This is a genomic window from Achromobacter sp. SLBN-14 (assembly GCF_006715415.1).
GTDB lineage: Bacteria > Pseudomonadota > Gammaproteobacteria > Burkholderiales > Burkholderiaceae_B > Achromobacter > Achromobacter mucicolens.
Genome location: NZ_VFNE01000001.1, coordinates 512,960 through 740,177 on the forward strand (window position 1 = coordinate 512,960; position 227,218 = coordinate 740,177).

206 protein-coding genes, 7 tRNA genes and 3 rRNA genes (1 of these 216 only partly in view) are annotated in these 227,218 nt (G+C 65.4%); 79 read left to right on the forward strand and 137 right to left on the reverse strand.

Annotation, left to right across the window (positions count from 1 at the left end; genetic code table 11):
• On the forward strand, positions 1–599 hold the 3' portion of the coding sequence (locus FBY20_RS02315) for a nucleoside triphosphate pyrophosphatase (RefSeq protein ID WP_142049759.1). Its footprint begins 28 nt before the window's first position; 599 of the gene's 627 nt are visible here — the last part of the coding sequence; its start codon lies off the left edge, out of view; its stop codon occupies positions 597–599.
• Positions 600–732: 133 nt separating this feature from the next.
• Here the strand turns inward: FBY20_RS02315 and FBY20_RS02320 are convergent, their stop codons facing one another.
• Positions 733–2,073: a dicarboxylate/amino acid:cation symporter gene (locus tag FBY20_RS02320; protein WP_056315571.1), complete on the reverse strand. Its 1,341-nt coding sequence runs from the start codon at positions 2,071–2,073 to the stop codon at positions 733–735.
• Positions 2,074–2,367: 294 nt separating this feature from the next.
• On the opposite strand from FBY20_RS02320, the gene FBY20_RS02325 reads away from it, so the two are divergent.
• A complete protein-coding gene (locus FBY20_RS02325) occupies positions 2,368–4,302 on the forward strand; it encodes an ATP-binding protein (protein WP_255452211.1) in 1,935 nt (644 codons plus the stop codon).
• Between the two features lie 50 nt (positions 4,303–4,352).
• Complete coding sequence (locus FBY20_RS02330; protein WP_142055779.1) at positions 4,353–5,723, forward strand: sigma-54 dependent transcriptional regulator; 1,371 nt, start codon at positions 4,353–4,355, stop codon at positions 5,721–5,723.
• 255 nt (positions 5,724–5,978) lie between these two features.
• Here the strand turns inward: FBY20_RS02330 and rrf are convergent.
• The 5 genes from rrf to FBY20_RS02355 form a co-directional block, all read right to left on the reverse strand.
• A 5S ribosomal RNA gene (rrf, locus tag FBY20_RS02335) occupies positions 5,979–6,091 on the reverse strand.
• 202 nt (positions 6,092–6,293) lie between these two features.
• Positions 6,294–9,178, reverse strand: a 23S ribosomal RNA gene (locus tag FBY20_RS02340).
• Between the two features lie 297 nt (positions 9,179–9,475).
• Positions 9,476–9,551 (reverse strand) — tRNA-Ala (locus FBY20_RS02345).
• 24 nt (positions 9,552–9,575) lie between these two features.
• Positions 9,576–9,652 (reverse strand) — tRNA-Ile (locus tag FBY20_RS02350).
• Positions 9,653–9,784: 132 nt separating this feature from the next.
• Positions 9,785–11,315 (reverse strand): 16S ribosomal RNA (locus tag FBY20_RS02355).
• The 16S, 23S and 5S rRNA genes sit together here with 2 tRNA genes alongside, the layout of an rRNA operon.
• An 893-nt stretch (positions 11,316–12,208) precedes the next feature.
• Between FBY20_RS02355 and rng the strand changes: the two genes are divergently transcribed.
• Together rng and FBY20_RS02365 are read left to right on the forward strand one after the other, a co-directional pair.
• On the forward strand, positions 12,209–13,672 hold the full coding sequence (gene rng / locus FBY20_RS02360) for a ribonuclease G (protein WP_056320252.1): 1,464 nt from the start codon (positions 12,209–12,211) through the stop codon (positions 13,670–13,672).
• 394 nt (positions 13,673–14,066) lie between these two features.
• Entirely contained in the window at positions 14,067–14,768 is a 702-nt protein-coding gene (locus tag FBY20_RS02365) for a DUF3053 domain-containing protein (protein ID WP_142049765.1), read from the forward strand.
• An 81-nt stretch (positions 14,769–14,849) separates the two neighbouring features.
• On the opposite strand, the gene FBY20_RS02370 is transcribed toward FBY20_RS02365, so the two are convergent.
• The 4 genes from FBY20_RS02370 to msbA all read right to left on the reverse strand — a co-directional run bounded on the left by FBY20_RS02370 (position 14,850) and on the right by msbA (position 19,851).
• The gene (locus FBY20_RS02370; RefSeq protein WP_255452212.1) at positions 14,850–15,605 is read right to left on the reverse strand and encodes a diguanylate cyclase; all 756 of its coding nucleotides are present in this window, start codon (positions 15,603–15,605) and stop codon (positions 14,850–14,852) included.
• Between the two features lie 130 nt (positions 15,606–15,735).
• Positions 15,736–15,966, reverse strand: coding sequence for a hypothetical protein (locus FBY20_RS02375; protein ID WP_056320215.1), 231 nt, complete (start codon positions 15,964–15,966; stop codon positions 15,736–15,738).
• 134 nt (positions 15,967–16,100) lie between these two features.
• Positions 16,101–17,906: a monovalent cation:proton antiporter-2 (CPA2) family protein gene (locus tag FBY20_RS02380; protein WP_142049768.1), complete on the reverse strand. Its 1,806-nt coding sequence runs from the start codon at positions 17,904–17,906 to the stop codon at positions 16,101–16,103.
• A gap of 169 nt (positions 17,907–18,075) precedes the next feature.
• Entirely contained in the window at positions 18,076–19,851 is a 1,776-nt protein-coding gene (gene msbA, locus FBY20_RS02385) for a lipid A export permease/ATP-binding protein MsbA (protein ID WP_056320209.1), read from the reverse strand.
• A 103-nt stretch (positions 19,852–19,954) separates the two neighbouring features.
• On the opposite strand from msbA, the gene FBY20_RS02390 reads away from it, so the two are divergent.
• Genes FBY20_RS02390 through FBY20_RS02400 form a run of 3 tightly spaced genes read left to right on the forward strand, consistent with a single transcriptional unit; the run spans position 19,955 to position 21,985 of the window.
• On the forward strand, positions 19,955–20,926 hold the full coding sequence (locus FBY20_RS02390) for a glycosyltransferase family 9 protein (RefSeq protein WP_056320207.1): 972 nt from the start codon (positions 19,955–19,957) through the stop codon (positions 20,924–20,926).
• A 16-nt stretch (positions 20,927–20,942) separates the two neighbouring features.
• The gene (locus FBY20_RS02395; protein WP_056320205.1) at positions 20,943–21,707 is read left to right on the forward strand and encodes a YdcF family protein; all 765 of its coding nucleotides are present in this window, start codon (positions 20,943–20,945) and stop codon (positions 21,705–21,707) included.
• The gene (locus FBY20_RS02400) at positions 21,704–21,985 is read left to right on the forward strand and encodes a YkgJ family cysteine cluster protein (protein ID WP_142049771.1); all 282 of its coding nucleotides are present in this window, start codon (positions 21,704–21,706) and stop codon (positions 21,983–21,985) included. The genes FBY20_RS02395 and FBY20_RS02400 overlap by 4 nt, the downstream gene beginning before the upstream one ends.
• A gap of 23 nt (positions 21,986–22,008) precedes the next feature.
• Here FBY20_RS02400 and FBY20_RS02405 read toward each other — a convergent pair whose 3' ends face one another.
• Genes FBY20_RS02405 through dnaE form a run of 7 tightly spaced genes read right to left on the reverse strand, consistent with a single transcriptional unit; the run spans position 22,009 to position 31,191 of the window.
• Complete coding sequence (locus FBY20_RS02405; RefSeq protein WP_142049773.1) at positions 22,009–23,157, reverse strand: glycosyltransferase family 4 protein; 1,149 nt, start codon at positions 23,155–23,157, stop codon at positions 22,009–22,011.
• Positions 23,132–23,857 (reverse strand): polysaccharide deacetylase family protein, encoded by a 726-nt coding sequence (locus FBY20_RS02410; RefSeq protein ID WP_142049776.1) that lies wholly within the window; start codon positions 23,855–23,857, stop codon positions 23,132–23,134. The genes FBY20_RS02405 and FBY20_RS02410 overlap by 26 nt, the downstream gene beginning before the upstream one ends.
• 18 nt (positions 23,858–23,875) lie before the next feature.
• Positions 23,876–24,991 carry a glycosyltransferase gene (locus FBY20_RS02415; RefSeq protein ID WP_142049779.1) on the reverse strand — a complete coding sequence of 372 codons (1,116 nt, stop codon included), beginning with the start codon at positions 24,989–24,991 and terminating at the stop codon, positions 23,876–23,878.
• Positions 24,988–25,740, reverse strand: a complete 753-nt coding sequence (locus tag FBY20_RS02420) for a glycosyltransferase family 2 protein (RefSeq protein ID WP_056320194.1) — start codon at positions 25,738–25,740, stop codon at positions 24,988–24,990. The genes FBY20_RS02415 and FBY20_RS02420 overlap by 4 nt, the downstream gene beginning before the upstream one ends.
• Positions 25,737–26,585: a polysaccharide deacetylase family protein gene (locus FBY20_RS02425; RefSeq protein ID WP_142049782.1), complete on the reverse strand. Its 849-nt coding sequence runs from the start codon at positions 26,583–26,585 to the stop codon at positions 25,737–25,739. Before FBY20_RS02425 ends, FBY20_RS02420 begins: the two co-directional genes overlap by 4 nt.
• Positions 26,582–27,697: a glycosyltransferase family 4 protein gene (locus FBY20_RS02430; protein WP_142055781.1), complete on the reverse strand. Its 1,116-nt coding sequence runs from the start codon at positions 27,695–27,697 to the stop codon at positions 26,582–26,584. Before FBY20_RS02430 ends, FBY20_RS02425 begins: the two co-directional genes overlap by 4 nt.
• Positions 27,698–27,699: 2 nt before the next feature.
• A complete protein-coding gene (gene dnaE, locus FBY20_RS02435) occupies positions 27,700–31,191 on the reverse strand; it encodes a DNA polymerase III subunit alpha (protein ID WP_142049785.1) in 3,492 nt (1,163 codons plus the stop codon).
• 151 nt (positions 31,192–31,342) lie between these two features.
• On the opposite strand from dnaE, the gene lpxO reads away from it, so the two are divergent.
• Together lpxO and FBY20_RS02445 are read left to right on the forward strand one after the other, a co-directional pair.
• Positions 31,343–32,242 (forward strand): lipid A hydroxylase LpxO, encoded by a 900-nt coding sequence (gene lpxO / locus FBY20_RS02440; RefSeq protein WP_056320184.1) that lies wholly within the window; start codon positions 31,343–31,345, stop codon positions 32,240–32,242.
• 114 nt (positions 32,243–32,356) lie between these two features.
• Positions 32,357–33,382, forward strand: coding sequence for an IS110 family transposase (locus FBY20_RS02445; protein ID WP_142049788.1), 1,026 nt, complete (start codon positions 32,357–32,359; stop codon positions 33,380–33,382).
• Positions 33,383–33,654: 272 nt separating this feature from the next.
• Here the strand turns inward: FBY20_RS02445 and hrpA are convergent, their stop codons facing one another.
• From hrpA to FBY20_RS02460, 3 genes are all read right to left on the reverse strand, one after another.
• The gene (hrpA, locus tag FBY20_RS02450) at positions 33,655–37,635 is read right to left on the reverse strand and encodes an ATP-dependent RNA helicase HrpA (protein ID WP_255452214.1); all 3,981 of its coding nucleotides are present in this window, start codon (positions 37,633–37,635) and stop codon (positions 33,655–33,657) included.
• Positions 37,636–37,719: 84 nt separating this feature from the next.
• The gene (locus FBY20_RS02455) at positions 37,720–39,129 is read right to left on the reverse strand and encodes an FAD-binding oxidoreductase (RefSeq protein ID WP_142049791.1); all 1,410 of its coding nucleotides are present in this window, start codon (positions 39,127–39,129) and stop codon (positions 37,720–37,722) included.
• A gap of 7 nt (positions 39,130–39,136) precedes the next feature.
• Positions 39,137–39,817 carry an aspartate/glutamate racemase family protein gene (locus FBY20_RS02460; RefSeq protein ID WP_056320180.1) on the reverse strand — a complete coding sequence of 227 codons (681 nt, stop codon included), beginning with the start codon at positions 39,815–39,817 and terminating at the stop codon, positions 39,137–39,139.
• Positions 39,818–39,969: 152 nt separating this feature from the next.
• Here FBY20_RS02460 and FBY20_RS02465 point away from each other — a divergent pair, with 152 nt between their 5' ends.
• From FBY20_RS02465 to FBY20_RS02520, 12 genes are all read left to right on the forward strand, one after another.
• Entirely contained in the window at positions 39,970–40,911 is a 942-nt protein-coding gene (locus tag FBY20_RS02465) for a LysR substrate-binding domain-containing protein (RefSeq protein WP_056320178.1), read from the forward strand.
• Between the two features lie 120 nt (positions 40,912–41,031).
• The gene (locus FBY20_RS02470) at positions 41,032–41,958 is read left to right on the forward strand and encodes a dihydrodipicolinate synthase family protein (protein ID WP_142049794.1); all 927 of its coding nucleotides are present in this window, start codon (positions 41,032–41,034) and stop codon (positions 41,956–41,958) included.
• 15 nt (positions 41,959–41,973) lie between these two features.
• A complete protein-coding gene (locus FBY20_RS02475; RefSeq protein WP_142049797.1) occupies positions 41,974–42,753 on the forward strand; it encodes an SDR family oxidoreductase in 780 nt (259 codons plus the stop codon).
• 28 nt (positions 42,754–42,781) lie between these two features.
• On the forward strand, positions 42,782–44,260 hold the full coding sequence (gene hydA / locus FBY20_RS02480) for a dihydropyrimidinase (RefSeq protein WP_142049800.1): 1,479 nt from the start codon (positions 42,782–42,784) through the stop codon (positions 44,258–44,260).
• A gap of 23 nt (positions 44,261–44,283) precedes the next feature.
• Positions 44,284–45,231, forward strand: coding sequence for an N-carbamoyl-D-amino-acid hydrolase (locus tag FBY20_RS02485; RefSeq protein ID WP_142049803.1), 948 nt, complete (start codon positions 44,284–44,286; stop codon positions 45,229–45,231).
• Positions 45,232–45,241: 10 nt separating this feature from the next.
• Entirely contained in the window at positions 45,242–46,099 is an 858-nt protein-coding gene (locus FBY20_RS02490) for a transporter substrate-binding domain-containing protein (protein WP_062838416.1), read from the forward strand.
• A 74-nt stretch (positions 46,100–46,173) separates the two neighbouring features.
• Entirely contained in the window at positions 46,174–46,920 is a 747-nt protein-coding gene (locus FBY20_RS02495; RefSeq protein ID WP_056320163.1) for an amino acid ABC transporter ATP-binding protein, read from the forward strand.
• 20 nt (positions 46,921–46,940) lie between these two features.
• Positions 46,941–47,618 carry an amino acid ABC transporter permease gene (locus FBY20_RS02500; RefSeq protein WP_062838417.1) on the forward strand — a complete coding sequence of 226 codons (678 nt, stop codon included), beginning with the start codon at positions 46,941–46,943 and terminating at the stop codon, positions 47,616–47,618.
• 123 nt (positions 47,619–47,741) lie between these two features.
• Positions 47,742–48,416 carry an amino acid ABC transporter permease gene (locus FBY20_RS02505; protein ID WP_142049806.1) on the forward strand — a complete coding sequence of 225 codons (675 nt, stop codon included), beginning with the start codon at positions 47,742–47,744 and terminating at the stop codon, positions 48,414–48,416.
• A gap of 207 nt (positions 48,417–48,623) precedes the next feature.
• Complete coding sequence (gene argA / locus FBY20_RS02510; protein ID WP_142049809.1) at positions 48,624–49,982, forward strand: amino-acid N-acetyltransferase; 1,359 nt, start codon at positions 48,624–48,626, stop codon at positions 49,980–49,982.
• Positions 49,983–50,086: 104 nt separating this feature from the next.
• Positions 50,087–50,359, forward strand: a complete 273-nt coding sequence (locus FBY20_RS02515) for an oxidative damage protection protein (protein WP_056320154.1) — start codon at positions 50,087–50,089, stop codon at positions 50,357–50,359.
• 175 nt (positions 50,360–50,534) lie between these two features.
• Positions 50,535–52,487 (forward strand): phosphocholine-specific phospholipase C, encoded by a 1,953-nt coding sequence (locus FBY20_RS02520; RefSeq protein WP_142049812.1) that lies wholly within the window; start codon positions 50,535–50,537, stop codon positions 52,485–52,487.
• 21 nt (positions 52,488–52,508) lie between these two features.
• Here FBY20_RS02520 and phoU read toward each other — a convergent pair whose 3' ends face one another.
• The 5 genes from phoU to rmuC form a co-directional block, all read right to left on the reverse strand.
• Positions 52,509–53,237: a phosphate signaling complex protein PhoU gene (phoU, locus tag FBY20_RS02525; protein ID WP_056320149.1), complete on the reverse strand. Its 729-nt coding sequence runs from the start codon at positions 53,235–53,237 to the stop codon at positions 52,509–52,511.
• Between the two features lie 166 nt (positions 53,238–53,403).
• Positions 53,404–54,084: a ribose-5-phosphate isomerase RpiA gene (gene rpiA, locus FBY20_RS02530; protein WP_056320147.1), complete on the reverse strand. Its 681-nt coding sequence runs from the start codon at positions 54,082–54,084 to the stop codon at positions 53,404–53,406.
• A 39-nt stretch (positions 54,085–54,123) separates the two neighbouring features.
• Positions 54,124–55,818 (reverse strand): isovaleryl-CoA dehydrogenase, encoded by a 1,695-nt coding sequence (locus FBY20_RS02535; RefSeq protein ID WP_142049815.1) that lies wholly within the window; start codon positions 55,816–55,818, stop codon positions 54,124–54,126.
• A 52-nt stretch (positions 55,819–55,870) separates the two neighbouring features.
• On the reverse strand, positions 55,871–57,439 hold the full coding sequence (locus tag FBY20_RS02540; RefSeq protein WP_255452215.1) for an amidase: 1,569 nt from the start codon (positions 57,437–57,439) through the stop codon (positions 55,871–55,873).
• Positions 57,440–57,518: 79 nt separating this feature from the next.
• A complete protein-coding gene (rmuC, locus tag FBY20_RS02545) occupies positions 57,519–58,937 on the reverse strand; it encodes a DNA recombination protein RmuC (protein ID WP_370458329.1) in 1,419 nt (472 codons plus the stop codon).
• A gap of 77 nt (positions 58,938–59,014) precedes the next feature.
• Here rmuC and FBY20_RS02550 point away from each other — a divergent pair, with 77 nt between their 5' ends.
• Entirely contained in the window at positions 59,015–59,731 is a 717-nt protein-coding gene (locus tag FBY20_RS02550) for a PhoP regulatory network YrbL family protein (protein WP_174245383.1), read from the forward strand.
• On the opposite strand, the gene FBY20_RS02555 is transcribed toward FBY20_RS02550, so the two are convergent.
• The 9 genes from FBY20_RS02555 to FBY20_RS02595 form a co-directional block, all read right to left on the reverse strand.
• Positions 59,728–60,474, reverse strand: a complete 747-nt coding sequence (locus FBY20_RS02555; RefSeq protein ID WP_142049820.1) for a DNA-3-methyladenine glycosylase — start codon at positions 60,472–60,474, stop codon at positions 59,728–59,730. The two genes, FBY20_RS02550 and FBY20_RS02555, sit on opposite strands and share 4 nt — an antisense overlap.
• The gene (locus FBY20_RS02560) at positions 60,443–60,799 is read right to left on the reverse strand and encodes a Spx/MgsR family RNA polymerase-binding regulatory protein (protein ID WP_142049824.1); all 357 of its coding nucleotides are present in this window, start codon (positions 60,797–60,799) and stop codon (positions 60,443–60,445) included. Before FBY20_RS02560 ends, FBY20_RS02555 begins: the two co-directional genes overlap by 32 nt.
• On the reverse strand, positions 60,796–61,605 hold the full coding sequence (locus tag FBY20_RS02565) for an ABC transporter permease subunit (protein WP_056320129.1): 810 nt from the start codon (positions 61,603–61,605) through the stop codon (positions 60,796–60,798). The genes FBY20_RS02560 and FBY20_RS02565 overlap by 4 nt, the downstream gene beginning before the upstream one ends.
• Entirely contained in the window at positions 61,602–62,513 is a 912-nt protein-coding gene (locus FBY20_RS02570; protein WP_062838427.1) for an ABC transporter permease subunit, read from the reverse strand. Before FBY20_RS02570 ends, FBY20_RS02565 begins: the two co-directional genes overlap by 4 nt.
• Positions 62,510–63,637 carry an ABC transporter ATP-binding protein gene (locus tag FBY20_RS02575; protein ID WP_056320123.1) on the reverse strand — a complete coding sequence of 376 codons (1,128 nt, stop codon included), beginning with the start codon at positions 63,635–63,637 and terminating at the stop codon, positions 62,510–62,512. The genes FBY20_RS02570 and FBY20_RS02575 overlap by 4 nt, the downstream gene beginning before the upstream one ends.
• A 5-nt stretch (positions 63,638–63,642) precedes the next feature.
• The gene (locus FBY20_RS02580) at positions 63,643–64,746 is read right to left on the reverse strand and encodes a polyamine ABC transporter substrate-binding protein (RefSeq protein WP_056320119.1); all 1,104 of its coding nucleotides are present in this window, start codon (positions 64,744–64,746) and stop codon (positions 63,643–63,645) included.
• Positions 64,747–64,891: 145 nt separating this feature from the next.
• Positions 64,892–65,623 carry a 3-deoxy-D-manno-octulosonic acid kinase gene (locus FBY20_RS02585; protein ID WP_142049826.1) on the reverse strand — a complete coding sequence of 244 codons (732 nt, stop codon included), beginning with the start codon at positions 65,621–65,623 and terminating at the stop codon, positions 64,892–64,894.
• Positions 65,613–66,035 carry a group II truncated hemoglobin gene (locus FBY20_RS02590; RefSeq protein ID WP_081100832.1) on the reverse strand — a complete coding sequence of 141 codons (423 nt, stop codon included), beginning with the start codon at positions 66,033–66,035 and terminating at the stop codon, positions 65,613–65,615. The genes FBY20_RS02585 and FBY20_RS02590 overlap by 11 nt, the downstream gene beginning before the upstream one ends.
• Complete coding sequence (locus FBY20_RS02595) at positions 66,035–68,566, reverse strand: ABC transporter permease (RefSeq protein WP_142049829.1); 2,532 nt, start codon at positions 68,564–68,566, stop codon at positions 66,035–66,037. Before FBY20_RS02595 ends, FBY20_RS02590 begins: the two co-directional genes overlap by 1 nt.
• A 102-nt stretch (positions 68,567–68,668) precedes the next feature.
• Here FBY20_RS02595 and FBY20_RS02600 point away from each other — a divergent pair, with 102 nt between their 5' ends.
• The 3 genes from FBY20_RS02600 to FBY20_RS02610 all read left to right on the forward strand — a co-directional run bounded on the left by FBY20_RS02600 (position 68,669) and on the right by FBY20_RS02610 (position 71,560).
• Positions 68,669–69,643: a TRAP transporter substrate-binding protein gene (locus FBY20_RS02600; RefSeq protein WP_142049832.1), complete on the forward strand. Its 975-nt coding sequence runs from the start codon at positions 68,669–68,671 to the stop codon at positions 69,641–69,643.
• Positions 69,644–69,745: 102 nt separating this feature from the next.
• Positions 69,746–70,246: a TRAP transporter small permease gene (locus tag FBY20_RS02605; RefSeq protein ID WP_056320109.1), complete on the forward strand. Its 501-nt coding sequence runs from the start codon at positions 69,746–69,748 to the stop codon at positions 70,244–70,246.
• 36 nt (positions 70,247–70,282) lie between these two features.
• Positions 70,283–71,560, forward strand: a complete 1,278-nt coding sequence (locus FBY20_RS02610) for a TRAP transporter large permease (protein WP_142049835.1) — start codon at positions 70,283–70,285, stop codon at positions 71,558–71,560.
• Between the two features lie 121 nt (positions 71,561–71,681).
• Here the strand turns inward: FBY20_RS02610 and FBY20_RS02615 are convergent, their stop codons facing one another.
• A complete protein-coding gene (locus FBY20_RS02615; protein ID WP_013392635.1) occupies positions 71,682–71,972 on the reverse strand; it encodes a DUF3579 domain-containing protein in 291 nt (96 codons plus the stop codon).
• Positions 71,973–72,152: 180 nt separating this feature from the next.
• Here FBY20_RS02615 and FBY20_RS02620 point away from each other — a divergent pair, with 180 nt between their 5' ends.
• Positions 72,153–73,334, forward strand: a complete 1,182-nt coding sequence (locus FBY20_RS02620; protein WP_142049838.1) for an aspartate aminotransferase family protein — start codon at positions 72,153–72,155, stop codon at positions 73,332–73,334.
• A gap of 56 nt (positions 73,335–73,390) precedes the next feature.
• Positions 73,391–74,332 (forward strand): ornithine carbamoyltransferase, encoded by a 942-nt coding sequence (gene argF / locus FBY20_RS02625; RefSeq protein ID WP_063952972.1) that lies wholly within the window; start codon positions 73,391–73,393, stop codon positions 74,330–74,332.
• Positions 74,333–74,408: 76 nt separating this feature from the next.
• On the opposite strand, the gene FBY20_RS02630 is transcribed toward argF, so the two are convergent.
• From FBY20_RS02630 to FBY20_RS02645, 4 genes are all read right to left on the reverse strand, one after another.
• Positions 74,409–74,969 (reverse strand): DUF4286 family protein, encoded by a 561-nt coding sequence (locus FBY20_RS02630; protein ID WP_142049841.1) that lies wholly within the window; start codon positions 74,967–74,969, stop codon positions 74,409–74,411.
• A 12-nt stretch (positions 74,970–74,981) separates the two neighbouring features.
• Positions 74,982–75,512, reverse strand: coding sequence for a carboxymuconolactone decarboxylase family protein (locus FBY20_RS02635; RefSeq protein ID WP_142049844.1), 531 nt, complete (start codon positions 75,510–75,512; stop codon positions 74,982–74,984).
• A gap of 2 nt (positions 75,513–75,514) precedes the next feature.
• The gene (locus tag FBY20_RS02640; protein ID WP_142049847.1) at positions 75,515–76,468 is read right to left on the reverse strand and encodes a tripartite tricarboxylate transporter substrate binding protein; all 954 of its coding nucleotides are present in this window, start codon (positions 76,466–76,468) and stop codon (positions 75,515–75,517) included.
• A gap of 69 nt (positions 76,469–76,537) precedes the next feature.
• Positions 76,538–77,404: an amidohydrolase gene (locus FBY20_RS02645; RefSeq protein ID WP_174245463.1), complete on the reverse strand. Its 867-nt coding sequence runs from the start codon at positions 77,402–77,404 to the stop codon at positions 76,538–76,540.
• 97 nt (positions 77,405–77,501) lie between these two features.
• Here FBY20_RS02645 and FBY20_RS02650 point away from each other — a divergent pair, with 97 nt between their 5' ends.
• Complete coding sequence (locus FBY20_RS02650) at positions 77,502–78,428, forward strand: LysR substrate-binding domain-containing protein (protein WP_142049851.1); 927 nt, start codon at positions 77,502–77,504, stop codon at positions 78,426–78,428.
• A 70-nt stretch (positions 78,429–78,498) separates the two neighbouring features.
• Positions 78,499–79,839, forward strand: a complete 1,341-nt coding sequence (gene argG / locus FBY20_RS02655) for an argininosuccinate synthase (RefSeq protein ID WP_063952908.1) — start codon at positions 78,499–78,501, stop codon at positions 79,837–79,839.
• A 75-nt stretch (positions 79,840–79,914) separates the two neighbouring features.
• Here the strand turns inward: argG and FBY20_RS02660 are convergent, their stop codons facing one another.
• From FBY20_RS02660 to rnr, 12 genes are all read right to left on the reverse strand, one after another.
• Positions 79,915–81,843, reverse strand: a complete 1,929-nt coding sequence (locus FBY20_RS02660) for a potassium transporter Kup (protein WP_142049854.1) — start codon at positions 81,841–81,843, stop codon at positions 79,915–79,917.
• On the reverse strand, positions 81,840–82,910 hold the full coding sequence (locus tag FBY20_RS02665) for a HAMP domain-containing sensor histidine kinase (protein ID WP_063952906.1): 1,071 nt from the start codon (positions 82,908–82,910) through the stop codon (positions 81,840–81,842). Before FBY20_RS02665 ends, FBY20_RS02660 begins: the two co-directional genes overlap by 4 nt.
• 114 nt (positions 82,911–83,024) lie before the next feature.
• The gene (locus tag FBY20_RS02670; RefSeq protein WP_008164454.1) at positions 83,025–83,696 is read right to left on the reverse strand and encodes a response regulator transcription factor; all 672 of its coding nucleotides are present in this window, start codon (positions 83,694–83,696) and stop codon (positions 83,025–83,027) included.
• Between the two features lie 63 nt (positions 83,697–83,759).
• A complete protein-coding gene (locus FBY20_RS02675) occupies positions 83,760–84,245 on the reverse strand; it encodes a biopolymer transporter ExbD (protein ID WP_056320087.1) in 486 nt (161 codons plus the stop codon).
• Positions 84,245–85,216 carry a MotA/TolQ/ExbB proton channel family protein gene (locus FBY20_RS02680; protein WP_056320084.1) on the reverse strand — a complete coding sequence of 324 codons (972 nt, stop codon included), beginning with the start codon at positions 85,214–85,216 and terminating at the stop codon, positions 84,245–84,247. Before FBY20_RS02680 ends, FBY20_RS02675 begins: the two co-directional genes overlap by 1 nt.
• Position 85,217: 1 nt before the next feature.
• On the reverse strand, positions 85,218–86,036 hold the full coding sequence (locus FBY20_RS02685; protein ID WP_056320081.1) for an energy transducer TonB: 819 nt from the start codon (positions 86,034–86,036) through the stop codon (positions 85,218–85,220).
• Positions 86,037–86,406: 370 nt separating this feature from the next.
• Positions 86,407–86,482: transfer RNA gene (locus tag FBY20_RS02690), tRNA-Val, on the reverse strand.
• A 145-nt stretch (positions 86,483–86,627) separates the two neighbouring features.
• Complete coding sequence (locus FBY20_RS02695; protein ID WP_003812968.1) at positions 86,628–86,900, reverse strand: HU family DNA-binding protein; 273 nt, start codon at positions 86,898–86,900, stop codon at positions 86,628–86,630.
• 355 nt (positions 86,901–87,255) lie between these two features.
• Positions 87,256–87,936 carry a Fe2+-dependent dioxygenase gene (locus FBY20_RS02700; protein ID WP_062838441.1) on the reverse strand — a complete coding sequence of 227 codons (681 nt, stop codon included), beginning with the start codon at positions 87,934–87,936 and terminating at the stop codon, positions 87,256–87,258.
• A gap of 57 nt (positions 87,937–87,993) precedes the next feature.
• Entirely contained in the window at positions 87,994–89,238 is a 1,245-nt protein-coding gene (locus FBY20_RS02705) for a cystathionine gamma-synthase family protein (protein ID WP_142055789.1), read from the reverse strand.
• A 46-nt stretch (positions 89,239–89,284) separates the two neighbouring features.
• Positions 89,285–90,022, reverse strand: a complete 738-nt coding sequence (gene rlmB, locus FBY20_RS02710; protein WP_056320073.1) for a 23S rRNA (guanosine(2251)-2'-O)-methyltransferase RlmB — start codon at positions 90,020–90,022, stop codon at positions 89,285–89,287.
• A gap of 137 nt (positions 90,023–90,159) precedes the next feature.
• Positions 90,160–92,625, reverse strand: coding sequence for a ribonuclease R (rnr, locus tag FBY20_RS02715; protein WP_142049857.1), 2,466 nt, complete (start codon positions 92,623–92,625; stop codon positions 90,160–90,162).
• 238 nt (positions 92,626–92,863) lie between these two features.
• Between rnr and FBY20_RS02720 the strand changes: the two genes are divergently transcribed.
• A tRNA-Leu gene (locus tag FBY20_RS02720) sits at positions 92,864–92,948 on the forward strand.
• 147 nt (positions 92,949–93,095) lie between these two features.
• On the opposite strand, the gene FBY20_RS02725 is transcribed toward FBY20_RS02720, so the two are convergent.
• Positions 93,096–93,707 (reverse strand): tRNA-uridine aminocarboxypropyltransferase, encoded by a 612-nt coding sequence (locus FBY20_RS02725; RefSeq protein WP_142049860.1) that lies wholly within the window; start codon positions 93,705–93,707, stop codon positions 93,096–93,098.
• A gap of 150 nt (positions 93,708–93,857) precedes the next feature.
• Here FBY20_RS02725 and FBY20_RS02730 point away from each other — a divergent pair.
• Positions 93,858–93,942: transfer RNA gene (locus tag FBY20_RS02730), tRNA-Leu, on the forward strand.
• Positions 93,943–94,092: 150 nt separating this feature from the next.
• On the opposite strand, the gene FBY20_RS02735 is transcribed toward FBY20_RS02730, so the two are convergent.
• Entirely contained in the window at positions 94,093–94,536 is a 444-nt protein-coding gene (locus FBY20_RS02735) for a GNAT family N-acetyltransferase (RefSeq protein WP_056320068.1), read from the reverse strand.
• Positions 94,537–94,654: 118 nt separating this feature from the next.
• Here FBY20_RS02735 and FBY20_RS02740 point away from each other — a divergent pair, with 118 nt between their 5' ends.
• The 4 genes from FBY20_RS02740 to FBY20_RS02755 all read left to right on the forward strand — a co-directional run bounded on the left by FBY20_RS02740 (position 94,655) and on the right by FBY20_RS02755 (position 99,768).
• Positions 94,655–95,548, forward strand: coding sequence for a DMT family transporter (locus FBY20_RS02740; protein WP_056320063.1), 894 nt, complete (start codon positions 94,655–94,657; stop codon positions 95,546–95,548).
• A 33-nt stretch (positions 95,549–95,581) separates the two neighbouring features.
• Positions 95,582–96,526, forward strand: a complete 945-nt coding sequence (locus tag FBY20_RS02745) for an AEC family transporter (RefSeq protein WP_142049863.1) — start codon at positions 95,582–95,584, stop codon at positions 96,524–96,526.
• Between the two features lie 150 nt (positions 96,527–96,676).
• Positions 96,677–97,900 (forward strand): YeeE/YedE family protein, encoded by a 1,224-nt coding sequence (locus FBY20_RS02750; RefSeq protein WP_142049866.1) that lies wholly within the window; start codon positions 96,677–96,679, stop codon positions 97,898–97,900.
• A 200-nt stretch (positions 97,901–98,100) separates the two neighbouring features.
• On the forward strand, positions 98,101–99,768 hold the full coding sequence (locus tag FBY20_RS02755) for an FMN-binding glutamate synthase family protein (RefSeq protein ID WP_062838448.1): 1,668 nt from the start codon (positions 98,101–98,103) through the stop codon (positions 99,766–99,768).
• A gap of 49 nt (positions 99,769–99,817) precedes the next feature.
• Here the strand turns inward: FBY20_RS02755 and FBY20_RS02760 are convergent, their stop codons facing one another.
• Together FBY20_RS02760 and FBY20_RS02765 are read right to left on the reverse strand one after the other, a co-directional pair.
• Positions 99,818–101,305, reverse strand: a complete 1,488-nt coding sequence (locus FBY20_RS02760) for a phosphatidylserine/phosphatidylglycerophosphate/cardiolipin synthase family protein (RefSeq protein WP_142049869.1) — start codon at positions 101,303–101,305, stop codon at positions 99,818–99,820.
• 9 nt (positions 101,306–101,314) lie between these two features.
• A complete protein-coding gene (locus tag FBY20_RS02765) occupies positions 101,315–101,650 on the reverse strand; it encodes a YqjD family protein (RefSeq protein WP_056320053.1) in 336 nt (111 codons plus the stop codon).
• 296 nt (positions 101,651–101,946) lie between these two features.
• On the opposite strand from FBY20_RS02765, the gene egtD reads away from it, so the two are divergent.
• From egtD to FBY20_RS02780, 3 genes are all read left to right on the forward strand, one after another.
• Positions 101,947–102,924, forward strand: coding sequence for an L-histidine N(alpha)-methyltransferase (gene egtD, locus FBY20_RS02770; RefSeq protein ID WP_142049872.1), 978 nt, complete (start codon positions 101,947–101,949; stop codon positions 102,922–102,924).
• A gap of 32 nt (positions 102,925–102,956) precedes the next feature.
• Positions 102,957–104,273: an ergothioneine biosynthesis protein EgtB gene (gene egtB / locus FBY20_RS02775; protein ID WP_142049875.1), complete on the forward strand. Its 1,317-nt coding sequence runs from the start codon at positions 102,957–102,959 to the stop codon at positions 104,271–104,273.
• A gap of 160 nt (positions 104,274–104,433) precedes the next feature.
• Positions 104,434–104,510 (forward strand) — tRNA-Met (locus FBY20_RS02780).
• A gap of 75 nt (positions 104,511–104,585) precedes the next feature.
• Here FBY20_RS02780 and FBY20_RS02785 read toward each other — a convergent pair.
• From FBY20_RS02785 to FBY20_RS02795, 3 genes are all read right to left on the reverse strand, one after another.
• A complete protein-coding gene (locus FBY20_RS02785; RefSeq protein WP_142049878.1) occupies positions 104,586–105,509 on the reverse strand; it encodes a hypothetical protein in 924 nt (307 codons plus the stop codon).
• Positions 105,510–105,710: 201 nt separating this feature from the next.
• Complete coding sequence (locus FBY20_RS02790; RefSeq protein ID WP_056320045.1) at positions 105,711–105,902, reverse strand: hypothetical protein; 192 nt, start codon at positions 105,900–105,902, stop codon at positions 105,711–105,713.
• Between the two features lie 107 nt (positions 105,903–106,009).
• Positions 106,010–106,261, reverse strand: coding sequence for a hypothetical protein (locus FBY20_RS02795; protein WP_142049881.1), 252 nt, complete (start codon positions 106,259–106,261; stop codon positions 106,010–106,012).
• 259 nt (positions 106,262–106,520) lie between these two features.
• On the opposite strand from FBY20_RS02795, the gene FBY20_RS02800 reads away from it, so the two are divergent.
• Positions 106,521–106,712: a hypothetical protein gene (locus FBY20_RS02800; RefSeq protein ID WP_142049884.1), complete on the forward strand. Its 192-nt coding sequence runs from the start codon at positions 106,521–106,523 to the stop codon at positions 106,710–106,712.
• Between the two features lie 28 nt (positions 106,713–106,740).
• Here FBY20_RS02800 and yddG read toward each other — a convergent pair whose 3' ends face one another.
• Complete coding sequence (gene yddG / locus FBY20_RS02805; RefSeq protein WP_142049887.1) at positions 106,741–107,649, reverse strand: aromatic amino acid DMT transporter YddG; 909 nt, start codon at positions 107,647–107,649, stop codon at positions 106,741–106,743.
• Between the two features lie 96 nt (positions 107,650–107,745).
• On the opposite strand from yddG, the gene FBY20_RS02810 reads away from it, so the two are divergent.
• The gene (locus FBY20_RS02810; protein ID WP_056320036.1) at positions 107,746–107,985 is read left to right on the forward strand and encodes a hypothetical protein; all 240 of its coding nucleotides are present in this window, start codon (positions 107,746–107,748) and stop codon (positions 107,983–107,985) included.
• Between the two features lie 24 nt (positions 107,986–108,009).
• Here the strand turns inward: FBY20_RS02810 and FBY20_RS02815 are convergent, their stop codons facing one another.
• From FBY20_RS02815 to FBY20_RS02830, 4 genes are all read right to left on the reverse strand, one after another.
• Complete coding sequence (locus FBY20_RS02815; protein ID WP_056320032.1) at positions 108,010–109,584, reverse strand: sensor domain-containing diguanylate cyclase; 1,575 nt, start codon at positions 109,582–109,584, stop codon at positions 108,010–108,012.
• Between the two features lie 35 nt (positions 109,585–109,619).
• The gene (locus FBY20_RS02820) at positions 109,620–109,841 is read right to left on the reverse strand and encodes a hypothetical protein (RefSeq protein WP_056320030.1); all 222 of its coding nucleotides are present in this window, start codon (positions 109,839–109,841) and stop codon (positions 109,620–109,622) included.
• A gap of 107 nt (positions 109,842–109,948) precedes the next feature.
• The gene (locus FBY20_RS02825; RefSeq protein ID WP_227741191.1) at positions 109,949–111,130 is read right to left on the reverse strand and encodes an AI-2E family transporter; all 1,182 of its coding nucleotides are present in this window, start codon (positions 111,128–111,130) and stop codon (positions 109,949–109,951) included.
• Between the two features lie 91 nt (positions 111,131–111,221).
• Positions 111,222–111,932 (reverse strand): DUF3053 family protein, encoded by a 711-nt coding sequence (locus FBY20_RS02830; protein WP_142049890.1) that lies wholly within the window; start codon positions 111,930–111,932, stop codon positions 111,222–111,224.
• A 235-nt stretch (positions 111,933–112,167) separates the two neighbouring features.
• Between FBY20_RS02830 and FBY20_RS02835 the strand changes: the two genes are divergently transcribed.
• From FBY20_RS02835 to FBY20_RS02845, 3 genes are all read left to right on the forward strand, one after another.
• Positions 112,168–112,527: a hypothetical protein gene (locus tag FBY20_RS02835; RefSeq protein ID WP_056320025.1), complete on the forward strand. Its 360-nt coding sequence runs from the start codon at positions 112,168–112,170 to the stop codon at positions 112,525–112,527.
• A 582-nt stretch (positions 112,528–113,109) separates the two neighbouring features.
• Positions 113,110–113,391: a hypothetical protein gene (locus FBY20_RS02840; protein ID WP_056320023.1), complete on the forward strand. Its 282-nt coding sequence runs from the start codon at positions 113,110–113,112 to the stop codon at positions 113,389–113,391.
• 86 nt (positions 113,392–113,477) lie between these two features.
• On the forward strand, positions 113,478–114,170 hold the full coding sequence (locus FBY20_RS02845) for a cytochrome b/b6 domain-containing protein (RefSeq protein ID WP_056320020.1): 693 nt from the start codon (positions 113,478–113,480) through the stop codon (positions 114,168–114,170).
• Positions 114,171–114,255: 85 nt separating this feature from the next.
• Here FBY20_RS02845 and FBY20_RS02850 read toward each other — a convergent pair whose 3' ends face one another.
• Complete coding sequence (locus tag FBY20_RS02850; RefSeq protein ID WP_056322645.1) at positions 114,256–114,714, reverse strand: cytochrome c; 459 nt, start codon at positions 114,712–114,714, stop codon at positions 114,256–114,258.
• Between the two features lie 58 nt (positions 114,715–114,772).
• Positions 114,773–116,149, reverse strand: a complete 1,377-nt coding sequence (gene purB / locus FBY20_RS02855) for an adenylosuccinate lyase (protein ID WP_142049893.1) — start codon at positions 116,147–116,149, stop codon at positions 114,773–114,775.
• 162 nt (positions 116,150–116,311) lie between these two features.
• On the opposite strand from purB, the gene FBY20_RS02860 reads away from it, so the two are divergent.
• Entirely contained in the window at positions 116,312–116,923 is a 612-nt protein-coding gene (locus FBY20_RS02860) for a glutathione S-transferase (protein WP_056322638.1), read from the forward strand.
• Positions 116,924–117,002: 79 nt separating this feature from the next.
• On the opposite strand, the gene FBY20_RS02865 is transcribed toward FBY20_RS02860, so the two are convergent.
• The 3 genes from FBY20_RS02865 to FBY20_RS02875 all read right to left on the reverse strand — a co-directional run bounded on the left by FBY20_RS02865 (position 117,003) and on the right by FBY20_RS02875 (position 119,958).
• Positions 117,003–117,821: a sulfite exporter TauE/SafE family protein gene (locus FBY20_RS02865; RefSeq protein WP_056322636.1), complete on the reverse strand. Its 819-nt coding sequence runs from the start codon at positions 117,819–117,821 to the stop codon at positions 117,003–117,005.
• 84 nt (positions 117,822–117,905) lie between these two features.
• Positions 117,906–119,024 carry a tRNA 2-thiouridine(34) synthase MnmA gene (gene mnmA / locus FBY20_RS02870; RefSeq protein ID WP_142049896.1) on the reverse strand — a complete coding sequence of 373 codons (1,119 nt, stop codon included), beginning with the start codon at positions 119,022–119,024 and terminating at the stop codon, positions 117,906–117,908.
• Positions 119,025–119,031: 7 nt separating this feature from the next.
• Positions 119,032–119,958, reverse strand: coding sequence for a LysR substrate-binding domain-containing protein (locus tag FBY20_RS02875; protein ID WP_056322630.1), 927 nt, complete (start codon positions 119,956–119,958; stop codon positions 119,032–119,034).
• A gap of 238 nt (positions 119,959–120,196) precedes the next feature.
• Between FBY20_RS02875 and FBY20_RS02880 the strand changes: the two genes are divergently transcribed.
• From FBY20_RS02880 to FBY20_RS02900, 5 genes are all read left to right on the forward strand, one after another.
• Positions 120,197–121,186 (forward strand): tripartite tricarboxylate transporter substrate binding protein, encoded by a 990-nt coding sequence (locus tag FBY20_RS02880; RefSeq protein ID WP_142049899.1) that lies wholly within the window; start codon positions 120,197–120,199, stop codon positions 121,184–121,186.
• 67 nt (positions 121,187–121,253) lie between these two features.
• The gene (locus FBY20_RS02885; RefSeq protein ID WP_062838463.1) at positions 121,254–122,129 is read left to right on the forward strand and encodes an N-formylglutamate amidohydrolase; all 876 of its coding nucleotides are present in this window, start codon (positions 121,254–121,256) and stop codon (positions 122,127–122,129) included.
• A 191-nt stretch (positions 122,130–122,320) separates the two neighbouring features.
• Entirely contained in the window at positions 122,321–123,439 is a 1,119-nt protein-coding gene (locus tag FBY20_RS02890) for a Re/Si-specific NAD(P)(+) transhydrogenase subunit alpha (RefSeq protein WP_056322621.1), read from the forward strand.
• A 2-nt stretch (positions 123,440–123,441) separates the two neighbouring features.
• Positions 123,442–123,759: an NAD(P) transhydrogenase subunit alpha gene (locus FBY20_RS02895; RefSeq protein WP_006224972.1), complete on the forward strand. Its 318-nt coding sequence runs from the start codon at positions 123,442–123,444 to the stop codon at positions 123,757–123,759.
• The gene (locus tag FBY20_RS02900) at positions 123,756–125,195 is read left to right on the forward strand and encodes an NAD(P)(+) transhydrogenase (Re/Si-specific) subunit beta (protein WP_056322618.1); all 1,440 of its coding nucleotides are present in this window, start codon (positions 123,756–123,758) and stop codon (positions 125,193–125,195) included. The genes FBY20_RS02895 and FBY20_RS02900 overlap by 4 nt, the downstream gene beginning before the upstream one ends.
• A gap of 25 nt (positions 125,196–125,220) precedes the next feature.
• On the opposite strand, the gene glcF is transcribed toward FBY20_RS02900, so the two are convergent.
• The 6 genes from glcF to tldD all read right to left on the reverse strand — a co-directional run bounded on the left by glcF (position 125,221) and on the right by tldD (position 133,554).
• Positions 125,221–126,456: a glycolate oxidase subunit GlcF gene (glcF, locus tag FBY20_RS02905; protein ID WP_142049902.1), complete on the reverse strand. Its 1,236-nt coding sequence runs from the start codon at positions 126,454–126,456 to the stop codon at positions 125,221–125,223.
• A 6-nt stretch (positions 126,457–126,462) separates the two neighbouring features.
• On the reverse strand, positions 126,463–127,569 hold the full coding sequence (gene glcE, locus FBY20_RS02910; protein WP_142049905.1) for a glycolate oxidase subunit GlcE: 1,107 nt from the start codon (positions 127,567–127,569) through the stop codon (positions 126,463–126,465).
• Between the two features lie 12 nt (positions 127,570–127,581).
• Entirely contained in the window at positions 127,582–129,081 is a 1,500-nt protein-coding gene (locus FBY20_RS02915) for an FAD-linked oxidase C-terminal domain-containing protein (RefSeq protein ID WP_142049908.1), read from the reverse strand.
• Positions 129,082–129,261: 180 nt separating this feature from the next.
• A complete protein-coding gene (locus tag FBY20_RS02920; protein ID WP_062838468.1) occupies positions 129,262–130,671 on the reverse strand; it encodes an FAD-binding oxidoreductase in 1,410 nt (469 codons plus the stop codon).
• A 102-nt stretch (positions 130,672–130,773) separates the two neighbouring features.
• Positions 130,774–131,847: a 3-deoxy-7-phosphoheptulonate synthase AroG gene (gene aroG, locus FBY20_RS02925; RefSeq protein ID WP_056322603.1), complete on the reverse strand. Its 1,074-nt coding sequence runs from the start codon at positions 131,845–131,847 to the stop codon at positions 130,774–130,776.
• Between the two features lie 246 nt (positions 131,848–132,093).
• Positions 132,094–133,554, reverse strand: a complete 1,461-nt coding sequence (gene tldD, locus FBY20_RS02930; RefSeq protein ID WP_142049911.1) for a metalloprotease TldD — start codon at positions 133,552–133,554, stop codon at positions 132,094–132,096.
• A 752-nt stretch (positions 133,555–134,306) separates the two neighbouring features.
• On the opposite strand from tldD, the gene FBY20_RS02935 reads away from it, so the two are divergent.
• Positions 134,307–134,690, forward strand: coding sequence for an H-NS family nucleoid-associated regulatory protein (locus FBY20_RS02935; protein WP_056322597.1), 384 nt, complete (start codon positions 134,307–134,309; stop codon positions 134,688–134,690).
• 91 nt (positions 134,691–134,781) lie between these two features.
• Here the strand turns inward: FBY20_RS02935 and FBY20_RS02940 are convergent, their stop codons facing one another.
• A complete protein-coding gene (locus tag FBY20_RS02940) occupies positions 134,782–135,417 on the reverse strand; it encodes a DUF4136 domain-containing protein (RefSeq protein ID WP_142055791.1) in 636 nt (211 codons plus the stop codon).
• Positions 135,418–135,568: 151 nt separating this feature from the next.
• Between FBY20_RS02940 and pepN the strand changes: the two genes are divergently transcribed.
• Positions 135,569–138,274, forward strand: coding sequence for an aminopeptidase N (gene pepN / locus FBY20_RS02945; protein ID WP_142049915.1), 2,706 nt, complete (start codon positions 135,569–135,571; stop codon positions 138,272–138,274).
• Between the two features lie 10 nt (positions 138,275–138,284).
• The gene (locus tag FBY20_RS02950) at positions 138,285–139,304 is read left to right on the forward strand and encodes a class 1 fructose-bisphosphatase (RefSeq protein ID WP_062838471.1); all 1,020 of its coding nucleotides are present in this window, start codon (positions 138,285–138,287) and stop codon (positions 139,302–139,304) included.
• Between the two features lie 94 nt (positions 139,305–139,398).
• On the opposite strand, the gene FBY20_RS02955 is transcribed toward FBY20_RS02950, so the two are convergent.
• The 4 genes from FBY20_RS02955 to alaC all read right to left on the reverse strand — a co-directional run bounded on the left by FBY20_RS02955 (position 139,399) and on the right by alaC (position 143,904).
• Entirely contained in the window at positions 139,399–139,620 is a 222-nt protein-coding gene (locus FBY20_RS02955) for a YgdI/YgdR family lipoprotein (RefSeq protein ID WP_062838472.1), read from the reverse strand.
• Positions 139,621–139,798: 178 nt separating this feature from the next.
• On the reverse strand, positions 139,799–141,208 hold the full coding sequence (gene thrC / locus FBY20_RS02960) for a threonine synthase (RefSeq protein ID WP_142049920.1): 1,410 nt from the start codon (positions 141,206–141,208) through the stop codon (positions 139,799–139,801).
• Between the two features lie 34 nt (positions 141,209–141,242).
• Positions 141,243–142,547: a homoserine dehydrogenase gene (locus tag FBY20_RS02965; RefSeq protein ID WP_056322581.1), complete on the reverse strand. Its 1,305-nt coding sequence runs from the start codon at positions 142,545–142,547 to the stop codon at positions 141,243–141,245.
• Between the two features lie 169 nt (positions 142,548–142,716).
• A complete protein-coding gene (gene alaC / locus FBY20_RS02970) occupies positions 142,717–143,904 on the reverse strand; it encodes an alanine transaminase (protein WP_056322579.1) in 1,188 nt (395 codons plus the stop codon).
• Positions 143,905–144,137: 233 nt separating this feature from the next.
• On the opposite strand from alaC, the gene FBY20_RS02975 reads away from it, so the two are divergent.
• From FBY20_RS02975 to FBY20_RS02985, 3 genes are read left to right on the forward strand one after another with little or no spacing between them, the layout of a single operon-like run.
• On the forward strand, positions 144,138–144,596 hold the full coding sequence (locus FBY20_RS02975) for an Mth938-like domain-containing protein (protein WP_142055794.1): 459 nt from the start codon (positions 144,138–144,140) through the stop codon (positions 144,594–144,596).
• Positions 144,596–145,060: a peroxiredoxin gene (locus tag FBY20_RS02980; protein ID WP_062838474.1), complete on the forward strand. Its 465-nt coding sequence runs from the start codon at positions 144,596–144,598 to the stop codon at positions 145,058–145,060. Before FBY20_RS02975 ends, FBY20_RS02980 begins: the two co-directional genes overlap by 1 nt.
• A gap of 55 nt (positions 145,061–145,115) precedes the next feature.
• Complete coding sequence (locus FBY20_RS02985; protein WP_056322570.1) at positions 145,116–146,816, forward strand: PhoH family protein; 1,701 nt, start codon at positions 145,116–145,118, stop codon at positions 146,814–146,816.
• Between the two features lie 72 nt (positions 146,817–146,888).
• Here the strand turns inward: FBY20_RS02985 and FBY20_RS02990 are convergent, their stop codons facing one another.
• From FBY20_RS02990 to metE, 14 genes are all read right to left on the reverse strand, one after another.
• Entirely contained in the window at positions 146,889–147,020 is a 132-nt protein-coding gene (locus FBY20_RS02990; RefSeq protein ID WP_008164311.1) for an entericidin A/B family lipoprotein, read from the reverse strand.
• 38 nt (positions 147,021–147,058) lie between these two features.
• The gene (locus FBY20_RS02995; protein WP_128827800.1) at positions 147,059–147,754 is read right to left on the reverse strand and encodes a fumarylacetoacetate hydrolase family protein; all 696 of its coding nucleotides are present in this window, start codon (positions 147,752–147,754) and stop codon (positions 147,059–147,061) included.
• 289 nt (positions 147,755–148,043) lie between these two features.
• On the reverse strand, positions 148,044–148,574 hold the full coding sequence (gene ppa, locus FBY20_RS03000) for an inorganic diphosphatase (RefSeq protein WP_056322566.1): 531 nt from the start codon (positions 148,572–148,574) through the stop codon (positions 148,044–148,046).
• A 29-nt stretch (positions 148,575–148,603) separates the two neighbouring features.
• Positions 148,604–150,217, reverse strand: coding sequence for a heme biosynthesis HemY N-terminal domain-containing protein (locus FBY20_RS03005; RefSeq protein ID WP_142049923.1), 1,614 nt, complete (start codon positions 150,215–150,217; stop codon positions 148,604–148,606).
• A 4-nt stretch (positions 150,218–150,221) separates the two neighbouring features.
• The gene (locus FBY20_RS03010) at positions 150,222–151,412 is read right to left on the reverse strand and encodes a uroporphyrinogen-III C-methyltransferase (RefSeq protein ID WP_142049926.1); all 1,191 of its coding nucleotides are present in this window, start codon (positions 151,410–151,412) and stop codon (positions 150,222–150,224) included.
• 37 nt (positions 151,413–151,449) lie between these two features.
• Positions 151,450–152,268 carry a uroporphyrinogen-III synthase gene (locus FBY20_RS03015; RefSeq protein ID WP_142049929.1) on the reverse strand — a complete coding sequence of 273 codons (819 nt, stop codon included), beginning with the start codon at positions 152,266–152,268 and terminating at the stop codon, positions 151,450–151,452.
• Complete coding sequence (gene hemC, locus FBY20_RS03020) at positions 152,268–153,212, reverse strand: hydroxymethylbilane synthase (protein ID WP_056322558.1); 945 nt, start codon at positions 153,210–153,212, stop codon at positions 152,268–152,270. Before hemC ends, FBY20_RS03015 begins: the two co-directional genes overlap by 1 nt.
• A 9-nt stretch (positions 153,213–153,221) precedes the next feature.
• Positions 153,222–153,344 carry a hypothetical protein gene (locus FBY20_RS27890; RefSeq protein WP_255357201.1) on the reverse strand — a complete coding sequence of 41 codons (123 nt, stop codon included), beginning with the start codon at positions 153,342–153,344 and terminating at the stop codon, positions 153,222–153,224.
• Positions 153,331–154,050: a TerC family protein gene (locus FBY20_RS03025; RefSeq protein WP_056322555.1), complete on the reverse strand. Its 720-nt coding sequence runs from the start codon at positions 154,048–154,050 to the stop codon at positions 153,331–153,333. The genes FBY20_RS27890 and FBY20_RS03025 overlap by 14 nt, the downstream gene beginning before the upstream one ends.
• Positions 154,051–154,164: 114 nt before the next feature.
• Entirely contained in the window at positions 154,165–154,863 is a 699-nt protein-coding gene (locus FBY20_RS03030; RefSeq protein WP_142049932.1) for a TerC family protein, read from the reverse strand.
• A 263-nt stretch (positions 154,864–155,126) separates the two neighbouring features.
• Complete coding sequence (sucD, locus tag FBY20_RS03035) at positions 155,127–156,008, reverse strand: succinate--CoA ligase subunit alpha (RefSeq protein ID WP_056322550.1); 882 nt, start codon at positions 156,006–156,008, stop codon at positions 155,127–155,129.
• A 21-nt stretch (positions 156,009–156,029) separates the two neighbouring features.
• The gene (sucC, locus tag FBY20_RS03040) at positions 156,030–157,190 is read right to left on the reverse strand and encodes an ADP-forming succinate--CoA ligase subunit beta (protein ID WP_142049935.1); all 1,161 of its coding nucleotides are present in this window, start codon (positions 157,188–157,190) and stop codon (positions 156,030–156,032) included.
• Between the two features lie 10 nt (positions 157,191–157,200).
• Positions 157,201–157,803, reverse strand: coding sequence for a DUF2889 domain-containing protein (locus FBY20_RS03045; protein ID WP_056322544.1), 603 nt, complete (start codon positions 157,801–157,803; stop codon positions 157,201–157,203).
• Between the two features lie 308 nt (positions 157,804–158,111).
• Positions 158,112–160,409 (reverse strand): 5-methyltetrahydropteroyltriglutamate--homocysteine S-methyltransferase, encoded by a 2,298-nt coding sequence (gene metE, locus FBY20_RS03050; RefSeq protein ID WP_142049938.1) that lies wholly within the window; start codon positions 160,407–160,409, stop codon positions 158,112–158,114.
• A gap of 185 nt (positions 160,410–160,594) precedes the next feature.
• On the opposite strand from metE, the gene FBY20_RS03055 reads away from it, so the two are divergent.
• Positions 160,595–161,512 (forward strand): LysR family transcriptional regulator, encoded by a 918-nt coding sequence (locus FBY20_RS03055; protein WP_056322542.1) that lies wholly within the window; start codon positions 160,595–160,597, stop codon positions 161,510–161,512.
• Between the two features lie 97 nt (positions 161,513–161,609).
• On the opposite strand, the gene recX is transcribed toward FBY20_RS03055, so the two are convergent.
• Both recX and recA read right to left on the reverse strand, forming a co-directional pair.
• Complete coding sequence (gene recX / locus FBY20_RS03060) at positions 161,610–162,338, reverse strand: recombination regulator RecX (protein WP_142049941.1); 729 nt, start codon at positions 162,336–162,338, stop codon at positions 161,610–161,612.
• A 123-nt stretch (positions 162,339–162,461) separates the two neighbouring features.
• On the reverse strand, positions 162,462–163,523 hold the full coding sequence (recA, locus tag FBY20_RS03065; RefSeq protein ID WP_056322539.1) for a recombinase RecA: 1,062 nt from the start codon (positions 163,521–163,523) through the stop codon (positions 162,462–162,464).
• A gap of 273 nt (positions 163,524–163,796) precedes the next feature.
• On the opposite strand from recA, the gene FBY20_RS03070 reads away from it, so the two are divergent.
• The 3 genes from FBY20_RS03070 to FBY20_RS03080 all read left to right on the forward strand — a co-directional run bounded on the left by FBY20_RS03070 (position 163,797) and on the right by FBY20_RS03080 (position 167,833).
• The gene (locus tag FBY20_RS03070; RefSeq protein WP_056322537.1) at positions 163,797–164,486 is read left to right on the forward strand and encodes a response regulator transcription factor; all 690 of its coding nucleotides are present in this window, start codon (positions 163,797–163,799) and stop codon (positions 164,484–164,486) included.
• A gap of 112 nt (positions 164,487–164,598) precedes the next feature.
• Positions 164,599–165,975 carry a sensor histidine kinase gene (locus FBY20_RS03075; protein WP_108006845.1) on the forward strand — a complete coding sequence of 459 codons (1,377 nt, stop codon included), beginning with the start codon at positions 164,599–164,601 and terminating at the stop codon, positions 165,973–165,975.
• 196 nt (positions 165,976–166,171) lie between these two features.
• On the forward strand, positions 166,172–167,833 hold the full coding sequence (locus tag FBY20_RS03080; protein ID WP_062838486.1) for an MFS transporter: 1,662 nt from the start codon (positions 166,172–166,174) through the stop codon (positions 167,831–167,833).
• A 405-nt stretch (positions 167,834–168,238) separates the two neighbouring features.
• Here the strand turns inward: FBY20_RS03080 and FBY20_RS03085 are convergent, their stop codons facing one another.
• A complete protein-coding gene (locus FBY20_RS03085; RefSeq protein WP_142049947.1) occupies positions 168,239–168,448 on the reverse strand; it encodes a hypothetical protein in 210 nt (69 codons plus the stop codon).
• A 151-nt stretch (positions 168,449–168,599) separates the two neighbouring features.
• Here FBY20_RS03085 and FBY20_RS03090 point away from each other — a divergent pair, with 151 nt between their 5' ends.
• On the forward strand, positions 168,600–169,499 hold the full coding sequence (locus FBY20_RS03090; RefSeq protein WP_142049950.1) for a recombination-associated protein RdgC: 900 nt from the start codon (positions 168,600–168,602) through the stop codon (positions 169,497–169,499).
• Between the two features lie 54 nt (positions 169,500–169,553).
• Here FBY20_RS03090 and FBY20_RS03095 read toward each other — a convergent pair whose 3' ends face one another.
• The 5 genes from FBY20_RS03095 to FBY20_RS03115 all read right to left on the reverse strand — a co-directional run bounded on the left by FBY20_RS03095 (position 169,554) and on the right by FBY20_RS03115 (position 173,617).
• On the reverse strand, positions 169,554–170,987 hold the full coding sequence (locus FBY20_RS03095) for a diguanylate cyclase (protein WP_142049953.1): 1,434 nt from the start codon (positions 170,985–170,987) through the stop codon (positions 169,554–169,556).
• 125 nt (positions 170,988–171,112) lie between these two features.
• Positions 171,113–172,405 (reverse strand): aspartate carbamoyltransferase, encoded by a 1,293-nt coding sequence (locus FBY20_RS03100; protein WP_056322519.1) that lies wholly within the window; start codon positions 172,403–172,405, stop codon positions 171,113–171,115.
• Between the two features lie 98 nt (positions 172,406–172,503).
• A complete protein-coding gene (locus FBY20_RS03105; RefSeq protein ID WP_142049956.1) occupies positions 172,504–172,914 on the reverse strand; it encodes a hypothetical protein in 411 nt (136 codons plus the stop codon).
• 3 nt (positions 172,915–172,917) lie between these two features.
• On the reverse strand, positions 172,918–173,349 hold the full coding sequence (locus FBY20_RS03110) for a BPTD_2524 family lipoprotein (RefSeq protein WP_142049959.1): 432 nt from the start codon (positions 173,347–173,349) through the stop codon (positions 172,918–172,920).
• A gap of 133 nt (positions 173,350–173,482) precedes the next feature.
• Positions 173,483–173,617, reverse strand: a complete 135-nt coding sequence (locus FBY20_RS03115) for an entericidin A/B family lipoprotein (protein ID WP_056322511.1) — start codon at positions 173,615–173,617, stop codon at positions 173,483–173,485.
• 190 nt (positions 173,618–173,807) lie between these two features.
• On the opposite strand from FBY20_RS03115, the gene FBY20_RS03120 reads away from it, so the two are divergent.
• Together FBY20_RS03120 and FBY20_RS03125 are read left to right on the forward strand one after the other, a co-directional pair.
• Positions 173,808–174,158 (forward strand): hypothetical protein, encoded by a 351-nt coding sequence (locus FBY20_RS03120; protein WP_056322508.1) that lies wholly within the window; start codon positions 173,808–173,810, stop codon positions 174,156–174,158.
• A gap of 73 nt (positions 174,159–174,231) precedes the next feature.
• The gene (locus FBY20_RS03125) at positions 174,232–174,636 is read left to right on the forward strand and encodes a hypothetical protein (protein WP_142049962.1); all 405 of its coding nucleotides are present in this window, start codon (positions 174,232–174,234) and stop codon (positions 174,634–174,636) included.
• A gap of 37 nt (positions 174,637–174,673) precedes the next feature.
• Here FBY20_RS03125 and FBY20_RS03130 read toward each other — a convergent pair whose 3' ends face one another.
• The 4 genes from FBY20_RS03130 to FBY20_RS03145 all read right to left on the reverse strand — a co-directional run bounded on the left by FBY20_RS03130 (position 174,674) and on the right by FBY20_RS03145 (position 177,186).
• Positions 174,674–175,909: a TIGR03862 family flavoprotein gene (locus FBY20_RS03130; protein ID WP_142049965.1), complete on the reverse strand. Its 1,236-nt coding sequence runs from the start codon at positions 175,907–175,909 to the stop codon at positions 174,674–174,676.
• 296 nt (positions 175,910–176,205) lie between these two features.
• A complete protein-coding gene (locus FBY20_RS03135; RefSeq protein WP_056322501.1) occupies positions 176,206–176,550 on the reverse strand; it encodes a hypothetical protein in 345 nt (114 codons plus the stop codon).
• A 224-nt stretch (positions 176,551–176,774) separates the two neighbouring features.
• Positions 176,775–176,851, reverse strand: a tRNA-Met gene (locus FBY20_RS03140).
• Between the two features lie 20 nt (positions 176,852–176,871).
• Entirely contained in the window at positions 176,872–177,186 is a 315-nt protein-coding gene (locus FBY20_RS03145; RefSeq protein ID WP_255452219.1) for a hypothetical protein, read from the reverse strand.
• Positions 177,187–177,421: 235 nt separating this feature from the next.
• Here FBY20_RS03145 and FBY20_RS03150 point away from each other — a divergent pair, with 235 nt between their 5' ends.
• Together FBY20_RS03150 and FBY20_RS03155 are read left to right on the forward strand one after the other, a co-directional pair.
• Positions 177,422–178,861 (forward strand): PLP-dependent aminotransferase family protein, encoded by a 1,440-nt coding sequence (locus FBY20_RS03150; RefSeq protein WP_142049971.1) that lies wholly within the window; start codon positions 177,422–177,424, stop codon positions 178,859–178,861.
• A complete protein-coding gene (locus FBY20_RS03155) occupies positions 178,858–179,421 on the forward strand; it encodes a DedA family protein (protein WP_142049974.1) in 564 nt (187 codons plus the stop codon). Before FBY20_RS03150 ends, FBY20_RS03155 begins: the two co-directional genes overlap by 4 nt.
• A gap of 10 nt (positions 179,422–179,431) precedes the next feature.
• Here FBY20_RS03155 and FBY20_RS03160 read toward each other — a convergent pair whose 3' ends face one another.
• The gene (locus FBY20_RS03160) at positions 179,432–179,704 is read right to left on the reverse strand and encodes a hypothetical protein (protein ID WP_142049977.1); all 273 of its coding nucleotides are present in this window, start codon (positions 179,702–179,704) and stop codon (positions 179,432–179,434) included.
• 184 nt (positions 179,705–179,888) lie between these two features.
• Positions 179,889–180,134 (reverse strand): hypothetical protein, encoded by a 246-nt coding sequence (locus FBY20_RS03165; protein ID WP_056322490.1) that lies wholly within the window; start codon positions 180,132–180,134, stop codon positions 179,889–179,891.
• A 204-nt stretch (positions 180,135–180,338) separates the two neighbouring features.
• On the opposite strand from FBY20_RS03165, the gene FBY20_RS03170 reads away from it, so the two are divergent.
• The 5 genes from FBY20_RS03170 to FBY20_RS03190 all read left to right on the forward strand — a co-directional run bounded on the left by FBY20_RS03170 (position 180,339) and on the right by FBY20_RS03190 (position 184,035).
• Positions 180,339–180,944 carry a hypothetical protein gene (locus FBY20_RS03170; RefSeq protein WP_056322487.1) on the forward strand — a complete coding sequence of 202 codons (606 nt, stop codon included), beginning with the start codon at positions 180,339–180,341 and terminating at the stop codon, positions 180,942–180,944.
• Positions 180,945–181,022: 78 nt separating this feature from the next.
• Positions 181,023–181,481, forward strand: coding sequence for an Lrp/AsnC family transcriptional regulator (locus FBY20_RS03175; RefSeq protein ID WP_056322485.1), 459 nt, complete (start codon positions 181,023–181,025; stop codon positions 181,479–181,481).
• Between the two features lie 83 nt (positions 181,482–181,564).
• Positions 181,565–181,873: a hypothetical protein gene (locus FBY20_RS03180; protein ID WP_056322482.1), complete on the forward strand. Its 309-nt coding sequence runs from the start codon at positions 181,565–181,567 to the stop codon at positions 181,871–181,873.
• A 65-nt stretch (positions 181,874–181,938) separates the two neighbouring features.
• Positions 181,939–182,919: a 4-hydroxythreonine-4-phosphate dehydrogenase PdxA gene (gene pdxA, locus FBY20_RS03185; protein WP_142049980.1), complete on the forward strand. Its 981-nt coding sequence runs from the start codon at positions 181,939–181,941 to the stop codon at positions 182,917–182,919.
• A 138-nt stretch (positions 182,920–183,057) separates the two neighbouring features.
• Positions 183,058–184,035, forward strand: a complete 978-nt coding sequence (locus FBY20_RS03190) for a bile acid:sodium symporter family protein (RefSeq protein ID WP_142049982.1) — start codon at positions 183,058–183,060, stop codon at positions 184,033–184,035.
• A gap of 65 nt (positions 184,036–184,100) precedes the next feature.
• On the opposite strand, the gene FBY20_RS03195 is transcribed toward FBY20_RS03190, so the two are convergent.
• From FBY20_RS03195 to FBY20_RS03250, 12 genes are all read right to left on the reverse strand, one after another.
• Positions 184,101–185,483: a replicative DNA helicase gene (locus FBY20_RS03195; RefSeq protein ID WP_056322477.1), complete on the reverse strand. Its 1,383-nt coding sequence runs from the start codon at positions 185,481–185,483 to the stop codon at positions 184,101–184,103.
• Positions 185,480–186,319 (reverse strand): RIO1 family regulatory kinase/ATPase, encoded by an 840-nt coding sequence (locus FBY20_RS03200; RefSeq protein WP_056322474.1) that lies wholly within the window; start codon positions 186,317–186,319, stop codon positions 185,480–185,482. Before FBY20_RS03200 ends, FBY20_RS03195 begins: the two co-directional genes overlap by 4 nt.
• A 131-nt stretch (positions 186,320–186,450) precedes the next feature.
• Positions 186,451–186,906 carry a 50S ribosomal protein L9 gene (gene rplI, locus FBY20_RS03205; RefSeq protein ID WP_056322471.1) on the reverse strand — a complete coding sequence of 152 codons (456 nt, stop codon included), beginning with the start codon at positions 186,904–186,906 and terminating at the stop codon, positions 186,451–186,453.
• A 14-nt stretch (positions 186,907–186,920) separates the two neighbouring features.
• On the reverse strand, positions 186,921–187,193 hold the full coding sequence (gene rpsR / locus FBY20_RS03210) for a 30S ribosomal protein S18 (RefSeq protein WP_006218308.1): 273 nt from the start codon (positions 187,191–187,193) through the stop codon (positions 186,921–186,923).
• 99 nt (positions 187,194–187,292) lie between these two features.
• Complete coding sequence (gene priB, locus FBY20_RS03215) at positions 187,293–187,616, reverse strand: primosomal replication protein N (protein ID WP_056322469.1); 324 nt, start codon at positions 187,614–187,616, stop codon at positions 187,293–187,295.
• Positions 187,617–187,666: 50 nt separating this feature from the next.
• Positions 187,667–188,041, reverse strand: coding sequence for a 30S ribosomal protein S6 (gene rpsF / locus FBY20_RS03220; RefSeq protein WP_056322467.1), 375 nt, complete (start codon positions 188,039–188,041; stop codon positions 187,667–187,669).
• A gap of 186 nt (positions 188,042–188,227) precedes the next feature.
• On the reverse strand, positions 188,228–189,151 hold the full coding sequence (locus FBY20_RS03225) for a DUF817 domain-containing protein (RefSeq protein WP_142049985.1): 924 nt from the start codon (positions 189,149–189,151) through the stop codon (positions 188,228–188,230).
• A gap of 6 nt (positions 189,152–189,157) precedes the next feature.
• Entirely contained in the window at positions 189,158–189,955 is a 798-nt protein-coding gene (gene folE2, locus FBY20_RS03230) for a GTP cyclohydrolase FolE2 (protein WP_142049988.1), read from the reverse strand.
• Positions 189,956–190,148: 193 nt separating this feature from the next.
• Complete coding sequence (gene dxs / locus FBY20_RS03235; protein WP_056322456.1) at positions 190,149–192,011, reverse strand: 1-deoxy-D-xylulose-5-phosphate synthase; 1,863 nt, start codon at positions 192,009–192,011, stop codon at positions 190,149–190,151.
• Positions 192,012–192,065: 54 nt separating this feature from the next.
• On the reverse strand, positions 192,066–192,977 hold the full coding sequence (locus FBY20_RS03240; protein WP_142049991.1) for a polyprenyl synthetase family protein: 912 nt from the start codon (positions 192,975–192,977) through the stop codon (positions 192,066–192,068).
• Positions 192,978–192,984: 7 nt separating this feature from the next.
• Positions 192,985–193,251 carry an exodeoxyribonuclease VII small subunit gene (locus FBY20_RS03245; protein ID WP_056322452.1) on the reverse strand — a complete coding sequence of 89 codons (267 nt, stop codon included), beginning with the start codon at positions 193,249–193,251 and terminating at the stop codon, positions 192,985–192,987.
• 82 nt (positions 193,252–193,333) lie between these two features.
• On the reverse strand, positions 193,334–194,188 hold the full coding sequence (locus FBY20_RS03250; RefSeq protein WP_142049993.1) for an IclR family transcriptional regulator: 855 nt from the start codon (positions 194,186–194,188) through the stop codon (positions 193,334–193,336).
• Positions 194,189–194,367: 179 nt separating this feature from the next.
• On the opposite strand from FBY20_RS03250, the gene FBY20_RS03255 reads away from it, so the two are divergent.
• From FBY20_RS03255 to FBY20_RS03265, 3 genes are all read left to right on the forward strand, one after another.
• Positions 194,368–195,336, forward strand: a complete 969-nt coding sequence (locus tag FBY20_RS03255; protein ID WP_056322447.1) for a tripartite tricarboxylate transporter substrate binding protein — start codon at positions 194,368–194,370, stop codon at positions 195,334–195,336.
• A 213-nt stretch (positions 195,337–195,549) separates the two neighbouring features.
• A complete protein-coding gene (locus FBY20_RS03260; RefSeq protein ID WP_142049996.1) occupies positions 195,550–196,560 on the forward strand; it encodes an acyltransferase in 1,011 nt (336 codons plus the stop codon).
• A 290-nt stretch (positions 196,561–196,850) separates the two neighbouring features.
• Positions 196,851–197,996, forward strand: a complete 1,146-nt coding sequence (locus tag FBY20_RS03265; protein ID WP_142049999.1) for an aromatic ring-hydroxylating dioxygenase subunit alpha — start codon at positions 196,851–196,853, stop codon at positions 197,994–197,996.
• Positions 197,997–198,086: 90 nt separating this feature from the next.
• On the opposite strand, the gene FBY20_RS03270 is transcribed toward FBY20_RS03265, so the two are convergent.
• The 5 genes from FBY20_RS03270 to FBY20_RS03290 form a co-directional block, all read right to left on the reverse strand.
• The gene (locus FBY20_RS03270) at positions 198,087–199,217 is read right to left on the reverse strand and encodes a TIGR03364 family FAD-dependent oxidoreductase (protein ID WP_142050002.1); all 1,131 of its coding nucleotides are present in this window, start codon (positions 199,215–199,217) and stop codon (positions 198,087–198,089) included.
• 15 nt (positions 199,218–199,232) lie between these two features.
• Positions 199,233–200,255, reverse strand: coding sequence for a putative 2-aminoethylphosphonate ABC transporter substrate-binding protein (locus FBY20_RS03275; protein ID WP_142050005.1), 1,023 nt, complete (start codon positions 200,253–200,255; stop codon positions 199,233–199,235).
• Between the two features lie 126 nt (positions 200,256–200,381).
• Positions 200,382–201,212: a phosphonoacetaldehyde hydrolase gene (phnX, locus tag FBY20_RS03280; protein ID WP_174245384.1), complete on the reverse strand. Its 831-nt coding sequence runs from the start codon at positions 201,210–201,212 to the stop codon at positions 200,382–200,384.
• Positions 201,213–201,229: 17 nt separating this feature from the next.
• The gene (locus FBY20_RS03285; RefSeq protein WP_255452221.1) at positions 201,230–203,032 is read right to left on the reverse strand and encodes a putative 2-aminoethylphosphonate ABC transporter permease subunit; all 1,803 of its coding nucleotides are present in this window, start codon (positions 203,030–203,032) and stop codon (positions 201,230–201,232) included.
• On the reverse strand, positions 203,010–204,083 hold the full coding sequence (locus FBY20_RS03290) for a putative 2-aminoethylphosphonate ABC transporter ATP-binding protein (RefSeq protein WP_062838651.1): 1,074 nt from the start codon (positions 204,081–204,083) through the stop codon (positions 203,010–203,012). Before FBY20_RS03290 ends, FBY20_RS03285 begins: the two co-directional genes overlap by 23 nt.
• Positions 204,084–204,229: 146 nt before the next feature.
• Between FBY20_RS03290 and FBY20_RS03295 the strand changes: the two genes are divergently transcribed.
• Together FBY20_RS03295 and FBY20_RS03300 are read left to right on the forward strand one after the other, a co-directional pair.
• Positions 204,230–205,093, forward strand: coding sequence for a LysR family transcriptional regulator (locus FBY20_RS03295; protein WP_056322757.1), 864 nt, complete (start codon positions 204,230–204,232; stop codon positions 205,091–205,093).
• A 53-nt stretch (positions 205,094–205,146) separates the two neighbouring features.
• A complete protein-coding gene (locus FBY20_RS03300; RefSeq protein ID WP_142050011.1) occupies positions 205,147–205,716 on the forward strand; it encodes a phosphonate degradation HD-domain oxygenase in 570 nt (189 codons plus the stop codon).
• A gap of 57 nt (positions 205,717–205,773) precedes the next feature.
• On the opposite strand, the gene FBY20_RS03305 is transcribed toward FBY20_RS03300, so the two are convergent.
• Entirely contained in the window at positions 205,774–206,625 is an 852-nt protein-coding gene (locus tag FBY20_RS03305) for a sulfurtransferase (RefSeq protein ID WP_128827772.1), read from the reverse strand.
• Between the two features lie 39 nt (positions 206,626–206,664).
• A complete protein-coding gene (locus FBY20_RS03310; protein WP_056322422.1) occupies positions 206,665–207,519 on the reverse strand; it encodes a DMT family transporter in 855 nt (284 codons plus the stop codon).
• Between the two features lie 154 nt (positions 207,520–207,673).
• Between FBY20_RS03310 and htpX the strand changes: the two genes are divergently transcribed.
• Positions 207,674–208,555, forward strand: a complete 882-nt coding sequence (gene htpX, locus FBY20_RS03315; RefSeq protein WP_056322419.1) for a protease HtpX — start codon at positions 207,674–207,676, stop codon at positions 208,553–208,555.
• A 52-nt stretch (positions 208,556–208,607) separates the two neighbouring features.
• Here htpX and FBY20_RS03320 read toward each other — a convergent pair whose 3' ends face one another.
• Positions 208,608–209,999, reverse strand: a complete 1,392-nt coding sequence (locus tag FBY20_RS03320; RefSeq protein ID WP_056322416.1) for an L-serine ammonia-lyase — start codon at positions 209,997–209,999, stop codon at positions 208,608–208,610.
• A 175-nt stretch (positions 210,000–210,174) separates the two neighbouring features.
• Here FBY20_RS03320 and FBY20_RS03325 point away from each other — a divergent pair, with 175 nt between their 5' ends.
• Positions 210,175–211,836, forward strand: coding sequence for a Na/Pi cotransporter family protein (locus FBY20_RS03325; protein ID WP_056322414.1), 1,662 nt, complete (start codon positions 210,175–210,177; stop codon positions 211,834–211,836).
• 215 nt (positions 211,837–212,051) lie between these two features.
• On the opposite strand, the gene FBY20_RS03330 is transcribed toward FBY20_RS03325, so the two are convergent.
• The 3 genes from FBY20_RS03330 to polA form a co-directional block, all read right to left on the reverse strand.
• Positions 212,052–212,840, reverse strand: a complete 789-nt coding sequence (locus tag FBY20_RS03330) for a dienelactone hydrolase family protein (protein WP_142050014.1) — start codon at positions 212,838–212,840, stop codon at positions 212,052–212,054.
• Between the two features lie 56 nt (positions 212,841–212,896).
• Positions 212,897–213,736 (reverse strand): ZIP family metal transporter, encoded by an 840-nt coding sequence (locus FBY20_RS03335; RefSeq protein WP_142050017.1) that lies wholly within the window; start codon positions 213,734–213,736, stop codon positions 212,897–212,899.
• A gap of 100 nt (positions 213,737–213,836) precedes the next feature.
• Entirely contained in the window at positions 213,837–216,554 is a 2,718-nt protein-coding gene (polA, locus tag FBY20_RS03340) for a DNA polymerase I (RefSeq protein ID WP_142050020.1), read from the reverse strand.
• Between the two features lie 52 nt (positions 216,555–216,606).
• Between polA and FBY20_RS03345 the strand changes: the two genes are divergently transcribed.
• Entirely contained in the window at positions 216,607–217,233 is a 627-nt protein-coding gene (locus tag FBY20_RS03345) for a TIGR00730 family Rossman fold protein (protein WP_056322403.1), read from the forward strand.
• A 65-nt stretch (positions 217,234–217,298) separates the two neighbouring features.
• On the opposite strand, the gene FBY20_RS03350 is transcribed toward FBY20_RS03345, so the two are convergent.
• Positions 217,299–218,162: a LysR family transcriptional regulator gene (locus FBY20_RS03350; RefSeq protein WP_056322402.1), complete on the reverse strand. Its 864-nt coding sequence runs from the start codon at positions 218,160–218,162 to the stop codon at positions 217,299–217,301.
• 107 nt (positions 218,163–218,269) lie between these two features.
• Here FBY20_RS03350 and FBY20_RS03355 point away from each other — a divergent pair, with 107 nt between their 5' ends.
• Positions 218,270–218,668, forward strand: coding sequence for a 4-oxalocrotonate tautomerase (locus FBY20_RS03355; RefSeq protein WP_142050023.1), 399 nt, complete (start codon positions 218,270–218,272; stop codon positions 218,666–218,668).
• Positions 218,669–218,788: 120 nt separating this feature from the next.
• On the opposite strand, the gene typA is transcribed toward FBY20_RS03355, so the two are convergent.
• The 6 genes from typA to rimP form a co-directional block, all read right to left on the reverse strand.
• The gene (gene typA / locus FBY20_RS03360) at positions 218,789–220,612 is read right to left on the reverse strand and encodes a translational GTPase TypA (RefSeq protein ID WP_056322397.1); all 1,824 of its coding nucleotides are present in this window, start codon (positions 220,610–220,612) and stop codon (positions 218,789–218,791) included.
• Positions 220,609–221,361: a tRNA pseudouridine(55) synthase TruB gene (gene truB, locus FBY20_RS03365; RefSeq protein ID WP_142050026.1), complete on the reverse strand. Its 753-nt coding sequence runs from the start codon at positions 221,359–221,361 to the stop codon at positions 220,609–220,611. Before truB ends, typA begins: the two co-directional genes overlap by 4 nt.
• 43 nt (positions 221,362–221,404) lie before the next feature.
• Positions 221,405–221,806 carry a 30S ribosome-binding factor RbfA gene (gene rbfA / locus FBY20_RS03370; RefSeq protein ID WP_056322392.1) on the reverse strand — a complete coding sequence of 134 codons (402 nt, stop codon included), beginning with the start codon at positions 221,804–221,806 and terminating at the stop codon, positions 221,405–221,407.
• Between the two features lie 21 nt (positions 221,807–221,827).
• Positions 221,828–224,896 (reverse strand): translation initiation factor IF-2, encoded by a 3,069-nt coding sequence (gene infB / locus FBY20_RS03375; RefSeq protein WP_142050029.1) that lies wholly within the window; start codon positions 224,894–224,896, stop codon positions 221,828–221,830.
• A gap of 97 nt (positions 224,897–224,993) precedes the next feature.
• Entirely contained in the window at positions 224,994–226,472 is a 1,479-nt protein-coding gene (gene nusA, locus FBY20_RS03380; RefSeq protein ID WP_056322387.1) for a transcription termination factor NusA, read from the reverse strand.
• Positions 226,469–226,972: a ribosome maturation factor RimP gene (rimP, locus tag FBY20_RS03385; RefSeq protein ID WP_056322384.1), complete on the reverse strand. Its 504-nt coding sequence runs from the start codon at positions 226,970–226,972 to the stop codon at positions 226,469–226,471. Before rimP ends, nusA begins: the two co-directional genes overlap by 4 nt.
• Positions 226,973–227,218 lie beyond the last annotated feature (246 nt).

The window sequence follows — 227,218 nt, forward strand, 5'->3', positions numbered from 1 at the left end:
CGTCCCCGCGCCTGTATCTCGCCTCCGCCAGCCCGCGCCGCCGCGAGTTGCTGACGCAAATCGGCCTGGCGCACGAAGTCCTGCGCGTGCCCGCCCCGCCCGGCGAGGACGAGCCGCAACACCCCGGCGAACGCGCCGCCGATTATGTACAGCGCACCGCCCGTGACAAGGCCTTGCGGGGCCGCGATTGGATGCGCACGCAAGCGCTGCCCGAACTGCCGCTGCTCGCGGCCGATACGACCGTCATCCTGGCGGGCGACGTGCTGGGCAAGCCCGCCGACCGCGACGACGCCATCCGCATCCTGCGCGCGCTGTCCGGCGCCGCGCACGAGGTCCATACCGCCGTGGCGGTCTGGAGCGGCGACCGCCTGCTCGAAGCGGTCTCCATCACCCATGTCCAAATGCGCGCCTTGCAAGAGGACGAAATTGGCCGTTACTGCGACAGCGGCGAGCCCTTCGGCAAGGCGGGCGCCTATGGCATTCAGGGCCTGGCCGGCACTTTCGTCTCGCACATCGCCGGCAGCTACACCGGCGTCATGGGTCTGCCCCTCTTCGAAACGGCCAACCTGCTGCGGGAGGCGGGCATCCAGGTGCCCTGATCTCCGCCCGCATCCCCAAGAAAAATCCCCCGTGCCGCGAGGCATCGGGGGATTTCTTTTTGACCCTGTGCACTGCCGCGCACGGATCAGGCACGGGCGCGCTGGCGGAAATCCGCACAGCGCGCCCAGGCGATCAGCTTTGCCGCGCAGGCTCGCCAATGGCAACCTGGGGCTGCGGCGCGGCGGGCGTGCTGGCGCTGTCCAGCGCGGCATGCAACTGCTCCTGGTCCAGCTCGCCTTCCCAGCGCGCGACGACTACGGTGGCGGTGGCATTACCCACCAGGTTCGTCAGGGCGCGGCATTCCGACATGAAGCGGTCCACGCCCAGGATCAGCGCCATGCCGGCAACCGGCACCGACGGCACCACCGACAGCGTCGCCGCCAGCGTGATGAAGCCCGCACCGGTCACGCCGGCCGCGCCCTTGGAGCTGAGCATCGCCACCAGCAGCAGCAGGATCTGGTCGCCCAGCGACAGCGGAATGTCGCAGGCCTGCGCAATGAACAGCGCCGCCATCGTCATGTAGATGTTAGTGCCGTCCAGGTTGAACGAATAGCCGGTGGGCACCACCAGGCCGACGACCGACTTCGAACAGCCGGCGCGCTCCATCTTCTGCATCAGCGTGGGCAGCGCCGCTTCCGACGAACTCGTGCCCAGCACCAGCAGCAGTTCTTCGCGGATGTAGCGGACCAGCTTGAGGATCGAGAAGCCGTTGTAGCGGGCAACCAGGCCCAGCACGACCACGACGAACAGCACCGACGTGGCGTAGAACGTGCCCACCAGCATCGCCAGGTTCACGACCGACTTGATGCCGTACTTGCCGATGGTGAACGCCATCGCGCCAAAGGCGCCGATGGGTGCGGCCTTCATCAGGATCGCCACCATCTTGAAGATGGGCTGCGCCAACGCCGTCATGAAGTTCAGGATCGGCTTGCCGCGCTCGCCCACGATGGCCAGCGAAATGCCGAAAAGCACCGCCACGAACAGCACCTGCAGGATGTCGCCACCCACGAACGGGCTGAAGATGGTCGTGGGAATCACGTTCATCAGGAAGCCGGTGATGGTCGAGTCATGCGCCTTCGCGACATAGCCGGACACGGCTTTCTGGTCGAGCGTCGACGGATCGATGTGCATGCCGGCGCCGGGCTGCACGATATGGCTGACCACCATGCCGACGATCAGCGCCAGCGTCGAGAACACCAGGAAATACAGCATGGCCTTGCCGGCCACGCGCCCGACCTTCTTCAGGTCGCTCATTGCCGCGATGCCCGTGGCCACGGTCAGGAAGATGACCGGCGCGATGATCATCTTCACCAGCTTGATGAACGCATCGCCCAGCGGCTGCATCTGCTGGCCCAGCTCCGGCTTGAACGCGCCAAGCAGGATACCCACCACGATGGCGAAAATCACCTGCACATACAGGATTTGATAGAACTTGAGCTTGCGCGCGGGCGCGCTTTGATCCACTTCGATCATTGGGATTGTCCCCACCAGGGCCCCTTGCTCCGCGCAGCGTGGCGCGTGCGACGTCGGGGCGTTTTCTCTTTTATGGCCATGCGATCCTGCCGCCAGCCGATTTCACCGCGGGTGATGCGTCGCGCGGCTTGCCGGTGTATATGCAATACCCATGCCAGGTGGGAGCCGGCGTCAAAGCCGCACATAAGCCATTGAAAATAAATATCTTTTGAAATCGCAGCCGGAATATTCGGTCACTTAAAGCGGCGAAACTTCGCACAGAAACCCGCTAAAATGTGCGGAAAACCGCACACCATGACCGGCTCCACCTCCTCCCCCCTTTCCCCGCCCGCTCGACCGCGCAGGTTGCCCTGGCCGTGGCGCGTGGTCCTGACGCTGCTGACTGTTGCCGTGGTCACGTTCACGCTGCACGCGGCAACGCAGTGGGCGCGTGACGGCGCACTTCGCGAAGCCGCCATCCAGGCGCGCAGCACGGGTCAGATCAATGCCGCCTTATTGCGCAACAACCTCGACAAATTCCGCGCACTGCCCTTCGTGCTGACCCAGGACGTCGACTTGCGCGCCGCACTGCAGGGTGCCAGCACCAGGCAGATCGAGGCCCTGGACGAGAAACTCGAATCCCTGAGCCGCGGGGTTGGCGCCTCCGCCATTTACGTCCTGGACAAGAAAGGTCTGGCCATCGCCGCCAGCAACTGGCGCGAGCCCGCCACTTTCGTCGGAATCGGCTACGAATTCCGCCCTTATTTTCAAGGGTCGGTCGCGCACGGCGCCGCCGAACATTTCGCGCTCGGCACGGTCAGTCACGAAGCCGGCCTGTATCTGTCGCGTCGGGTCGACGACGCGCAGGGCGCGATGCTGGGCGTGGTGGTCTTGAAGGTCGACTTCCGGGATCTCGAAGCCGACTGGCGTCAGGCCAACGCCGTCATCTTCGTCACCGACGAGCACGGCGTGGTGCTGCTCGGCAATATTCCAGATTGGCGTTTCAGAGTCCTGTCGCCGCTGCCGCCTGCGCTGGCGCAAACGCTGCGCACCAGCCTGCAGTTTGGCGACGCCAAGTTTCAGCCGCTGCCTGTGTCGCCGCGCCTGCAAGCCGCCAGCAGCGGGCAGCTCGTCCGCACCGACGACGCCTTGCCCCGCGCCGCCGCTGGCACGCCGTTGCTGCACACCACCCTGCCGGTCACCGAATCGCCCGGCTGGACACTGCACCAGTTGTCCCCCATCCAGGCGGCCATGAACCAGGCCATCGCCAATGCCCAACTCGGGGCATTACTCACCCAAGGCGTGCTCGCGGCGCTGATCGGCGTGGTGCTTTACCGCCGCCACCGCAACCAGGAGCGGGCCGAGCAGCAAGCAGCCGTCCAGCAACAGCTCGCGGCATTGGTCGACGAGCGCACCGCGCAATTGCGCGACGTGAACGCCAAGCTAGTCGGCGAAATGGACGAGCGCCAACGCGCCGAAACGCAGCTTCACACCATGAAGGACGAACTGGTGCAGGCCAGCAAACTGGCATTGCTGGGCCAGGTGGCCGCCGGCGTCGCGCACGAAGTCAACCAACCCGTCGCCGCCATACGCGCTTACGCAGACAACGCCACCGAATTTCTGCGGCGCCACGACGAAGGCGCCGTCCGGGAAAACCTCGGCACCATCGCGGCGTTGACCGATCGCATCGGCCACATCACCGGCGAGCTACGCGCCTTTTCGCGCAAGGCCGGTGCGACTGTCGGCCCGACGGATCTGATGGAGGCGCTCGAAGGCGCAATCCTGCTCGTTGGCCCGCGTGCCCGGCGCCAGGGCGTCACGCTGCAAAGCCCGCCCCGCAACCACAACTGCCGCGTCCAGGCGAACCGGGTCAGGCTTGAACAGGTGCTGGTCAATCTTTTGCAGAACGGCCTCGAGGCCCTCGAAGGCACGGAAAACGGACGGGTAGTCATCGCCCTGCAAGACCTGGGCGAATCCGTTCAGCTACAGGTTCACGACAACGGTCCCGGACTCTCCGACGGGGCCCGCGCCCGCCTGTTCACCCCGTTTCACACGACCAAACCCGATGGCCTGGGCCTGGGCCTTGTCATCAGCCGCGACATCGTCGCCGAGTTCGGCGGCGAACTGCGCGCCGCGCGCGCAGGCGACGCCAGCCTGTCGTCTCCCCATGCGCCCGGCAGCGGCGCCTTGTTCATCCTGACCCTGCGCAAGGCGCCGGACCAGACCCACCGCACCGAGCACTCCACATGACGCGCGCCCCTGATCTCCAGCTCCCCGCCACGATCATCACCGACGATCCCATGCAGCGGCCAGTGGCCCCTCACGCCGTCTTCATCGACGACGACGACGAACTGCGCCGCGCCGCGCTCCAAACGCTGAAGCTGCACGGCATCTCGGTGGCGGCCCACGGCAGTGCCCGCGCCGCGTTGCCGGCGTTGGACCGCAACTTCGATGGGGTGGTGGTCTCCGACATCCGCATGCCGGACATGGACGGACTCGAACTCTTCCAGCGGCTGCGCAACATTGATCCCGATATCCCGGTCATCCTGATCACCGGCCATGGCGACATCGCCACAGCCGTTCAGTGCATGCGCGAAGGCGCGTATGACTTCCTGTCCAAGCCCTACCCCGCCGACCGCCTGGTCGCCGCCATCAGCCACGCCGCCGAAAAGCGGCGGCTGGTCCTCGAAAACCGCCGTCTCCGCGAAGCCGCTTTCAACGTCGAGGCCGACGAGGTGCCGTTCATCGGCACCACGCCCGCCATGCAACGCATCAAGCAGACCTTGCGCCATATCGCGGACGCCGACGTCGACGTGCTCGTCGAAGGCGAAACCGGCACCGGCAAGGAAGTCGTCGCCACAGCCCTGCATCGCCTGAGCCGCCGCCGGCAGCGGCCGCTCGTCGCCATCAACTGCGGCGCCTTGCCAGAAAGCGTCATCGAAAGCGAACTCTTCGGCCACGAGCCCGGCGCTTTCACCGGCGCACAAAAGAAACGCATCGGCCGCATCGAACACGCCAGCGGCGGCACCTTGTTCCTCGACGAGATCGAAAGCATGCCGCTCGCCGTCCAGGTCAAGCTGCTGCGCGTGCTCGAATCCCGCCAGATCACCCCGCTTGGCAGCAACGAAGTGCGCAATCTCGACCTGCGCGTCGTCGCCGCCACCAAGGAAGACCTGGGCAGTCCCGCCATCCGCGCTAAGTTCCGCGAGGACCTCTTCTACCGCCTGAACGTCGTCACGATCCGCCTGCCCCCGCTGCGCGAGCGCCGCGAAGACATCCCGCTGCTCTTCGCACACTATCTCGGCCACGCCGCGCGCCGCTTTCATCGCGACATCCCTGACATGCCTGCCTCGATCCGTCAGCACCTCATGACGCACGACTGGCCCGGCAACGTTCGTGAACTCGCCCACTTCGCAGAACGCTTCGTGCTGGGCGTCCTCAATGGCCCGGCACCTGATACGGCTCCGGCGTCCGCCGGCTCGCTCAGCCTTCCCGAACGCATGGAAAACTACGAGGCACAGATGATCCGCGATGCCCTCGCCGCACACCGCGGCGACATCAAAGCCACGCTCGACACCCTAGGCATTCCCCGCAAAACGTTCTACGACAAACTCCAGCGCCACGGCATCGACCGCCAGGAATACGTGGCCGCGCCTCGCGGCGCCATCTAGCGCAAGCCCCAGACCGCAATCACTTTCAAGACCCGCGCGGCGCACAGATCCCTTTACGACACCAAAACAAAACCCCCTCGCGGCGCCAGCCGCGAGGGGGTTTTTAATAAATTCCGAGCCTGCATTCCCGTTGCAGCAATTCCTTTGCTGCATCCCTAATACCGCATTTCCGATACTGGAATCCCAATGCAATATTCCCGACGCCACAAAGACAAAACCCCGCAGGGGATACCTGCGGGGTTTTGAGCAATAAAAGCCTGACGATGACCTACTTTCACAGACGTCCGTCCACTATCATCGGCGCAAAGGCGTTTCACTGTCCTGTTCGGGATGGGAAGGAGTGGGACCACCTTGCTATGGTCGTCAGGCGTAACTGGTTGAGCAGTTGCGGGTTAGGCAACCGCTCCAATCTTGGAAGAAGCGCAACGCGTGGCGATCAGAGCTTGGGGCTCGATGATCTGCGCACGGTGGGGTGTAATTGTGTTGGCTGGCTGCTGACGGTGCAGCCAGTATTTTGTATTGAACGACACTTGGAACGCTATATCACCAGGTCATAACCATCAGTGTTATAGGATCAAGCCTCACGGGCAATTAGTATCGGTTAGCTTAACGCATTACTGCGCTTCCACACCCGACCTATCAACGTCCTGGTCTCGAACGACCCTTCAGGGGGATCAAGTCCCCGGGATACCTAATCTTCAGACGAGTTTCCCGCTTAGATGCCTTCAGCGGTTATCTCTTCCGTACTTAGCTACCCGGCAATGCCATTGGCATGACAACCGGTACACCAGAGGTACGTCCACTCCGGTCCTCTCGTACTAGGAGCAGGCTCCGTCAAGTATCCAACGCCCACGGCAGATAGGGACCAAACTGTCTCACGACGTTTTAAACCCAGCTCACGTACCTCTTTAAATGGCGAACAGCCATACCCTTGGGACCGGCTACAGCCCCAGGATGAGATGAGCCGACATCGAGGTGCCAAACACCGCCGTCGATATGAACTCTTGGGCGGTATCAGCCTGTTATCCCCAGAGTACCTTTTATCCGTTGAGCGATGGCCCTTCCATTCAGAACCACCGGATCACTATGTCCTGCTTTCGCACCTGTTCGACTTGTCAGTCTCACAGTCAAGCACGCTTATGCCATTGCACTATCAGCACGATTTCCGACCGTACCTAGCGTACCTTCGAACTCCTCCGTTACACTTTGGGAGGAGACCGCCCCAGTCAAACTGCCCACCATGCACTGTCCCCGATCCGGATAACGGACCAAGGTTAGAACCGCAAACAAACCAGGGTGGTATTTCAAGGATGGCTCCACGTGATCTGGCGACCACGCTTCAAAGCCTCCCACCTATCCTACACAGGCCGGTTCACAGTCCAATGCAAAGCTACAGTAAAGGTTCATGGGGTCTTTCCGTCTAGCCGCGGGTAGATTGCATCATCACAAACACTTCAACTTCGCTGAGTCTCAGGAGGAGACAGTGTGGCCATCGTTACGCCATTCGTGCAGGTCGGAACTTACCCGACAAGGAATTTCGCTACCTTAGGACCGTTATAGTTACGGCCGCCGTTTACCGGGGCTTCGATCAAGAGCTTGCACCCCATCACTTAACCTTCCGGCACCGGGCAGGCGTCACACCCTATACGTCGACTTTCGTCTTTGCAGAGTGCTGTGTTTTTAATAAACAGTCGCAGCCACCGATTCTCTGCGACCCCATCATGCTAAGCGCGCAGGCGCTTCACACTACCGGGGTATACCTTCTCCCGAAGTTACGGTATCAATTTGCCGAGTTCCTTCTCCTGAGTTCTCTCAAGCGCCTTGGAATATTCATCCCGTCCACCTGTGTCGGTTTGCGGTACGGTCTCGTACAGCTGAAGCTTAGAGGCTTTTCTTGGAACCACTTCCGATCACTTCGCAAGCAATGCTCGCTCGTGCCACACCCTTGATTTACGCGCCCGGATTTGCCTAAGCGCCATCTTCGATGCAGCAACAGGGACATCCAACACCCTGATGATTTTCCGCGATCCGTCCCCCCATCGCACTGTACGACGGTGCTGGAATATTAACCAGCTTCCCATCAGCTACGCATCTCTGCCTCGCCTTAGGGGCCGACTCACCCTGCGCCGATGAACGTTGCGCAGGAAACCTTGGACTTACGGCGAGGGGGCTTTTCACCCCCTTTATCGCTACTCATGTCAGCATTCGCACTTCTGATACCTCCAGCAGCCTTTACAAGCCACCTTCGCAGGCTTACAGAACGCTCTCCTACCGCGTGCACTAAAAGTGCACACCCGCAGCTTCGGTTTATCGCTTAGCCCCGTTACATCTTCCGCGCAGGACGACTCGATCAGTGAGCTATTACGCTTTCTTTAAAGGATGGCTGCTTCTAAGCCAACCTCCTGACTGTCTATGCCTTCCCACTTCGTTTCCCACTTAGCGATAATTCGGGACCTTAGCTGGCGGTCTGGGTTGTTTCCCTCTTGAGTCCGGACGTTAGCACCCGGTGCTCTGTCTCCCAAGCTGTACTTGCGGGTATTCGGAGTTTGCCATAGTTTGGTAAGTCGCCATGACCCCCTAGCTATAACAGTGCTCTACCCCCCGCAGTAATACTTGAGGCACTACCTAAATAGTTTTCGGAGAGAACCAGCTATTTCCAGATTTGTTTAGCCTTTCACCCCTATCCACAGCTCATCCCCTAATTTTTCAACATTAGTGGGTTCGGTCCTCCAGCACGTGTTACCGTGCCTTCAACCTGGCCATGGATAGATCATCTGGTTTCGGGTCTACACCCAGCGACTAAATCGCCCTATTCGGACTCGCTTTCGCTACGGCTTCCCTATTCGGTTAACCTTGCCACTGAATGTAAGTCGCTGACCCATTATACAAAAGGTACGCAGTCACCCCACAAGGAGGCTCCTACTGTTTGTATGCATACGGTTTCAGGATCTATTTCACTCCCCTTCCGGGGTTCTTTTCGCCTTTCCCTCACGGTACTGGTTCACTATCGGTCGATCACGAGTATTTAGCCTTGGAGGATGGTCCCCCCATCTTCAAACAGGATTTCACGTGTCCCGCCCTACTTGTCTTACGCTTAGTTCCACACACAGAATTTCGTCTACAGGGCTATCACCTGCTACGGCCGGACTTTCCATTCCGTTCGACTATCCTGCGCGCTAAAACGTAAAGGCTCATCCGATTTCGCTCGCCACTACTTTCGGAATCTCGGTTGATTTCTTTTCCTCGAGCTACTGAGATGTTTCAGTTCACCCGGTTCGCTTCCACTAGCCTATGTATTCAGCTAGGGATACTGCATTGCTGCAGTGGGTTTCCCCATTCGGATATCTGCGGATCAAAGCTTGTTTGCCAGCTCCCCGCAGCTTTTCGCAGGCTACTACGTCCTTCATCGCCTGTGATCGCCAAGGCATCCACCATATGCACTTAGTCGCTTGATCCTATAACGCTGTAGGCTATAGGACCTGAGTATTAGCGTTTGTGCCGTTCATAAGTTTCAAAGCAGTCTGAGGCTTATCACCCCAGTCTTGAGAACTTGGAACAAAAAATAATGCAATCACAACCCGTGCCCATCTTCATCAGCAATGCTGATTACTTGATGAACACATTTTCGTTGTGCTTCTTCCAGATTGTTAAAGAACAAATATAGCTGTTGGGTAAAACCCAACTCATAACGTCGTGACTGACGACACTATGAGTTGGCCTCTACATCGCCACCGGCGATCAATGAGAATCAATGGTGGAGGTGAACGGGATCGAACCGATGACATCCTGCTTGCAAAGCAGGCGCTCTCCCAGCTGAGCTACACCCCCATATTTCGCTTGCCGCGAAATACCTGGTGGGTCTGGTTGGATTCGAACCAACGACCCCCGCCTTATCAAGACGGTGCTCTAACCGACTGAGCTACAGACCCAAAACCTTCTCGGATCAGTAGTCAGGAAGCTGAAGACCTAGGGAAGATTCCCTCGACCCAAGCCTACAACTGATCCCAGCTATATCAAACAACCGATAAGAGTGGACGCTTAACACGAGCACATAAGCTCTGAAAGGAGGTGATCCAGCCGCACCTTCCGATACGGCTACCTTGTTACGACTTCACCCCAGTCATGAATCCTACCGTGGTAATCGCCCTCCTTGCGGTTAGGCTAACTACTTCTGGTAAAACCCACTCCCATGGTGTGACGGGCGGTGTGTACAAGACCCGGGAACGTATTCACCGCGACATGCTGATCCGCGATTACTAGCGATTCCGACTTCACGCAGTCGAGTTGCAGACTGCGATCCGGACTACGATCGGGTTTCTGGGATTGGCTCCCCCTCGCGGGTTGGCGACCCTCTGTCCCGACCATTGTATGACGTGTGAAGCCCTACCCATAAGGGCCATGAGGACTTGACGTCATCCCCACCTTCCTCCGGTTTGTCACCGGCAGTCTCATTAGAGTGCCCTTTCGTAGCAACTAATGACAAGGGTTGCGCTCGTTGCGGGACTTAACCCAACATCTCACGACACGAGCTGACGACAGCCATGCAGCACCTGTGTTCCGGTTCTCTTGCGAGCACTACCAAATCTCTTCGGCATTCCAGACATGTCAAGGGTAGGTAAGGTTTTTCGCGTTGCATCGAATTAATCCACATCATCCACCGCTTGTGCGGGTCCCCGTCAATTCCTTTGAGTTTTAATCTTGCGACCGTACTCCCCAGGCGGTCAACTTCACGCGTTAGCTGCGCTACCAAGGCCCGAAGGCCCCAACAGCTAGTTGACATCGTTTAGGGCGTGGACTACCAGGGTATCTAATCCTGTTTGCTCCCCACGCTTTCGTGCATGAGCGTCAGTGTTATCCCAGGAGGCTGCCTTCGCCATCGGTGTTCCTCCGCATATCTACGCATTTCACTGCTACACGCGGAATTCCACCTCCCTCTGACACACTCTAGCTCGGTAGTTAAAAATGCAGTTCCAAAGTTAAGCTCTGGGATTTCACATCTTTCTTTCCGAACCGCCTGCGCACGCTTTACGCCCAGTAATTCCGATTAACGCTTGCACCCTACGTATTACCGCGGCTGCTGGCACGTAGTTAGCCGGTGCTTATTCTGCAGGTACCGTCAGTTTCCCGGGGTATTAACCCGGAACGTTTCTTTCCTGCCAAAAGTGCTTTACAACCCGAAGGCCTTCATCGCACACGCGGGATGGCTGGATCAGGGTTTCCCCCATTGTCCAAAATTCCCCACTGCTGCCTCCCGTAGGAGTCTGGGCCGTGTCTCAGTCCCAGTGTGGCTGGTCGTCCTCTCAAACCAGCTACGGATCGTCGCCTTGGTGAGCCGTTACCCCACCAACTAGCTAATCCGATATCGGCCGCTCTAATAGTGCAAGGTCTTGCGATCCCCTGCTTTCCCCCGTAGGGCGTATGCGGTATTAGCTACGCTTTCGCGTAGTTATCCCCCGCTACTAGGCACGTTCCGATACATTACTCACCCGTTCGCCACTCGCCACCAGACCGAAGTCCGTGCTGCCGTTCGACTTGCATGTGTAAGGCATCCCGCTAGCGTTCAATCTGAGCCAGGATCAAACTCTTCAGTTTAATCTCTGTATTTGTTTCGTATTCTTGGTCTGAATAAATCCAAACCAGGTCATACGTCGCTACTCAAAGGAAGTGAGGTATGTTCTTAAACTTGACGTCTAAGGTACTTCACTTCTAGTGAGCACTTGATTTCTTGTGCTTGCGATAAGGCCGAAACCCAATCGCTGCACTCGCATCAAGCGCCCACACTTATCGGTTGTTTAATTGTTAAAGAGCGGTACTGCTAAATTCTGTACTACTGGTTTCCGCCTTCAACTTCGGCCAACTTCGCTTTTGCGTCGTCGCTGTCGTTGCAGCAGAGAAACGAGATTATGAAGAAGTTTTTATCGCTTGTCAAGTCAGCTTCGCTTTTGCTTTACGCAGTTGCGTCACTTGCTTGCGGCGACCTCTTCAGGTCTCGCCAGGACTTTCGCCCTGCCCTAGCAGTTATTGAAACCCCAGGGCAAACCCTAATTTTTCAGTAACTGCCAAGCCCAAAAGTATAGCACAATTTTTGCAGATCTTGCAACTGGCTTCTGCCTGATTTGCCTCGATCCTTGCAATAACCGCTTGGCGCTCATTACTGATTGCCGCTGCGGCAGGTGAGATTGGGTTGCCCCGCCACCTGTTGCACTTGCTTGGCTTCGCGTCTCAAAACTGTCTGAGCTGCGAAGGAGCGAGACTATAGCACAGAATTTTGGGCTGTCATGCCAGTGTCGCAAATTTGTTGATGGAAAGGCAGTCAGGCTGGCGCCGGCGCCCTGCTCCGTCGAAGGAGGCGCGGGCCGTGACTGGCCGCGCCTATATATATAGATAGCGGCAGCCCCTGCTTGTGGGACTAGTATGTACGTTTACTATTCGCCTGTACGCCGCATCTGATTGGAGACAGATACCTCATGCCCCCTGCGATCGCCCTGAGCGAAGACATCCTGATCAACGTCACCCCGTTTGAAACCCGCGTTGCGCTGGTGGAACAGGGGTCGGTTCAGGAATTGCACGTCGAACGTAGCATCCAACGGGGCCACGTCGGCAATATCTATCTGGGTCGGGTCGTGCGGGTGCTGCCCGGCATGCAGAGCGCGTTCATCGACATTGGGCTGGAGCGGGCGGCGTTCATTCATATTGCGGACCTGCGCGAGAATCGCACCGAGCGCAGCCAGGGTTTGACGCCGACGCCCATCGAAAAGCTGATATTTGAGGGACAGACCCTCATGGTGCAGGTCGTGAAGGATCCGCTCGGCACGAAGGGCGCGCGGCTGTCGACGCAGATCAGCATGGCCGGGCGGATGCTGGTGTACCTACCGCACGATCCGCACATCGGCATTTCGCAGAAGATCGATTCCGAGTCCGAACGCATCCAGTTGCGCGAACGTCTGCAAGCGCTGATGCCCTCGGACGAGAAAGGCGGGTTCATCGTGCGCACGCAGGCCGAGGGCGCCAACGACGCGGAGTTGACCGCCGACGTGGAATATCTGCGCAAACTGTGGACGAGTGTGCAGGCGGCGGCCCGGACCCAGCCCGCCCCCGCGCTGTTGCACCAGGACCTGACGCTTGCCCAGCGCGTATTGCGCGACATGGTCGGCCCCGAGACCGGGTCGATCCTGGTGGATTCACGCACGACGACGGCCGCGATGCTGGAATGGGCGCGTGTGTACACGCCTTCGGTGGTTGACCGTATCAAGCATTACAGCGGCGAGCGCCCTCTGTTCGACACCGCCAACGTGGATGACGAGATTGCGCGCGCGCTGTCGCGCCGGGTCGACCTGAAGTCGGGCGGCTATCTGATCATTGACCAGACGGAGGCGTTGACCACGGTGGACGTCAACACCGGCGGGTTTGTGGGGGGCCGCAATTTCGACGACACGATCTTCAAGACGAACCTTGAGGCGGCACAGGCAATTGCGCGGCAGCTGCGACTGCGCAACCTGGGGGGAATCGTGATCCTGGACTTCATCGACATGGAGGAACAGGAACATCGCGACACCGTGCTGGCGGAGCTGAAGAAGGCGTTGTCGCGCGATCGGACCCGCATGACCGTCAATGGATTCACGCAGCTGGGGCTGGTGGAAATGACGCGCAAGCGCACGCGCGATTCGCTGGCGCACCAGCTTTGCGAGCCCTGCCCCATGTGCGAGTCGCGCGGCAATGTGCGTACGCCGCGCACGGTCTGTTATGAAATCCTGCGCGAGATTCTGCGCGAGGCCCGGCAATTCAATCCCAAGGAATTTCGCATTCTTGCCTCGCAGGAAGTGGTGGACCTTTTTCTGGAAGAGGAAAGCCAGCATTTGGCGATGCTGGGCGACTTTGTGGGCAAGCGCGTGTCGCTGGAAGTGGAAGCGGCGTATTCGCAGGAGAAGTACGACATCATCCTCGTGTGACGGCATAAGAAGAATGCCTAGTCATCGGACCGACGGAAGAGCCGCGCCTGCAAGCGCGGCTTTTTTCATTTGGGCGCGACAGGATGGGGGCCATCGGGCGGCCGAAATGGCGATATGTCCGCGTGCCCATTGATGCGCTCGATGGAGCCGTGAACCGCGCTGGCGGCCGCTCTTCGCCAGGCCCGCGTTCAGCGCGCGTGCGAGTACATGGAGCCATACCCGAATCGCGAACAGGCTTCAACTCGATATGTGTGGATTTTGTGACTTAACAATTCGTTTGAAATGATTTCTGAAACGGATGGCGACAAGTAAGGGTTATCGATAAGCTGCGGGCGCTTTGCCGGGTCGGTTACCGCCTCGGCGCTTTTCCCTTAGTCATTCGGAGGTCATTGCAATGAAGTCCCTATTCCGTCCGTTCCTGGTACTGGTCGCGGCCCTGCCGCTGATGCTGGCAGCCTGCGGCGACAAGGAGCCCGAGCAGCGCGCGGCGTTCACGCAGTTCCTGCAGACGCGCATCGTGGACAAGCCGGGCGTGCGTGTCCCGAAGCTGACGGAGGAAGAAAAGAAGTCCTTCGGCGACTACGCGGCCCATTACGCCATCATCACCGACTTCAATGCCGGCATGGATGCGTCGGTCAAGCCGCTGTCGGGGATCCTGCAGAAGGGTCAGGTGCGCTCGGTGAACGATATCGTCACGCGCCGCGAAGACCTGAAGTCCGTGCGTGCCGGTCTGAACGACATGAACGCGGCGCTGAAGGAGCATCGCGCCAAGGCCGACGCGGCTCACGCCCAGCTCAAGCAGCCTGAGGACCTGAAGGCCGTGTACGACAAGGCTTACGAGAAGACCATCACCCTGCCGGCCGACACGTTTGGCGATGTGCTGCCGCAGATCAACGCCACCTACGACGTCACCCTGAAGATCGCCGACTACGTGGAAGCGAACAAGTCGAAGATCGATATCTCGAGCAACAGCGTGACGGTGACCGATCCTGCCGTGCAAGCCGAGCTGAACAAGCTGCTGCAAGAGATGAACGCGCAGGCCAAGAATGTGCAGCAGGCACAGACGCGCCTGCAGGCCGTGATCATGGGCCGTTAAGCACCGCTCAAGCACGCTGCGCCACGCATCGCCCCGCCGCCACCGAAAGGTGCGGCGGGGTTTTTCTTGCCATGTCGATAATCAGTCAGGCGCCGACGCGACGCGATTGCGGCCCGCGGCCTTGGCCTGGTAAACGGCCGCATCGGCGGCTTCCACAAGGGCGGCCGAGACGCCGTCGCCTAGCGGCACGACCGTGGCCACGCCGACGCTGACGGTGACGATACCGCCTCCGTTGTCTTCGTGCGGAATGGCCAGGTCCTCGACCGCGCGCCGGATACTTTCGGCGATGACCAGCGCCTGTTCGCGGCGCGTGTCGGGCAGCAGCACCACGAACTCTTCGCCGCCGTAGCGGGCCGCCAGATCGCGAGGCCGGCGAGCCTTGTTCTGAAGCGCAAGCGCCAGCATCTTGAGCAACGCGTCGCCTTCCTGGTGGCCATAGCGGTCGTTGTAAAGCTTGAAGCGATCGGCATCCAGAAACAGCAGCGACAGCGGCGCGCGATCGCGACGCGCGGCCGCCCATTCCCTGTCCAGCACCTCGTCGAAGGTGCGCCGGTTGGCGATGCCGGTGAGTCCGTCCGTCTGGGCCTGACGCGCCAATTGCGCCTCGAACGCCTGCCGCCAGCGCATCTCGCGCCGAAAGAGGACGATCTGCGCCATCACCGATGCGAAGAGCGCCAAGGTCACGGGCACGATCAGGGCGGCGCGGCGCACCCAGGGTTCGAGCAGATCGTCGACGGCCAACGCCACGTCGATCACCAGCGGCGTGCGCTCGATGGCGTCGAACGCATAGAGACGATTGACGCCATCGGGCGACAGCACGCCGACAAATGCGCGCAAGGCATCGCCGCCCTGGACGGCAAAGTCAGGGGCGGCGATCAGCGCAAGTGACGGGAATTTTTGCCCGGGAAGACGCCCGGGCACGCGCGGAAAGACAGCAGCCGGGCGCGGCGCGCCCGAGGCGGGGCTTTCAGGACAGCGCGGCGGCTGCGATGCGGAACGGGAAGGCCTTGGCCCCGCGTGCCTTGTCGCTTTCGCGGTGGGCGTTGATGGCCCAGGCGGGCCCTGCCCCGCCGGCTTGCGCCATCAATTGGCGGGTGAGCACGCCAGAGAATCCGCAACGAAGCGTCATGGCCTGACGCCGGGCAAGCTCGATTCCGATGGCGTGCGACGTAGTCGAATTACGGTCCGTTTGCAGCATGGCAGCCCCCTGGCAAAAGCGCTTCCTGAGTGAAGCGTCATTGCGGATTAATCTACCCTAGCTGCTTGATTTTGCGCGTGAAATGATGCGTAAAGTAATGCAAAGATCCCGAAATGCACGCCGAAAAATAGCCGTCAGGCGGATGGACTGGGCGCCGCGTCGCCGGTTTCGCGGTCCGGACGGTCATTGATGCCATCCGGTTGGCCCGTCATATTTCCGTAAAGCAGCGAGCGGCCGGCGAACAGGCCACCTGCCACCTCGAGCTCGAAGCGTTCGGTGTCGCGTTGCCGCACGTCCTGAATGACCTCCTCGGCCTCGTCGGGCGGCACGCCGATGGCGCGCAACGCCGCTTCGCCGAAGACCAGCGCCGATTCAAGGGTTTCGCGGACCTGGAAATCCACCCCTTCGCGGGCCAGCGCCAGCGAATGGATGCGGTCATAGGCCCGCACCACGACGCGCACCAGCGGGAATTCGGATTTGATGAGATGCACCATGTGGGTGGCGGCGCGCGGGTCGTCGATGCACACCAGGATGGCGCAGGCGTTTTCGGCGCCCGCCGAGCGCAGCATGTCGGCGCGCGTACCGTCCCCGTAATACACCTTCACGCCCCACTTTGCCGCGGCGCGGATCGCGTCGGTGTCGGTGTCCAGGATCGAGACCTTGACCCCGCGTGCCAGCATCGCCTGCGTCACGATCTGGCCGAAACGGCCAAAACCCACGATCAGCGCGCAGCCGTCCAGGTCGCGGGCCACGTCCACGCCATCCATGGACGGCTTGGGTTTTGGCAGGAACCAGCGCAAGGCCAGGACGCATAGCGGCGTGAGCGCCATCGAAATGATGACGACCGCGGTCAGCACCGCGCCCGTATGCGCGTCGAAGATGCCTTTGTCGGCGGCTGCGCTGTACAGCACGAAGGCAAACTCGCCGCCTTGCGCCAGCAACGCGCAACGGGTGATGGCTTCGGCATGGGTGGCGCGCAGCAGGCGCGCCACGATGTAGACGCCCACGGATTTGACCGCCATGAAAGCGACGACGCCCGCCAGGATGAGCGGCCATTCCCGCGCCACGGCCAGGAGGTCCAGCGACATGCCCACGCCCAGGAAGAACAGGCCGAGCAGGATGCCGCGAAACGGCTCGATATCGGCTTCGAGCTGATGGCGGAATGTGGACTCGGACAGCAGCACACCGGCCAGGAACGCGCCCATGGCCATGGACAGGCCGCCCAGTTCCATCAGCAACGCGGCGCCCAGCACGACGAGCAATGCGGCCGCCGTCATCACTTCGCGGGCATGCGCCGCGGCCAGAAGACGGAACAGTGGGTTGAGCAGCCACCGGCCCGCGGCCAGCAGCGCCAGAATGCAGCCGACCGCAATGGCGGCCTGCCACCACGGATTGGCCTCGCTGCCGCTGCTTGCCGGAGCCAGCAAGGCGGCCAGCGCCAGCAGCGGGACGATCGCCAGGTCTTCGAGAAGGAGAATGGAGACGATGCGTTGGCCCTGCGCGCTGGTGGTTTCGTCGCGCTCGGCCAGGATCTGCATCACGATGGCCGTGGACGAAAGCACGAAACCCATCGCCGCCATGAAGGCCGCGGCGCCTGACAGACCTGCAAGCAACCCGACGCCGGTAAGCAGCGCACCGCAAACCAGCACCTGCGCAACGCCCAGCCCGAAGATTTCGCCGCGCAGCTTCCAGAGGCGCGACGGCTGCATCTCCAGCCCGATGATGAAAAGAAACATCACCACGCCCAGTTCGGCGACGTGCAAGATGGATTTGGGATCGGTGAAAAACCCGATGCCGAACGGGCCTATCGCCAGGCCGGCTGCCAGATAGCCCAGGACCGAACCCAGTCCGAGACGCTTGAACAAGGGGACGGCAATCACCGCTGCGCCAAGCAGAACGACGACGTTGAGGACTTGATTGCCTTCGGAAGGCAGGGCCATGGAGCGCTCCTGGTTGCATGGCGGGCCGAAGCGCCTGGGACGCCGCCCAGCCCGCTATGCGCAGGCTGGGGCCATTTTCCGGCAAACCGCGGGATTGGCAAACAGGAACTTCGGCAATGAAAAGCCGCCCCGAGGGGCGGCTGCTGGGGAAAGACGTGTACGGTTTGGCTCAGTCTTCCCGGAACTGCATCTTGTAGAGGGATGCGTACAGGCCGTCGGCCGCCAGCAGTTCCGCGTGCGGACCCTGTTCGACGATCTTGCCGGCGTCCAGGACGATGATGCGGTCGGCGTTCTGGACGGTGGACAGGCGGTGCGCGATGACCAGCGTGGTGCGCCCCTTCATCAGGCGTTCCAGCGAGGCCTGCACCTGGCGTTCGGATTCGTTATCGAGCGCCGAAGTCGCTTCGTCCAGGATCAGGATGGGCGCGTTCTTGATGAGCGCGCGCGCGATGGCCAGACGCTGGCGCTGGCCGCCGGACAGGCGGGCGGCGTTCTCGCCCACGGGCGTGTTGATGCCTTGCGGCAGGCCTTCGACGAAGTCGAGCAGATTGGCGGCGGCCAGCGCATCGCGCACCTTTTGCTCGCTGGACTTGCCCAATGCGCCGTAGCCGACGTTGGCGGCGATCGTGTCGTCGAACAGCACGACATCCTGGCTGACCAGCGACAGGTGCGAGCGCAGGCTGCGCAGCGTGAGTTCATCGATGGGCACGTCGTCCACGAGGATCTGGCCGCTGTCGGCCAGCACGAAGCGGGGCAGCATGTTGACCAGCGTGGTCTTGCCGCTGCCCGAGCGGCCCACGAGGGCGACGGTCTGACCGGGTTCGACCACGAAGGAAATGTCATTGACCGTGTCGCGGTCGGCGTCGGGGAAGCGATGCGACACGCTGCGGAACTCGACCTTGCCGCGCACGGGCTCGGGCAATTCCTTGGTGCCGGTGTCGTTTTCCGGGATCTGGTCGATCAGGGTGAACACGCTTTCGGCCGAGACCAGCATCTTTTGCAGGCGGGCGGCCACGTTGGTCAGGCGCTTGATGGGGTCGAAGATCTGGGCCAGCGCGGCCATGAACGACGCGAAGCTGCCCACGGTGAGCGAGCCGCTGTTGGCCTGGCTGAGCGCCACGGCGATGACCGCGCCCACGGAAATCGAGATGCAGACCTGGGTCAAGGGCGTCAGCGCCGCATCGGCCGTGGCCGTGCGCATGGCAAAGCGGCGCAGGCGGCGGCTGACGAAATCGAAGCGGCCGCGTTCGACCTCGTAGCCGTCGAACAGCTTGATGACGCGCTGGCCGTCGATGCCTTCGCCGACCACGCGGGTCAGCTCGGCGTTCATGTTGACGGTTTCGCGGTTGATGCGGCGCAGGCGCTTGATGAAAAAGCGCGAGATCAGGACCGAGACCGGCAGCATGACCAGGATGATCAGCGTCAGCACCCACGACATGTAGAGCAGCACGCAGATCAGCGCGATGACCACCAGGGTTTCGCGCACCAGCACGGTGATGACGTCGGTGGCATAGCCGGTGACGTTGCCGGCGTCGATGGTGAAGCGGTTCAGGAGGCGCCCGGTGTCGCCGCGCTTGAAGTCGGCGTCCGGCAGGCCCAGGAGGCGCTCGAACATGTCGCGCCGCATGCCCAGCAGCACGTTGTTGGCCACCCAGGCCAGCAGGTAGTCGCTGAAGAAGTTGCAGATGCCGCGCACCAGGATCAGGCCCACGACCGCCAGCGGCAGCGCCCAAACGTAATACGGCTTGGCGCCTGAGAAGCCGCCGTCCAGGAGGGGCTTCATGATGACCGCCAGCACGGGCTGCGTGGCCGCGGCGCCTGCCATCAGGAGGACGGCCGCCAGCAAGCCCTTCCAGTAGGAACCGACCCGGCTGTAGATCCGGGTCCAGAGTTCGGATTTGACGGGCTGGGAGCCCGCTGGCGCATTCCGTGCGGCAGAATTCAAAGGGATCACTCGCTTTTCATACAATTGTGCCCAGGATTGTACCGGCTGCGCGTCTGCGCGCCGTCCCCGCCCCTTAGCCCTATCCGCGCCCGTGCGCCCTTCCATGTCCGATATCAGTTGCCTGTATGTCCGCCTGCCCAACTGGGTGGGCGATGTCTGCATGAGCCTGCCCAGCCTGCGCGCCCTGGCGGCAAGCGGCCTGCCCCTCGTCCTCTGCGCCCGCCCCTGGGCCCGCGACCTGCTCGATGGCGTGGACAAACTGGATTTCGTCCCCATGCGCGGCAAGGTGGGACCGGACCGGGCGGCGGTCAGCGCGCACCGGCGCGGGCTGGGCGCGCAAGGCCGCCGCGCCCGGGGCCTGCTCTTGCCGGATTCCCTGTCCAGCGCGCTGGTGTTCCGGCTGGCCGGCGTGCCGTCGGCGGGGTACCGCGACGACGGCCGCAGCTTTCTGCTGCGCTGGCCGTTCGCCAAACCCGACCAGCCGATGCACGCCGTCGAATCCTGGCATCACCTGACCCGCGAGGCCCTGATCCGCTGGAATCTGCCTAGCGGTCCCGCCCAGCCCGGTCCGACGCTGGACCTGCCGCTGACGGCGGCGCATGAACGCGCGGCCGGCGAGGCCCTGGCCCAGGCCGGCCTGCAAGACCGGCCCTTCGTGCTGATTGCGCCCACCGCCACGGGCCTGCACAAGGGCAGGATCAAGGTGTGGCCGGGATTCGATACACTGACGCGCGCCCTGCAGGCCCGCGGCCATACCGTGGTAATGTGCCCCCCTCCGGCCGAAACCGACGAAGCCCGCCGCAATGCGCCGACCGCTCAGTTGCTGCCCCCGCTGGGATTGGGCGCCTTTGCGGCGCTGACCGCCCGGGCCGCGCTGGTGATTTGTAACGACTCCGGCGTGTCGCACGTCGCGGCGGCGGCGTCGGCGCGGCAGTTGACGCTGTTCGGCGTGACACAGCCGCAACGCACCGGCCCGTGGTCGCCGCGCGCGGTGTGCCTGGGTAGCGACCAGGCCTGGCCGTCGCAGGAAGAAGCAACACAGCAGGCCGAGCGCCTGCTGGATGGTACGCAGTAATCAGGACAGTCTCGAAATGACCTTTTCCAGCTATCTCACGAATCTGATCATTCCCTTGAATTTGTGCATCACCCTGGTGGTCCTTGGCCTGGTGCTGGGACTGTTCCGGCTTCGCAAGACGGGCCTCACGCTCGTCGCGGCAGGCTTGCTCTGGGCGCTGGCCTGGTCGTTGCCGGCAACGTCGCTGTGGGCGGGCGGCGCGCTGGAGAACCGCTATCCGCACAAGCCCGCCGCCGAGATGCCGACGGCCGACGCGATCGTGGTGCTGGGCGGCAATACCGCCAACGGCCGCGCCAATTGGTTCCTGCCCTATGACAAGGACACGGCCATCGTGCGCGTGGACGCGGCGGCCGAGCTGTATCTGGCCGGCCGCGCGCCCAAGGTGCTGCTGTCGGGCGGCGCGCTGGAAGGCGATGTCAGCGAAGCGCGCGGCATGGCGCATGCGATCCGCCAGCAGGGCGTTCCGGAGTCGGCCCTGATCCTGGAAAACGCCAGCCGCACCACCTATGAAAACGCCACGCTCACCGAAGACCAGCTCAAGGCGCGCGGCATCGGCAAGGTGCTGCTGGTCACGTCCGCCTTGCACATGCCCCGCGCCATGGCGGCCTTTTCCAAGCAGGGGGTGGAAGTGATTGCCGCCCCCGCGCCGCCGCAGATCGTGGAGCCGGCCGACGGGTCGCTGTCGTTGTGGCTGCCCGATGAACGCACGTTCGACGCCAGCCGTTCGATCGTGAAGGAATACGCGGGTCTCTTTGTGTACTGGTTGCGCGGATGGGTATGAGCCTGACCGGCGCGGCGCCAGCGTGCCGCTCGGGATGCGGCGCCTGCTGCATCGCGCCGTCGATCACGCGGCCCATTCCGGGGATGCCGCAGGGCAAGCCCGCGGGCGTGCCCTGTGTTCAGTTGCTGCCGGACATGCGGTGCGCGATCTTTGGTGATCCTTCCCGCCCGGACTTCTGCGGGGGACTGCAGCCCCAGCACGAGATGTGCGGTCCCGACCGCGAACACGCCATCCGCTGGCTGGCCGACCTGGAAAGGGCAACCGCGCCCTGCCATTGAAAACGGGGCTTGACGCCCCGTTTTCAATGGCGCTCCAGCAGCACCTGTTCGTACAAGGCCTCGTAGCGCGAGGCCACGGTTTCCCAGCTTTGGTCGCGGGCGATTTCCAGGCCTCGTGACGTCAGCGCCGCGCGCAGCTGCGGATCCGAACCCAGGCTTTCCAGCGCCTGCGCCAATTGGGCGCCATCGCGCGGGTCCTGCAGGATGAGCGCATCCGTTCCCGCCGTGAGGTATTGCGCAAAGCCGCAATAGACCGGCGAACTGACGATGACCGGCAGACCGTGCGACATGGCTTCCAGCGGCGCCATGCCGTAGCTGTCGTTCAGGGTCGGGTGCGTGTAGATGTCGGCCGCATTGAAATACTGGGCGACGTCTGGCGTGGGGTCGACCAGCGTGACGCGGCGGGCGACGTCTCCGGCGGCGCGTACGCGCTCGCGCGTGGGCTCGTCGGCGCCGACCACCAGCAGCCGGTAACGCGGAGGCAAGAGCGCCAGCGCGTCCAGCAACGCGGGCAGGCCCTTGCGCAGCGGATTGCGCGCCACCAGCAGACAGCCGATCGTGTCCGCGTCCCAGCCGAGCCGCGCGCGCGTGGCCTGGCGGCCCCCGTTACGGTCGGGCGCGGGCAGCTTGACGCCCGGGGCGATGATGTCGACCGCAAGTTCTTCGCCGTAGCTGCGGTGCAGCTGGTCCATGATGAGGCCCGATACCGCCACCACGCGGCGCTGGGGCGTCTTGCGCACGCGCAGCTTTTCCAGCAGCAGGTAGGTGGCCAGCCGCGGGCTGAGCCAGGCCGTCAGGCGCTGCAGCGGCGTGACCCGGGTGATGCGGTTATAGCGGACCGGCGTCACGTGCATGACCTGGATTTCGCCCGCCCAGCCGTTCATGTGCGAATGGACGATGTCGAAGCGGCCGCGGGTGAGGCGGTCGGCGCGCCAGGCGAAATACAGCACCCGCGTCCAGCTGGGCAGCCAGCCGGGAAACCGCACGGGCAGGTAATCGAATGGCAGGTCGCTGTCGAAATCGCGGGCGACCACGGAAACGTCGTGGCGCTTGCCGAGTACACGCATCAACTCGACGCCATAGGCCTCGGCCCCGCCGAAACGGTTGCCGAAGCGATCAACCAACAGCGCGATGCGAAGCCGGCGTTCAGGAGCGCCGGCGGCTGTCTTCATACCGGGTGAGGCACTTCTGGAGAAATCGGAAGATATTGGTCGAACGTGCCACGGTCACGCGCGGCAGTCCGAAGGGATCGTCGGACGCCGCCGCCAGGCCGCGCCTGGTGAGCGTGGCGTTCTCGTAACCGGCCTCGCGCGCCATGGCCTGATGCTCGGGGCCATGGTCGCCATAGGGATAACAGAACGCGGTGACGGGCGCGCCCAGCGCCTGTTCAAGCTCGTCCTTGGACTGGACGATCTGGCGCCGCGCTTCTTCGGCAGGCAGCTCGGGCAGGTGGACGTGATCCAGCGTGTGCGAGCCGACCTCGTTGCCGGCCTGCGCCCATTCCCGCATTTCCTGGACGGTCATCAGCGGCGCAAACGGGATCCCCTTTTCGAGGTCCCACACGTTGCCGCCGTCGAACTGCCGGGCCACGAAATAGTTGGTGGCGGTGAATCCCAGTTCGCTCAGTACCGGCATCGCGTTGTGATGCACATTGCGGAAACCGTCGTCGAACGTGATGCCGAAGACCTTTCCCTGGCGCTCGCCGCGGACATAGGGCATGACGTCGCGCATGGACAATCCGCGATAGCCAAGCCGGCGCATCCAGCGCATCTGGCGGGCAAAGCTATCGGGATGTACCGTCAGTCCGCGAAACGGCGTGCCCTTGGGGTTGGGCTCGCCGATCTGGTGATACATAAGGATTGGAATAGACATAGCTCGACATTATATGACTCAGCGTCCCGCGAGCGTGCGTTGGTATACATCCACTGTGGCAGCCGCGAAACGCTCCAGGTTGAAGTCGCGCAAACTGGTCTCGCGCGCTTTGTGGCCCATCAGACGCACCGCCTCCGGGTTGTCCAGCATGAATCGCAACTTGGCGGTCATGGCCGGGATGTCGCGCGCGGGCACGATCCAGCCATCCACGCCGTCTGTTACGTTTTCCGGCAGACCGCCCGCGTCACTGACAAGCGCCGGCAGTCCCAGCGCCATGATCTCGCGGCAGGCAAACGACAACGCCTCGCGGTACGACAGCACGAACCCCGCGTGGCAGGACGCCAGCGCCGCGCGCACGTCATCGAGCAGCCCGGGAAACTTCACCTGATCGATCATGCCAAGCTCGCGCACACGCGCCAGCTTGGCCTCGGAGGGCGGATCGCCCGCCACCATCAGCAAGATGCGTGCCTTGTCGGCCGGCGGCAGCGCGGCCGCGGCCGCCACCAGGTCCAGCCAGCCCTTGTCGTAATCGGTGCCGCCCGCGCTGCCCAGCAGCAGCTTGCCTTGCCAGTCCGGGCCAAAGAAGAGTTCGCGCAGCTTGTCCAGGCTTTCGGGCGGCGGCGGGGCAAAGAAATTCGTATCGATGCCGTGCCGGATGGTCGTGATGGGGCGTTTGCGGTACGGGGACTGCTCCATCATGCCGCGGATGTAGTCGCTGACGGCGATGCCGTGATCGGTGGCCAGCGCCACCCGCAGCTTGTGCCCGAAGCTGGTCAGCGGGTGATCGTTGTGCTTGGTGAACACGATGCGCGGCCGGCGCCGCATGCCCAGCGTGGCCAGCATGACCTGTTTGTGATCGGCCGAGCCGTTGGCGTGGATGATGTCGAACTGGCCGTCCACAATCAGGCGATGCAGCCTGGCGCGGTCCGTGAACCAGGACGAGGGGCGCGTCGTGTAGCGCATGTCCACCACTTTGACGCCGGGGATGGCCTTGGCGTAGCGGTACAGCCGGCTGGTCTCCGGCACCGCCACCGTGATCTCGAGGTCGCGGGCGAGCGCCTTGGCCAGGTTGATGATGTAGGTGACGTGCCCCCCGCCGTTGCCCGCGTGGAAGTTCGTGTAGAGGATCTTCACTTTTTGTTTTCTGCCAGGAACATCAGCTTCGAGTAACGGAAGAAGCTGCCCGCCGCCGCCGTCACGGCCAGCACCAGCCCGTGGCGGCCGTCCAGGAAGCCGCGGCGGATCAGGTAGATGCGCACGAAGGTCCAGAAGCCGTGGCCCAGCGCACCGAAGACCGACGTGCGCTTGCCCTTGGCGTACATCATGGCGGCCGCGTCGGACGAATACCGGTTGACCTTGTTGATCAGCGCGTCCAGGTTGTCGTACGGATAGTGGTTGAAATAGCCGCGCAACTGAAGGGGCCGGCCATTGGCGGGCACCACGCGCTCGTGCACGGCGGCATCGGTGAAGCGCGCCGTGCCGCGCTTGAAGAGCCGCAGCACGTAGTCGGGCCACCAGCCGCTATGGCGGATGTCGCGGCCGCAGAAGTTGGACAGGCGCGCGATTTCGTAGGCGTCGGCCTTGGGCGCGCGCAGCACGTCCTGGATTTCCTGCGCCAGCTCGGGCGTGACGCGCTCGTCAGCATCGATCGACAGGACCCAGTCGCCCGTCGCCAGATCCAGCGCGCGGTTCTTTTGCGGACCGAAGCCGGGCCAGTCAGGGGTGACTTCGACCCGAGCGCCCAACGCCCGCGCCAATTCCACGGTGCCGTCGGTGCTGCCCGAATCCACAACGATGAACTCGTCGGCAAACGACACGGACTTCAGGCAGGCGGCAATGTTGGCCGCTTCGTTCTTGGTGATGATGATGACTGATAACTTCATCCGCGATTCCTAAGACGCTTTTTCCAGGCCTTCCAGGCGTGATAGCGCGGGCCCCAGAAGGGGTCGCGCGACAGCCAGATCCGGCGGTTCAGCCAGGACCCGCCCTGATTGCGCACCGCGAAGCGGTAGATGTGACCGGGATCCGTGCCGGGAACGTTCTGGCCGAAAGGGTCGGTAGTGTACAAGTGCCGGAAACCGGCCTGCCCGGCGGCGGCCACGTAATCGGCATCGAAATAGCCCTGCGGCCAGCAGAGGTGGTCGCTCACGCCGCCCAGCCTGCGGATCAGGGTTTCACGCGAATCCTCCAGATCCTGCGCGATGTGTTCGCGCTTGGCGTTCGTATCCGCGCCGCAGACCTTGTCCCAGCGGGTGTGCGTGTGGGTGTGGGAATGGAATTCGAAGGTGCTGGCCGCCTGCATGGCCTCGATCTCGCTCCAGCGCAGCATCGCCTCGTCGGCCCGGCCCGACGCCACGAGTTCCTTGCAGGCGTGGTGGTCGGGCGTGGGCGGCAGCGGGCCGCCCTGCCCCGCGTGGGGCCGGACGGGGCCGTCGCCGATCCAGCCGGTGATGGTGAACAACACCGCGCGCATGCCATGACGGGCGAGGACGGGATGCGCGTGCACCCAGTTGTTCAGGTAGCCGTCGTCGAACGTGATCAGCACGGCGCGTTCGGGTACGGAGGCGCCGGCCAGATAGGCGGCAAACTGTGCCGTGGTGAGCGACTGGTAGCCGGCGCGGGCCAGGCGCGAGATCTGCGCCTCGAAGACGTCAGGCGTCGCGGCAATCATGCCGCCGGCCGGCGTGACGTGGTGGTACATCAGCACCGGCACATTGGGCGCATTCATGGGCGGCGCTCCGCCGGGCGGCGCTCCGCCAGCCAGCGCAGGTAGATGGCTTCCGTGGTTTCCGCCAGGCGCGCGGGCGAAAACACGCCCTCTTCCCAGACCATCTTGCGGCCGGCCTCGCCCATCGCGCGGCGCAGGGCCGGGTCGTCGATCAGGCGCGCCAGCGCGGCGGTCAATGCGGCCGGGTCCTTGGGCGGGACCAGAAAGCCCGTCACGCCGTCGCGGAACATTTCGGACACGCCGCCCACGTTCGTGCCGATGACGGGCAGGCCGCTGGCCTGCGCTTCGACAAAAACCGTGCCGGACGCTTCCTGCTGCGTGGCCAAGGCAAAGAGATCGAATCCCGCCAGCAGATTGGGTACGTCGCGCCGCGTGCCCATCAGATGGATGCGGTGCTGCAGTCCGCGCTCGGCCACATACGCCTGGGTCTGCTCGAAGACCGGCGATCCGGCACCGACGAACACCAGATGCAGCTTCGGGCGCGTGGCCATCAGCGGCGCGATGGCGTCGATCAGGTCCTTGTGGCCCTTGGTGGCGCGCATGACGGCCACGCAGCCCACCACGACGTCGTCGTCGGCCAGCCCGAGTTCTCCGCGCAGGGTGGAGCGCTCGACCGGCGCGGGCAGCACGATGGGCGAATACACCGTCGCGATCTTTTCGGGCGGGACGCCGCGGGTGATGAGGTACTTGCGCACGTGGTCGCTGACGGCCGTGACGCGGTGCGGCAGGACGGTGTACGACCACATCGACCCGACCGGATTGGACAGGTGGCGGGTGCGCACGATGAGCGGCGTGCCGGCCATCCGCCCGGCCAGGGCCGCGATGACCGTGTCGCGCCGGCTGTGGGTATTGAGCACGTCAAATCGCCCGGCCTTCAGGATCTTGCGGACCGCGGCCACACCCTTCAGGTAGTTCACCGGCCCGGCCATGTCCACGGCATGCACCGTGAAACCGGCATCACGCAGCCGTTCCGTCAGCTGCGCGCGCGGCTGGCAGATCGCCTCGAGGTGATGCCCACGCGCACGCATGGCGTGCATTTCCTTGAAGATACGTCCTTCCTGTCCGCCGAAACTGGTGGCGGCTTCCGAATGCACAATACGCAGGCTGGGCATCATTAGTAGGTGACCTCCACGCCATCAGGCTTGGTCCAGTCGTTCAGGTTGGCCAGCAGCGTGTCGGCCATGCGCACGCGCCATTCCTCCCCGAGCCTGACCGTGCACAGGAAATTGTTCTTTGTGTAGACGATATCGACCGGCACCCCCGGAATGCCATTCTCGGGTTCGGCGCGGAAGGGATTGAGCATCTGACGCAGGCGGGCCGCGTCGGCAGTGCCGTTGAGCTTGACGCGCAGGGACTTGGCGCGCGCCTCGCGAGCCAGTTGCAGGTCGTAGAGCTGCTCGGCGACGATGCGCATGCCGCCGGAGTAGTCGTCGTTGCTGACCTTGCCCTGCACGATGACGAGCTGGTCTTCGCGCAGCCGGTTGCGGTGCTTCTCGTAAAGTTCGTTGAAGACCGAGATCTCGACCTGCGCCGTGCCGTCGTCCAGCACGGCAAAGACCATCTTGCCGCGGCGGGTCATCATGACGCGCACGCTGGCCAGCACGCCGCACATCCATTGCAGGTCGCGCTGGGGTTCCACACGCGCAAGCTGCATCGGCACGATGCGGCGCACTTCGTCGCGCCACGCATCGAACAGGTGGCCGCTGTAGTAATAGCCCAGCGCGGACTTTTCTTCGGTCAGCTTCTTGTGCAGATCCCAGGGCGCGACCTTGGCCAGTTCGCCGGCGACCACGTCGCCGCTGTCGTCGCCAAAAAGCGAAGCCTGGTTGGCGCTGCGCGCGGCCTGCTCGGCCGCTTCCATGGCGGTAGGCACCGAGGCCAGCATGGCGGCGCGGTTGGGCTCGATGGTGTCGAACGCGCCGGCCTTGATCAGCGCTTCGATGGTGCGGCGGTTGACGGCCTGCTTGCTGACGCGGCGGCAGAAGTCGAACAGGTTCAGGAACGGGCCGCCTTCCTTGCGCGCGCGCAGGATGTCTTCGACCGCGCCCTGCCCCGTACCCTTGACGGCGCCCAGGCCGTAACGCATGGTGCGCGGCGGCTTGCCTTTTTCGGTGTGCTTGTCGGCGACGGGCTCGAACCGGTAGCCCGAGTGGTTGACGTCGGGCGGCAGCACCTCGACGCCGTTGTCCTGGGCGTCGCGGCAGAAGATCTGGACCTTGTCGGTGTCGTCCATGTCGGAGGACATGGTGGCGGCCAGGAACTCGGTCGGGTGGTAGGCCTTCAGCCAGGCGGTCTGGTAGGAGATCAGCGCGTACGCGGCCGAGTGCGACTTGTTGAAGCCGTAGCCGGCGAACTTCTCCATCAGGTCGAAAAGCTTGACCGCCAGGTCGGGATCGTGGCCCTTTTCCTTGGCGCCCTGTTCGAAGAGCTCGCGGTGCTTGGCCATTTCCTCGGGCTTTTTCTTGCCCATGGCCCGGCGCAGCAGGTCGGCGCCGCCCAGCGAGTAGCCCCCGATGATCTGCGAGATCAGCATCACCTGTTCCTGGTAGACGATGACCCCGTAGGTGCTCTTCAGGGTGGCTTCCAGGTCCGGGTGGAAATAATCGACGGCCGCGCGCCCGTGCTTGCGGTTCACGAAGTCGTCCACCATGCCCGATTCCAGCGGCCCCGGACGATACAGGGCCAGCATGGCGATGATGTCTTCGAACGTGTTGGGCCGCAGCTTCTTGAGCAGCTCTTTCATGCCGCGAGATTCAAGCTGGAACACCGCGGTGGTGTTGGCATCGCACAGGATCTTGTAGGCCGCCGGATCGTCCAGGGCCAGCGCCATGACGTCGAAGTCGCGCTTTTCGGCGTTGAACTGGCGCACGTAGCGCACGGCCCAGTCCAGAATCGTCAGGTTGCGCAGCCCCAGGAAGTCGAACTTCACCAGGCCGGCGGCCTCCACGTCGTCCTTGTCGAACTGCGAGACCGCGCTGTTCTCCTGCCCCGGCTGGCAGTACAGCGGGCAGAAGTCGGTGAGCTTGCCGGGCGCAATCAGCACCCCGCCCGCGTGCATGCCGATGTTGCGGGTCAGGCCTTCAAGCGGCTTGGCCAGGTCGACCAGCGAGCGGACTTCTTCTTCCTGCTCGTAGCGGTCCTTGAAGGCGGGCTCGTCCTTGAGTGTGCGCTCCAGCGTCCAGGGATCCATCGGATTGAACGGGATCAGCTTGGACAGGCCATCGCAGAACATGTAGGGCATGTCCAGCACGCGGCCCGCGTCGCGCACCACGGCCTTGGCGCCCAGCGTGCCGAAGGTCGCGATCTGGCTGACGGCGGCGCGGCCGTATTTTTCCTTGACGTAGTCGATGACCCGTTCGCGGTTGTCCTGGCAGAAGTCGATATCGAAGTCGGGCATGGAGACCCGCTCGGGATTCAGGAAGCGCTCGAACAGCAGGTCATAGCGGATGGGATCGAGGTCGGTGATGCCCAGCGCGTAGGCGACCAGCGAACCGGCGCCGGAACCCCGGCCCGGTCCGACCGGCACGCCGTTGTTCTTACCCCAGTTGATGAAGTCCTGCACGATCAGGAAGTAGCCGGGAAAGCCCATCTGGATAATGGTCTTGCACTCCCAGCGCAGCCGCTCGTAATACTGCTCGCGCTTGGCGTCGCGCTCGGCTTCGTCCGGAAACAGGAACTCCATGCGCTTTTCCAGGCCCTGCTCGGAGAGCTGGACCAGGTAATCGTCGAGCGTCACGCCGTCCGGCGTGGGGAAATTGGGCAGGCGCGGCTTGCCCAGCACCAGGCTCAGGTTGCAGCGCTTGGCGATTTCGACCGTATTGGCCAGCGCCGACGGCACGTCGGCGAACCGGCGCGCCATTTCCTCGGAGCTGAGCAGGTACTGCTCTTTGGAGAACCGGCGCACGCGGCGCGGGTTGGCCAGGATCTCGCCTTCGGCGATGCAGACACGGGCCTCATGGGCCTGGAATTCGAATTCATCCAGGAACTGCACGGGATGGGTGGCGACCACCGGCAGGCCAGCTTCGGCGGCCAGCCGCATGGCGGCCTGGCAGTAGCCTTCGTCGCCGTCCATGCCGGCGCGCTGCAATTCGATGTAGTAGCTGCCGGGGAACATCAGCGCCCACTGGCGGGCCAAGGCCAGCGCCGAGACGGCATTGCCGGCCTCCAGCGCCTGCCCGACGTCGCCGGCGCGTCCGCCGGACAAGGCGATGAGACCGGCCTGCCCTTGCAGCCATTCGCGGCGGATTTCCGCGCGGCCCTTGCCCTGGTTCGTCAGGAAGGCCTTGGACAGCAGTTCGCAGAGATTCAGGTAGCCCTGGTGGTTGCGCACCAGCAACAGCAGGCGAAATGGCTTGGCGGGGTCTTCGTCGTTGGAGATCCAGACGTCGCAGCCGGCAATGGGCTTGACCCCCGCGCCGCGCGCGCCCTTGTAGAACTTGATCAGTCCGAACAGGTTCGACAGATCGGTCAGGGCGACGGCGGGCTGGCCCAGCTTGGCCACACGCTTGATGAGGTCGGGAATACGCACCGTGCCGTCCACGACCGAAAACTCGGAGTGGACGCGCAGGTGAACAAATGGGGTCGGGGTCGTTACGGCTTCGGACATGGCGGAATTGTACCCAGCGGCCGACCTCCAGAGGGCAATCCTTTGCATCAGAATCCGGCAGGCCGCGCGCCCTGCTGGCTGATTGGCATCGCCCGCTTGTGGGACAATACCGCCCATATCGCACCACCCCGTTGCACGACGAGATCTACCTATGAAATGGTTAATACCCGGGATCTGGCTTGCCGCCATCCTGTTCGCGCACTTCCGCGGCCGCGTCAAGCTGCCGCTGGGCCGGCAGCTGCTGGACCACTCGGTGCTGCTGGCGCCGATCAACGCGTTCATGGTCCTGACGTCGCGGGTGCCCACCACCCCCTACCTGACCACCAGCGAAATCGCCGAACTGAAGGTGCTGGACGACAACTGGGAAACGATCCGCGAGGAAGCCATGCAGATGGCCGAGCTTCGCCGGATCAAGGCGGCCGACACCCATAACGACATCGGCTTCAACTCATTCTTCAAGTACGGCTGGAAGCGCTTCTACCTGAAGTGGTACGACGCCCGCCACCCGTCGGCCGAAGAACTTTGCCCCAAAACTGTCGCCATCCTGAAGGGCCTGCCCAAGGTCAAGGCTGCCATGTTTGCCGAACTGCCCCCGGGCGGCCAACTGAATCCGCACCGCGACCCGTTCGCCGGGTCGCTGCGCTATCACCTGGGCCTGGCCACGCCCAACGACGACGGCTGCCACATCATCGTGGACGGCGAACACTACAGCTGGCGCGATGGCGAAAGCGTGGTGTTCGACGAAACCTACGTGCACGAGGCCTACAACAAGACGGACCAGAACCGGATCATCCTGTTCTGCGACGTCGAGCGCCCGCTGAAGTGGCGCTGGGCCGAGGCCTTCAACCGCTGGTTCGGCCGCAAGGTCATGTCCGCGGCCAGCTCGCCCAACGACGGCGGCGACCAGACCGGCGCCATCAACAAGCTGACCCACGCGCACTGGGTGATCGACCAGAAGCGCAAGGCGTTCAAGAAGTGGAACCGCACGGCGTACAAGGCCACGAAGTACGGGCTGATCGCTTTGGTGGTCGTCGGGTTTCTGGCGCTGTAAACCCGCTGAAAATCAAAAGGGCCGCAAAGCGATTTGCGGCCCTAATGAGATGGTCAGCCCGATCCCCACGAAGCGGTACGCTGAGTGGGGATTGTTCTTTCTGGGAGACCTCTCATGAGCACCGTCACGCTGATTGGCATCGATCTGGGTAAGCATAGCTTCCATCTGCACGGTCAGGATTCTGCCGGCAGGATGGTGTTTCGCAAGAAGTGCTCTCGCCAGCAAGTGTTCACGTTGCTGGGTAATAGCCCGTGCAGCACGGTGGTGATGGAGGCCTGCGCAGGAGCCCATTGGATGGCGCGCCGCATCCAGGCGCTAGGCCACCAACCCAAGCTGATCTCCCCACAGTTCGTGCGCCCTTTCGTGCAGGGCAACAAGAACGACTTTGCCGATGCGCAGGCGATCTGCGAAGCCGCCTCGCGCCCGAGCATGCGGTTCGTGTGCGTGCGCAACGAGGCTCAGCAGACCGTCTCGGCGCTGCACCGCGTCCGAGAGTCGCTGGTGCGCGAGCGCACCGGCGTGATCAACCAAGTCCACGCCTTTTTGCTGGAGTTCGGCATCAGCCTGCCGCGCGGCCAGGCGATCCTGCGGCGCCTGCCAGCGGTGTTGGCCGAGCATGAGCTGCCGCCCCGACTGGCGGCATTGCTTGAACGGCTGCAGGCGCACTTCAAGTATTTGGACGAGCAGATCGGCGAAATCGAACGCGATTTGTGCCAGCAACTGCGCGAGGATGAACGCAGCCAGCGGCTTCTGGAGATCCCCGGCATCGGGCCGATCACCGCGAGCGTGCTGATGACAGAATTGGGCGATGCGCAGCAATTCGGTTCGGCCCGCCAGTTCGCCGCCTCTGTGGGTCTGGTGCCACGCCAATACAGCACTGGCGGTACGCCTAAGCTGCTGGGAATCAGCAAGCGTGGCGACAAGAATCTCAGGCGGCTGTTGGTGCAGGGCGCACGAGCGATCATGCAACGCGTAGAGCGGCGCACGGATCGGCTGGGCGTCTGGGTGCGCGAGCTGCTGGCACGACGCCACTCGAACGTGGTGGCCTGCGCGCTGGCCAATAAATTGGCGAGGATAGCCTGGGCCATCCTCGCCAATGGAACGAACTACCGAAGTGAGCAGGCTGTTAGCGCAACCTGACATTCATCACCGTTTTACGCAGTCACTTCCTGGTTTTGCGACGCGAGTACGTGAAGACATAAACGGCTCAACGGCCTGGCAAGAAACCTGGTAAAAAATTCAGCACCTGGATGCTGAGGCCCTTTTGAGGTTTGCCGGGCGCGACTCTCATCATGGAGCGGGGGACCTGTCCCCAAACGACTCCGAATAGATTTGAGCAAAGCCCAATTTACGCCAACACAAACCCGCTTGCAAAAATCGGGCTGACCATAGATTTTTTCATGCCGCGCCGGTCAGCGCTGCAGGGACTCCCAGCTTTTCATCAGGCGTTTCACCGACACGGGCATCGGCGTGCGCAGCTCCTGCGCAAAAAGCGCCACGCGCAATTCCTCGAGCAGCCAGCGGAACTCGTCCAGCCGGGGATCGGGCGCGCCCTTGAGCGCCGACCGCGCCCGCTGGTACTGCGTGACCAGCGGCGCCATTTCCGCCACCAGCTTTGCATCCCGCGCGGGATCGGCGCGCAGCTTGTCGATGCGCGCCACCGCCGCCTTCAGGTATCGCGGAAAGTGCGACAACTGCGCGTACGGGGTGTCGCGGATGAACCATTTGGGCATCAGCGCGCCCAGCTGCTGCTGCAGGTCTGCGTAGGCCGCCGCATGCGGCTTGGCCTGCGCCAGCTTGCGCTGCAGCGCCGCGTATTCCGTCAGCACCGTACCCGCCAGCCGGGCGACTTCCTGGGCCAAGAGGCCCAGCCGGCCCTTGCCCTCGGCGCGGCGCGCTTCGAACTGCTGTTCGTTCACCGGCCACGGTTCGGCCAGGCAGGCCTGCCCCAGCGCGCAATCGATGATCTGGTCGCGCAGTTCTTCCTGCGTGCCCAGCGTCATGTACAGCATGCTGATCTTGGTGAGATCGGTCAGGTTCTTTTCCAGGAACTTGACCTGTTCGCGCAGGCCCAGCCGGAAGAGCTTGAGCAGACCCGCGCGATGGTGCTTGCGCGCCTCGTCCGGATCGTCGAAGACGTCCAGGTCGCAATGCGCGCCGCGGTCCACCAGCGCCGGATAGCCGATGACGGACTGGCCCCGGCGCTTGATCTCCATGATCTCGGGCAAGGGGCCGAACGACCAGGAAGTCAGGTTTTCGTGCGCCAGCGCCTGCGCGACCTGGGTGTCGCTGGCCGCCAGCTGCTGGAAGGTGGCCTGGGCCTGCTTGCCGAACTCGGCCCGCAGTTGCGCCAGGTTGCGTCCGGCGGCCAGCATGCGGCCGTGCTCGTCCACGACGCGGAAGTTCATGAACAGATGCGCAGGCAAGGTCTCGAGCTTGAAGTCGCCCACGGCCGGACGCACCTGCACCTGATCCCACATGTCGGCGATGATCGCGTCCACCAGCCCCTGCTGCGGATCGGCCTGGCGGTCGAACCAGCGGTCGTAGAAGCCGGCGGCGTAGTCGGGCAGCGGCACGCAATGGCGGCGCAGCTTCTGCGGCAACGACTTGAGCAGCAGGTGCACCTTTTCCTTCAGCATCCCGGGCACCAGCCACTCGCAGCGCGCGGGATCGATCTGGTTCAGCGCGAAAAGCGGCACCGACAGCGTGACGCCGTCTCGCGGCGAGCCGGGTTCGAAGTGGTAGTCCAGCGCCATCGACACGCCCTGCCACTCCACCTTCTTGGGGAAGACATCGGTCGTGACGCCGGCGGCCTCGTGGCGCATCAGCTCGTCGCGCGTCAGCATCAGCTTGGCGGCGGCCGCCTTGTCCAGGCCGTTTACCCACTTTTCCAGCGACGCGGTCTGCGAAATGTCGGCGGGCAGTTGCCGGTCGTAGAACGCGTAAATGAGTTCGTCGTCGACCAGGATGTCCGGCCGGCGAGTCTGGTGTTCCAGCTTTTCGATGCCCGCGATGAGCTTGCGGTTGTGCGCGACGAATGGCAGGCGCGTGTCGATCTCGCCCGGCACCAGCGCCTGGCGGATGAAGAGTTCGCGCGCATGCGCGGGGTTCACGCGGCCGTAGTGAATGCGCCGGCCGGTGTAGATGGCCAGGCCATACAGCGTGGCGCGCTCGTTCGCCACCACCTGCCCGGCCTTCTTTTCCCAGCGCGGGTCGGACCAGTTCTTGCGGATCAGGTGCGCGCCGACCTTCTCCAGCCACACCGGATCGATGCGCGCCACGCAGCGCGCATACAGGCGGGTGGTCTCGACCAGTTCGGCTGCCATGATCCAGCGGCCGGCCTTCTTGGCCAGGCGCGAACCTGGATGGATGTGGAAACGGATATCGCGCGCGCCCAGGTAGCTGCCGCCCTCGTCGCTCTTGAAGCCGATGTTGCCCAGCAAGCCGGACAGGAGCGCCATGTGCAGCTGTTCATACGTGGCTTCGGACTGATTGACACGCCAGCCCTGCTCGCCCACCAGCGCCGCAAGCTGCGTGTGCACGTCGTGCCATTCGCGCAGGCGGATCGGCGACAGGAAGTTCTGCCGCAAGAGGCCCACCAGCTTGCGCTGCGAGGCCTTGTGCTGCACCTGCTCGCCATACCAGCGCCACAGCTTCAGGAACGAGACGAACTCGGATTTGTCGTCGCCGAACTTGGCGTGCGCGGCCTCGGCGGCCTCGCGCTCCTGCATGGGGCGGTCACGCGGATCCTGCACGGACAACGCCGAGGCGATGATCAGCATCTCGGCCAAGCACTGGTGTTCGCGCGCGGCCAGGATCATCCGGCCGATGCGCGGGTCGACCGGCAGCTTGGCCAGTTCGACGCCGGTGCGGGTCAGGACGAACGAGGCGCCCGTGCGGCCCGCATCCGCGTCGGGGTCGGCCGCCGTCGCCAGCTCAATGGCGCCCAGTTCCTGCAAGAGGTGGTAGCCGTCGGCCACCGCCCGTCCCGGCGGCGCCTCGACGAACGGAAACTGCTCGATGTCGTCAAGCTTGAGCGACTTCATCCGCAGAATCACCGAGGCCAGCGACGAACGCAGCACTTCGGGATCGGTGAAGGCGGCCCGGTTGTTGAAGTCCAGCTCGTCATAGAGCCGGATGCAGACGCCCGGCCCCACCCGGCCGCATCGGCCGGCGCGCTGGTTGGCAGAGGCGCGGCTGATGGGCTCGATGCGCAACTGCTCGACCTTGTTGCGCCACGAATAGCGCTTGATGCGGGCAAGCCCGCTGTCGACCACGAAACGGATGCCGGGCACGGTCAGCGAGGTTTCGGCCACGTTGGTGGCCAGCACGATGCGCCGCGCGTTGCCGCGCGGGCGGAAGATCTGTTCCTGCTCGGCCTGCGACAGCCGCGCAAAGAGCGGCAGAACTTCGGTGCCCGCAGGATGGCGCTTGCGCAGCGCTTCGGCCGATTCGCGGATTTCGCGTTCGCCGGGCAGGAACACCAGCACGTCGCCAGGGCCATGCCGCGCGCATTCGTCGACGGCATCGACGATGGCGTCGATCAGGTCGCGCTCTTCGTCGCCCGACATGCGCTCGCGATCGCGGCCGGCCTTGTTGGGCGCGGGCGCGTTGTCGTCGGCGGCGGGCTCTTCGCGCACGGGCCGGTAGCGCACTTCGACGGGATACAGGCGGCCGGAGACTTCGATGACCGGCGCGGGCTTGTCTTCCGAGGCGGCAAAGTGCTTGGCAAAGCGCTCGGCATCGATGGTGGCCGAGGTGATGATGAGCTTGAGGTCCGGGCGCCGCGGCAGAAGCTGCTTCAGGTAGCCCAGCAGAAAATCGATGTTCAGGCTGCGCTCGTGCGCCTCGTCGATGATGATCGTGTCGTAGCGGCGCAGAAGCGGATCGCGCTGCGATTCGGCCAGCAGGATGCCGTCCGTCATCAGCTTGATGGACGCGTTGGGCCCGGTGCGGTCGTTGAACCGAACCTGGTAGCCGACAACTTCGCCCATGGGCGTGTTCAGTTCTTCGGCGATGCGCTTGGCCACCGACGTCGCCGCCAGGCGGCGCGGCTGCGTGTGGCCGATCATCTTCTGGCGGCCGCGGCCCAGTTCCAGGCAGATCTTGGGCAGCTGGGTGGTCTTGCCCGAGCCGGTCTCGCCGCTGACGATCACGACCTGATGGCCGGCGATGGCGCGCGCGATCTCCTGCCGCCGCGCGCTGACGGGCAGGTCTTCGGGATAGGTGACGGCCGGAATGGGCCGTTCGGGACGAGGTGCGGCCACGCGGCCTTCGGGCCGGGCCCGGGCGGGTTCCCGGTTGTCTTTCCGGGATTGTTCCCCGGGCTTTTCCGCGTCGCTGGCGCGCGGCGCCGGTTGCTTCGGCGCCCGCGGGCTGGAGGATTCAGGCATGTAGGATTTATCCGATTAGCCCGCCATTATAAATTTCTGGCGGACTTCGCGCGCGCCCCCCCTGCCCAGCCCGCTTCGGGCGTCCTACAGCAGCTTGCCCGGATTCATGAGCTGGTTGGGATCGAGCGCCCGCTTGATCATCAGCATCAGGTCCATTTCGACCGGGGATTTGTAGCGGCGCAGCTCGTCGCGCCGCAACTGGCCCACGCCATGCTCGGCGCTGATGCTGCCCCCGCGCTGCGCCACCAGGTCATGCACGCGCCGGTTCAGTGCGGCGGTCAGCCGGGCATATTCGGCCGGCGCCACGTCCAGCGGCAGCAGCACGTTGTAATGCAGGTTGCCATCGCCGATGTGGCCGAAGTTGATGATGGGCAGCCCCGGAAAATCCGAGACCAGCGCCAGATCCGCTTCCTCCACAAACGCCGCCAGGCGCGAGATCGGCAGCGCGATGTCGTGCTTGACCGCCTTGCCCGCACGCACCTGCGCCTGCGAGATGCCCTCGCGCAGGCGCCACAGGGTCTGCACTTGCGTGTCGTTCATGGCGACGACGCAATCCTGGATGACGCCGGCCTCCAGCGCCGCCCCCAACGCGGCTTCCAGCAAAGCCGGCAGGCCGGCCGGTTCCGTGTCGGACAGTTCCACCAAGGCGTAATACGCGTGACGGCCGGCGAGCGGGCTGGCCGCGCCGCTGACGTGCGCCACCACCAGATCCAGGCAGCGCGCCGACATCATCTCGAACGCGGTCAGCCGTTCGCCGCAGACGCTCTGCAGGCGGCTCAGCAACCCCACGACCTGGGCGGGCGTCTCGGCCCCCACCCAGGCCGCCACGCGGCCCGCCGGCGCGGGATACAGCTTGAGCACCGCGCCGGTGATGATGCCCAGCGTGCCCTCCGAGCCGATGAACAGGCTTTTCAGGTCGTAGCCGGTGTTGTCCTTGCGCAGCCCGCGCAGGCCGTTCCAGACCCGGCCGTCCGGCAGCACCACCTCCAGTCCCAGCGCCAGGTCGCGCGTGTTGCCATAGCGCAGCACCGCGGTGCCGCCGGCATTGGTGGCCAGATTGCCGCCGATGGTGCAGCTGCCCTCCGCGCCCAGGCTAAGCGGAAAGAAGCGGCCCGCCTCGCGCGCGGCCGCCTGCACGTCGGCCAGCAGCACGCCGGCGTCGGCGCACAAGGTGTTGTTGACCGGGTCCACCTCGCGGATGCGCTTCATCCGATTCAGGCTCAGGATCACTTGCGCGCCGCTGCCGTCCGGCGTGGCGCCGCCGCTCATCCCGGTATTGCCGCCCTGCGGCACCACCGGCGTGCGCGTCTGGTGACACAGCCGCATGACCGCGGACACCTCCGTGGCGTTGCGCGGCCGCACCACCACGGGCGTGCTGCCCTGCCACTTGCCCAGCCAGTCGCGCACATAGGGCGCCTGGCCGTCGGCATCCAGCACCAGTCCGCCATCGCCCACCAGATGCGACAGCCGCTCGATCAGTTCATGGTTGCGCATGATGGCCTCAGGCGCCGTGCCAGTTCAGGCGGATGCGGCCGATCGCCATCGCCGCGGCGGCCTGGGTCGGCTCGACCACGGGCAGGCCCAGCTCGGCCTGCAACCAGCCCCGGTAGGCGGCCATGCCCGCGCAGCCCAGCACCAGCACGTCGGCCTGATGCTCGTCGCGCAGCCGCGCGCCGACATGCAGCAGGCGCTCGCGCGTGCGGGCTTCGTCGGACAGTTCCACCACGCCCAGATCCAGCGGCAGCTCGGCCGCCACGCGGCCGGCCAGGCCGATTGCGCCGAACATCCGCCCGTGACGCGGCAGCGACTGGCGCAGGATGGCGATCACGCCAACGCGCTGGCCCAGCGTCAGGGCGGTCAGCATGCCGCATTCGCTGATGCCCAGCACCGGCTTGCGGGTGGCTTCTCGCACGGCATGCAGGCCCGGATCGCTGAAGCAGGCTATGACGTAGCCGGCGGCGGCGGCGCCGTGGTCGGCGTCCAGCTTGCGCACCAGGGCGGCCAGCGGCAGGGTCACGCTTTCGACGTCCAGCTGGGTCTGCACGCCCGCGGGTCCCTCGGCCAGCGTCAGGCACCGGATGCGCGGACCACCGGCCATGCGCAGCGGTTCCAGCGCCGCGTCGAACGCGTCCGTCACGGCCTGCGTGGAGTTGGGATTGATCACAAACAGGGTCTGTTCCATTCGTCCGTCCTGGTGTTGGCGACGCGCGGGCGCGGTCCGGGGCAAGGTACGGCGCCAGTCTAGCCGCGCACGGCCTGAGCATGTATTGTCAATTTGTGCGCTGCCCTTAACCCTTTGTTATGCTCGTCGCGTCAATTCGGAGCGGGCGCGCCATGCAACTGAATCTGCGGCAAATCGAAGTCTTCCGGGCGGTGATGACCACGGGCTCGATCAGCGGGGCGGCCAAGCTGCTGTTCGTCTCGCAGCCTGCGGTCAGCCGGCTGCTGTCGCACACGGAACAGCGCCTGGGCTTCGCGCTGTTCGAACGCATCAAGGGCAGGCTCTATCCCACGCCCGAATCCCGGCAACTCTTTCGCGAAGTGGAAACCGTCTATGCGGGCGTGCGCCGCGTGGGCGAGCTGGCCTCGGAACTGTCGGAGCGGCGCAGCGGCATCCTGCACCTGGTGTCCAGCCCCAGCATCGGCCACATGCTGGTGCCGCTGACGATCTCGCGCTTTCGCGAAACGCATCCGGACGTCAAGATCACCTTCCAGCCGCTTACGCAGCAGCCCCTCACGCAGATGCTGCTGGACAACCGCGCCGAACTGGGCGTCGTGATCCTGCCGGTCCAGCACCCCAACCTGCTGACCCAGCCGATCGGGCAGGCCAGGCTGGTCTGCATCTGCCCCTACAACCATCCGCTTGCCCATCGCTCGCTGCTGTCGATCGGCGACCTGCTGCCCTATCCGCTGATTTCCTACGGCGGCGACACGCCGTTCGGGATGCTGGTCGAGCAGATGTACCACGAGGCCGGCCAGACCCGCCGGCTGGCTGTCGAAGTGAGCTCGCCGCAGAACGCGTGCTCGCTGGTGCAGGCTGGCGCGGGCATCGCGATCGTCGACGAATTTTCGGTCAAGAGCCGCACGCAAGGCGACTTCGTGGTGCGTCCGATCGACCAGGCCAAGATCCTCACGGCGAGCCTGGTGCAGTCGCGATTCGAGCCCCTGTCGCAGCTTGCGCAAGCCTTTGTGGACGTGCTGCGTCACACGCTGCAGGAGCAGGGTTTCGAGTTGTCGGCGCAGGTCCAGGCAAACCCTGCCAAGGGTAAACCTTGACTTAACCGGCTGTTATACCAAGGCAATAAAAAAGCAAGTGGAGTTCTAAAAGTTCCGCTTTAGGATGACATCGAAACGTCGTTCCCGATTTCGGTTTTCACGCATCCTGACGGAGAAAAGATGGCAGCCTCCATCGACGCCAAAGGCGTCTTCACCATTTGCCCCACGCCCTTTGACGATGCCCTGCGCGTCGATGCCGACAGCATCCGGACGCTGGTCGACTTCCTGCTGGAAACCGGCGTCACCGGCCTGGCCATCCTCGGTTTTCTCGGCGAGCTTCACAAGCTGTCGAACGCCGAGCGCAGGCTGGTCCTGGAAACCTTCGTCAAGCACACGGATGGCCGCGTGCCGGTGTGGGTCGGGGTGCGCGCCCACGGCATTGCCGGCGCCATCGAGCAGGCCCTCGAAGCCCAGGAACTGGGCGCCTCGGCCGTGTTCGCCGCACCCCTGGACAACGCCAGCGATGCGCTGCTGTTCGACTACTACAAGGCGGTGGCGGACGCCGTGAAGATTCCGGTCGTGATCCACGACTTCCCGGATTCCTTCGGCACCGAGATCCGGCCCGAGGTGGTGGCGCGCCTGGGCCGCGAAGGCGGTGTGCACATGATCAAGATGGAAGAGCCGCCGGTGGGCCAGAAGATCAGCCGCATCCGCGAACTGGTGCCCGACGCGGAGATGGCGATCTTCGGCGGATTGGGCGGCGTGTACTTCCTGGAGGAATTGCAGCGCGGCGCGGTCGGCACGATGACCGGCTTTGCGTTTCCGGAGATCCTGGTCGCCATCTACGAACGCTATGCCAGCGGCGACCACGCCGGCGCCGCCGCGATCTTCGACCGCTACTGCCCGCTGATCCGCTACGAGTTCCAGCCCAAGATCGGACTGGCGCTGCGCAAATACGTGTACCAGCGCCGCGGCGCCATCAAGAGTCATGCGTTGCGCGCACCGGGGATGCGCATCGATCCGGTCACCGCGGCCGAACTGGAAGCCACGGTCGCGCGCGTCGGATTGTCCCTGGCCGCCACCGGCCGCCAACCCGTGCAAGGCTGAAAAAGGAGCGCACGCATGGATCTGGGCATCAAGGGAAAGCACGCGCTGGTGTGCGCATCGAGCAAGGGTCTGGGCTACGCCTGCGCGCTATCGCTGGCGCGCGAAGGCGTGAATCTGGTGATGGCCGCGCGCACTGCGGCCACGCTGGACGCCGCGGCTGACGCCATCCGCCGCGAAACGGGCGCCTCGGTCGTCACGGTGGCCGCCGACGTCACCACCGAGGCCGGAAGACAGACGCTGCTTGCGGCGTGCCCCGAGCCCGACATCCTGGTCACCAACGCGGGCGGGCCCAAGCCGGGCGACTTCCGCGAATGGTCGCGCGAGGACTGGATTGCGGCGCTGGACGCCAACATGCTGACGCCGATCGCGCTGATCCGCGCCACGGTGGACGGCATGATCGCGCGCCGCTTCGGCCGCATCGTGAACATCACGTCGGCCGCCGTGAAGATGCCCATCGACATCCTGGGCCTGTCGAACGGCGCACGCGCCGGGCTGACCGGATTTGTCGCGGGACTGGCGCGCCAGACCGTGCGCCACGGCGTCACGATCAACAACCTGCTGCCCGGCCCGTTCCTGACGGACCGCCTGCGCCAGACGGCCGAGCGCGGCGCGCGCGACAGCGGCAAGACGGTGGACGACGTGCTGGCTGCGCGGCTGGCGGGCATCCCCGCGGGCCGCTATGGCGACCCCGCCGAGTTCGGCGACGCCTGCGCCTTCCTGTGCGGCGCGCGCGCCGGTTTCATGACGGGGCAGAACCTCGTGCTGGACGGCGGCATCTATCCCGGCACGCTCTGACCACACATTCGCCCGGAAACCCCTATCCATGACCGACACCGCAGCATTCGACCTGACGATCCGCAACGGCCGCATCAGCACGGCCGCCGACACCTTCCATGCCGACATCGGCGTGCGCGACGGCGTGATCGTCGCGCTGGGCCAGGGCCTGCCGCCGGGCGCGCGCGACATCGACGCCGCGGGCCGCTGGGTGCTGCCCGGCGGCATCGACAGCCACTGCCACGTCGAACAGCTGTCGGGCATGGGCATCATGTGCGCCGACGACTTCTATAGCGCAACCGTGTCCGCGGCCTTCGGCGGCACGACCACCATCATCCCCTTCGCGGCACAGCATCGCGGCAACGCGCTGCCTGAAGTCGTGGCCGACTACGCCCGCCGCGCGGCGGAAAAGGCCGTCATCGATTATGGCTTTCACCTGATCCTGTCCGACCCCACGGAACAGGCGCTCAAGCACGACCTGCCCGCGCTCATCAAGAATGGCATCACGTCTTTCAAGGTCTTCATGACCTACGACCGCCTGAAGCTGGACGACTACCAGTTGCTGGACGTGCTGGAGGTCGCCGACCGCGAGGGCGCGCTGGTCATGGTGCACGCCGAGAACAACGACATGATCCGCTGGGTGGCGCGCCGCCTGGCCGAACGTGGCATGACGGCGCCCAAGTATCACGCGGTGGCCCACACGCCGCTGGCCGAAAGCGAGGCGACGAACCGCGCCGTGACGCTGGCCCGGATGATGGATGTGCCGATCCTGATCGTGCACGTGGCCGGGCTGGAAGCCGTGCGCGTGGTGCATTCGTCGCAGGCGCTGGGGCTGCCGATCCACGCCGAAAGCTGCCCGCAATATCTGTTTCTGACGGCCGACGACATCGACGCGCCGGGACTGGAAGGCGCCAAGTTCTGCTGCAGCCCGCCCCCGCGCGATGCGGCCTCGCAAGAGGCCGTCTGGCAGGGCCTGGCCGACGGCACGCTGCAGATCTATTCGTCCGACCACGCGCCCTACCGCTTCGATGCCAGCGGCAAGCTGCCCAAGGGCGAGGCCACCACCTTCAAGGACGTGGCCAATGGCGTGCCGGGACTGGAAGTGCGCATGCCGCTGCTGTTCTCCGAAGGCGTGCTGGGCGGGCGCATTTCCATCGAACGCTTCGTCGCGCTGACCGCAGCCAATCACGCCCGCACCTACGGCCTGTATCCGCAGAAAGGCACGATCGCCGTGGGCGCGGATGCCGACATCGCCATCTGGAACCCGGAGCGCGAAGTGACGATCTCCGCATCCATGCTGCACGACAACGTCGGCTACACGCCCTACGAGGGCCGGACGGTGCGCGGCTGGCCCGAAGTGGTCATCAGCCGCGGCCGCATCGCCGTCCAGGACGGACAGTTGCACGTGGCGCGCGGCAGCGGCCGCTTCATCAAGCGCGGCACGCCGGAACCGGTCCTGCGCCAGCGCCTGACCGGCAATCCCAACGCGCTGGTGCGCAAATACTTTTCGGCCGATAGCGCCGCCTGAGTCACTGAGCAAAGGATCACGGCATGAGCAAACGTCCCTTCGGCCTGGCGGTCGCGCAGATGGGTCCGGTGCAACCCGAAGAGACCCGGCGGCAGGCGGTGGCCCGCCTGCTTGAGATGATGCGCGAGGCGCACGGACGCGGCGCGCGCATGGTGGTGTTTCCGGAACTGGCGCTGACCACCTTCTTTCCGCGCTACTGGATGACCGAAGAAGAGGCGGTGGCGCGCTACTTCGAAAAGGAGATGCCCGGCCCCGAGACCCGCGTGCTGTTCGACACCGCCCGGGAACTGGGCATCGGGTTTTATCTGGGTTATGCGGAAATCTCCTCGGACGGCCGGCGCTACAACACCAGCATCCTGGTCGACGCCAACGCGCGCATCGTCGGACGCTACCGCAAGATCCATCTGCCGGGCCACAGCGACCACAAGCCCGACGCGCCGTTCCAGCACCTGGAAAAGAAGTTCTTCGAAGTCGGCAACGACGGCTTCAATGTCTGGGAAACGCTGGGCACGCGCATCGGCATGTGCCTGTGCAACGACCGCCGCTGGACGGAGACCTGGCGCGTGCTCGCGCTGCAGGGCGCCGAGATCGTGGCGCTGGGATACAACACGCCGTCATTGAACATCCATTGGAACGAACCGGTCCACTTGCGCATGTTCCACCACCTGCTCAGTCTGCAGGCGGCCGCGTACCAGAACGCGGTCTGGGTGGCTGCCGCAGGCAAGGCCGGCAACGAGGACGGCAGCCACCTGATCGCCGGATCGGCCATCGTCGCGCCCACGGGCGAGATCGTGGCGCAGGCGCAGGGGGAGGAGGACGAGGTGATTTTCTGCCAGGCCGATCTGGCGCTGGGAGACACCTTCAAGCAGCACATCTTCAACTTCGCCGCCCACCGGCGTCCGGAACACTACGGCTTGATCCTCGAGCGCGTGGGAACCGGACCCGCCCTGGGCAAGACGCCTCTTCCCTAAAGGACCTGCCATGACCCGCCTTCTCCGCACCCTGACTTTTGCCGGCCGCTGCGGCCTCACGTTGTGCCTGGCTGGCGCCAGCCTGGCCGCGGTTGCCGCCCAGCCGCTGACCACCGGCGTGGATGCCACGTTCGCCCCGCACGCCATGCCCAAGCTGGGCGGCGGCCTGGACGGCTTCAACATCGAACTCGGCCAAGCCATCGCCAAGCAGTTGGGCACGACGATCAAGATCGAGGGCACCGAATACGCGGCGCTGATTCCGGGGCTGAACGCCAAGAAGTACGACTTCGTGCTGGCGCCCACCACGGCCACCGAGGAACGCGCCCGCGCCCTGCTGTTTTCCGAAGGCTACCTGAACACGGACTACACCTTCGTGATCGGCAAGAACGGCAAGGAAATCAAAGGGCTGGATGACCTGAAGGGCCGCAAGCTGGCGGTCAACAAGGGGTCGGCCTACGAGAACTGGGCGCGCGACAACGCCGCCAAGTACGGCTTCACGTATGACGTATACGCCTCCAACGCCGACGCTGTGCAGGCCGTGCAGGCCGGCCGCGCGGACGCCAACCTGGCGGGCAACACCGTGGCGGCGTGGGCGGCCAAGCAGAACCCCGCGGTGCGCACCAGCTACACGATCAAGACGGGCCTGGTGTGGGCGCTGGCGTTCCGGCTGGACGACCAGGCGGGCCGCGACCGCGTGTCGATGGCGCTCAAGTGCCTCAAGCAGGACGGCACGGTGTCCAAGCTGGCGCAGAAGTGGTTCGGCTTCACGCCTGCCCCGGGCTCCGCGGCGGTCACGGTGACGCCGGGCCAGGGCGTGCCGGACCTGCCGGGCTACGACGCCAAGCCGGTCGAGCTGCGCTGCAGCTGATTTTCCGGCGCACCGCCAACGACAGGGGGGAAAGCCGCCACGCGGCCTCCTGCCCGCGCTTTGAGGAGCTTTCAATGGAAACGCCGATCCTGAAAATCGCCGGGCTGCACAAGTCCTATGGCGACAACGCGGTCCTGAAAGGGATCGACCTGGACGTGGGCAAGGGCGAGCTGGTCTTCATGATCGGCCCGTCCGGCTCGGGCAAGAGCAGCCTGTTGCGCTGCTGCAACCGGCTGGAGGAGCCGACTGCCGGCAGCATCCACGTCGACGGAGAGGAAATCACCGCCCCCGCGGCCGAGCTGAACCGCATCCGCCAGAACATCGGCATGGTGTTCCAGCACTTCAACCTGTACCGCCACATGTCCGTGCTGTCGAACATCACGCTGGCGCTGCGCAAGGTGCAGAAGCTGGCGCGTGCCGAGGCCGACCGCCGCGGCATGGAGGCGCTGGACCGCGTGGGGCTGGCCGACAAGGCAAAAGCCTATCCCGACCAGTTATCCGGCGGCCAGCAGCAGCGCGTGGGCATCGCGCGTTCGCTGGCGCTGCGGCCCAAGGTGGTGCTGTTCGACGAGCCGACCAGCGCGCTGGACCCGGAGCTGGTGGGGAGCGTGCTGAACGTGATGCGTGAACTCAAGCGCGACGGGATGACGATGATGGTGGTCAGCCACGAAATGGGCTTTGCCCGCGCGGCGGCCGACCGGGTCGTGTTCATGGACGGCGGGGTGATCGTCGAACAAGGCCCGCCACAGGACGTCTTCGGCGCCCCCCGACAACCCCGCACGCAGGCCTTCCTGGCCAGCATGGCGGAACATGCCGCGTAACGCGGTTTGAAGAGTGCGCCATGGATCTGAATGCCCTGCTGTTCTCGTTCTTCAATGCGGAAGTCGCCTGGCGCTACCTGCCCGACATCCTGGCCGGCATGTGGGTCACGCTGCAACTGGGCGTGGCCGTGGCCGCGACAGGCGTGGCGCTCGGCCTGGTCCTGGCCGTGGTGCGCGCGCTGCGCATCCGGCCGGTCAATTTCCTGATCATCTGCTTTGCCGACATCCTGCGCGCGCTGCCGCCGCTGGTGGTGATCATGGTGCTGTTCTTCGCGTTCCCGTACATCAACCTGTCGATGTCGGCGTTCATGGCGTGCTGGCTGTCGCTGTCGCTGGTGCTGGCCGCTTTTGCCGAGGAAATCTTCTGGGCGGGCATCCTGTCCGTGCCGCGCGGCCAGGCCGAGGCGGCGCGCTCGACGGGGCTGAACTGGCTGCAGAGCATGGTGTATGTGGTGATGCCGCAGGCCATGCGGCTGACGGTCGCGCCGCTGACCAATCGCGTCATCGCCATCACCAAAAGCACCGCGCTGGGCTCTGTCGTGGGCTTGAGCGAAGTGCTCAACAACGCGCAATCGGCCAGCAGCAATGCGGGCAACGCCACGCCGCTGACCTTGGCCGCGGTGGCGTGCCTGCTGATCTTTTTGCCCGTGGTCGTGCTGGGGCGCTGGACCGAAACGCGCTTCAAGTGGAAGCACTGACGGGAAGCACTGCGCGAACGCATCTTTACGAATACATACCGGGCGGGAAGCGAAGCTGATCACACCTGCCCGGCACAACAAGGGAGCCCCGAACGGGCCCCAAACGGGCCCCAGGGGAACCGCATGGACGAAATCCTGCAGAATTTCTTCAACCTGAACATCTATGTCAACGTCGCGCCGTACCTCTTGCAGGGCCTGGGCCGCACGCTGATGCTGTCAGCCATGGTGATTCCCGTGGGGCTGGCCTCGGGGCTGCTTATCGGGGTGCTGTCGGTCACGCTCAAGGCGCGCTGGTCGCGCGTGCTGCTGGCCATCTACATCGACTTCTTTCGCGCCCTGCCGCCGCTGGTGCTGCTGATCTTCATCTACTTCGGCGCGCCGTTCCTGGGGCTGGACCTGCCCAAATTGCTGGCGGTGGCCGTGGGCTTCATGCTGAACAACTCGTCCTACTACGGCGAGGTCTTTCGCGCCGGCCTGGAAAGCGTGCAGCGCGGCCAGATCGAGGCGGCGCGGTCCACCGGCCTGTCGGCCTGGCAAACGATGTGGCACGTCCAGATCCCGCAGGCCACGCGAAATGTCATGCCCGACCTCATCAGCAACACGCTCGAAGTGGTCAAACTGACCACGCTGGCCAGCGCCGTGGCGCTGCCCGAGCTGCTTCGGGTGGCCCGCGACGCCCAGTCGCTCGTCTACAACCCGTCGCCCATCGTGCTGGCGGCGCTTTTCTACCTGGCGCTGCTGTGGCCAGTGGTGCGGCTGCTCAGCCGGCTGGAACACCGCCAGCTGTCGCGGCATTGACGCGCGCCTTGCGGTCGGCTCGCCTGCCGGAACCGCAAAGCGCGACCGCCTGTGGGGTGCCCGCAACAACGCGCGCCGCGCCCGCCGTGGGCGCGGCAGGCGCGAGCCCTATAATTCCGCCTAGCGCCGCCTCCGGGGCGGTGCTCTGCGCATGGCCCCTCGGCCCGCGCCGTCCCGCGACCCATAGGATCTTAAGCAACACACATCATGCCCGACCTGGAACTAGACACCGTCTCCGCCCTTGAAGCCCCTGAATTCGCCGCCGCGCAATTTGTGCGATGGTTCCGAGACGTGGCCCCCTACGTGCATGCGTTCCGAGGCAAGACCTTCGTGGTGGCGTTTGGCGGCGAACTGGTGCAGGCCGGCGCGCTGAACGCCCTGGTCCAGGATCTGTCCCTGCTCTCGTCGCTGGGCATCCGGCTGGTGCTGGTGCATGGCTCGCGGCCCCAAGTCAACGAGCAACTGCGCCTGAAAGGCTACACGCAGCAGTTCGACCGGGGCCTGTCCCCCACCGACGCCGCCGCGCTTGAGTGCGCCAAGGAAGCCGCCGGCGAGATCCGCCTGGACATCGAGGCCGCGTTCAGCCAGGGGCTGCCCAACACGCCCATGTCGCACGCGCACATCCGCGTCATCTCCGGCAATTTCGTCACCGCGCGCCCGGCGGGCGTGCTGGACGGCGTGGACTACAAGCACACCGGCCAGGTGCGCAAGATCGACGTGGAAGCGCTGAAATTCGCCATCGAGAAAGGCTCGTCGGTCGTGCTGCTGTCGCCGCTGGGTTTCTCGCCCACGGGCGATGCCTTCAATCTGGCGATGGAAGACCTGGCCACCAGCGTGGCCGTGGGACTGCGCGCCGAAAAGCTGATCTTCCTGTCCAGTTCGCAAGGCGTGCTGAACGACGACGGCACGCTGGACACCGAACTGGCGCGTGTGGATGCCGACGCCCTGCTGGCGGCCGGCGAGCTGGACGAAGAGACCCATTCCTTCCTGCAATACGCCTCGCTCGCGGTCAAGCGCGGCGTGGCGCGCGCCCACCTGCTGCCGTTCCAACTGGACGGCAGCGTGCTGCTCGAGATCTTCACCCACGACGGCGTGGGCACCATGGTCGTCGAGGACACGCTGGACGACCTGCGCCCGGCCACCATCGACGACGTGGGCGCCATCCTCAGCCTCATCGAGCCGCTGGAAGCCGACGGCACGCTGGTGCCGCGCCCGCGCAGCGTGGTCGAGCGCGACGTCGAAAACTTCACCGTGCTGGAGCACGACGGCGTCATCTACGGCTGCGCGGCGCTGCATGACTTTCACGAGGAGCAGATGGCCGAAATGGCCTGCCTGATCGTGCACCCGGAATGGCAAGGCTCGGGCGAGGGCGAAATCCTGCTGCGCCACATGGAGTCGCGCGCCCGCGCGCTGGGCGCCAAGCGGCTGTTCGTGCTGACCACCCGCACCTCGCACTGGTTCATCAAGCGCGGTTTCGTGCAGGGCGGCATCACCGACCTGCCCCGCGAAAAGCAGACCAACTACAACCGTTCCCGCAACAGCCTGGTCTTCATCAAGAAGCTCTGAGACCGGCCTGCGGGGCCATTCCGCCGCCAGCGGAAGGGGCTTGGCGCCCGACGCACGCCAAGCCCGCTAAAATGACGCGTTATTCATTTTTCCGGCAGCGAACCATGGCCCGTATCGTCAACTGTGTGAAACTGAAGCGTGAAGCCGAAGGACTGGACTACCCGCCCTATCCCGGTGAACTCGGCACCCGCATCTGGCAAAGCATTTCCAAGGAAGCCTGGGAAGACTGGAAAGGCGTGCAGACCCGCCTGGTGAACGAAAACCGCCTGAACCTGGCCGACGCCCGCGCACGCAAGTACCTGCAGCAGCAAATGGAACGCTACCTGTTCGAAGACGGCAGCGTCGAAGCCGACGGCTACGTTCCGCCCTCGGCCTGATCCGGCCCGCCCCCGCCGCGCCCACAGGCGCGCGGCTTGGCAAAGCCCCTCGCATGCGAGGGGCTTTGTTTTTGCGGCACGCCGGCATCCGTCCTGCCCGAGTGTCTTCCGAGCGTCAATCGCGCACCGGCCAAGGCCTTAAGATTCAAAGAATGCCGACCGTATTAAAGCTGTCATGAAAGAAGAATCGCGCCCGTCCATCAGTCCCGACCCGTCCCCTGTCATCGCGCGTGCCTTGCAGATCGAACCCGACCGCAAGACCGGCACGCTGCAAGATGTGCGCCACGTCGTGATCCTGATGCAGGAAAACCGGTCCTTCGACCATTACTTCGGCACGCTGCCCGGCGTGCGCGGGTTCGCGGATCCGCATCCCGCGCCCACCCGCGCGGGCACGGTGATGACGCAGACCGATGGCCAGGCGCGCTGCCGCCCCTACGATCTGCAGGCGGAGGTTCCCAGCGACAAGCCCGTCGGCTACATCACGCCGCATACCTGGGACGATTCGCAGCGCGCCTGGAACGACGGCCGCATGGACCAATGGCTGTCCGCCAAGAGCCGGCTGGGGCTGGGCGTCTACCGCAGCGCCGACGTGCCGTTTCAGACCGCCCTGGCCAACGCCTTCACGCTGTGCGATGCCTATCACTGCTCGATCCAGGCAGGCACCAATCCGAACCGGCTGTTCCTGTGGACCGGGACGAACGATCCGCTGGGCGCGGCCGGCGGACCCGCGCTGGTCAACACCTTTGACCGGCTGGGCCCTGCGGGCGAAGGCTACGCCTGGACCACGTACCCCGAGCGTCTGCAGGACGCAGGCGTGGACTGGCGCATCTACCAGGACATGGCGGACAACTACAACGACAATCCGCTCGCGGGATTCCGGCAGTACCGGCGGCAACATGAGGGCAGCGCCGGGGACGCGCCGCTGCGCGACCGCGCGCTGGCCACCCGCACGCTGGACGACCTGGCGCGCGATGTAGCGCAGGGCACGCTGCCCGCCGTCTCGTGGATCATCGCGCCCACGGCCGACTCGGAGCATCCCGAAGTCTCCTCGCCCCGGCGAGGCGGCGCCTATACCGAGCGCGTGCTGGACATCCTGACGTCCAGTTCCGACACCTGGAGCCGGTGCGTGCTGTTCGTCACCTACGACGAAAACGATTGCTTCTTTGACCACATGCCCCCGCCCGCGCCGCCGGCGCGACATCCGGACGGCGAGTCGGGCGGCCTGTCGACCGTGGAGCTGGACGGCGAATACCACGACGCGCGGCAGGGTCCCAGCGCGTCCACGGCCGACGATCCGGCCGGCATGCACGGACGCGCCTTCGGCCTGGGCCCGCGCGTGCCGATGCTGGTGGTATCGCCCTGGAGCCGCGGCGGGTGGGTCAATTCGCAGGTGTTCGACCACACCTCGGTCATCCGATTTCTGGAAATGCGGTTCGGCGTGGCCGAACCCAACATCAGCGCTTGGCGGCGCTCGGTGGCCGGCGACCTGACGACGGCATTCGATTTCGCTGGCGACCGGAATTCGCATCACCCGGACAGCAACCGCCACACCTGTCCCCTGCCCTACACGCTGGAGGCCGTGGGCCAGATGGCGGCCGACGGCGAACACTACCGCCTGACGCTGCGCAATCCGGGCAGCGCGGGCGCCGTGTTGCACGTGTACGATCGGCTCGCGCTGGCGCGCGCGCCCCGGCGCTACACGGTCGGTGCGGGCGCGCGCCTGGACGACGGCTGGAAGCTGGGCGCGGACCGCAGGTACGACCTCTGGCTGTTGGGCCCGGACGGCTTTCACCGGCAGTTCCGCGGCGATGCGCGCGATGCGGGCACGCTGGAAGCGCAACTGGTGCCTGTCACCTCGGGCCTGCGCCTGCGGCTCGTGAACCACGGCGACGAGCCGCAACCGGTGCGGGTGGAATCGCAGATGAACGATGGCTGGCGCGCGATGGCGCACGTACCTGCGGGCGGCGCGGTCGAACTCAAGTACGCGGGTTGCGAGGGCTGGTACGACCTGGAAGTCAGTGCGCCGGCCATGCCGGTCTTTGGACGCCGGCTGGCGGGCCGCATCGACGGCGGCAAGCCGGGTGTGCCGGATCCCCGGCTGTGCCAGGGAGCGGCGCTGCCGCTGTGAAGCGGCAGCCGGTCTTGCCGTTTACTGGTCCGAGGTGTCCTCGGATTCTTCTTCGCCGCGCGCCAGGCGCTCGGTGTTCTTCACGCCGGTGTGGCGCACGTCGGCGCCCTTGACCATGTAGATCACGCGTTCGGACATGTTCTTGGCGTGGTCGCCAATGCGTTCGAGCGCGCGCGCGATGAAGATCATGTCGATGGCGCGCGAGATCGTGCGCGGGTCTTCGATCATGTACGTGATCAGGTGGCGCAGCGCGCCCTTCCATTCCTTGTCGACTTCCTTGTCGCTGCGCACGACGGCGGCAGCCTGGATGGGGTCGAGGCGGGCGAACGCGTCAAGCGCCTGGTGCAGCATGTTGCGCACGTTGGCGGCCATGTGGCGCAGTTCGATCACGGGAATGTGGCGCAGTTCGCCTTCGTGGACGCGGCGGGCGACGGTGGCGACCTTCTCGGCCTCGTCGCCGGAGCGTTCCATGTCGGTCAGCATCTTGGACACGGCCATCAGCATGCGCAGGTCGATGGCGGTGGGCTGATGCCGGGCCAGGATGCGGCTGATGCTCTCGTCGATCTCAACTTCGTGGCGGTTGACTTCCTTTTCCCGCTCGCGCACCTTTTCAACCAGCGTCATGTCGCCGCTGGCCAGCGCATCGATCGCCTCCTGGATCATGGCTTCCACCACGCCGCCCATTTGCAAGAATTGCGAACGGACGCTTTCCAGATCGGCGTCGAACTGCTTGTTTGTATGCTCCGTCATCCGGGCTCCCTGCGTGGTTGATCTCATTGCATTGCCCCGAAGTTGAGAGAAGTTACGAGATGGGCCTGCACAACCGGCAAGGTTATGACCCAAGTGTGACAGGATTATGAATGGCGGCCCCGCCCCCCGCAAGGCGGTTCGGCGGGACCAGCCTTGGCCGCCGGAATCAGGCGCGGCGGTCCAGGCGGCGGATGCCGTTCTGGGTGGCCAGCAGGGCCACGTCGGCGCCGGACAACGCAAACAGGCCGCAGGTCACCACGCCCGGCAGGTTGTTGACGATGGCTTCGAACGCGGGTGCGTCCGAGAGGGTGAGGCCCGACACGTCCAGGATGATGTTGCCGTTGTCGGTGACAAAGCCGTCGCGCAGGCGGGGCTGGCCGCCCAGCGCGGTCAGCGCGCGGGCCACGGACTCGCGCGCCATCGGGATGACCTCGAGCGGCAGCGGGAACTTGCCCAGCGTCTGCACCAGCTTGGATTCATCGGCGATGCAGATGAAGCGCTCGGCCACCGAGGCCACGATCTTCTCGCGCGTAAGCGCCCCGCCGCCGCCCTTGATCATGTGCAGGTCGGCGTTGATCTCGTCGGCGCCGTCCACGTAGATGGGCATGGTCGAGACGTCGTTCAGGTCCAGCACTTTGAGGCCGTGGCCGGCAAGGCGCGCCGCGCTGCGCTCGGAGCTGGCGACCGTTCCGCCGATGCGGCCCTTGAATCGCGCCAGGCCGTCGATGAACAGGTCGGCGGTGGAACCGGTGCCCACACCGATGATGACGTCCGGGCCGGCGACCTGTTCGACGAATTCCAGGGCCGCGTCGGCGGCTTGCTGCTTGAGTTCTTGCTGGGAGAGCATGGCGGTAGAAGTGCGGAAAAGTTGCTTGAGCCGGGAAATTTAGCATGCGGCGATGGCGGGCCAGGCGCGCGCCAGGATCGCCGGCGTGGCGACGCCCGGCGTGTCGACGCCAGATGTATCGTCTCCCGCGCCCAGTTCGCCGAACATGCCGCCCGTCTCCCGCAGGCGGCTGGCGACGAAGGCCTGCGACACGGCGGCGGGCGCGTGCTCGATGAGCAGCGCGGCCTGCCACAGGCGCGCCAGCCCGGCGGCGATGCGGCGCGCGTGGAATTGCGCGTGCTCGCCATCCGCCAACATGGCGCGCCAACGCGCCAGCGCCGCGTCGAAATCCTGGTACTGCCCTGCGGCGCGGGCCAATTCGGCCTCCAGCGCCGGCAGCGCATCGGGTTCGCGTTGCAGCGCCCGCAGCACGTCCAGCGCCATGACATTGCCCGAGCCTTCCCAGATCGAATTGACGGGCGTTTCGCGGTAAAGGCGCGGCATCGGGCCTTCCTCGACGTAACCGTTGCCGCCCCAGACCTCCATGCACTCGGCCACGGCGGCAACCGCGCGCTTGCAGACCCACAGCTTGGCGGCCGGCGTGCCCACGCGCACCAGCGCGCGCGCGCCCGCGTCGGCGCGCTCGTCCACGGCACGCGCCAGACGCAGCGCCAGGACCATGGCCGCTTCGCTTTCCAGCGCCAGGTCGGTCAGCACATTGCGCATCAGCGGCTGTTCGACCAGCGGCTTGCCGAAGGCCTGGCGGTGCAGCGCGTGGTGCGCCGACTGCGCCAGCGCGTGGCGCAGCAGCGCCGCGCTGCCGAGCACGCAGTCCAGCCGCGTGGTGCCCGCCATCTCCAGCAGCACCGACAGGCCACGGCCGGGCTCGCCGACCATCACGCCCCAGGCATCCTCGAATTCGACTTCCGAGCTGGCGTTGCTCCAGTTGCCCAGCTTGTCCTTCAACCGCCGCACGCGCACCGCGTTGCGCGGGCCATCCGGTATCCAGCGCGGAACGAAAAAGCAGCTCAGCCCCTCGTCGGTCTGCGCCAGCACCAGATGGGCGTCGGCCTGCGGCACCGAAAAGAACCATTTGTGCCCAACGAGCTGATACGCGCATCCGCGGCCGGGCGCACCCAGCGGCATGGCGCGCGTGGTGACCGCGCGCAGGTCCGAACCGCCCTGCTTTTCGGTCATGCCCATGCCGATCAGCGCGCTGCGCTTGGCGGCAAGCGGCGCGTCGCTGCCATCGAACTCCCGCGCGTACAGGGCCGGCAGCCACTGGCCGGCAAAGTCCACCACGCCGGCGGGCTCGCGTTGCAGCAGCGGCACGGCGGCAAAAGTCATGGTGGTGGGGCATAGCGTGCCGGCCTCGACCTGCCCCTGCATCAGATAGGCAGCCGCGCGCGCCACCTGCGCGCCCGGCGCGGGCTGCATCCACGCGCGGCTATGCAGGCCGCGCGCCATGATGCCGCTCATCAGCACGTTCCAGGCGGGGTGGAATTCGACGCGGTCCACGCGATGACCGGCCCGGTCGTAGCTGACCAGGCGGGGCGGACAGCGGTTGGCCTCGGCGCCGGCGGCCAGCGTCTGCGCCCGGCCCAACCAGGCGCCGTGCGCGGCAAGATCGCCCGCCCAGGCCTCGGCGCCCTCGCGCCGCACGGCCTCGCGCAGCGCCGGATCGGTGTCGTACAGGGAATAGTCTTCCAGGGGCGGCACCTGGTTGAACACGGTATGCGTCGCGAACGATGACATGCGATCTCCCTGGTTTGGCCGGCCGGCGCGGGGCGGCGGCGCCCGGTGGGGGCTATCGGGCCATGGGCGCCGTCAAAGGCCAGGGCCGCAGCGTTTCGACCTGGGCAGCCAGCTCCAGCAATTGCGCCTCGGCGCCGAGCGGACCCATCACCTGGATACCAATGGGCAGCCCGTCCGCGGACATGCCGAAGGGGATCGAAATGGCGGGCATGCCGGTCAGGTTGGCCAACGGGGCGAATGGCGAATAGCCGATGACGCCCTTCTTGCCCAGACGGTAGGCCAGATAGTCGGCGTTGTCCATGGCGTAGCGCCCGATGGGCGCGGGCGGCAGCGCCAGGACCGGACTGAGGAACAGGTCGTAGCCCTGGGCGCCGTCGCGATGCAGGAAGCGCCCGATGCGGCGGGTGATTTCGTGGCAGGTGTCGACGCAGGCCACGTACTGCGCGCCCGAGATGGCGCGGGCGTACTCGCGCGCGCCCAGCGTGGTGGGCTGCAGCTCATCTGCGGCCAGGCGGCGGCCGCGCGCGGCGACAAAGCTGTCGATGGCGTTGGCGGCCGCGCTGGCGATCAGGGGCAGCATCGGCGACAGGACTTCCTCGGAGCCGACGGGCGGCGCGGCGGGCACCAGTTCATGCCCCAGCGCGGCGAAGAACGCGGCGGCCTCGTCCAGCGTGGCGGCGACATCGGGATGGATCGCGCCGCCTTCGTAGGTGGTGTTGATGAACGCGATGCGCCGGCGGGGCGCCCCGCGCGGATCGGCGGCAACGCGGGCCACCACGCCACGATAGGATTGCGCGGGCTGGACGGGCGCCGCATAAGGCGCACCCACGTCCGCGCCCGCGCTGATGTCCAGCGCCGCCGCGCAATCGCGCACCGACAGCGTCATCATGTGTTCGGTGGCCAGGCCGCCCCACCCTTCTCCTTTCAGCGGGCCCAGCGGCATGAGGCCGCGCGAGGGCTTGAGCCCCAGCACGCCGCAGCACGAGGCGGGAATGCGGATCGAGCCGCCGCCATCGCTGCCATGGGCGATGCGCACCATCCCGCTGGCCAGCGCCGCCCCGGCGCCGCCGCTGGAGCCGCCCGCGCTATGACCCTTTTTCCAGGGATTCTGCGTGGCCGGGCCATAGACCGGCGATTCCGTCGTGGGGCTCAGGCCAAGCTCGGCACTGGTCGTGCGGCCAAACGGAATCAGCCCGGCGCGGCGATAGCGCTTGACGATGTCGGCGTCGAGGTTCCATTGGACCTTGCCATACAGCACTGACCCCATCATGCTGGGCAGGCCGATGGCGGCCGTGGCCAGGTCCTTGAGCAGGGTCGGCACGCCCAGAAATGGCCTGTCGCGCAGCAGCGCCTGGCGTTGTTCGGACGTCAGCGACGCAAGTTCGGCGTCCATCGCCTCTGCCAGCCGCAAGCCGGCCTCGGCCTGCACGCCGCAGGCGGCGTTGATGGACGGATTGCGGGCCGCGACGCTGTCCACCGCCTGCTGCATGGCAGCCAGCGCCGTGGTGGCGCCCAGGGCGATATCGGCGCCCAGCGCCGTCGCGTCGAGAGAAGAGGAATCATGGCGTTCGGCGATGCTCATGCTGACGATGCTCCAGGTATCGACGGCGAAGTGCCGCATGCATGAGGATATCGGCTGCGCGGGCGGGCAACAAGCGCGCGCCGGGGCGGACGGGGCCCCGGACTTGGGTGTTCCGGCCTCAGACGCCGCCGGCGGACGGTGCGCGGGTGTCGTCGGTGTCGTCGTCGGGGTCGGCGGCGTCCGCCGCGCTGGCGCCCAGCAAACGCAGGGCATCGGCTTCGGGCAGGGCCTCCACGCCCTTCAGGTTGCGCAGCATGGCGCGCGTGCGGACCTCGGTCTGGCCGATCTTGTTGCTGGCGGTGTCCAGGCTCTTCTTGACGCTGGCCAGCGATTCGCCGAACTTGCCGAACTCTGTCTTGACGGCCCGCAGCACCTGCCAGACCTCGGAGGAACGCTGTTCGATCGCCAGCGTGCGAAATCCCATCTGCAGGCTGTTCAGCAGCGCGGCCAGATTGCTCGGCCCCGCCACGTTGACCCGCAGGTCGTGCAGCTTGTCCAGGAGGCCGGGGCGGCGCAGCACCTCGGCATACAGGCTTTCCGTGGGCAGGAACATGATGGCGAAATCGGTCGTGTGCGGCGGCGCGATGTACTTGCCGGCAATCAGCCGCGCCTGCACTTCGACCGCGCGGCCCAGCGCGGCTCCGGCCGCCTTCACGCCTTCGGCGTCGGCCGCTTCCTGCGCATCCATCAGGCGCTCGTACTCTTCCTTGGGAAATTTGGCGTCGATCGGCAGCCAGACCGGATCACCGCCATCGCCGCGCCCCGGCAGCCGGATGGCGAATTCGACGGCGGCATCGCTGCCCGGCACAGGCTTGACGTTGCTGGCGTACTGATCCGGCGTCATGTTGTCTTCGATCAAACGCGCCAGTTGCACTTCGCCCCACGTGCCGCGCGACTTCACGTTGGTCAGCACACGCTTGAGGTCGCCGACCCCGGCCGCCAGCGCCTGCATTTCGCCCAACCCCTTGTGCACGGCTTCAAGGCGGTCCGACACCAGCTTGAAGGACTCGCCCAGGCGCTGCTCCAGGGTGGCGTGCAGCTTTTCGTCGACAGTGCGGCGCATTTCATCGAGCTTGGCGCTGTTGTCCGATTGCAGCGACTGCAGCCGTTGATCGACCGTGGCGCGCACTTCCATCAGGCGCCGCTCGTTGATCTGGATGAGGCCCTGCAGTTGCTCCGAGAACCCCGCGGCAAAGCGCGCCAGCGATTCGGCGGACTCGGCGCGGGCGGCCTGCGCATCGCGCGACAGCCCCGCGCGCAGGTCGCCGTGCGACTGCGCCAGCTCCTGACGCAGCCCGCGCGTGGATTCGGAAAACTCGCTGCGCAGGCCGCGCTGGCCTTCGGCGATGTCGGCGCGCAGCGCGCGCTCGGTTCTTTCCAGGCCTTCCAGCAAGGCCTCAAGGCGGGCGTCCGAAGCGGACGGACGCAGCCAGGCCAGCACCGCGGCCACGAAGGCAAGCACCGCGCCACCCGCGGCGACCCAAAGCAGAATGTCGTTCAAGAAAGGGCTCTCCAAAGCGCGAATTGTAGGTCGCATTCCGCCCCCGTTTCCAGCCGGCGCGGCGGGCGCGAAGACGCGGCGGGAGCAACCGGATTAAACTGGCGGCCATCCGAATGAATCGCCCCGCTTCTTTGAACTCTGCCGACCGCCCCGCCAGCACGCCTCCCGTGTCATATCAATCCGTGTTCGGACCGCTGAACCTGGATTCGGCCACGCCGCTCGCGACCGGCGGGGACCGGCACATTTTCCAGCACCCGCATTCCCCGTCCCTGCTCGTCAAGGTCATGGACATGCGCGCGCGGGCGATCTACCTGGAAGCCCGGCCGTTCAAACGCTGGTACAAGCAATATCAGCGCGAAAGCGCCTACCGCGTCTACCTGAACGAGATCTCGGAATACGTCACCACCACGACTCGCCCCTCCGGCGTGTGGCAGGTGCCGATGGCGCGCATTTTCGGTGTGGCGCAGACCTCGCTTGGGCTGGGACTGGTTGTCGAAAAGATCACGGACGAGGCGGGCAACATGGCGCCTACCTTGACCGAACTTGCCATGAAGGGTCAGTTTGACGAGGCCCTGCGGGCGCAGTTGGACGAATTCTTCGACGACCTGGCCGACGCGCACGTGGTGGTGCATGACATGTCCAGCAGCAACATCGCGGTTGGCCAGAACGCCGACGGCAAGAAGGGGCTGTACCTGATCGACGGCTTCGGCGTGCTGCCGCTGATCCCGCTGTATGCATGGAGCAAGCGCCTGAACCGCCGGCGCCTGCAGCGCAAGTACGCCGAACTGCGCGAATCGCTTGCCCGGCGCGTCCGCGAAGCCGGCCTCTAACCGCCGGCCGGCGCCTCGGGCAGCACGATGCCCTGCCGGTCCACCCACACATAGTCCTGTCCCGCGCGCTGGCCGCGCCGCAGCGGGTTGCGCGTGCAGAAGGCCGCGTAGGCCGGATCCACGAACCGGTAGCTCAAGTGCTCGTCGCGCCCCGTGGGGATGCCCAGGCGCGTGGTGCAGATCAGATACGGCGGGGACTCGCCCACGTCTTCGACGTACAGCGCCTCGGGATCGAAGCGGCGCGCATCCCACTCGGGCACTTTCAGGCCCAGCGACCGGCACAGCAGGGTCTGCCCCGCGCAGAGCGCGCCCAGCGCCCGGGGCCGTCCTTGCGCATCGGGATTGAGCTCGCGCATCCGGTCCAGGGCTTCGGGGCCGGACAGCGCGTCGGTCCACGGATAGGCGGACTTGATCAGCACCGCGTTGCCGGGGCCGCCCGCGCTGAAGTTCAGCGAATCGCCCCCGCGGGCGTAATACATGTAGATGGTGCCGCCGTCCATGAACAGGGCACGGCGCTTGTGGGTGTAGCCCAGCGAGGCATGGCTGCCCCGGTCTTCCAGATAGTAGGCCTCGGTCTCGATGATGCGGGCCGACAGCCACAGGCCGCCAACCCGGTGGCGGATCACCTTGCCGGGTAACTCGCGCGCCAGCTGGGCCGCATCGCGGTCGAAGAAGGCGTCCGGCAGGGCCCGGCCGGGCCCGCCTCCGGCCTCAGGCGAAACGTTCGTCGTAGCGCTTTTCACTGAAGCCAACACTCACCTCGCCATCCGGCGTAACCGTCACCGGACGGCGCACCAGCGCCGGGTATTCGGCGATCAGCTTGGTCCACTGGGCGTCGGTGTGCGCGGTCTTGCGGTCTTCAGGCAGATTGCGCCACGTCATCGAGGCGCGGTTGACCAGCTTTTCCCAGCCGCCGACCTGCTCGGCCCAGGCTTTAAGCGTTGCGGCCGCCACCGGATTGTCGCGATAGTCCACGAAGGCGTGGTCGACGCCGTGCTCGGTGAGCCAGTCGCGCGCCTTCACGCACGTGCTGCACTTGGTCAGGCCATACAGGGTGGTTTGCGTCATTTGGATTCGGACTCCTTGCGCCATTGCATGCGGTTGGCGAGGATCACGCACGTGCCCACCGCCAGGATGAACAGGGTGGCCAGCGCGTTGATCTCGGGCTTCAGGCCCAGCCGCACCCGGGAGAAGACCTCCATGGGCAGCGTGCTGGAACCGGGGCCGGACAGGAACGACGCGATGACGACGTCGTCCAGCGACAGCGTGAAGGCGAGCAGCCAGGCCGACGCCAGCGCGGGCGCGATGAGCGGCAGCGTGATCTTGAAGAACACCGTGATCGGCGTGGCGCCCAGATCCAGCGCGGCCTCTTCCAGCGAGCGGTCCAGGTCGCGGATGCGGGTCTGGATGACGACGGCCACGAACGCCATGCACAGCGTCACGTGCCCCACCCAGATCGTGAACATGCCGTTCTGCTCGGGCCAGCCCAGCGCGCCGCGCACCTCGACGAACATCAGAAGCAGCGAGATGCCCAGCACGACCTCGGGGATCACCAGCGGCGCGCTCAGCATGCCGACGTAGAGCGCAAAGCCGCGAAAGCGCCCCATGCGGCCCAGCACGTAGCCGGCCCAGGTGCCGATGACGACCGCCGCGGTGGCCGTCAGCACGGCAATGCGGAACGACAGCCAGGCGGCGCGCAACAGCGCGTCGTCGTTGGCCAGCGAGTGATACCAGCGCAGCGAGAACCCCGTCCACGACGTGACGGACGGCGACTCGTTGAACGAAAACACCATCAGGCTGATGATGGGCACGTACAGAAAGAAGTAGCCCAGCCCCAGCACCACGGCGCGCAGCGTCTTGTTCGGACCGTTCATTTGCGGCCTCCCCCCTGCTGCTTGACCTGGCTGTACTGGAAGTACACCAGCGGCACGAGCAGCAGCAACACCATCACGCACGTCACGGCCGACGCCATCGGCCAGTCGGCGTTGTTGAAGAATTCATTCCACATCACACGGCCGATCATCAGCGTGTTGGCCCCGCCCAGCATTTCCGGGATCACGTATTCGCCGACGGCCGGGATGAAGACGAGCATGGCGCCCGCGATCACGCCCTGGCGCGACATCGGGACCGTGATCTGCCAGAACGCCTGCCAGGGTTTGGCGCCCAGGTCATAGGCGGCTTCCAGCAGGCGCAGGTCCATCTTCACCAGCGTCGCGTACAGCGGAAGGATGAAAAACGGCAGATAGGCGTAGACCATGCCGATGTACACGGCCAGGTCGGTGCGGTAGATCTCGAGCGGACTGGAGATCAGGCCCAGGCTCTGCAGCAGGTTGTTGAGCAGACCGTCGTTGCGCAGGATGCCCACCCAGGCATACACGCGCAGCAGCAGCGAGGTCCAGAACGGCAGGATCACCGCCAGCAGCAGCAGGTTGCGCACGCGCGCCGACGAACGGGCAATGTAGTACGCGATGGGATAGCCGATCAGCACGCAGACCAGCGTGGTGATGCCGGCGATCTTGACCGAGCTGAGGTATGTGCGGAAATACTGGTTTTCCGTGAACAGCAGGATGTAGCCGCGCAGGTGCAGGCTGAACTGGATCGCCTCGTCCTGGAACTGCGCCAGCGACGTATACGGCGGGATGCCGAACTTCATTTCGGCAAAGCTGATCTTGAGCACCAGCAGGAACGGCACCAGCAGAAACAGCACCAGCCAGGCGAACGGCGGCACCACCGCCAGTGCCCGGCCCGACGGCAGCCAGTCGCGGGGCGAAAAACGGATCATGACGCAAGCACCGTCGCGCTGTCGGCGTCCCAGCTGACGAAGATTTCTTCGTCGATGCCCGGCGCATCCATCTGGGCAAGGAGCCGGCTGGGCACGCTGGCCTCGACCGTCTTGCCGGAATCCAGGCGGATCTGATAGAGGGCGTAGCTGCCCATCCAGGCCATGTGGCTGACCATGCCGTGCGCCCAGTTGTAATCGCCATCGGGCTGCTCGCGCGACACCAAGAGGCGCTCGGGGCGGATGGACACGTGCACTTCCATGCCCAGCGGCTCGCTCACGCCGTGGTTCACGTAAAGCGGCCGGGTCAGCTCGGCGCATTCGATGGCGACGTGGTCGGGCTCGTCGACCACGATGGTGCCGGTGAACATGTTGGTCGACCCGATGAAGCTGGCGACAAAGCGCGAGTTCGGGAACGCGTAGACGTCCTGGGGCGTGCCGCACTGGACGATCTGGCCTTCGGTCATGACGGCCAGGCGGTGCGCCATGGTCATGGCTTCTTCCTGGTCGTGGGTGACCATGATGCAGGTCACGCCGACCTGCTCCAGGATCTTCACGAGTTCGATCTGCGTCTTTTGGCGGATCTGCTTGTCCAGCGCCGACATGGGCTCGTCCAGCAGCAGCAGCTTGGGACGCTTGACCAGGCTGCGCGCCAGCGCCACGCGCTGCTGCTGCCCGCCCGAGAGCTGGTTGGGCTTGCGGCGCGAATAGCCCGCCATCTGCACCAGGTCCAGGGCCTCGAACACGCGGTCATGGATTTCCGCGCGGTCCACGCCTTCCTGCTTCAGGCCAAAGGCCACGTTGGCCTCGACCGTCATGTGCGGGAACAGCGCGTACGACTGGAACATCATGTTCACGGGCCGGCGGTACGGCGGCACGCTGGTGATGTCCTCGCCGTCCAGCAGGATCTGGCCCGAGGTGGCTTCCTCGAAGCCCGCCAGCATGCGCAGCAAGGTGGACTTGCCGCTGCCCGAGCTGCCCAGCAGCGCGAAGATTTCATTGCGTTTGACGGACAGGTTGACCGAGCGCACGGCCACCACGTCGCCAAAGATCTTTACCACGTCGGAAACCCGGACGAACTCGTCCGGGTCCGCCGCGTGCTGCGCCGAGTAACGGCTATCGTTCATGATGACTAATTTCCCAACTTCAGCTCGGACCACAACTTGTTCTGCAGACGTGAAATGTTCAAGGGCAGCGCCTTGATCACGTACAGGGTCTTGGAGACCTCGGCGGGCGGGTAGATCATGGGATTCTCAGCCACATCCTTGTTCACGTACTGCCGCGCCTCTTTGTTGGCGTTGGGATAGAACATGGTGTTGGTGATGGCCGCATGGACCTTCGGCGTTTCGATGTAGTTGATGAAGGCCAGCGCCTCTTCGGGATGCGGCGCATCCTTGGGGATGACCATCAGGTCGAACCACGCCGGCGCGCCGCCCTTGGGAATGAAGTAGTTCACTTCATAGGGCTTCTTGGCGTCCTGCGCGCGCTTGCGGGCGATCATGACGTCGCCGGAAAAGCCGTAGACCATGCACAGGTCGCCCACGGCCAGCTCGTCGATGTAGCCCGACGAACTGAACTGGCGGATGTACGGGCGGATCTTCTTCAGCACTTCCATCGCGGCCTGGTAGTCGGCGGCGTTGGTGCTGTTGGGGTCCTTGCCCAGGTACTTGAGCACGGCCGGGAAGACCTGCGCGGCTTCGTCCAGCATCGAGATGCCGCACTCCTTGAGCTTGGCGGCGTTCTCGGGCTTGAAGATCATGTCCCAGCTGGCCAGGTCCACGTCGTCGCCCATGATCTGCTTGACCTTGGTGACGTTGTAGCCCAGGCCGTTGGTGCCGTAGCCCCACGGAATGGCGTGTTCGTTGCCGGGATCGACCGTGGCAACCAGCGCCATGATTTCGGGATCCAGGTACTTCCAGTTGGGGATCTTGGACTTGTCCAGTTTCTGGAAGAGGCCGGCTTCGATCTGGCGCGAGGCGTAATGAGTGGACGGGACAACGACGTCGTAACCCGACTTGCCGGCCAGCAGCTTGGCCTGCAAGGCGTCGTTGCTGTCATAGACGTCATAGCGGACCTTGATGCCGGTTTCCTTCTCGAAACCCGGGATCGTGTCCGGGGCCGTGTATTCGGCCCAGTTGTAGACGTTGACGACCTTGTTCTGCGCCACCGCCGCCGATGTCGCTGCCGCAGCCAGCACCGCGCCGAGCGCCCAGCGCATTCCCGCCTTCAGTTCCATTATGTCCAGCCCCCTTGCTCTATGCCGTTTATGACAGGAGTACCAAAAGGCGAAATGATAAAGCCTTTTAGCGCTGACCTGCCCAACTTTGCGGGGTAATTGGCGCAATTGCCCCCGTGGCGGCCGCGCGCCGGCGGGCCGGCGGTCAGGGCTGGATGCCGATGCCCCAGGCCGTCCAGTAACTGTCGCGCAGGCGCATCCAGAAACGGTCGCCGGCCTCGCCAGCCACCTTGCGCATCGACCGGCGCAGCCGGTCCAGATTGGCCTGGCGCTGACGCTCGGACAGCGCGCCCTGCGTGCCGCGGTCGAAGTCGATGAGCCAGACCCGGCCGTCGTTGCCGATGAGGATGTTGAAGGCGTTCAGGTCGGCGTGCCAGACGCCCGCCCGGTGCATGCGGACGATGGCGTCGGCCACCGGCTGCCATAACGGTTCGGTCAGCGCCTGCGCCAAGGGCCGCACGCCGGGGATGCGCTCGACCACGATGGCGGCGCGGTAGATCGGGCCCTGACGCCAGTAGGCCGCCGCCAGCGGGGCGGGCACCGGCAGCCCTTGCGCGCGCAGCGCGGCCAGCAACCGGTATTCGCGGAAGCTTCGGGTGCGCGACTCGCCGTTCCACAGATACGCGTCGCGGCTGATGCGGGCGATCATGCCGCCGCGGCGATAGCGCCGCAGCACGCCCTGCCAGCCCTGCCCCTCCACGAACCACGCGGCCTGACGTCCGCCGGCATCCACGGGCCGCGCCCGGTCGCCGTAATGCGCGGGATTGAAGACTTCCGGCCCCGCGTCGGCCACGCGCCGCGCGTCGCTGAGCATGGCCCCGGCTAGCGGACCATCCCAGGCGGTGCGCCGCGCGCCGGATCGATCGTCACCCTGCACGATTGCGCATCCAGTCGGCAACGCCGTAGAACGATTCGAGCAGCCGCTCGATCAGGACGGGCTCGATGCCCTCGTCTTCCATCGCGCGTCCGATGCAGGCCACCCATTGGTCGCGCTCGACCTCGCCGATGGAAAACGGCAGGTGGCGCGCCCGCAGGCGGGGATGGCCAAAGCGTTCGATGTAGTGGTCGGGCCCGCCGAAGTATCCGCACAGGAACCAGAAGAGCTTGTCGCGCGCCTCGTCCAGGCTGGGGCCGTGGGCGGCGCGCAGTTCCTTGAGGTCGGGCTCCATGTCCATCAGGTCATAGAAACGGTCGACGAGGGCGCGCACGCCGGCTTCGCCGCCAAGAAGGTCAAACATGGTGCGGGAATTTTCCACGGGTTCTGTAATGGTGTGGACGCGGGACGTCATCAGGTTTCTCGAAGGGTGACGAGCGGCGGTGTGCGCAGCACGCCGCGCAGGGCAAGCGCGCCGCCCGCCCAGGCGCCCAGCATGCCGGCGCCGATGCCGGCGAGCCACGGCCAGAGGCTGAGGGTAATGGTGAAGTCGAACACCTGCGTTGACAAAACCCAAGCGATCGCCGTGGCGCCAGCCGCCGCCAAAAGGCCGGCCAGCCCGCCCACCGCCCACAGCTCGATGCGCTGGGAACGGGCAAGCTGACGGCGCGTGGCGCCGAGCGCGCGCAGCACCGCCGCCTCGCGCATGCGGTCGTCGCGCGTCGCGGTCAGCGCCGCGGACAGCACCAGCACGCCGGCGGCCAGGGTGAACAGGAACAGGAGCTGCACCGCGCGGCCCACTTCATTCAGCACGGATTGCAACTGCTGCAGGATGGCGCCAACGTCGAACACCGTCAGGTTCGGAAACTCCCGCACCAGCGCGGGCAGCACCGCCGCCTTGTCAGGCGGCAGGTAAAAGGACGTGATCCAGCTTTGAGGCATGTCGGCCAGTGCGGCGGGGGTCAGGATGGCGAAAAAATTGACGCGCATCGTATCCCAATCCACCCGGCGGATGCTCGAGACGGCCACTTCGACCTGCTGGCCGGCCACGTCGAACGTCATCTTGTCGCCCAGGCCAATGCGCAGGGACTGCGCCAGCCCCGCCTCCAGCGAGACCTCGGCCGAGCCCGGCGCCAGCCAGCGGCCCTGCTCGATACGGCTGGAAGACGGCAGCTCGTCGCCATAGGACAGGTTGAATTCGCGGTCCACCAGGCGCTTGGCGCGCGGTTCTTCGTAGTCGTCCGGCCCCACCGGCTTGCCGTTGACCGCGATCAGCCGGCCCCGCACCATCGGCGATAACGTGATGCGGCCCAGCCCTTCGCGCGTCAGCGCATCGGTCACGGCCTGGCGCTGGTCTGGCTGCACGTTGATCAGGAACCGGTTGGGCGCGTCCGGCGGCATGGTGCGCTGCCATCCCTGGATCAGATCGGTGCGGGTCATGGTCAGCAGCAGCAGCGCCATCAACCCGACAGCCAGCGCGCAGACCTGCGTGATCGTGGCCGCACGGCGGCGCACCACGCCCGCCAGCGCAAAACGCAGCGCGGGAAACCCGGCCGCCAGACGGCGCACCCGCGCCAGCCCCAGGATGCACAGCCAGGCCACCAGGGCAAATACGCCGAAGGCGCCCAGGAAGCCGCCGGCCACCACGCCGCCCAGCTTCGCGTCGCCCGCGAACCACCAGATGAGCAGCGCGAACCCCGCCGCGCCCAGCACGTAACCGAAGGCGCTGCGGGCGCTGATCGTGTCCGCGTCGCGCCGCAGGACGCGGGCGGGCGGCACGTGCCGAAGCTGCGCCAGCGCGGGCAGCGCAAAGCCCAAGAGCAGCAGCAGCCCGGTCAACAGGCCCTGCAGCGCCGGAATGGCCGACGGCGCCGGCAGCGTGGTGTCGATCAGCGACCCCAGCAGCATCACCAGCACCTGGTGCACGCCAAAGCCCAGCAGGCAGCCGGCCGCGGACGAGAACAGACCAACCAGCGTGAATTCCAGCGTCAGCATCCGCGCGACCTGCGACTGCACGGCGCCCAGGCAGCGCATGACCGCGATGCCGTCGCGGTGCCGCGTCATGTAGCGCCCCGCCGCCAGCGCCACGGCCACGGCCGAGATCAGCACCGCCAGCAGCGCCACCAGCGACAGGAAACGCTGCGCGCGGTCCAGCGTGCGGCGCACTTCGGGGCGGCCCGACTCCAGCGTGGCGATCTTCTGGCCGCGCTTGAGGTTCTGGTTCAGCCAGGCGGAATACCCGGCCACGGCGTCGGGCTGGCCGGCGATCAGCATGGCATACCCGATGCGGCTGCCCGGCGCGATCAGGCCAGTGGCCGGCAGGTCGCTGGCGCGCAGCAGCACGCGCGGCGCGACGTTGACGAACTGCATGCCCTTGTCCGGCTCATAGGTGATGACGCGGTCGATGCGCAGGTGGGCGTCGCCCACATTGAGCGTGTCGCCCACCTTCAGGTTCAGCAGGGCCAGCAGCTGCGCGTCGACCCACACCGCGCCTTCGGGCGGCACGTCGCGCGTGGGCGTGTCGGGCGCGAACGGCGCATCCGCCACCCGCAGCGCGCCGCGAAGCGGATAGCCGGGTTCCACGGCCTTCAGGGCGGCAAGCTGAGCGCCGTCGCCAGCGCCCACCATGGACGGAAACTGCCATGTGCTGGACACGGTGAGGCCGCGCTCGCGCGCCTGATCCTTGAAGGCGGCCGGCACGGGCTCGTCGGCATCCAGCACCAGATCGGCGCCCAGCATCTGGCCGGCGTCGCGTTCCAGCGCGCGTCCGACACGGTCCGCCAGAAAGCCCACGCTGGTGACCGCCGCCACCGCCACGACCAGGGCCAGCACCAGGAGGCGCAGTTCGCCGGCACGCGCATCGCGCATCATCATCCGGGCGCCCAGGCGCAGGGTGGACCAGAAACCGGGGCGCTTGGCCTGTGACATATCAGGGAAATCCATCATTCAACTATGTTAGCCAACGGTAAGAAAGCGATCTGATTCCCGATATCATCCCGGGGCGGGAGGCAAAGCCGCCCTTAAAGATAACCAATTCCGGAGAAGACAATGCGTAAATCCTGGCTTGCGGCCACGATTCTGGCCGCCTGCGCGGCCGCCACATCCCTGCCCTCGGCGGCACAGACCACCCTGAAGATGGCCTACGCCCTGTCGACCTCGTCGCACTACGGCGCCGGCGCCGACGCGATGGCCAAGTCCATCGAGGCCTCTTCCAACGGCAAGTTCAAGGTCCAGCAATTCGCCAACAGCGCGCTGGGCGGCGAACGCGAGGTCATCGAGGGCCTGCAGATCGGCACCATCGATCTCGCGATCGTTTCGACCGGTGCAACCCTCAATTTTGTTCCCGAAACCGGCGTTTTCGATATTCCCTTCCTCTTGCGCGACCTGCCGCACGCCCGTGCCGTGCTCGACAGCAAGATCGGCCAGGACATGCTGGCCAAGTTCCCCAGCCGCGGCATCGTGGCGCTGGCCTGGGGCGAACAGGGCTTTCGCCACCTGACCAACAACGTGCGTCCGGTCAAGACCCCGGCGGATGCCAAGGGCCTGAAGATCCGCACCACGGAAAACCCCATCCACATCACCGCCTTCCGCCAGATCGGCATCCTGCCCACGCCGATGGCCTGGCCCGAAGTGGCCACCGCCCTTCAGCAGGGCACCATCGACGGCCAGGAAAACCCGCTGTCCGTGATCACGTCGGCCAAGCTGTCGCAGATGCAGAAGTACCTGTCGCTGACCGGCCACGTGTACGGCCCGGCCCTGGTGCTGATGTCGGCCAACGTCTATGAAGGCCTGTCGGCCGCCGACAAGGCCAACTTCGACAAGGCCGGCAAGGAATCGGCCCAGGCCATGCGCGCCTACGTCGACAACGTCGAGAAGACGGGCGTCGAGCAACTGAAGAAGGAAGGCATGCAAGTCACCGAAGTGGACCGCGCCGCCTTCGCCGCCGCCGTGGAACCCGCCTACCCCGAGTACTACAAGAAGTTCGACAAGAAGCTGATCGACTCGATCCGCGACACCAAGTAAGCCGGCGCGGCCCCCGTGGCGGGGCCGCTCGCCTGGCGGCGGGGCCGGCTTTCGCCGCGCGCCCGCCCTATTTTTTCGCGACTTTCGCCAACGGAATTCACCATGCGTTTGCTCTGCGCCTTCGACCGCGGCCTGTTCAAGCTGGTCTCGGCATTCGCCCAACTCCTCTTGGTCGCCGCCGCAGCGGCCGCGTTCTATCAGGTCATCGCCCGGTTCGTGCTGCATTCGCCCGCCGACTGGAGCGAGGTCCTCACCCGCGCGCTTCTCATCTGGACCGTGCTGCTGGGCGTGGCCCTGGCCTTTCGTCACGGCGCCATGATCAGCGTGGAACTGCTGCGCAACATGCTGGGCGGCAAGCGGCGCCGGGTACTGGAAGCCATCATCGGCCTCATCTGCGCCGGTTTTCTCGGCTTTCTGGCCTGGATCGGCGGCAACATGACCTACCGCGTGCGTTTCCAGAACGTGCCGAGCCTGGACATCTCGATTTCCTGGATCTACCTGGCGATCCCCGTGGGCGCCACGCTGGCGGCCATCGCCGTGCTGGCCCGCTGGTGCGCCGGCGACGAAGAAGACGTGCCCGTGCGCAACGACGCGCAAGGCTGAGCCGCCCCTTATCGAACCTGAGCAGCAGAAATCGCCATGTCCCAATTAATGATTGTCTCGATGCTGATTTTCTTCGGGCTGTCCGTGCCGGTCGCCGTGTCGATCGGGCTGGCCAGCCTGGCGGGCGTCGGCGCCGCGGGGCTGCCCTGGCTGGTCGTCGCGCAGCAGTTGTTCGCCGCGCTGGACAAGTACCCGCTCGTGGCCATCCCCTTCTTCATCCTGGCCGGCAACCTGATGGAAGCCGGCGGCATCTCCGAACGCATGGTGGAATTCGCCAAGAGCGTGGTGGGCGGCATCCAGGGCGGCCTGGCCTGCACCTGCGTGCTGACCTGCATGATCTTCGCGGCGGTCGCCGGCTCCAGCGTGGCCACCACCTTCGCGGTCGGCGCGATCCTGATCCCCGCGATGATCCGGCACGGCTATCCCGCCCCCTTTGCGGCGTCGTTACAGGCCAGCGCGGCGGAACTCGGCGTCATCATTCCGCCGTCGATCCCGATGATCCTGTTTGCCGTGTCCACCGACACGTCCACCGGCGAGCTGTTCATCGCCGGCGTCATGCCCGGCATCCTGATCGGGGTGGCGCTGATGTTCTACGTCTGGCTCTACGCCAAGCGCAACAACCTGGGCAAGCGCGACGGTGAAGGCCGCCTGCCGCTGTGGCCGTCGTTCAAGCGCGCGTGGCTGGCGCTGCTGATGCCCGTCATCATCCTGGGCGGGATCTACGGCGGCATCTTCACGCCGACCGAGGCCTCGGTCGTGGCGGTGATGTACGCCGTCTTCGTGGGCAAGGTCATCTACCGCCGCCTCACGTTCCGCCAGTTGTCCGCCACGCTGCACAAGTCGGTCGTGTCGACCGCGGTCATCATGTTCGTGATCGCCAACGCCGGCCTGTTCAGCTTCCTGCTCAACCGCGCCGGCATTCCGGACGCGCTGGGCACGTGGCTAGCCCAGGTTTTCGACACAAAATTCGGATTCCTGATGGGCGTGAACGCGGCGCTGTTCGTCATCGGCATGTTCATCGAGACCTCGGCGTCGATCGTCGTGCTGGCCCCGCTGCTGCTGCCGGTGGCGCTGCAGTTCGGCGTGGACCCGGTGCACTTCGGCATCATCATGGTGGTCAACCTGGCGCTGGGCATGATCACGCCGCCGTTCGGCGTGAACCTGTTCGCGGCCTGCGCGGTGGCCAAGCTGCCGCTCGAGCGTATCGTCAAGCCGCTGGTGCCCTTCGTCGGCGTCGTGATCCTGTGCCTGATGGTCATCACGTATTGGCCAGGGCTGTCGCTGGGACTGCGCGACCTGGTCTACGCCAAGTGATATGCCTGCCGCCGTGCGGGCCAGCGCCCGCGCGGCGGGTAGCGCCCGGCCCGCCCGATGGGCGTGCAGGGCCGCAGAATGAGAAAAGCGCCCGGTTGGGGCGCTTTTTCGTTCTGGGGGCCTAGATTTCGCGTTCTTCCGTCTTGAGGTTGTTGTCGCGGGCGAAGTCCACCACGAACTTGTAGGCCAGCGGCTCCAGGTCGCGCAGGCGCAGGTCGACCACGATCCCGCGCACGCCATCGATCACGACGGGCAGCACATAAGGCGAATAAGTGAGGTGGTTACCAGCACAGCCGGCCGGCCGGAACTGTGCCATTACGCCGGCGAGCCGTTCCGCCCAATCGCTGGGGCGGAAGCGGCTACCGCTTTCGGTAACGCCATGAATTACGAATTGTCTGACGCGAGTTGCCATGTGTTCTTCACTGCGGGACGCCTTTCACGAAAGCCGGATCTTCGGCGTGATCAAACATGCGTGCCGCGCCGCGAATTGTATATGATTGATCCTTTGCCCTCTTTCAAACCGCGATTCGCCCCCGATTCGCCCCTTGGAAGCGGGCACGCTGTCGATGCCATTCCCCCAGGAGGATCCGCGATGAGCTCGCCTCTGGCCAATATCTATGCCCGGCTGCCCGTATCGTTCACGCACGGCCAGGGTGTCTGGCTGTGGGACGCCGACGGCCGAAAGTACCTGGATGCCCTGGCCGGCATCGGCGTCTCGTGCCTGGGCCATGCCCATCCCAAGCTGGTCGCCGCCATCACCGAGCAGGCCGCCCGGGTCATCCATACCTCCAACATCTACGAAATCCCCCAGCAGACCGCGCTGGCCGCCCGGCTGACGGCGCTGTCCGGCATGCAGGAAGTCGCGTTCAACAACAGCGGCTCCGAAGCCAACGAAGCGGCCATCAAGCTCGCCCGGTACTACGCGTACCAGCGCGGCAACAAGCACGCCCACATCATCACGATGGATTCGTCCTGGCATGGCCGCACGCTGGCCACGCTGGCGGCCACCGGCAGCGACAAGGCGCGCAAGGGCTTCGAACCCCTGCCCAGCGGCTTCATCCAGGTGCCGTACAACAACCTGGACGCGGTGCGCGCCGCGGGCGACGCCGAGCCCCGCACCACCGCGGTGCTGCTGGAAGTCCTGCAGGGCGAAGGCGGCATCCGCCCGTCCGACATTGCCTACCTGCAAGCACTGCGCCAGTTGTGCACCGAGCGCGGCTGGCTGCTGATGATCGACGAAGTGCAGTCCGGCATCGGACGCACCGGCAAGTGGTTCGCGCATCAATGGGCCGATATCCGTCCCGACGTCATGACGCTGGCCAAGGGCCTGGCGGGCGGCGTGCCCATTGGCGCGATGCTGGCGGCAGGCCCCGCCGCGGGCGTCTTCACGCCGGGCAGCCACGGCACCACGTTCGGCGGCGGGCCGCTGGTGTGCGCCGCGGGCCTCGCGGTGCTCGATGCGCTGGAATCCGAAAACCTGCTTGAAAACGCCCATGCCGTGGGCGAATACCTGAAAGACCGCCTGGCCGGCGCGCTGGCCGGCACGCCCGGCGTGGCCGACATCCGCGGCCGCGGCCTCATGCTGGGCATCGAACTGGCCCGCCCCTGCGGCGTCCTGGCGCTACGCGCCCTGGAAGCGGGCCTGCTCATCAACGTCACGCGCGACCGCGTCATCCGCATGCTGCCGCCGCTGATCCTGACCCGGGAAGAGGCCGACCAGATCGTCGCCCTCCTGGTTCCGCTCATCCAACAGTTCCTGGCCGAAAAACCATAATCAACGTCCCTGCCGGGCCACGAGCCTGGCCGGGCCCAATGACCTGCGACATCAACATGACTCCTCCCACGACTCAAAACGGCCCGCTGCGGCACTTTCTGCAGTTCAAGGACTTCTCGTCCGCCGAGATCGCCTACGTGCTGGACCGCGCGCGCCTGATCAAGGAAAAGTTCAAACGCTATGAGCCCCACATGCCGCTGCACGACCGTACGCTGGCAATGGTGTTCGAAAAGGCCAGCACGCGTACCCGCGTGTCGTTCGAGGCCGGCATGTACCAGATGGGCGGCTCGGTCATCAACCTGACGTCCAACGACTCGCAGCTCGGCCGCTCCGAGCCCATCGAGGACACCGCGCGCGTGATCTCGCGCATGGTCGACATCGTCATGATCCGCACGTTCGAGCAGACCCGCATCGAGCGCTTCGCGTCGCATTCGCGCGTGCCCGTGATCAACGGCCTGACCAACGAATTCCACCCCTGCCAGATCCTGGCCGACATCTTCACCTACATCGAGCACCGCGGCCCCATCGCCGGCAAGACGGTCGCCTGGGTGGGCGACGCCAACAACATGGCCTACACGTGGCTGCAGGCGGCCGAAATGCTGGGCTTCACGCTGCACGTGTCCACGCCGGCCGGCTACGAACTCGAAGCCGCCCGCATCGGCACGCCGTCCGACAAGGTGCTGCGCCAGTTCAAGGACCCCATGGAGGCGTGCAAGGGCGCACACCTGGTCACCACCGACGTGTGGACCAGCATGGGCTATGAGGCCGAAAACGAAGAGCGCCGCGCCGCGTTTGCCGACTGGTGCGTGGATGCCGAAATGATGGCCGCCGCCGACCCGCAGGCCGTCTTCATGCACTGCCTGCCCGCCCATCGCGGCGAGGAAGTCACCGGCGAAGTCATCGACGGCCCGCAGAGCGTGGTCTGGGACGAGGCCGAGAACCGCCTGCACGTGCAGAAGGCGCTGATGGAATTCCTGCTGCTGGGTCAGGTCGACTGACGCCTTCCCGCAGGTAAAAAGGGGCCCGGACATCGCGCAATGTCCGGGCCCCTTCTCTTTTGTGGCGCAACGCGCGCTACAGGATCTTCCTGAACATCGTGCGCCGCGTGTTGCGAAAGGACGGCCGCACGCGGCTGCTCCAGTCGGTCGCGCGCACGGCCAGCCACGGCGGGCTGCCGAAGGCTTCCTGCGTGTGCAGGTCGTAGCAGGCCAGATACCGCGGCGACTCATCGCGGCATTCCCAGCGCTGCGCGCGCACCGTGCCGGGCACCGACGCCAGGCCCGGCAGGTGCTCTTGGTCGTACCAGGCGTTCAGGTCGGCCTCGGCCTCGGGCAGCACGTCGGTTTCGACGATGTAATGCCACGGCGCCTCCTGTCCCGCCGAGGCGCCCGGCAAATCCAGCGTCAGATGCAGCACCCGCGCGTGCGCGCCGGGCGCCAGTTCATTCAGGCGGGCCTGGATCTGCGGCAATGCACCGGCCCCGCGCACGTATACATAGGTGTCATCGGCTTCCAGCGCGGCAAAGGCGCTGATCTTCACCTCCTCCAGGCCGTCCGCGAGACGCCCGGCCAGATCCTGAATGCGCGCCTCGTCAAACCGCTCGCCCAGCGACACCAGCAACATCGTTTCCTGCACAGCCCTCTCCTTTCAATGTCCGACGCGCAAGGCGACCAGGAAGCGCGACACCATGTTGTAGGCGCCCACCGTCGCGGTCAGTTCCACCAGTTGCGCGTCGTCGTAGCGCGCGCGCAGCGGCGCAAACACCGCGTCCGGCACCTCGATATCGCGCGTCATGGCGTCGGTCAGCGCGAGCACGTCGGCCTCGCCCGATTCCAGTCCTTGCACGGCGCCGGGCGCGGGATTGCTGCGCAACGCGTCGATGACAGCCTGCGGCATGCCGCCCGCCAGCGCGTGCGGCACGTGCGCCTCGAACTCGTACGGCGCGTTGTTCAACGTTGCCACGCGCAGGATGATCAGCTCGCGCAGCCGCGGCGCCAGCGACGTCTTCTGCCGGATCGCGGTCAGCATGGCCTCCCAGCCTTCGACCACGGCCGGACTGTTCAGCAGCACCTGATACAGCGGCGAAATGCGGCCGCGCGCGGCGGCGATACGCGCCTCCAGCACGGCCAGTTCCGGGCGTGTGCCCGGCACGACGGGTTCGATTCGGCGGGCGCTCATGCTTACTCCGGACGGATGTTCTTGCGCTGGATCAGCGCGGTCCACTTCTCGCGGTCGGCGGCGATCAGCGCGCCCAATTCCTGCGGCGTGCTGGGCGCGGCCTCGGCGCCGAACTTCTCAAGGCGGGCGCGCACGGTTTCGTTGCCCAGCGCGGCGCGCACGGCCTGGTTCAGCTTGTCCACGGTGGCGGCAGGCGTGCCCGCCGGCGCGACAAGGCCATACCAGTTGTTGGACTCGACGCCGGGGATGCCCTGCTCGGCCAGCGTCTTCACATCGGGCAGCAGCGGATGGCGGGTCGGCGCCGCCACGCCCAGGGGCTTGAGCTTGCCGCCCTGGATGTGGCCGATGAGGCCCGGCACGTCGCCGAAGAACCCGGACACCTGATTGCCCATCACGTCGTTGATGACGGGGGCCGCGCCCTTGTAAGGCACGTGCAGCACCTTGGCCTTGCTGGAATCGGCAAACATTTCCAGCGTCAGGTGCGGAATGCTGCCGATGCCCGACGAGCCGATGGCGACCGACTGCGACGCGGCTTGCGACTTCTTCACGAAGTCGGCTGCATCGGTGGCCGGATTGGATGGGTTCACCACGAACACCGTGGCATTGTTCACCACGCGCGACACCGGCGCGAAATCGCGCGCCGGATCATAAGGCAGGTCCTTGTACAGCGCCGGGCTGATCGCCACCGCGCCCACGCTGGTCAGGAACAGCACCGAGCCGTCGGCAGGCGACTTGGCCACGTAGGCGGCCGCGATGTTGCCATTGGCCCCCGCCTTGTTCTCGACGATGACGTTCTGCTTGAGCTCCTTGCCCAGCTGCTCGGCCAGCACGCGGCCCACCAGGTCCACCGGACCGCCCGGCGGGAACGCGATGATGAGGCGCACGGGACCGTCGGCATGAGCCGCACCCGCGGCGGCCAGGCTCAGCACGGCGGCCGAGATGATTTTCTTGAACATGGTGTCTCCTCGTTGATGGGGGTGTGCTTGCGGCTCGGGCATCCTGGCCCTCGTTCCGCGGTCTCGGTACTACTGAAATCCGTAAAGCCGCGCGGGGTTGTCCACCAGCACGCGCTGACGCAGCCCGGCGTCCGGGCAGGCCTCGAAAAACGTGTCGACCAGCTCGCCGTCGTCCGGCATGTCGCCCGCCACATTCGGATGCGGCCAGTCCGTGCCCCACAGCGTGCGGTCCGGCATGGCCTGAACGAGCGCGCGCACGAACGGAATACCTTCGGCGAACGGCCGCCGGCCGGCGGCAATGCGGTCGATGCCGGACACCTTGACCCAGGCAGCGTCGACGTCGGCCAGGCTGAGCAGCGCCCGCATCGCCGGCGAATCGAGCCCGTCCGATGACTTCAGCCGACCCATGTGATCCACGACGAACGGCACCGGCAACGCGAGCAGGCGCGGCAGCAATTCCGGCAGCATCGCGCCGTCCACGTGCAGGCAAAGGTGCCAGCCCAGCGGCGCAATCAGCGCGACCACATGGTCGAACACGGCCGGATCGGGCGCGCCGCCCAGATGCGGCACGAAATTGAAGCGCGCGGCCCGCACGCCGCCTTCATGCAGCGCCTTGACGGTGGCGGCCGTGGCGTCGGCGCCCAGCAACGCCACGCCCCGATACCGTCCTGCGCTGCGCGCCAGCGCGTCCAGCAAGGCCCGGTGATCCGACCCATGGCAATTGGCCTGCACGACGACGGCCCGCTCGATGCCCAGATGGGCGTGCAGCGCCGCCATGCTGGCGTACGGCGCGTCCGGCGGCGTGTAGGAACGGCCCTGCGCGTACGGAAACACGTCGTCCGGCCCGAAGATATGGCAATGCGCGTCGCACGCGCCCGGCGGCAGCGCATGGCGGGGACGGGACGGCGAGGCGAGCGGCGGACGGCAATCGGGCACGGGGGACTTCCTCATTGCAAAACGCCATCCTCGCGGAATGTGGCCTGGCAAACAATGCTATACCTGATATTTCTGATATCGAAAAAGCTAATATCCGATGGATCTCAAGCAGATCGAATACTTCGTGCGGGTGGCCGAGCGCCGCAGCTTCTCGCGCGCCGCAGAGATGCTGGACGTCGCGCAGCCCACGCTCAGCCGCCAGGTGCGGCTGCTGGAGGTAGAGCTGGGCCAGCACCTGCTCTACCGCAACGGCCGCGGCGCCGAACCCACGGAGGCCGGCCTGCGCTTTTTGGAGCACGCCCGTGCCTTGCTGACGCTGGCGGAACGCGCCAAGGAAGATCTCCAGACGCTGCGCGAAACGCCCACGGGCAAGGTCATGATCGGCCTGCCACCGCGCATCGCACGCGTGCTCACGCCCCCGCTCGTGCAGGCGTTCCGCCAGGACTTTCCCGATGCCTCCATTGCGGTGGCCGAAGGCTTGAGCGCGCAGGTCCGCGAATGGCTGCTCGCCGGCCGGGTGGACCTGGCCTTGCTCTATGACCCGGCCCCGTCTCCGCAGCTGGCCTACGAATCGCTGTTTCGCGAAGATCTCGTCCTGGCGGCCGCCGCGGGCCATCAGCCGCCCCTGCCCGATCGCGTGCCGGTCGCGCGGCTGGGCGACTATCCCCTGGTGCTGCCCAGCCTGCCCAACGCCATCCGCACCCTCGTGGAAAGCGTCTGCCGCGCGCAGGGCGTGCGGCTCAAGGTGGCGGCCGAGGTCGACGCCGTGCAGACCATCGTCGAACTGGCGGCGCAGGGCGACGCCTACGCCATCCTGCCCCGCCCGGCCGCGCGCGGCCCGGCCGCCGAGCATGAACTGTCCCTGTGCGCCATCGGTTCGCCCACGATCACCAACAACCTGGTGCTGGCCAGCCCGCGCCACCGCCCGGCCACCCGGCTGGCCGCCGCCACGGGCCAGCTCATCCGCGAACTGCGGCTTGCCGATCTGTTCGCCCCCAAGGCCAGCCCCCCTCAAAAGAGTTAAAATGGCCGGCTACTTTTCTTGTTTGGCGGCTCGTTGCTGTCAAAGTCCTGTTGGCGTCTCACCTCAAACAATGACCACTATCCTCCCGAACCTGCCCACCGGCCAGAAAGTCGGCATCGCCTTTTCCGGCGGCCTGGACACCAGCGCGGCGCTCCTCTGGATGCGCAACAACGGCGCCATTCCCTACGCCTACACCGCCAACCTGGGCCAGCCCGACGAATCCGACTACGACGAGATTCCCCGCAAGGCCATGGCCTACGGCGCCGAAAACGCCCGCCTGATCGACTGCCGCGCGCAGCTCGTGGCCGAAGGCATCGCCGCCCTGCAATCGGGCGCCTTCCACATCTCGACCGCCGGCATCACGTACTTCAACACGACGCCCATCGGCCGCGCCGTCACCGGCACGATGCTGGTCGCCGCCATGAAGGAAGACAACGTCAACATCTGGGGCGACGGCAGCACGTTCAAGGGCAACGACATCGAGCGCTTCTACCGCTACGGTCTGCTCACCAACCCGGAACTGAAGATCTACAAGCCCTGGCTGGACCAGCGCTTCATCGACGAACTCGGCGGCCGTTCGGAAATGTCCGAATACATGCGCCAGGCCGGTTTCGACTACAAGATGTCGGCTGAAAAGGCCTACTCCACCGACTCCAACCTGCTCGGCGCCACGCACGAAGCCAAGGACCTGGAGCACCTGAACTCCGGCATCCGCATCGTCAAGCCCATCATGGGCGTGGCGTTCTGGCGCGACGACGTCGCCGTCAAGGCCGAGGAAGTCACGGTGCGCTTCGAAGAAGGCCAGCCCGTCGCCCTGAACGGCGTCGAATACGCCGACCCCGTCGAACTGATGCTCGAAGCCAACCGCATCGGCGGCCGTCACGGCCTGGGCATGAGCGACCAGATCGAAAACCGCATCATCGAGGCCAAGAGCCGCGGCATCTATGAAGCCCCGGGTCTGGCCCTGCTCTTCATCGCCTACGAGCGCCTGGTCACCGGCATCCACAACGAAGACACCATCGAGCAGTACCGCGAAAACGGCCGCAAGCTGGGCCGCCTGCTGTACCAGGGCCGCTGGTTCGATCCGCAAGCCATCATGCTGCGCGAAACCGCCCAGCGCTGGGTTGCCCGCGCCGTCACCGGCGAAGTCACCATCGAACTGCGCCGCGGCAACGACTACTCGCTGCTCAACACCGTGTCGCCCAACCTCACGTACGCGCCCGAGCGCCTGTCCATGGAGAAGGTGGAAAACGCCCCCTTCACGCCGGCGGACCGCATCGGCCAGCTCACCATGCGCAACCTCGACATCGTCGACACGCGCGAAAAGCTGTTCACGTATGTCAAGACCGGCCTGCTCGCCTCCAGCGGCACGTCGCTGCCCCAATTGAAGGACGCGACCTCGAAGAAGTAACGCTTCAAGGTCCAATAAAAAACCCTCGGTTTTCACACCGAGGGTTTTTTTTCGCCTGACCGCAGCACAGCGAGCCTAGAGTTCGACCTGCATGCCCATCTCCACCACCCGGTTCGCCGGGATCTTGAAGAACTTGGTGCTGCGGGTGGAGTTGCGCGCCATGAACGAGAACACCGCGCGCCGCCAGCGCGACAAGGCAGGCTTTTTGGCCGCCACCACGGTCTGGCGCGACAGGAAGTACGACGTGCGCATCGGTTCCAGATCCAGTTCGGGGTAGCCCTCTGCGATCAGGCGCAGCGCCTCCGGCACGTCCGGATCTTCCTTGAACCCGTAGTTGATCGTCGCGGCCCAGCTCGATGCGCTGAGCCGGTCCACCTCGAAGCGCTCTTCCGGCGCGATGTACGGCACGTCGGCCGACAGGATCGTCAGGAACAGCACCTGGTCGTGCAGCACCTTGTTGTGCTTCAGGTTGTGCAGCAGCGCCGACGGGACGTTGCCCGAATTCATCGTCATGAAAATCGCGGTGCCCGGCACCCGCGACGGCGGGTATTGCTCGAGCTGCTCCATGAATTCCTTGAGCGGCTGGCGGTCGCGCTGCTGCATGTCGGACAGCAGGTGCCGGCCGCGGCGCCACGTCATCATCAGCGTGAATACCACGATCGCCACCACCAGCGGCAGCCAGCCGCCCTCGTGGATCTTGAAGACGTTGGCCGAAAACAGCAGCACGTCCAGCAGCAGCAACAAGCCCAGCACCAGGAACCACATCATGCGCTTGACGCCCGTGGTGCCGCGCGGCAGCACCGCAAACGCCAGCACCGACGTCGTGAGCATCGTGCCCGTCACCGCGAAACCATAGGCGGCTGCCAGGTTGTCGGAGTTGCGGAACCACAGCACCAGGACAAGCACCGCGCACAGCAGCAACGCGTTGACCTGCGGCAGGTAGATCTGGCCTTTTTCGATGGCGGACGTGTGCAGGATCTGCATGCGCGGCCAGAAGCCCAGCTGCACCGCCTGGCGCGTCACCGAATAGGCGCCCGAGATGACCGCCTGCGAGGCGACGATGGTGGCGACGGTGGCCAGCGCGACCAGCGGGGCAAGCCCCCATTCCGGGGCCATCAGGAAAAAGGGATTGCGGATCGCGGTGGGATCGCGCAGCAGCAGCGCTCCCTGGCCGAAGTAGCACAGCGTCAGCGCCGGCAGCACCATGCTGAACCAGGCGCGGCGGATCGCCGGGCGGCCAAAATGGCCCATGTCGGCATACAGCGCCTCGGCGCCGGTCAGCGCCAGCACCACCGCGCCCAGCAGCACGAAGCTCACCCACGGCGCTTCCACGATGAAGCGCAGCCCCCATATCGGATTCAGCGCGGCCAGAATCTCGGGCGTCTGCCAGATCTGCCAGCCCCCCAGCGCGGCCAGCGTGGCGAACCACAGGAACATCACGGGGCCAAACAGCTTGCCCATCGTCGCCGTGCCGCGCGACTGGATCGCAAACAGCGCGATGAGGACCACCAGTGCGATCGGCACCACCCAGCGGTCCAGCGTGTGCGACACGATGCCGATGCCTTCCAGGGCCGACAGGACGGAAATTGCCGGGGTGATCATGCTGTCGCCGTAGAACAGCGCCGCGCCGAAGATGCCCAGCACGATCAGGATCCAGCGCAGCTTGCCCTCGCGGGCACGCACCGCCAGCTCCAGCAGCGCCAGCGTGCCGCCCTCGCCGCGGTTGTCCGCGCGCAGCACCAGCATGACGTATTTCAGGGACACCACCACCATCAGCATCCAGAACAGGATGGACAGCACACCCAGCAGGTGGGCCGGTTCCAGATCGGTATGCACGCTCAGGCCGGTCAGGCAGGCGCGCAGGGTGTACAGCGGGCTGGTGCCGATATCGCCGTACACCACGCCCAGGGCGCCCAGGATCAGGGCGGCGCGCGACGACGGCGCGTGCGCGCCGCCGGGGTGGCCGGGGGGCAAAGAAGGAGCGCTGACCGTGCCTTGGCTCATGATGCAGGTTCTTGGCGAGTGAGTTGAGCGCCCTTGCGGGGGCCGGGGAACACGACGGACAGCCGCGTTCCGGAAAAATCGGGCCGGCTCGTGAGCTTCCACCACGCGCCGTGCGCATGCGCGATTTCACGCACGATGGCCAGTCCCAAACCCGAGCCGCCGGCCGTGGCCGTGGGCGACCGGTAGAACGCCTCGAATACGCGGTCGCGCTCTTCGGGCGGGATACCGGGGCCGTCGTCTTCAACGGTCAGCGAGGGGGGATTGGCGCCGACGATCAGCGTGATGCGGCCCGTGGGGTTGCCATAGCGCAGCGCATTGTCGATCAGGTTGCCCAGGAGCTCGGCCAGCAGCAAGGGATCCGCGTCGATCCAGATGGGCGTTTCGGGCGCGGCCAGGTCCAGTTCGTAGTGCGCCTCGCGCACGCGCGGAAACCATTCCGCGCCATGCACGCGCACCCATTCGCACAGGTCGATACGCACGAAACTGTCCTGGGGCCGGGCATTCGGGTCGGCGCGCGCCAGCACCAGAAGCTGCTGGCCCAGCCGGATCATGCGGTCGCTGACAGCCTTGATGCGCTCGGCGCGGGCGCGGACATCGTCGGGCAAGGGACGCGCCAGCATGAGTTCGGATTCCAGCCGCAGGCCGGACAACGGCGTGCGCAGCTGGTGCGCGGCATGGCCGATGAAGCGGCGCTGCGCGGCCAGCGATGCATCCAGCCGCAGCAACAGGTCATTGGTGTGGGTAACCAGCGGCTCGATCTCCACCGGCACGCCGGCGACCTCGAGCGGCTGCATGTCGTCGATGGAGCGTTGCCGGATTTCTTCGGAGAGGTGATTCACCGACCGCAGCCCGGAGCGCACGCCCTGCATCACCACCCAAGCGAACAGCGCAATCAGCGCCACCTGGCCCACGACCATCAGCCAGAAGAAGTCTTCCAGCATCCACAACGACATGTCGATCTTGTGGGTGATGACCCAGGTGGCCGCCAGGTCCAGCAGGACGAGCAGCAGGATGGGCGGCATCAGGCGGATGACCAGATGCCGGGCCAATGAACGGGAGGGAAGCATGGGAGGCCGCGCAGCCGGAGACGGTTGGGGGGTGCGTTCCTGCGTCATGGCGCGAAGCCCTTAATGAGGCGGATGAATGCGCGCGGCTGGCGGTCGCCGGCCGCGGCCGGCCCGTCAGGCCGCTTCCACATCCAGCATGTAGCCAAAGCCGCGTACCGTCTGGATGCTGGCGCCGGTGCCTTCCAGGCGCTTGCGCAAGCGGTACACATAGACTTCGACCGCATTCTCGCTGAAATCCGCATCCCAGGCGGACAGGGAATTGACGATCTGGCGCTTGGTCACGACGCGGCCCACGCGGGCCATCAGCATTTCGAGGACGGAAAGCTCGCGCACCGACAGCGACAGGCGCTGGCCGTTGGCGCGCACTTCGCGGCCAACGGTGTCGAATACCAGCGGGCCGACTTCGATGAGCGGCTGGGCCTGGCCCGCGCGGCGGCGGCCGAAGGCGCGCACGCGCGCGGCCAGCTCGGGCAGTTCAAAAGGCTTGGTGACGTAGTCGTCCGCCCCGGCATCCAGACCGGCGACGCGGTCTTCGATGCCATCGCGGGCGGTAAGGATGAGCACGGGAACCTGATTGCCGTCCTGGCGTAGCTGGCGCAGCACGTCCAGGCCGCTCATGCCGGGAAGGTTGAGGTCGAGCAGCATCAGGTCATACGGCTGGCCTGCCAACGCGCCCAGAACCCGGTCGCCATCGGTCAGCCAGTCGACCGCATAACCCTGGTCGGCCAGGAATTCCTGGAGCGCATGGCCCAGGGTGGTGTCGTCTTCGATTACCAGAACTCGCATGCCGCGATTCTAGCGCGATCCAAAAAAAAAGGGGCGCGAAATGCGCCCCCGTTCTGGATTCGTTCACCGGCCGGACGGTGCCGCGGCGGGCGCCGCTGCCCCTGCCGGCGCACCGGCCGCCGGGGCGCCGCCAGAGGGCGGCGTCGTGACGAAACCGATCCGGGTCATGCCCGAACGGCGCGCCGAGGCCATGACCTTGGCCAGCGTTTCGTAACGGGTGTTCTGATCGGCGCGGATGCGGATCTCGGGCTGCGGCTTGGTGCCGGCGATCGACTTGAAGCGATTGGGCAGGTCGTCGATATTGACCGGCTTCTCGTCCCAGAACAGCGCGCCGCTGGCATCGATGGCCAGGTCCACGGTCTTGGGCTCTTCCTCGATCTGCTCGGCGGCCACCTGGGGCATGTTGATCTTGATCGAGTGCGCCAAGAGCGGCGCCGTGATGATGAAGATCACCAGCAGCACCAGCATGACGTCGATCAGGGGCACCATGTTGATCTCGGACACCGCATGGCTTCCGGACCCTTTACCCTCAAAGCTGCCAAAGGCCATCATTCGCTCCCGCGTTGGACCGCGTGGCCGTTCTGGCGACGCAGCGCGCGCACCTTGCCGTCGGACAGCGCAACTTGCTGGCCGGTGGTCAGGAACGCAAACAGATCATGCGCAAAGGCATCCAGGCGCGACAGGAACACGCGGTTGTTGCGCACGAACGTGTTGTACGCCAGGACGGCCGGAATTGCCACCGCCAGGCCCAGGCCCGTCATGATGAGGGCCTCGCCCACCGGACCGGCGATACGGTTGATGGTCACGCCGTCGGACAGGCCGATACCGACCAGTGCGTGATACACGCCCCACACCGTACCGAACAGGCCGACGAACGGCGCCGTCGAACCCACCGAGGCCAGCACGGTCAGGCCGTTTTCCAGCTTGGCGGTTTCTTCGTCGATGACCTTGCGCATGGTGCGCGTGACGAAATCCGAATTGCTGCCCGACTCTTCCAGCTTGGTCGCGCCGAACTTGTTGTGGTGCGCCTGCGCGTGCATGGCGTGGCTGGCCAGATGCGAGAACGGATCGCGCGCGCCGTGCGTGTTGATTTCGTGCTCGACCTGTTCCAGCGAGCTGGCGTTCCAGAACTTGTTCAGGAAGTCGGCGGAACGCTTGCGCATGCTGACATTGCTGGCGGCCTTGACCAGGATGAGATACCAGGTCACCAGCGACATGAGGATCAGGATGACGAACAGGCTCTTGCCCACGAAGTCGCTCTGCGCGACGAAGTGCAGAAAGCCCATGTCGGGGACGGGCGCCGGCGCGGGCGGAATCGCTGCGGCGGCGCTGTGCAGCGCGTCGGCCGACTGCTGGACGGCGCCAGCGGCCTGCTGAACGGCGCCGGCGGCTTGCTGGGCGACCTCGCCGCCCGTCGTGGCGGCCTGCTGGGCTGCGGGCGCGGCGGCGGCAGCCGGCGCTGCTGCCGGGCTGGTGGTCGCCTGCGCCACCAGGGTGGCGCTATGCAGTGCGTTGGACATCTCAGTTCCTCATTACGAAATCGAACGGAATTTTTGCTTTGGCGGGATAGGCCACGCCATTGCGGGTATACGGCTTGAAACGGCCTTTGCGGGCGGCTGCCAGCGCCGATTCGTCCAGGCGCGGAAACCCCGACGAAGCGTCGATGGTCGCGCGCTCGACCAGGCCCTGGGTGTTGATTTCCACCAGCACCACGACACGCCCCTCTTCCCGCATGCGGCGCGATGCCATCGGATAGTTGGGCATCGGACGCGCGCCCTGGAATTCAATGCTCGAGACCAGCACGGGCTGATCGGGCGGCGGGCCCTGCGTCGGGCCTTGCGGCGCCTGCGTGCCTTCCGGCGCGCCGCTGGGCGGCGTCTGCTGCGGCGGCGTCTCGGGCTTGGGCTCGGGCTTGACCTCCTGCTTGGGCTGAGGCTTGGGCTTGGGCTTCGGCTTGGGTTTGGGCGGAGGCGGCTTGGGCGTCGGCATGGGCGGCTTTTCGACCACCGGCTCGGGTTCGGGCTCCGGCTCGGGTTCCGGTTTCAATTCCGGTTCGGGCTCGGGTTCGGGCTCGATCTCGGGTTCCGGCTCGGGCGGCGTCTCGGTGACCGGCTGCGGCACTTCGGGCGTAGGTTCGGCTTTGGCGATCTGGGGAACGGGCGCATCCACCACGCTCACCATGATCGCCTCGGGTTCCTCCAATTCAGGACGACTCTCCGGCGCCATGAAAATGGCGCCGATCACCGCTGCATGAAGCGCAACGACCGCCAGGCCAGCGCCTGCGCGAATACCAAAAGAAGACCGCGAAGAAGAATTCCAACCGGGTTGAAGACTAGGCATGAATCAGCCAGGGTGCATTGACTTTTCCGGCCTGCCAGGAAGTTGACGCGCACAAGACCGCGGCGCCGGCTGACCGGTACAAGCCCGTCATAGTATCTTAAATGCGAATGATTCGCACGTTGTATTTCGAATGGAACAGCGTAACACTGCTGATCGGAATCAAGGCAGCATTAATAAAACGCTTATGAAAAGGCGGGCAGCACGGGGCATGCCCATGACGGCGCGTTGGCCATGGGGGGGGCCAGACCCATGCGGATCAGAGGTTCAATTCGAAGAGACGCACCGACGCAATCTGGCCCGGAAAACAAAAAACCCGCCACGTCGCCGGAGGCGGGATGTGTGCGGGTTCGATGTGAACTGCGAGGGCTTCTGGTGGGTGCTACAGGGGTCGAACCTGTGACCTACGCCGTGTAAAGGCGCCGCTCTACCAACTGAGCTAAGCACCCATTTCGGTGCAATCGCCCGGCGCATTTGCGCGGGGACATTGCCAATTTGGGGTACTCAAAAGCAATACGCGGGCCGGAGTATACCGGACCGCGTACTTGTGGGCAAATCGCAGCGCCGTGCGCCATGCGATCGGCTGCCGTCCTATCAGTTGACAGCGTCCTTCAGGGCCTTGCCCGGACGGAACTTCGGCACCTTGGCCTTCTTGATCTTGATGGTTTCGCCAGTGCGCGGGTTGCGGCCGGTGCGCGCGGCGCGAGCCGACACGGCAAACGTGCCGAAACCGACCAGCGTGACCGTACCGCCCTTCTTCAGCGTGGTCTTCACGGCACCGATCAGGGCGTCGAGCGAACGGCCGGCTGCAGCCTTGGAGATATCGGCCTTGCTGGCGATGTGATCGATGAGTTCGGTTTTGTTCATGCAGGTGTACCCCTCACAAGGTGTGGAGTCTGCCCGGGGCGGCAGTTCATGGCCGTCAGGAAGGAATGCCAGAAATGGACGCGAGACCAGGCAAACGACGAACAGACAGTGGATAAACTTTTTTCTTGCGCTGCAAAGCACAACTTTTAAACTGCTGCGCCGCCTAGGATTTGCTGGCTTAATGCCTGCAAACCGTCAGCGACGCAGACGTGTATTAGGCCTTGGCGTAGAGCGGCTGTCAAGCGAAAACCTCACGGCAACCCGCGTCAATACTAGCTTTTAGCCGATTCCGCAATAAACAAAAACGCTCATTTTGGGGTTTGCGCGACACCCGCAAAAAACACTTTAAGCTTCATCAAACGTCGGCCCAGCGGCGCAGCAGATTGTGATAAATGCCGGTGAGCTGAACAATTGAGGCATGTCCCGCCACATCTTGATTCAAGCGTTGGATGGCGACGTCCATGTCCAGCAGCAGCGCACGCTGGCTGTCTTCGCGCACCAGGCTCTGCATCCAGAAAAATGAACTGACGCGCGCGCCGCGCGTTACGGGATTGACTTTATGCAGGCTCGTCCCCGGATACAGCACCATGTGTCCGGCCGGCAGCTTCACGGCACGCGGGCCATAGGTGTCGTCGATGACGAGTTCGCCGCCGTCGTAGCTGTCGGGGTCCGAGAAGAACAGCGTCGCGGATAGGTCGGTGCGCACACGCTCGGCCGAGCCGGCGATGCCGCGCACGGCGTTGTCCACGTGATAGCCGAACGCCTCGCCGCCTTCGTAGCGGTTAAAGAGCGGCGGGAAGATCTTGCGCGGCAGCGCCGCCGACATGAAGAGGTTGTTTGCCGACAGGCGCTGCAGGATCAGCGTGCCGAGCTCTTGCGCCAGCGGATGCTGTTCGGACAGTTGCCGGTTGCGCTTGACCTGGGCCGACTGATGTCCTGCGGTCACCTTGCCGTCCACCCAGTCCGCGGCATCCAGCCGCTGGCGGATGTCGGCAGCCTCTTGCGGCGTAAAGACTTCTGCGATCTGAATAAGCATGGGTTCCTGCCCGATTGCGTTGCCGGCGCCCCTGCCCGGGGCGCCGCGGCTGCCGAATTATCCCTTCAGGCAACCATTGAGCGCCTGATCGAAATCAAACAGCAAATCGGCCTCGTCCTCGATGCCGACCGACACGCGGATCAGGCTGTCCGCAATGCCCATCTGCTTGCGGCGCTCCGCGCCCATCTCGTAATAGATCGTGTGCGCCGCCGGCAGCGCCAGGCTGCGCGTATCGCCCAGGTGCGTCGCCATCAGCACCACGCGCAGGCGGTTCAGGAAGTCGAAGCAATCGACGCCGTCCGCCAGTTCGACGCCCAGCAGACCGCCAAATCGCGACCCGAACAATGCTGCCGCCCGCTCATGCTGCGGGTGGCTGGCCAGGCCCGGATAATGCACCTTCGCCACGCCCGGATGCGCTTGCAGCAAACGCGCCAGCGCCAGCGCGTTGGAACAATGTTTGGCCATGCGCAGCGCCAGCGTCTCGGCGCCCACCGCGATGCGGTGCGCGGGCTCGGCGGCCAGCGTGCCGCCCATGTCGCGCAGGCCCTTCTTCTTGATCTGCGTAAGCCCCCAGCCGGTGGACGCGCCCTTGCGATAGGCTTCGCAGATGTTGTCGTTGCCGGCCCAGTCATACAGGCCGGTGTCGGTCACGGCGCCGCCCAGCGCATTGCCGTGCCCGCCGATGTACTTGGACAGCGAATTCATCACCAGCGACGCGCCGACCGAGGCCGGCCGGAACATCCACGGCGAGGTCAGCGTGTTATCCACGACATAGACCAGCCCCTTCTCGCGGCAGATCTCGCCGATCACGGCCAGGTCGGCCACCTGCGTGCCCGGGTTGGCGATGGTCTCGGTAAAGACCATGCGCGTATTGGGCTGGATGGCGGCGCGCACCTGCGCCGAATCCGTCGCGTCCACGAAGGTGATCTCCACGCCCAGTTCCTGCAGCGTGCCGAACAGGCTGTTGGTGTTGCCGAACACGTACTGGCTGGACACCAGGTGATCACCCCGGCGCAGCAGCGTGGTGAAAATGGCGGCCAGCGCGGCCATGCCCGTCGAAAAGCTGACCGTGCCCTTGCCGCCTTCCATCTGGCTGATCTTGGCCTCCAGCGCCGTCGTGGTCGGCGTGCCCTGGCGCGCATACGTGAAGCCCGCCTTGCCCTGGAATACGGCAGCCAGCTCGCGCGCGTCGTCGTAAGCGAATTCGGACGACGGGTGCATCGGCTTGTGCACCGCTCCGTGCTCGACGGATTGATGGCGGTCGGAATGGAGAATCGTGGTGGTAAAGCCGTTCTGGTGCATGATGGGCTGACGCAATTGAAGAAGGGAATCTACAGGGTGGGACGGATCACGATTGGCGCTGGCGCACGGTCTCGTACAGGCAGACGGCGCTGGCGACGCTGACGTTCAGGCTTTCCACCGAACCCAGCATCGGGATGTTCACGAGCTGGTCGCAGGTCTCGCGCGTGAGGCGGCGCATGCCCTCGCCTTCCGCGCCCATGACCCACGCCATCGGCTGGCGCGCATCGACCTTGTGCATGCTGTCGGTGGCCTGATCGTCCGTCCCCACGAGCCACACGCCCCGGTCCTTCAGGCTGCGCATGGTGCGCGCCAGGTTCGTCACCATCAGGTACGGTACCGTGTCCGCCGCGCCGCATGCGACACGCTGCACGGTGGCGTTCAGCCCCACCGCCCGATCGCGCGGCGCGATCACCGCATGCACGCCCGCCGCGTCGGCGGTGCGCAGGCAAGCGCCCAGATTGTGCGGGTCGGTCACGCCATCAAGGATCAGCAGCAGCGGCGGCCCTTCGATCACGTCGAGCACTTCGTCGACATCCACCGCCAGTTGGCGCTCGTCGGCCAGCGCCACCACGCCCTGGTGACGCGTGCCGCGCGCCAGGCCGTCCAGGCGTTCCATCGGAACCGGGTGAAGCCGGCAGCCGGCGCGCTCGGCCTGCTCGATGAATGTCTGCATGCGCTTGTCGCGGCGCGAGGCCTCGACGTAGATTTCCTTGATCGACTCGGGCGCGTGACGCAGCCGCGCGACAACCGCGTGAAACCCGGCCAGGACTTGGGTCGACGCCATAAAACAATACCTTTAGATAAACGAATACCCGCCCCAGAGGGGGCGGGCCGCCGGACAGCGCCGGCACTAACCGCAATGTTACCCCCTTAGGCCACGCCGCCAAACGACGGCATGGCCATAAGGATCCGCGCCGCCGGTCAGTGGCGCTTGCGGACGGCCTTCTTGGCGGGCGCGGCCCGCTGGGTGGTCTTGGGCGGCTTGCCGGCCTTCTTGGCCGAGGCTCGCCGTTCCTTGGCGGTCTGGCCCTTCAGGCTGGCGGGCTTGGGAGAGGCTGCCTTCTTGACCCGGCGCACGGGTTCGTCGGGCCCGCGCGCCGACGCCTTGCGCAGCGCGTCGAAGCTCGTGCCCTGCACCAGGCGGAACTCGATGCGGCGCGCTTCCAGGTCCACGCGCGCGACCTGCACCTGCACCTTGTCAGTCAGGCGGTAACGCATGCCGGTGCGCTCGCCGCGCAGTTCGTGCAGGGCGTCGTTGAACTGGAAATATTCGCCGCCCAGTTCCGACACGTGCACCAGGCCCTCGACGTGCAACGTGTCCAGCGTGACGAAGATGCCGAAGCTTGCCACCCCGGTGACCGTGCCGCTGAAGTCTTCGCCCACGCGCTCCTTGACGAACCAGCACTTGAGCCAGGCCTCGACATCGCGCGACGCCTCGTCGGCGCGGCGCTCGCTGGCCGACAGCACCAAGCCCATCTTTTCCCAGATGGCCTGCTCGTGTTCGCGCTGGCTGCGGCCGATGACGACCGCGTGATCGTCCAGGCTGGGCACATAACGCTGCCCCGCGAGCAACGCTTTGATGACCCGGTGCGTGAGCAGGTCGGGATACCGGCGGATCGGCGAGGTGAAGTGGCTGTAGCCCGGATAGGACAGGCCGAAGTGGCCCATGTTGTCGGGGCTGTAGACCGCCTGCTGCATCGAGCGCAGGCACATGGTCTGCAGCAGCTGGTAGTCGGGACGCCCGCGCACGGAATCCAGGAAATCGCCGTAGTCCTTGGCCGTGGGCATGTCGCCCCCGCCCAGCGACAGCCCCATGGTGCGCAGGAATTCGCGCAGGGACTGCAGGCGCTCGGGCGTGGGACCCTCGTGGATGCGGTACAGGCCGGGATGCTTGCTGCGCGTCATGAAGTCGGCCGCGCAGGTGTTCGCGGCCAGCATGCACTCTTCGATCAGCTTGTGCGCGTCGTTGCGCACGGACGGCACGATCTGTTCGATGCGGCCGAGCTCGTTGCAGACGATCTTGGTTTCAACCGTGTCGAAATCGATGGCGCCGCGCTTCTTGCGGCCTTGCGACAGCAATTGGAAGAGCTCGTACAGGTGCTGGACCTGCGGCATCACGCTGCGCATCGCATGCGCGGCCGGACCGCCCGGCTGCTGTAGCGCCGCCCAGATGTTGGTGTAGGTGGTGCGGGCGTGCGAGTGCATGACCGCGTTATAGAACTGGTACGCTGTGACCGTGCCGGCCTTGGCGCCGCTGGCCGGGATGACCATGTCGCACACCAGCACCAGACGGTCGACGTCAGGGTTGAGCGAGCACAGGCCGTTGGACAGCGACTCGGGCAACATGGGAATGACCCGGCGCGGGAAGTAGACGCTGGTGCCGCGCTCCATCGCATCGTCGTCCAGCGCATCGCCCGGACGCACGTAATGGCTGACGTCGGCAATGGCGACCAGCAGGCGCCAGCCCGGACGCTTGCGCTGCCCCGTGCCCAGCTCGACCGGCTCGCAGTACACCGCGTCGTCGAAGTCGCGCGCGTCTTCGCCGTCGATCGTGATGAGCGGCACGTCGCGCAGGTCGACGCGGTCTTTGAGGTCGGACTTGCGGACCGTGTCGGGCAGGCGCGCGGCCTGCTTCAAGGCGCCTTCGGTGAAGTCGACCGGCACGTCGAACTTGCGCACGGCAATTTCGATTTCCATGCCGGGATCGTCGATCTCGCCCAGCACCTCGGCCACGCGGCCGAGCGGCTGCGTGTGGCGCGTGGGCTGCGCCATGATTTCCACCGCGACCACCTGCCCGTGCTGGGCGCCGTTGGTGTCGCTGGGCGGAATCAGGATGTCGTGCTTGATGCGCTGGTCTTCGGGCACGACGATGGACAGGCCGTGCTCGTGCAGGAAGCGGCCCACCAGCTTGTTGGTGCGGCGCTCGATGACTTCGACGATGGTGCCTTCCGGCTTGCCCCGGTATTCGCCCGACGGCTTGACCAGAACGCGGTCGCCGTGCAGCACCTTGAGCATTTCGCGAGGCGACAGGAACAGATCCGGCCCGCCGTCATCGCGCAGCAGGAATCCGAAGCCGTCGCGATGCCCCAGCACCTTGCCCGCCACGAAATCGAGCTTGGTCGCCAGCAGCAGCACCCCCTTGCGATTGGGCAGCAACTGCCCGTCGCGCTCCATCGCACCGAGGCGGCGCTCAAAGCCCACCATCGTCGCCTCGCGCTCGACGCCCATGCGTTCGGCCAGCTCAGTTGGCGACAACGGCGAACCCGCGGCGCGCAGCGCTGTCAGGATGGCTTCACGGGACGGAACATCAGGGTCGAAGTCCGGCGGCGCTTCGGGCAAGGGTGTTGATCTGTTGTTATTCGATTCGTTATTCGATCGTTTTGCCAAAGCTAAATTTTCCGTATATAATGCGCAGCTTCTGTGGTTCGCCCAAGGCTGAACACTGAAGCAGAAATGGTCAGAAGAGTTAGAAGCCGAATTAAAAAGCTGATAACTCGGGTTGAAAAAAACCCATTGTAAAACCAACTGCATTCGGACGCATGGATTAGTTCAAGGTTTAGAACTTGAATCCAAGTCACGCGACTGGAACGCAGCGTAGCACATAGTTCTGACAGTATCTTTCAGTGCCCAGGTGGCGGAATTGGTAGACGCGCATGGTTCAGGTCCATGTGCCGCAAGGTGTGGAGGTTCGAGTCCTCTCCTGGGCACCACGGAATTCTAATCAAGGCAGTTTCAAACTGGCTTGATCAAAAGGCTAAGAGCCCCGGAAATCGAAAGATTCCCGGGGCTTTTGCTTTCCGCGGGGCTTTTGCTTTGCCGGGGGATTTACGTTGCCCCACGCGCTTTGCTTTCCCCGGTCAGCGCCAGGGCACCTTGCGATTCAGATGATGACGCGCGTAAAGGTCCGCGCCCATGCCGTCGATCTGACCATCGATCAACGCCTCGAACGGCGCCAGCAGCGCGTCGAAGTTGCGCGGCGCCTCGATGGCATTGAGCGCGTGCGTCACGGCCTCGATGGTGGACAGCGCGCCCGGCACATCGGCATGGCGCACACGGTAGCGCGTCGACAGGCCCGGCGGCAGCATGACGCGCGGCAGCGCGGCAAGCGCCGGGTTGATATGCAGCAGCTTGCGCGCATGCCCCCACGTGCCGTCCGGCACGATCAGCCGGATGGGCGTGCCCATGTCCTGGCCATAGCCCGGCGTCAGCACGTCGGCACCCTCTCCCGGAAACAGCAGGCGCGGCGCGTACCCCGGCGCTGCCCAATCCGCCTCGGAAAAATATTCACCGACGACACGGCGCGCGCCCGCGATTCCCAGCACTGCCAGGCGCGCCGTGTTCAGCGCGTGGCGCGCTTCGCTGGGATGCTGCAGGACCACCACGTTGGTGCGGCAGGACAACGACGGGATCAGGGCGCAAAGGCAATGCGACAGCGGGCGCAGACAGCGCGTACAGAGGGATCGAGACATGGCCGACACTATATCGAAAGCGGACCGCACAAAAAAAGTGAAAAAAATGCAGACGAAGTTGCACACTTCAAAAAAAGTGTGCATAATCTCGTTCCTCTGCTGCTGAACACGAAACGGACGCGAAAGCGACGCAACATGTGAAGCAACAGCGCCCAGGTGGCGGAATTGGTAGACGCGCACGGTTCAGGTCCGTGTGCCGCAAGGTGTGGAGGTTCGAGTCCTCTCCTGGGCACCAATTACTACATCACGAGGTACCTGTCGTGATGCGCCAAAAGAAAAACCCCGAATGCGAAAGCGTTCGGGGTTTTTGCTTTGTGCGCGCCAAACTGCGGAGGGCGAGGCGCCGCCGCGCATCGGCTGCGGCGCACGCCCCCAGCGCGGCTCCCTACTTCAACGTGCGCGTCATCACCACGTGCGGGATGCCGGCCTCGACGAACTCTTCGCCTTCGGCCTTGAAGCCATGCGCTTCGTAAAAGCCCGCGGCGTGCGTCTGGGCATGCAGCACCAGCATGCGGTGGCCGTCGCCGTGCCCCTGCCCGATCAGCGCATCAAGCAACTGCCCGCCCACGCCCATCCCGCGCGCGCGCTTGTGAACCGCCATGCGGCCAATGTGTCCGTCGGGCAACAGGCGCCCCGTGCCCATCGGCGTGCCATCGGGTCCATACGCCACGGCATGCACCGACACCGCGTCGTCGTCATCCATCTCGATTTCCGGCGGCACGTTCTGCTCGACCACGAAAACCGCGTGGCGCACCGAATAAGCGTCGTCGCGCAAGCGATCCCAGGTTCCCAGCGCAATACGCACCGTTGCTTCTTTGTTGGCCGACATGTCCTACCCCTACGTTGCAGCAAATGAATAACTGAATCCTACGCCGCATTTTCGCAAGGATGAAGAAGGTGCGAAAAGGGGTACGATCGCGGCTTGCCCTTGCCGCCCTTGGTCCGCCATGACGCCTGCCGCGCCCCCTGCCTGGTTGAAAGCCGCACCCGCGCTCTTTCTCGTGCTGTGGTCCAGCGGCTTTGTCGTGCTCAAGGTGGGCCTGGCCTATGCCGATCCGCTGACGTTCCTGGCGTTGCGCTACGCATGCGTCGTGTTGATCCTTGCGCCGCTGCTGCTGGCGCTGCGGCCGCCGCTGCCCACGCGGGCCAGCGCATGGGGTCACCTGGCGATGGTGGGCCTGCTGCTGCAGGCCGGCTACTTCTGCTTCACCTACCTCTCGCTCAAGCAGGGAATGTCGGCGGGCGGCGTGGCCCTCATCACCTCGCTTCAACCCATCCTCATCGGCCTGCTGGCGCCCGCGCTCGCGCATGAACGCGTCGACGCCAGGCGGTGGGCCGGCCTGGCGCTGGGCGTGGCGGGCGCCGCGCTCGTGATCGTGGCCAAGGCCTCGATCGACGTGCTGGCGCCGCTGGGGCTGGGATTCGCGGTCGGCGCGCTGCTCTGCCTCACGGGCGGCACGCTCTACGAAAAGCGCTTCGGCACGCAGATCCATCCCGTCGCCTCCAACTTCGTCCAGTATGGCGTGGGCCTTGCCGTGTCCGCGCCGTTGGCATTCTGGCTGGAACCCATGCGCATCGAATGGACCGGCCCCTTGCTCGGCTCGCTCGCCTATCTGGTCGTCGGCAACTCCCTGGTCGCCATCACCCTGCTGCTGGCCATGATCCGCCATGGCGAGGCCTCGCGCGTGTCAGCGCTGTTTTTCCTGGTGCCGCCCTGCACGGCGATCATTGCGCTGCTGATCCTGCGCGAGCCCATTCCCCCGCTGGCCTGGCCTGGCATGGCGCTGGCCGCGCTGGGCATCCTGCTGGTGACCCGCAAGCCGGCCAGCGACGCCAAGTAGAATGACCGCCTTTCCGCCCTTGCGCCCTCGCCCATGAACGCCGTCGTCACCGCCGCCCTGCCGGTCTTTGCGCTGATACTGACCGGCTGGCTGGCCGCCCGCTGGCGCATCCTGGGCACCCACGCGACCGATGCGCTGAATCGCTACGTGGTGTACCTGTCCTTGCCCGCGCTGCTGTTCCGCGCCATGACGCAGGTGGACCTGGCGCAGATGGCGCACTGGGGCTTCGTCGGCGCGTTTGCGGGCGGCATCGCCATCACGTTCGTGGTTTCGTTCCTGGCGCGCGGGCGCCGCGCGCAGACGCTCACCGACCGCAGCATCGAAGGCCTGGCGGCGTCCTACGCCAACGCCGGATACATGGGCATTCCGCTGTGCCTGGCGCTGCTTGGCGCCGACAGCCTGGCGCCCGCCACTTTCACCACGCTGCTTACCGCAAGCGTGCTCTTCGGATTTGCCATCGCCCTCATCGAGTTCGATCGGCAGCAGACGCCCAACCTGCCCGCGACGCTGCTCAAGGTAGGCCGCGCCCTGATCCGCAATCCGCTGCTGGCCGCCCCGGTCCTTGGCCTTGCGTGGGCGGCCACTGGTGCCCGTCTGCCCGAAGGCGTCGACCGCTATGTGGCCTTGCTGGGCGCGTCCGCCAGCCCGTGCGCGCTGGTGACCATCGGCCTTTTTCTGGCGCAGACGGAAACCGCGGCCTCCGGACCGGGCGTGATGCGCCTGGTGCTGGGCAAGCTGCTCCTGCAACCGGCCGCGACTGCGGTGCTGGCGTTCTACGTGTTCTCGATGCCGCCGCTGTGGGCCTGGACGGCCGTGCTGATGAGCGCGCTGCCCATCGGCACCGGACCGTTCATGCTGGCCAAGATGTATGGACGCGACGCCCGCGTGACGTCACGCGCCATCCTGGTCAGCACCGTGGCATCGGTGGTGACGGTCAGCCTTCTCGTCGCGTGGATCAGCGCGCACCCCGTCTCGTGAACTCACCAGCGGCCCTATATAACTTGAAGTTATTGCTAAAGCACGAATCCTTGGTTTGAGATATTTACTGACAGGACTAGACTGACGTCCATTCCCACGGGTGCGCCTTTCGCACCCGTTTGCATTTACGACTTGATCCTCGGGATTTTCATGAGCGCCAACGCCTCCTCCCTGCCGCTGCCCTCGGCCCTGCCGCCCATCCATATCAATCGCAAGCCGCTCTGGATTGCGGTGCTGCTGGTCCTGGCCGGCGCCCTGTACCTCAACCAGACCGTCAGTTGGCGCCAGGGCGCGCTGTGGGTGGTCGGCGCACTGCTTGGCGTCACGCTGTACCACGCGTCGTTCGGTTTCACGCAAGCCTGGCGCGTGTTCGTGTCGGACCGCCGCGGGGCCGGCCTGCGCGCGCAGATGCTGATGCTCGCCGTGGGCGTGCTGCTGTTCTTCCCCTTTCTGGCCGCCGGCACGCTGTTCGGTCAGCCGGTCAACGGCTTCGTGTCGCCCCCGGGCGTCTCGGTCCTGCTGGGCGCGTTCCTGTTCGGCGTCGGCATGCAGCTGGGCGGCGGATGCGCGTCGGGCACGCTCTTCGCGGTGGGCGGCGGCAACACCCGCATGGTGGTGACGCTGCTGTTCTTCATCGTGGGCTCGGTCATCGCCACGGCCAACTTCGGCTGGTGGTCCAGCCTGCCGGCGCTGGCGCCCACGTCGCTCATCAAGACCTGGGGCCTGGCGCCCGCGATCCTCGTCAATCTGGCCGTCTTTGCGCTGATCGCCTGGATCGCCACCACGCTGGAAAAGCGCCGTCATGGCCACGTGATTTCCTTCGCCTCGCGCACGGCTCGCCCCGTTTCGCTGCTGCAGGGTCCGTGGCCCCTCGTGTGGGGCGGCGTGGCGCTCGTCGTGCTGAACTTCGCAACGCTGGCGCTGGCCGGACGCCCCTGGGGCATTACGTCCGCCTTCGCTTTGTGGGGCGCCAAGACGCTGGATGCCCTGGGCGGCGACGTCGCCACCTGGGCCTATTGGGCCAAGCAGCCGTCGCTGGCCGCGCCGCTGCGCCAGGATGTCACCACCGTCATGGACATCGGCCTCATGCTGGGCGCGCTGGCCGCCGCCAGCGCGGCCGGAAAGTTCGCGCCCGTCTGGAAGGTGCCGGCGCGCTCGCTCGCGGGCGCCGTGATCGGCGGCCTGCTGCTCGGCTATGGCTCGCGCCTGGCCTTCGGCTGCAACATCGGCGCCTACTTCAGCGGCATCCTGTCGGGCAGCCTGCATGCCTGGCTGTGGCTGCCTGCCGCGTTCGCGGGCAGCGCACTGGGCGTGCACCTGCGCCCGCTGTTCGGCCTGGCCGTCGAAAAGACACCGCCGGCGTCCAGCTGCTGAGAAACAGAGTTCCAGCAATGGCCTCCTGATGCAGGAGGCCATTTTTTTTGCCCCGCCGCCAGGCCAGTGAACAAGCGCCTTTGAGCCTGCCCCCCAACTGCGCAAGGCACGCGCCGGCGCACGCGCACGCGGCCCGACATTCATCCGGCAGCCAGCGGCCCTGGTGTATGGTTGCTGCATTCCGAAAAGCGGAGACGGACATGAACTGGATAGCCGGCCGATTCACGGCCTTTCTGTTGACCCTTGCAGGCGCGGCCATCACCGCGGCCCTGGCCGCCACCGCGTCGTTGTGGTGGCTTGCGGCAGCCGTGCCGCTGGCGCTGCTGGGCGCGCTGGGCGTGTACGACCTCATCCAGCCGCGGCACGCCATCCGCCGCAATTATCCGGTCATCGGCAACCTGCGATTCCTGTTCGAATTCATCCGCCCCGAGATCCGCCAGTACTTCCTGGAGGACGACACGCAGGCCTCGCCGTTTTCGCGTGCGCAGCGTTCCATCGTCTACCAGCGCGCCAAGCGCGAGATCGACAAGCGCCCCTTCGGCACGCAGGAAGACGTCTACGGCGACCGCTACGAATGGATCAACCATTCCATGTCGCCCTCGCATATCAACGACACCGACTTTCGCGTCACCGTGGGCGGGCCCGACTGCACGCAGCCCTATTCCATGTCGGTGTTCAACGTGTCGGCCATGAGCTTTGGCGCGCTGTCGGCCAACGCGGTGCTGGCGCTGAACGAAGGCGCGCGGCAAGGCGACTTTGCGCACGACACCGGCGAAGGCGGCATCAGCCGCTACCATCGCCAGCCGGGCGGCAGCCTCGTCTGGAACATCGGCTCGGGCTATTTCGGTTGCCGCGACGAGCACGGCGCGTTTTCGGAAGAAGCGTTTGTGCGCAACGCCTGTACGCCGCAGGTCAAGATGATCGAGATCAAGCTGTCGCAAGGCGCCAAGCCGGGCCACGGCGGCATCCTGCCGGCGGGCAAGGTGACGATCGAAATCGCCGAGGCGCGGGGCGTGGCGCCTTGGCAGGACTGCAATTCGCCCGCCAGCCATTCCGCGTTCGACAGTCCGATCGGCCTGATGAAATTCGTGGCGCGCCTGCGCGAGCTCTCCGGCGGCAAGCCCGTCGGCTTCAAGTTCTGCGTGGGGCATCCCTGGGAGTGGTTCGCCATCGTCAAGGCGATGCTTGAAACCGGCATCACCCCGGACTTCATCGTGGTGGACGGCGCGGAAGGCGGCACGGGCGCGGCGCCCGTAGAATTCGTGGATCACGTGGGCACGCCGCTGCGCGAGGCGCTGCGACTCGTGCACAACACGCTGATCGGCGTGAACCTGCGCGACCGCATCAAGCTGGGCGCGTCCGGCAAGATCATCACTGCGTTCGACATGGCCCGCGTGATGGCGATGGGCGCCGACTGGTGCAACGCCGCGCGCGGCTTCATGTTTGCCATCGGCTGCATCCAGGCCCAGGCCTGCCACACCGGCAAATGCCCCACCGGCGTCACCACGCAGGACCCGCTACGTCAACGCGCGCTGGTGGTGCCGGACAAGGCACAGCGCGTGGCCAATTTTCACAAGAACACGCTGCATGCACTTGCCGAGCTGCTGGCCGCGGCCGGCCTGACCCACCCGGGCCAGTTGCGCCCGCACCATATCGCGCGACGCATCTCGCCCAGCGAAATCCGCCTCTTGTCCGCGCTGTTTCCGGAGCTGGCGCCTGGCGAGCTGTTGCGCGGCGAGTTCCGGCACCAGGTCTTCCGCGCAGGCTGGGCGATGGCGCAGGCGCAGTCGTTTCAGCCCACCCACGACATCACCACGGCCCTGGCGCGCGAGCACGCCGCACAGGCCGCCGCGGCCGGCAACTCCTGAACGGCGCTGACGGGCGGCGCGGACAGGATCCGAGCCGCCGGCGCACCCGCTACAACCAGCGCTCGAACATGCGCGAGAACGACTCCATGAAGCGGTCGTCCAGGCCGCGCTCCTTCCAGGCCTTGGGCGTCACCTGCACGGCATCGGCCACGTCGCGCTGGAACAGCGCCTCCATCTCGGCCGCGAACTCCGGTCCCAGCACCACGGCGTTGATCTCGTAGTTCAGCGCAAAGCTGCGCCAATCCATGTTGCTGGACCCCACGGTCGACCAGACGCCATCGACCACCGCCGTCTTCGCATGCAGCAAGGCGTCACGGCGTTCGTAGATCTTCACGCCAGAGCGCAGCAGATCGGTGTAGTGCGAACGCCCGGCATGAAACACCAGCGACGAGTCGCTGAAGCCCGGCAGCACCAGCACCACGTCCACCCCGCGCCGCGCCGCGGATTGCAGCACCTCGATGAACGCCGGATCCGGCACGAAGTACGCCATCGTGATGTGGATAGATTTCTGCGCGCTTTCGAACGCCGACATCAACGTCAGATAGACGGTGTAGCCGTCGCTGCGATCGGGCTGGTTCGCAAGGATGCGCACGGCGGTGTCGCCGACCGCAGGCGCAACGTGCGAATCGCCGCCCTTGATGGGCTCCTTGGCCTGCGATTCCCAGCCGGCCTGCAACACCTGTTCCAGCTGCGCCACCGCCGGCCCTTCGATGCGCAGGTGCGTGTCGCGCCAGGGCGCGGAGTCGGCATCCTTGGCGGGCTCGCCCGCCTTGGCGCCCGAGCCGCCGCCGGATCCCGACGACCCGGAGCCGCTTCCGCCCGAGAACGATGACGACTCGTACACGCTGCTGACGTTGATGCCGCCCAGGTAGCCCACCTTGCCGTCGACGACCAGCACCTTGCGGTGGTTGCGCTGATTCGGCGACCAGCCGGCGCGCGCGTTGACCGGATTGACGGGATTGAAGACCGCCACCTGCACGCCCGCGTCGCGCATGCGCTGGAAGAGGTCATCGGGCGTCTTGATCGTGCCGACCGCGTCCACCATCAGCGACACCTCGGCGCCGCGGTTGCGCGCCGCGATCAGCGCGTCTGCAAAGCGATTGCCTTCCGCATCATCGTCGAAAATGTAGGTTTCCATGTGCACGTAGCGGCGCGCCTGGGCGATGGATTGGAGCATCGCCTTGTACGTGCTGGGCCCGTCGGCAAGCAGGCGCACCCGATTGCCCTTGGCCAGCGGCGCGCCGCTGACCGCCTGCTCAACCGCCAGGTGCCGTGCAAGAAAATCATCCTTGGGGGTTTGAGGGTCCGCAGCAATGCCTTGCCCGCGACGATAGCTGTCCTGTGCCGCATCCGCGGACAGGCCTGCTTGCGCGGCGCGCGCGTGCCGCTCCTGCGCGTCGGGGACGCTGGCGCAGGCGGCGAGCACGGATGCGACGCACGCAAACAGGACGGCGCGCGCCCAGCGGCGCGCGTCGGTCGTCAGTGCTTGCAGGGCATTGCGCGGCCCACCCCGGCTCAATGCCGGTAATGGGCTCATGATGCGTCTCTAGCGTCGATTACCCGCCACGAAAATGCAGCCGAGCACGGCGCCCACTATCGCCGCCACGCCGACCGACTTCCATGCATTCTCATGCACGTATTCGTCCGCGTAAGCGGTGGCCCGGCGGGCTCGTTCGCGGGCGACGCCTTCCCAGCCGCCAGCGGATTCACGCGCATCGGCGAGCTGGCGCTTCAAGCGCGCGCGCGCCGCTTCGATTTCGGAGCCCGTATACGACGCGGTCGAACGCAAAAGGTCTTCCGTGCCGGCGAGCAGCTCGTGGAAGCTGTCATTCACGCGTTCACGATGCAAAGCCATTTCAGCGCGCTGGTGCTTTCGATTCATGCTAGCTCCTTCGATTTTTTCTTGGAAGTCCCATTGTCCACACCAACGGCCCAAAACTGCCCGAGCTTTCGCAACCAGCGGTAAACCGATATTTCAGCGGCCCGAAACTTGCTGATGGCGGAGTCGGAACGCCCGCGCGTGACCTTGCAGCCCCTTCCCGTATTCCGCCAAACGCGGTTTCGATTTCGTAAAAGTCCATTGCATTCAGAGGCCTGGCGCTTGACACGCAAACCCCCTCAGCCGCCACAATGAGTCTTTGCAATGCGCTTCAACCGCCCCAAAAAGGAACTGAACGCATGGTTTCTCCTTCCGCACTCCTTGCCGCCGTCGCCCCCGAATTCATCGCGCAGGAGCCGCAGCACCCCAGCGCCGAGCAGATCGAATTGCACGAAGGGCTGCTCGACAGTGCCGCCCACATCGATCCCAAGTTCCTGTACGACGCGCTCGGCTCGTCGCTGTTCACGGCCATCACACAACTGCCCGAATACTATCCAACGCGTTGCGAAGACGAGATCTTCCAGCGCCACGGCAAAGATATCGCGCGCCACGTTGGCCCCGTGCAGGCCATGATCGACCTGGGCGCCGGCGATTGCGTCAAGGCCGAGCGGCTGTTCGCCAGCCTGCGGCCCAGCCACTATGTGCCCGTCGATATCTCGGCCGACTATCTGCAGGCAGCCGTGCGGCGCCTGAAGCTTTCGTATCCGGACATGCGGATCACGGCTGTCGGCCAGGATTTCTCGCATGAACTGGCGATGCCCGAAGGCGTTCCGGCACAGCAACGCCTGTTCTTCTATCCCGGCTCCAGCATCGGCAATCTGGGTCCCGATGCCGCGTATGCCATGCTGCGGCGCATCCGCGAAGCCTGTCCCGGCGGCGGACTCGTGGTCGGCGTCGATCGGGTCAAACCGAAGAGCGTGCTGGAACCGGCGTATGACGACGCCCTGCACCTGACGGCCGCGTTCAACCTGAATCTGCTGCGCCACGTGAACACCGTGCTCGGCAGCGATTTCAATGTCGATGACTGGCGCCACGTGGCGCTCTTCAACAGCGAACGTTCGCGTGTCGAAATGCACCTGGAGGCGCAGCGCGCCGTGCAAGTTGCCTGGCCCGGCGGCCATCGCGAGTTCAAGGCCGGCGAACGGATCCACACCGAGAACTCCTACAAATTCACGCCGCAAGCCTTCAGCGATCTGCTTCACCGCGCGGGCTTTCGCGACATCGCGCACTGGTCGGACGCCCGCGACTGGTTTTCTGTTTTCAGCGCCCGCGCCTGACGCAGGGCGCCCACGATTCTGGAGATATCCCCATGGACCCCGCATGCCTGCTGACTCATCCCGCCATCGGGCCTTATGCCAGCGGACAAGCCGGACAGCACGACCGGTACGACGCCGTACGCTCCACCACCGCCGCCTTGGCCGCGCCCTTGAGCGCGGAGGATTGCCAGGTGCAATCCATGCCCGATTGCAGTCCGGTCAAATGGCATCTGGCGCACACCACCTGGTTCTTCGAGACCTTCCTGCTGGCGCGCCATGACGCGTCCAGTCCGCCCTTCCATCCGCAATACCGGATGCTTTTCAACTCCTACTACAACGCCGTCGGCGCAAAACATCCGCGCCCCCAACGCGGCCTGTTGTCGCGCCCGCCGCTGTCGGAAGTGCTGCAATACCGGCAACATGTCGACCAAGCGATGCACCTGCTGATCTCGCGCCTGGGCGGCAACGATCCCGAATTCGACGCGCTGCTCGAGCTTGGCCTCAATCATGAGCAACAGCATCAGGAACTCATCCTGACCGATCTGAAGCACATGCTGTCGGCCAATCCGCTCAGGCCTGCTTACGTCGCGCCGGGCCAGCCCGCGCAGCCGCCCGCTACCACACCGGGCTGGACCCGGTACGACGGCGGCATCACGCGCATCGGCCACGACGGACGCGGCTTCGCCTTCGACAACGAAGGGCCGGCCCACGACGTCCTGCTGACGCCCTTCTCCCTGTCCGACCGCCTCGTGACGCAGGGCGAATACTTGGCCTTCATGCAGGACGGCGGGTACCAGCGGCCCGAACTGTGGCTCTCGATGGGATGGGACATGGTGAGCGCACAAGGCTGGCGCGCCCCGCTGTATTGGGAAAGCTCGGACGATGCGTGGCGCGTCTTCACGCTGCGCGGCATGCAGGATCTGGAGCTGCACGCCCCGGTCACGCATGTCAGCTACTTCGAGGCCGACGCCTACGCTCGCTGGGCCGGCGCGCGCCTGCCGCGCGAAGCGGAATGGGAACACGCCGCGCGCCAGTTGTCGGAAGACACCTATTCGGCCCGCGCGAACATGCTTGAAAACGGTCACCTGGACACGCGCCCTGCCCCGGCGCGCCACAGCCAGGGCGGTCCCGTGCAATTGTTCGGCGACGCGTGGGAATGGACCTCAAGCGGCTATGACGCCTATCCCGGGTTTCAGCCCAGCGCGGGCGCCGTCGGCGAATACAACGGCAAGTTCATGTGCAACCAGTACGTGCTGCGGGGCGGCTCGTGCGCAACGCCGCGCGACCACATCCGGCCCAGCTACCGCAACTTCTTTCCGCCCGAGGCGCGCTGGCAGTTCTCGGGCATCCGCCTCGCGCGGGATGCCTGAAGGGCGGCTCGCGACCGCACCAACGCTGGCTGAACTTGACCTCCAGACCGGCCGAAAAAATTTGGCCTGGGCCCACTTGCACTCCAAAAAAACTTCGTGCTAGAATTTCGTTCTTCGTTGAGCGGCACTTGCAACGCAAACCGAACGGCGAAAAAAGGATGGCGCATTAGCTCAGCCGGTTAGAGCGACGGAATCATAATCCGCAGGTCCCCTGTTCGAATCAGGGATGCGCCACCAAGAAATTTAAAAGGGCCCGCACACTGTGCGGGCCCTTTTGCATTCGGGCGGATTATCTACACCCGAAGCACCACATTAAACCCGATAGACCGCATCGCGGCGGCGGCCGCCCCAGGTGGCAGCCAGGCTCGCCACGAACGCGCCGATCAGCATCGACGCGAAGCCCCACAGCGCGAACGCCGCAGCAGCCTTGCGGGCTGCGTCTGCTGCTTCCTTGGCCTTCACCTTGGCTTCTTCCGCGGTCTTCTTGGCGTTCTGGATCGCCTCGTCGACGCGGCGCTGCGCCACGGCGGGTTCCACACCGGCCTGCGCGGCCACGACCTTCACCACGTAGTCGCGGTCGGCCGGCGTCATGTCGCCGCGGGTGATGCTCATCGCGACGATGCGGCCAACTTCGGCACGCGCCGCTTCAGGATCGGTGTTGGCCTCGGGACGTTCCGAGCGCATCAGGGTGTCGGTGAGATAGTCGGTTGCGTGCTCCATGCCACCGCCACTGCTCGCACCGGCAGCGCCGGCCGTCGCCGCCGCGGTTGCCGCCGTGCCGGCCGTGGCCGCCACCGAAGCGCCGGCCTTGGCAACGCCGGAAGCCATCGACGCGAGCGCGGAGCCCAGCAGCGCGGCGCTGACCACGGCGCTCAGCGCCCAGACCAGAAAGCCGTGCGCGGTGTCGCGAAAGTAGACCTCATCGGAATGCACGTCGACCCATTTCGTCCGCAGGCGCCCGGCGACATAGCCGCCGATGCCGTACGAAATGATCTGCGTGAGCAGCATCCAGACAATGATGCCAATGCCGATGGCGGGAGCCGACATGCCCTCCTCGCCCCAGGGCGAAACGGACAGAAAACCGAGGCCGGTGCCGCCGGCAAACAATGCAAGCGACAGCGCCGCGGCGATCACCGCGCCGGCGAATACCGCCGCCCACGACACGGCCGAAATGGCGGACTCACGTGGAGGCACGCCATCGGCATAAGGTTGGCTCAATGAAGACGTATTTTGCATGATCGATCCTTGTCCAGAGACTTACGCAGCCGCGCACACGCGGGTGCCAAAGCGGAAATGACGCACTGGCCTTCAGTGCCAGAACAGAGCCAGCAGGATGATGATGGGAATGGGCACGCCGAGCAGCCACAACAGGATTGAGCGCATGGAAACCTCCTTGCTTCGATGAAGGGATCGGAATTGAAGTAATGCTGGCCGCAATCAGGCCAGGTCGATGGTGCCGGGCGCGCGGGGATCCGGCGCGGGCGGCGTGGGGTCGATGACGTCGGGGTTGTCCGTGGGACGGCCCGGGTCCGGACGCGGATCGTCCGCAGGCGGGTTTCCCGGGAGCGCCGGATCGTCAGGCGTGAGATCGTCCGGTTGACCGGGCTCTCGATGCGGGATCTGGGACATGATTGCCTCTCCTCAAGCAGCGCAAGATGCGCCTTGCATGAGCATCAGCAAATGGCGTGCCCAAGACCGGTCAGTGGCCGGGCGCCATGGAAGGGCAGCGCGCGGCGTCAGTCCTTGCGTTTGCCGCCGCTTGGGGCTGGCGCGCGTTCGGACGTGTCGCTTGCGAGAAATGCAAGCACGGCGGCCTTGCCGGCCGTCGACGCCTCATCCTGGCTGGGATATCGCCTGTCCGAATAATTGGTGCTGCGCACATTGCCGGATTCGGGATCGAGCAAGGTAATGATCCACGCGAACTCGCCGGGCGAAAGCTGGCGGACCTGCAAGGTGGCGCGCGTGCCAGGGCGTAGTTTTTGCGGCATCTGGCGGCCTCTCGGGTGTTTTGATCACGCCATCGTAGCGCAATCGCGCCGCGATGCCGAAGCCTGTTCCGCCGTCAAAAATTGCTGCGACCGCACACGATTTTCATGCTGCACACTGCGCGGCAAATACGCCACAAAGCCGCCCGCCGGCAAGGAAAACCCTAGGGTGCAGTCTCGCAATACAGGCGCACAATCGACACAAACATCAAGACCGCACAGCGGCGCCGCATCCCCTAAATCAGGCGAGGACGGAGACAACATGACTTACGTAGCAGTTTTCTTGAGCTGTTTGATGGTTATGGGTATCGTCGCGTTGGTGATTCAAACGATACGAAGCGCAGGGCCCGAGCCCTTGCTGAAGATATCGGCGGCGATTGTCAGTTCCACTTTTGCATCGCTGCTGCTGGTTCCCTTGGGGTTCGCAGTCGCCCTGACGATGCTCGTCGAGTAAATCTCCCCCTCTCAGGACACGGCCCGGACTATCCGTTGCGGGCCGGTCTGCCGCGCGTCGCTGCCCAGCACAACAATGAACCGGCGGTGACCATTGCCACGCCCTGCCAGAACGACAGGGTGAGCGGCGTGGATAGCCACAGCGCGGCAAAGAAGGTGGAGAAGACCGGCGTGAAGTACGACGCGGTAGCCAGCAGGGTCAGGTTGCCCCGCAGTATTCCCACGTTCCACAGTGCATAGCCGCTTGCCATGGCGCCAGCGGCCACGCACAACTCGACCGTGGCGGGCGCGGCAAACACCAATGCGGGTTCCGCGCTGAACAGGTACTTGATCCACAAGACCGCTGCCGTGAGCATGAAAAACAGCGCGACGCCATTCTTGCCGTCCGCAAAGCGCTTGGTCACGTTGCAGTAAACGGCCCAGATGATGGCGCCGCTGAAGGCCAGTCCATAACTCAGAGGATTGCTCGACACATTCGCGGCGGTGCGTTCAATTGACAGCCCGCCCGTTCCGCCCACGACCCAGACGATGCCGCAAACCGACAACAAGATGCCCGGCGCCACCCACCAGCTCGCCCGCTGCCCATTGATGAGCATGGCGAACACCACCGTCAGGCATGGCCACAGGTAATTGACGATGCCCAGCTCGATGGCTTGCGCACGATCGGCCGCGAACCCCAGCGACAGCGACAGGCATATCTCATAGGCCACGAACAGCAGGCTGCCCACGATGAGATACGACCGGGGAAACGTGCGCAGCTTGGGCAATCCCAGCAACAGCACCAGGAAGATGGACCCTCCCGTATAGATCAGCGCGGCGCCGCCAATGGGGCCGAAGTTTTCACTGACGCCCCGGATCAGGCCGACGACCGTGCCCCAGAGCAGGATAGCCAGCAGACCCAGGGTGGTGGCCGCGTTCCGGCCAGGATTCAATTGCATTACCGTTTCCGATTGCGCGCCGTGCATGCCCGGCAATCAGACCGGACCGGCGCCAAGGCGGCAAGTTTAGCGAAAACCAAACGGAGAAATAGCGGCATGGCCATTTCTACACGCAGGATGAGCGACGTGCTGGCAAGCACGGATTCGGGGCGCCTTTACCGCATTGAAGTGTTCTTGCGCGCGGACGAAGCGGGCGCCAGCCCCATGCCGCTTGCCGCATCGCGCTACATACTCAGAACGTCCGAAGGCGATCCTGTCGTCGCGCTGGACGACAGGCGCTATCGCTTGAAATCGGGCGAGGTCCTGACCGCGCTGTCGCCGCGCCAGGATATGTGACGCGCATGGCGACGGGCTGCGGACCTACTGGTCCTGCGCCACCCGGCGCTTGCCCAGGCCCTTGGCGCGGTACAACGCCACATCGGCCCGCTCGAGCAACTGCAACATGGTGGCGCCCGATTGGGGATACACCGCGATGCCGATGCTTGCCGACACCGCGACACGCACGTTGGGATACGGCAAGGACAGGCTCTCGACCAGGGCCTCGGCCACCAGCCGCGCGTTCTCCTGGTTGGCGCCCAGCAGCAGCACCGCGAATTCGTCGCCGCCCAGCCTTGCCGCCACGTCCGAGACCCGGATGGCGCTGGCCATGCGATCGGCCGCCTCTTTCAGGACCGTGTCGCCGGCCGCGTGCCCGTGCATGTCATTGACCGCCTTGAAGCCGTCCAGGTCGATCGCCAGGATCGAGAACGAATCGCCGCTGCGCTGGGCGACCGCCAATTCACGCAGCACCAGTTCCCCGAACAGCACCCGATTGCACAGGCCGGTGAGCGGATCGTAGTGCGCCAGGTGCTGGGCGCGCGCCAGCTTGCGCGACGCCTGCAGCATGGCAGCGCCCACCTCCTGGGCTTCCTTGATGCGCGTGGCGGGCAGGTCCACGGTCCGGCCTTCGCCCAGCGCGAGCGCCGGCGCGACCAGCCCCTGCACGGCCGACGTGAGCCGGCTAGCAAGCCTGAGCGCCAGCCACAACCCCAAACCGAACGCGAACAACGTACCCAGACCAATCCACGCGATGGAGCGGTACAGGTCCGTGGTCAGCAACTGCATGGGCGCGCCGGCGGCGACCGTCCAGCCCGACAGCGTCGACCGGCTGAACGCGGTATAGACGGGCGTGCCTTCCTTGGTGATCGTCTCCAACGAGCCTTCGCCTTCCTGCTGCACGGCGCGGGCCAGCGCCGGCACCGCTTTCTGGCCCACAAATTTGGAGGTGTCGCGGGTGCGGGCGATGATGGTTCCCGAGCCGTCCAGCACGGCGGCCACCCAGCCCTCGGGCAGGGCGCGGCGGCCCAGGACGTTGCCGATGCGCTCGGGCGACAGTCCCACGTTCAGGCTGTACACCACCTCTCCGTCCCGCACGACCGGCACGCCCAGCGCGATGGTGGGGTCCTTGGTCAGGCCGCCGGTGAAGAGACTTGTCAGCACCGGCATGCGCGTCAGGAAGACGCGACCCAGTTCATCGGGCGCCCTGCCAGTTGGCAAGGCCGTGCCGTAGGGCACCTGCGTGTTGATGATCTGCCGGCCTTCCTTGTTCGTCAGCACGTAAGTGTCGGCGATCTGAAAGCGCACGGACTCGCGCGCGCGCCGATGGAAGCCGGCGAGATCGCCCTCGACCAGATCCGGCGAGGACGCCAGCATCTGCAAACCGGCTTCGACGCCGGTGAGTTCGCGATCCAGGATCGCCGTGAGATTGCGCGCCAGGAAGATCGTGTCGCGGTAGATCCGCTCTTTCTGGATGACGTAGCTTTCGTAGACGGCGACCGTCGCCACGATGAGCGCCGGGGTAATACAGGCAAAGACGAGGGCAAGCAGCCCCGTCCGCATGGAATAGCGGCGCGCCCGGCGGCGGCGCACGCCAGCAACCGTTTCGCCGTCAGCCATCGCGCGGCCTGCCCCTCGGTCTGCCCATCGCCCTGCTATCTCTCTTCCAGGTCCGGCGTGCCTGAAAACTGGCTCTTGAGCAGCGTCAGCGCACCTTTTTCAGCCAGCGCTTCGTTGGGAAACACGTGCTTGGTGTCTTCAAGAACCGGAAAGCCGAAGACGCGCACGCGTGCATGATATCCCTCGGGCGTTTCGGCGAACTCAATGTCGAAGTTGCGTTCCTCGATCCAGCCCGACCGATGCAGTTTCCATTCCATATCCGGCGCGCTCCTGTTTGGCGAAGTTGACACGAAAGGCCGGCCGCGGTTCGGCCAGCGCTGCTACACCTTACACCCGGCCGGGCGCACGCGGGCGCCCGGCGAGATCATTCGTCGCGGGACTGGCGATCCCTGGCAAGCGCTGCCTGCGCACGCGCGCCGGCGCCCCCGGACGCCGGCGGCGAACCGGCCACGGGGTTGCCCGGCAGCGGCGCGCTCACGGCGTGCACACCCCCCGGGTCGCCTGCCGCGGGCGAAAACAGATCCCAGCTTGCCATGAACAACGCCGCGATGAGCGGACCGATCACGAATCCGTTCAGCCCGAACAGCGCCATGCCGCCCAACGTGGAGATCAGGATCACGTAGTCCGGCATCTTCGTGTCCTTGCCCACCAGGATGGGCCGCAGCACGTTGTCGACCATGCCGATGACCAGCACGCCGAACGCAATGAGCACCGCGCCCTTGACCACGGCACCGGTCAGCAGGAAGTACACGGCTACCGGCGCCCAGATCAGCCCCGCCCCGATCGCGGGCAGCAGCGACAGGAAGGCCATGATGACGCCCCACAGCAGCGCACCCTGGATCGAGAGGATGGAAAAGATGATGCCGCCCAGCGCGCCTTGCGCCGCCGCGACCGCGACGTTGCCCTTGACGGTGGCGCGCACCACGGTCGTGAACTTGCGGAACAGGTGCTGCTTGTGCGTGTCGCTCAGCGGCACGGCACGGCGCAGTCGCGCCGACAGCAGCGGACCGTCGCGCAGCAGGAAGAACAGCAGATACAGCATGATGCCGAAGCTGACCACGAACTGGAACGTGTCCTGCCCGATGTTCAAGGCCTGGGTGGCCAGGAACTGGCTGGCCTGCATTGCACCGGCCGTCAGCTTGTCCTGCAGGCTGGCAATATCGGCCAGGTCAAAGCGCGCCAGCAATGCGTGCACGGACGGCGGCAGTGCGTCCATCGCCTGCTGGAAGTACGCGCCAAAGTTGATTTGCCCGGACTTGATGCTTTGGTAGAAATTTGCCCCTTCGTTCACGAGCGACCCGCTGATCACGACCAGCGGAAGAATCACCAGCAGCAGCACGAGCAGCAGCGTGATGAGCGCGGCCAGATTGCGCCGCCCGCCAATGCGCGCCACCAGACGGCGCTGCAACGGCGCGAAAAGGATGGCAAGAATGGTGCCCCAGAAGACGGCGCCATAGAACGGCCACAACAGCCAGCCGAACGCGATGGTGACCACCACGAGCAGGAGCACGAAGGTCCTGTAATGCACGCCTGAAGAATCGCTCATAGTCAGTCCAAGGCGCGGCATGCGCCGCAAGAGCCGCATTGTACAAAGCGCGGCCGGGCGCCGCTCGGATCGCGACAGGGCTGGCGCATGGCTAGGGCGCGGCCGAGCCCGCGCTGGCAGCCTGCAGCAGCGTTGCGCGCGCGGCTTCCAGCCCACCCGACTGCGCGTTCAATGCTTGCAACCGCTGGTTCAGCTCCTGTTGCAAGGTCGGCTTGGCCACCTTTGTTTGCCCATCTTCGAACTGGATGTCCGCGGCATTGGCCGCCACGAAGTCCGCAATGGCCAGCGCATCGCGGGCAATCGCATCCATCCGGGATGCCGCGTCGATCAATTCCCCGGCCGGCGCCGTCACCGCCTCGTCATAGACGCCGTCATAAACGGGCGCCAGGTCGGCGGGCAAGGCAAGATCCGCGCGCGCCTTGTCTGCCTTGCCGCGCGCCGCCTGAACCTGGGCGGCACTGCCGGCCAGCGTCTTGCGTGCGGCCTCCAGGCTGCCCCGGCGCGCCACGATCTCTTCAACGGACTGGATCGTCTCCACCGACAGCACCTCGCGCAGAGGCGCCGCCGCCTTGGCCAAGGCCTCCTGGAAATCCGTCATGACCTCGTACGCGTCGTCGTAGCCGCCAATGGCTTCCTTTTCCGACTTGCCCAGCATGCCGATCGGCACGAGCGTCACGTTGTTCATCCGACCCTGCAGCAACTGTATGAATGCGGCGCGCTCCTGCGGTTCCTTGTTGACGCACGCCGCCAGCAACATCGAGACGACCGCCATGCCTGTCACCCACGCGCGAACCCAAACCATGCGCATCCTGTTAGCACTCCGATTCCGCAGATTACGGCCGCACGGGGCGGGCCATTCCGGCAGATTATCCGGTAGCGCCGCCAATGGGGCCAGAAGGGGCGGAATTTGTTGCCATCGAAGCGAGTTGACACAGTGCGCGCCGCGCCGCGTGCCCGCGTCGCAGCCCTTGCGCATCCTCTAAAATCGAACATTCGGCGGCCGGTTGCCGCCTCTTCTCATTGCCTTGGCTGACGACATGACTCAGAACGCTTCCCCCCTGCCCTGGGGCTTCACCCTGCCGGATTGCCGCGGCGCAAACGCCCTGCTTCATTTCATGAATGACCTGGCGCGCGTGGTCAATCAATACCTGGGCCACGGCAAGTTGTCGGAGAAAGCGCTGGCGGATGCGCAAAAGGCGGTCAATGCCTTGCTCGAGCGCTATGTGGAAATCCAGGCGGCCCCGGAGGCCTTTGATGACGAACGTATCGAACTCGCCCTGGAAACCCAGCAGCAGCCCGATGGCACGACCGGCGCCCAGGTGGCGCTGCGCATGTCGCCACGCCTGGAAGGCCTGATCATCGAAGCCCAGCGACAGGCCCGCCCCGCAACGCACTAATAGGCAGGGCGCACGTCCTGCGCCCTCCTTTTCGAAAATGCTTGCATAATCGCTCAAATGTCGATAATATCGACGGTTGGATCTGAAAGAGCAGACCTTTGAGGGTCAGCCCGGCCAAGCTAAACGCCTGTGGCCACCCCCTGCCAAGATCCGCCCGACAGCGCTGGCGTCCTAGCGAAGTACAACGCAAAAAACGCAACCCCAGCGCCGCATCGGGAACGCCTTCACCCGTCCGCCAGTCCGGACCGGCATGAAGCAAACCCAACCCAAATGATGGCTTCACCCGCTACCACGCGGGCGTACACCAACGCGCCGGCAATCTTGTCTTTCGCCGCGCAGCCTGAATCGATGCCCTCCAAGACTGGACGAAAGCATCACTTCGCCGGACCCGGCGCGCAAAACACATGAGAATGCGCAAAAGGACGGCAGCAGCAATGCGTTAGTGTCATGTAGCGCGTGTCCAATCACATCCGGCGGACGCAGCGCATCAACGCACACTCATGGCGGCAATTTTCCCGCCCGGTGCGTTCACCATGGCAAGACGCAGCTTTTCCTATAACTAGAACCTAAAGAGAACACAACATGAACACTCGTTTCACCACCACCGACCTGATCCGACGCCCGGCCCACACGCAGCTCGATGACATGCCCATCCACATCGGCGACATCGTCTATCTGCAGCCGGCCGACGGCCCCGAGATTCGCGCCACGGTCATCTTCAATGCGCCGATCAACGGCACGACGACTTACACCACTGAAGTCGTGCCCTGCGGATCGGCCGTACAGAAGGCGCCGGGCCAACGCATCCGGTTCCGCCACGAGCACGTGCATCGCATCGAACCGGTGCGCCGCAACGCTCGCTGATCTGCCTCAAAACCGCCGCCTGACTAGTGCGGCGGTTTGCTTTGTGCGTGATAAAGTCCGGGCAACTCCAGTCCGCCGATCTCAACATGCAGAACAATCGTCTCGCGGTCCGTATCTGGGACCTCCCCACCCGACTCTTTCACTGGGCCCTCGTCGTCTGCATCGTCGGCGCGTTCGTCAGCGTCAAGATGGGCGGTCTGTACATGGACTGGCACGTGCGTTTCGGCTGTACGGCGCTGGGCCTGATCCTGTTTCGCCTGATCTGGGGCTTTGCCGGACCGCGCTATGCCCGCTTCGCGCATTTCGTGCGCGGCCCGGGCGCCGTGGTCCGCTACCTGAAGGGCGCCGCCGCGCCCGCCGGCCACAATCCGCTGGGCGCGCTGTCGGTCATGGCCTTGCTGCTGGTCGTGGGCTTTCAGGCGGTCAGCGGCCTGTTCACCACCGACGACATCATGACGCAGGGCCCGTTGTTCGGGTATGTCTCGGAAGCCACCGCCAGCGCAATGACGTCCTGGCACAAGCTCAACGAGTGGGTCATCATCGGCCTGGTCGCGTTGCACCTGCTGGCCGTCATCTGGTATGCGGTCGTGCGCCGCAAGCGTCTGGTGCGTGCCATCATCACCGGCAACGTCGACGCCAAGGATGTCCCGGCCGGCACGCCGCCCGCGCAGGATGGGCTGGCGGTCTGGCTGCGCGCCCTGGTGCTGGGCGCCTGCGTAACGGGACTGGTGCTGTGGATACGATCGCTCGAGATCGTGTCCGACATGTCCTTCTCCTGATCGGGCCCCCATGAAAAAAGCCCCTTGACGGGGCTTTTTGCTTTTTGCTTGATGGGCGGCGGGCCGGCACGGCCGGCCCGGCACCTTACTTCTTCTTGCGGTACGCGTCGTGGCAGGCCTTGCAGCTGGCGCCCACGTCGCCGAAAGCGGCGCGCAGCTTGTCCAGATCGCCTGCGTCGGCAGCCGCCGACAGCTTCACGATGTTGTCCTGAAACGCCTGCTGCTTCTGCTTGAAGCCCGCGGCGTCGCTCCAGATTTCCGGACGGGCGTCGCCGCCTTCCGTACCCGGACCGAAGCCTGCCCAAGGCAATGCCGACAGCGTCTTCAGCACATCGACGTTGGCCTTGATCTGCGCGGCGTCGTAGGGCGCCTGGCCCTTGACCACCGGCGCCATGCGGCCAAAGTGCGAGCCGATCAGCGAGAGCGCCGACTGGCGGTACTTGACCGCATCTTCAGGCTTGGCGAATTGCGCGGAGGCGGACGTCGCCAGCAGCGGACCCACCGTCATACAGGCCAGCGCTGCGAGCGTGGACAACTTCTTCATTGCGATCTCCCGTAGGTACAACGTGAAAGCCGCGCGCATGACGCGCGCGGCACGGCGACTATACCGCCCGGGCCAGCTCGGCCGCCAGGCCGATGTAGGAGCGCGGGGTCATCGCCAGCAGGCGGGCCTTGGGCTCTTCAGGCAGCGCCAGGCCCTGGATGAATTCTCGCAGGGCCTCTTCGGTAATGCCCTTGCCGCGCGTCAAGGCCTTGAGCTGTTCGTAGGGCTGCGGCAGACCGTAGCGGCGCATGACGGTCTGCACCGGCTCGGCCAGCACTTCCCAGCACGCGTCGATATCGGCGTCGATGGCGGCCGTGTTGACTTCCAGCTTGCCCAGGCCGCGCATGCAGGCATCCCATGCCACCAGGCAGTAGCCCAGGCCCACGCCCAGGTTGCGCAGGACGGTGGAATCGGTCAGGTCGCGCTGCCAACGGGAGATGGGCAGCTTGTCGGCCAGATGGCGCAGTACGGCGTTGGCCAGGCCCAGGTTGCCTTCGGAGTTTTCGAAGTCGATCGGGTTGACCTTGTGCGGCATGGTCGACGAACCGACCTCGCCTTCCTTCAGGCGCTGCTTGAAGTAGCCCAGCGCCACATAACCCCAGATGTCGCGATCCAGGTCCAGGATGATGATGTTGGCGCGGGTGATCGCATCGAACAGCGCGGACATCCAGTCATGCGGCTCGATCTGGATGGTGTGGCGGTTTTGGGTCAGGCCCAGCCCGGACAGCACGCGCTTGCTGAATTCGGGCCAGTTGATTTCCGGATAGGCGGACAGGTGGGCGTTGTAGTTGCCCGTGGCGCCGTTCAGCTTGGCCAGGGGCTCGACGGCCTCGACGGCGGCGATGGCGCGGTTCAGGCGCGCGGCCACGTTGGCGAATTCCTTGCCCAGCGTGGTCGGGCTGGCGGGCTGGCCATGCGTGCGCGACAGCAGCGGCTGGTCGGCGTTGGCGATGGCCATTTCATTCAGCTTGGCGGCCACTTCGCGCAGGCGCGGCACCACGACCTGGTCGCGGGCGCGCGACAGCATCAGCGCGTGCGAGGTGTTGTTGATGTCTTCGGACGTACACGCGAAGTGGATGAACTCGGCCGCGCGGGCCAGTTCGGCGTCGTCGGCGACCTTTTCCTTCAGCCAGTATTCAACGGCCTTCACGTCGTGGTTCGTGACGCGCTCGATCTCCTTGATGCAGCCGGCGTCGGCTTCGGAGAAATTGGCGACCAGCTGGGCCAGACGCGTGCGGGCGCCCTCGGAGAAGGCCGGCAGCTCGGGCAGGCCGGCGTCCGACAGCGCGATCAGCCAGGCGACCTCGACTTCGACGCGGTGCGCCATGAAACCGGCTTCGGACAGCAGACCGCGCAGCGCGTCGCCCCGGGAAGCGTAGCGGCCATCCAGTGGCGAAAGGGCATTAAGTTGGCTCAGCTGATCGGCGATTTGCATGGTCTGGTAGAGAAAAAACGACGGATGGGAAAACCCGGCGATTTTATCATCCGGGGCGGCCCGACATTGTGGCAAACTGACGAAGATTCCGCCCTGCGGACAATTCCGGCCGTCATACAGCCTGCTATACTTCGGCCGCTTTCCGACTCCGCTTGTGACTCCATGAAACTGATCGGCTCGCTTACCAGTCCCTACGTGCGCAAAGTGCGTATCGTCATGGCCGAGAAAAAGCTGGACTACCGGCTTGAACTCGAAAACGTCTGGTCCGCCGACACGCAGATCCAAACGTACAACCCGCTGGGCAAAGTTCCTTGCCTGGTCATGGAAGATGGCGGCGCCCTGTTCGACTCGCGCGTCATCGTCGAATACCTGGACACCCTGTCTCCTGTCGCCCGGCTGATTCCGCAGCCCGGACGCGACCGCGCAGCCGTCAAGTGCTGGGAAGCCATCGCCGATGGCCTCCTGGACGCGTGCGTGACCATCGTCAAGGAAAACCAGCGCCCCGAAGCCCAGCGCAGCCCCGAATGGATCGAGCGCCAGTACGGCAAGATCCACGCCAGCCTGGACGCCATGAACAAAAGCCTGGGCGACAACGCGCATTGCATGGGCATCAACTACAGCCTCGCGGACATCGCCGTGGGCTGTGCCCTGGGGTATCTGGACCTGCGGTTCCCCTCGCTGGACTGGCGCACTGGCCAGCCCAACCTGGCCCGCCTGTACGACAAGCTGTCCCAACGCCAGTCGTTCATCGACACGGTGCCCAAGACGGCCTGACGCCCCAACAAAAACGCCCGGCATGGCCGGGCGCTCGCTTTTACCGGCCGCTTTCCGCGGCCGGTTTTCATTTCCGCGATCAAACGGTCCAGGTCTGCCAGGCCTTGAACAGCATGTAGGCCGCCAGCGCAAACAGCAGTGCGGCGAACACGCGCTTGAGCGTCTGCACCGGCAGGCGATGCGCCATGCGCGCCCCCAGCGGCGCGGTCAGGACACTGGTGCAGACCAGCGCCAGCAGCGCCGGCCAATAGATGAAGCCGAGCATCCCCGGATAGGTCTGGGCCTCGTTCAGGCCCGAGACGACATAGCCCACGCTGTTGGCCAGCGCAATCGGAAAGCCCAGCGCCGCCGACGTCGACACCGCGTTGTGCAGCGCCACGTTGCACCAGACCATGAACGGGACCGACAGGAACCCGCCCCCGGCGCCGACCAGGCCCGACAGAAAGCCGATGCCCGCGCCGGCCGCGCTGGTGCCGACAACGCCCGGCATCTGCCGCGTGGGCTTGGGCTTCTTGTTGCGCAGCATGCTCCAGCCTGAATACCCCACGAACAGGGCGAAGAACAGCGACAGCCACAACGTGCTCAGCGCCGCGAACACCGCGCCGCCGGAAAGCAGCCCGCCGACGATGATGCCCGGCGCCATCGCGGCGACGATGCGCCACTTGATGGTGCCTCGCTGCTGGTGGGCCCGGACGCTGGAGATGGACGTAAAGAGGATCGACGTCATGGACGTGGCGATCGCCGCATGCACGACCAGATCGGCCGGCATTTTCTGCCAGGTGAACAGCATCGTCAGGAACGGCACCAGCAGCATCCCGCCGCCAATGCCAAGCAGGCCCGCCGCAAAGCCCACCACGCCGCCCAGGACCAACAGGCAGATCACCATCGTCACATCCACAACCCTCTCCTCGCTTTTATTGTCATGAACAAGGCCCCACGGATATTGCACCCGGGGGCCTTGGTTACGTGCGGCAGGGCATTCCTAAAGAATGATCCCGCCGCCCAGGCAAACCTCGCCATCGTATAGCACGGCCGACTGGCCGGGCGTCACCGCCCACTGGGGGTCGGTAAATTCCAGTGAAAAAGTCTCTTGCGCCGCATCGGCCAGGCGGCACGCCGCATCGGCCTGCCGGTAACGCGTCTTGGCGCCGAAGACGCCCGCGGCCGGCGGGTGGCCCGCCACCCAGCTCGCGTCCTGCGCCTTCAGGTTGCCGGACAGCAGCCAGGGATGGTCGTGCCCCTGCACGACGTACAGCACGTTGCGCGCGAGGTCCTTGCGGGCCACGTACCAGGCCTCGGCCGTGCCGTCCTCGCGTTGCCGGCCCTTCACGCCGCCCACGCCCAGCCCCTTGCGCTGGCCCAGCGTGTAAAACGACAAGCCTTCGTGGCGGCCCACTTTCTGCCCTTCGGGCGTCAGGATGGGGCCCGGCTCAGTCGGCAGGTAGCGGTTCAAGAATTCCCGGAACGGGCGCTCACCGATAAAGCAGATGCCGGTGGAATCCTTCTTGGCGGCATTGTGCAGGCCGATCTCGTGCGCGATGCGGCGCACTTCGGTCTTGTGAATCTCGCCCAGCGGAAACAGCGTGCGCGACAACTGCGCCTGGTTCAGCCGATGCAGGAAGTAGCTTTGGTCCTTGGAAGCGTCAAGCGCCTTGAGCAGCTGGAACTGCGTCCCGCCGCCCTCGGCCGGCACTTCGCGCACGCGCGCGTAGTGGCCGGTCGCGATGTGCTCGGCGCCCAGCGCCATGGCGTGGTCCAGGAATGCCTTGAACTTGATTTCGGCATTGCACAGCACATCGGGATTGGGCGTGCGGCCAGCGGAGTACTCGCGCAGGAACTCCGCGAACACGCGGTCCTTGTATTCGGCGGCGAAGTTGACGAATTCGAATTCCACGCCGACCAGATCGGCCACGCTGGCGGCGTCCAGCAGATCCTGGCGAGTGGAGCAGTATTCGGAATCGTCGTCGTCTTCCCAGTTCTTCATGAACAGGCCGACGACCTCGTAGCCTTGCTGCTTGAGCAGCCAGGCGGTGACCGAAGAATCGACCCCGCCGGACATGCCGACGACAACGCGGCCTTTCTTGGTGGATGTTTGACTCATGATGCGGCTATTTTAGATCGGACACGGCGTCTTCCCTCGGCTGGGGCTCGGCGGCGCGGGACACTTCCATCAGCCAGGCCCGGAAGGCCTGCAACGTGGGCAGATTGGCCTTTTGCTCGGGATAGCACAGGTAGTAGCCCATGCGCGCCCGGATCGGCAACTGGATGGCGATGGCAAGCTTGCCGTCGCGCAGCTCGTCCTCGATCAGGCAGCGCGGGATCAGCGCCACGCCAAAACCCGCGGCGGCTGCCTGCGACAGCAACGCGTATTGGTCGAAGCGCGCGCCTTCCAGGCTGCGGCGCGTGTCGCAGCCGGCCTGCTCGAACCAGTCGCGCCAGCCCTCCAGGGCCGACGTATGGTGCAGCAGCGGATAGGCCAGGAGCGCTTCGGGCGACGTGCACCCGCCCGGGATCAGGCGGGGACTGCAGACGGGAAGAATCTCGCGGCCGACGATGTAATCGGCCCCGCTGCCGGGCCACAGGCCCTCGCCGAAGCGCACGGCGGCGTCCAGCTCCGGCGTGGAGAAGTCGTAGCCCTGGCGGTGCGGCAGGAATTCCACATGGATGTCGGGACGCAAGCGCATGAAGGCGGTCAGGCGCGGAATCAGCCAGCGCGCGCCGAACGTGGGCATGCAGGTCAGGTTCAGCGTGCCGCCCCGCCCCTGATGCGCGATCAGTTCGACGGTGGCCGCTTCGATCTGGCCGAGACCGGCCTGGATCTTGGCCAGGTAACTGCGGCCCGCTTCGGTCAAGACCAGGCCTTGCCTGATTCGCAGGAATAGTTCGACGCCGACGAACTCCTCCAGATGTTTCACCTGTTTACTCACCGCGCCCTGCGTCACGCACAATTCCTGCGCGGCGCGCGTGAAACTGCTGTGTCTGGCGGCGACTTCAAAGGCCTGAAGATCGGTTAAAGAGGGACAGAAACGCCTCATTTGCAGCCCCCACCCGTCGTGGGGCTCCCTTGCCCGCGCGGGCGTGACGTCGGCACAGGATGCACGGCGGATGTTACACAAAAGTAACCGCAGCGAAGCCCTGCCGAGAAAGAGGTATGAAAAAAAGTCATAGCTTACGGAGAATCTTTCGTTTGCGCAAACCTGCCCGCCAGGAAAGAATCGTCGGGTTTGCGACTGCTTTCATGCAGCTGCTTTCCATTCATTAGTAGGGGAATTCATGCAACGCCGTAATGTAGTTCTGGGCCTGTGTGTCGCTGCCGCGACCCTGGCCACGCCGCTGACCTCGGGTATCGCGCACGCTGAAGACGCGTATCCCAGCAAGCCCATCCGCCTGATCGTTCCCTTCCCGCCCGGCGGCACCACCGACATCGTCGGCCGCCTGTTCGCCGACAAGCTCGGCAAGGAACTGGGCCAGACCGTCGTCGTGGAAAACCGCGGCGGCGCCGGCGGCTCGATCGGCAGCGCGTTCGTCGCCAGCAGCGCGCCGGACGGCTATGTCCTGGGCATTGCCACCGTCAGCACGCACGGTATCAATCCGGCCATCTACCCGAACCTGCCGTTCGATGGCGAGAAGGACTTCACGCCCGTCTCGAACCTGGCCGCCGTGCCGAACATCATGACCATCAACCCGAAGGTCCAGGCCAAGAACATCGCCGAGTTCATCACGCTGGCCAAGAGCCAGCCGGGCAAGCTGACGTACGCGTCGGCCGGCAACGGTTCGGTCTCGCACATGATGGGCGAACTGTTCAAGATGGCGTCGGGCACCGACCTGATGCACGTGCCTTACCGTGGCGTTGGCCCCGCGCTGAACGACGCGCTGGCCGGCCAGGTCGACGTCATGTACGACAACCTGCCCTCCACCCTGCCGCACGTGCAGTCCGGCCGCCTGATCGCCATGGCTGTCGCCGCCCCGCAGCGCGTTGCCGCGCTGCCTGACGTGCCCACGTTCGCCGAAGCCGGCCTGCCCGCCGTGAACGACGCGTCGTGGTTCGGCCTGGTCGCCCCGGCCAAGCTGCCCGCCCCCGTGCTGGCCAAGCTGAACGCCGCTGTCCAGAAGGTCAGCGCCGAAGAGGACGTCAAGAGCCGCCTCGCTGCCCTGGGCGCTTCGCCCGCGGCCAACACCCCGGCCGAATTCGGCGCGCAGATCTCGGCTGAAATCGCCAAGAACAAGCGCATCGCCAAAGAAGCCAACGTGAAGATCGACTAACCGGTCTTCGGTCCTCCCGCGCCGCCGGCACGCGAGGACCTCCGATTCACGAACGCAGTACCCCCCTATGCGAATTACCCAACCCCTGTCCTACCGCCTCGACCTTCCGCAGCAATACCCCGATTCGGATATTTCGGCCCCCCTCGTGCTGGATTCCCCGCACAGCGGCACCGCCTACCCCCCCGATTTCGCTGCCGCGGTGGACTTTGGCGCATTGCGCACCGCCGAGGACACCTGGGTTGACGATCTGTGGGGCGACGCCATCGAGATGGGCGTGCCGATGATTGCCGCGGCCTTCCCGCGCGCCTACATCGACGCCAACCGCGCCCGCGACGAAATCGACGAACTGCTGCTGGACCAGGCTTGGCCTGACGCCCTGAATCCTTCGCCCAAGGTCAAGCTTGGCAAGGGCCTGATCTGGCGCATGCTCGATGACGGCACGCCGCTGTACGACCGCAAGCTGACGGTCGAGGAAGTGCGCCACCGCATCGACGCCTGCTGGGAGCCCTATCACGCCGCGCTTGGCCAGGTGCTGGACAACGCGCATCGCAAGTTCGGCAAGGTCTGGCACATCAATTGCCATTCCATGCCCAGCGTCGCCGGCGAATTCGCCACCGACCGCCCCGGCCTCGTCCACCCCGATTTCGTGCTGGGCGATCGCGACGGCAGCACCAGCGACCCCGCCTTCCGCGAATTCATCGCAGCCTGGCTGCGCGAGCGCGGCTACGACGTCACCGTGAACGATCCCTACAAGGGCGTGGAGCTGGTGCGCGCGTTCGGCCGCCCGCAAGAAGGCCGCCACAGCCTGCAGATCGAAATCAACCGCAAGCTCTACATGGACGAAGTGTCGCTTCGTCCCACCGAAAACTATGGCCGCCTGAAGGCCGATCTGCGCGACCTCACCGGCGCGCTGATCAACTGGACGCGCGCGCAGACGGCTTGACGCCGGACGTCTGTTCGCCGGCGCCGGCCAGCGACGTGTTCATACCGGCCGGCGCATTCGGGTTGCAAGACCCCTGCCCCATGGTTCGCCATGGGGTTTTTTTTGCCCGCGCGAGATGCGGACAAACGGGGGAAGCGTCAGAGCGCACATTCCGTGTATAACTACGGCGAACCTTCTGAGGAGAGGCGTCGATGCACATCGGGATACCAAAAGAAACCCGAGACGGGGAAACCCGTGTCGCAGCAACACCGGAGACCGTCAAGAAGTACGTGGGCGGCAAGCACACCGTCGTCGTGGAGCGTGGTGCGGGCGCCGCGGCCCGCTATCCCGACGATGCCTACGTTGCCGCGGGCGCCACGCTAGGTTCCGCTCAGGATGCCCTGGGCGCCGATCTGGTCATGAAGGTTCGCGCGCCCTCCCCCGAAGAATTGCCGCACATGAAACCGGGCACGGTGGTCATCGGCATGCTCGATCCCTTCGACGCCGAAGGCCTGGCGCAACTGGCCGCTGCCGGCCTGACCGGCTTTGCGCTGGAAGCCGCGCCGCGCATCACCCGCGCCCAGAGCCTGGACGTGCTGTCCTCGCAGGCCAACCTGGCCGGCTACAAGGCCGTGCTCCTCGCCGCCCATCACTACGGACGGCTGATTCCCATGATGATGACGGCCGCCGGCACGCTGAAGGCCGCGCGCGCGGTCATCCTGGGCACTGGCGTCGCAGGCCTGCAGGCCATCGCCACGGCCAAGCGGCTGGGCGCCGTGGTCGAGGCATCCGACGTGCGCCCCGCCGCCCGCGAACAGGTCGAATCGCTGGGCGCCAAGTTCATCGACGTGCCCTTCGAAACCGACGAAGAACGCGAGATCGCACAGGGCAAGGGCGGCTACGCGCGCCCCATGCCCCCGGCCTGGATGGCCCGCCAGGCGGCGCTGGTGTCCGAACGCTGCAAGCAGGCCGACATCGTGATCACCACGGCGCTGATTCCCGGCCGGCCCGCCCCCATGCTGGTTTCTGCGGAAACGGTGGCGGCCATGAAGCCCGGCTCGGTGCTGGTGGACCTTGCCGTCGAACGCGGCGGCAACTGCCCGCTTTCGGAGAAAGGCCGCATCGTCGAAAAGCACGATGTCACGATCATCGGGCTGACCAACCTGCCCGGCCTGGTCGCCACCGACGCCTCGGCGCTCTATGCGCGCAACATCCTGGATTTCCTGAAGCTCATCATCAATGCGGACGGCGCGCTGGCGATCCAGCGCGACGATGAAATCGTGGCGGCCTGCCTGGTGTGCGAAGGCGGCAATGTGACGCGGAGGACGTAACCATGGAAGCGATCAATCCCACCCTGATGAACCTCATCATCTTCGTGCTGGCCATCTACGTCGGCTACCACGTCGTCTGGAACGTCACCCCCGCCCTGCATACGCCGCTCATGGCGGTCACCAATGCCATTTCCGCCATCATCATCGTCGGCGCGATGCTGGCCGCCGCGCTGACCGAAGGCGGACTGGCGCGCGGCATGGGCGTCTTTGCCGTGGCGCTGGCCGCCGTGAACGTCTTTGGCGGATTTCTCGTGACGCGGCGCATGCTCGAGATGTTCAAGAAAAAGGACCGCAAGCCGGGCAAGGAGGAAGCGAAATGATCTCGCTGAACCTCGTCACGCTGCTTTACCTGATTGCCTCGGTCTGCTTCATCCAGGCGCTCAAGGGCCTGTCCCATCCCACCACCTCCCGCCTGGGCAACGCCTTCGGCATGGCCGGCATGGCGATTGCCGTGGTGACCACCGCGGCGCTCATCGTGGGCCTGGCGCGCAGCGGCACAGCCACGATCGGGCTGGGCTGGGTCGTGCTGGGGCTGCTGGTCGGCGGCTCCATCGGCACGCTGATGGCCAAGCGCGTCGAGATGACCAAGATGCCCGAACTGGTCGCCTTCATGCACAGCATGATCGGCCTGGCGGCGGTGGCGATCGCGGTGGCCGTCGTGGCCGAGCCGCACGCCTTCGGCATCGCGCCGCCCGGCATGGCCATCCCCACCGGCAACCGCTTTGAACTGTTCATCGGCACGTTCGTGGGCGCCATCACGTTTTCCGGCTCGGTCATCGCCTTTGGCAAGCTGTCCGGCAAGTACAAGTTCCGGCTGTTCCAGGGCGCGCCGGTGGTGTTCGCCGGCCAGCACATGCTGAACCTGGCGCTGGCGCTGGCGATGCTGGGCTGCGGCGTCTGGTTCATGCTCACGCAGGAATGGACGCCCTTCATCATCATGACGCTCATCGCCTTCGTGCTGGGCGTGCTGATCATCATCCCGATCGGCGGCGCGGACATGCCCGTGGTGGTGTCGATGCTGAACAGCTATTCCGGCTGGGCGGCGGCGGGCATCGGCTTCTCGCTGAACAACCCCATGCTGATCATCGCCGGATCGCTGGTGGGCTCGTCGGGCGCCATCCTGTCCTACATCATGTGCAAGGCGATGAACCGCTCGTTCTTCAACGTGATCCTGGGCGGCTTCGGCGGCCAGGCGGGCGGCGCCGCAGCCGCTGGCGACACGCCGCAACGCAGCGTCAAGTCGGGCAGCCCGGATGACGCGGCGTTCCTGATGACCAACGCCGAAAGCGTGACCATCGTGCCGGGCTACGGCCTGGCCGTGGCGCGCGCGCAGCACGCGCTGAAGGAACTTGCCGAAAAGCTCACCGAGCGCGGCGTGACCGTCAAGTACGCGATCCACCCGGTTGCGGGCCGCATGCCCGGCCACATGAACGTGCTGCTGGCCGAGGCCGAAGTGCCGTACGACCAGGTCTTCGAAATGGAAGACATCAACAGCGAGTTCGGCCAGACCGACGTGGTGCTGGTGCTGGGCGCGAACGACGTGGTCAATCCCGCCGCCAAGAACGATCCAAAGTCGCCCATCGCCGGCATGCCCATCCTGGAGGCCTACAAGGCGCGCACGGTCATCGTGAACAAGCGCTCCATGGCCTCGGGCTATGCCGGCCTGGACAACGAGCTCTTCTACATGGACCGCACGATGATGGTCTTTGGAGACGCCAAGAAGGTGCTCGAGGACATGGTCAAGGCCGTCGAATAGGCGGCGCGCCAAACGCCGCGCGGGCCTAGCCCTGCGCGGCGCGGCGCAACTGCTCGTCCACCACCTCGACCCAATGCCGCACCGGCGTGTCGGTGCCGCTTTGCAGATGGCCGATGCAGCCGATGTTGGCCGACAGGATCACATCGGGACTTGCCGCCGCAATGGCGCCCAGCTTGCGGTCTCGCAGCTCAAGCGCGATGTCCGGATTCAATACCGAATACGCGCCGGCCGACCCGCAGCACAGGTGCTTGTCGGCAAACGGCTGCAGTTCAAAACCCAGGTCGGCCAGCAACTGCTCGGACAACGGCCGCAAGCCCTGCCAGTGCTGCAAGGTGCATGGCGGATGAAAGGCCGCCCGCATGCCCGCCGGCAGCCGCGCGCGCAGCAGCCCGGCATGCGGCGCAACGATTTCGGCCACGTCCTTGACCAGCGCCACGATGTCCGCGGCCTTTTGCGCATAGGCCGCATCGTGCCGCAGATGGTGCGCGTATTCCTTGACCATGGCGCCGCAGCCCGACGCGTTCATCACGATGGCCTCGACCTTGCCGTCCTGCACCAGCGGCCACCACGCGTCGACGTTGGCGCGCATCTGCGCCACGGCTTCGTCCTGCGCATCCAGATGGAAACTGACCGCGCCGCAGCAGCCGGCGCCCGGCGCAATGCGCGCGCCGATGCCGACGGCATCCAGCACGCGGATGGTGGCGGCGTCGATGGTGGGCATCATGGCCGGCTGCACGCAGCCGGCCAGCATCAGCACCTGCCGTGCGTGCTGCCCCACCTGGGGCAACGGGCCTGCGTCGCGGCGTTCCGGCACCTTGCGCCGGAGCGCCTGCGGCAGCAGCCCGCGCAGGCTCTGGCCCAGCCGCATGGCGGGCGCGAACATCGGCGACAGCATCGCCTTGCGCAGCAAGGTGCGCCGGGTTCTATCGCCCCATGACCGCTCCACGCGCTCGTCCACGATCTTGCGGCCGATATCGACCAGATGGCCGTATTCGACCCCCGACGGGCAGGTGGTCTCGCAGTTGCGGCAGGTCAGGCAGCGGTCCAGATGCTGCTGCGTGGACTGCGTCGGTTCCTTGCCCTCAAGGACCTGCTTGATGAGATAGATGCGGCCACGCGGGCTGTCCAGCTCGTCGCCCAGGACCTGGTAGGTCGGACAGGTTGCCGTGCAGAATCCGCAATGCACGCAGCGGCGCAGGATGGCGTCCGCCTCGTTGCCCAGATCGGTGCCGCTCGCCCAGGATGCCAGATTGGTTTGCATGATGTCCTACAGCTCCAGGACCAGGCGGCCGGGGTTGAACAGGCCGGCGGGATCAAGTTCCTGCTTCAGCCGGCGGGTGATCGCGCCAATGCCCGGCGCAAGCGGGTGAAACACGCCATCGGCGGGCGGCGCGGTGTCCGCAGGCCGGAACAGCGTGGCATGGCCGCCATGCTGGGCCGCCACGTCGCGCAGTTGGGCCGCATCGTGCGGGCCGCTCAGCCATCGCTGCCCGCCACCCCACTCGATCAGCGTCGGCCCCAGTCCGAGGTCGGCCGTGGTGGGCGGCAAGGCAAGACGCCACAAGGGCTGCCCGGGCGAAAAAAACGCGTGGGTCTGCTCACGCAGCGACTGCCACCACGCCGCCGCGGCCTCGGGCGCCATCAGGTCGCCGCCGATCAGCCCTCGGGCGCTGGCGAGCGCGGGCGGCGCGCCCGACAGACGCACCATCGTCAGGCCGTCGGCCCCACCGCTTTCGCTTGTCCAGCTCGATGCGGAGATCGGCAACGGCTTGCCGCGCCAGAAGGCAAAGTTCGCCAGCGCCTGCGCCTGCGTGGCGGGCAGCATCAGCGTCATCTCTTCCATCGGCTTGGGCACGACCTTGAGCGACACCTCCAGGATGGCGCCAAAGATGCCATGCGAGCCGGCCAGGAGGCGCGAGACGTCATAACCCGCCACGTTCTTCATGACCTCGCCGCCGAAGGACAGGATGCGCCCTTCGGAATCCAGCAGTTGCGCCCCCAACACAAAATCCTTCAAGGCGCCGGCGCTCATGCGGCGCGGCCCCGACAAGCCGGCGGCCACGCAGCCGCCCACGGTCGCGGTGGGCGCGAAGTGCGGCGGCTCGAAGGCCAGCATCTGGCCGTGCTCGGCAAGCGCGGCTTCCAGTTCGGCCAGCGGCGTGCCGGCGCGCACGGTCACCACGAGTTCGGACGGGTGATAGCTGACGATGCCGCGGTAAGGCGTCATGTCCAGCAGGCAATGGCCATCCTGCGGCCTGACCGGACGATAGTTGCCGTAGAACCGCTTGCTGCCGCCGCCCATCACGAATAGGGGTTTGTGACCGGCACGCGCCGTCATGACCTGGTCGCACAATTCCGACAGGACAAAATCCATAAGGGATACGTCCTAGAAACGGGCGAGATCGGGGAAGCGCAATTCTCCCGCATGGACGTGCATCTTGCCGTATTCGGCGCAGCGAGCCAGCGTGGGGATGACCTTTTCAGGATTGAGCAGGCGCGGCGGATCAAAGGCCCGCTTGACTGCCAGGAACGCGTCGAGTTCTTCGCGAGAGAATTGCACGCACATTTGATTTATTTTCTCCATTCCCACACCGTGCTCTCCAGTCACGGTTCCTCCCACCTGCACGCACAGCTCAAGAATGGCCGCACCGAATTTTTCGGCGCGTTCCATCTCGTCCGGCTTATTCGAATCAAACAGAATCAGCGGATGCAGATTGCCGTCCCCGGCATGAAAGACGTTGGCGCATCGCAGGCCGAATTCGTCTTCCATCTGTTCGATGGCGCCCAGCACGCGCGCCAGATGACGACGCGGAATCGTGCCGTCCATGCAGTAGTAATCGGGCGACACGCGCCCCGCGGCAGGAAACGCGTTCTTGCGCCCCGCCCAGAATTTCAAGCGTTCGGCCTCGGACGCCGACACCTGGCAGCGCGTGGCGCCGGCCTCCCGGAACACCGCCTCCATGCGCGCGATCTCGTGCGCTACCTCTTCGGGCGTGCCGTCCGATTCGCATAGCAGGATGGCCTGCGCGTCCATGTCGTAGCCTGCGCGGACAAACGGTTCCACCATGTGCGTCGCGCGGCGGTCCATCATTTCCAGGCCGGCGGGAATCATGCCCGCCGCGATCACCTGCGTGACCGCATTGCCTGCGGCCTCGACGCTGGAAAAACTGGCCATGACCACCTGCTGGCACGCCGGCTTGGGGATGAGCTTGACGGTCACCTCGGTGACCACGCCCAGCATGCCCTCGGATCCGATGAACACCGACAACAGGTCCAGCCCCGGCGCATCGGGCGCGTGCGATCCCAGCTCGACTACGTCGCCGTCTATCGTGACCACGCGCACGCGCAGCACGTTGTGCACCGTGAGGCCGTACTTCAGGCAATGCACGCCGCCGGAGTTTTCCGCCACGTTGCCGCCGATGGAGCACGCAATCTGGCTGGACGGATCCGGCGCGTAGTACAGCCCGTAGGGCGACACCGCTTCGGAGATGGCAAGGTTGCGCACGCCGGGTTCGACGATGGCGGTCGCGCTGGCCAGGTCGATATGCTTGATGCGGTTGAACTTGGACAACCCGAGCAGCACGCCCCGGCTGTGCGGCATGGCGCCGCCCGACAAACCGGTTCCGGCGCCCCGCGCCACGATCGGCGCATTCAGACGCTTGCACACGCGCATGATGGCCTGCACCTGCGCTTCGGTTTCGGGCAGGGCAACCACCGCGGGTATGGAGCGGTAAAGGGATAGGCCGTCGCACTCGTAAGGACGTGTGTCCTCTTCGCGATACAGCACACAGTGCGCGGGCAGCACGGCCGACAACGCCTCGATGAGCTGTTGCTGCGAATAAGGCGCCTGCACTTGTGCCAGGCCAGTTTCGACCAGAGAATTCATGAGCGCAACAATAGCGCGAGTGCCCCGGTTAATCAGGCCGGGATTTACCCGCACCTGACGTATTTACGGGGCTTTGCGGCCGATTCATACGTAACCGACCGTAAACCGGGCAGGCGCCTGTCGCTTAAATGCCGCAGGCGTGGACCCAAGCGAGGCGGCGTCAGCCGCCCCGCTCGCCGTTTACCAGGAAACGATCTTGCCCGGATTCAGGATGTTGTTCGGGTCGAAGGCGTGCTTGAGGCTGCGCATCAGGTCGAGCGCGTCGTCGCCATGCTCTTCGGCCATGAACTGCATCTTGTGCAGGCCGACGCCGTGTTCGCCCGTGCAAGTGCCGTCGGCAGCGATGGCCCGGCGCACGAGATTGTGGTTGATGGCTTCCGATTCCTGCCACTCCTGCGGGCTATCGGCATCCAGCAGCATCAGCACGTGAAAGTTGCCGTCGCCCACGTGGCCGACGATCGTGTACGGAAAGCTTGCGCGGTCCAGTTCCTCGACGGTGTCGCGCACGCAATCGGCCAGGCGCGAGATCGGCACGCAGACGTCGGTGGTGCTGGCGCGGCAGCCGGGACGCAATTGCAGGCCCGCGAAGTACGCGTTGTGGCGCGCGGTCCAGAGACGGCTGCGGTCTTCGGGACGCTCGGCCCATTCGAAGTCCATGCCGCCGTGCTCGGCCGTGATGGCCTGCACGGTTTCCGCTTGTTCTTGCACACCGGCCGGACTGCCGTGGAATTCAAACACCAGCAGCGGCGTCTCGCGCAGGGTCAGCTTGCTGTGCAGGTTGACGGCGCGAACGCTGGCGGCGTCCATGAACTCGACACGCGCGATCGGCACGCCCATCTGGATGATTTCGATCACGCTTTGCACCGCGGCGTCCAGCGTCGGGAAATTGCAGACCGCGGCGGACACGGCTTCGGGTTGCGGATACAGCCGCACCGTGACTTCCGTGATGATGCCCAGCGTGCCTTCGCTGCCCACGAAAATGCGCGTGAGGTCGTAGCCGGCCGACGACTTGCGGGCGCGGCCGGCCGTGCGGATGATGCGGCCGTCAGCGGTGACGACGGTCAGCGACATCACGTTCTCGCGCATCGTGCCGTAGCGCACGGCGTTGGTGCCCGAGGCGCGGGTAGCAGCCATGCCGCCCAGGCTGGCGTCGGCGCCCGGATCGATCGGGAAGAACAGGCCCGTGCTGCGGATTTCTTCGTTGAGCTGCTTGCGCAGCACGCCGGCCTGCACCGTGGCGGTCAGGTCTTCGGCGTTGATGGCCAGGACCTTGTTCATCTGCGACAGGTCCAGGCTGATGCCGCCCTGGATGGCGAGAATATGGCCTTCCAGCGAAGAACCGGCGCCGTACGGAATCAGGGGAACGCGATGCTCGTTGCACACCTTGGCGACGTACGCCACGTCTTCGGTGGACTGCGCGAACACCACGGCGTCAGGCAGCATGGCCGGATAAGGCGATTCGTCGCGGCCGTGATGCTCGCGAACGGCGGCCGATTCCGACAAACGGTCGCCAAAGTGCGCGCGCAGCGCATCCAGGCAGGCGGCCGGCACCGCGCGGCGCAACGATTCGGCGTGCAAGGGAGCGTTCATGATCTCGTGGTTTCCCGGGTTCGATAATCCGAATATTCTACGCCGCCCCGCGTGCTGCGCCGCACACCCCGCCAGGCGGAGGGTGCGCGGCGCGCATCCTCTTCATTTGCCGGAGGTCAGCGCGACGCGGCGGCGTTCACGCACGGCCTGCGCCAGGCGCTCCAGCACAGCCACCGAGGCGTCCCAGTCGATGCAGCCGTCGGTGATGCTTTGGCCATACACCAGGGGCTGGCCCGGCACCATGTCCTGGCGGCCGCCCAAGAGGTGGCTTTCGACCATGACACCGACCAGGCGGGCATCGCCGGCTTCCATCTGGCGCGCGACGTCCTCGACGACGAGCGGCTGGTTCTCGGGGTTCTTGCTGCTGTTGGCGTGGCTGGCATCGACCATGATGCGTTGCGCGAGACCGGCCTTGGACACGTCCTGGCAGGCGGCGTCAACGCTGGCGGCGTCGTAGTTCGGGGTCTTGCCGCCACGCAGGATCACGTGGCAGTCCTCGTTGCCGGCGGTGGACACGATGGCCGAATGGCCGCCCTTGGTCACCGACAGAAAATGGTGCGGTTGCGAGGCCGCCTTGATGGCATCGACGGCGATCTTCACGTTGCCGTCCGTGCCGTTCTTGAATCCCACCGGACACGACAGGCCGGACGCCAGCTCGCGATGCACCTGGCTCTCTGTCGTGCGCGCGCCGATCGCCCCCCAGGAGACCAGATCCGCGATGTACTGCGGCGTAATCATGTCCAGGAACTCGCATCCCGCCGGCAGCCCCATGCTGTTGATGTCCAGCAGCAGTTGACGGGCCACGCGCACCCCCTTGTTGATGTCGAAGCTGCCATCGAGGTCGGGATCGTTGATGAGCCCCTTCCAGCCCACCGTCGTGCGCGGCTTCTCGAAATAGACGCGCATCACGATTTCCAGGTCCGCGCTCAGGCGGTCGCGCACGGGCTTCAGGCGCTTGGCGTATTCGATGGCGGCACGCGTGTCGTGAATCGAGCACGGACCGATCACGACGATCATGCGGTCGTCCATGCCGTGCAGGATGCGGTGCATGCCTTGCCGCGCGGCGAAGACGGTCTCGGACGCCTCCTTGGTGCAGGCGAACTCGCGCATCACGTGCGAGGGCGGATTCAGTTCCTTGATTTCTCGAATACGAAGGTCATCGGTGTTGTGCGACACGGTACTGCTCCTGGGTTGCCCGCCATGGCGGCATAAAAAAAGCCGCCAGATTCGCTGGCGGCTTTTTTGGGGGGATTCTTTCCAAACTTCAGATTGAGCGCGTCCCTTCCTCCGCCAGCGGCTTCAGAAAACCAAAAAAATAAAAATAAAAGGCGGGGGACGCGAATTTCATGGGGAATGACTCTAGCACAGTTTTTTGAGAGCGTCACGCCAGATTTTTTTGGCGTGACGCCCCCATTTAACGCATCAAGCCGTGCCGCCGACCGTCAGGCCTTCCATGCGGACCGTCGGCATGCCCACCCCGACCGGCACGCTCTGGCCGTCCTTGCCGCAGGTGCCGACGCCGGAATCCAGCTGCAGATCGTTGCCGATCATGGTCACGCGGTTCATGGCGTCGGGGCCGTTGCCGATGAGGGTTGCGCCCTTGACTGGGTAGGTGACCTTGCCGTCCTCGATCATGTAGGCCTCGGACGCCGAGAACACGAACTTGCCGTTGGTGATGTCGACCTGGCCGCCGCCGAAATTGACGGCATACAGGCCCCGCTTGACCGAGGCCACGATTTCATCGGCAGGCTTGTCGCCGGCCAGCATGTACGTGTTGGTCATGCGCGGCATGGGCAGGTGCGCGAACGACTCGCGGCGGCCGTTGCCGGTTGCGGCGGTTTTCATCAGGCGGGCATTGAGCGTGTCCTGCATGTAGCCGCGCAGGATGCCGTCTTCGATCAGCACATTGCGCTGGGTGGCATTGCCCTCGTCGTCGATGTTGAGCGATCCGCGGCGATCCGGAATGGTGCCGTCGTCGACCACGGTGACGCCCTTGGACGCCACGCGCTCGCCGATGCGTCCGGAAAACACGCTGGACCCCTTGCGGTTGAAGTCGCCTTCCAGGCCGTGACCGACGGCTTCGTGCAGCAGGATGCCCGGCCAGCCCGACCCCAGGACCACCGTCATTTCGCCGGCCGGCGCCGGACGCGCTTCCAGGTTGACCAGCGCCTCGTGCACCGCGCGCTCGACATAGCCCTGCAGCATCTCGTCGGTGAAGTAAGCCAGACCCAGGCGGCCGCCGCCGCCGGCGTGACCCATTTCACGGCGGCCATTGCGTTCGGCAATCACGGTCAGCGACAGGCGCACCAGCGGACGCACGTCCGCGGCCAGACGGCCATCGCTGCCCGCAACCAGCACCACGTCATATTCCGCGCCCAGGCCCGCCATGACCTGGATCACATGGGGATCGCGCGCCCGCGCCATGTGTTCGACGCGTTCGAGCAGCGCGACCTTTTCGGGCGCGCTGAGGCTGGCGACGGGATCGATGTCCGCATAGAGGCTGCGGCCGATCTCGGCCTCGACCTGGGCGGCGACCTTGACCTTGCCTGCGCCGCGGCGGGCAATACCGCGCACGGCATGCGCCGACGACAGCAGCGCCTCGGGCGACAGCGAATCCGAATACGCGAACGCGGTCTTTTCACCGCTGACCGCGCGCACGCCCACGCCTTGGCTGATCGAGAAACTGCCCGTCTTCACGATCCCTTCTTCCAGGCTCCAGCCTTCACTGCGCGTGTACTGGAAGTACAGGTCGGCGTAATCGACCTTGTGGGTGAAGATTTCACCCAGTGCCCGCGCCATGTCCGCTTCGGTCAGACCCCAGGGGTCGAGCAGAAGGGATTTGGCGGTGGCCAGGGAAGCAATGGCGGGATCGATGATTTTCATAGGCTCAGTTCAGGAACGGCACCGGGGCCGTGCATGCGCGTCGTGGCGCTCAAGACCGTATCGTACCGCCGACACGGGCCCGGCGTCCCGGCAAACGCCAAAAGTCGCGGCTTACCGCAGCGGCAAATGCGGGACAAAATGGTCTCGCATTATCTTGCCGCCATAGATGGAGACGGCATACTGGGTATCAAGTTAAGTACCCAATTACCTATCAAGTTAAGCAATTGTGCTCAGACCGAATCGCAAGACTGGCACTTTTCGTGTTGTCGTATGACCTGACGGCTAAATGAAAACTCGGGGACGGAACACCATGGCGCCCGGGTATATCACCGCAGGTGGGATGCAACGCCATAATGTATGGCACCTGCTTTCGCGACGATTTTCCGCCTGAAGAAAATTGCGGGCATTTGACGCGCATTGCACGCGCAATCGTCCAGAGGATGATCGGGCATGCAAGCCGGCCGATCGCACGCCAGGCGCGGCTTTGCAAGGTTGTCCGACAATTGGCGGCCCGTATCGCCCGCCCGTAAACCAAGCAAGCGCATGTTTCAGTTTGTCCCAAATTTAAGATTTTCCGTCCTAACTGATGGAAATTGCGGCCAGCCGCAAAGCGGAGAGCCGGTGGCGCTTTTGATACAAAGTAATTAGTCCGACAATTGAGATACCACCTCGTAAATTCTGTATTATGCGAGGCACAACAATTAAACATAACTTCGCCGGCGATTAAAGCAGTTCCATAATCAGGAATAAACATGGCCCGAGAAACCTACGCAGCTCTGCAAGCAAAGATCGAAAAGGAAATCAACAAGCTCCAGAAGAAGGCGGAAATCCTTCAGACGAAGCGCCGCAAGCCGGTCATCACCTCCATCATCACGTCGATGCGCGAGTACGACATTACGCCTGACGAGATCATCGCCGCCTACGGCGCAGGCAAGCCCGCGCGCGCCGCCACGAGTGGCCGCCGCAAGGCCAGCGGCCCCGCCCGCGCAGCCGGCGCCGCCAAGCGCGCCGTGGCACCCAAGTACCGCCATCCGCAAACCGGAGAAACCTGGAGCGGCCGCGGCAAGGCGCCGCGCTGGCTCGCCGCTGAAGAAGCCGGCGGCGCCACCCGCGAGAGTTTTCTTATCAAGGAATAAAACCTATTCTTCAGTAAGAAAAAAAGCGGCGCACCATGATGGTGCGCCGCTTTTTTTATTTTAAGCAGGGGCCGCGAGGCGCCTGCTTTCGTCAACGTGCGGGGAATTGAATCTCGCGCTCAGCGCCATTATTGCCTGGGAAATTGTCGAATATGGCACGCACCAGATAGGGCATGGTGCGAATCAAATCGTCACGCTCGCTCAATATGAACGCCGTCGAGCGGTAAACTTCCGCGCCGCCGTTCTGGGTATCACGAATGAAGAGCGAGAGGGAATTGCGCTGGACGACCATGGGCACGTCCACCCAGTCAGGCCCCCAGAATCCCGCGCCCATGCCCCATGGTCCGGGCCCATAGAAGCCGCCGTAGCCGCCGTAGAAATACGGGTCGTACGGACGGCGCACCATCACTTGCGTCTGGCTCGTGCCATAGCGGAACGACACCTCGAACCGACCCTTCACGCCAGGGCGCGCCTCGACCAGTCCCGTGGCCCCGATCCCCGCGCGCACCATATCCTGAAATGACTGATATTCCAGATTATTGATTTGGGATGGGTCGGCTGGAACAAACTGGTAGGTCTGGCCCTCGACACCGGTTGGCCATTGCTGAAACGACGTCACGCGGGCGGAGACGGTGGGCGCGGCGCAGCCCGTCAGCATCATGGCTGCCAGCACCGAAAAAATACCGGCCCATCGGCCAAGACTGCTGAGCCAAGACATCCTGGACATTTGAGACTCCTGTTCGCGCGACGGCGCCATCATAACGAGCTTTGACATAAGCGCTTGCCAAAAGTTTTCAGGCTAGCCCGTACGCCCAAGGTACCGCTCAACCGCCAGCCACTACAATAGCCTTCTTGTTCATACAGGACTGCAAATCCCCATGCGCACCGACACGCCCGTTACCGTATACCGCAAGGATTACCAGCCCTACCCCTACGAAATTCCTGAAGTCGCCCTCGCCTTCGATCTCGCGCCCGACGCGACCGAAGTGCGTTGCACGATGCACGTGCAGCGCAGGCAAGACGCCAGCGCTGACGCCGCCCTGATCCTGGATGGAGAAGAGCTGGAACTCGTGTCGGTAGGCGTGAATGGCGAGCCGCTGCCCGCGGCCAGCTACCAGTTGACCGAACACACGCTAACGCTGCGCGGCCTGCCTGCCGATGCGACCGTTGAAATCGTCAGCCGCTGCAAGCCTTCCGCCAATTCCACGCTGATGGGCCTGTATGTGTCAGGCGGAAATTTCTTCACGCAATGCGAGGCCGAGGGCTTCCGGCGCATTACCTGGTTTGCCGATCGTCCCGACGTCATGTCGCGCTACCGCGTGACGCTGCGTGCGCAGCCCGAGTATCCCGTGCTGCTGTCCAACGGCAACCTGATCGCCTCGCGCCAATTGCCCGACGGCCGCAATGAAGTCGAGTGGGAAGATCCGTTCCCCAAGCCCTGCTACTTGTTCGCCCTGGTCGCGGGCAACCTGACGCATCGCGAAACCACGGTCAAGACGGTCAGCGGCCGGGACGTGCTGCTGCAGGTCTACAGCGACCCCGGCTCCGAAACCAAAACCGAATGGGCACTGGATTCCCTGGTGCGTTCCTTGCGCTGGGACGAGAGCCGCTTTGGTCTCGAACTGGATCTGGACCGCTTCATGATCGTGGCCGTCCATGACTTCAATATGGGAGCCATGGAAAACAAGGGCCTGAATATCTTCAATGCGGCCTACGTGCTGGCCGACGCCGAAACTGCCACCGACGCCAACTACGAAGGCATCGAGTCGGTCATCGGGCATGAATACTTCCACAATTGGACCGGCAACCGCGTCACCTGCCGCGACTGGTTCCAGCTGAGCCTGAAGGAAGGTCTCACGGTCTTTCGCGATCAGGAATTCAGCGCCGACATGATGGCCCGCGACATGGACGCGGCCGCCGCGGCCAGCGCCCGCGCCGTCAAGCGCATCGACGACGTCGTGGCGTTGCGCGCCGCGCAGTTCCCGGAAGACGCCGGCCCCATGGCACATCCGATCCGCCCCGAGAGCTACCAGGAGATCGGCAACTTCTACACGGCCACCGTGTACGAGAAAGGCGCCGAGGTCATCCGCATGCAGCACACGCTGCTGGGCGAGGCCGGTTTCCGCGAAGGCATGGACGAATACTTCCGCCGCCACGACGGCCAGGCCGTCACGTGCGACGACTTCGTCGCCGCGATGGAATCCGTCTACGTCAAGCAGCACCCGGGACGCGACCTGTCCGTGTTCCGCCGCTGGTACCGGCAGGCCGGCACGCCGCGCGTCACGGTCAGGCTCGACCACGACGCGGCCACCCGCCGCTGCACGGTGACGCTTACCCAGGCCTGCCCGCCGGTCGGCGTCGAAAAGAAGGCCGGCCCCGACTACGTGAAGGCGCCCTTCCACATTCCGTTTGCGATCGGCTTGCTGGACCGTGAGGGCAACGCGCTGCCGCTGCGTCAGGACGGCGCGGTCGTGGACACCGCCCTGCTGGAACTGACCGCGCAAAGCCAGCAATGGGTGTTCGAAGACATCGCCGACCGCCCCGTGCCCTCGCTGCTGCGCGACTTCTCGGCGCCGGTCATCGTGGACTACGACTGGTCCAACGAGGAACTGGCGCTGCTGTCCGCGCACGATGGCAATCCGTTCGCACGCTGGGAAGCCGGCCAGGAACTGGCCACCCGCCAGATTCTTGCATTGGCCGACGCCAGCCAGGCGGGCCGCCCGCTGCAGGCCGATGCCGCCTTCATCGAAGCCTGGCGCGCGTTGCTGACCGATCCCGCCCTGGACGCCGCGTACCGTGCGCGCGCATTGGCGCTGCCTTCGGAAAAGACGCTGGCCGAGCGCATGCAGCGGGTCGATCCGCCTGCCCTGGCCGTGGCGCGCGATTTCCTTCGCGCCGAACTCGGCCGTCAGCTCCATGCCGAATTCCGCCGCGCCTTCGACGAGAACCAGACGCCGGGCGAATATAGCCCCGCGCCGATTCCCGCCGGCATGCGCGCATTGAAGAACCTGGCGCTCAGCCACCTGATGGCCGCTGGCGAACCCGAAGCCCAGCGCCTTGCCGAAGCGCAGTACGCCACCGCCGGCAACATGACCGACAGCATGGCCGCTCTGGCCGCCTTGATCAACTTCGGGCAAGGCGACTACCCGAAAGAGGCGCTGGCCGCTTTCTACACCAAATGGAGCGCCAATCCGCTGGTGGTGGACAAATGGTTCGCGCTGCAGGCCACCGCCCGCTCGACCACGGTGCAGACCGCCCGCGAGCTGATGAAGCACCCGGCATTCACGCTGCGCAACCCGAACCGCGCCCGCGCGCTGATCTTCCAGTTCTGCCTCAACAATGCCCGCGGCATGCACCAGCCGGACGGCTCGGGCTACACGTTCTGGGCGGAGCAGGTGCTGGCATTGGACGCGCTCAATCCGGAGATCGCCGCGCGGCTGGCGCGTGCGCTGGACAACTGGTCTCGCTTCGTCCCGGCGCTGCGCGCCCCCATGCAGGCCGCGCTTGAAAAGGTGCGCCAGCACGACGGCCTGTCGCGCAACGTCCAGGAAATCGTATCCAAGGCTTTAGAATTCGCTGCATAGGGAGATCCTTTTGAAACGTAAAACACTCACTCAATACCTGGTGGAGCAGCAACGCTCCGCCCAAGCCCTGGCGCCGGAAGTGCGCCTGCTCATCGAAGTCGTGGCGCGCGCCTGCAAGGCCATCAGCCACGCGGTCAGCAAGGGCGCGCTGGGCGGCGTTCTGGGCAGCCTGGAAAGCGAGAATGTCCAGGGCGAAGTCCAGAAGAAGCTCGACGTGCTGTCCAACGAGATCCTGCTGGAAGCCAATGAATGGGGCGGCCACCTGGCGGCCATGGCGTCGGAAGAGATGGAAACCATCCATCTGATCCCGAACCGCTACCCCAAGGGCGAATACCTGCTGCTGTTCGATCCGCTCGATGGCTCGTCGAACATCGACGTGAACGTCTCCATCGGCACCATCTTCTCGGTGCTGCACGCGCCGCACGACGTGTCGGGCGCGCCCGTCTGCGAAGCCGACTTCCTGCAACCGGGCAACAAGCAGGTGGTGGCCGGTTACGCGGTGTACGGTCCGCAGACGATGCTTGTGCTGACCATCGGCAACGGCGTCGTGGGTTTCACGCTGGATCGCGAAATGGGCTCGTGGGTGCTCACGCACGAGAACATCCGCGTGCCGGAAGACACCAAGGAATTCGCCATCAACATGTCGAACAAGCGCCACTGGGCTGCCCCGGTCAAGCGCTACATCGACGACTGCCTGGCCGGCTCGACCGGCCCGCTCGGCAAGGACTTCAACATGCGCTGGATCGCCTCGATGGTGGCCGACGTGCATCGCATCCTGACCCGCGGCGGCATCTTCATGTACCCGTGGGATGCGCGCGAGCCGGGCAAGGCTGGCAAGCTGCGCCTGATGTATGAAGCCAATCCCATGAGCTTCCTGATCGAACAGGCCGGCGGCGCGGCCATCAACGGCGTCCAGCGCATCATGGACATCCAGCCTGACACGCTGCACCAGCGCGTGAGCGTCATCCTGGGCTCGAAGAACGAAGTCGAACGCGTGGGCCGCTATCACGCCGAGGACGCGGGCAAGTAAGACACCCGCCGCGCGTTCGGCGCGCCAATGCAAAAGCCCCCGGCCATCATGGCCGGGGGCTTTTTTTCAAGGGTACAGGCAAGCAGGGGGTGCGTTACTTGACCTCTTCGATGGACTTCACGTCGTCCTTGTTGATCTGCATTTTCTTGCCGTTCTGTTCGTATTCATACATGCCCGACTTCTTGTCGTATTCGGGCTCGTCGGGCGCTACGGTCGAAGATCCGTCGCGTTGGTGAATAACCGAGGGCGACGAGCATCCGGCCAGCACACCAACGCCGGTCATCACCAGGGCCAACGTCATGGTCTTCAGCTTCATGGTTGTGTTCTCCGAGTGTTGAATGGGTGATTTCACTCTATCCGAATCGCTCCCCGAAATCGTGTCGGGTTGTCGGCAAAATGCATAAGAACGTAATCGTCCCCGACCCCAATAATGAAAAACCCCTCGCAGGACGCGCCTGGGAGGGGTTGCAACCGTACACAAGCGGCAATCGTGCTTACACCTTGGCGTGTGTCTCGATGAAACGACGTACGGCGGCCTCGCTGCAGTCCATGACTTCGACGCGTTGCGGCAGCGATTCCAGGTCTGCGAGGTTGCCCGGCGGCGTGGCCGGACGGCCAAGCGCTTCCTCGATGGTCTCGGAGAACTTGGCCGGCAGCGCGGTTTCCAGCACGAGCATGGGAACGCCCGGCTCGACAAATTCGCGCGCGACCTTCACGCCGTCGGCGGTGTGCGGGTCGACCAGCACGCCGGTGGCGTCGTAGACGGCGCGGATCGTGGCCAGGCGATCCGTATGCGAGCTGGCGCCCGACACGAAGCCATAACGCGACTCGAACTGGTCCTTCATGTCCGACAGATCGAACGCGCCGTCGCGAGCCATCGTCGTCCACAATTCCTTCACGCGGTCGGTGTCGCGGCCCGTCAGGTCGAACACGAAGCGCTCGAAGTTCGACGCGCGCGAAATGTCCATCGAGGGGCTGGACGTGGCGTACGTCTGCGCAGCCGCGCGCGGACGATACACGCCGGTGCGGAAGAACTCCTCCAGCACGTTGTTCTCGTTCGTGGCAAGCACGAGGCGGCGGATGGGCAAACCCATGCTGCGGGCGATGTGGCCCGACAGGATGTTGCCGAAATTGCCCGACGGCACGGCGAACGACACTTCTTGTTCCGCGCGCTCGGTGGCGCGCAGCCAGCCATGGAAGTAGTAGACGACCTGGGCGGCGATACGGGCCCAGTTGATCGAATTGACGGCGCCCAGACGGTACTTCGTCTTGAAGGCCAGATCGCCGGCTAGCGCCTTGACGATGTCCTGCGCTTCGTCGAAGACCCCGCGCACGGCGATGTTGTGGATGTTCTCGTCTTGCAGCGAGTACATCTGCGCGCGCTGGAAGGCGCTCATGCGGCCGTGGGGCGACAGCATGAACACCGCCACGCCCTTCTTGCCGCGCAGCGCGTATTCAGCGGCCGAGCCCGTGTCGCCGGAGGTGGCGCCCACGATGTTCAGCGTGGTGCCGCGCTTGGAGAGCACGTATTCAAAGACCTGGCCCAGGAACTGCATGGCCATGTCCTTGAACGCCAGCGTGGGACCTTCGGACAGGCCCAGCAGCGACAGCCCGCCATCGAGCGGACGCAGCGGAACGATGTCCTCGCTGTTGAAGATCTGCGGCGTGTAGGCGGCACGGGTCAGACGGCGCAGGTCGTCCGAGGGGATGTCCGTGGCAAACAACGACAGCACTTCGAAGGCCAGATCGGCATACGACAGGCCGCGCCACGATTCCAGCGTTTCCGCGGAAACCTGCGGCAGCGTCTGCGGCACCGCCAGCCCGCCGTCGGGCGCCAGGCCTTCGAGCAGGATGTCGGAGAATTCGAGCGGGGCCATGCCGCCGCGCGTAGAGATGTATTTCATGTCAATTGCTCCACGATGCACCGGGCGCCCCCGATCACGTCAGGTTCTCCACGCGCAGGCGCGTCACCTTGGACCGCACGAACGGCAGCGACTCGATGCGCTCGATGGCCTGATTGACGTTGCCTTCGACGGCTTCGTGCGTGAGGAAGATGATGTCGGCGCCGCCGATGTGCGACGGCTGCTGGATCATCGAACCGATGGAAATGCCGCGGTCGGCCAGGATGCGGGCGATGTCCGCCAGCACGCCGGGCTGATCGTCCACGCGCAGACGCAGGTAGTACGACGTGCTGACCTGTTCGATCGGCAGGATCGGGGTGTCCGACATGGCGTCCGGCTGGAAGGCCAGGTGCGGCACGCGGTTGCCCGGATCGGCGGTGTGCAGGCGCGTCACGTCGACCAGGTCGGCCACGACGGCCGAGGCGGTGGGCTCTTCGCCCGCGCCCTGCCCGTAGTACAGCGTCGGGCCGACGGCGTCGCCCTTGACCAGCACCGCGTTCATCGCGCCTTCGACATTGGCCAGCAGGCGCTCGGACGGCACCAGCGCCGGATGCACGCGCAGCTCGATGCCGTCGGGGCGGCGCTTGGTGATGCCCAGCAGCTTGATGCGATAGCCCAGGCGCTCGGCGTGTTCGATGTCTTCGGCGGCCAGTTGCGAAATGCCTTCGATGTGGGCGCGGTCGAATTGCACCGGCACGCCGAATGCCAGCGAGGCCAGCAGCGTCAGCTTGTGCGCCGCGTCCACGCCTTCCACGTCGAACGTGGGGTCGGCTTCGGCGTAGCCCAGGCGCTGCGCTTCCGCCAGCACGTCAGCAAACGGCAGCCCGCGCGAGCGCATTTCGGACAGGATGAAATTGGTGGTGCCGTTGATGATGCCGGCCACCCACTGGATGCGGTTGGCAGTCAGGCCTTCGCGGATCGCCTTGATGATAGGGATGCCGCCCGCGACGGCGGCCTCGAAGTTCACCATCACGCCGCGTTCGGACGCGGCGGCGAAGATCTCGTTGCCATGCTTGGCCAGCAAGGCCTTGTTGGCCGTGACCACATGCTTGCCGTTGGCGATGGCTTCGAGCACCAGCTCGCGCGCCAGCGTGTCGCCGCCGATCAGTTCCACGACGATGTCGATGTCGGGATCGCGCACCAGCGCGTGCACATCGGTGTCGACCAGGATGGAGTCGCCCACGCGGGCGCGCGCCTTTTCCACGTCGCGCACGGCGGCGCGGGTGACTTCAATGCGGCGGCCAGCGCGGCGGGCGATTTCCTCGGCGTTGCGGGACAGCACGGTCCACGTGCCGCCGCCAACCACGCCAAGACCAAGCAGACCCACCTTCATGGGTTTCATCGCGCCGCCCTCTGCGGGCGGGCGTTGAGGGGAATTCATTTCACTTCTCCATAATCCTGTGCATGAAGCTGTTGCCACCCGATCGCGATGCCGCGGATCCGGCTCCGCCGGTCCGCAGGCATGCCCCCTCAGAGGGGGAAGCGCGCAGCGCTGCGGGGGTGGGCGTCCATCACTTCAGCAATCCGTCCTTGCGGAACATATCTTTGATGCCGCGCACCGCTTGACGCGTGCGCTGCTCGTTTTCGATAAGTGCGAAGCGCACGTATTCGTCGCCATACTCGCCGAAGCCGATCCCGGGGGACACGGCCACTTTCGCATCCGACAGGACACGCTTGGCAAATTCCAAAGAGCCCATCGCCCGGTAGGGTTCGGGGATCTGCGCCCAGATGTACATGGACGCCTTGGGAATCTCCACATTCCAACCTGCTTCATGCAGGCCGCGCACGAGCACGTCGCGGCGGCTCTGGTATTGCGCCACGATTTCGCTCACGCAGTCCTGCGGGCCGTCCAGCGCGGCGATGGACGCCACCTGGATCGGCGTAAACGTGCCGTAGTCGTGATAGCTCTTGATGCGAGCCAGCGCGTTGACCAGCTCGCGGTTGCCGACCATGTAGCCGATGCGCCAGCCGGCCATGTTGTAGCTCTTGCTCATCGTGAAGAACTCGACGGCGACGTCGCGCGCGCCGGGCACCTGCATGATGGACGGCGCCACATAACCGTCGAACGTGATGTCGGCATACGCCAGGTCATGCACGACGAGAATGTCGTGTTCCTTGGCAAGCGCCACCACGCGCTCGAAGAACGACAGGTCCACGCACTGCGCGGTCGGGTTGCTGGGAAAGCCCAGCACCATCATCTTGGGTTTCGGGATGGATTCGCGCACGGCGCGTTCCAGTTCCTCGAAGAAGTCGACGCCCGGCGTCATGCGCACGGAACGGATGTTGGCGCCCGCGATGACGGCGCCGTAGATGTGGATCGGGTAGCTGGGATTGGGCACCAGCACGGTGTCGCCGCGGTCCAGCGTGGCCAGCATCAGGTGCGCCAGGCCTTCCTTGGAGCCGATGGTGACGATGGCCTCGGAGTCCGGATCGAACTCGACCGCATAGCGGCGCTGGTACCAGTCGCAGATCGCCTTGCGCAGGCGCGGGATGCCCTTGGACACCGAATAGCCGTGGGTGGTGGGACGCGTGGTCGCCTCCACCATCTTGTCGACGATGTGCTTGGGCGTCGCCCCATCCGGATTGCCCATCGACATGTCGATGATGTCTTCGCCACGCCGACGCGCCGCCATCTTGAGCTCGCCGGTAATGTTGAAAACGTACGGGGGCAAACGCTCGATGCGAGAGAACTTCCTCATGATGGGAATCCTTAGGGGCGAAAAGGCAAAAAGACCAGGGCGCGGTCGCGCGAAGGGGAAAGGGGCTCTGAGCCGCGCCAGCTCACGATTGCAGCGCAGCAAAACCCTGTAATCTAGCGCAACGACGCCTTGGCGGCAAATGGGGCAAAAAAGCCCCTTTTTCCCCGTGGATACGTTGCAACATGCAGCGTGTCCGATGCGCTATTATCAAGCACGTAAAGCCGGAGTTTTTATTGAAGCTGCATACCGATCCTGCGACGGCCGCTCTAAACACTGTCACCGCCTACGGCGATGGCTACATCGAGGTCAACCAGGTACGTTTTTCCTCTTCGGTCGCTTTCGGCCCCGAAGGCGAAGTGACCATCTGGCCTGTTGAGTCGACGGCCGACATTACCTCCTCCCTCTTGCTCCTGGCAGCCGGATTGTCCGAGCCCGCCCGCAATCCCCTGGATTTTCTGGATGCCCCGGAAGCCGCGCCCAGCCGCCCGGCCAACGCCCCCGAAGTCCTGCTGGTGGGCACCGGCGGAAAGCAACAGTTCCTGCGTCCCGACGTGCTGCGTCCCCTTTTGGCGATCGGCATCGGCGTTGAAACCATGGACACCCACGCTGCCTCGCGCACCTACAACATCCTGATGGCTGAAGGCCGGCGCGTGGTCGTCGCCCTCATCCCTCCCCACGGAGCCACGAATTAATGACGCCGAGCATAGGCAAACCCGCCCCGTTGTTCACCGCCGAAAGCACGATCGGCCCCATCAGCCTCGAGCAATGCCAGGGGCGGGCCGTGATCCTGTATTTCTACCCCAAGGACAACACGCCCGGCTGCACCACCGAAAGCCAGGATTTCCGCGATCTGCACGCCGACTTCCTATCGGCCAGCGCAATCGTGATCGGCATCTCGCGCGACTCGCTGAAGTCGCACGAGAATTTCAAGGCCAAGTACGAGCTTCCTTTCCCTCTCATCTCCGACGCCGACGAAACCGTCTGCAATCTGTTCGGCGTCATCAAGCAGAAGAACATGTATGGAAAGCAGGTGCGCGGCATCGAACGCAGCACCTTCTTGATCGACGCCTATGGCGTGCTGGTGCAGGAGTGGCGCGGGGTGAAGGTCCCGGGCCACGCCAAGGAAGTCCTGCAAGCCGCCAAAAGCATCGGTTAGCCGCACAGGAAACCCGTCAGGCGCTATAGCCGGCCCAAACAGGAGAGTGACGCATATGCCGCTTCCGAAGTTGCCTACCCGCCCCGCAGCCATCCTGACCTTCCCCTCGGGCGAATCCGCCCGGGCGCAGGCCCGCACCACCAAGACTGCCGCTGCGCGGTCCAACACCCAGGCAGCCCTCGCCGAAGACGAGGACGAACTGCTGGTACAGCCAGAACTTGAAGGCCTGGCGGCGCCGGCACGCAAGGCCCACACGCCGTCGCCCGCTCACCAGGCGCCGCCCCCCGCCGCGCCGGCCGCTCGCGCCCCGGCGCGCCAGCAGGCCAAGGCTGCGCCCGCCCCCGCCAAGCGCGGCAAGGCGCGCGCCCAGAATGAACCTCGCAAGCTGTTCGTGCTGGACACGAACGTGCTGCTGCATGATCCCAGTTCGCTCTTCCGCTTCGAAGAGCACGACATCTTCCTGCCGATGATGACGCTGGAAGAACTGGACCACCAGAAAAAGGGCATGTCGGAAGTCGCGCGCAACGCGCGTCAGGTCAGCCGGTCGCTCGATTCGCTGGTGCAGGACGCCACGCACCTGGACGAAGGCCTTGAGCTGGCCAAGCTGGGCAACAAGGATGCCACGGGCCGCCTGATGTTCCAGACCACGGCCATCCACAGCACCCTGCCCTCGGACTTGCCGATGGGCAAGGCCGACAACCAGATCCTGGGTGTGGTGCGCGCCCTGCAGGAAAAATACCCGCAGCGCGAGGTCGTGCTGGTGTCCAAGGACATCAACATGCGCCTGAAGGCGCGCGCGCTGGGCATGGCCGCCGAAGACTACTTCAACGACCATGTCCTCGAAGACTCCGACCTGATGTACTCGGGCGTGATGCAGTTGCCCGAAGACTTCTGGAACAAGCACGGCAAGGACGTCGAATCCTGGCAACAGGGCGGCACCACCTTCTACCGCATCCACGGCCCGCTGTGCTCGCAATTCGTGGTCAATCAGTTCGTCTACTTCGAAGGCCAGATGCCGCTGTACGCGCAAGTGCGCGAAGTCAGCGGCAAGATGGCGGTGCTGGCCACCCTGCGCGACTACACCCACGGCAAGAACAACGTCTGGGGCATCACGGCGCGCAATCGCGAGCAGAATTTCGCCATGAACCTGCTGATGAACCCGGAATGCGATTTCGTGTCGCTGCTGGGCCAGGCCGGCACGGGCAAGACGCTGCTGGCGCTGGCGGCGGGCATCACGCAGGTGCTGGAAACCAAGCGCTACACCGAGATCATCATGACGCGCGTCACGGTGCCCGTCGGTGAAGACATTGGTTTCCTGCCCGGCACCGAAGAGGAAAAGATGCTGCCCTGGATGGGCGCGCTGGAAGACAACCTCGACGTGCTGAACATGGGCGAAGGCGAAGGCAACGGGGACTGGGGCCGCGCGGCCACCATGGACCTCATCCGCTCGCGCATCAAGGTCAAATCCCTGAACTTCATGCGTGGCCGCACCTTCCTGAACAAGTACCTCATCATCGACGAGGCGCAAAACCTGACGCCCAAGCAGATGAAGACGCTGGTGACCCGTGCGGGCCCTGGCACGAAGGTGATCTGCCTGGGCAACATCGCGCAGATCGACACGCCCTACCTGACGGAAGGCAGTTCGGGCCTGACCTTTGTGGTCGACCGCTTCAAGGGCTGGCCGCACTCGGGCCACGTCACGCTGCAACGCGGCGAGCGCTCCCGCCTGGCCGACTACGCAGGCGACGTGCTCTAGGCTTGTTCTAGCAACGGCAAACAAAAAGCCCCTTGATCGCTCAAGGGGCTTTTTTTCACTACCGCGCGCCGATTATTTGTCGGCTGCGTTGGTGATGGCATTGCCTGCCCGGGACATGTCCTTGCCCATGCCGGCGACGGTATTGCAACCGGCCAGCACGAAGCCGAACACGACAAAGGCAGTCAGCACAATCTTGCCGCGCATGCTGTGACTCCAAAATGAAAAAATGAAAGCGCCTGTGCTCAGGCGATCTGCACGCGCAGTTCGCCCAGGCCTTCGACGCCGCCAGTGATCACGTCACCTTGGCGCACGGCGCCCACGCCCTCGGGCGTGCCGGTGAAGATGATGTCGCCGGGCTGCAGTTCAAACAGGCCCGACAGATACGAAATGCTTTCCGGAATATTCCACAGCATCTGCGAAATGTCGCTGGATTGCTTGCGCTCGCCGTTGACGTCCAGCCAGATGGCGCCCTTGTCGAGCGTGCCGACCACGCTGCGCGGATGGATCGGGCCCAGCGGCGCCGACTGGTCGAAGGCCTTGCCGATTTCCCAGGGGCGGCCCTGCTTCTTCATTTCGCCTTGCAGGTCGCGGCGGGTCATGTCCAGACCCAGCGCATAGCCCCACACGCATTCGTTGGCCTGGTCGACGGGGATATCGCGGCCGCCCTTGCCCAGCACCACGACCAGCTCCATCTCGTAGTGCAGATTGGAAGTCTTGGGCGGATAAGGCATCTTGCCGGTTTCGCCGTCGGCCACGAACAGCACCGCGTCAGCGGGCTTGCAGAAGAAGAACGGATCTTCACGGCCCGTAAAACCCATTTCCTTGGCATGTTCGGCGTAATTGCGGCCGACGCAATAGACGCGGCGCACGGGGAACAGCGCGGCGCTGCCGGCAACGGGGACCGCGACGGGCGGCTGGGGAGGCAAAACGTAGTCCATGAGCTATCAACCTATGACAAATACGTGACCGGAATATCCGGGAAAAATGTTACCCCGACGCCGCGCGCGCTTGGCATGCCCTGTGCCCCCGCGATGGGGCGTTGTTGTTGTTGGGCGGCCGGGCGTTTGAAAAAGCACTCGCGAGTGTAGCCCTTTCTACGGCCAATGCGAGGACCGCACGGAACGGGCGCCTGCAAGACAACGGCGCGGCGGCGACAGGCCACGGGCCGTCGCGGCCGCGCCGCCGGTAGGCGCCGGCCGGCAAGATGCCGGCTGGCGTGTAGCCCGATCAGCCCTTGGTGTAACGCTCGGCGCTGCGCACGATTTCTTCGTGAGCGGCGTCCACGCCCTTCCAGCCCTTGACCTTGACCCACTTGCCCTTTTCCAGGTCCTTGTAGTGCTCGAAGAAATGCTGGATGCGGGAGATGTCTTCCGCGGGCAGATCCTCGTAGGACTTGATGTTGCGGTACGGGGGGTACAGCTTTTCGATCGGCACGGCCAGCAGCTTGGCGTCGCCGCCCGACTCGTCGTCCATTTCCAGCACGCCGATGGCGCGGCAGCGCACGACGGCGCCGATCTGGATGGGGAACGGGGTCAGGACCAGGACGTCGGCGGGGTCGCCGTCTTCGGACAGGGTCTGGGGGATGTAGCCGTAGTTGCACGGATAGTGCATGGCCGTCAGCATGAAGCGGTCAACGAAGATTGCACCGGAATCCTTGTCGACCTCGTACTTTACCGGGTCGGCGTTCATGGGGATTTCGATGATGACGTTGAAGTCTTCCGGCAGCTTCTTGCCAGGGGAGACGCGATCAAGACTCATGGTTCAACCTTGTTTGTCTGAAAGGATATTCAAATCGAGCCGTCGTCCTTGAACGGCGGCTTGGTGGTGGGCACGGGCGCCGCGGGCGGCGCAGGCTTGGGGGCCGGCGCGGCAGGGGCCGGCGCATACGTGGGCACGGGCTCGTCGAACGCCGCAGCAGGAATGGGCGCGCTGTCGAAGTATTCGTCGATGTCGGACGTTCCGCGAGCCAGCGGCGCGTCTTCGGGCGCCAGGGCGCGGTCTTGCTGCGCCTTGCTGGCGCGGGCATCCGGATCCAGTACGTAGTCCGACGCCGATGCGGCAGCCGGCGGCAAGGCCGGGTAATCGCCACCGGTGTCCGCATCGCTGTCCGTGTCCGACAGGCCGACGGCATAGCCGCCTTCGGCATCCACGCGATACGGGTCCGAGCCGGTGTCCGCAGCGGGAAGCGCCGCATCCGAGGCCAGCACCGGCAACGCCATGCTGGCGGCCGTGGCCAGGCGCCAGTGGCGCACGGCATCGACCGGCCGGTCCAGACGATCGTACAGACTGCCCAGCAGCGCGTGCGTCTGCGCATCGCTGCGGCGGGCCAGGCTGCGCAAGAGGTAGCGTTCGGCCTGCCCCCAGAGCTGGCCATTCAGGCACAGCATGCCCAGGGCGGTCAGGAGGTCGGGATCGGTCGGGCGTTGATGCAGCCAGGTCTCGGCCTTGGCCAGGCGCCGCGACACCTGGTCGGCTTCGCAGCGGGCGTAGGCCGCCACCAGGGCGGGATTGAACTTGACCGCGATGGCCGATTCCAGGACGCGCGCCGCTTCGTTGGGCTCGCCGGCGGCTTCGAATGCCGCGGCACCCGCCAGGGCGATTTCCGGGAGCAGGCGCTCTTCGGCCTTGAGGTCTTTCCAGATGGGACGCCAGGCATCGTTGGCCGCGGCGGCACGCAAGCGCGCGGCGCCCGCGGCATCGATCAGGACGTCGGCTTCGGGTCGGCCCAGCGCATTGCGGCGCGACAGTCCGCGCGCCAGCGTGAAAACCTGTTCCTGATGATTCAGGGCCGTGTGCGCCCGCAGCAGCAGGCGCATGGTGTGCAAATGACGGGCGCCGCCGTCGGCCAGCGGGCCCAGCACGGTCAGTGCGCGTTCAGCGCGGCCCTGATCGAGCAGCATGTCGGCCGAGACGGTGGCGGTGGCTTCAATGAGGCCGGGCTCGGTGCCGGCCTGCTCTTGCGCGTTGGCCAGCAGACGGTCGCGCCGGTCGAATTGGCCCAGGCCATGCGCGGCACGTGCAGCCGACAGGGCTGCCAGCACGCGCCGCGTGCGGACCTTGGTCTGGTCCAGAAGCTTGGTCAGGTCTTTTTCGGCGTGGGCGTAGCGGCCTTCAAGCAGGCCGATCCAGCCGCGTTCGAGCAATTCGTGGTCGCGCGCCTGCGCGCGCTTGCCGCGCCAGGCCCGGACGCGATCGGGAATGGCGAGCAGCCAGGCCAGAAGCCGCAGGCCCACGTACAGGATGATGAAGGTGGCAACGATGAGCAGGACGGCGAGCGTCAGCGACATCTCGATGCGCCATGGCCACACCAGAAGCAGCACGTTGCCCGCGTGCGAGCGCAGGACCACCGCCAGGGCGACGGCGACGACGGCGAGCAGCAGGGTCCAGAACCAGGTACGCATGGGTTCAGTCCTGGTCGCTGGTCTTGAAGCCGGCGGCGCGCAGGGCCGCCACGGCGTTCAGGCTGTCCGCCACATCCGGCATGCGCACGGCGATGTCGGTCTGGGCCAGTTCGCGCGCAAGCGTCTGCGCGGCGACGGTGTCAGGCGAGCGGCCATCGAAGTACTTGGAAAGCGTGGTGCCGACGTTGTCGAGTTCGCTCTTCCAGACCGAGGGCTGGCGCATCAGCATCGCGAGCTGCGCGGTCAACAGGCGCTGGCGCAGCGTGCCGCGCACCTGATCGGCCTGTTCGGGCGACAACAGCAGCGCGGCCGGTTCGTCCACGCGCTGGATGGTGATGAGACCGCCAAGTTCGTGAGCCAGCGCGGAGCCCGCGCGGCCAGGCCACGAGGCCACTTCGGCGCGCCAGCGCTGCCACCAGGGCGCATCGGCGGGCAGGTCGGCCTGCGGATCGATCGTGGGGGCCGGCGCGGGTGGTTGGGCTTGACCGACCGGGGACACGCCCGGCGACACGGTGTCCGGCACCAGCAGCGGCGCCTTGCCGATCAGCGCGACCAGGCGTTCGATACGGCCCGATTGCGCGGGGATGTCGACGGTGGACACGGCACGCAGGCGGTCCAGGTCGCCATTGATGGATTGCTGCAGGCTGGAGAACCGCGGGCGGTCGGCACGCGCCAGGCGCGATTGCGCGGTTTCCAGGGCGACGATGGCGTTGGAGACGTTGCCGGCCAGGCGCAATTGCTGATTGGCGATGGTCAGCAGGCGTTCGACGTCATTGGCCAACAGTTCGTCGCTGGCGCTGTCGTTGAAGTTCTGCCAAGCCTGTTGCAAGGCGTTGTATTGGCTTTGCGTTTCGCGCAGCGTGTCTTCGAGTTCGGCGACGCGGCCGGTCTGCGCCTGCGCGAGGGCAAGCGCTTCGCGGGTGTCCTTGCGGGCTTGCGCCACATCGGCGCTGAGCGTATCCAGGCGCGTTGCCACTTCGCGGCCCGCGGAGACGAACTGGGTGCGTTGCTTCCACAACGCATATCCCAGGCCCACGGCCAACAGGATGACGATTATCAGCGCGGTGGCCAAAGGACCACTGCCGCGCTTGGCCGGACGGGCCTTGACGGAGTCGGCCGGGGCCGATGCGGACGCGCTTGCGTCCGGGGCGGCCGGATGAACGGCCGAATCGGTAGCGGGAGTCTTATCTGTCATGACGCGATTGTATTCGGTGTCAGTCCGAACCAACGAATCAAGCAGCAACAAAAGCCTGGAATATCGACTCGTCGTTGGGCACGCAGATTTTTACCATCGCCGGCTCGGACGCGCCAATGCGAGGCTGCGGCAGGCGGCCAACCAGCGAGGGGTGCGTGGCGACGAAGCGGCAGCGCCGCCACCACCCGGTCAGACCCGCGGCGCTGAGCTGACCATAAATGGCGTCGACGCCCTCTCCGCTGGTGACCAGCCAGGTGGCGGTGACGCCTGCATCGGCCCATCGCCTGAGGGTGGCAAGCTGTTCCGCGGTCCAGCCAGCCGGTTGCCGACGGTAGGCCGCGTGGCGCGTCACGTGCGCACCATGCGCTTCGAACGTATCGCCGAGCCAGTCCCGCCCCTGCGTGCCCCGCACCACCAGTACGCGCGCGGGCAACTGAGGCTGGGCAGCAAGCACGCGCCAAAGCGCCTCGGAATCATGGCTGGGGGCCGACTCGTCCGGATGCAGAACTGTTGTATTCACGCCAAAACGGCCGGTCTCGCGCAGCGCCTGGGCACTGGCGGGCCCGACCGTGGCGACCGCGACGCCCGCAGGCCAGTCCGCGGCGCCATCGGCGCGCGCGAGCTGATCCAGGTATTGGCGCGCGGCATTGCCGCTGACGAACACGACGAGGTCGTAGGCCGACGGCCGGGGCAGGTCTTCGGCAGCGACAGACAGGGGGTGGATTTCAAGTGCGGGCAGGATGCACGGTTGCCAACCGGCGCCCTGCAGGCGGCCGGCCAGCGCTTCATTGCGCCCTGCGGGCCGCGTCAGGATGGCGATGCGCGGCCCGTCGGCGGCTGCAAACGCCGGGTCCATCAGTCGGACCCGGGGTTTTGCAGCAGTTCGCGAAGAATCGTCTCTGCACCCGCCTCCAGGAGTTCGGAGGCGGCGGCTTCGCCGATGGCTTCGGCTTCGGTCATGGGACCGCTGTGCGTGGCATGAACGACACGGGTGCCGTCGGGCGAGGCCACCAGCGCGCGCAGCGACAGCGTGTCGCCGGCAAGCTGGGCAAAGGCGGCCAGGGGCACCTGGCAGGAGCCGCCCAGCTTGCGCGACACCGCGCGCTCGGCGAGCACGCAAGCGGTCGTGTCTGCACTGACCAGCGGAGCCAGCCACGCGCGCATGTCGTCGCGGTCGTCACGGATTTCGATGCCGAGGGCGCCCTGCCCGGCCGCCGGCAGGCTGTCGGCGGGGTCGAGCAGGCTGCGGATGCGCTCGCCCATGCCAAGACGGTCCAGGCCGGCGGCGGCCAGGACGATGGCGTCGTAGTCGCCCTTGTCGAGCTTGGAGAGGCGCGTATCCAGATTGCCGCGCAGGGGCTTGACCACCAGGGCGGGAAACCGGGAACGGATCTGGGACTCGCGGCGCAGGCTGGACGTGCCGACCACGGCGCCCGCGGGCAGGTCCGCCAGCGAGGCATAACGGTTGGACACGAAGGCATCGCGCGGATCCGCGCGATCGAGGACGGCGCAAAGCTCAAACGGCGCCTGCAGATCCACCGGCACGTCCTTGAGGGAGTGGACGGCGAGATCGGCACGGCCGTCGAGCAGCGCGTTTTCGAGTTCCTTGACGAACAGACCCTTGCCGCCCACCTTGGACAGCGTGCGGTCGAGGATCTGGTCGCCTCGGGTTGTCAGGGTAAGAAGTTCAACTGCGCACGCTGGGTACAGCGTGCGCAGCCGATCGCGCACATGCTCGGCTTGCCACAGGGCAAGCCGGCTGGCGCGGGTCGCAATGACCAGACGTTGCGGTAGAGACACGTGACGCCATCAAACGAAGTTGGAGACGATGATCGTCGCGACTACCCCGAGGATGGCCAGCACGAACAGACCCTGAAGAAGGCTCAGGCCCGATTCGGATTGCTGGGGATCGGTGGATCTACGCAGACTCATGTGCTGATTCCTTGGAAGCGTTCTTGCGGCTTGCAAGCCACCGTCCAAGGACAACAACGAGCAAGGCGCCAATGATTTCAGCGGCGATTTTAACCGTAGTCGGCTGAACGCCAAATTGACGCTCGACAATAACGTCGGTGACCAGCATGCCGCCAGCGATCCAGCCCAGCAGGCCCGCGCCGAAGGTGACGACCAGCGGATAGCGGTCGATGAGCTTGAGCACCAGCGTGCTGCCCCAGATGATGATCGGCACACTGACGACCAGGCCAAAAATGACCAGACCCAGCTGATGGTCGGCATGCGCATTTTGCGCGGCGCCGGCGATGGCGATCACGTTGTCCAGGCTCATCACGAAGTCAGCAATGATGATGGTCTTGATCGCGGCGACGATGGATGTGCCGCCCTTGATGTCGCCATGCGCATCGTCTTCGGGAACCAGAAGCTTGACGCCGATCCAGACGAGCAGCAGCGCGCCCACGACCTTCAGGAACGGGATGTTCAGAAGCTGCATTGCGAAGGCGATCAGCACGACGCGCAGAATGATTGCCCCTGCGGTGCCCCACAAAATGCCTTGCATCCGTTGCTTGGGCGCCAGGTTGCGACACGCCAGCGCGATCACGACAGCGTTGTCGCCGCCGAGCAGGATGTCGATAAGGATGATCTGAAATACCGCTGCCCAACTCAGCGTCTGAAAAAACTCAAGCACTTTGAACCCCCGAAGGCATTTATGAAAAGAATGGCCGGTCCCGGCCCGGCCGCCCTGCCGCGCGCCTTCGCGCGGCAGGTTTATTTAGAAAAACATATTATTGTAGTTCAGCTTTCAGTCAGCTTTCCGACGCGCAAGCAAAACTTTACCAATCAGCAGCACCAGCACCGCGCCCAGCGCGCCCGACATCAGTGCGAAGCTGTGCTGAGTAACGCCCAATGCGGCATCGATACGCGCCACCGGCTCTTGCAACGCCGGGTCGCCCACCAGCAGCTCGCCTGCGATGAAACCCAACAGCGCCGCCCCAACCCAGACGATGAGCGGGAAGCGTTCGATGACCTTCAAGAGCAGCGTGCTGCCAAAAATGACCAGCGGAATACTGATGGCCAGGCCGAGCACCAGCAACGTCGTGTCGCCCATCGCCGCGGCAGCGACGGCCACCACGTTGTCCAGGCTCATGACCAGGTCGGCGATCATGATGGTGCGGATGGCGGCCAACAGGTTGCCATGCGACTTGCCGGCACCGTCTTCTTCGCCTTCGGGCAGCAGCAAGGTGACACCGATGTAGACCAGGAGCAGCGCGCCGATCAGCTTGAGCCACGGCAGCAACAACAGCTTGGCCGCGACGAGCGTCAGTACGATACGCATGATGATCGCAGCGGCGGAACCGACCACGATCGCTTTTTTCTGTTGTGCCGGAGGCAACGAGCGCGCTGCCAGCGCAATAACCACGGCGTTGTCGCCCGATAGCAGAATGTTGACCCAAATGATCTGGAGCAACGCGATCCAGAATGCCGCTGAACTGAGTTCCATGCCTCTCTTTCCTAGGTGTGATCCCCCTAGGACAAAACCAAATTAATGGATGAATTGAACGCAAAAACGTACTGACCGTCTTGGTGCGAGCCCGACGGCATTCTTGCTGGTACGCGCAAAATTTCTTTCATTATAGTTTCGTTCAGCTTTCCGTATGATTGACCCGGCCGCTTCCTGGACGCGGGATTTCCCTAAGAAAGCCTCAAAAACCCGGCGCAAAAAAAACCCGCCGAAGCGGGCTTTTTATCGCACGTTGCTGAAACTTACAGCACCGACTTGAGCAGCTTGCCCATTTCGGAGGGGTTGCGCGTGGTGCGGATGCCGCAGGCTTCCATGACTTCCAGCTTGGCATCGGCCGTGTCGGCGCCGCCGGAGATCAGCGCGCCGGCGTGGCCCATGCGCTTTCCGGGAGGGGCGGTGACGCCAGCGATGAAGCCGACGACCGGCTTCTTCATGTTGTCCTTGGCCCACTGCGCGGCGTTGACTTCGTCCGGGCCGCCGATTTCGCCGATCATGATGACGGCGTCGGTGTCGGGATCGTCATTGAACAGCTTGAGCACGTCGACGTGCTTCAGGCCGTTGATGGGGTCGCCACCGATACCGACAGCGCTGGATTGGCCCAGGCCCAGTTCGGTGACTTGCGCCACGGCTTCGTACGTCAGGGTGCCCGAGCGGCTGACGATGCCGATGCGGCCCTTGCGGTGGATGTGACCGGGCATGATGCCGATCTTGATTTCGTCCGGGGTGATCAGGCCGGGGCAGTTCGGGCCCAGCAGCAGCGTCTTGCTGCCCTTGGCCTTCATGCGGTTCTTGACTTCGAGCATGTCGCGGACCGGGATGCCTTCGGTAATGCAGATCACCAGATCCAGTTCGGCTTCGACGGCTTCCCAGATGGCGGCAGCGGCGCCGGCGGGCGGCACGTAGATGACCGAGACGGTGGCGCCGGTGTCGGCCTTGGCGTCCTTGACCGACGCGAAGATCGGCACGCCTTCGAAATCTTCACCCGCCTTCTTGGGGTTCACGCCGGCCACGAAGGCGGCCTTGCCATTGGCGTACTCACGGCACATGCGGGTGTGGAACTGGCCCGTCTTGCCCGTGATGCCCTGGGTGATGACCTTGGTGTCCTTGTTGATCAGAATCGACATTGTGAATCCTTGATTTTTGCTTTACTTGACGGCGGCTACGACGCGGGTGGCAGCTTCGGCCATCGTGTCGGCGCTGATGATCGGCAGGCCGGAGTCGGCCAGCATCTTCTTGCCGAGTTCTTCGTTGGTGCCCTTCATGCGCACGACCAGCGGCACGTTCAGGTTGACGGCCTTGCAAGCGGTGATCACGCCTTCGGCGATCACGTCGCAGCGCATGATGCCGCCGAAGATGTTGACCAGGATCGCCTTGACGCTCTTGTTGGCCAGCATGATCTTGAAGGCTTCCGTGACCTTCTCGGCCGTGGCGCCGCCGCCGACGTCCAGGAAGTTGGCCGGCTCGCCGCCGAACAGCTTGATGGTGTCCATCGTGGCCATGGCCAGACCGGCGCCGTTCACCAGGCAGCCGATGTTGCCATCGAGCTGGATGTACGCGAGGTCGAACTTGCTGGCTTCGATTTCAGCGGGATCTTCTTCGTCCAGGTCGCGGTAGGCGACGATTTCCGGATGACGGAACAGGGCGTTGGAGTCGAAGTTGAACTTGGCGTCCAGGGCGATGATGTTGCCCTTGCTGTCGCGGTTCAGGGGGTTGATTTCGACCAGGGAGGCGTCGGTGTCCATGTAGCACTTGTAGAGCTTCTGGAACACGTCAACGGCCTGGGCGGTCGAGTCGGCGGGCAGGCCGATCGCGTTGGCGATCTTGGTGGCTTGCTCGGCGGAAAGGCCAACCAGCGGGTCGATGTATTCGGTGATGATCTTTTCGGGCGTGGAGTGGGCCACTTCCTCGATGTCCATGCCGCCTTCGCTGGAAGCGATGAAAGCGACATTCTGCGTGGCGCGGTCGGTGACCAGCGAAACGTAGTATTCCTTCTGGATGTCGGCGCCGTCTTCGATGTACAGGCGGCGGACCTTCTGGCCTTCGGGGCCGGTCTGATGCGTGATCAGCTGCATGCCCAGGATTTCGGATGCCAGCTTGCGGACTTCGTCCAGCGAGCGGGCCAGCTTGACGCCGCCGCCCTTGCCGCGGCCACCCGCGTGGATTTGTGCCTTGACGACCCAAACCGGTCCACCCAGCTTTTCAGCGGCAGCCACGGCCTCGTCGACGGAAAGAGCGGGGATCCCGCGCGGCACGGGGACGCCAAATTGCTTCAGCAGTTCCTTGCCTTGATACTCGTGGATTTTCATGTGTTACCTGTCAGGACGTATGAGAAAAAGAAGGTGAATCGGAGGACGACTCGGCCGATGCCTCAGCGCTACCCCCGGTGTACCACTCGGGATAATGCTCAGCCACCACAGGGCCGCCAGTGCTGAGCGCATGGCAGCCGTCCAGTTGGAATGGACGCCGGTTCGGGTTGGGTTCCTGCCGCCGGCGGTTGGCCATGGTCTGGACCGCCGCGGTGGGAAGCACCTGCGACAGTTCGGTCATGTGCGTACAGCCCTCCACATGCCCGAACCGCTCTTTGACCTGGCGGCGGAACCCCTTGAGCAGGTTCATGCCGATCAGGTCAGTGTACGCCGGCTCGATGGCCTTGCAATGCTCGCCATAAGGCGCCGCATCATAGACGGCCTGAGCCGCCACGATCGAGAATTCCTCGTCGATGGTGATGCGCAGGTGCATATGGTGGATGGGCTGCCCGGCCTTGAACATCTCGCCGTCGCGCTTCGGAAAATCGTACGCTTTCACGTCGATCAGCTCGGCTTCCAGGTCCCAGTTGCCGTCATCGCGCGCGTACGACTGCACACGTATGGAACGCGTATGCAGCGGTTGGCGAGGACAATCCGGCGGTGGCAAGGGCATGCGAGGGGGCCTGCGGGGCAAAGATGGCCTGCGCGTATGGTGCGCGGCAACAAAACCTTCAAAGTATAGCGCAGGCGGCATTCGCGCAATCGTATTAATTGGGCGGCGGATGCCCCGCTGTCCGGTCAGCTGACCGCGCCGCCGTGACTTCCCTCCTTCCACGCGGCCCCTGCTGGTTTCGCCGCGCGGCTCGGCGTGGGGCTGGAAATGGCGTCTGCAGCAAGCAAAAAACCGGCGCGCGCGGGGCGCGCGGCCGGGTTGGAAATGCAGGAGGCCCGGCGCGCGTGCGCTGGGAACGCCACCGGCCGTCAGGCCGCCTCGCGCAGCGCGCGCGCCGCCTGGACCATGCCGATCAGCGCGGCCTCTGTTTCCGGCCAGGCGCGCGTCTTCAGGCCGCAGTCGGGATTGACCCACAGGCGTTCCTTGGGCAGGCGGGCGGCGGCCTTGTTCATCAGGTCGACCATCCAGTCGACCTCGGGCACGTTGGGCGAGTGGATGTCGTACACGCCGGGGCCGATGTCGTTCGGGTACCGGAAGTCCTCGAACGCCTTGAGCAGCTCCATATTGGAACGCGACGTTTCGATCGTGATCACATCGGCGTCCATGGCGGCAATCGATTCGATGATGTCGTTGAATTCCGAATAGCACATATGCGTGTGGATCTGCGTCTCCTCGCGCACGCCGGCGGTCGACAGGCGGAAGCAGTCCACGGCCCAGTCCAGGTATGCCTGCCAATCGGCGCGGCGCAACGGCAGGCCTTCGCGGATGGCCGGCTCATCGATCTGGATGACATTGATGCCGGCCGCTTCCAGGTCCACGACTTCGTCGCGCAGCGCCAGCGCCAACTGGCGGCAGGTGGCTTCACGCGGCTGGTCGTCGCGCACGAACGACCACTGCAGGATGGTGACCGGACCGGTCAGCATGCCTTTGACCGGCTTGTCGGTCAGCGACTGGGCGTAGGACGACCAGCCTACCGTCATGGGCGCGGGACGGGCCACGTCGCCAAAAATGATCGGCGGCTTCACGCAGCGCGATCCATAGCTTTGCACCCAGCCGTTTTTCGTGAAGGCAAAGCCGGCCAGCAGCTCCCCGAAGTACTCGACCATGTCGTTGCGCTCGGGCTCGCCGTGCACCAGGACGTCCAGGCCCACCTTTTCCTGGAAGCGGATGACTTCTTCGATCTCCTTGCGGATGGCGGCTTCGTACGCGGAATCCGTCAGGGCGCCCGCCTTCCAGTCGCGGCGCAGCGTGCGGATTTCGGCCGTCTGCGGGAACGAGCCGATCGTGGTGGTGGGATAGGCGGGTAGTCCCAGCTGCTCCTGCTGGCGCGCGATGCGGCCTGCAAACGGCGCCCGGTCGCGCGACATGCCCTTTGCTGCGGCCATGCGCTCGGCCACGGCCGGGTTGTGGATGCGCACCGAGGCGCGGCGCGCGGCCAGCGCCGCGCGTTGGCTGGCCAGCCCCTGCTGCACCGTGGGGTCCGTGGCGCTGCTCAGCGCGCGGCCCACCAGGCTCAGCTCGTCGAGCTTCTGGGCGGCAAAGGACAGCCAGCTCTTGAGTTCGGCGTCCAGTTCGGTTTCGTTTTCCAGGTCGACGGGCACGTGCAGCAGCGAGCACGATGGCGCCAGCCACAGTCGGTCGCCAAGCTGGCGCGCAAGCGGGGCCAACGTCGCAATGGCGGCATCGAGATCGGTGCGCCAGATGTTGCGGCCGTTGATGATGCCGGCGGACAAGACCTGCCCGTCGTTCAGGCCCGCCACCACGTCGGCCAATTGTTCGGGAGCACGCACCAGGTCCACGTGCAGGCCGGCCACCGGCAGGGCCTGCGCCGTCGAGAGGTTGTCCTTCAGACCGTCGAAGTAGGTGGCGACCAGCACTTTGACCGCGCTGGCGGACAACGTGGCATAAGCCTGCTTGAAGGCATCGCGCCAGGCTTGCGGCAGGTCGAGCGCCAGGATGGGCTCATCGATCTGCACCCACTCGACGCCCAGCTTGGCAAACCGCGCCAGCACCTCTTCATAGACCGGCAGCAGCGCTGCCAGAAGCTGCAGTTTCCCGGCATCGGCGGCGCCGCCGGCAAAGGCGTCGCCCTTGCCCAGGAACAGCCAGGTCAGCGGGCCGGGGATGACAGGCTTGACCTCAAGACCCAGCGCCTGGGCTTCCCTGACCTGGTCGAACAGGCTTTCGCGGGCAATGCGGAAGGTCTGGCCGGGTACCAGTTCCGGGACGATGTAGTGGTAGTTGGTATCGAACCACTTGGTCATTTCGCAGGCAGCGGCGGGCTTGCCCGACGGCGCGCGGCCGCGGCCCATGCGAAAGAGCGTGTCCAAGGACACCGGCTCGCTGTCCTTCTGGCCGAAGCGCGCCGGCACTGCGCCCAGCAGCGTTGTCCATTCCAGGATCTGGTCGTACCAGGCAAAGTCGCCCACCGGCACGAACTTCAGGCCGGCCGCGGCCTGAAGGCGCCAATGGCGGGCGCGCAGTTCACGGCCCGTGTCTTCCAGGGCGTCGGCGGTCTGCTTGCCGGCCCAATAGGCCTCGACCGCCCGCTTGAGTTCACGCTGGGCGCCAATGCGGGGGAAACCCAAATTATGAATCGTAGTCATGTTGTAGCCGCCATCCACAAAATTTGTTCAAGTGGCGATCATTCTGAGGCCAAATCAAAATGAATCAAAATCAATGTACGCATTCATAAGATGAGGAAACCTCATAGAATACGGAGTCAAGCCGACCCGCCGGGGTTCGGCGCCTGGATCCCGCCCCCGGATCCCGACCCTCTCAGCCGCCCTCAATGCTAGAAATCCGCCACCTCGAAACTCTGACCGCCATCCGGGATGGCGGCAGCCTTCAGGAAGCCGCAGAACGCCTGCACCTGACGCAATCCGCGCTGTCGCATCAGCTGCGGGATCTCGAAACCCGCCTGGGCACGCCTCTGCTGAATCGGCGCACGCGGCCGGCCCGGCTGACCACGGCAGGGCTGCGGGTGCTGGCGCTGGCCGATGAGGTCCTGCCGCGCATCCGCGCCACGGAACGCGACCTGCAGCGGCTGGCGGCCGGGCGCACAGGCCGGCTGCACCTGGCGATCGACTGTCATTCCTGTTTTCAGTGGCTCATGCCGGCGCTGGACGCCTTCCGCGTCCAATGGCCCGATGTGGCGCTGGACCTGTCCGCGGCGTTCTCGTTCGCTCCCCTGCCCGCGCTGGTGCGCGGCGACCTGGACCTGGTCATCACGTCAGACCCGCAGCCGCTGGATGCGGTGGAGTACCTGCCGCTATTCAAATATGAGCTGGTGCTGGCCGTGTCCGAATCCAACCCGCTCGCCGGCAGCAAATTTATCCTGCCGGAACAGTTGGCGGACCAGACGCTGATCACCTATCCGGTGGACAAGCAGCGGCTGGACGTCTTCACGGCCTTTCTGGACCCGGCCGACGTGGAGCCCGCCGCGGTCCGCAAGGCGGAACTCACGCCGATCATTGCGCAACTGGTGGCCAGCAATCGGGGCGTGGCGGCCCTGCCGAACTGGGCGCTGACGGAATACATGAATCAGGGATGGCTGCGGCTTTGCCGCCTGGGCCCGCAAGGCGTGTGGCGCACGCTGTATGCGACCGTGCGCAGCGAGGACACGGACGCCTCGTATATCGACGAGTTTCTGACCATTACCCGCGACGTCTGCTTCAAGACGCTGTCGGGCATCAAGTCGGCGAAGTGAAGACCGAAGTGAAAACCGAAGTGAAACCGTAAGGAACAACGACGGCCGCAGCGGCGCCAGCTGGGTAGACGCCCGTGGAAAACCACGCCGCCGGGCCTCAGTCTTCGTCGCCCTCGCCGAGGATGCGCCGGATGACGTCGTGCGCAAAACCCCGGCTGGCCAGAAAGCGCGCTTGCTTTGCGTAGACCGCGCGATCTTCGGGCTTGGCGCTGAAGCGCTTTTTCCAGACCTCAAGCGCCCGGTCGTATTCGGTGGCGCGAAGCTGTTCGCGCAGTTCCGCGACCTGGTTGTCGTCCACGCCATGCTGGCGCAATTCCTGCACGATGCGCGCCGCCCCCTGCCGCGAGGCGCGCCGATGAACCAGGCTTTGGGCAAAGCGTTCGGTGGACAGCCAGCCCTCTTTCTCAAGCGCGTCCAGTACGGATTCGACCTCGGCCGCATCTTCGGCATAAGCAGCCAGCTTGCGCGCCAGTTCTTCGCGCGCGTGCTCGCGCCGCGACAGATACCCCACTGCCCGCATCTTCAGTGACGGTCCCTTGCGCGCCTGCTTGCCGTCGGACGTTGACGCCTCGTCGGCGCTGGCGGCGGTGTCGGCACGCCGGCCGCGCGCGGCGCCGCGGCGATCGGAAGTGCGCTGTTCGGAACTGCGCTGCCACAGGCCGGAGGATTCGGCGCCATCTGCCGAATCGTCGGACGCTGCAGCTTCGCGGACCCCCCGCGCATCGGACGTGCGCCGCAAGCCTTGCGGCTTGGCGACCGTTTCGAATTCGTCATCCAACCGGGCGCGTTGGCGCTCGGCGGACGCGGGAGTCGATTTCCAGCTCATGCGCTTTCCTGCTTGCTAAACAAAACGGCAGGCCCATCTTGGCGCCTGCCGCAGTTTCCCAGCCCAACCGGGCCGGCGATGGGACTTGCCTGAACTGCGGCGAGCCCTGCCGAATGCCCGGGATTATTCGGCGGTGTCTTCCGCCGTGGGCACGAATTCAGCGGCGCGGCTGACGATGCCCTGGTTTTCGCGGACGCGGTTTTCGATTTCGATGGCCATGTCCTTGTGCTCTTTCAGGTATTCGCGCACGTTGTCCTTGCCCTGACCGATGCGGTTGCCGTTGTAGCTGTACCAGGCGCCCGACTTGTCGACGACGTTGGCGGCCACGCCCAGGTCGATGATTTCGCCTTCGCGCGAGATGCCGGCGCCATACATGATGTCGAACTCGGCCTGCTTGAACGGCGGCGCAACCTTGTTCTTGACGACCTTGACGCGGGTTTCGTTGCCGACGACCTCGTCGCCCTTCTTGATGGAACCGATGCGGCGGATATCCAGGCGCACGGACGCGTAGAACTTGAGCGCGTTGCCGCCGGTGGTGGTTTCGGGGTTGCCGAACATGACGCCGATCTTCATCCGGATCTGGTTGATGAAGATGACCATGCAGTTGGTCTTCTTGATGGTGGCGGTCAGCTTGCGCAGCGCCTGGCTCATCAGGCGGGCCTGCAGGCCGGGCAGCGAATCGCCCATTTCGCCTTCGATTTCGGCCTTGGGCACCAGCGCGGCCACCGAGTCGACGACGATCAGGTCGACCGAACCCGAGCGCACAAGCGCGTCGGTGATTTCCAGCGCCTGCTCGCCCGTGTCCGGCTGCGAGATCAGCAGGTCGGCCAGGTTGACGCCCAGCTTGGACGCGTATTGGACATCCAGTGCGTGTTCCGCGTCGACGAAGGCGCAGGTGCCGCCCAGCTTTTGCATTTCGGCGACGACCTGCAGCGTGAGGGTGGTCTTGCCCGACGATTCCGGACCGTAGATTTCGACGACACGGCCGCGCGGCAAGCCGCCGACGCCCAGCGCGATATCCAGACCGAGCGAACCCGTGGAAACCACCTGGATGTCGTGCGAGACCTCGTTGTCGCCGTAGCGCATGATCGAGCCCTTGCCGAACTGCTTTTCGATCTGCGAAAGCGCTGCGGCGAGCGCCTTGGCCTTTTCCGAAGCGGCGGCCTTGGTGGTTTTGTCGTCCATGAGGAGTCCTGTCTGTAACGTATCTGGAAGTCGGAAAAACTGCGGGTCTGAGCTGGCCGGGCTTGATGCCTGCCCTACGGCCTGACGTGGAGCCTTGAGCTACGGATCAGATTATGGCATCGGATTGTACTGTACAAAAAACCAGTGTGCCAATCTTTTGCACGTATACCCTGAGTGGCAAGCCCGGCGCCGTATGACAGAATCCGGAGCGATCCCGGTATTTTCGCCTTTCTCCGTCCCCCGGGCCGGCGTGTATCTTCCTAGCAGCAGCCCATGCGTATCCTGATCGCCGAAGACGACAGCATCCTGGCCGATGGCCTGTCCCGCTCGTTGCGCCACAACGGCTATGCAGTGGATGCCGTGCGCGACGGGCTTGCCGCCGATTCCGCGCTGGCCGCCCAGGCCTTCGACCTGCTCATCCTCGATCTCGGGCTGCCGCAACTGGCCGGCCTGGAAGTGCTGCGCCGCCTGCGTGCCCGCAACTCCGCCCTGCCCGTCCTCATCCTGACCGCCGCCGACAGCATCGAGCAGCGCGTCAAGGGCCTGGACCTGGGCGCGGACGACTACATGGCCAAGCCCTTCGCGCTGTCCGAACTCGAAGCCCGCGTGCGCGCGCTGACGCGGCGTGGCGCGGGCGGCGGCGGCACGATGATCAAGCACGGCAAGCTGCTCTTTGACCAGACCGGCCGTGTCGCCATCGTGGACGACCAGACGCTGGATCTGTCGGCCCGCGAGGTCAGCCTGCTCGAAATCCTGCTGACGCGCAGCGGACGCATGGTCAGCAAGACCCAACTGGTCGACCATCTGTGCGAATGGGGCGAGGAGGTCAGCACCAACGCCATCGAGGTCTACGTGCATCGCCTGCGCAAAAAGCTCGAGCCCAGCGGCGTGAAGATCGTCACCGTGCGCGGCCTTGGCTACTGTCTTGAGCGGGACCAGGGTGCGGCGTACCTCGCAAGCTGAGCCCTCACCAGAGCCGCTCAACCAGGAAGCCCTGGATATCATGCAAGCCGGGTCCAAGGGCCCGAGCTTTGCGCCGCCCCAACGTTCGCTGCTGGGCGAAATCCTGGACTGGATGCTGGCGCCGCTGTTCCTGCTGTGGCCCATGAGCGTCGCGATCACCTATGTGGTCGCGCAGAACATCGCCAACGTGCCGTACGACCGCGCGCTGGCCAACAACCTGCACGTCTTGACGCGCCAGGTCCACGCGCAGGACGGCCGCGCGGTGCTGAAGATGACCGACGCCGCGCGCGACGTGCTGCGCGCCGACGAGACGGATAGCGTGTTCTGGCTGGCGCTGGGCAGCCGGGGCGAATACCTGGGCGGCGACCGCGCGCTGCCGCTGCCCACCACCGTGGGACAGCCCCGCCCCGGCGAGGTCCAATACGAGGACGACACGCTGCGCGGCTTTGGCATCCGGCTGGCGTTCACCTGGGTCGACCTGCATCTGCCGGGCACGCAGCCGGCGCTTCTCATCGTGGCCGAGACCGTCGAGAAGCGCACGCAATTGGCCAACGACATCATCAAGGGCGTCATCATCCCGCAGTTCGTGGTGCTGCCGATTGCCGTGCTGCTCGTCTGGTTCGGGCTGTCGCGCGGCGTGGCGCCGTTGAATGCGCTGCAGCAGCGCCTGCGCGCCCGCCGCCCCGACGATCTTTCGCCGATTGACGAGCGCGCCGCGCCTTCCGAGATCGCGCCGCTGGTCGCGGCCATGAACGACCTGCTGGACCGGCTGTCCGCCAACGTGCAGGCGCAGCGCCGCTTCGTGGCCGACGCCGCGCATCAATTGAAGACCCCGCTTGCGGGACTGCGCACGCAGGCGGAACTGGCGCTGCGCGACGCCAGCCCCGAGGAAATGCAGTCCAGCCTCCGGCAACTGGTCACCGGCTCGGAACGGGCGACCCGGCTCGTCAATCAGCTGCTGCTGCTGGCACGCGCCGAAAACCCCAGCGCCATCGGCCTGACCCGCACCGACATCAACGCCATCGCCTACGAGCAGACGATGCACTGGGTGCCGCTCGCACTGTCGCTGAACACGGATCTCGGTTTCGAGGGGTCGGACACGCCCGTCGAAATCAACGGCAACCCGCTGCTGCTGGCCGAACTGCTGAACAACCTGGTGGACAACGCCCTGCGCTACACCCCTCGCGGCGGGCATATCACCGTGCGCGTGCTGCAGGCGGACGGCGAGGGGCTCCTGGAGGTCGAGGACTCGGGACCGGGCATTGCGCCCGAAGAACGCGAGCGCGTGTTCGACCGCTTCTACCGCGTGCTGGGCACGTCCTCGGACGGCAGCGGCCTGGGCCTGGCCATCGTGCGCGAGATCACGCAGAAGCATCAGGCCAGCGTCGTGATCAGCGACCATCCCACCGAACACTCCGACCTGCCCGGCACCCGCATCCGCGTCGCTTTTCCCCTCTACACGCCCCCGCCCGAGCCCGCCGAAAGCTAAGGACTATCCCTAGCCTCCCCCCGTGGCGGTTACCATTTGTTTCAATTTTAAGATTCAAGTAAGGGTCCCGTCAGAACCTCGTCAGCGTCGCGCCCCAATGTGACGCTTAGCTCGATGTCGGTCGCGCCGGCGGAGGGTCAAGCACGGCGGAAAACCGCCGGCCTAAAAACGAGGAGACATCATGAGCACAACTACCATGGCAGGCCGCGGTCCATCCGCGGATCCGCGTCCGATGACCAAGGAGGAGCGCAAGGTCATCTTCGCGTCTTCGCTCGGCACGGTGTTCGAGTGGTATGACTTTTACCTGTATGGCTCGCTCGCAGCCATCATTGCCCAACACTTCTTTTCCGGCGTGAACCCGACCGCGGGCTTCATCTTCGCGCTGCTGGCCTTCGCGGCGGGTTTCGCGGTGCGGCCGTTCGGCGCGCTGGTGTTCGGCCGCCTGGGCGACCTGGTCGGTCGCAAATACACCTTCCTGGTCACGATCGTGATCATGGGCCTGTCGACGTTCCTGGTCGGCATCCTGCCCAGCTACGCCAGCATCGGCCTGGCCGCTCCCGCCATCCTGATCGTCCTGCGCCTCTTGCAAGGCCTGGCGCTGGGCGGTGAATACGGCGGCGCGGCGACCTACGTCGCCGAACACGCCCCGCACGGCCGCCGCGGCTTCTACACGTCCTGGATTCAAACTACCGCGACGCTGGGCCTGTTCCTGTCGCTGCTGGTCATCCTGGGCATCCGCACGTTCATGGGCGAAGACGACTTCAAGGCCTGGGGCTGGCGCATTCCGTTCCTGATCTCGGTGGTGCTGCTGGGCATCTCGGTCTGGATCCGGCTGCAGCTGAATGAATCCCCCACCTTCAAGCGCATGAAGGAAGAAGGCAAGGGTTCGAAGGCGCCGATCGCCGAATCGTTCGGCCAATGGAAGAACCTGAAGGTCGTGCTGCTGGCGCTGCTGGGCCTGACCGCCGGCCAGGCCGTGGTCTGGTACACGGGCCAGTTCTACGCGCTGTTCTTCCTGACGCAGACGCTGAAGGTCGACGCCAACACCGCCAACATCCTGATCGCCATCGCCCTCTTGATCGGCACGCCCTTCTTCGTGATCTTCGGCGCGCTGTCGGACAGGATCGGCCGCAAACCCATCATCATGGCGGGCTGCCTGATCGCCGCGGCGACCTACTTCCCGATCTTCCAGGGCCTGACCCACTTCGCCAACCCGGCGCTTGAAAAGGCGCAAGCCACCGCCCCGGTCACGGTGATCGCGGATCCGAGCACCTGCTCGTTCCAGTTCAATCCCGTGGGCACGGCCTCGTTCACCAGCTCTTGCGACGTGATCAAGTCGTTCATGGCCCGCAACTCGGTGAACTACCGCAACGAAGCGGCTCCGGCCGGTTCCGTGGCCCGCGTCAAGATCGGCAATGAAGAGTTCACCTCGTTCGACGGCCGTTCGCTTGCGCCGGCCGAGTTCAAGGCCAAGGTCGCCGAACTCGACAAGACGCTGACCGCCTCGATCCGCAGCCACGGCTACCCGGCCAAGGCCGATCCGGCCCAGACCAACACCGTGATGGTCGTGGTGCTGCTGACGATCCTGGTGCTGTACGTGACCATGGTCTACGGTCCGATCGCCGCCATGCTGGTGGAGATGTTCCCGACGCGCATCCGCTACACGTCGATGAGCCTGCCCTACCACATCGGCAACGGCTGGTTCGGCGGCTTCCTGCCTCCGGTCGCATTCGCCGTGGTCGCGGCGACCGGCAACATCTACGACGGCCTGTGGTATCCGATCATCATCGCCGTCATGACCCTGGTGGTCGGCACGCTCTTCGTGCGCGAATCCAAGGACAACGACATCAACGCCTGACAAACCATCCCCCGCCGGGCGGGACTGCTGCGCCTGCCCGGCCTTTCAAAAGCTCCTCGCGGAGCTTTTTTTTTGTTCCGCTCTTTCAGGACCATGTCAGACCTGCGCCAGTAGACTGAGCGCTCAGATTACGGCCTTGCGCAAGATTGCCTGACGATTGATCCCCCTGTCAGACGATTGCAGGGCTGCTGATCTGACACCAATGCCGCGTTCCCCGCGAGCCTTTTATGACGCGGCATTGCGTGCTCCCGTACCGGCCCGACTCTTTATTGAGCCGGGCCGCTTTTTTTGCGGCGGCAAAACCGTGGCCTCGGAAATCTCGGCGGCGGCCCGCAAAAGACAAAGGGCGGACGCAGCGCGACCGCCCTCTTCATGCTGCACGGCCGGCCTTGCGGCCGGCTCATATCAACGACGCATGCCCACGCCGATGGCGACCACACCCGCCACGACCGCGGCAATGCCTGCCCACGTCGGGATGGGCACCGACTTCTCGGTTTCCGCCGTGGCCTTCACAGATCCGATCTGCAGAACCGTTTCTTCGGACTTGTAGCTAAAGCCCTTATAGGCCAGGGCAACCACGCCCAGGACAATGAGGATCGCGCCAATGATTTTCATCTTTTCACTCCAATCTCACGTTGGTGCGCGGCACATTACCGGATAGGCTGCCCCCTGTCAGTGACAGAACGTGTCGCCTGTTGCCAGCGTGCCTGCCCCCCTTCGGCAAAGCCGCCGCGTCGTATAGAATCAACACTTTTGGCCGACGCTCATGTGGTTCAAGAATCTCAAGATTTACCGCCTCTCCTCGCCCTGGACCCTGACCGGCGAGCAGCTTGAAGAAACGCTGGCGCGCCATGCCTACCAGACCGGCAACAACCTCGAAATGCAAAGCCTGGGCTGGGTGCCCCCGCGCGAGAACGGCGGCCTGGCCCACGAAGTGAACGGCCAGATCCTGCTCAGCCTGCGCGCTGAAAAGAAGCTCTTGCCGGGCACGGTCATCAACCAGGTCGCCAAGGCGCGCGCCCAGGAAATCGAAGAGCAGCAAGGCTACAAGCCTGGCCGCAAGCAGATGAAGGAAATCAAGGAGCGCGTCACGGACGAGCTCCTGCCGCGCGCCTTCAGCGTCTATCGCGACACGCGCGTGTGGATCGACCCGAAGAACAACTGGCTCGTCATTGACGCGGCCGCTTCGGCCAAGGCCGACGAAGTCATCGGCCTGCTCGCCAAGTGCGTCGATCCCTTCCCGCTGGAAAACCTGTACGTCGCCCAATCGCCGGCCTCCGCCATGACCGGCTGGCTGGCCGAGGACGAAGCGCCCACCAACTTCACCATCGACCAGGACACCGAACTGCGCTCGTCCGGTGAAAGCGGCGCCGCGATCCGCTACGTAAAGCACTCCATCGACGCTGACGACGTGCGCCGTCACATCCAGTCGGGCAAGCAGTGCACCCGCCTGGCCATGACGTGGGCCGACCGCGTGTCGTTCGTCCTGACCGAAGGCCTGGACGTCAAGCGCGTGGCGCCGCTGGACGTGCTGAAGGAAGGCAACGAAGGCGTGGCCGCAAACGACGACGAAAAGTTTGATTCCGACATGATGCTGATGACCGGCGAACTGGCCAAGATGATGGCCGAACTGGTCGAAGCGCTGGGCGGCGAAAAGGAGATCTAAGCCGCCTTTAACCGGCAGCAACACCAGGGGCCGCTCTTGTCGAGCGGCCCTTTTTCATGCCTCGACGCTGCGGTCGCGGCCCGCCTGCTTGGCCTTGTACAGCGCCTTGTCGGCGCGATCGATCAGGTAGGCGTAGTCGGGATGGCCGTCGAAGGACGCCACGCCGATGCTGGCTGTCACATGCATCGCGCCGGACTCGGCGATCACGAAGCGATGCCGGCGAATCTCGGCGTTGAGCTTTTCGGCGGCGGCCAACGCAGCGCCCGGCCCCGTGTCCACCAGCACGACAAGAAACTCCTCGCCGCCATAGCGGAACACGAAGTCGCTGGATCGACAGGTCTGGTGCACGACTTCGGCAAACTGGCGCAGGATCTGGTCCCCGCCCGCGTGGCCGTGCGCATCGTTGATGGCCTTGAAGTGATCGATGTCCAGCAACAGCACCGAAAAGCTTGACCGCTGACGCTGCGCCAGCGAGATCTCGCGGCCGATGACGGACGGCAGGAAACGCCGGTTGAGCACGTTGGTCAGCGGATCGCTGCCGCTTTCGATCTCGGCCACCATGTCAAAGAGGCCGTTGAGCAGATGCTTGATGCGCGCAACCAGCTCCTGCAGTTCGCGCACCTGATTGGGCAGCGATTCCGGCGCCTGACTGGCGCTTTGCATCATCCCCGGCAGCACCGTGTCATCCAGCCGCGCCACGGCCTCGACGATCTGCCGCAGCGCCGGCGCGCTTTCGAACAGCACCGCGCCCTTGTGCTGCAGCCAGAGTCCGAACTCCGAGGCGGCCAGCCGCGGCAGCGCCTGCTCCGGGGTGCGGTAATGCAGGCCGATCAGCACCGCCTGGCTCCATTCCAGCAAGGCGGCGCGTTGCCGCTCGCGTTCGGTCGAAATGTTCTGGCCCAACGCAAAGAGGCGATAGGCCTCGTCGTTGCGGGCGCCCCGATTGATGTCGCGCATGAACGCGCGGCTCATCTGTTCGATGGCCAGGTCGAACAGATTGCACACGTACTGCGTTGCCACGGACGCCGCCTGGCCTTCCAGGCCGCCGGCGCGCAGGCGCTGCGCGATTTCGTTCTTCAGAATGCGGGCGCCGGCCATCACCAGATGGATCGGGATATGGACGCGCGCGTGAACCTCGCCGACCTTCTTCTGCGTGGCCATCAGCACGTCGATATCGCCTTGCTCGCGCACGCAGAGCAGGCCTTTCAGCCAATGCGTCATGCCGCGGTGCAGGCGGGTGGAGACGATTTCGTGAGAGAGCCGCGGGCCGGCTTCGGCATCGGCAAGCAAGGTGGAATAGAAGGCATCCACCAGTTGCGCGGCATGGTCGGACACCAGCGCCGCAACCTGGCCGCGCGTATTGGCCTCGACCGATTGATAGACCGCTTCCCAGGCCTGCGCATTGGAGGCGCTCAGGTAGCACGCCTGGCCGCTGGCTGCATCGGCGGCGGCCGCGGCAGGAGGAACATCGGAACTGCTCGAAGACATAAGATCATCCGCCCAAGAACGGCGTGCGCGCCTGATAGCGGCACTCGCCCGTAAAACCAGCGCGGATTATGCTTGAATTCCCCGTGGCGGGACCGCTTTCGCGGCGCCGCCACGGGCGTCTGGCCTCAATCCAGGCCGTGGAAGACCGAATCGTCGGGACCGACGTGCGACGGATGTTGCCACGTCACGTCGCGCAGCGAATGCTGCACCAGGCCTTCGACGCCCAGCAGCACCGCGAAGATCGCCATGCGGATGGGAATGCCGTTGTCGGTCTGGCGGAAGATCGCCAGACGCGGATCGTGGTTCAGATCCACGCTCAGGTCGTTGGCGCCCGGACGGCTGTCGCGCGGCAGCGGGTGCATCACGATTGTCTCGGGGCTGCAGTAGGCGTCGATGATGGCGCGGTTGACCTGGAAGTCGGGCGTATAGCCTTCGTTTTCTTCGTTGGCGAAACGCTCTTTCTGCACGCGCGTCGCGTAGATGACGTCGGCGCCCGCCAGGCCCTCGGCCAGCGAGGACTTCTGCTCGATGATGTTGCCGTTGCGGCTGGCCTGCTCGACGATGTAGGTCGGCATCTCCAGGCCCTTGGGCGAGATCAGCGAGAACTTCACGTTCTTGTACAGCGCCATCAGCTTGATGAGCGAGTGCACGGTGCGGCCATACTTCAGGTCGCCGACCATGGCGATGTGCGCGCCGTCCAGCAGTTTGCCCAGGCGCGAGAACTCGGTCAGGATCGTGTACAGATCCAGCAGCGCCTGGCTGGGGTGCTCGCCGGGGCCATCACCGCCGTTGACCACGGGAATGTTCGTCGCACGCGCAAATTCCGCGACCGAACCCTGGTCGGGATGGCGAATGACCATCGCGTCGACGTAGCCGCTCATGACGCGGCTGGTGTCGTAGATGGATTCGCCCTTGGCCATCGATGAAAACGTGAAGCCGGTCGTGTCGCACACCGACCCGCCCAGGCGGCAGAACGCGGATCCGAAGCTCACGCGGGTGCGGGTGCTGGCCTCGAAGAACAGGTTGCCCAGCACGGCGCCTTCCAGCACTCGCGACACCTTCTGGCGGCGCGCGATGGGCTGCATCATGTCGGCGACGCGGAACAGGTCTTCGACGGAATCGCGGGTGAATTGGTCCACCGACAGGAGCTGATTCTTGCCTTCGACGGCAATGCGGTCACGCAAGGGGCCGTCTTGTACGCTTTGCGTATATTTTTCGAGCAGCACGCCGTTTTGCACGATTTCGCTGACGAACCGCTGCACCACTTCCGGCATGGCTCGGAACTCCTGCGAGCCTTCAGGCAACAGCCAGGTGTCCAGCGCGCGGCGTTTGACGCCGATGCGGGTGGCGAACACGTCGCGGGTGAGGTTGAGGCGGCGCATGGCGTCGCGCAGAAAGGCTTGCTGGGAGATGCTCATGACGGGCCCCAAGAAGAGGAGTTATATACGCAGTGCGCATATTATTCCGTACGTCTACACAAGTCCAATATTTTTGCGCATACGGGTTTACCCGCGTTTTAACGCTGTGCGTAAGCCGCCGCCTTTGGGGTGTCCGTCACTGCCTGCGCCGCCGCAAACCAGCAGGCGCCGCAGAATGCCACCGCGCTGGCCACATAGCAAAGTAGCGCCAGCAACTGCGCGGGCCAATGACCGCGCGTCAGATGGCCGTTGTAGCCTTGCCGCAACAGGCTGACCTGCGCAAGGTAGGCAAACGCCACACCCAGGCAAGCCAGCATGAGGCCGCCCAGAAAAAGGATGAGGGGAATCTGGAGATCGGGCGCGGCAATGTCCCCGCCCACGATGCCTAGCGAAAAACCCACCAGGACGAGGGCGGCCGCGCCGTTCAGCCACCCCAGGAACCGGAACGCGCCTGCCAGCAGCGCGAACGACAGGCCATTGGCACGGATCTGCTGGGCGCGGGGATCCATGTATCAGCCGCCGCTGGCGCTACGGCAGATCGGCGTCGCGCTCTGGATCGACTTGCGCGCCGCCGCGATTTCGGCTTCGTCCCACCGGCCCTCGCCCAGGACCGTCACGGTCACCTTGGCGTTGGCAGGGCCTGCGGGTTCCGCGGAAATCAATTCCAGCACCGTCGCGGACTGACCGACCTTGTAGAGCTGGATCTCGTCCGGCGCGCCCTTCTGGCCCAGCGTGTGGCGCCAGGCATAAGAGACGCCGTACGGATGGCTGACCTGCGTGTGGCAGGTGCGCACGTATTCGCCGGCGCGGCGGAAGGCCGCCTGGTAATTGGTGTCGACGCTGAAGGTCTCTTTCTTTGCGGTTTCCGACTCGTAGACGCCGGTGCTGGCGCATCCGGCCAACGTAGCCGCCAACGCGACACCCACCCATACAGACTTGCGCATGATTCTTCCCGCCATTGCTATTCGGACTTCCGCGATTATGCCAGCGGCAGCAAAAAGGCCACGCTGGAAATGCCAATCTCGTGGCACTTCTGGCGTGGCCTTGCGCCGCCCGAACGGCGGCGAACCAGACGCACTACCGCTTTTCCGCGGCCCCCTCGATCTTTTCCCCGCCTCGCTGGATATCCTTGCCGGCCCCGGCGACGGTGTTGCACCCGGCCGTCAGCGCAGCAATCGAAAGCATCATGACGAGAAAGACTCTGTTCTTCATAAGACATCTCCTGTCTGGGCATGGAAAAAACGAAACCCAGCATACCTCAAAGGCCCCGTTTTTTGCGTGACACGAGCGCGCCACCTGTAACAACACTGCCAAGAAACCGTCACCACCCTTACGCGCCGGTGACATTTGCGAGGCATTCTCGGCTGTCGCGTATTTGCCGCCAATGGATTAGGATGCGCACATGACGAAGACACAAGCATCGCAACCCGCTGGCGCCGGTCCGCAAGGCTGGGGCTGGCAACAGCCTCAATGCCGTGGGCAGGCCGCATTGGCGCTGTTCATCGACGATCTGCATCGCATTTTGCAGGCGCATGCCGCGGGCAAGCTGGCTGACAGCAGCACGCTGGCAGACGCGCAGGCCCAGGTCAATGAGCTGCTGGCGCGGTACAACGAAATTTCCGCTGCCCCGGATATATTCCAGGGGCAGTCAGTCCAACTCAAGGAAGGCATCGACCGCAGCGGCGTATCGCACACGGTGCCGATTTTTTCGCCGCGTCTGAAGCAGTCGCTGGTGTCGATGCTGGGACAGTGACCGGGATGACTCCCCGGAAACTGGCGCCCCCGGCGATCGAACAGAGCAGCCCCCAAAGGAAGGAGACCACAAGATGAGCACGGACAACGTTGTTGAGTTTCTCCGCCTGCTTTCCCTGGACGTGACGCTGGGCACCGCCGCTCAGCATGCCGCCAGCCAGGCCGACGCGCCGCTGGCCCTGGCCCGGCTCGCCACGTCTCATGGCCTGCCCTGCAATGCTTCCGATTGGTCTTCCTTTGCGCGTAACTGCCTGGACAACCTGGACCTGACCGAAGGCGACACCGGCATGGGCAACGCCACGATCTGGCAACTGGTGCAGGATCCCGCGCACGGCACGGCCATTCCCGCCAGCGCCATCACCCGCGTGATCGGTATCATCTCGCAGCCCGAGGGCGGCCCGCCCGTGGTTGGCCACGTGGTCGGCGATCTGGCGCCTCGCGCGCCGGTCGGCATGGCCCCGCACACGACGGGCTCCTGATCGCCGCTGGCCAGGCAGTCCGCAGAGGACTGCCGGGTCAGGATTGCGGATTCAGGAATTCCAGGACGCCCGCCGCGCCGGCCACGCCGCTGGCCATGCAGGCCGTCAACAGGTAGCCACCTGTCGGCGCTTCCCAATCCAGCATTTCCCCCACGCAGAAAACGCCGGGCACCGCTTTCAGCATCAGCCCGTCCGTCAACCCGTCGAATGCCACCCCGCCTGCGGTGCTGATCGCTTCGTCGATCGGACGAGGCCGCAGGAGCGTCAAGGGCAAGGCCTTGATTCGCTGGCCGAGCCGCTCCGGATCCTTGAAGTCGTCGGCACTGGCGCACTCTCTGAGCAAGCCCGCCTTCACGCCCGTCAGCCCCAGGCGGCTTTGCAAGTGGCTCGACATGGAGCGCGCCCCGCGCGGATGCGTCACTGCAGCCATCACCTTCTCGTGAGGCCAGTCCGGCGCAAGGTCCAGCAAGGCCACGGCGCTGCCGTCGGTGTCGATCCGGTCCCGCAGGGGGGCCGACAAGGCATAGACGAGGCTGCCTTCGATCCCGGTTTCCGATACGACGAACTCGCCCTGGCGGCGAAGTCCGCCGCAGGCCATGGACACCGACTTGACGGGCTGACCGGCAAAACGGCTGCGGAAGTGATCGGACCATGCGACGTCGAACCCGCAATTGGCGGGCCGTAATGCCGCAACCGGCACACCGTGCGACTGGAGATCCGGCACCCAGGCGCCATCGGATCCCAGCTTGGCCCAGCTGCCGCCGCCCAGCGCCAGCACGACGGCATCCGCCGCATGCTGCGTCTGGCCGGCGGGCGTCTCAAAGCACAACGCGTCCACACCGGGCTTGCCGCCGCGCCAGCCGAGCCAGCGGTGCCGCATGTGAAAGCGCACGCCCTGTCCGCGCAGCCGGGCGAGCCAGGCGCGCAAAAGCGGCGCGGCCTTCATCTCCTGGGGAAACACCCGGCCCGATGAACCCACGAAGGTCTGGATGCCCAACGCGTGAGCCCACTCACGCAGCGCGGCGGCGCCCATCTTCTGCAGCCACGGCTGCACGACAGGGGCGCGATCGCCGTAGCGGGCAAGAAAGGGCTCGGCGGGCTCGCTGTGCGTCAAGTTCAGGCCGCCCCGTCCCGCCATCAGGAATTTGCGCCCCACCGAGGGCATGGCGTCGAACACGTCGACCTGCGCCCCCGCTTCGCTCAGCTTTTCAGCGGCCATCAGGCCGGCCGGGCCGCCCCCGATGATGGCAACGCGTTTGGCGGACAGGCTCATGGCGCCGTCGCCTTGGTGACAGGACGCGGAAGGGGAAAAGCGGAACGCATGCGGGAGAAAACCGGGACGAAGATGACGTTCGGACGTCGGGCCGTGGGGACGCAGATTGTCTCATGGCTGCGCCGGCTGGCAGCGGGATCGCCCGCTTTGACTGCCCGGAAAGCGCAACGGCGGCCACTTCTTGACCGCCGACGCCAAACCCATGTTTTTGCTAGAGAAATTGCATATACGCAGCAGCTATCCCAAGGGTTTCCCACAATCCCTGTGGGTAACTGCCGCGGCGATTCAGACAAGAATCAGGCGCGCTCGGCCGCCTGCATCGGGCCGGACCAGGGCTCGGCATCCAGCTGGAAACGCAGTTCCTGGTACTCGCCATCGACGGCGACCGTGCGCAGCAGCCCGGCATCCAGCGCCTGCCCCAACGCGCGGCGGCACAGGGTTTCGGGGTCGTCCGGCAGCGACTGGAAGACGCCGTCGGGAATGCGCAGTCTCAGCAATGCATGGGGATCGCCGCGGTCGGCCGGACGGCCGATATGGATGTGGGCGGGATACCCGTGCGGGCACCAGATGCCCACGTGGTACTTGCCCTCAGCGCCCGTATCAGCAACGTAGCCGGGATGATCGTATTTTGCGGTTCCCATGGACACTCCTTTTGTGCGGCAATGTAGCGCGCGTGACCCATGGTAGCGCAGGGTGCGCGGCCGTGTCCGGGCGCGGCTATCGGGGAAACTCCGAACGCACGCGCGGCATGACCCAGCGCAATCGGCAGACGAAAAAAAGCCGCGACGGCGTCGCGGCTTTTTTGCTGTGGACTTGCCGGGGCATGTAAAACGCGCCGCTTGCAAGACCGGGTACTGCTTGAAACTGGTTGCGGGGGCAGGATTTGAACCTACGACCTTCGGGTTATGAGCCCGACGAGCTGCCAGACTGCTCCACCCCGCGTCTGATGTGTGAATCATACATCATTTTGAAATCTTGTGCAGCGCACCCAGGCGAATGTTTCCATTTTTCGACACGAAACGATGAAAAAAGCCGGCTGCGCGGCGCAGGACCGAAGGCAAACGGCCTTCGGCATCCAGGCATATCACCTGTGCGCCGCCCAGCGCGATCACGCGTACCGCGCCCCCGTAGGTCACGCCGTGAACCTCCCCTGCGTTCAGGCGAACCGGAACGACGCGATGCAGACCGTTCGCGGCTTCCAGGCCGTTTGCGCCCTCCTCGACGCGCACGCTGCCTTCGATGCAGACGACGGCGGCGCCTGCGCGCAGCACGAACATCCGGCTGGCGCCGGCGGGAAGATCCAGGCGCTGGCCTGGGAAGTCGGGGGTAGATTGCGGCGTCATGATGGTCTCCAGAAGCACCATGACAGGCTACGCGCGCCCTGCTTTGCGCAACAGCCACACAAATCGGCTTTCTGTACCGATGCAGAGGCTCGATTTTGTCGCTGTTATGGTGTACTTTGCCCTCATCTGTGCCTACCCACGGCCCAACGCAGGGGAGCAAGATCGGCGCATGGAACCCCAACCGCTGTACCTTCGCCTGGCCAACCACTACCGGCGCGCCATCCAGACCGGCGTGCTTGCCCCCGCGCAGCGCATGCCGTCCGTCCGCACGCTGGTGCGCACGCATCATGTCAGCCTGTCCACGGCCCTGCAGGCCTGCCGCCAACTCGAGGACGATGGCCTGATCGAGGCCCGCCCCCGCTCCGGCTATTTTGTTCTCAAACCCCGGCGCAACAGCATTCCACCCGTGTCCGAGCCGGACATCCGCCAGACGCTCGGCGCGGCGCAGTATGTCGGCATCCACGATCGCGTCTCGGACTTCATCGCCAAGTGCGAGGCCCATCCTGTCAGCGCCAACTTCGCCCTGGCTGCGGCCGTGCCGCAGGCATATCCCATGGAGGCGCTCAAGCAGGCAATGACGCGGGCGCTGCGGCAATCGCCCGAGGTGCTGGTCAGCCCGGTGCCGCCTCAAGGGCATCCCGACCTGCGCGGGGTGCTGGCCCGCCGGGCGCTGGCCAATGGCATCAACGCGACGCCGGACGATGTCATCGTCACGCATGGGTGCATCGAAGCCCTGAATCTGGCGCTGCGCGCCGTCGCCCGGCCCGGGGACACCATCGCGGTGGAGTCGCCCGCCTACTTTGGCTTGCTGCAGATCCTGGAAAGCCTGGGAATGCGCGCGCTCGAGATCCCCACTAGCCCGCAGCATGGGTTGTCGATCGAAGCCTTGGACCTGGCCTTCCAGACCCACGGCAACATCCGCGCCGTGGTTGTGGTGCCGAACTTCCAGAATCCGTTGGGCTGCGTGATGCCCGACGCGCACAAGGCGCGGCTGGTGGCCCTGTGCGAGCGCCAGCAGGTGCCGCTCATCGAGGACGACACCTACGGCGCCCTGACCGACGACGACACGCCGCTGGCGGCCGCCAAATCCTGGGATGCCACCGGCAACGTCATCTATTGCTCTTCGATGCACAAGACGCTGGCGCCGGGCATGCGGCTGGGCTGGCTACTGGGCGGCCGCTGGAAAGCCCGAATCGCCATGCTCAAGTTCGCGCAAAGCCGCCCCAACGAACCGCTGGCGCAGATCGCTGTGGCGGAGTTCATGGGCTCGCGCGCCTACGACCGCCACCTGGCCCGGCTGCGCCGCGAGTTAAAGACACAGCGCGACCTGACCGCCGAGGCCATCGCCGCGCACTTCCCGCGCGGCACGCGGCTGAGCGTGCCGCAAGGCGGCATGCTGCTCTGGGTGGAAATGCCCGCGGGCGTGTCCGGCATGGACGTCTTCGAGACCGGATTGCGGCAAGGCATACGCGTGGCGCCCGGCGCCATGTTTTCGAATGGCACCCGCTACGACCACTTCCTGCGTATCAGTTGCGGGCAACGCATCACCCCGGAAGTCTCACACGCACTGGTGGCGCTCGCGCGCATCGTTGAAGAAAGGACAGGATGAACGCGGCACTGCATCAATTCATCGCGGACTACGGCCTGTGGGCCGTGCTGGGCGGAACCTTCCTGGAAGGCGAAAGCGTGGTGGTGTTTGCGGGCTTCCTGGCGCACCAGGGACTGTTCCACCTGCCCTACGTCACGCTCTGCGCGTTCGCTGGCTCGTTCATGGCAGATCAGGTGCTGTTCTACGTGGGACGCCGCTACCGGGACCACCGCTACGTGCAGCGCATCCGCGCCAAGCCGGCGTTCCACAGGGCGCTGTCGGCCATCGACCGGTATCCCAACGGTTTCATCCTGGCGCTGCGCTTTCTGTATGGCTTGCGCACGGTCGGCCCCGTGGCGCTCGGCATATCCAAGGTGCCGGCCCTGCGCTACCTGGTGTTGAATGCCATCGCGGCCATGATCTGGGCGGTCTGCTTCAGTTTGCTGGGCTTCGTGTTCGGACGGACGATCGAGGCGCTGCTAGGCCGCCTGCACGGCGTGGAAACCAAGCTGGCCGTCGCGGCGGCGCTAGGCGTGCTGGTGTGGCTGGCCTACCGGCTTCATGCGCGCCGCCGCGGATAGCGGCCGGCGCTCAGAAGACCAGCGTGCCGCTAGCCCGCTGCACATGGCGGCGGCGCGCCTTGCGGTACAGGGCGCCGATGACCGGCAGCCGCGCAAGGCGGCGCAGGATCGGGTGGCGCTGGTCGAAGTCGTGCCACGCCTTGAAGCCGTGGCCCATGCGCTCCCAGCTTTCCCTCGCCTCTGGGGAAAGCTTGCCGGGGTCGAACGCCGCCAGCTTTGCCGCTTCCGAAACGCGCGCCGCGAGGGCGTGGCTCCGGCCTTCCAATGAATACTGATTCCGCATGGGGCCGCATATTACCCGGGCTTGGCCCGTCGTGGCAGCAGTCCGGCTGCGCACCGCGCATGCGCCAGGGAGCCGCTTTTGACCGCTCCGCGCAAGCCGTTGTAATTAAAGGAGTTTGGGCATCTATGCCCGCACTATCCCAAGGCTTGTCCACAGAACTTGTGGGTAACTGCCGCCGCGCACATCACTTCAAGGCAGTCACGACCATGTCGCGCACGCTTTCGAAACCCGCGACGTATTGCGGGTTCTCCGAGCGCGCAAGCAGGCTGGAATAGTTCTGTTCGAGCTGCGCCTCGATGGCCTCGCGCAGCCCCGGCGAACTCTTCACCAATTGCAGCACCGACAGCAGCGTGGCATTGAGCGCATCGATGCGGCCGCCCTGATGCGAGATGGTGTGCACGACGACGGCGATCTGTTCCTGGATATCCATGATGTAAAGCCTCCTGGCAATGAAATTTGGCGCAAATCCTAGCATGGCGCCCGCGCGCGTCGAGCCGGGGCCGCACGTGGCGTACCCCCTGCCGCGGCTAGGCAAGCACGGGGGTCGGCGCTAGCATGAAGCGTAGCCGCAAGGGCACCGCGGCGCACGCCGCCGGCGCTGCCTTCAGACGCCCGGCACAACCGGAGCGCGCTCATGAAAACGATCCAGAATTACGTCCCGCCCAGCGCCCAGTCGCTGCAACGGCTGCAGGACAGGCTGGGCTACAGCGATGGCAAGATGGCCGAGCTGGCCGGGCTGGACGCATCGACGCCCTGGCCCAGTTATGTCGGCGGCGCCGAGCCGCGCACGCTGGGCCGGCAGCGGCTGTTCTACATGATGGCGCGCCTGACGCTGCAGGAGTCCGAATGGCAGCGCGTGCTGGCCGCCATGCGCGAGGCCGGCGCGCACTTCGATTGCCAGGATCCCCACGCTGGCGACGCGCCGCCGCCGCCCGAACCCATGGCGGACGAAGAGCGCAAGTTCGGCATGCTGCTGGTCAGCCGCAACGGCTCGTTCCACGAAATGGAGCAACTGCGTGAATTCGCGCATTTCGCCCATGAGGCGGATGTCAGCCGTTTCGTGCACAGCGCGTTCTATGACAGCGACATCGACCTGTGCCGCTTCAGCTTCGCGGACCACGACGGCCTGGACGACGCCAGCCGCGACCGCATCTTCGACGCAGCCCAGAAAACGATCACGCGCTTCGAGTTCGACGGCCGCATCTATCACGGCGGCATTCCGCCCGAGTCCGACGGCTAACCCCGCCGCATTGACGCAGGCAGGCCGGCGCCTGTACCGTCGCCACTTCGCCATCCGCCCGACGCCATCGCCCACCGCATGAACGAACGACTCGACGCCATCGACCGGCAACTGCTGAGCCTGCTGCAGGCCAATGCGCGCGAACCGGCCGCCATCCTCGCGCGCAAGCTTGGCCTGGCGCGAACCACCGTGGTGGCGCGTATCGCGCGGCTCGAGCGCGAGCGCATCGTCGCGGGCTATGGCGTGCGCCTGGGCCGGCTGCTGGAAGAGGCAGCGGTGCGGGCCTACTGCTTCATCAGCGTGCTGCCCAAGACGCCGGCGGCCGTGATCCGCGAGCTGGAAAAGATGCCCGAGGTCGAAGAGGTGTCTTCCGTCAGCGGCCCCTACGATTACCTGATCTTCCTGCGCTGCGAGACCCATGAGCAGCTGGACGCGCTGCTGGACCGCATCGGGCTCATCGACGGCGTCAAGCAGACCCAGACCTCGATCGTGCTCAGCCGCAAGGTCGACCGGCGCAGCGCGGTCGCCGCGCCCTGACCGGCGGCCTTTGCCCCGCCCGTCTTTCCGGCGGGCGCAACATGGTGGTGTAATGGGGGCCTGTCGCGAATCCTGGATTTTTCATGCTTGCTCGCCTTGCCCCTGCCGCCGCCCTCCTCGTCCTGTTGACCGCGTGTTCCAGCATGAGCGAGGTCAAGCCCCTCGAAAAAGACCAATACAGCGTCACCTACAGCTCCGGCACGCAACTGCTGAGCTGGGTCGAGATCAAGATCAAGACATTGGAGCGCGCGGACGAATACTGCCAGTCGCTTGGCCGCAAGCTGGTCAAACCCAGCGTGACGTCCAACCACGCCACCGGGCTGGGCTCCAAGCGCGCCACGGTCACCTTCGAATGCGCGCCGATCGATCCGCCCAAGCCCGCCGCCCAGTAGATGCCCACGGCGCCGTCCGGCTTCGGGTGTAGCATTTCCGCATTCCCCCTCTCTCTGCCTGCATCGTGAATACTCTTCTGCCCGTGGGCATCACCATGGGCGATGCCGCCGGCATCGGTCCCGAAATCGTCGTCAAGGCCTGCGCGCAGGGCTTGGGCGCGCCCTGTGTGGTGTATGGCGACGCGGGTGCGCTGCACCGGGCGGCCGCGCAGCTTGGCGCGCGCCTGGACATCGTCGAGATCGCCGGCGTCGGCCAGGCTCGGCCCGATGCGGGCTGCATCCAGGTGGTGGCCTGCAGCCCCGCCCTGCCGGCGGACCTGCCGTTGGGACGGGTCAGCGCGCTGGCCGGCCGCGCGGCTTACGATTACGTTTGCGCCGCCATCGACGATGCGCTCGCCGGACGCATCCGCGCCATCGTCACCGCGCCGCTGAACAAGAAGTCCATGCACGAGGCCGGCATCGATTTTCCGGGCCACACCGAAATCCTGGCCGACCGCTCCGGCACGCAGAATTTCGCGATGATGCTGGCCAATGATGAGCTGCGCGTGCTGCTGGTGACGATCCACGTCGCGTTGGCCGATGTCATGGCGCGCATCACGCCGCAAGCCGAGCTGACTGCCATGCGCTTGGCGCACCACGCCTGCCGCCAGATGGGAATCGCGCAGCCGCGCGTCGCCGTCGCCGGACTGAATCCGCACGCGGGCGAAGGCGGCAAGTTCGGCCGCGAAGACGTGGACATCATCGAGCCGGCCATCGCTGCCGCCCGCGCCGAAGGCATCGATGCCAGCGGCCCCTGGCCGGGCGACACCATTTTCATGCGCGCCCGCCGCGGCGAATTCGACATCGTCGTGGCGCAATACCATGACCAGGGCCTCATCCCGGTCAAGTACCTGGGCCTGGATCATGGCGTGAACGTCACCGTCGGACTGCCCTTCGTGCGCACCAGCGTTGACCACGGCACCGCGTTCGACATCGCTGGCAAGGGTCTGGCCGACCATGCATCCCTGGTCGCGGCCTTTGACCTCGCGCTGGCGATGACGCCCTGAGCGCGTAAAAAGCCGCCGGTTGCCTCAGCGCGCGGACGATTCGCGCGGCCGCGCCACGGCCCGGCCGCGCGCCGGGTCTACAATACGCCCCGTTTCCGGCGCCCTGCGCCACCGCTTTCCGTTCTTCCCTCCCTTCCCATGTCCCGCCTCGTTCGACTCCTGCCTGACCGCTTCACCCTCTACCTGATCTGCACCGTCATCATCGCCAGTTTCCTGCCCGCGCACGGGCAAGGCGTCGTCGTGTTCGGCTGGATCACCAACGTGGCCGTGGGCCTGCTGTTCTTCCTGCACGGGGCGCGCCTTTCCCGTGAGGCCATCATCGCGGGCCTGACGCACTGGAAGCTGCACCTGACCATCTTCTCGGCGACGTTCCTGATGTTCCCGCTGCTGGGGTTGGCGCTGCAGCCGGTGCTCGAGCCGCTGGTCACGCCCGAGTTGTACCTGGGCATCCTGTTCCTGTGCTGCCTGCCGGCCACCGTGCAATCGGCCATCGCGTTCACGTCCATGGCGCGCGGCAACGTTCCGGCCGCCGTGTGCAGCGCGTCGGCGTCGAGCCTGCTTGGCATCTTTCTCACGCCCCTGCTGGTTGGCACGGTCGTGGCCAACGCCGGCAGCGCGCCGATCTCGTTCGATGCGGTCGGCAAGATCATGCTGCAACTGCTGCTGCCGTTCGTGCTGGGCCAGTTCGCGCGGCGCTGGATTGGCGCCTGGGTCCACAAGCGCAAGGCCATGCTCAAGTTCGTGGACCAGGGCTCGATCCTGCTGGTGGTCTACACGGCATTTTCCGAAGCCATCAACGAAGGCCTGTGGAGCAGCACCCCTATCCCCGCGCTGGTTGGCCTGGTCGTCTGCTGCTGCGTGATCCTGGCGCTGGCGCTGGGCCTGTCGGCCCTGGCCGGCCGGATGTTTGGATTCAGCATCGAAGACCGCATCACGCTGCTCTTCTGCGGCTCGAAAAAGAGCCTGGCCAGCGGCATTCCGATGGCTCAGGTGCTGTTCGCCGGGCACGCCGTGGGTGCGGTGGTGCTGCCGCTGATGCTGTTCCATCAGATCCAGCTGATGGTCTGCGGCGTGCTGGCGGCCCGCTACGGCAAGCGGCCGGATGCGCAGCACTGATCGCTGCCCAGAATAAAAAACCGCGCACAGCGCGGTTTTTTATTGGGCGGCGGCGGTTGCCAGGATCAGTACATGTCCCGCGGCTGCGCGCCGGAGAAGTTCAGGAAGCGCGTGCTGGAGCCCTGGAACGTCAGGCGCACCGTGCCGATGGGACCGTTACGCTGCTTGCCGATGATGATCTCGGCCGTGCCCTTGTCCGGCGAATCCGGGTTGTAGACTTCGTCGCGATAGATGAACAGGATCACGTCCGCGTCCTGTTCGATAGCGCCCGATTCACGCAGGTCGCTCATCACGGGACGCTTGTTGGGGCGCTGCTCCAGGCTTCGATTCAACTGCGACAGCGCGATCAGGGGGCAGTTCAGTTCCTTGGCCAGACCCTTGAGCGAGCGGCTGATTTCCGACACTTCGGTGGCCCGGTTTTCGCCGGAGCCGTTGCCCGACATGAGCTGCAGGTAGTCGATGATGATGAGGCCGAGCTGTCCGCACTGGCGCGCCAGTCGGCGCGCGCGGGCGCGCACTTCCATCGGGCTGAGCGCGGGCGATTCGTCGATATAGACCTGCGCGTCCTGCATGAGCTGCACGGCGTGGGTGACGCGCGGCCAGTCTTCGGCGATCAGCTTGCCGGTGCGCATGCGGTGCTGGTCCAGCAGCCCCACGGAACCCAGCATACGCATGGCGAGCTGAACCGCGCCCATTTCCATGGAGAACACCGCCACAGGCAGGCCCTCTTCGATGGCGACGTGTTCGCCGATGTTCATGGAGAACGAGGTCTTGCCCATCGACGGGCGTCCCGCCACGATGATGAGGTCGCCGCCCTGCATGCCGGACGTCATCTTGTCCAGGTCGGTAAAGCCCGTGGGCACGCCCGTCACGTCGGACGTGCTCTCGCGGTGATAGAGCTCGTCGATGCGCTCGACCACCTGGGTCAAGAGCGGCTGGATCTCCTGGAAGCCCGCGGCGCCGCGCGCCCCTTCCTGGGCGATCTTGAACACCTTGGACTCGGCCTCGTCCAGCAGTTGGCGCGCTTCCTTGCCCTGCGGGTTCATGGCGGCCGAGGAGATTTCGTCGGCGATGGACACCAGCTTGCGCAGCATGGCGCGCTCGCGCACGATCTCGCCGTAGCGGCGGATGTTGGCGGCCGACGGCGTGTTGTGCGCCAGCGCGTTCAGGTACGCCAGCCCGCCGGACTCTTCGGCCTTGCCCGCGCTGACGAGGGATTCGTGCACGGTGATGACGTCGGCCGGGCGCGCCAGACCGATCAGGCGAGCGATGTGGTGCCAGATCAGCCGGTGGTCGTGCCGGTAGAAGTCTTCTTCGAGGAGCACGTCCGCGATGCGGTCCCATGCGGCGTTGTCCAGCAGCAGTCCGCCCAGGACCGACTGCTCGGCCTCGATGGAATGGGGGGGGACGCGCAGGTACTCGAGCTGGGAATCGGCGGGTGTGTTCATGGCTTCAATAGTAACGGCTGCAGGATATCGGCGACGCGGAAAAACCCTTGGATATCGCGCGAGGGAAAACGGGCGAGGACCGGGCGCAGGGGCATGGCGATGCCGCACAGCACGCGCGCCAGCCGCTTCAGGCGGACGCGCACCTCGGGATCCGGATTGCTCTCCAGGTAGACGTCCAGCGCCAGCTTGCCCAGCGACCTGGCGTCGTCGTCTTCGAGTTTACGCAAGGAGACCAGCGAGGCCAGCATCTGGAACAGGTCATACGCTTGCGCAAGCGGCCGGGACAGCGTCGCGCCGATGTTTTCCTCGAAGTCGATGCGCCAGATCTCGCCATCGCGCAACGTCACGTTGCGGATCTGAGCGCCGCCATGCCACATGCCGCGCACATGGAAAGCGGCCAGGTCGGCCGCGGCGGCGCGCGTGAGCCACAGGCGCGAGGTGGAGTCTTCGTTGCGGATGAGATCGGCCAGGTCTTCGCCCACGAACTCCAGCACAAGCAGGTTCTGCTCGCGCCACCAGACTTCGGGGACACGGGCCCCGGCTTGCAGCAACTGCGCCAGACGCTGCCCTTCGTGGGCCAGGCCATTGCGCAGCAGCACGCTGGGGCGCGGAAACTCGCCCAGGAACACCTTGCAGCCCACGGCGAGGAACAAGGCGCGCACGTAGCGCAGGACATAGCTCACGCCCTGCAGGATGCCGGGCCGGCGCCGCTTGATGATGCAGCGCACGCCATCTATCGTCACATCGCGCACCGAAGGTTCACGCGACGCATCCACGCTGTCGAGCCAGGCTCGCAATCCGGGCGGGGCGTTGTGGTGGACAGGCGGATGAGTCAAGAGGTCCTCGGGAATGACAGCGTACAGCGAGGGTGTGGGGCCACGCACCCTTCAGCAGAAAATGGGCCCATTGCCGCGAAAAGAAAAAAAGCCGGCGCGCGGGCCGGCTTCTTTTTACCGCGACTGCCGGATCAGGACAGTTCGCCTTCGACCAGCACCGTGATGTCGACCACGACGTCGGCGTGCAGGGCGACCTGGACCGGGTACTCGCCGATGGCCTTGAGCTGACCATTGGGCAGACGGACCTGAGCCTTTTCGACGGCTTCGAACGAAGCCTTCTTCAGACCTTCGGCGATGTCGGCGTTGGTGACCGAACCGAACAGACGGCCGTCGACGCCGGCCTTCTGAACGATCTTGAGCTGGTAGCCGTTCATGCGCTCACCCAGCGCTTGGGAAGCGGCCAGCTTTTCAGCCTGGGCCTTTTCCAGTTCGGCGCGGCGGGCTTCGAATTCCTTCAGGGCGGCGTCGGTTGCGCGACGGGCCTTCTTCTGGGGAATCAGGAAGTTGCGGGCGTAGCCATCACGCACGCGCACGACTTCACCCAGGTTGCCCAGGTTGACGACTTTTTCGAGCAGAATAACTTGCATTTCAGTGCCCCGGATTAGTTGTGGTTGTCGGTGTAAGGCAACAGAGCCAGGAAGCGCGCGCGCTTGATGGCGGTGTCCAGCTGGCGCTGGTAGATTGCCTTGGTGCCGGTCAGGCGAGCCGGGATGATCTTGCCGTTTTCTTGCACGAAGTCGCGCAGGGTGTCCAGATCCTTGTAGTCGATCTCTTCGACGCCGGCTGCGGTGAAGCGGCAGAACTTACGACGCTTGAAGAGCGGGTTCTGCTGCGTGAATTTGCGTTTTTCTTTGCGTTTTCCGAAGAAAGCCATGATATGTGCCTTTATGTTTGAGGGGACTGGGTCATTGCCCACTTCCCCATAACCTATCCGTATTCAGAAGGCGCTCTCGCACCCTGGGTCTCATTCGCTTCAAGCCACCTGCGGATCGCGTCCGGCGCTTGCCTTGATCTTGCGTGCCTGCTGCAGATGCAGCTTGATCTTCACCGAGTCCTTGCGGGTGGGAGCCAAAAAACCCTGCACCAGCAATTCGGACCCTAACGCGGTGTCCTTCAACAGCAGCGCCAGATCTCCCAGTGCCACGGCGGCGATCGTCAGTTCGACACGGCGCGGGTGGCCGGCTTCGATGACCTCCGACTCGTGCGCCAGCAGCATTTCGAGTGCTGGCAGACCGGCGGGCGTGTGGCGCAAAGGCTCGCATTCGAGAACGCGTGCGCTGAGTTCCAGCTTGTTCATCCTGCCTGGTACCGAGGGGACTTGATGCGATGAGCTCTGCGTGAGCGTGCTTACTCGGCCTGAGCCGGGGCAGCTTCCGCCGAAGCCTTGCGGGCTTCTTCGCGCTCGACCGACTTCATCATGATCGACGGGGTGGTCTGGGCCTTCTTGGTCTTGATGACCAGATGGCGCAGCACGGCGTCGTTGTAGCGGAACGAGTGTTCCAGCTCATCCAGCGTGGCTTGGCCGCACTCGATGTTCAGGCAGACGTAGTGAGCCTTGACGAGCTTCTGGATCGGGTAGGCCAGTTGACGGCGGCCCCAGTCTTCCAGGCGATGGATCGAGCCGCCTTGGCCCGTGACCAGTGCTTGGTAACGCTCGACCATGGCGGGCACTTGCTCGCTTTGGTCGGGGTGAACGATAAACACTACTTCGTAGTGACGCATGGGTAAAACTCCTTGAGGATGTCTTGCTGGCAGTTCGTCTTGCACCCGCGCTTTCCATCATGGGTGGATCAAGGATCATCGACGATCGCCGCAAGGGGCAGCCCGCTACCCAAAAACCATGGGCGGTCGAGCAAGAAAGCTCTCGATTATCACCGATTGAGCGATCCCGTGCAAGCCGATGAAAGCTCAGGAAATAAGGGACGCGTTACCGGCAGACGCCTGCCCGTCGGCGGCGGGCAGATCGGACTGGCCAATGGGCCGCGGCCGGTTCACGGCGCTGACCATGACGTAGCTGATGATCATCAGCAGGAACCACGAGCCCAGCTTGGCGATGGACACCACCTGCCACACGTGCGACTGGTTGGGATAGCGCCACGCATTGGCGAAGGTGCCGATGTTCTCGGCGAACCAGATGAAGAGCGCCACCAGCACGAAGCCCAAGAGGAGCGGCATGCGCCGGTAGACCTGCCAGATGCGGAAATACACCCACGTGCGCGCGAACAGCATGGCCGTCATCGCGAACAGCGCCCACCGGAAGTCCCAGACGTAATGGTGCGCGAAGAAATTCAGGTAGATCAGCACCGACAGCGCCACCGTCGCGGCCAGCGGCGGATGCGCCCGAAAGCGAAAGTCGAAGAGGCGCCACACACGGGCAAGATAGCTGCCCACCGCGGCATACATGAAGCCCGTAAAGAGCGGCACGCCGCCAATGCGCAGCACGCTCGCCTCGGGATAGATCCACGAGCCGGCCGCGGTCTTGAAGATTTCCATGCAGGTGCCGACCACATGGAACATCAGGATCACGCGGGCCTCGCTCCAGGTTTCCATGCGCAGCGCGAGCAACGCGGCCTGGATGCCCAGCGCCGCAAGCGTCAGGAAGTCGTAGCGCGCCAGGGCGGCATCCTTGGGATACCACCAGTGCGTGCCCAGCAGCAGCGCGCACATCAGGCCGCCAAAAAGACAAGCCCACGCCTGCTTCACGCCGAAGCGGAAAAACTCGTACAGCGCCACGCCAAGGCGGCCCCGGCTGGCCAGGTTGCTGGCCAACCGCACTTCCCATTGCTGCAGGCCGGCAATGAGCGGCCAGTCGCTGGCCGCCGGATGGCGCATCGGCGCTCAGCCTTCGACGACGGCGTATGCCGAGTGGTTGTGGATGGACTCGAAGTTCTCGGCCTCGACGCGATAGCGCGCGATGCCGGGATGGGCGTTCAGGCGGGCGGCCACGTCGCGCACCAGGTCTTCGACAAACTTGGGGTTGTCATAGGCGCGCTCGGTGACGAACTTTTCGTCGGGGCGCTTGAGCAGGCCCCACAGTTCGCAGGAGCCTTCGTCTTCGATCAGGCGGATCACGCCGTCCATCGAGATGTCTTCGTTCAGGATGGCCGAGACCGTGACGTGCGAACGCTGGTTGTGCGCGCCGTACTCGGAGATGGCCTTGGAACACGGGCACAGGCTGGTGACGGGCACCTGCACCACGAGCTCGAACTCGACCCGGTCGGCCTGTGCGCGCGCGATCCACTGGACCTCGTAGTCGAGCAGGCTCTGCACGCCGGAGATCGGCGCGGACTTGTTGATGAAGTACGGGAACGAGGCCGTGATGTCGCCGCGCTCGGCATGCAAGAGCGGCAGCATGTCGGCCGCCATGGTGCGGAACAGCGCCGGCGTCATGGGCGTGCTGCGGTATTTTTCGAGCAGGGCCACGAAGCGGGACATGTGCGTGCCCTTTTCTTCGGGCGGCAGGGCCACCGTCAGCGTCCAGTTGGCGACCGTGCCTTGCGCCGAGCCGTCGCCGCTTTGGACCAGCATGGGGTGACGAACGCCGCGGATGCCGACGCGCTGGATCGGGATATGCCGCGTGTCCGTGGCGCTCTGGACGTCGGGCATCACGATGGCGGGGTCGATCGGAGAATTCATTTCGGCTTACCTGTCCGGGCCCGGTGCGCCGTGAAGCGACCCGCCCAGTTGTCTTGAAAGGGGCTAATTATCGCCCACCCGCAGGCGATCAGGAGCGGTAACCCTGTGGCCCGCATGCCCGAGGGGGCCGGAACAGTGTGTTTCATCCTTGCGGCTTCATGCTTGCGCCCTCGGCCGCAAGCATGAAGCCGGCTCAGGCCAGCAGGCTGGCGTAACGCGTGCGGATCGACTGCTCGATGCCCGCGGCATCCAGGCCCAGGCCGGCCAGCAGGGCCGATTGTTCGCCGTGGTCGATGAATTCGTCCGGCAGGCCCAGTTGCAGCACCGGGATCAGCACGCCGGCCGCGCTCAGCACTTCCAGCACCGCACTGCCCGCGCCGCCCATGATGCACGCGTCTTCCACGGTGACGAGCGCGTCGTGGCGGCTCGCGAGATCCAGGATCAGGTCGCGGTCGATCGGCTTGACGAAGCGCATGTCGGCCACGGTGGCATCGAGCTTGCCGGCGGCGCCCAGCGCTGCCTGCACCAGCGTGCCAAAACCCAGGATGGCGATCTTCTTGCCTTCACGCCGCACGATGCCCTTGCCCAGTTCAACGGTATCCAGGGCTTCGGCTTCCGCCGCGCCGCAGCCCGCGCCGCGCGGATAGCGCACCGACGCCGGACCCGGGTACTGATAACAGGTGGACAGGAGCAGACGGGTTTCGTTTTCGTCGGAGGGCGTGGCCACCACCATGTTGGGCACGCAGCGCAGGAACGCGATGTCGTAGTTGCCCGCGTGCGTGGCGCCGTCCGCGCCCACGATGCCGGCGCGGTCCAGGGCGAAGGTCACGTCCAGGTTTTGCAGGGCGACGTCATGGATGAACTGGTCGTAGCCGCGCTGCATGAAGGTGGAGTAGATGGCGACGACGGGCTTCTGGCCCTCGCACGCCACGCCAGCCGCGAACGTGACGGCATGCTGTTCGGCGATGCCCACGTCGAAATACCGCTGCGGAAAGCGTTGTTCGAATTCGACCAGGCCACTGCCTTCGCGCATGGCCGGGGTGACGGCCACCAGACGCGCGTCCTCTTGGGCCGTGTCGCACAGCCACTTGCCGAACACCTGCGTGAAGGTGCGCTTGCCCGGCGCCTTGGACTGCAGGATGCCGACGGCCGGATCGAACTTGCCGGGACCGTGATACAGCACCGGGTCGGCTTCGGCCAGTTTGTAGCCCTGGCCCTTGCGCGTGACGACGTGCAGGAACTGCAGGCCCTCCAGGGCTTTCAGGTTCTGCAGCGTGGGGACCAGCGCGTCCAGGTCGTGGCCGTCGATGGGGCCGACGTAGTTGAAGCCGAATTCCTCGAACAGCGTGGCGGGCGTGACCATGCCCTTGGCGTGTTCCTCGAAGCGGCGCGCCAGCTCGAGCACCGGGGGCACATGCTGCAGCACCGCCCGGCCCACATTCTTGGCCGTGGCGTAAAAGCGTCCGGACATCAGGCGCGCCAGATACCGGTTCAGCGCCCCCACCGGCGGCGAGATCGACATGTCGTTGTCGTTCAGGATCACCAGCAGGTTGATGCCGGGCGTGACGCCCGCGTTGTTCATGGCCTCGAACGCCATGCCGGCCGACATGGCGCCGTCGCCGATCACCGCGATGTGCTGGCGCTGCACGCCCGCATTGCGCGAGGCGACCGCCATGCCCAGTGCCGCCGAGATCGACGTGGACGAGTGCGCGGTGCCGAAGGCGTCGTATTCGGATTCGCTGCGCTTGGGGAAACCGGAGATGCCGCCCTGCTGGCGCAGCTTGGCCATGCCGGCCCGGCGCCCCGTCAGGATCTTGTGCGGATAGGACTGATGGCCGACGTCCCAGACGATGCGGTCATGCGGCGTGTCGAACACCTGATGCAGCGCCAGCGTGAGTTCGACGGTGCCCAGGTTGGACGACAGGTGACCGCCCGTTTTGGATACCGACTCCAGCACGAAGCCACGCAGTTCGTCGGCGAGCTTTTTCAGTTCGCGACGATCCAGGCGCTTGAGGTCAGCCGGCGATTGAATGCGGTCCAGTAAATCTGTCGTCATGCTTTTATGGGGTTCGTTGGCCCGGCCTACCAGGAAGGCCGGGCTGATCTCGGATCAGCGGTCTCGAAGAACGATGAAGTCGGCAAGCTGGGCCAGGCGCCCGCCGGCGTCGCCCAGCGGCGCCAGGGCGGCCAGCGCCGTCACACGCAGTTCCTCGGCGAAGGCCCGCGCTGCGTCAAGGCCCAGCAGGGAAACATAGGTGGGCTTGTTTTCAGCGGCGTCCTTGCCGGGCGTCTTGCCCAGGCTGGCGCTGTCCGCGGTGACGTCCAGAATGTCGTCGACCACCTGAAACGCCAGGCCCATGGCCTGCGCGTAGGCATCCAGCGCCTGGCGCGAGGCCGAGCTGGCGCCCGCCACGATGCCGCCCAACGCCACGCTGCACGCCAGCATCGCGCCGGTCTTCATGCCGTGCATCGTCTGGAGTTCGTCGCGCGACAGCGCGCGGCCGACGCTGAACAGATCGATGGCCTGTCCGCCCGCCATGCCACGGCTGCCGGCGGCGCGCGCCAGCGACTGGGTGGCCTGGACGATCAGCGCCGGGGCAATCGGCATGGAGGCGATCAGCTCAAACGCCAGCGGCTGCAACGCGTCGCCCGCCAGCATGGCGGTGGCTTCGTCGAACTGCACGTGCGTGGTGGGCCGGCCGCGGCGAAGCGTGTCGTCGTCCATGCAGGGCAGATCGTCATGGATCAGCGAGTAGGCGTGGATCAGTTCGACGGCGGCCGCCGCGCGGTCCAGAGAGGCCTCGATGGCCAGCACGCTGCCACTGACGGGACAAGCCTGACCGGCGGCATAGACCAAGGCGGCCCGAACGCGCTTGCCGCCGCCAAGCACGGCGTAGCGCATGGCTTCGTGCAAACGGGCAGGCGCCAGGTCCGCCGGCGGCAGCAGGTCGTCGAGCACGTCTTCGACATGCAGCGCACGGCCTTGCAACCACTCGGGAAAAGCGAGTTGAATTTGCTTCATCGGCTTCTTATTCGTCGTCCAGCGCCGCGGGATCCAGCGGCCGGAGCAGGCCGCCCTCGAGGACCTTGACCTGCTGCTCAGCCTGGGCCAGTCGTTCCTGGCAAACCCGTGTGAGCGCCACACCGCGCCGGTAGGCAGCCAGCGACTGCTCGAGCGGCAACGATCCGTCTTCCATGGCCGCGACCAGCGATTCCAGTTCGGCCAGCGCCGTTTCGAAATCCTGGGGCAAGGGACGATCGTCGTTCTGCGGATCAGCTTGAGTGGGTTTGGCCAAACGGGCCTCCGGGGCACTAGGGGGTGGATTAATCCGTGAATTGTACGAGATAGCCAAGCGCTGCCCGCAAGCGCCCCGCGCGCTAGGCCGGCGCCCCCGCCAGACCTGCCACGGCAGCCTGGAGCGCCGGGGCCACGCGGTCGCGAAGGAGCGAGGCCTCGAGCAGGCTGGCCGGTCCGCCGCAGCTCATGACGAAGACGCCCTCGCCCGTGATCGACGTGAACGGCACGGCGACGGCGTTGATGCCGGACTGCCATTCGCCGATTGCGAAGCAGCAGCCGGTTTGCGCGAGTTCGGCGCGCGCCCGCGCAATGGTCTCGGCGGCTGGGGCGCCCTGGTCCAGACGCGCGAGGACGGCGTCGCACTCGTCTGCGGGCAGGCTGGCGAGATAGGCGCGCCCCATGGCGCTGTCCAACGTGGCTCGGTAACCCACGGGCAAGCGCAAGTACAGCGCCGACGAGCCGTGGATGGCTTCGACGTAGGTCATGGCATCGCCGTCGAAGGCGCCCAGGGCCACGGCGCCACCGGTGTCGCGCGCCAGGTCGGTCATCGAGGCCTTGGCAAGCTCACGCACCTCTAGTCCCGCAAGCAGGCCGAATCCCAGCGCCAGCACGCCATAGCCGGGCGAGTACTTGCCGGTGTCGGGGTGGTAGCGCAGATAACCCAGTTCAGTGAGCGTGTAGGTGATGCGGCTGATGGTGGGCTTGGGCAGGCCCGTCAGGCGCGCCAGGTCCAGGTTGCCCAGCGCGGCCACGCCGTGCCGGAAGCACCGCAGCACGTCCAGGCCCCGCGCCAGCGCCGTGATGAAGTCGGGCGAATGGGCGCCTTCTGCCGAGCCGGCGGCGCGCTTGCGGCGCGCGGGCAGGCTCAGTTCAAGCTTCTGGTCCGGCTTGGACGGCGGGAGGGGGGCGCGCTTGCCGCTAGAAAATGATTGCATTTCTATACGCTTCGTTTTTATAGTTTATTTCGAATGACAAAATTAAATTCCATATAACGGAATTTATAGCATCCCAGGAGACCTGGCAAGCGGCCCGATGTTCGCACCCGGCGTGCGTATCAAGTCAGCCAAGCCAGGCCCGTCGATCCACTCTGACCACGCGATTTCAAGGGGAAAACATGATTCGCAACAGCTTCAAACTGCTCGCCACCCTGATGCTCAGCGCTGCCGCGCTGGGCGCGCAGGCCGACACGTATCCGGCGCGGCCCATCAAGGTGATTTCGCCCTTCCCGGCCGGCGGCGCCACAGACGTGCTGACGCGCGTGCTGGCCGAGCGGATGGCCAAGAACCTGGGCCAGTCGATGATCGTGGAGAACAAGGCCGGCGCGGGCACGTCCATCGGCGCCGCCTACGTCTCGCGCGAAGCGCCGGACGGCTACACCATCCTGATGGCCACGAACTCCACGCTGGTGACCAACCGCTATCTGTATAAGGAACTGCCCTACGACCCCGACAGCTTCGCCAAGATCGGCATGGTCGGCGTCGGCCCGCTGGTCCTGCTGTCCACGCCGAAGCGCCCGTTCAACAACACCCAGGACGTGGTGGCCTACGCCAAGCAGAATCCGGGCAAGCTGACGTTTGCCACGTTCGGTCCGGGCACCTCGTCGCACCTGGCCGGTGAACTGTTCAAGGAACGCGCCGGCATCGACATCCTGCACGTGCCGTTCAAGGGCGCCACGCAGGCCCTGCCCGCCCTGATCAGCGGCGACGTGGACCTGTTCTTCGACATGGTGGCCACCGGCATGCCGCAGGCCGACGCCGGCAAGGTCAAGGTCTTCGCGATCACCAGCCCCAAACGCCTGGCGACGCAGCCCAACCTGGGCACGCTGGCTGAACAGGGTTACCCGTCGTTCGACATGACCGCCTGGTTCAGCTTCGTTGCGCCCAAGGGCACGCCCGCGCCCGTGGTCGAACGCCTGCAGGCCGCACTGACCGAAACGCTGCAGGACGAAGCCGTGAAAAAGCGCTTGCTGGACATGGGCATCGACCCGCGTTCGGGCACCGCCGCCGAACTGGACAAGCAGATCAAGACCGAGCAGCCCATCGTGTCGCAACTCATCAAGCAGGCCAACATCGTCCTGCAGTAAGCCTCTACCCGCCGGTTTCGTGACAAAACGTTCGCGGACCGCCGGCCCGCGATCGGCCTGCCCGTGGCTCAGCTGCGGGCAGGCCCCTTCCCCCCGACAGCGCCCTCCCGGCCCTGTCGGTTTTTTACGCGCGGCTTAACCCCTGGATACAGAAATCGGCGTGGCGGCGCTGATAAGGTAAGGCGAGAAGAAGCCGAACCATCCGGGAGCCCGATGCCTCACCCCGAAGACCGATACGCCCGCCTTGACACAGCCCGATGGCTGGCTGCGCTGGCCGTCGTTCTGCTGCACAGCGCCGCACTCATCGTCAGCGATCCCGCCGCGCATGGCCGCGGCGCATGGCTGGCCGCCAACCTGTATGACTCGGCCGCGCGCTGGTGCGTGCCCGTCTTCGTGATGGTGAGCGGCGCCCTGCTGCTCGATCCCGATAAGCCCCACGATGCGCGGCGCTTCTACAGCAAACGCATGGCGCGGATTTGCGCGCCGCTGCTGTTCTGGACGCTCTTCTACCTGACGTGGCGCACCGGCCTGGATTGGTGGGACGACGGACGCGTGGACTTTTCGTTCTGGCCGCGCAAGGTCGCGCAGGGCGAGCCCTACTACCACCTGTGGTACCTGTACATGATCGTCGGCCTGTACCTGTTCGCGCCGCTGGTGCGGGTGCTGTATGCGCGCAGCACGCCGAAAGCGCGGGCGTTGTGGGTCGTGGGCATCCTGGGGGTGGCGATCCTTGACGCCCTGTATCGCCGCGCGCTGGGCGCGCCGCATGGTTTTTTCCTGACGTGGTTCCTGCCCTATCTGGGCTACTTCGTCGCCGGCCGCCTGATCTTTGACGGCGAGATGCGCGTGCCGCGCCCGGGCCTGATGCTTGCCGCCACCGTGGCCGCGACGGCGATGGGCGTGACGATCATGTCCAACGGCCACGTGCTGGACACCTACTTCTACGACTACTTCAGCCTGACGGTCCCGTTCATGTCGCTGGCCGCGTTCCAATGGATCGTGTCCTCGCCGCGGCTGCCCAGGCTTGCCGCGCTGGCCCCGCTGACCTTTGGCGTCTATCTCATCCATCCGGTCTTCCTGGATGTCGCGCGCCGCGCGGGCGCGTTTTCCGGCGGCGACCGCGATGTGTGGGCGGTGCCCTTGCTGACGATGATGGTGTTTGCGTTGTCAGCCGCCAGCAGCTGGCTGCTGCGCCGTCATCCGGCCACCCGCCGCCTCGTCTGAAAGACCTACGGATTAAAGGGTTAATCGCGCTTTGCGCCGGGTCAATGCCACCCGCGGATTGCCTCGATAAGCCGGGGGGATTGCCCCGGGCGTCGCACAGGCCCTTGGGGTACAATTCACGGCTTACTTGATCGGCCAGACACCGATTTTTCTTCGCGCCAGAACGGATTCAACCAGGCTCGAATTCACGAACAAGACCCGCCGGAACCGTCGCCGGGATCCTGGACTTGAACAAAAGCACCTGGCAAGGCTCAAACCGTCCTGGCTTTTTTATCCGAGCGGAGGGAATCATGACCGACATCGGTCGGATGGCACATGTCGTGCCAGCTCGCACCCAGCTACCCGTCAGCGCATATTTTGACGAAGCCCTCTTTGCCCGCGAGCAAGAACTCATTTTCAAGCAATCCTCGCTTTATGTCGGCCACCAGAAATTGGTGCCCGAAATCGGGGATTGGCGTACGTTGGTCCAGGAAAACGGAGGGCGCTCGCTGGTTCGCAACCAGCACGGCGTCGAACTCATCTCAAATGTCTGCCGCCACCGTCAGGCACTGATGCTTGGCGGCCAGGCCGGCAACGTGGCCGGCAACTGCAACACGCACGGCAATCTGAAGGCCACGGGCGGCAACATTGTCTGCCCGCTGCATCGCTGGACGTACAACAACCAGGGTGGTTTGTTGGGCGCGCCGCAGTTCGAGACCACGCCCTGCATGAACCTGCAGAAGTTCCGCCTGCGCGATTGCCACGGGCTGCTCTTCGAAGGCCCGCGCGATCCGGCCGCCGACATGGCGCCGCTGTTTGCGCGTCCCGAATTCGACTTCGGCGACTACGTGCTGGACCACGTTGAAGTGCATCAGTGCAACTACAACTGGAAGACCTTCATCGAGGTCTACCTCGAGGACTACCACGTCGGCCCGTTCCATCCCGGACTGGGGCGTTTCGTCACTTGCGACGACCTGACCTGGGAGTTCAACGACTGGTACAGCCTGCAGAAGGTGGGCGTGCACAATGCGCTGGCGCAGCCGGGCTCGGACGTCTACAAGCAGTGGCACGACCGCCTGCTGTCGTTCCGCGAAGGCGACGCCCCCGACTTCGGCGCCGTGTGGGTCACGTACTTCCCGACGCACATGATCGAGCTTTATCCGCATGTGCTGGTGCTGTCCACGCTGTACCCGAAGGGCCCGCAGGAAACGGTGAACGTGGTCGAGTTCTACTACCCCGAGGAAATCGCCGCCTTCGAGCGCGAATTCGTCGAGGCGCAGCGTGCGGCCTACATGGAAACGGCCATCGAGGACGACGAGATCGCCGAACGCATGGACGCTGGCCGCAAGGCATTGATGCTGCGCGGCGTGAACGAGACCGGTCCCTACCAGTCGCCCATGGAAGACGGCATGCAGCACTTTCATGAGTGGTACCGCCGCATCATGCAAGCGGTGTAGTTCCCCTGCCCCGGCTTGCAAGAAAAAGGGCCTCGCGACATCGGTTCCGATTCGCGAGGCCCTTTTTTCGTCTGGATGCGTCAGCGTGCGTCAGCGTCCGATGACACCAGCGACCGTCCTTTCGCCGATCGCCAGCCCCACCGTCATGCCGACGCCGGAGTGCATGACCGCCACCGTGGTCGCCGGATCCACCGGCATGACCGAGAACGGCGCCGGCCCGTGCGCGCCGTAGACGCCCTGCCAGCGCTCCACCACGCGCAGCCGCGCGCCCAATGCCTGCGACGCCAGGTCCAGCATCGCGTTGTCGACGGCCTCGTCATTGAACGGCAGCGCGTCCTGTCCATAGCGGTGCGAATCGCCGATGATCAGTTCGCCGTAGGGCGTGGGGCTGATCAGCAGGTGGATGCCGTTTTCCAGCAGCATGGGCGTGCGCGCCTGGATCACGCCGCGCAGCGCCTGCGCCGTGGGCAGGTCCGAGAACGCGCCGTAATGTACGCACGACAGCCCGGTCAGCAGCGGCCGGTCCACCGCGATGGGATGCGTGTCGAACACCGCGCGCAGCATCTGAAGGCGCGTGACCTCCAGATCCAGCGGCGCGAACAGTTCCGGCAGCAGGGTCAGGTAATCGTGGCCCGGGCACACGAACACGTGCGTGCCCGTGAAGTCGCCCGCCGACGTGCTGACTTCGCCCTTTTCCACGGCGCGCGCGAGCGTTCCGGTGATGAAGTCCACGCCCAACGAAGACTGCAGGTAGTGCGTGATGGCCGGCAGCGCCTCGCGCGAATAGATCTGCAGATCGTCGTGGCCGCGCAGCGCCAGGCAGTGATGCGCGAGCTGGCCGCCATAAAGGCCGGCCACCTCACGCGCGGAAAGCAGATCCGCGCGATACCCTTCCTGCCGCAGGCGCGTGTCCGCGAACTCCTGCAGCACGTCGGCCTCGTCGACGTTGCGGGCCAGCACCAGCGCCCCGTTGGCGCGCACATGAAAACCCGCCTTGTCCGCCAGGTCGAGCCACAGCTCGCGCGACTGCTGCGCGTGCGACAGCATCGTGCCGGGCGCCTGCCCCGTCACGATGACCTGTCCGAAGTTGCGGATGGTGGCGCCGTGGGCCTGGCGGCTGCGCTCGATTACGGCAACGGACAGGCCGCGCTTGGCGGCCGCCCAGGCATGCGCGATGCCGAGCATGCCCGCGCCCACCACGATTACGTCGTAAGTCTTCATCGCCGGGACGCCGCCTTACTTCTTCTTGGGCTCGGACTTGCCGTCGTAGCGGCGGGTCCACTCGGCGATGATGCGGTCGCGATTCGTGGCGGCCCACGTGAAGTCGTTCTTGATCATGCGCGCGGTCAGGTCGGCGGGCAGGTTCGGGTTGGCCGTGGCGATCGACGGAATCGCCAGCACCGCGAAGTTGGCCTTGTACAGCTCATTGGCCTCGCGGCTGGCCGAGAAGTCAGCCAGCTTGCGGGCGGCTTCCAGGTTCTTGGTGCCCTTCATGATGGCGGTGGCTTCCACTTCCCAGCCCAGGCCTTCCGACGGGAACACGGCTTCGACCGGCGCGCCGTCGGCCTTCAGCTTGGCCGCGCGGTAGTCGAACGAAATGCCGATCGGGAATTCGCCGGCGGCAGCCATGTTGCACGGCTTGGAGCCCGAGTGCGTGTACGAGCCGATGTTCTTGTGCAGGGCGTCCATGTAGGCCCAGCCCTTTTCTTCGCCAAACATCTGCAGCCAGGCGCTCACGTCCAGAAAGCCCGTGCCGGACGAGGCCGGGTTGGGCATGACGATCTTGCCGGCATACACCGGCTTGGTCAGGTCCTGCCACGACGTGGGCTTGGGCAGCTTCTGCTTTTCGGCTTCGATCGTGTTGAAGCAGATGGCGGCGGCATAGCCGTCCATGCCGACCCAGGCGGGTTCGGCCTTGGCGTCGCGCATGTTGGCGGCGATCTGGTCCAGACCCTTGGGGGCGTAGGGCTGCAGCATGCCTTCCTTGTCCATCAGGCCCAGCGCCGTGCCGGCCAGGCCCCAGATCACGTCGGCCTTGGGATTGTTCTTCTCGGCCAGCAGCTTGGCGGCGATGATGCCGGTGGAGTCGCGCACCCACTGGATCATGATGTCGGGATTGGCCTTTTCGAAGGCGGCCTGGTAGGCCTTGATCTGGTCGGCTTCCAACGCCGTGTAGACGGTCAGCGTGGTCTCGGCCGAGGCGGCGCCCATCACGCCCGTCAGGGCGGCGGCCAGTGCAAGCAGCTTGTAGCGATTCATGAACAACTCCGTGCGTGAGCGAAAAACAGGATGAACGAGGTCCCCGCGGCCGGCGGCTGCCGGCTGCGGATCGCGGTGAGTCAAAGGTTTCGGGGTGGCCCGGGGCGCCGGGCGGCAGGATTTAGATCAGGGGCGTTCGCCTCGCGCCAGACGGGCTTCGATGTCGTCGACCACGGCCGGCAGGTCAGCCACCGTGTCGATCACGTAATGCGGACCAGCCGGCTTCAGCTCCGCGCGCGCGGCGGCGCGTGCTGCGTCACGGGCGGGGCCGGCAAGGCCAAGGTATTCGTCCAGCGTCAGGCCCGCGGCGTTGCCCGACAGCAAGAGGCCCACGGTCCACATGCCGGCGCGGCGGCCTTCTTCGATGCCCGGCGCGGTGTCGTCGACCTTGATGCACGCGGCCACGTCGGACAGGCCCAGCTCGACCACGTTCTTCAGGGCCATCGCGGGCGCCGGACGCGCGCGCGGGACCTCGTCGCTGGCGACGATGCAATCGGGCGTCAGGTTATCGGCGGCCGCGCGCTCGACGACGCGGCGCATCACACTGGCGGGATAGCCGGAGCACGACCCGATCTTCAGGCCGCGCCCGCGCAAGGCGCGCATCACGTCGGCCGCGCCGGGAATGGCGGCCGAATACTGCGCCACCTTCTCCAGCTGCATCGGCAGGAAGCGCTCGTAGATGGCGGTGACGTCGTCGTCGCTGGGCACGCGGCCGAAGCGGGCCTGATACTGGGCGGCGATGGCGGGCTGGTCGCACAGGGTACGGATGTGGTCCCACTTGCCCATGCCCATCGGGCCGCGCGCCTCCTTCAGCGACACGTCCATGCCGAACTGCGCGAACGCGTCCACGAACACCTTGGTGGGCGCAAAGGAGCCGAAGTCGACCAGCGTGCCGGCCCAGTCGAAAATCACCGCCTCGAGGCGGACGGGCAAGGGTTGAACTGTCATGGAAGTCATCCTGAAAAATGGGCCGGTCAACGGGTCGCCGGGCGCCGCCAGGCCTGCGTGCGCGCCACCAGGGCACGGCTGGCCAGGTGCAGGACCAGGGCGGCAACGGCGGAGCTGGCCATGATGACCGTGCACATGGCGGCGGCCGGACCGATGAAGCCGGCGTCGTCCATGTTAAGCACGGCCACGGCGGCCAGCACCGTCGACGGGCTGTAGAGAAACACCACGGCCGACACCGTCGTCATGGCGGATACGAAAAGGTAGCGGGCAACATTCAGCGCCGCGGGCAGGCACATCGGCAGCGTCACGCGCAGGAAGGTCGCCAGGCGCGGCACCTTCAGCGACGCGGAGGCGGCCTCGAACTCCGGGTCGAGCGCATTGAGCGCCGTGGCGGCTGTCAGGTGGGCGCTGGTGTAGAAGTGCACGACCGTGCACAGCACCAGCAGCGGCATCGTCCCGTACAGCACGTTCAGGGGGTTTGCCAGGCTATTGAAAAAGAAGATATAGCCCAGGCCCAGCACGAGCCCTGGCACCGCCATCGGCATCAGCGCCAGCATGCCGGCCATGCCGCGCAGGCCGCGCGCCACCGTGCCGCGCGCAGGCACCTTCTCCATCATCCACGCGCCCACGAAGACCACCACGGTGCCCGCGAGCGCCGTGAAGAACGCGAGCTGCAGGCTGTTGCGCCAGGCGAGCCAGCCGCCGCCGTCCATGTTGTCGAAGTCGTAAGAACGCAGCGACATCGACAGGTTGTACGGCCACATCTTCACGAACGACGCCCACACCGCCACACCGATGATGAGCAGCAGAAAGGCAGCCATCACGCCGGACAGGGCCAGGAATGCCGAGTCGCGGCGGCCGTTCACGCCGGCCGCGTAAGGCTGCGCGCGGCCGCTCATCTGGGCGCCCTGGCGGGCCCGCAGCCGGCGGTCCAGCACGAAGGTCAGCAGCGCCGGCAGCAGCAACAGGATGCCGATGGCCGCGCCCTTGGGGAAATTCTGCTGCCCGACCACCGCCTTGTAGGCCTCCATGGCGAGTACGTTGTAGTCGCCGCCCACCACCTTGGGCACGCCAAAGTCGGTGACGGTCAGCGTGAAAACCACGCAGCAGGCCGAGAACACCGCGTAACGCGTGCCGGGCAGCGTGACCGTCATGAAGGTGCGCCACGTGCCCGCGCCCATGGCGCGCGCCGCGTCATAGAGGCGGCCGTCGGCCAGGGCCAGGCCCGTCAGCAGGATCATGAGCGCATGCGGAAACGTGTAGAACGCCTCGCCCACCACGATGCCCCAGAAGCCATAGATGGTGGCGCCGCCGGTCAGGCCCTTGAGCAGTCCCTGGTTGCCCAGCAGATAGACCAGCGCAATGCCGGGCAGCAGCGACGGCGCAAGCAGCGGCAACAGCGCGATCGTGCGCAGGATGCCCTTGCCCGGCAGGCGGGTGCGCGTGAGGCCATACGCAAAGCCGTAGGCGCAGGGCACGACCAGCAACGTCGTCACGATTCCCACGGCAAGGCTGCGCCCCACCATGTCCAGGAAACCATCGGCGCCGATGATGCCCGCGATGACAGACAGGCCGGCCCAGCCGCCATCGGCGTCCGTCACCGATTTGACGAGGATCGCCGCCAGGGGCAGCGCCAGGAAAACGAGCAGGCCGAGCGCCAGACCGCCCTGCCCCAGCGCCAGGCCCAGCGCGCCGATCCAGGCGGGCAGCGGGCGGCGCCCCAAGGCGGGCAGCGGCGCAAAGGCGGCGGGAGCCGGGGAATGGGGCGCGGTCTGACCCACGGCGCGCGAATCGTTCATGGCCGGATCAAGCGTAGGCGCGTATCGCATGGCGCGGCAGCTCCACCCAGCAACGGCTGGCAGCGTGAGGGCCCAAGAGGGCATCTCCGGTTTCGGGGGACACGATGGAATGCACGGTGGCGCCGGGCACGCCTTCCAGGCGCAGGGCAAGGCGGTAGCTGCGCCCCAGGAACACGCCGTCCAGCACGTCGGCCAGCATGGCGTTGGGCTCTTCGGGCTTGGCCATGCTGACGCGCACGGCCTCGGGCCGCACGAAAAGCTTGCCCGAGCGGGCGTCCAGCGCCGCGTCGACCGCCAGCTCCTGCCGCCCCACCCGGGCGCGGTGCGTATCGATGCGTTCGAACGGCAGCCAGTTGGCTTCGCCCACGAAGTCGGCGATGAAGGCCGACCCCGGCTGGCGGTAGAGTTCGCGCGGCGTGCCGTACTGCTCGATCACCCCGCCATTCATCACGGCGATGCGGTCGGCCATCACCATGGCCTCTTCCTGGTCATGCGTCACCATCAGCGTGGTGATGGACAGGCGCTTTTGCAGCGCGCGCAGTTCGATTCGCAGGTGTTCTCGCACCCGCGCATCCAACGCCGACATGGGTTCGTCCAGCAACAGCAGCGACGGCGACGGGGCCAGCGCGCGCGCCAGCGCCACGCGCTGCTGCTGGCCGCCCGAAATCTGGCCGGGATACTTCTGCGCCGCGCCGGCCAGGCCGACCAGCGTCAGCATTTCCTCGACGCGGCTGGCGACGTGGTTGCGATGGGCGCGCTTGCCGCTCAGGCCATAGGCCACGTTCTGGGCCACGGTCAGGTTCGGAAACAGCGCATAGGACTGGAACAGGATGCCGTAGTCGCGCGCCTGCGGCTCGGCATGGGAAATATCACGGCCGGACAGCACGATGGTTCCGCTGTCCTGGCGCTCCAGGCCGGCGATCGCGCGCAGCAGCGTTGTCTTGCCGCACCCCGACGGCCCCAACAGGCACACCAATTCTCCGGCGCGGATATCCAGCGAAACGTCGGCCAGCGCCGTGTGGCTGCCGAATCGCTTCACGAGATTCTGCACGGAGAGAAAGGCGGTATCGCGTTGGGGCATGGGGCCTCCGGTCTGGGAACGAAGGCAGTATGGGAGCCGCGTATTGAGCGTTTATGACACTTCGCGCAAATGCAGTAATAAAAACATCAAATTATTTTGGTGTACTGGCGGTCTTGCGCATTGCGTCCAACCTTCGCCCCCCGACCGTGCTCGTCGCCGAACTCAAATCCTTCTATGCCGTCGCCCGCTGCGGAACCGTCACCAAGGCCGCCGCCCAGCTGGGCGTCAGCCAGCCCACGGTGACGGGGCAATTGCGCCAGCTTGAATCGCGCTACGGCATCGAGCTGTTTCATCGGCAGGGGCGCGGCATGCGGCTGTCGGACGCCGGGCAAAACCTGATGCCGATGGTCGAGAAGCTGGTGCAGCAGGAGACCGAGATCGACTTCCGGCTGCGCGACGCGAGCGACCTGCGCGAGGGCAACCTGCGCATTGGCGCGACCGGCCCCTACTACATCATGGATACCGTGCGGCGCTACAACCAGCGCTATCCCGGCATCGACCTGACGGTCACGATCGGCAATTCGCAGTCGATGCTGCAGGCGCTGCAGGATTACCGCATCGAGATTGCCACGTCTTCCTTTCTGATGGATGACAAGCACCTGTACCGCCGCAAGATCGCCGCGGACCCGATCCGCGTGGTGGCGCATCGCGATCATCCGCTGGCCCGGCGCGGCCAGGTGCGGCTGGCCGATCTGGCCGAGCATGCGCTGCTGCTGCGCGAACCCGGCTCCATGACGCGCCAGCTGACCGAAGACGCGCTGCGTGCGGCCGGCGTCACCGTGCGCCGCACGCTGGAGATCGGCAGCCGCGAGTCGATCCGCCAGGCCATCCTGTGCGAACTGGGCATCAGCCTCATCCCGTCACGCGAAATTCCGTCCCATCCCGATCTGGCGGCCCTGGACATCCAGGACGCCGGCATCGTGATGAATGAATACCTGTACTGCTTGCGCGAGCGCCAACCGGTGCAACTCATCGCGCGCTTTCTGGAGATGGCGCCGGCAGCCGGCTGACCGTCGCGGTCACTGTCCCGCCTCTTCCCCTTGCGGCCACTCAGGAGACAACCATGGCCTTGACCCTGCAGGACATCGAACAGCTTTTCCTTGAACGCGGACACCGGTCCTATGACGGCGAATCCGTCAGCCATCTGCGCCATGCGCTGCAAACGGCCGCACTGGCCGAACAGCACGGCGCCAAGGCCCATCTCATCACGGCCTGCCTGCTGCATGACCTGGGCCATCTGATCGCCGACCGGCCGGGCACGCCCACGCTGCGCGGCATCGACGACAAGCATCAGTATTTCGTGCTGCCCTTCCTGCGCGGCCTGTTCAGTTCCGCCGTGCTGGACCCCATTCGGCTGCACGTGGAAGCCAAGCGCTACCTCTGCTACGTGGAACCGCAGTACGAAGCGAAGCTGTCGGACGATTCCCGCCGCAGCCTGGCGCTGCAGGGCGGCAGTTTCGACGCGGGCCAGGCGGTCGACTTCGCCAGCATGCCCGGCGCGCCGGACGCGATCCGTCTGCGGCGCTGGGACGACATGGCCAAGGTGCCGGGGCTGCCCACGCCGCCGCTCGACCACTTCCTGGAGATCGCCGAAAGCGTGTCCGGCCGCGTCAAGCTGGCCGCCGTCTGGTAACGGCCGCGCATTGCCCATGAAAAAAGCCAGGGTGCGTTGCCCTGGCTTTTTGTTCGTTCACGCGCCCTTGGCCACCGGCCGGGCGGGATCGCTGCACCATTCGCTCCACGACCCCGGATAGAGGCGCGAGCCCGTCAGGCCGGCAATCTCCATGGACAGCAGGTTGTGGCAGGCCGTGATGCCCGAGCCGCACTGGTGGACGACCGAGGCTGGGTCGCGCCCGGCCAGCAGGCTGCCGAACTCCGCGCGCAGCTGCTCGGCCGTCTTGAAACGGCCATCGGGCTGCAGGTTTTCGCCGTTCGGACGGTTCAGCGCGCCGGGGATATGGCCGGCCACCGGGTCCATGGGTTCGACTTCGCCGCGATACCGGTTGGCGGCGCGCGCGTCGACGACCGTGAACGACGGCTGGGCGATGTTGGCCAGCACCGCCTGGGCATCGACCGTGCCCGCCAGGGACTTGCCCGGTTCGACAGGCGTGCCCGGCTGCACCGCCGGCGCCGGGTCGTGGCTGACGGGCAGCCCCGCAGCCGTCCAGGCCTGCCACCCGCCATCCAGCACGGCGACCCGGTCATGGCCCAGCCAGCGCAGCATCCACCACAGATGCGCCGCGTACATGCCGCCGCTGGCGTCGTAGGCCACCACCAGCGTGCCGGGCGTCACGCCATGCGCGGCCATCAGGGCGCCGAATTGCGCCCGGTCGGGCAGCGGATGCCGTCCGTTCTTGCCGGTGCGAGCGGCGGCCAGCTCGGTTTCGTGATCCAGGAAGCGGGCCCCGGGGATGTGGCCTGCGTCGTAGGCCTGGCGGCCCGCCGAATGATTGGTCAGGTCATGGCGCACGTCGAACACGCGCACGTCGGGCGAGTCCAGGCGTGCAGAGAGATCGGCGGCGGTGATCAGGGTCGTCGTCATGCGATGGGGCTCCTGTGTGAAAAGCGGCGGGCGCCGGGATCAGCCCGGCTTGGGGTCGCGCATGGTGCGCCACACCGACAGCAGGCCCGCGAAAATGATGAGGCCCATGCCGGCCCAGGCCACGACGTCCAGATGGTCGCCCCAGAAGCCCATGCCGATCAGTGCCGCGAAGATGATGGTGCTGTACTGCAGGGCGGCGGTCAGCAGCGCCGACCCCATGCCGAACGCCCGGGTCATGGCCAGTTGTCCGAACAGCCCCGCGACGCCCACGCCCAGGAGCGACAGGTAGCCGGTCCAGTCCGCGTAGCCCCAGCCCTCGAACGCCAGACCGGCGGCGCTGGAGGCGCACACGGCCACCGAAAAGAACAGCACGGTGCGCCATTCGGGTTCGCCAATGCGGCCCAATTGGCGGATCTGCATCATCGCAATGGCGGACATGGCCCCCGCCCCCATGCCAAGCAGGGCGGCAAGCCACTGGTCGTCGTTGATGCTTGGCCGCAGCACGGCGATCACGCCCAGAAAGCCCAGCACCACAGCCAGGATCCGCACCGGGTCGCGCTGCGCCCCGCCCCATCCCAGCATCCAGCAGGCGATGAACAGCGGCGCCGTGTAGTTCAGGCTGGTGGCGGTGGCCAGCGGCAGATGGGAAATGGCAAAAAAGCCCAGCCACATCGAGGTGACGCCGGACAGGTTGCGCCAGATGTGCAGCTTCCAGCTGGTGGGAATGATGGACTGGCGGCCGGCGCGCGCCCAGAGCAGCAGCAGGATCACCGAGGGCAGGCCGCGAAAGAGCACGACCTGCGGCAGCGATGCGCCGTGTTCGGTGCCGAGCTTCACGAACGACCCCATGATGGCGAACATGGCGGACGCCACCAACATCCAAAGTGCTTGCATGCGGGTCTACGCTAAGGGAAAAGGGGGGAAGGAATAAGGGAAAGCGATACTATACTCTCCGTCACCGGGCGAGGAGCCGGCGAGTCGGGGAACTGGCAAGGCTCCGCCATGTCGAAATCCGGGTATTTGCCGCTCGCAGAGGAATATAAAAAACATGAAACGCATTGTTCTGTTCGTCATCACCAACCTGGCCGTCATGCTCGTGCTGTCGGCCACGCTTCGCATCCTGGGCGTAGACCGTGTCATCACGGCCAACGGGATCAACTTCAACGCGCTCCTGATCTTCTCGGTCGTGGTCGGCTTCACGGGCGCCATCATCTCGCTCCTCATGAGCAAGCCAATGGCCAAATGGAGCACCGGCGCGCAGGTGCTGGATCCCAACTCGCCCCGCAACCAGCGCGAGGCCTGGCTGGTCGACACCGTCCACCAACTGGCCGACCGCGCCGGCATCGGCCGCCCCGAAGTCGCCATCTACGAAGGCGCCCCCAACGCATTTGCCACGGGCGCATTCAAGAACGACTCCCTGGTCGCGGTGTCCACGGGCCTGCTCGAAAGCATGACCGAAGAGGAAGTCGCGGCCGTGCTGGCGCACGAAGTCGCGCACATCGCCAACGGCGACATGGTCACCCTGACCCTGATCCAGGGCGTGGTGAACACCTTCGTCATCTTCCTGGCGCGCGTGGTCGGCTACTTCATCGACCGCGTCGTGTTCAAGAACGAACGCGGCATCGGCCCCGGGTACTTCGTCACCGTGCTGGTCTGTGAAATCATCTTCGGGGTGCTGGCCTCGATCATCGTGGCCTGGTTCTCGCGCCAGCGCGAATACCGCGCCGACGCCGGCTCGGCCCACCTGATGGGCGCCCGCGAACCGATGATCCGCGCGCTCGCCCGCCTGGGCGGCCTGGAACCGGGCGAACTGCCCAAGTCCTTCGAAGCGTCCGGCATCACCGGCAAGGGCGGCCTGGCGGCCATGTTCGCCTCGCACCCGCCGATCCCGGCCCGCATCGCGGCGCTGCAGAACGCCCGCGTGATCTGACCGGTCACCGGCCGCAAAAAAGCCCGCTTCGGCGGGCTTTTTTGCGTGCAACTCAGCACTCGACGATATTCACCGCCAAACCGCCCCGCGCCGTTTCCTTGTACTTGGTTTTCATGTCGGCGCCGGTTTCGCGCATGGTCTTGATGACCGAATCCAGCGACACGTAGTGCTGGCCGTCGCCCCGCAGCGCCATGCGGGCGGCGTTCACGGCCTTGACCGAGGCCATGGCGTTGCGTTCGATACAGGGAATCTGCACCAGTCCGCCGACGGGATCGCAGGTCAGACCCAGGTTGTGCTCCATGCCGATCTCGGCCGCGTTTTCCACCTGCTCCACCGACCCGCCCAGCGCCGCCGCCAGTCCGCCGGCCGCCATCGAACAGGCCACGCCGACTTCGCCCTGGCAGCCCACTTCCGCGCCTGACAGCGACGCGTTGTACTTGTAGAGCAGCCCGATCGCCGCCGCGGTCAGCAGGAATTCGCGCACGCCCTCGCGGTTGGCGCCCGGCACGAAACGGTCGTAATAGTGCAGCACGGCTGGAATGATGCCCGCCGCGCCGTTGGTCGGCGCCGTGACCACCCGGCCGCCCGCCGCGTTCTCTTCGTTGACGGCCATCGCGTACAGGTTCACCCAATCCATGACAGAAAGCGGGTCAGACAACGTGCGCTCGGCCCGCTGGGTGAGATTGCGGTAGAGCTCGGGGGCGCGCCGGCGCACGCGCAACGGGCCGGGCAACTCGCCGTCCGCTTCCGGATAGTTGATGCCGCAGCCGCGCGCCACGCAGTCCTGCATGACCTGCCAGATGCGGTCCAGGCCGGCATTGACCTCCGAGGTTTCGCGCCAGGTCAGCTCGTTCTGCATCATGACCTGCGCCACCGTCAAACCGTTGTCCTGGCACATGGCCAGCAGTTCCCGCCCCATGCGAAACGGGTACGGCAACTGGTCGTGCGCCGCGATGACCTGGCTGTTGGAGGCGCCGGCGGTGACGACGAAGCCGCCGCCCACCGACAGGTAGCGGGCCTCGCGCAGGGACTGGCCGTCGGCGTCGAATGCGTGGAATTTCATGCCGTTGGGGTGTTCGGCCATGGCTTCGCGGCGGTAGAACATCATGTGTTCCTTTTCCACGAAGGGCAGCGGGTACTTGCCCAGCAACGGCAACTGCCGGCTGGCGCGCACCGAGGCAATCATGCCGGCGATGGCCGCGGGGTCGACCGTATCCGGCGCCTCGCCCATCAGGCCCAGCAGCACCCCCTTGTCGGTGCCGTGCCCCTTGCCGGTGGCGCCCAGCGATCCGTACAGTTCGGCCCGCACGCTGGCCACGCGCGGAACAAGGCCGTCGCGCTCCAGCCCTTGCGCAAATAGCAGCGCCGCCCGCATCGGGCCCACGGTATGAGAGCTCGACGGGCCAATGCCTATCTTGAACAGATCGAAAACGGAAACGGCCACGCCAAACTCCAATACATCCACCAACGATCAGGCAATGATACGCGCGAGCCCGGGCGCACGCAGCAAAGCCCCGCCCGGCGTATCCTGTATCTTCGCGCCGGGTGCCAAAGCCTGCCCCGGCATGCGATCATTACAGAATTATTACTTGTCATAAAAAGAACGGAAAAACGCCTGCATGTCTGGACTCATTACCCTGCTTGACTTCGCCGGCTACGTCGCGCTGCTGCTTTGGGGCGTGCATATGGTCCAAACCGGCGTGCAGCGCGCGTTCGGGGCGGCGCTGGGCGCAGCCTTGGGACGCGCCCTGGGCACGCGGTTGCGGGCCTTTTTTGCGGGCCTGGGCATCACGGCGGCGCTGCAAAGCAGCACCGCCACCGGCCTGATGATCACCGGTTTTGCTGCGGGCGGCGTGGTCGGTCTGGTGCCGGCGCTGGCGGCGATGCTGGGCGCCAACGTGGGCACCACGCTGATCGTCCAGCTGCTGTCCTTCGACCTGACCGAGCTCGCCCCGATCCTGATCCTGGCCGGCGTCTGGATGTTCCGGCGCTATCCGCCCGGCCGCACCCGCGACCTGGGCCGGGTCTTCATCGGCCTGGGCCTGCTCCTGCTGTCGCTGCACCAGCTCGTCGAACTCTTCGCGCCGTTTCAGACCGCGCCCATGTTGGGGATGATTCTTGCCGCCCTGTCGACCCAGCCGGTCGCCGCGGTCTTGCTGTCCGCCGCATTCACGTGGGCCGCGCACTCCAGCGTGGCCGTCGTGGTGCTGGTGATGTCGCTGGCCAGCCACAACATGGTCGCGCCGCACGTGGCGTTTGCGCTGGTGCTGGGCGCCAACCTGGGCACGGCGATCAACCCGATGATCGAAGGCGTGACGGGCGACGACCCCGCCGCCCGCCGCCTGCCGCTGGGCAATCTGCTGACGCGGGTGCTGGGCGTGCTGGCCGGGCTGCTGCTGTTGCCTTTCCTGGAGCCCTGGATGAGCGATCTGGCGAGCGACCCCGCCCGCGCGGTCGCCAACTTCCACACCCTGTTCAATGCCGTCATCGCCCTGGCCTTCCTGCCGATCCTGACGCCGTACGCCGCGCTGCTGACCCGCTGGCTGCCCAAGCGCGCCGACCCGAACGACCCGTCCCGCCCCCAATACCTGGACGAATGGGCCCACGACGTGCCCGCCGTGGCACTGGGCAATGCCGCGCGCGAGGCGCTGCGCATGGCCGACATGCTGCAGACGCTGCTGCTCTACGCGCGGGCCGGCTTCAAGCGCGACAACCGCCACCGCATGGTGCAGGCGCGCCAGCTGGACGGCGCGCTGGACAAGCTGGAAAACGCCATCACCACCTACCTGGCGACACTCGACCAGGAGAACATGACGCGCGAGGACCTCCAGCGGCTGGACGACATTCTGGCGTTCACCAGCAACATCGGCCACGCGGGCGATATCGCCCATCACGGCTTGCTGAGCCACGTGGCCAAGCTGCGCAAGCAGGGCTGGACTTTCTCGCCCGAGCAACGCGCCAGCCTGGACGACACCCTGGGCCAGCTCATCGCCAACCAACGCACGGCGGCCGCGCTCTTCGTGAACGACGACCTGCGCCAGGCGCGCTCGCTGGCCGGCGAAAAGGCGCGCTTTCGCACGATCGAAACCCAGGCGGCCGACACTCACCTGCAGAAGATCAAGTCCGGCCAGGTCGACGCCGCGGAAGTGGGCGCACTGTACCTGGACATCCTGCGGGACATGAAGGGCATCAACTCGCACCTGGTGGGCGCGGCGGCGTACCCCTTGCTGGCCCGCCACGGCGAGCTCCTGCCCAGCCGCCTGCGCGAGGCGGGCAATTGAATAGTGAATAGGTAAGCCGCCAGGCGAGCAAGTCCCAGGCAAGTCGCAGGTGTCAGACACCCATTGAGATGCCAGCGCCAAGTCGACGGCTATCTCCGCCGGGTGTCTGACACCGTCCCAAGCACGCTGACGCACGAAAAAGCCGACCCACGGGTCGGCTTTCTTTTGCATCGGGCACATCCGGTGGGCCAACCTGGTGGCTCACCCTCCCCGCCTTACAGATACCGCTTGAACCATGCCAGCATCCGCTTCCAGCCATCCTTCGCGGCCTCGGGGTGGTAGCTGGCCCGGTAGTCCGCCAAAAACGCGTGGTCGGCTTCGGGGTAGACCACGATCTCGGACTGCTTGGCGGCGGCGTTGCCGGCGGCCAGTTTCGTCTTCATGGTTTCCACGTCCGACAGCGGGATGCTGGCGTCGCGGCCGCCGTAAAGGCCCAGGACGGGGCCATGCAGCTCGTGGGTCACGTCCAGCGCGACGCGCTTGATGAGCGGGCCGTGGCCCACGCTGAGCTTGCCGTACCACGCCACGCCCGCCTTCACGTCGGGATTGTGCGCCGCGTACATCCAGGTCAGGCGGCCGCCCCAGCAGAAACCCGTCACCGCCACGCGGCGCGCGTCACCGCCATTGGCGGCGGCCCACGCCACGCTGGCGTCCAGATCGGCGTACACCTGTTCGTCAGGCACCTTGCTGACGATTTCCGAAATGAGCTTCGGGATATCGGTATAGACCGACGCGTCGCCCTGGCGTTGATAGAGGTTGGCGGCGACGGCCAGGTAACCAGCCTTGGCCACCCGGCGGCAGACGTCCTTGATGTGTTCGTGCACGCCGAAGATTTCCTGGATCACCAGCACGACCGGCAGGTCACGCTGGCCTTCGGGCGCGGCGTAATACGCGTCGATCGAACCGTCCCTCACGGGAAGCTTGAAATCCCCGTGGACCAGGCCCTGCGTGTCCGTGTGGATCACGGTGGGGGCGACATTGCCGGCGGCGGTGGAAAAACTCATGGAGAACTCCTTGGTTGGGTCGACGAAAGCCGGCCATCCCCGCCGCGCCACCTGCGCTAGTGCCGGTGGCCGTGCTCCGCCTGGGACACGCCGTGATCCGCGTGTGCGTCATGGTCGTGCCCGTGGTGCATCAGCGTCGTGACGCTGTAGATCAGCGCCACGCCCACACCGACCAGCAGCAATTGCGGGACGGCATCGGACAGGGATACCCGCTCGTGCATCTGCGGCATCAGGTCGGCCACCGAGATGTACAGGAAGCTGCTGGCGGCAATCACCAGGATGTACGGCGTCCACTCCTGCGCCTGCTGCAGCACGAAGTACCCTATTATGCCGCCGACCGCTGAACACAAGCTGGTGAACAGAATCAGCGCAAAGGCGCGGCGGCGGCGCAGGCCGGCGTTGAGCAGCACCACGAAGTCGCCCAGCTTGTGCGGCACTTCGTGGATGATGATCGACGCGGCCGTCAGCACGCCCAGCAGCGGATCGGTCAGGAACGCCGCGGCGATCAGCACGCCGTCACACAGGTTGTGCAGCGAACTGCCGATCAGGATCAGCATCCCGCCGCGCCCCGCCTCGTGGCGGTCGTGGCCCTTGTGATGGTGGTGGCCGTCGCCCTCGTGGTGATGGCTGTGGCGCAGCAGCGCAATCTTCTCCAGCACGAAGAAGCCGATCAGCGACGCCAGCATCAGCCCGAAGAGCACGTGGGCGTTGCCCACCCCCGTCTCGAATGCCTCGGGCAGCAGATGCAGGAGCGCCACGGACAGCAGCACGCCGACCGACAGGCTCACCATGTGATGCAGGTATTTGGCAAAGACCTTGTACGCGAGCCAGCTCGCGATAAGGACGGCAATCAGGCCGCCAGTGATGGTGGCGAGCAGAACCCAGAGCAGCAACATGAGGGGGGGAAAATTAAGGCGGGGGGAAGCGCAACATTATATTGTTTCAAACCAAAAATCGGAAATGGGCCGTCCGAAGACGGCCCAGCCCAGTCAAAGCCTAGTGCGCCTGCTCCCAGTTCTTGCCGACGCCCACTTCCGCCACCAGCGGCACGCGCAGCGTCGCCACGTTGCACATCAGGCGCGGCAGCGCTTCCTTGACCACTTGCAGCTCGTCGTCGGGCGCTTCCAGCACCAGTTCATCGTGCACCTGCATGATCATGCGCGTCTTCAGGTTTTCTGCGTCCAGCCAGTCCTGCACCGCCACCATCGCCATCTTGATGAGATCGGCCGCCGTGCCTTGCATGGGCGCGTTGATCGCCGCGCGCTCGGCGCCCTGCCGGCGCGGACCCGACGCCCCCCGGATTTCCGGCAACTGCAGCCGGCGTCCGAAGACGGTTTCAACGTAGCCCTGCTCGCGCGCCAGGCGCCGCGTGTTCTCCATGTACATCGCCACGCCCGGATAGCGCGCAAAGTAGCGGTCGATGTAGGCCTGCGCGGCGTCGCGCGTGATGCCCAGGTTGGATGCCAGGCCGAACACGCCCATGCCGTAGATGAGGCCGAAGTTGATGGCCTTGGCGGCACGGCGCTGATCGGTCGTCACGCCTTCCAGCGGCACGCCGAACACTTCGGAGGCGGTGGCGCGGTGGATGTCCTCGCCCGCCGCGAAGGCGCTTTGCAGGTTGGCATCGTCCGAGACGTGCGCCATGATGCGCAGCTCGATCTGCGAATAGTCCGCGGACAGCAGCATGCCCTGCTCGGCGATGAACGCCTCGCGAACGCGCCGGCCGGCCTCGGTGCGCACCGGAATGTTCTGCAGGTTGGGATCGGATGACGCAAGGCGCCCGGTGATGACGGCGGCCTGGGAATAATGCGTATGCACCCTGCCCGTCGCCGGATTGATCATGCGCGGCAGCTTGTCGGTGTACGTCGACTTCAGCTTGGACAGCCCGCGGTACTCCAGCAGCACCTGCGGCAGCGGGTAGTCCAGCGCCAGCTTGCTCAGCACTTCCTCGTCCGTGGACGGCGCGCCGCTCGCGGTCTTGCGCACCACCGGAAGCTGCATGCGGCCGAACAGGATCTCGCCCAGCTGCTTGGGAGAATTCAGGTTGAACGGCTGGCCCGCCAGTTCGTAGGCCTTCTGCTCGAGCTGCAGCATCTCTTGCCCCAGCTTGTTGCTCTGGCGGCCCAGTTCCGCAGCATCGACCTTCACGCCGTTGCGCTCGATCGTGGTCAGCACCGCCGACACCTGCATTTCCAGGCGATAGATGCGTTCGAGCCCCTCGTCGGCGGCGACCATCGGGCGCAGCACCTGATGCAGTTGCAGCGTGAAGTCGGCGTCCTCGGCCGCGTAATGCCCGGCCTTGTCGACCGCCACCTCGTCAAAACCGATCTGCTTGGCCCCCTTGCCGCACAGATCCTCGTACGACACGCCGCTGCGGCCCAAAAAGCGCTGCGCCAGGTCGTTCAACCCAACGCCGCGATGCGACTCCAGCACGTAGGCCTGGAGCATGGTGTCTTCGGCCGCGCCCGCCAGGCGGATGCCTTCGTTGGCGAAAACGTGTGTGTCGTACTTGGCGTGGTGCAGCAGCTTGGCGCGCGCCGGGTCTTGCAGCCACGGCTTGAGCCGTGCCAGCACCTCGTCCTTGGGCAACTGGACCGCGCCATCCGGCCCCCGATGCGCGACGGGGATGTAGCAGGCCACGCCAGGCTCAACCGACATCGACAAGCCCACCAGCCGGGCCTGCATTTCGTCCAGCGACGTCGTTTCGGTGTCCAGCGCAACCAGCGCAGTCTGCTGCACCAGTTCCATCCAGGCGTCGAACGCCGCCCAGTCGGAAATGATGCGGTAGTCGGTGGTCTCGGGCGCGGCCGGCGCCTCGTGCGCGATGCGGGCGTCGCCCGCGGGCACGCGCTCGGCGTCACCGGTCAGGTCGCGCAGCCAGGTGCGGAACCCGTAGCGCTCGTACAGTTCGGTCAGCGTCGCGTCGTCGCGCGCACGCGGCGTCAGGTCATCGACGCCGTCGACGTGCCCGGTCAGATCGCAATCGCACTTGACCGTCAGAAGCTGGCGCGTCAGCGGGAAATTGGGAATGGCCTCGCGCAGGTTGCTGCCGGCCACCCCCTTGATGCCCTCGGCGCCTTCGACCAGTTTGTCGATGGAGCCAAATTCCGTAATCCATTTGGCGGCCGTCTTGGGGCCCACCTTGGTGACGCCCGGCACATTGTCGACCGTGTCACCCACCAGCATCAGGTAATCCACGATACGGTCGGGCGGCACGCCGAATTTGTTCACGACGCCGGCCTCGTCCAGGACCTCGCCGCTCATCGTATTGACCAGGGTGACGTGGCTGTTCACCAGCTGCGCCAGGTCCTTGTCGCCCGTAGAGACGATGGTGTGCACGTCGTGCTGCGCGGCACGATGTGCCAACGTGCCAATGACGTCGTCGGCCTCGACACCCTCGATGGCCAGCACCGGCCAGCCCAGCGCGCGCACCGCGCGATGGATGGGATCGATTTGTGCTGCAAGGTCTTCGGGCATGGGCGGACGGTGCGACTTGTACTCCGGATACAGGTCGTCCCGGAAAGTCTTGCCGCGAGCATCGAAAATACATGCGGCATACTCTGCCTTATAGTCCGATACAAGCTTGCGCAGCATATTGACCACGCCGTAAATCGCACCCGTAGGTTCGCCTTGCGCGTTGCGCAAATCAGGCATAGCGTGGAAAGCGCGGTACAAGTAACTTGAACCGTCGACCAGTAATAAGGTTTTTTTCATGGTTACAAAGGCAGATATGGATACACCCGCCGGCAAACAAATTCCGCTGATTATGTCAGAGATAAGGACGGCGGCAGACAAGCTCGCACACATCGGGCCCGCAGTCAGCGTTTTCGGTAGCGCACGAGTCAGCCGTAATTCCCCGTACTATGAAACCACCATCGCGATTTCCTCGGCCCTGGCCGAAGCAGGCTTTGCCGTCATCGCGGGTGGCGGCCCCGGCATCATGGAAGCCGCCAACAAAGGTGCATTCGAATCAGGAGGCACGAGCGTCGGCTTGAACATCAGCCTGCCGCACGAAGCGCACAACAACGAATACCAGACCATCAGCCTGTCCTTCGAGTACTTTTTCCCTCGCAAGGCGGCATTCTTCATGCACAGCTTCGCCTACGTGGCGATGCCGGGCGGCTTTGGCACCCTGGACGAACTCTTCGAAGCGTTGACGCTCATCCAGACCGGCAAGGTCCCCCCGGCCCCCATCGTCCTGGTCGGCAGCGAGTACTGGTCGGGCCTTGCCGAATGGCTTGGCGATCAGGTGCTCGGCAATGGCATGATCGGCGCGCATGACCTGGATCTTTTCATCATCGAAGACGATCCCGTGAAGGTCGTGCGCAAGGTAGTCGAGTTCCACGAACGCGTGATGTCCGACGAGCAATACGCCCCTTCCCTTCCCGCCTGATCCCGCACGCCCGTTCGGGGCCGCATGCCCCGCGGGCGCGGCCAGCCATCGTCAAGGCAATGCCCCTAGGTCATCGCCTTGACGATGGCCTCGCGCGCCAGCCCCACGAACTCGCTTTCGCCGGGGCGGGCCGCTAGCAGCCGGAATTCCACCGACGGCAACGCCGGCAGGCCAGGCGCCTGCAGCCTCGCCATGCCGGCGCCAAGCGCCGATTCGTTCAGGCACGCCACGCCCAGTCCCGCCGCCACCGCCAGCTGCAATCCCGCCACGCCGGACGCCTCGTGCGACACGACATAAGGAAGGCTGCGGCGAGCCAACAGCCGCTCAACGTATTGGCGCAAGGCGCACGTCTCCGGCAGGGCCAGCAAGGGCAACGGTTCGGCCAGCGGCGGCGTCGCGCCCTCGGCTGCCATCCACAGCAGCGGTTCGCGCCGCAATAGCGCGCCATTGGCCCGGCCGCGCGCCGCGCCCCGCTCCTGGATGACCATGGAGATGCCGACGTCGATCTCGCCGCGCTCGTAAGCGGCCTCGATCGCCCCGCTCTTCATGATGGTGACGTGCAGCCGCACCTGCGGGTATTGCTCGCTCAGCCGCCGCAGCAGGCGGGCGACGTCGCCGGGGCGGAAGTAATCCGTGATGCACAGCCGCAGTTCGCCGCGCAGCGCCACGCCGCGCAGGTCGCGGTAGGCCTCGTCGCTCAGGGCCAGGATCGTGCGCGCATGCGCCAGCAGGCGCTGGCCGGCGGGCGTTGCGCGCACGCCCGTCTTGCCGCGCACCAGCAGCGGCTGGCCCGCCTTGTCCTCCAGCTTGCGCATCTGTTCACTGACCGAAGACTGCGACAGGAACACCTTGGGCGCGGCTGCCGTCAGGCTGCCCGCGTCCAGCACGGCGACCAGGGTGCGCAGCTGGTCCAGGTCAAATCCGCTCATGGCCTATCCAACGGCAAATACGATGGATGAAATCGTAAATTCCCGCTTTTCCGATGTCAATGCGCTTTCTACACTGGCGCCGTACCTACCCCACCCGGAGAGCCGTCATGCCCCACATCGTCATCCATCGTTCCGGCACGCCCGATGCCGCCATCGACCACCGCATCGTCGAGTCCGTCGCCGGGCTGACCCAGTCCGTCCTCGGAAAAAAGCTGCCCGTCATCGCCATCACGCTGCAGCACATTGCGCACGACCTCTGGTTCATCGGCGGGCGTCCCTTGTCGGAACTGGGCAAGAACGCATTCCATCTGGATATCAGCGTGACGGACGAGACCAACACCAAGGCCGAGAAAGCGCGCTTCATCAAGGAGATCTACGCGGCTTTCGCGGACATCCTGGGCGAGCTGCACGAATGCTCCTATGTGCACGTCATCGACGCGCGCGCGGCCGCCTACGGCTATGGCGGACGCACGCAGGAATACCGGCACCAGCACAGCGCCTCGTAAGCGGGCGGCGCCACGTCCTGCGATGTCTGACACCCGCCCAACATGCAAAAAGCCGCGCACCCAAAGGTGCGCGGCTTTTCATTGGCCGGGCTTGTTGGCGGCAGGCTGCCGCCTGCAGGCTTAGACCGCGGATTCGCGCGCGGCGCGCTTGCGCTCGTTCTCGAGCAGGTAGCGCTTGCGCAGACGGATCGACTTCGGGGTGATTTCGACCAGTTCGTCGTCGTCGATGAATTCCACGGCGTATTCCAGCGACATCTGGATCGGCGGAACCAGGCGCACGGCTTCGTCGGTGCCCGAGGCGCGCACGTTGGTCAGCTGCTTGCCCTTGATCGGGTTCACGACCAGGTCGTTGTCGCGGCTGTGGATGCCGATGATCATGCCTTCGTACAGCGCATCGCCCGGGTTGACGAACATGCGGCCGCGATCCTGCAGCTTCCACAGTGCGTAGGCCACGGCGTCGCCGTTGTCCTGGCTGATCAGCACGCCATTGCGGCGCTCGCCGATGGAGCCTTCCTTGATGGGCGCGTATTCGTGGAAGATGTGGCTCATCAGGCCCGTACCGCGCGTCAGCGTCAGGAACTCGTTCTGGAAGCCGATCAGGCCGCGGGCCGGGATCAGGTATTCCAGGCGCGTACGGCCACGGCCGTCCGGCTGCATATCCTGCAGGTCGCCCTTGCGGCGGCCCAGCTCTTCCATGACGCCGCCCTGGTGGGCGTCTTCGACGTCAACGGTCAGCGATTCGAACGGCTCGCACTTCACGCCGTCGATTTCCTTGAACACCACGCGCGGACGCGACACGGCCAGCTCGTAGCCTTCGCGGCGCATCGTTTCCAGCAGAATGGTCAGGTGCAGTTCGCCACGGCCCGACACTTCAAACACGGTGTCGTCGCCCGTGTCGCGCACACGCAGCGCCACGTTGGACTTCAGCTCGCGGTCCAGGCGGTCGCGCACTTGGCGGCTGGTCACGAACTTGCCTTCGCGGCCCGCCAGCGGCGACGTGTTCACCATGAAGTTCATGGTCAGCGTCGGCTCGTCGATGCGCAGCATCGGCAGCGGTTCCTGGTTGGCCGGATCCATCACCGTGCAACCGATGCCCAGGTCTTCGATGCCGTTGATCAGCACGATGTCGCCGGCTTCGGCTTCGTCCACCACGATGCGCTCCAGGCCATGGAACTTCAGCACCTGGTTGATGCGGCCGCGGCCGCCCTGGCCATCGGGACCGAACTTGTAGGCCACTTCCATGCCGGGGCGCATACGGCCACGGTTGATGCGGCCCACGCCGATCTTGCCGACGTAGCTGTTGTAGTCCAGCGAGATGATCTGCATCTGCAGCGGACCGTTGGGATCGTCCTCGCGCTGCGGCACGTGCTGCAGGATGGCTTCGAACAGCGGACGCATGTCGCCTTCGCGCACATCCGGCGTGAGGCCGGCGTAGCCGGACAGGCCCGACGCGTACACGACCGGGAAGTCCAGCTGCTCGTCGGTAGCGCCCAGCTTGTCGAACAGATCGAACGTGGCGTTGATGACGAAATCCGTACGGGCGCCCGGACGGTCAACCTTGTTGACCACGACGATCGGCTTCAAGCCCAGGGCCAGCGCCTTGCGGGTCACGAAAATGGTCTGGGGCATCGGGCCTTCGACCGCGTCCACCAGCAGCAACACGCCGTCGACCATGGACAGCACGCGCTCGACTTCACCGCCGAAGTCCGCGTGTCCCGGGGTGTCGACGATGTTGATGTGGGTACCTTCGTATTCCACGGCACAGTTCTTGGCCAGAATCGTGATGCCGCGTTCCTTTTCCAGGTCGTTCGAGTCCATGACCCGTTCGGTCAGCGCCTGGTTTTCGCGGAAGGTGCCGGATTGGCGCAGCAGCTGGTCGACCAGGGTGGTTTTACCGTGGTCCACGTGGGCGATGATGGCGACGTTGCGCAAGGCGCGAGTCATAGCGAGTCCTTTAAGGTCAGGGTGGAGGGCAGCAAGCCCTCCGGCAATTCGTTCAGTGCAAGCAATGCCTGCTTCGGGTCTGGCATGGCCTGCAAGGCTTCCAGTTCAACGGCGCGTTCCAGAGAGAAGGGCCCGACGTGCGTGCGCCGCAGCGCCGTCAGGTGGGCGAAACAGCCCAGCACGCGCCCGATGTCCTGGGCCAGTGTTCGGATGTATGTGCCTTTACTGCAAGCCACATCGATCTCTGCCTGCCTCCCGGAGAGGGACAACAGCTCGATGCGGTATATCGTGATCTGGCGCGGCGGCCGCTCCAGTTCGATGCCCGCGCGGGCGTACTCGTACAGCGGCTTGCCGTCGCGCTTGAGCGCGGAGTACATCGGCGGAATCTGCTCGATGGTGCCCGAGAAACGTGACAGCGCGTCGCGCAGAGCCTGTTCCTCGACGGTAAAACCGGGTTCGGCGGTCGCCGTGACGTTGCCCGTCAGGTCGCCGGAATCGGTTTCCGATCCAAATTGCAGCGTAGCGCGATATGCCTTGTCGGCGTCAAGCATCGCGCCGGAAATTTTGGTGGCGCGACCCATGCAGCACACCAGCAAGCCGGTGGCAAAGGGGTCCAGCGTGCCGGTATGGCCGGCCTTGGCCGCATCCATGGCGCGTTTGGCGCGCTGCAAGGCGTGATTGCTCGACAAACCCACGGGTTTATCAAGCAACAGCACACCGTCGAGCGCAAGCCCGCGTCGTTTAGCCATCGTCGGAATCCGGAAAAAAAATGAAGCAGTGACGACAGCCCGATCAGGACTGGTCTTCTGGCTCGTCGGGTACGCCCGAGTGCGGGCCGGGGCGGTTTGCGCGGTCGATGAGGATCGACATCTCGATGCCACGAGCGACTTGCTCGTCGTGGAAGAAGCGCAAAGTGGGGACGGTATGGATGTGCAAAAGCTTGTAGAGCTGCGAATGCAGCCAGCCGGCCTTCTCGTTCAGCAAGGTGGCGGCGGCTTCGGGCTCGGCGCCCAAAACCGTGAACCACACCTTGGCATGCGCGTAGTCGGTCGACAGTTCCACACCCGAAATCGTGATCAATCCAGCGCGTTTGGTGTCGATCTCGCGCTGGATGATCCCGGCCAGATCCTTCTGGATCTGGTCGGCCAGCCGCAGATTGCGGCCGGGAATGGCTTTGGACTTGTGACGGCTCATTAACAATGCCTGGCGCCTGCTTTACAGCGTGCGCGCAATTTCCTTGATTTCAAAGACTTCCAGCTGGTCGCCCACCTGGATGTCGTTGTTGCCGCGCAGCGTCAGGCCGCAATCGAAGCCCGACTTGACTTCCTTGACGTCGTCCTTGAAGCGGCGCAGCGATTCGAGGTGCCCCGTCCAGTGAACCACGTTGTTGCGCAGCAGGCGGACCTGAGAATCGCGGCGCACGATGCCATCGAGCACCATACAACCGGCGATGTTGCCGAGGCGGGAGATGCTGTACACCTCGCGGATCTCGACCAGGCCGATGATTTCTTCCTTCTTCTCGGGCGCCAGCATGCCCGACATGGCGGCCTTAACTTCATCCACGGCGTCGTAGATGATGTTGTAGTAGCGCACGTCGATGCCGTTGTTCTCGGCAAGCTTCTTGGCGCTGGCGTCGGCGCGCACGTTGAAGCCGATGACGACGGCGTGCGAGGCGATGGCCAGGTTGATGTCGGTTTCCGAGATGCCGCCCACGGCGGCGTGCACGACCTGAACGCGCACTTCGTCGGTGGACAGCTTGACCAGCGATTGCACCAGCGCTTCCTGCGAACCCTGCACGTCGGTCTTGACGATAAGGGTGAGGGTCTGGGTGCCTTCGCCGAGGTTGTCGAACATCGATTCCAGCTTGGCGGCCTGTTGGCGGGCCAGCTTGACGTCGCGGAACTTGCCCTGGCGGAACAGCGCGATTTCGCGCGCCTTGCGCTCGTCGGACAGCGCCATCAGCTCGTCGCCGGCGGCCGGCACTTCGGTCAGGCCCTGGATCTCGACGGGAATCGACGGTCCGGCCGACTGGATCGGCTTGCCGTTTTCGTCGAGCATGGCGCGCACGCGGCCAAAGCTTGCGCCGGCCAGCACCACGTCGCCGCGCTTGAGCGTGCCGCTCTGCACCAGGATCGTCGCGACCGGGCCGCGGCCCTTGTCCAGACGGGCTTCGATGACCAGGCCCTTGGCGGGCGCGTCTTCCGGCGCCTTCAGTTCCAGCACTTCGGCTTGCAGCAGCACGTTTTCGAGCAGATCGTCGATGCCTTGGCCAGTCTTGGCGGACACGCCCACGAACGGCACGTCGCCGCCGTATTCTTCAGGCACGACCTCTTCGGCAACCAGTTCCTGCTTGACGCGGTCCGGGTTGGCGGCGGGCTTGTCGATCTTGGTCACGGCCACGACGATGGGCACGCCAGCAGCCTTGGCATGGTGGATGGCTTCACGCGTCTGGGGCATCACGCCGTCGTCGGCGGCAACCACCAGAATCACGATGTCGGTCGCCTTGGCGCCGCGGGCACGCATGGCGGTGAACGCCTCGTGGCCCGGGGTGTCCAGGAAGGTGACCATGCCGCGCTCGGTGCGCACGTGATAGGCGCCGATATGCTGCGTAATGCCGCCGGCTTCGCCCGCGGCAACCTTGGCGCGGCGGATGTAGTCCAGCAGCGAGGTCTTGCCGTGGTCGACGTGGCCCATGACGGTCACGACCGGCGCCCGCGGCAGCTGTTCGGCTTCGGATTGGGTGGCGGATTCGTCCAGGAAGGCTTCCGGGTCGTCCAGCTTGGCGGCGATCGCGACGTGGCCAAGTTCTTCGACCACGATCATGGCCGTTTCCTGGTCCAGGACCTGGTTGATGGTGACCATCTGGCCGAGCTTCATCAATTGCTTGATGACTTCGGCGGCCTTGACGGACATCTTGTGGGCCAGGTCGGCGACGCTGATGGTTTCCGGCACGTGGACTTCACGTGCGATGAATTCCTGCGGCGCCGGCTCGTTGCGGCGGTCGTTCTGCTGGTTGCGGCCACCACGGCCGCCCGACTTGCCACCGCCCTTGCCGCCTGCACGCCAGCCATCGCGGCTGGCCGGGGCTGCCGGCTTGTCGGCGGGCTTCTTGCGCGACGAATCGTCCGACCAGGTCGACGACACTTCGGCGGTCTTGATGGTCTTCTTGGCGCCAGGCGCGGCCGGCTTGGCGTCCTTCTTGGCCGCGGGCGCGGCGCCGGGCTTGCCGGCGGGCTTGTGTAGCGTGCCGGAGATCGGCGCGGCAGCGGGCGCTTCCGGTTCCGGCGCGCGCAGCACCTTGCGGGGACGGTTCAGCATTTCGCGCAGCGCGGCAGCCTCGGCCTCGGCGGCGCGGCGGGCTTCGTCGCGGCCAGCGGTCGTGGCGGAAGCGGCCAGCGGCGGACCGGCGCGACGATTGTCGGCGCGCGAGGCTACCTTGGGCGCAGCGGCGGGCGCGGCGGCCTCGGGCTTGGCGGCAGGCTTCACGGATTCGGATTTCGCGGCAGGCTGCGCCTGGGCGACAGGCGCGGCGGCCTGGGAGGAAGATGTTTCGGACTTATTGGCTAGCACAGCAGGTTCCGGCTTGGCTTCTTCAGCCTTGGGCTCGGTGGTTTCAGTCTTGATTTCGGGCTTGGCCTCTTCGGCCACGGGCTCGGCAGGAGCAGGCGCCGGCGTCGGTTCGGGTTCAGGCTGGGCCTGAACTTCGGGCGCTTTGGCCTCGACGGGGGCGGGCGCTTCGGCCGCGACGGATTCGGTTGCCGCGGGCGCTTCGGCCGGGGCGGCGGCTTCGACAGCGGCGGGCTCCTGCTGCGGCGCTTCGGCCTGGGCGGGAGCTTCGGCCTCTACAGGCGCCGTTTCGCGAGGTTCGGCGGCGGCGGGCGCCTCGGGCACTGCGGGCGCAGCCGGAGCGGAAACCTGCGGAGCGGCTTGCTCGGCAGCTTCCTCTTCGGGACGGGCCGAGGCAGCCTGCTCCAGGGCGAGTTCGGACGGGTCGCGCTTGACGAAGACGCGCTTCTTGCGCACTTCGACCTGGATCGTGCGCGAACGGCCCGTGGCGTCGGCTTGCCGGATCTCGGAAGTCTGGCGGCGCGTCAGCGTGATCTTCTTGCCTTCGGTTGCGCCGTGTGCGCGACGCAGCGATTCGAGCAATTTCGCCTTGTCGCTGTCGGTGACGGAATCGTCAACCGATTTGAGGTCAACGCCAGCCGAACGCAGCTGATCCAGCAGCACGTTGGCAGGCATTTTCAGCTCGGTAGCGAACTGGGCGACGGTATTACTCGACATTAGGCTCTCTCTTCCCTATAGGCAGCTATTACAAACAACGTGAACTTGCGGTGGACGAAGCGGCAGCATCCTCCACCGCAGACCCGTGTCCTTATGGTTATTCTTCGTCGAACCAATGGGCACGGGCACGCATGATGAGATCGCTGGCCTCCTGTTCGGTCAGACCGGCGATTTCCGCCAGCTCGTCCGTTGCCAATTCGGCCAGATCATCACGCGTATGCACTTGACGCTCGGCCAGCTTGGCGGCCAGTTCCGGCGTCATGCCTTCGAGTTCTAGCAGATCCTGTGCGGTCTCAAGGCGCTCTTCCTGGGCGATTGCCTCGGTCAGCAGCGCATTGCGGGCACGGGCGCGCAACTCATTAATGGTGTCTTCGTCAAACGCCTCGATTTCCAGCAGTTCCTGCATGGGCACGTAGGCGATTTCCTCGATACCGGTAAATCCTTCGTCGATCAGGATGTCAGCGACTTCCTCGTCGACGTCCAGCTTGCTCATGAACGTGGTGCGCAGACCCGAACGCTCGACTTCCTGGCGGTTCAGGCTTTCTTCCGGCGTCATGATGTTGATCTGCCAGCCGGTCAGTTCGGACGCCAGGCGCACGTTCTGGCCCTTGGCGCCGATGGCCTTCGGCAGGTTTTCCTCGTCCACCACGACGTCCATCGCATGCTTGTCTTCATCGACGACGATGGATTCGACGTTGGCCGGCGCCAGCGCGCCGATGACGAACTGCGCGGGGTCTTCCGACCACAGCACGATGTCGACCTGCTCGCCGCCGAGTTCGTTGCGCACGGCGGTCACGCGCGAACCGCGCATGCCCACGCACGTCCCGATGGGATCGATACGCTTATCGTATGCCACGACGGCGATCTTCGCACGCACGCCGGCATCGCGGGCAGCAGCCTTGATCTCGAGCAGACCCTGCTCGATCTCGGGCACTTCGTTCTCGAACAGCTGGCGGATGAACTCGGGCGACGTGCGCGAGAGGATGACCTGCTGGCCACGCGCGGCGTGGTCCACACGCAACACGAAGGCGCGCACGCGATCGGCAACCCGAAGGTTTTCCTTGGGGATCATCTCGGAGCGCGGCAGGCGCGCTTCGATCTTGCCGGTTTCAACGATGGCGTCGCCCTTGTCCATGCGCTTGATCGTGCCGGAAACGATGGTTTCACCACGGTCCAGGAAGTCGTTCAGCACCTGTTCGCGCTCGGCGTCGCGGATCTTTTGCAGGATCGCCTGCTTGGCGGCCTGGGCACCGATGCGGCCGAATTCGATGGGCTCCAGGGGCTCTTCGATGTACTCGCCTTCCTTGATGCCGGGGACGATTTCCTCCGCGTCCGACAGCATTTCCTGCTTGTCGGGTTCTTGCAGGCCGGCCTCATCGGGCACGACCAGCCAACGGCGGAAGCCTTCGTGGTCTCCCGTTTCCCTATCGATGGAAACACGAATGTCCGCATCATCCTTGAAGCGCTTTTTCATGGCCGAGGCCAGCGCACTTTCGAGAGCGCCGAACACGACGTCACGCGTGACGTTCTTTTCACGCGCCAAGGCATCGACCAACAGAAGAATTTCGCGACTCATCGCTTTTTGCCCTTGAAATCCAGAACGGGATCCAGTTTTGCACGCTCGATGTCTTCGACCGTGAAATTCAACACCTGGACTTCGTTCTTTTTTGCCTCAAATTCGAGACCGAACACGGTCTTGTGCATGCCAGCAGCCGCGTCGGAAGCAGCGGCGTCGTCTTCCGGCACGGTCAACGTGCCCGAGAAGACTTTGCGGCCGTCCAATGCTTCGCGCAGCTTGATTTCGATGCGCTCGCCTGCAAACCGGCGGAACTCGGCCTCGGTGCGCAGCGGGCGATCCACGCCCGGCGACCCGACCTCGAGGCGCTTGTAGTCGATGTTCTCGACCTCATAGACCCGCGACAATTGGCGGGACACCTGCTCGCAGTCTTCGATGCGCACACCGCCGACCCGATCGATCGTGACGCGCAAAAGACCCAGGGCGGCACGTTCCACGTCGACGAGTTCGACGTCCATGCCGGCCAGAGCCTCTTCGGTCAATGCGAATAAATCAGCCATATACTCAAAAAAAATGGGCTGCACGCCCAGCCCACCGATATTGCACAGAGCCCAGCCGCTTCCCTACTGCACGTAAGGAGCAATGCTGGGCAGTGCCCTATATTGCGACCTAATTTTTGGCTTGCGCCGTCCTGACTGCCCGTCCCGGTCTGGCCGGGGTCGGGATCAATGCCGTGGCGCCTGTGCGCCGTCCGCAGATAGCGGCTCGCTCCAACGAGACTGCTGCAAGCAGCGCCCCTGGGCACG

Excerpts from the sequence above, each read along its gene's own strand:
- FBY20_RS02815 (WP_056320032.1), bottom strand. The coding sequence starts at position 109,584 with ATGGCTGACGGCGAAACGGTTGCTGGCGTGCGCCGCCGCCGGGCGCGC.
- FBY20_RS02595 (WP_142049829.1), bottom strand. The coding sequence starts at position 68,566 with ATGATGGATTTCCCTGATATGTCACAGGCCAAGCGCCCCGGTTTCTGG.
- FBY20_RS02665 (WP_063952906.1), bottom strand. The coding sequence starts at position 82,910 with ATGCTTCCCTCCCGTTCATTGGCCCGGCATCTGGTCATCCGCCTGATG.
- FBY20_RS02605 (WP_056320109.1), top strand. The coding sequence starts at position 69,746 with ATGCGTTTGCTCTGCGCCTTCGACCGCGGCCTGTTCAAGCTGGTCTCG.
- FBY20_RS02880 (WP_142049899.1), top strand. The coding sequence starts at position 120,197 with ATGCAACGCCGTAATGTAGTTCTGGGCCTGTGTGTCGCTGCCGCGACC.
- FBY20_RS03225 (WP_142049985.1), bottom strand. The coding sequence starts at position 189,151 with ATGCGCCATCCGGCGGCCAGCGACTGGCCGCTCATTGCCGGCCTGCAG.
- FBY20_RS02485 (WP_142049803.1), top strand. The coding sequence starts at position 44,284 with ATGAGCAAACGTCCCTTCGGCCTGGCGGTCGCGCAGATGGGTCCGGTG.
- FBY20_RS02955 (WP_062838472.1), bottom strand. The coding sequence starts at position 139,620 with ATGAAGCTGAAGACCATGACGTTGGCCCTGGTGATGACCGGCGTTGGT.
- FBY20_RS02860 (WP_056322638.1), top strand. The coding sequence starts at position 116,312 with ATGAAACTGATCGGCTCGCTTACCAGTCCCTACGTGCGCAAAGTGCGT.
- FBY20_RS03030 (WP_142049932.1), bottom strand. The coding sequence starts at position 154,863 with ATGGAACTCAGTTCAGCGGCATTCTGGATCGCGTTGCTCCAGATCATT.
- FBY20_RS03170 (WP_056322487.1), top strand. The coding sequence starts at position 180,339 with ATGAAAACGATCCAGAATTACGTCCCGCCCAGCGCCCAGTCGCTGCAA.
- pepN (WP_142049915.1), top strand. The coding sequence starts at position 135,569 with ATGCGCACCGACACGCCCGTTACCGTATACCGCAAGGATTACCAGCCC.
- sucC (WP_142049935.1), bottom strand. The coding sequence starts at position 157,190 with ATGAAAATCCACGAGTATCAAGGCAAGGAACTGCTGAAGCAATTTGGC.
- FBY20_RS03240 (WP_142049991.1), bottom strand. The coding sequence starts at position 192,977 with ATGAAGCAAATTCAACTCGCTTTTCCCGAGTGGTTGCAAGGCCGTGCG.
- htpX (WP_056322419.1), top strand. The coding sequence starts at position 207,674 with ATGAAACGCATTGTTCTGTTCGTCATCACCAACCTGGCCGTCATGCTC.
- FBY20_RS03045 (WP_056322544.1), bottom strand. The coding sequence starts at position 157,803 with ATGCCCTTGCCACCGCCGGATTGTCCTCGCCAACCGCTGCATACGCGT.
- FBY20_RS03180 (WP_056322482.1), top strand. The coding sequence starts at position 181,565 with ATGCTTGCTCGCCTTGCCCCTGCCGCCGCCCTCCTCGTCCTGTTGACC.
- FBY20_RS02495 (WP_056320163.1), top strand. The coding sequence starts at position 46,174 with ATGGAAACGCCGATCCTGAAAATCGCCGGGCTGCACAAGTCCTATGGC.
- hydA (WP_142049800.1), top strand. The coding sequence starts at position 42,782 with ATGACCGACACCGCAGCATTCGACCTGACGATCCGCAACGGCCGCATC.
- FBY20_RS02965 (WP_056322581.1), bottom strand. The coding sequence starts at position 142,547 with ATGAAACCCATGAAGGTGGGTCTGCTTGGTCTTGGCGTGGTTGGCGGC.
- FBY20_RS02590 (WP_081100832.1), bottom strand. The coding sequence starts at position 66,035 with ATGACGTCCCGCGTCCACACCATTACAGAACCCGTGGAAAATTCCCGC.
- FBY20_RS02320 (WP_056315571.1), bottom strand. The coding sequence starts at position 2,073 with ATGATCGAAGTGGATCAAAGCGCGCCCGCGCGCAAGCTCAAGTTCTAT.
- FBY20_RS02325 (WP_255452211.1), top strand. The coding sequence starts at position 2,368 with ATGACCGGCTCCACCTCCTCCCCCCTTTCCCCGCCCGCTCGACCGCGC.
- FBY20_RS02550 (WP_174245383.1), top strand. The coding sequence starts at position 59,015 with ATGAATCGCCCCGCTTCTTTGAACTCTGCCGACCGCCCCGCCAGCACG.
- FBY20_RS02765 (WP_056320053.1), bottom strand. The coding sequence starts at position 101,650 with ATGAATCGAAAGCACCAGCGCGCTGAAATGGCTTTGCATCGTGAACGC.
- recA (WP_056322539.1), bottom strand. The coding sequence starts at position 163,523 with ATGGACGACAAAACCACCAAGGCCGCCGCTTCGGAAAAGGCCAAGGCG.
- FBY20_RS02420 (WP_056320194.1), bottom strand. The coding sequence starts at position 25,740 with ATGAAGTTATCAGTCATCATCATCACCAAGAACGAAGCGGCCAACATT.
- egtD (WP_142049872.1), top strand. The coding sequence starts at position 101,947 with ATGGTTTCTCCTTCCGCACTCCTTGCCGCCGTCGCCCCCGAATTCATC.
- FBY20_RS02565 (WP_056320129.1), bottom strand. The coding sequence starts at position 61,605 with ATGAACGGTCCGAACAAGACGCTGCGCGCCGTGGTGCTGGGGCTGGGC.
- FBY20_RS03095 (WP_142049953.1), bottom strand. The coding sequence starts at position 170,987 with ATGTCTTCGAGCAGTTCCGATGTTCCTCCTGCCGCGGCCGCCGCCGAT.
- FBY20_RS02635 (WP_142049844.1), bottom strand. The coding sequence starts at position 75,512 with ATGAGCGCCCGCCGAATCGAACCCGTCGTGCCGGGCACACGCCCGGAA.
- FBY20_RS03355 (WP_142050023.1), top strand. The coding sequence starts at position 218,270 with ATGCCCCACATCGTCATCCATCGTTCCGGCACGCCCGATGCCGCCATC.
- rpsR (WP_006218308.1), bottom strand. The coding sequence starts at position 187,193 with ATGGCTTTCTTCGGAAAACGCAAAGAAAAACGCAAATTCACGCAGCAG.
- lpxO (WP_056320184.1), top strand. The coding sequence starts at position 31,343 with ATGAAATGGTTAATACCCGGGATCTGGCTTGCCGCCATCCTGTTCGCG.
- egtB (WP_142049875.1), top strand. The coding sequence starts at position 102,957 with ATGGACCCCGCATGCCTGCTGACTCATCCCGCCATCGGGCCTTATGCC.
- FBY20_RS02995 (WP_128827800.1), bottom strand. The coding sequence starts at position 147,754 with ATGGACTACGTTTTGCCTCCCCAGCCGCCCGTCGCGGTCCCCGTTGCC.
- phoU (WP_056320149.1), bottom strand. The coding sequence starts at position 53,237 with ATGACGGAGCATACAAACAAGCAGTTCGACGCCGATCTGGAAAGCGTC.
- FBY20_RS03285 (WP_255452221.1), bottom strand. The coding sequence starts at position 203,032 with ATGCGATACGCGCCTACGCTTGATCCGGCCATGAACGATTCGCGCGCC.
- FBY20_RS03330 (WP_142050014.1), bottom strand. The coding sequence starts at position 212,840 with ATGAGTTTTTCCACCGCCGCCGGCAATGTCGCCCCCACCGTGATCCAC.
- FBY20_RS03110 (WP_142049959.1), bottom strand. The coding sequence starts at position 173,349 with ATGCGCAAGTCTGTATGGGTGGGTGTCGCGTTGGCGGCTACGTTGGCC.
- dxs (WP_056322456.1), bottom strand. The coding sequence starts at position 192,011 with ATGACGACAGATTTACTGGACCGCATTCAATCGCCGGCTGACCTCAAG.
- FBY20_RS03165 (WP_056322490.1), bottom strand. The coding sequence starts at position 180,134 with ATGGATATCCAGGAACAGATCGCCGTCGTCGTGCACACCATCTCGCAT.
- FBY20_RS02875 (WP_056322630.1), bottom strand. The coding sequence starts at position 119,958 with ATGAGGCGTTTCTGTCCCTCTTTAACCGATCTTCAGGCCTTTGAAGTC.
- FBY20_RS03155 (WP_142049974.1), top strand. The coding sequence starts at position 178,858 with ATGAACGCGGCACTGCATCAATTCATCGCGGACTACGGCCTGTGGGCC.
- FBY20_RS02700 (WP_062838441.1), bottom strand. The coding sequence starts at position 87,936 with ATGCTTATTCAGATCGCAGAAGTCTTTACGCCGCAAGAGGCTGCCGAC.
- FBY20_RS02455 (WP_142049791.1), bottom strand. The coding sequence starts at position 39,129 with ATGCGCAACCATGAACTGATCGAGCGGCTGTCGCATCTGGTGGGCGAT.
- mnmA (WP_142049896.1), bottom strand. The coding sequence starts at position 119,024 with ATGAGTCAAACATCCACCAAGAAAGGCCGCGTTGTCGTCGGCATGTCC.
- FBY20_RS02840 (WP_056320023.1), top strand. The coding sequence starts at position 113,110 with ATGAACACTCGTTTCACCACCACCGACCTGATCCGACGCCCGGCCCAC.
- FBY20_RS02990 (WP_008164311.1), bottom strand. The coding sequence starts at position 147,020 with ATGCGCGGCAAGATTGTGCTGACTGCCTTTGTCGTGTTCGGCTTCGTG.
- rbfA (WP_056322392.1), bottom strand. The coding sequence starts at position 221,806 with ATGAGCCGTCACAAGTCCAAAGCCATTCCCGGCCGCAATCTGCGGCTG.
- FBY20_RS02735 (WP_056320068.1), bottom strand. The coding sequence starts at position 94,536 with ATGTCGGCCAACAAAGAAGCAACGGTGCGTATTGCGCTGGGAACCTGG.
- FBY20_RS02400 (WP_142049771.1), top strand. The coding sequence starts at position 21,704 with ATGAGCCTGACCGGCGCGGCGCCAGCGTGCCGCTCGGGATGCGGCGCC.
- FBY20_RS02615 (WP_013392635.1), bottom strand. The coding sequence starts at position 71,972 with ATGGCAACTCGCGTCAGACAATTCGTAATTCATGGCGTTACCGAAAGC.
- FBY20_RS03310 (WP_056322422.1), bottom strand. The coding sequence starts at position 207,519 with ATGCAAGCACTTTGGATGTTGGTGGCGTCCGCCATGTTCGCCATCATG.
- FBY20_RS03135 (WP_056322501.1), bottom strand. The coding sequence starts at position 176,550 with ATGGGAACCGCAAAATACGATCATCCCGGCTACGTTGCTGATACGGGC.
- FBY20_RS03120 (WP_056322508.1), top strand. The coding sequence starts at position 173,808 with ATGACGAAGACACAAGCATCGCAACCCGCTGGCGCCGGTCCGCAAGGC.
- argG (WP_063952908.1), top strand. The coding sequence starts at position 78,499 with ATGACCACTATCCTCCCGAACCTGCCCACCGGCCAGAAAGTCGGCATC.
- FBY20_RS03255 (WP_056322447.1), top strand. The coding sequence starts at position 194,368 with ATGATTCGCAACAGCTTCAAACTGCTCGCCACCCTGATGCTCAGCGCT.
- FBY20_RS02920 (WP_062838468.1), bottom strand. The coding sequence starts at position 130,671 with ATGAACGCTCCCTTGCACGCCGAATCGTTGCGCCGCGCGGTGCCGGCC.
- argA (WP_142049809.1), top strand. The coding sequence starts at position 48,624 with ATGCCCGACCTGGAACTAGACACCGTCTCCGCCCTTGAAGCCCCTGAA.
- FBY20_RS02580 (WP_056320119.1), bottom strand. The coding sequence starts at position 64,746 with ATGGAACTGAAGGCGGGAATGCGCTGGGCGCTCGGCGCGGTGCTGGCT.
- FBY20_RS03350 (WP_056322402.1), bottom strand. The coding sequence starts at position 218,162 with ATGAGCGGATTTGACCTGGACCAGCTGCGCACCCTGGTCGCCGTGCTG.
- FBY20_RS03115 (WP_056322511.1), bottom strand. The coding sequence starts at position 173,617 with ATGAAGAACAGAGTCTTTCTCGTCATGATGCTTTCGATTGCTGCGCTG.
- FBY20_RS02760 (WP_142049869.1), bottom strand. The coding sequence starts at position 101,305 with ATGAGCCCATTACCGGCATTGAGCCGGGGTGGGCCGCGCAATGCCCTG.
- FBY20_RS02650 (WP_142049851.1), top strand. The coding sequence starts at position 77,502 with ATGGATCTCAAGCAGATCGAATACTTCGTGCGGGTGGCCGAGCGCCGC.
- nusA (WP_056322387.1), bottom strand. The coding sequence starts at position 226,472 with ATGAGTCGCGAAATTCTTCTGTTGGTCGATGCCTTGGCGCGTGAAAAG.
- FBY20_RS02675 (WP_056320087.1), bottom strand. The coding sequence starts at position 84,245 with ATGGCCTTTGGCAGCTTTGAGGGTAAAGGGTCCGGAAGCCATGCGGTG.
- FBY20_RS02755 (WP_062838448.1), top strand. The coding sequence starts at position 98,101 with ATGAACTGGATAGCCGGCCGATTCACGGCCTTTCTGTTGACCCTTGCA.
- FBY20_RS02845 (WP_056320020.1), top strand. The coding sequence starts at position 113,478 with ATGCAGAACAATCGTCTCGCGGTCCGTATCTGGGACCTCCCCACCCGA.
- FBY20_RS03250 (WP_142049993.1), bottom strand. The coding sequence starts at position 194,188 with ATGCAATCATTTTCTAGCGGCAAGCGCGCCCCCCTCCCGCCGTCCAAG.
- tldD (WP_142049911.1), bottom strand. The coding sequence starts at position 133,554 with ATGAAAATCATCGATCCCGCCATTGCTTCCCTGGCCACCGCCAAATCC.
- priB (WP_056322469.1), bottom strand. The coding sequence starts at position 187,616 with ATGAACAAGCTGGAACTCAGCGCACGCGTTCTCGAATGCGAGCCTTTG.
- FBY20_RS03290 (WP_062838651.1), bottom strand. The coding sequence starts at position 204,083 with ATGCCCCAACGCGATACCGCCTTTCTCTCCGTGCAGAATCTCGTGAAG.
- FBY20_RS03125 (WP_142049962.1), top strand. The coding sequence starts at position 174,232 with ATGAGCACGGACAACGTTGTTGAGTTTCTCCGCCTGCTTTCCCTGGAC.
- FBY20_RS03100 (WP_056322519.1), bottom strand. The coding sequence starts at position 172,405 with ATGAGCATCTCCCAGCAAGCCTTTCTGCGCGACGCCATGCGCCGCCTC.
- FBY20_RS02685 (WP_056320081.1), bottom strand. The coding sequence starts at position 86,036 with ATGCCTAGTCTTCAACCCGGTTGGAATTCTTCTTCGCGGTCTTCTTTT.
- FBY20_RS03130 (WP_142049965.1), bottom strand. The coding sequence starts at position 175,909 with ATGAGCCTGTCCGCCAAACGCGTTGCCATCATCGGGGGCGGCCCGGCC.
- yddG (WP_142049887.1), bottom strand. The coding sequence starts at position 107,649 with ATGCAATTGAATCCTGGCCGGAACGCGGCCACCACCCTGGGTCTGCTG.
- FBY20_RS03300 (WP_142050011.1), top strand. The coding sequence starts at position 205,147 with ATGGCCTTGACCCTGCAGGACATCGAACAGCTTTTCCTTGAACGCGGA.
- FBY20_RS02560 (WP_142049824.1), bottom strand. The coding sequence starts at position 60,799 with ATGACGCAAACCACCCTGTATGGCCTGACCAAGTGCAGCACGTGCGTG.
- FBY20_RS02705 (WP_142055789.1), bottom strand. The coding sequence starts at position 89,238 with ATGCACCAGAACGGCTTTACCACCACGATTCTCCATTCCGACCGCCAT.
- FBY20_RS03190 (WP_142049982.1), top strand. The coding sequence starts at position 183,058 with ATGTCCCGCCTCGTTCGACTCCTGCCTGACCGCTTCACCCTCTACCTG.
- FBY20_RS02465 (WP_056320178.1), top strand. The coding sequence starts at position 39,970 with ATGCAACTGAATCTGCGGCAAATCGAAGTCTTCCGGGCGGTGATGACC.
- alaC (WP_056322579.1), bottom strand. The coding sequence starts at position 143,904 with ATGAGGAAGTTCTCTCGCATCGAGCGTTTGCCCCCGTACGTTTTCAAC.
- FBY20_RS03345 (WP_056322403.1), top strand. The coding sequence starts at position 216,607 with ATGTCAGAGATAAGGACGGCGGCAGACAAGCTCGCACACATCGGGCCC.
- sucD (WP_056322550.1), bottom strand. The coding sequence starts at position 156,008 with ATGTCGATTCTGATCAACAAGGACACCAAGGTCATCACCCAGGGCATC.
- FBY20_RS03335 (WP_142050017.1), bottom strand. The coding sequence starts at position 213,736 with ATGTTGCTGCTCTGGGTTCTGCTCGCCACCATCACTGGCGGCCTGATT.
- FBY20_RS02695 (WP_003812968.1), bottom strand. The coding sequence starts at position 86,900 with ATGAACAAAACCGAACTCATCGATCACATCGCCAGCAAGGCCGATATC.
- FBY20_RS02490 (WP_062838416.1), top strand. The coding sequence starts at position 45,242 with ATGACCCGCCTTCTCCGCACCCTGACTTTTGCCGGCCGCTGCGGCCTC.
- FBY20_RS02790 (WP_056320045.1), bottom strand. The coding sequence starts at position 105,902 with ATGTCCCAGATCCCGCATCGAGAGCCCGGTCAACCGGACGATCTCACG.
- FBY20_RS03275 (WP_142050005.1), bottom strand. The coding sequence starts at position 200,255 with ATGAATCGCTACAAGCTGCTTGCACTGGCCGCCGCCCTGACGGGCGTG.
- FBY20_RS02425 (WP_142049782.1), bottom strand. The coding sequence starts at position 26,585 with ATGAATGCGCCCAATGTGCCGGTGCTGATGTACCACCACGTCACGCCG.
- recX (WP_142049941.1), bottom strand. The coding sequence starts at position 162,338 with ATGAGCTGGAAATCGACTCCCGCGTCCGCCGAGCGCCAACGCGCCCGG.
- FBY20_RS02610 (WP_142049835.1), top strand. The coding sequence starts at position 70,283 with ATGTCCCAATTAATGATTGTCTCGATGCTGATTTTCTTCGGGCTGTCC.
- FBY20_RS02850 (WP_056322645.1), bottom strand. The coding sequence starts at position 114,714 with ATGAAGAAGTTGTCCACGCTCGCAGCGCTGGCCTGTATGACGGTGGGT.
- FBY20_RS03105 (WP_142049956.1), bottom strand. The coding sequence starts at position 172,914 with ATGGATCCCCGCGCCCAGCAGATCCGTGCCAATGGCCTGTCGTTCGCG.
- purB (WP_142049893.1), bottom strand. The coding sequence starts at position 116,149 with ATGCAAATCGCCGATCAGCTGAGCCAACTTAATGCCCTTTCGCCACTG.
- FBY20_RS03075 (WP_108006845.1), top strand. The coding sequence starts at position 164,599 with ATGCTGGCGCCGCTGTTCCTGCTGTGGCCCATGAGCGTCGCGATCACC.
- FBY20_RS02980 (WP_062838474.1), top strand. The coding sequence starts at position 144,596 with ATGACGCCGAGCATAGGCAAACCCGCCCCGTTGTTCACCGCCGAAAGC.
- FBY20_RS02740 (WP_056320063.1), top strand. The coding sequence starts at position 94,655 with ATGACGCCTGCCGCGCCCCCTGCCTGGTTGAAAGCCGCACCCGCGCTC.
- FBY20_RS02600 (WP_142049832.1), top strand. The coding sequence starts at position 68,669 with ATGCGTAAATCCTGGCTTGCGGCCACGATTCTGGCCGCCTGCGCGGCC.
- rmuC (WP_370458329.1), bottom strand. The coding sequence starts at position 58,937 with ATGCGACCTACAATTCGCGCTTTGGAGAGCCCTTTCTTGAACGACATT.
- FBY20_RS02785 (WP_142049878.1), bottom strand. The coding sequence starts at position 105,509 with ATGCAAAATACGTCTTCATTGAGCCAACCTTATGCCGATGGCGTGCCT.
- phnX (WP_174245384.1), bottom strand. The coding sequence starts at position 201,212 with ATGACTTCCATGACAGTTCAACCCTTGCCCGTCCGCCTCGAGGCGGTG.
- FBY20_RS03305 (WP_128827772.1), bottom strand. The coding sequence starts at position 206,625 with ATGACGACGACCCTGATCACCGCCGCCGATCTCTCTGCACGCCTGGAC.
- metE (WP_142049938.1), bottom strand. The coding sequence starts at position 160,409 with ATGACTACGATTCATAATTTGGGTTTCCCCCGCATTGGCGCCCAGCGT.
- FBY20_RS02830 (WP_142049890.1), bottom strand. The coding sequence starts at position 111,932 with ATGGTTTGGGTTCGCGCGTGGGTGACAGGCATGGCGGTCGTCTCGATG.
- glcE (WP_142049905.1), bottom strand. The coding sequence starts at position 127,569 with ATGGATTTTGTCCTGTCGGAATTGTGCGACCAGGTCATGACGGCGCGT.
- rpsF (WP_056322467.1), bottom strand. The coding sequence starts at position 188,041 with ATGCGTCACTACGAAGTAGTGTTTATCGTTCACCCCGACCAAAGCGAG.
- FBY20_RS02680 (WP_056320084.1), bottom strand. The coding sequence starts at position 85,216 with ATGTCCAACGCACTGCATAGCGCCACCCTGGTGGCGCAGGCGACCACC.
- FBY20_RS02365 (WP_142049765.1), top strand. The coding sequence starts at position 14,067 with ATGAAGTCCCTATTCCGTCCGTTCCTGGTACTGGTCGCGGCCCTGCCG.
- rpiA (WP_056320147.1), bottom strand. The coding sequence starts at position 54,084 with ATGCTCTCCCAGCAAGAACTCAAGCAGCAAGCCGCCGACGCGGCCCTG.
- FBY20_RS02935 (WP_056322597.1), top strand. The coding sequence starts at position 134,307 with ATGGCCCGAGAAACCTACGCAGCTCTGCAAGCAAAGATCGAAAAGGAA.
- FBY20_RS02475 (WP_142049797.1), top strand. The coding sequence starts at position 41,974 with ATGGATCTGGGCATCAAGGGAAAGCACGCGCTGGTGTGCGCATCGAGC.
- FBY20_RS02460 (WP_056320180.1), bottom strand. The coding sequence starts at position 39,817 with ATGGAACAGACCCTGTTTGTGATCAATCCCAACTCCACGCAGGCCGTG.
- FBY20_RS02670 (WP_008164454.1), bottom strand. The coding sequence starts at position 83,696 with ATGCGAGTTCTGGTAATCGAAGACGACACCACCCTGGGCCATGCGCTC.
- FBY20_RS03015 (WP_142049929.1), bottom strand. The coding sequence starts at position 152,268 with ATGGACCCGGCGTTTGCAGCCGCCGACGGGCCGCGCATCGCCATCCTG.
- FBY20_RS03080 (WP_062838486.1), top strand. The coding sequence starts at position 166,172 with ATGGCAGGCCGCGGTCCATCCGCGGATCCGCGTCCGATGACCAAGGAG.
- FBY20_RS02430 (WP_142055781.1), bottom strand. The coding sequence starts at position 27,697 with ATGCCCAGCCTGCGTATTGTGCATTCGGAAGCCGCCACCAGTTTCGGC.
- FBY20_RS02825 (WP_227741191.1), bottom strand. The coding sequence starts at position 111,130 with ATGAGCGATTCTTCAGGCGTGCATTACAGGACCTTCGTGCTCCTGCTC.
- glcF (WP_142049902.1), bottom strand. The coding sequence starts at position 126,456 with ATGCAAACCAATCTGGCATCCTGGGCGAGCGGCACCGATCTGGGCAAC.
- FBY20_RS02405 (WP_142049773.1), bottom strand. The coding sequence starts at position 23,157 with ATGAAGACAGCCGCCGGCGCTCCTGAACGCCGGCTTCGCATCGCGCTG.
- FBY20_RS03265 (WP_142049999.1), top strand. The coding sequence starts at position 196,851 with ATGACCGACATCGGTCGGATGGCACATGTCGTGCCAGCTCGCACCCAG.
- FBY20_RS02390 (WP_056320207.1), top strand. The coding sequence starts at position 19,955 with ATGTCCGATATCAGTTGCCTGTATGTCCGCCTGCCCAACTGGGTGGGC.
- rimP (WP_056322384.1), bottom strand. The coding sequence starts at position 226,972 with ATGGCTGATTTATTCGCATTGACCGAAGAGGCTCTGGCCGGCATGGAC.
- FBY20_RS02500 (WP_062838417.1), top strand. The coding sequence starts at position 46,941 with ATGGATCTGAATGCCCTGCTGTTCTCGTTCTTCAATGCGGAAGTCGCC.
- FBY20_RS02885 (WP_062838463.1), top strand. The coding sequence starts at position 121,254 with ATGCGAATTACCCAACCCCTGTCCTACCGCCTCGACCTTCCGCAGCAA.
- FBY20_RS02795 (WP_142049881.1), bottom strand. The coding sequence starts at position 106,261 with ATGCCGCAAAAACTACGCCCTGGCACGCGCGCCACCTTGCAGGTCCGC.
- FBY20_RS02520 (WP_142049812.1), top strand. The coding sequence starts at position 50,535 with ATGAAAGAAGAATCGCGCCCGTCCATCAGTCCCGACCCGTCCCCTGTC.
- FBY20_RS03270 (WP_142050002.1), bottom strand. The coding sequence starts at position 199,217 with ATGAAGACTTACGACGTAATCGTGGTGGGCGCGGGCATGCTCGGCATC.
- typA (WP_056322397.1), bottom strand. The coding sequence starts at position 220,612 with ATGACTCGCGCCTTGCGCAACGTCGCCATCATCGCCCACGTGGACCAC.
- FBY20_RS02640 (WP_142049847.1), bottom strand. The coding sequence starts at position 76,468 with ATGTTCAAGAAAATCATCTCGGCCGCCGTGCTGAGCCTGGCCGCCGCG.
- FBY20_RS02800 (WP_142049884.1), top strand. The coding sequence starts at position 106,521 with ATGACTTACGTAGCAGTTTTCTTGAGCTGTTTGATGGTTATGGGTATC.
- FBY20_RS03085 (WP_142049947.1), bottom strand. The coding sequence starts at position 168,448 with ATGAAAATCATTGGCGCGATCCTCATTGTCCTGGGCGTGGTTGCCCTG.
- FBY20_RS02375 (WP_056320215.1), bottom strand. The coding sequence starts at position 15,966 with ATGCTGCAAACGGACCGTAATTCGACTACGTCGCACGCCATCGGAATC.
- rlmB (WP_056320073.1), bottom strand. The coding sequence starts at position 90,022 with ATGGCGTCGACCCAAGTCCTGGCCGGGTTTCACGCGGTTGTCGCGCGG.
- FBY20_RS02810 (WP_056320036.1), top strand. The coding sequence starts at position 107,746 with ATGGCCATTTCTACACGCAGGATGAGCGACGTGCTGGCAAGCACGGAT.
- argF (WP_063952972.1), top strand. The coding sequence starts at position 73,391 with ATGACTCCTCCCACGACTCAAAACGGCCCGCTGCGGCACTTTCTGCAG.
- ppa (WP_056322566.1), bottom strand. The coding sequence starts at position 148,574 with ATGAGTCTTGATCGCGTCTCCCCTGGCAAGAAGCTGCCGGAAGACTTC.
- FBY20_RS03195 (WP_056322477.1), bottom strand. The coding sequence starts at position 185,483 with ATGAACACACCCGCCGATTCCCAGCTCGAGTACCTGCGCGTCCCCCCC.
- rplI (WP_056322471.1), bottom strand. The coding sequence starts at position 186,906 with ATGCAAGTTATTCTGCTCGAAAAAGTCGTCAACCTGGGCAACCTGGGT.
- FBY20_RS02895 (WP_006224972.1), top strand. The coding sequence starts at position 123,442 with ATGGAAGCGATCAATCCCACCCTGATGAACCTCATCATCTTCGTGCTG.
- FBY20_RS03055 (WP_056322542.1), top strand. The coding sequence starts at position 160,595 with ATGCTAGAAATCCGCCACCTCGAAACTCTGACCGCCATCCGGGATGGC.
- polA (WP_142050020.1), bottom strand. The coding sequence starts at position 216,554 with ATGAAAAAAACCTTATTACTGGTCGACGGTTCAAGTTACTTGTACCGC.
- FBY20_RS02915 (WP_142049908.1), bottom strand. The coding sequence starts at position 129,081 with ATGAATTCTCTGGTCGAAACTGGCCTGGCACAAGTGCAGGCGCCTTAT.
- FBY20_RS03150 (WP_142049971.1), top strand. The coding sequence starts at position 177,422 with ATGGAACCCCAACCGCTGTACCTTCGCCTGGCCAACCACTACCGGCGC.
- FBY20_RS02745 (WP_142049863.1), top strand. The coding sequence starts at position 95,582 with ATGAACGCCGTCGTCACCGCCGCCCTGCCGGTCTTTGCGCTGATACTG.
- FBY20_RS02620 (WP_142049838.1), top strand. The coding sequence starts at position 72,153 with ATGAGCTCGCCTCTGGCCAATATCTATGCCCGGCTGCCCGTATCGTTC.
- folE2 (WP_142049988.1), bottom strand. The coding sequence starts at position 189,955 with ATGAATTCTCCGATCGACCCCGCCATCGTGATGCCCGACGTCCAGAGC.
- FBY20_RS02445 (WP_142049788.1), top strand. The coding sequence starts at position 32,357 with ATGAGCACCGTCACGCTGATTGGCATCGATCTGGGTAAGCATAGCTTC.
- FBY20_RS02725 (WP_142049860.1), bottom strand. The coding sequence starts at position 93,707 with ATGTCTCGATCCCTCTGTACGCGCTGTCTGCGCCCGCTGTCGCATTGC.
- FBY20_RS27890 (WP_255357201.1), bottom strand. The coding sequence starts at position 153,344 with ATGAGTCTGCGTAGATCCACCGATCCCCAGCAATCCGAATCGGGCCTG.
- FBY20_RS03175 (WP_056322485.1), top strand. The coding sequence starts at position 181,023 with ATGAACGAACGACTCGACGCCATCGACCGGCAACTGCTGAGCCTGCTG.
- FBY20_RS02395 (WP_056320205.1), top strand. The coding sequence starts at position 20,943 with ATGACCTTTTCCAGCTATCTCACGAATCTGATCATTCCCTTGAATTTG.
- FBY20_RS02570 (WP_062838427.1), bottom strand. The coding sequence starts at position 62,513 with ATGATCCGTTTTTCGCCCCGCGACTGGCTGCCGTCGGGCCGGGCACTG.
- FBY20_RS03260 (WP_142049996.1), top strand. The coding sequence starts at position 195,550 with ATGCCTCACCCCGAAGACCGATACGCCCGCCTTGACACAGCCCGATGG.
- FBY20_RS02750 (WP_142049866.1), top strand. The coding sequence starts at position 96,677 with ATGAGCGCCAACGCCTCCTCCCTGCCGCTGCCCTCGGCCCTGCCGCCC.
- FBY20_RS02985 (WP_056322570.1), top strand. The coding sequence starts at position 145,116 with ATGCCGCTTCCGAAGTTGCCTACCCGCCCCGCAGCCATCCTGACCTTC.
- FBY20_RS02900 (WP_056322618.1), top strand. The coding sequence starts at position 123,756 with ATGATCTCGCTGAACCTCGTCACGCTGCTTTACCTGATTGCCTCGGTC.
- FBY20_RS03070 (WP_056322537.1), top strand. The coding sequence starts at position 163,797 with ATGCGTATCCTGATCGCCGAAGACGACAGCATCCTGGCCGATGGCCTG.
- FBY20_RS02890 (WP_056322621.1), top strand. The coding sequence starts at position 122,321 with ATGCACATCGGGATACCAAAAGAAACCCGAGACGGGGAAACCCGTGTC.
- FBY20_RS03160 (WP_142049977.1), bottom strand. The coding sequence starts at position 179,704 with ATGCGGAATCAGTATTCATTGGAAGGCCGGAGCCACGCCCTCGCGGCG.
- FBY20_RS02535 (WP_142049815.1), bottom strand. The coding sequence starts at position 55,818 with ATGTCATCGTTCGCGACGCATACCGTGTTCAACCAGGTGCCGCCCCTG.
- FBY20_RS02515 (WP_056320154.1), top strand. The coding sequence starts at position 50,087 with ATGGCCCGTATCGTCAACTGTGTGAAACTGAAGCGTGAAGCCGAAGGA.
- infB (WP_142050029.1), bottom strand. The coding sequence starts at position 224,896 with ATGTCGAGTAATACCGTCGCCCAGTTCGCTACCGAGCTGAAAATGCCT.
- FBY20_RS02410 (WP_142049776.1), bottom strand. The coding sequence starts at position 23,857 with ATGTCTATTCCAATCCTTATGTATCACCAGATCGGCGAGCCCAACCCC.
- FBY20_RS02660 (WP_142049854.1), bottom strand. The coding sequence starts at position 81,843 with ATGAGCCAAGGCACGGTCAGCGCTCCTTCTTTGCCCCCCGGCCACCCC.
- FBY20_RS03005 (WP_142049923.1), bottom strand. The coding sequence starts at position 150,217 with ATGCGTACCTGGTTCTGGACCCTGCTGCTCGCCGTCGTCGCCGTCGCC.
- FBY20_RS02470 (WP_142049794.1), top strand. The coding sequence starts at position 41,032 with ATGGCAGCCTCCATCGACGCCAAAGGCGTCTTCACCATTTGCCCCACG.
- FBY20_RS02940 (WP_142055791.1), bottom strand. The coding sequence starts at position 135,417 with ATGTCCAGGATGTCTTGGCTCAGCAGTCTTGGCCGATGGGCCGGTATT.
- FBY20_RS03010 (WP_142049926.1), bottom strand. The coding sequence starts at position 151,412 with ATGACAGATAAGACTCCCGCTACCGATTCGGCCGTTCATCCGGCCGCC.
- FBY20_RS02380 (WP_142049768.1), bottom strand. The coding sequence starts at position 17,906 with ATGGCCCTGCCTTCCGAAGGCAATCAAGTCCTCAACGTCGTCGTTCTG.
- FBY20_RS02835 (WP_056320025.1), top strand. The coding sequence starts at position 112,168 with ATGACTCAGAACGCTTCCCCCCTGCCCTGGGGCTTCACCCTGCCGGAT.
- FBY20_RS02820 (WP_056320030.1), bottom strand. The coding sequence starts at position 109,841 with ATGGAATGGAAACTGCATCGGTCGGGCTGGATCGAGGAACGCAACTTC.
- FBY20_RS03325 (WP_056322414.1), top strand. The coding sequence starts at position 210,175 with ATGTCTGGACTCATTACCCTGCTTGACTTCGCCGGCTACGTCGCGCTG.
- thrC (WP_142049920.1), bottom strand. The coding sequence starts at position 141,208 with ATGAAATACATCTCTACGCGCGGCGGCATGGCCCCGCTCGAATTCTCC.
- FBY20_RS02540 (WP_255452215.1), bottom strand. The coding sequence starts at position 57,439 with ATGCGGCACTTCGCCGTCGATACCTGGAGCATCGTCAGCATGAGCATC.
- FBY20_RS03145 (WP_255452219.1), bottom strand. The coding sequence starts at position 177,186 with ATGTTCGTGCTGCGCGCAGGCGCCGCCGTCGTCTGCATCGAAGGCAGC.
- FBY20_RS02575 (WP_056320123.1), bottom strand. The coding sequence starts at position 63,637 with ATGAACGATAGCCGTTACTCGGCGCAGCACGCGGCGGACCCGGACGAG.
- hrpA (WP_255452214.1), bottom strand. The coding sequence starts at position 37,635 with ATGCCTGAATCCTCCAGCCCGCGGGCGCCGAAGCAACCGGCGCCGCGC.
- FBY20_RS02505 (WP_142049806.1), top strand. The coding sequence starts at position 47,742 with ATGGACGAAATCCTGCAGAATTTCTTCAACCTGAACATCTATGTCAAC.
- dnaE (WP_142049785.1), bottom strand. The coding sequence starts at position 31,191 with ATGTCCGAAGCCGTAACGACCCCGACCCCATTTGTTCACCTGCGCGTC.
- FBY20_RS03090 (WP_142049950.1), top strand. The coding sequence starts at position 168,600 with ATGTGGTTCAAGAATCTCAAGATTTACCGCCTCTCCTCGCCCTGGACC.
- FBY20_RS02330 (WP_142055779.1), top strand. The coding sequence starts at position 4,353 with ATGCAGCGGCCAGTGGCCCCTCACGCCGTCTTCATCGACGACGACGAC.
- truB (WP_142050026.1), bottom strand. The coding sequence starts at position 221,361 with ATGGCTAAACGACGCGGGCTTGCGCTCGACGGTGTGCTGTTGCTTGAT.